The following is a 230,686-nucleotide window of genomic DNA, read 5'->3' on the forward strand; positions in this document are numbered from 1 at the left end:
GTCAATCACGCTGATGATGTCACCAATTTTCTGCGAACTGGTGGCAATCTCCTGCATGGTGCTGGCGACATGGGACGCCTGGTCTCCACCTTTCTTCGCCGTCATCGCCGCCTGTTTTGACAGGTCAGACGCCTGACGCGCGTTATCGGCGTTCTGGCTTACCGTCGCGGTCAGCTGCTCCATGCTGGCCGCCGTCTGCGCCAGCGAAGCCGCCTGCTGCTCGGTGCGGGACGAGAGATCGTTATTGCCCGCCGCAATCTCTGAGATCCCGGTGTGCATGGCATAACTGCCCTGCCGCACGTCGCTCACCGTTTCCCGCAGCGATCCCTGCATCGCCTTCAGGCTGGCAAAGATCGCCGAAATTTCGTTCCTGCCGAACACCGCTACCGGACGCGCCAGATCGCCTTTCGCAATACTGTCGAAGTGGCTGCTGATAATCGCCAGCGGCTGGACAATCATTCTGCGCGACCAGAGCAGTGCGGCGCCGGTCAGCAGCCCTGCCAGAATCACCACCACGGCAAAGATGACGCCCGACATGTGATAGCTTTGACGGCTCTGTTCACCGGCACGCTGAACAGACTGGTTAATATCCTGCTGCCACGCGTTAAAGCTGCCATCAAACGCCGCCTGCGAGGCCTGAACCGGCGCGGTCATAAAGTCCGACAGCTGGTTGTTCTCAAGCCACGTCGCCTGATGGTCCAGATCGCTGTACCACTGTTCAAAGTTCGTCTTCATGGCGGCCTTCAGCGCTTTCTCTTTCTCGCTGTCGGCGGCCTGCGCCGTAAAAGCTTTAAACTGTGCGTCAGCCTGTTTCAGGCTGTCGCGCGCGGTCGCCATCAGCGCTTTAATGTCATCCGGCGGATAACTCAGCGCGGTTAAGGTTCCTGCCTTGTTCAGCGCAGTGCTTGCCTGCAACAGCACGGCACGCGTTTGTGCCAGTGCGGAGCGCTGCTGATTACTCGTCTCAACTTCCTGCAAATTCTGATAGCCATCGCGAAACGCCCAAAAAGACAACCCGTTACTGCCAACCTGCAACACACCGCAAAGGATCAGAATCAAAAACAGTGTGGTCGAGATACGAATACGATTTAACATCCACGCTCCCATCAAGCGGCAAGCAGCCGCGGTTTAATTGTCAGTCAAAATGTTTCCCAGTTTTCATCTTGTCCGGTCGTCGCGGTGCGCGTACGGCTTGCAGCCGATTCAGCGGCTGGCGCGCGATACGTCGCCTGCGGGGTGACCGTGTTTCCAGCGAGTGAAGCGAGACGAAACGCCGAGACGGCCATCTTCAGACGGCTCGCCTGGTCTTCCAGCGCAGCGGCCGCCGCAGCGGACTCCTGCACCAGCGCGGCGTTTTGTTGTGTCACGCGATCCATTTCCGATACCGCCAGGGCAACCTGGTCGATACCACGACTCTGCTCATCAGACGCAGAGGCGATTTCACCCATGATGTCCGTCACGCGGGTGACGGCATTCACGATGTCATTCATGGTCTCCCCGGCGCTTTCCACCAGCACGGAGCCGGTATCCACGCGGGAGACGGAATCTTCGATCAGCGACTTGATCTCTTTTGCAGCATTGGCGCTGCGGCTGGCCAGATTGCGCACTTCCCCGGCCACCACGGCAAACCCGCGTCCCTGTTCGCCCGCCCGCGCCGCTTCCACGGCGGCGTTAAGCGCCAGAATGTTGGTCTGGAAGGCAATACCGTCAATGACGCTGATGATGTCGGCGATTTTCTTCGAGCTGTCGGCGATTTCGTGCATGGTTTTCACCACGCCATCCACCACGCGACCGCCGCGCTGCGCCGTCTCGGAGGCGCTTTCTGCCAGCTGAGACGCCTGACGGGCGTTATCGGCGTTCTGCTTCACGGTCGCGGTAAGCTGCTCCATGCTGGCGGCCGTCTCCTCCAGGGCGGAAGCCTGCTGCTCGGTACGAGATGAGAGATCGTTATTCCCCATCGCAATTTCGCTGGTGCCGGTATAAATAGCTTCCGACCCGTTGCGCACGTTGGCGACGGTGTCGATTAACGAACGCTGCATGTGGTCAACGCTATTTGCCAGCTCGGTGATCTCATTACGCCCGGAAACGGTCAGCGTTTTGGTCAGATCGCCGCCGGCAATTTCACGAATGTGGGCAATGACGCGGCCAAGAGGGTTCAGCAGGATATGGCGAATGCCGTACCATACCGCGACCAGCACAATGACCAGCGCCAGCGCCATCACGGCCATCTGCCATTTCGCAAAACGATAGTCATTCTGGCTTGCGGTAAAGGCTGAGTGATAGAGATCGCCACTGACCTTCGCGTATTCCCCCAGCGCGGCGCCGAGTGCGTTTTGCATCCCCTGCGTAGGCTGTGCGAAATAGGCGTCCATATTGCCGCTCTCCAGGAACTGAATCAGTTCCGTCAGACCGGCATGGTAGGCGCTGTATTTTTCATCGATATTCTGGCTCACCTGCTCCATCGCAGGCTGCGGGGTGATCTTTTTGAAGGCGTCGTAGTGTTTAGCGGCGTCAGCAAGGGTGGCACGGGCATTTTTCAACAGATCGGTTTTCGCGCTGCTCTGCTGATTGTTGGGATCCATCATCATGCGCGCGGACGAGCGGCTCAGGTTGATACGCGTTTGCAGCATCAGATCCCACGTTGACGTGAGTTCACTTTGCTGCAGACGGAGATCGTTCGAGGCCGCGAAGCTGTCCTGGTTCTGTTTTAATGACGAGAAAAAAAGCCCGCCGGAGATAAGCTGAAGAAGTGCGAAAATGACCAGCACCATCATAAGCATTGTGACAACGCGGATACGGTTCAACATACAACACCTTCTCATAGATTTATTAACGGTGTTATCGGCACTACCCACAGGAACTTTACATTTGAGAAAGGGAAAAGCGCGGGGCTAAAACGCCACGTCAACAATCAGCGTATCGGTGTAGGTTCCGGCGGGTGGCGTGGTCTGATTGGTCAGGACTTTCGCGGTGTAATTGTAGGTGCGCAGTAAGCCGTCGGTGCTGACCTGTGACGATACCGCGCTGGACCAGCGCTCGCTGCCACTGCCGCCCCAGCGGTTACTGGTGGCTTCTTTATAGATGTCATAGCTCATGGCGTTGCTGCCGCTCACCATGCGCCGCACGTTGTTCAGCGCGTTAGCCCCGTTGTTAATGCCGATGGTATACGTACTGCCTTTGGTACAGGTGACGGCAATCGCCTGCGAAACGGTAGGGAAACTTTGTACCAGCGGTGCGCTGTTGAAGTTCACGTCCGGCGTGGTCATGGCGCTGCAATCGTTGGTAACAGTCATGTTCAGTAGAATGGTGGTCGTCGCGGTGCCCGCCTGATTGATTGTGCAAATGCCGAGCGCGCCCACGGAGCACACGCTGTAGTTAACGCTGAAGGTTAACTGCACCTGATATGGCCCGGCAGTGACGTTTTGTCCGGCGACGGTGCGAAAATAGAGCGGAATGTTGTACTGCTTTGACCCCAGCAGCCCCAGCAAGGTATTTCCACTCCAGGTATACGATTTACTTATCTGTACCTCGCTGCTGCTCGCGCAGCCCGAGAGTCCGCACAGCCGGGTGGGGATCACGTCCGTGATAGTCGCATCATCTGTCCGTTTCATGGTGGCCCGGCTGCTGCCCGAAACCGATGCCGCGGTGTAGGTCAGCGTCACCGAGTCGTTGGTCAGCAGATTCAGTATGGCATCACAGGACACCACCAGCGTGCCGGTGGTTTCCACCTCGCCTGTTCCGCTGAGCGCGAAGGAGGTGACGCTGCCAAATGAGGCATTGACAGTACTGACGGTACACGCCGCCCAGCCGCCGCCGGAGAACAGCAGCAGAATCAACAGCAGCAGGCGCGTCATGGCGCCTCCCGACAAATCAGCGGCCCGTAGGTTTTCAGCTTGTGTTCCGGATTGGCTCCCACGGTCAGGGTCGCCCTGCAGCGTTTTCCGTCAGGCGCTATCACCTCCAGCGGGTTCACATCACTGAGATTTTCCAGCCAGGCGATGCCGTCATACCCCACCACCGCATTGCTGCGCGAGACCCGTCGGACCTGGCTTCCCACCGGCAGCACCTGCCCGTGCGCATCATGCAGAATAACGCTTGCCACCCGCTCCTGCTCCATAGGAAAATCAACCAGATAGCCGCTGTGACGGCGGATCGCGATCCGTCGCTCGGTCTCTTTCAGACGGGTATCCGCCGGCAGATTCAGGGTATCGATCCGGTAGCTTGCGGGGTAATACGCCGACACCCCGCTCACCAGCAGGTAGCCGTTGTTATTGGTTTTACCGACGGGCTGGTTCTCGTAGCTGACGGGCACATCCGGATGACCGTCGGTACTGATGACCACAAACGCATCGTTGATTTTATTCGCTGCAAACAGTTCGCCGTCCATCAGGACAATTGCGCCCATCGCCTCGCCCCACCAGGTCATGGTATCCCTTTCGCCATAACCGCCGCCCTGCAGCTCTATGTTGTTATTGCGCCAGCCCAGCGTCCCCTGTTGATAATCACTGGATCTTGACTGGTTGGCCCAGGCCATGTTCCAGCTAAACCCACCGTCAGAAGGCATGGAATGGTTATAGTTGATGCGCTGGGTACTGCCTGCATCCGGGGTATTTTCAACGGTGACGGCAGCGCTGTCGCGTGCACCCAGTGGCACCTGCAGCGACAGCGCGACCGTCCAGTCTCCCCGCTGCTGATCCCGGCTGCCGGCCAGGTAAATGCTGCTCGCCCCCCACAGATTGCGGCTCCAGGAGAGATTGAGCAGCTCGGTTTTTTGGCTGTCGAAACTCTCCACGCCGATCCAGGCCGCACCGATGTTGCCGTACTGTCCCAGATTGAAGGTCAGAGAATACTGGTCCGTATTACGGCTGAAGCTGGCGATGGGTTTATCGTTTTCGTCATACACCGTCGGCTGGTCGTAAAGGGCCAGATTGCCAAAGCCGCGACCGCGACGCGTGTGCTGGGTGGCGACGCTAAACGCGCTGGTGCTGTACTGGTAACCCCAGTTGATTTGCCCGCCCGCATCATCGCGCATGCGGCTCTGCGAGTAAGAGGTATTCACCACGCCAAACTGGCCGAGTTTTATCACGGTCCCCGCCCCACCCAGCGCCAGCTCCTGCGCCCCTTCCGCGTGGCCTTCCAGCGTTAGCCAGTCTGTTAGACCGTAGCGATACGAGCCGCTGCCCGCCGCGGAACCGTAGTCAAAATTCTTGATGCCGTAGTTACGCCGCAGGCTGCCCAGGGTCACGGCGCCGTCGCTGAGCCCTTGTTTAAGCAGGTCGCTGGTGACGTAAAACGGTAGCGTAGTGCTCACCTGGCGCCCCAGCGCATCCGTCGTGACCAGCACCGCATCCCCGGCGCCGTTGATATAGGGCAGATTGGTCAGGGTGAAGGGGCCCGGCTGAAGCTGGGTTGAGCCGGAGCGATAGCCGTTGATAAAGAGATCGACCGAGGTGGGTACCGCGGCCTCCCCCGCGAACTCGGGCAGCGGCCACGTCACCAGGTCAGGGCGCAGGGAGAAATCCCGCCCGACGCTGATCCCTCCCATCCGCACGCTGGAGCTCCAGCTCAGGGCATCGCTGATCACGTCCCCAACGCTCCAGCTCATCGCGTCATCTTCGTTAGTGAACAGCAGGGTCGTGTCATAGCGGACATACCCTTCCTGCTGGCCGTCGTTACCGCTGAAATTTTCGCGCGCGTAGCCGGTGGAGGAAAAGGAGCCGTTCTCGTTGAAGTAGCGGAACTCATGCCAGAGCGACGCCTGACCGCCGATATGCTCCGTGCGGTTGGTGTAGAGATCGTAATTGAGCAGCGCCCCGCGCCCGTAGTGCGGTTTGGCCTGCGTCGCTTGCGCGCTGAACGGCGTCACCCGGGCCGTCACCCAGTCACGGGGAACGGTCAGCAGCAGGCGCTGCGCGGCGCTGTCGTACTCCACCCGAACCAGGGCAAGCGAGGAGAGATTCACCTCTCCGGTGGGAACATGCGCCGGGGGCAGCCCCGCGCGCAGCAAATCGGCGCTGGAGATAAAGAAAGCGCCATTACGCTGCGTCACGGGCACGACCAGACCGGTATCGTAGTGGTTGACCACGAGAGCAAGCTGGAAAACCGCTTCATCATGTATCGCCTGTGCCTGGGGCGGCGGCGGTAAACTGTCGTCACCGGGCTCAGCCCAGGTTGCGGAACTGACGCAGAGCAATATCATCATCGCCGGCTTCAGTTGACGGGCGTCGACTGCCATTGTGCGTCCCTGGCATTAATCTGCGCGCTCATCCGCTCTGGCTGACGAACGCCAGCGGGTACCGGCCAGCTACGGGTGCTGCCCGGAAGGACGTAACCCAGTAATCCCTCCGCAACCGTGCGTTTCTGCCCCCCCTGCTCCAGCGCCACCTGGCTTAGCCTGACATGGACATCCCCGCGATTTCGAACCTCCAGCGCAGGCTGTCCACCCGCCTGCGTCACCCGCCAGCTCAGGTTTCGGGTCTCCACCAGCGCGTGGTGCGCGCCCTCTTTTATCGTCGGCATCCCCTGTCCATACACAAACAGAGGAATGGAGTATCGCATCTGCAATTTGAGGCCAATGGAGGGTTCGGCTTTAGCATCAGGCTGGGGGATTTCATCGACAATAATGCGGTAGGCCTGTTCGACGCCTGCGGGGACTGAAGTCTGTTTGATAAGGCGAATAAGCTGCTTGCTGCCCGTGCCAATCGTGACGATCGGCGGGCTGGCGACCACGTCCTGCTGCGCGGTATAACGCTCGTGTCCGTCCTCCTGCTTCCAGCGCACGATGCGGACCTGCATCGTCGTGGCGCTGTTTCCCTGGTTCTGGATCCACAGTTCCGTGGCATTGGCGTCCGCAGCAAGCCACGGATCGATAGGCCAGAGCAGGATAGTGGCCGCCGCCTGTACCTGGCCGATTGCCGCAGCCATGCCCAACGCGCCCGCCAGACAAACGGGTCTGAAAAATGGCTTCATCAACACTCTCCCTTTATTACCATGACAAGGTCACGGTGAGCTGATCGGAATAGGTTCCCGCCGGGCTAAAACCGGTCAGTAGCGCCACGCCAAAAAGCGGCAGCGCGATGTTATTGCTATTGGTATAGGTCACCGCTATCGCCTGGTTGACGCCAATTTCGCTGTTCGCGGCCAGCGAGCTGCTGCTGTAAAGCCGGTACGGCACCAGTTCTGTTCCGCCTGATCGCTTCATCCGGCGGACGGAGGCGTAATTCTGCCCGCCGTTAATGCTCATGCTCAGCGCCACGCCCGGCGTACAGGCGATAGACAACGCCCCGTTTGGCACAAAGCTGGTGCTGACCGGCGCGCTCTCGACTCCGTTATGGGTGCCAAAATCCAGCGTACCGAGAAGCCCTCCGCTACCGGTGGCTACCGCGCATCCCGGTACAATCGTCGCGCTGACCTTAAACGACTGTGATGTCACCGCATTCGCCGCGGGCATCATGAGCAATCCGACGAGCAGCGCGAAAAAAGGCTGCACGTGTCCCTCTGCGCATTTGCGCAGACCTGTGAGAGTTGCCTTCATGGCTATTCGGGACTAATAGGTTACGCTGACGTTAATCGTGTCGGTGTAGGTTCCCGGGACGACCGTCACGCTGTTACCACCGCCGGTAATACGTCCGTAGAGGGTGTAACTGTCTACACCTCCGGCCGTTGAGGCGATCGGCAACGCGGCGTTGTTGGCAATCACTGTGTTAAACCCGCTGTCGCTGTACAGGCTGTAAGCCACGCCCTGGGCCGCGTTGGCCGTATTAACCAGATAGCGTTCAGGCGTCCCCGGCGAACCGACAACGGTTCCGGGTGCCGTAGAATGGGTATTACCGGTGATCGCCACCGTATAGCTGGCGGTCGTACATTGAATGGTGAAGGTGTTTCCGCCGCTGGCGCCGCTCAGCTGCGTCGTAAGAGTGGAAAAGGTTGCCGGATGGGTACCGAAATCGAGCGTACCGAAATTAATGCCGCTTTGCGCGGGCGATCCGTTTATCAGACAGCCGTTTGTCAGCGTCAGCGTCGCGCCGATGGTGCCACTGCTGGTGACGGCCAGCGCCTGATGGGCCGTAGTCGCAGTCAGTAAGGTTCCTGCGCAGATCAAAAGGAGTTTTCTTTTCATTTACCACCCTCCAGAAGACGTCTCCGTTCCCTTGCCACATTTTATTTTTGTCGTTCAAGATGTTAGCCCCGCTTAAGGTTCCTTTGAGGGGGTTATTGAGAATTTAGTTTACGGATATCGCTTCGACCACCCGCCCCTCAACGCATAAGCCATATGTCTTATTGACTTAATTTCCTTATTAATAACAGAGAGTTAAATTTATTTAATCCGCGATTTTATTTTTTCCGGAGAGAATATATCCATTAAAGTGTGATGTAGATCACAATATATCGTCAGGGCAATAACAACAAAATTAATAAAACTTAAAAAGGTGTTGTATCCCCCTACACTTTGCGTCAATTTATGTGCCGAATAATTTCCTGCATCGTAATAAAAAATTTATATGTATCGATGCGGGCTACATCTGAAGCGCATAGAGGGTCTTTTTTCGTGGCAAGTGCAAACAAACTCACACTCTTCATCGTGATATTCATGCTGGCGGGTATTCTTTCAGGGGCAGCAATTCATGAATATGCATCTGCGGATGCCATCACAGCCTGGTCGGATAACATTACCCTTCTGACCGATATTTTCCTCCGTCTGATCAAAATGGTCATTGCACCATTGGTCTTCAGCACGCTTACCGTCGGCATTATGAAACTGGGCGAAACCTCCACCATTGGCCGCGTTGGCGGTAAAGCGATGGTGTGGTTTATCAGCTCATCCGTGCTCTCCATTCTGGTTGGCCTGTTTATCGTCACGCTGGAGCATCCGGGAAGCGGTCTGAACCTGACGATCCCAACCGAAGCGGTGGATACCGGTCTGGCCGTTGGCGGCATGACGCTGAAAGCGTTCCTGTCGCACACCATTCCAACCAGTATCGCAGGGGCGATGTCGAACAATGAGATCCTGCAGATTGTGGTGTTCTCGATGTTCTTCGGCATCGGCGGCGCGTCGCTGGGGCAGAAATTCAACGCGCCGCTGGTGGCCGCGCTGGATGTGGTTTCCCATATCATGCTGAAGGTCACGGGTTACGTGATGTACGTTGCTCCGCTGGCCATTTTTGCGGCGATCTCCTCCGTGATTGCCACGCAGGGTCTGGGCATTCTGCTGAACTACGCCTCCTTTATTGGCGGCTACTATGTTGCCATTCTTCTCACCTGCATGGTGCTGCTGGCCGTGGGTTACATGGTGCTGAAAAAAGAGGTGTTCCGCCTGGTCAGCATGCTGAAAGATCCGGTCCTGGTGGCGTTTACCACCAGCAGCTCTGAAGCCGCCTACCCTAAAACGCTGGAGCAGCTGGAGCGTTTTGGCTGCTCGCGCAACATCGCCTCTTTCGTTCTGCCGATTGGCTACTCCTTCAACCTGGTGGGTTCGATGGTGTACTGCTCTTTCGCTTCGATGTTTATCGCTCAGGCGTACAACATTCACCTGAGCTTCTCGGAAGTGACGGTTCTGATGCTGACGCTGATGCTGGCCTCCAAAGGGATTGCGGGCGTACCGCGTTCATCCCTGGTGGTGCTGGCCGCGACGATCCCAAGCTTTAACATTCCGGTGGCGGGTATTCTGCTGCTGATGGGGATCGACCACTTCCTGGATATGGGCCGTTCCGCAATTAACGTTCTGGGGAATGGTATTGCGACCGCGATGCTGTCGCAGAATGAAGGTGCGCGGGAAGCTGAAGCGGAAGCTGAGCTGGTAAAGCAGGAAGCGTAAGGGCATGAAAAAAGGGTGAGGCCTGATGCCCTCACCCCAACCCTCTCCCACAGGGAGAGGGAGCAAACACAAAAAACGGCAACCTGGGTTGCCGTTTTGCATTTACCTACGCTACGTGACTCGCCGCGATATCCAGCAGCGCCATCTCATCGCTGTTCAGCAGCTTCTCGATGTTCACCAGAATCAGCATACGCTCGCCGAGCGCGCCCAGACCGGTCAGGTATTCGGTCGACAGCGTGACCGCAAACTCCGGCGCAGGGCGAATTTGGTCTGAGGTCAGGGAAAGCACATCAGATACGCCGTCCACCACGATACCGACCACGCGCTGCCCCAGGTTCAGAACGATCACCACGGTGTTGTCGTCGTAGTCAACGTCGCCCTGGCTGAACTTCACGCGCAGGTCCACGATTGGCACAATAACGCCACGCAGGTTGGTGACACCTTTAATAAAAGCAGGCGTGTTAGCGATGCGGGTAACCTGGTCGTAACCACGGATTTCCTGCACTTTCAGGATATCGATGCCATACTCCTCATCGCCTAAAGTGAAGACCAGGAATTCCTGCCCTGATGGCTCGCCCGCCAGTTTCGTTACATTACTCATACCGGTCATGTTATTACCTTCTACTTAATCAGGCGGCTGTGTACGCCACACGTTGTTCACGATTTAATCCCTGAAGCGCCGACACATCGACGATCAGCGCCACGCTACCATCACCCAGAATGGTGGCGGCAGAAATACCCGGCACTTTGCGGTAGTTACTTTCGAGGTTCTTGACCACCACCTGGTGCTGGCCAATCAGCTGATCAACCAGCAGCGCGTAGCGGCGGCCCGCGCTTTGCAGGATCACAACGATACCCTGCGTGGCCTCTGTCTTCGCCCCGTCTACCTCGAACACTTTCCACAGTTCCACCAGCGGCAGGTACTCACCACGCACTTCAAGAACGCGCTCGCCACCCGCCAGCGGATGCAGATCTTCTTCGCGCGGCTGCAGGGATTCCATCACGGCGTTCAGCGGCAGGATAAAGACTTCGTCCGCCACTTTGACTGACATGCCGTCGAGGATCGCCAGCGTCAGCGGCAGAAGAATGCGAATGGTAGTGCCGGAACCCTGTTTAGACTGGATCTCAACGTGGCCGCCCATCTCCTGGATGTTACGTTTCACCACGTCCATGCCTACGCCGCGCCCGGAGACGTCGGTCACCTGCTCTGCGGTAGAGAAGCCCGGTGCGAAGATCAGCATGCCCACTTCTTCGTCGGTCATGTTTTCATTGACCGCCATCCCCTGCGAAATTGCTTTTGCCAGGATGCGCTCGCGATTCAGACCGGCGCCGTCATCGGTCACTTCGATGCAGATGTTCCCGCCCTGATGTTCCGCAGAGAGGATCAAGTTGCCGACCGGGGATTTTCCGGCGGCAATGCGGTTTTCCGGCAGTTCGATACCGTGGTCGAGACTGTTACGCACCAGGTGCGTTAACGGATCGATGATGCGCTCGATCAGGCTCTTATCCAGTTCGGTTGAGCTGCCCATCAGGGTCAGTTCAATCTGTTTATTCAGCTTGCTGGCAAGGTCGCGCACCAGACGCGGGAAGCGGCTGAAGACATATTCCATCGGCATCATACGGATGGACATGACCGATTCCTGCAGGTCACGGGCGTTACGCTGCAGCTGGCCCATGCTGGTGATCAGATCGCCATGGGTGACCGGGTCGAGTTCGTTTGAACGTTGCGCCAGCATCGACTGGGTGATCACCAGTTCGCCCACCAGGTTAATCAACTGGTCAACCTTCTCAACGGCAACGCGGATACTGGTTGACTCGCTGGAGCGCGCGGCAGGTTTTTCACCACGGCCAGGCGCAGCGGCCTCTTTTGGTACTGCCTTCAGCGCCGGGGCCGCAGGCGTCACAGCCGGTGCCGCGGCCTGAGCGACAACAGCCACCTCTTCCGCAGCCGCAGGGGCGTCAACCGCAGCCGTTTCGGTTTCGAAAGCGATCTGGTCAGCTTCAATCACAAAGCACAGCACCGCCACGATATCGTCCTGGCCAATCCCGTCATCAAGCGTCGCGGCCAGGCTGTCTTTGCCTTTTACCACGTTGCTTAATTTCGCCAGGTTACCCAGCTCTTCTTCCAGCAGGTTAACTTCGTTCTCTTTCAGGCGCGACAGCACAACGCGCAGTTTGCCCGCCTGCGCAGCGGCTGGCGCGGCCTCGTCGGCAGCAACCGCATCGACAACGCTCAGTTTCGCGGCCGGAACAACCGCTGCGGCAACCTCACCTTTTGCTTCCAGCGCGAGCTGGCGCAGCGCATTGCAGATGTATTCAAAGCTGGCGGCATCAGGCTCTGCCGAACTTTTATAGGCGTCGAGCTGTTCCTGCATAATATCTTTGGTTTCCAAAAACAGGTTGATAATGTCGGTATTGAGCTGCATCTCACCGCGTCGTGCTTCATCAAGCAGGTTTTCCATTAAATGGGTCGTTTCCTGCAGGATGGTAAATCCAAACGTTCCGGCTCCGCCTTTAATAGAGTGCGCCGCACGGAAGATGGCATTGAGCTGCTCGGAGTCCGGTGCTTCGGGCACCAGGTCGAGCAAGTGTTGTTCCATATCGGCCAACAATTCGTCGGCTTCATCAAAGAATGTCTGGTAAAAATCGCTAATATCCATGCTCACGCTATCACCTCGGATTGGCTGGTGGCGATGTTGGAACGGCAGCCGAAGGAACGGCCCCAGGCTGTTTTAAATCGTCCAGTGACTCATTCTGACTTTCGGCGTTTTCATGCAGGATGGCCTGCTCCGCCTGCTGGTTCAGCACTAAAAGACTGATACGACGGTTGATGGCATCATCCGGCCCGCGGTCGGAAACGCGCATGGTTGCGGCCATGCCGACTACGCGCAGTACCTTGCCATCATCAAGCCCACCTGCCACCAGCTCGCGACGCGAGGCGTTGGCACGATCGGCAGAAAGCTCCCAGTTGCTGTATCCCTTCTCCCCATTGGCGTACGGGAAATCATCCGTGTGTCCTGACAGGCTGATTCGGTTAGGAATGCCGTTCAGCACCGGTGCAATACCGCGCAGAATGTCGCGCATGTACGGTTCGACTTCCGCACTCCCGGTTTTAAACATTGGGCGGTTCTGGCTGTCGATAATCTGAATACGTAGCCCTTCCTGCACCAGGTCGATCTTCAGATGTGGGCGCAGCGCGCGCAGCTTCGGATCCGCCTCAATCAGCTGATCGAGATCGCCACGCAGTTTCTTCAGACGCGCCTGCTCCATCTTTCTTTTCAGCTCGTCGATGTTCGGCTCTTTTTTCACCTCACCCTTCTGCTGGGTGTAATCATCGCCGCCGCCCGGGATCGGGCTTTCGCTGTTAGAAATACGCGGCCCACCGGCCACCGCCGTTGCCAGCGGTGTGCGGAAATATTCGGCAATCTGGATCAGTTCTTTTGGGCTGGAGATGGAGATCAGCCACATCACCAGAAAGAACGCCATCATTGCTGTCATAAAGTCGGCGTACGCAATTTTCCACGAGCCGTGTGCGCCATGCCCGCCGCCCTTGTGCTTGCGTTTTTTTACGATGACGATCGGATGGGACTGGTTTTTCATGCGTCCTCAGTTGTCGTCTGTTGGTTTGGGTTTTTCACCGCACGCACGTGTTCTTCAAGCTCGATAAACGACGGACGCTCGCTGGAGTAAAGCGTTTTACGGCCAAACTCAACTGCGATCGGTGGCGCGTAACCGTTGAGGTTAGAGAGCAGCGTGATCTTCACGCACTGCATCATTTTGGTGGTTTCCGCGCTCTTCTGGCGCAGAACGCTTGCCAGCGGAGAGATGAAGCCGTACGCCAGCAAAATACCGAGGAAAGTCCCCACCATCGCATGGGCAATCAGCGCACCGAGCTCGGCTGCCGGACGGTCTGCCGAGGCCAGAGCGTGAACCACCCCCATTACCGCAGCAACGATACCGAATGCCGGAAGCGAGTCGCCGACCAGTGCCAGGCTGTTGGCCGGCACTTCAGATTCGCTTTCGTGAGTTTCGATCTCTTCGTCCATCAGCGCTTCGATTTCGAAGGTATTCATGTTGCCGCTGATGATGAGTCGCAGATAGTCGACGATGAAGTCCAGCATCATGGCGTCAGCAAGAATGCGCGGATAGCTGGCAAAAATTTCGCTCTCTTTCGGGTTTTCAATATCCCGTTCAAGCGAGAACATCCCCTGCTGACGCGACTTCGCCATCAGGCGATAGAGCAGTGCCAGCAGATCCATATACATGCTTTTGGTGTATTTCGAGCGACGGAACAGCAACGGAATTGCTTTCAGCGTGCCCTTGATCGATTTACCGTTGTTGCCAACGATAAAAGCCCCTACCCCTGCACCGCCGATGATAATAAGTTCAGCCGGTTGATAGAGTGCTCCAAGGTGCCCGCCGGTCATCATGTAACCGCCGAAAACTGTACCGAGAACTACCAGGTAACCTAATAAGATAAGCACGACATCATCCTTCCGCTAGTGACTATGGCAAGGACGTCCAGCTCGCAGCGTTGACCGTTTACGGGGTAAAAAAAAGCAGCGGTAATCGCTTACCGCTGCTGGAATCTTTCCCACACGTTCGGGTTAAACAGCTTGTTCGATCTGTTCATCCAGCAGTTGTGGAATAATATCGGCAGCATCCCGGGAAAGTTTACGTCTTTTTACTGCGCGGGATGGAGGCTGACATAAACTACAGGCGAAGCTGCCTGCAGGCTGATGAGCATGGGTAATAAAATTGCCGTTGCAGCAGTTGCAGCGCGACAGCTCAAGCATTCCGCTCTCAACAAAACGCACCAGCGTCCATGCGCGGGTCAGCGCCAGCAGAGGACCTTCTTCCTGCTGTGGGCATTGTTCAAGGTAAAGTTTGTAGGCTTTGATCACGGCGTCAACGCCGCTACACAAACCGGTTTTGAGAAGATACTGCCAGGCATTACAGAACATGGAAGCGTGAATATTCTGCTCCCACGTCATAAACCAGTCGGTAGAAAACGGCAGCATGCCTTTCGGCGGGGGACTACCACGTAACTCTTTGTACAGTTTGATCAGACGGCCACGGCTCAACTGCGTCTCGCTTTCCAGCATTTGTAAACGAGCACCCAGTGTAATCAGCTCCATGGCTAACTGTATGTCACGCGCTTCCTGAACAATGCTTTTCTCGCTCATTGCTAGGCCCTTTTCTTACGGGCTACGTCATCAGGCTGGCTGATTTCGTTAAGCAAGCGAGTGGAAAGAAGAATACCGGTATGGATCTGTTGAAGATCGTCTACACGGGACTCCTGCGTCAGACGCGTTATTGTCTGTGAATCATCGAAACGGAACTGGCAAACCAGTTGATTCGTTTCAGCCAGTTTAACCATCTGCGGGAGGGTTAAGCTGCCCAGCATGGTTGCCATTTCTTCGTTAATACCCAGACGAAACATCGCGGACGCCTTGTCCTGACTAATCAAACGCTGCGCGAGCAGTAAATACGACAAATTGATGTCATAGATATGTTTTAGCAACTCGGATGTATGCATTGTTCCCATCCCGAATAACCAACTATTATTTTTATGCGGAAAGACCGCACCCCGTGATGTCGCCGGGAAATCACCCGGTATAAAAAAGAAAAGGCTAAATGCATAGTTGAATTTAGGTTTGTATTCATCGAAACGCGTAAGAGAGGAAACGCGAATGCGTCTCTTACATGTTTTATCATTTCTTACAAATAACTAAGATTTTTCCTAATTCGACGCAAACTCTACTCGTCAGTTTTGACACATACAATCCAGCCATCCTCAAATTTAAAAAAAATGTGATCCACGTCACACAATTTAAGTGAATATGACCCATAAATCCATCAGTATGACTTGTAATTTGTTTGTTTTTTAACCAATCAGTACTGTTTTGTATTCTTAATTGACGAATACTCATGCAGACGGGCGATCCGAACTGGCATGCAACGTGCTTCTACCCCCGTAAGCGCTACGCTGAAACATTTACAACAAACCCCTCTCCGGGAAACATTTTTCTTACCGTGAAAAAACATATAGTTATGCAGGTAGCACAAAAAAGATGTTTCAGGACGTGATCATTCGAAATGAGTTTGTAACGCGCCAAAACGATTTAACAGTTAAAGCGTGAATTTGTGTGATTTACGTTAAGTTGTTAATTTTTTTCATTTAGGCGCATTTTTCAGTTATTCTTCTTATAAGAATAATTAATGAATAATTATGATAAGCTTCACACTAATGTCGTAATCAGCTCTTGCAGAACCTGGGAATTCGCGGTAAAGGTGATCAAACGCTGTCTGACAGACACCTAAGGAGTGCGCCATGAGTTACTCCCATCTTCTTGTTTCCGTTGCAGTTTCTCCAGAAAGTCATCAACTCGTCGCCCGGGCCGTTTCCATTGCCAGACCCCACAATGCCCGCATCAGCCTCATCACGCTCGCCGCGGAGCCTGAGATGTACAATCAGCTGGCCGCCCCCATGCTGGAGGATATTCGTGAGGTCCTTCAGGAAGAAACGCAGCAATTTCTGCGCGAACTGGTGGAAAAGGCGCAATATCCGGTTTATGAGACAATTATTGCGACCGGTGAACTTAACGCCCATATTCTCGACATGTGTCGTAAACAACATATTGATTTAGTGATTTGCGGGAATCATAACCACAGCTTTTTATCGCGCGCAGCCTGTGCGGCGAAATCCATTGTCGCATCGAGCCAGGTTGATGTGCTGTTAGTGCCACTTGGGGGGAGTTAACCCCCCAGTGGAAAATCAGGCGAGTTTAGGGAAGGTCGCGATCTTTTTTTGCAGATCGCCTTCATGACTTTGCGGGGTGATATCCCGGAGATCCTGAATAAAACGTGCCTGCCAGTGGTTAATGTCGTTCTTACGGATCGTCTCCATCATATCAGCATGACGGGAAATACGTTCCGTGAGCGGCATAGTCAAGGCACGATTCAGCGCGTTTGCCACGTCGTCCCTGTCATAAGGATTAACGATAAGCGCCGACGTGAGCTCATTTGCGGCGCCGGCAAACTGGGAGAGCACCAGAACACCCGGGTCGTCAGGATCCTGGGCCGCCACATACTCTTTCGCGACGAGGTTCATCCCGTCGCGCAGCGGCGTAACCAGGCCAACATCCGCATAGCGGAAGACCTTCATCAGGATCTTACGGTCAAAGTGCTGATTCAGGTAAAACAGCGGCGTCCAGCCCAGCTGCCCGTAGCGGCCATTAATGCGCCCTGCTTCTGTCTCCAGCTGATGGCGAATGTCCTGATAGGCCTGAACCTCACCGCGCGACGTCGGCGCGATCTGGGTATAACGGATTTTACCGTGATGCTGCGGATATTTATCCAGCAGCGTTTCATACGCCAGGAAGCGTTCCGGCAGCCCTTTGGAATAATCAAGACGCTCAACCGAGAAGATATTTTTCACGTGTTTGAGTTCATTCTTAAGCTGCGCCAGCTTCGGCGGCAGCGGACCGGAAGCCTGCTCCGCGATTTCGTCAGGTTCAATCCCAATTGGATACACTTCGGTGTGGAACGTTTTCCCCCACGCCGTATGGGTTTTCCCGCCTTTGGTCACCAGACGCGCTTTACCTGACACGGAGTCAAGGAATGCGAGGCGGTCATTTTCGGTCTGGAAGCCCAGCAAATCGTAATCACACAGCGCCTCCAGCAGCTCTTCATGCGGCGGGAGCGCGGTAAAAATTTCCGGCGTCGGGAACGGGATGTGCAGGAAGAAGCCAATCCGGTTATTTACCCCTCTTTTTCGCAGCTCTCTGGCGAAGGGCAACAGATGATAATCGTGGATCCATAAAATATCGTCTTCTTCGATTAATGGCAGCAGTTTATCCGCCAGCAGCGCATTCACGCGCGAGTAGCCTTCGAAGGATTCACGCTGGAATTTGACCAGGTCAAGACGATAGTGAAACGCGGGCCACAGGACGGCATTCGAGAACTGCGAGTAATACTCGTCGTAGTCTTTCTCTTTCAATGCAAATGAAGCCCACGTAATGTTTCCGCGCGTCACCTTTTTGAGCGGTTTCTCTTCTTCACTGATTTCCCCACTCCAGCCAAACCACAGCCCGCCAGCGGCTTTTAAGGCACCTAATACCCCTACCGCCAGGCCACCCGCACTGGCTTTTTTATCGTCAGGCGGTGCGATTCGGTTAGAGACGACGACTAAGCGACCCATAATGGTTTCCCCCTTTGCTTTGCGCTATTTGTTGTTGTTGCTGGTTAGCGATGTCAGATATCCACTGCCAGACGCTGGCGACATCCGCCAGTCGCCATTCGGCAACAGTGTCACCAGGCCCCACCTTGACGGCGATCCCTCCGGCCTGATTCACCACGCGAAACCCGGCCTCGTCGGTCAGGTCATCCCCAATGAAAACGGGCGTTCGCCCTTTGAAAGGCGGCGACGCCATAAACGCGGCGATGGCCGCGCCTTTATTAATCCCTTTCGGTTTTAACTCAACCACGCATTTGCCGGGCTGTAACGCCAGCTGTGGATGCGCATCAGCCACCCTCTGAGCAAGCGCAAGTACGGCCTCCTCATGCTGCGGCGCCTGACGATAATGCAGGGCAAAGGCCATGCCTTTGGCTTCCAGCTCGGTGCCAGGCAGCGCTTCCAGCGCGTCAGAAAGCTGCTTATGTAGCGTTTGCGTGAGTGCGTCGGGGAGTGAAACGATATGCGTTTGATCATGGATGTCGCGGCGCTCCGCTCCGTGTACACCGGCTAGCGGAAAGTGGTATGGACTGGCGAGCAGATCCAGCTCGGCCATTGAGCGCCCTGATATCAATGCCAGTGCTCCCTCATTCATGAGTGAGAGCTGATGCAAATCCTGTAACACCGCCTCCGGAATAGACACCTGATCGGGGTGCGGTTTTATCCCGGCGAGCGTGCCGTCGAGATCAAAAAAGAAAGCATAGTGTCCGGGCAGTACAGGCGGTGCGGTTAACGTGTCAGCCACCCTTTTCCTCCTTACGGTTTACGAGAGGTAAACGCCTTTACCTCTTTCATAGCCATGTAAGTATAGACAGTGTGACGTGGCTCGCCATTTGACAACCGCCCCGCCAGTATTACTGGCGGGGCGGTTAAGAGGTCAACTAAGGTTATAAGTTGAGCAATAAAAGACAGGAAAAAGGGTTACACGGTACGCTTCGCTTTTTGCTTGTAACGGTCGAAAATCACCGCTGCCAGCAGGATCAGACCACGAACCACGTACTGCGAGAACGGTGAAATATTCAGCAGGTTCATGGCGTTCTCCACCGTCCCTAAAATCAGGATACCGGCCACCACATATGAGATTTTTCCGATGCCGCCCTTGAGGGAAACGCCCCCTAACACGCAGGCCGAAATGACGATCAGCTCGTAACCGATAGAGGTCATCGGCTGACCGCTGGTCATACGCGACGCCAGAATAATCCCCGCTGCGGCAGAAACCAGCCCTGAGAGCACAAAGATAATAATTTTAGTGCGTACGACCGGCACCCCAGCCAGACGGGCGGCCTCTTCATTACCGCCAATCGCCAGCGTATTACGGCCAAAGGTGGTCCGGTTAAGCAGGAAGCCGAACAGGATCAGGCAGGCCACCGTCAGCCATATAGGCGCAGGCAGACCCAGCCAGTTGGCATAACCCAGCGTGAAGAAGCGCTCGTCTTCAATCCCCACCGCTTTACCGTCGGAGATGATATAGGCCAGCCCGCGGACAATTTGCATCGTCGCAAGCGTGGTGATCAGGGCGTTAATCTTCAGGCGCGCGATAACAAAACCGTTCACCAGACCGCTGATGACGCCGAGTAACAGACCGGCTAAGACGCCAATCCACAGGCTCTCCGTCATGTTGATCACCACGGCCGTCGTGACGCCCGCACAGGCAATCACCGACGCCACCGACAGGTCAAAATCGCCTGAGGCCAGGCAGAACAACATCCCGCAGGCCACCATCCCGGACATGGAAATGGCCAGCCCCAGCCCCTTCATATTAATGAAGGTGGCAAAATTAGGGACAAAGATCGCGCAGGCAAGGAACAGTGCGGCAAAAACCACCAGCATGCCGTACTGATCCCAGATACGTCCAATACTCAGCGCCGACTTCGACTTCGGCACTCCGGATGTAGTAACAGAGGACATCATTAACTCCTTACTCAGGCGACAGCCTGGCTAACTTTAGGCATGGCGAGGTTCAACGCCTGTTGTTCATTCGCCTGTTCATGAAGTAATTCGCCGGCAATTTCGCCTTCACGCATCACCACAATGCGGTCGGCCACGCCAAGCACCTCCGGCAGATCGCTGGAGGCGAAGAGCACCGCCACGCCGCGTTTTGCCAGCTCATAGATCACGTTATAGATTTCGTGTTTTGCCCCCACATCGATACCGCGCGTCGGCTCGTCCAGCAAAATGACCTTCATATCTTCTGACAGCCAGCGGCCTAAAATTGCCTTCTGCTGGTTTCCGCCTGACAGATTCATGATCAGCTGTTCCGGACCCGGCGTTTTGATATTCAGCGAGCGAATATGGTGGTCGGCGTTACTCGACTCCCAGCTATCGTTTATCAGGCAACCGGCGCGAATAAACTTACGACGGGCAGAAATATTGATGTTGTCGCGCACCGAGTGCACCGGAATGATCCCCTCGGCTTTCCGGTCTTCCGGGCAGAGCATCATCCCCGCCCCGATCGCGTGGGCCGGTTTCTGGATATCTACCCGTTCGCCGTCAATAGAGACCTGACCATCGGTAATACGGGTACCGCCGAACAGACCTTTCATCAATTCGCTGCGCCCCGCCCCCACCAGACCAAACAGGCCGACGATTTCACCGCTGCGTACGGATAACGAAATCGGTGTTCTGACGCCCGGCGCTTTGACGTTATCCAGGCGCAGGCGTTCCGGGCCGTACGGGCGCGGTTGCCAGTGATAAATATCGCCCAGATCGCGTCCGACCATCGCCTGAACCAGCTGGTCATGGTTCACCTGCGCCATGTCGGTAAAGGTGCGCACATAGCGTCCATCTTTAAAGACGGTGATGGCGTCGCTCAGGGCAAATATCTCTTCCATACGGTGCGAGACATACAAAATCGTGCGGCCTTCCTGACGCAATTCGCGGATCACGCGGAACAGATTTTCGATTTCACGCTTAGAGAGCGAACTGGTAGGTTCGTCGAAGGCAATAATTCTGGCGTTACGCGCCAGCGCCTTGGCAATTTCAACCATCTGCCACTGGCCGATGGAGAGGTATTTCAGCGGCGTCTGGGGATCGACGTCCAGGCCCAGGTGTTTAAGCTGCAGCCCCGCTTCATAATTAAGTAGCGAACGATTCACCACGCCGCCTTTGTGCGGGAGCTGTCCCAAATAGATGTTTTCCGCCACGGTCATCTCAGGAATGAGGTGCAGCTCCTGATAGATGATCGCCACCCCGGCATTGAGCGCCGCCGTGGTATCGGCAAACGCCACCTCTTCGCCGCGTATGGCCAGCGAGCCGGTAGTCGGCGTGTAGTTGCCGCTGAGGATCTTCAACAGCGTGGATTTTCCCGCGCCGTTTTCCCCCATCAGGGCGTGAACCTGGCCGGCATAGCAGTCGAAGCTGATATCGGTCAGCGCGTTAACACCGGGGAAAGTTTTCCCGATACCGCGAAAAGAGAGATACGGATCAGACTGTCGCATAACGTCTCCGTGATTCCTGTAGTGTGTACGTCTGGCCCCTCACGAAGGATGAGGGGCACAATCACCGCGTATTACTTACCGCCCAGTCCTTTTTTCGCCAGCTCCTCTTTGAAGTTGTCGCGGGTAATCAGCACCACGTCGGTCACTTCGGTAAATTTCGGCGGCTCAGCCCCTTTGGTGACCCAGTTGTAGAGCATCTCACTGGATTTATAGCCGTGAACGTCCGGGCTTGGCAGCAGAGAACCGTAGAAGCCGGTAGCCTGCGCTTTGGACAGCTCGCTGACGGCGTCAACGCCGTTGATGCCAATCCCGATCACGTCAGGCGCTTTAAAGCCCTGGCCTTCCGTCGCGCGTACCCCACCCAGCACGGTGTTGTCGTTCATGCCGACCACCAGCCAGTGTTTGACCTCCGGATGCTGAACCAGCATAGAGTTCGCGGCGTCGAAAGCGCCCGGGATATCGTTAGATTTGGTAGGGACTTTGTAGATCTGTTTTTCCGGGAAACCGGCCGCTTTCAGCGCGTCCATTGAACCGGAAGTACGGCGACGTGCGGTGTCCAGCTCGTCTGCGGTAATGGCCATCACCGCAGTCTCTTTGACATCCCAGCCGCGCTTTTGCATCTCTTTATAGAGTTCCTGCCCCTGGCGTTCGCCAATTTTGGTCGCCGCCATCATCACCAGCGGGACGCTATCCATCGGCTTGCCTTTGGCGTTAACGAACTGATCGTCAACCGCGATGACCTTCATATCGTAACCGCGCGCTTTCGCCGCGATGGCCGAACCGAGCTTTGGATCCGGAGTACAGATAACGAAACCTTTCGCACCGCTGGCCGCCAGGCTGTCGATGGCGTTCAGGGTTTTCTCACCGTCAGGCACGGCGATTTTAATCACTTCAAAACCTAAATCTTTCCCGGCTTTATCGGCGAATTTCCACTCAGTCTGGAACCAGGGCTCTTCGGGCTGTTTTACCAAAAAACCGAGTTTTAAATTCTCAGCGATAGCGGATTGTGACATAACGGCAGCCAGACCGATGGCCGCCAGCGCTTTAGTAAATTTGTGCATGGTAAACTCCAGCTTTAGCATTCTTTTCTGTAGGGAATATGTGCGTGCTTCTTATTTAATCGGACTTAAAACAAGGCATTAGCGCTTACCTCGTCATAAGCGTTATTGCTGGTGATAGTTTTAGCGGGAAATTAATCATCCATAAGAGAGCCCCATCACACCGCAGAATTACAGTAATTGCGTACATAAATTCAGCGAAAAATGACATAAAAAAGGCAGGATTTGTCAGACAAATGAAAGTGGGTTAAGCAGAATTATCCATAAGATTAGCTAAGAAATCCCTGATACCCCTCAGTGGACTAAACGTCATCCGGTGTTAAAGGGGTTCAAGATGTTTTTCATCAAAAATGCACCAGGCACCTGAACACGGTTATTCCGCAGAATTTGATTTAGCGTAATTTTATTAGCACATCATATATTCGAAAACATTAATCCGTATTTCTCTTTTTCACGGAGTATTATTCCAACTTAATATTTTCGAAAGAGTAACAGTGTATCTCTGCAATAAAAAATGTTAATTATTAGAGCATTAAACTATATTCAATTCATGGCGAGCTGATTGCATTTCTGTACTATATTAAACTTTGTAATGTATGGTAAATACAGCCCAATTAAGAGTTTTCTTAGACCAAAGACAAGGGTATGCTTATTTATATCGAACACAGGAAGTGAATTTCGGTCGACTTCGGTCACGGCAGAATGTGTATTTCTGCTCTTTTCTTCATATTTGCCTGACGCTCAGGTTAAGCAACGGACATCACGTCCCACAGTCAATAAGGATATGAGTATGGCTACCCAAACGATGATGCAAAAACTTAACGCGCAGATGAACCTTGAGTTCTACGCCTCGAATCTGCACCTTCACTTAAGTGCGTGGTGTGCCGAGAATAGCCTCACGGGATCTGCCACATTCTTTCGCTCTCAGGCGCAAAGTAACGTCACCCATATGATGCGTGTCTTTAACTTCCTGAAAGCCGCAGGGGCAAATCCTGTCGTTAAAGCCCTTGATGGGATCAATGAAAATTACTCTTGCCTGGAAGAACTGTTTCAGAAGACGCTTGAAGAGTATGAACAACGCTGCAGCACTCTCAACAAACTGGCCGATGAAGCCAAAGCGCAGCAGGATATTACGACGCTCAGATTCTTACGCGATATGGATAAAGAGCAGCAGCAGGATGGCCTGCTGCTGAAGACGCTGGCGGATGAGATCCATAATGCGCAGCAGGCGGGTTTATGTCCTGAGCAAACCGACCGTCATCTGCTCGACATCGTGGCGGTGCAGCACCACTGAGTTTTTTGGCCTGCTCCCATTCGGAGGAGCAGGCTCCCTTCACGTCTCCAACCTTCTGCTTTTGCTGAAATTTAACAAATCAGATCTGGCTCCCAATGATTAACCACACAACGTGTGATGATTTATTTAGTTACATAATCATTGACGAGGGAGCATCATGATCACCATTGAGTTTGTTGTCATTCTCCTCTGCCTGCTGACGGGTACGCGTTTCGGCGGTATGGGGCTCGGGTTAATTAGCGGTATTGGTCTTTTTATTTTATGTTTTGTCTTTGGTCTGCAACCGGGTAAGCCGCCGGTAGACGTTATGCTGACCATCCTCGCGGTGATTGGTTGTGCCGCTACGCTGCAGACTGCGGGTGGCCTCAACGTCATGATGCAGTTTGCTGAACGTCTGCTGCGCAAACACCCACAGCACATCACCCTGCTCGCCCCATTCACCACCTGGATGCTGACCTTTCTGTGCGGCACCGGGCATGTGGTCTATACCATGTTCCCCATCATTGCGGATATCGCCCTGAAAAAAGGGATCCGCCCCGAGCGCCCCATGGCCGTGGCATCGGTCGCGTCGCAGATGGCGATTACCGCCTCCCCCGTGTCCGTTGCCGTGGTGTCGCTGGTGTCTATCCTGGCGGCCCAGCATGGTATCGGCCACGCGTGGGGGATCCTGGAAATTCTCGCCGTGTCGGTTCCCGCTTCACTTTTCGGCGTAGCTATTGCTGCCCTGTGGAGTTTACGCCGCGGAAAAGATTTGGCGGATGACATGGAGTTTCAGGAAAAGCTGAAAGATCCTAAGCAGCGCGAGTTTATCTACGGTGGAACGGAGACGTTAATGAATCAGCGTTTCCCTAAACAGGCCTACTGGTCCACGTGGATTTTCTTTGCCGGTATTGCCGTGGTCGTTTTGCTGGGTGCGTTCCCTGAGCTGCGCCCCGCCTTTGAGCTGAAAGGCAAAATGACGGCGCTGTCGATGAACCTTGTTATTCAGATGATGATGTTAATTGCAGGGGCCGTGATGCTAATGGCCTGTAAGGTCAACGCGTCGGCGATTTCCAACGGCGCGGTGTTTAAGGCCGGTATGGTCGCGATCTTCTCGGTGTTCGGCGTGGCGTGGATGAGCGATACCTTTTTCCAGGCGCATCTCGACGAGTTAAAGCTGGCGCTGGAAGGCGTCGTGAAAAGCCACCCGTGGACGTATGCTATTGTGCTGTTTCTGGTGTCAAAACTGGTGAACAGCCAGGCGGCTGCGCTGACGGCCGTTGCGCCTATGGGCCTCATGCTCGGCATCGACCCGAAAATGCTGATCGCCTTTTTCCCTGCGTCATACGGCTATTTCGTCCTGCCGACCTACCCAAGTGATTTGGCCTGCATCGGCTTTGACCGTTCAGGCACCACCCGCATCGGCAAATTTATCATCAACCACAGCTTTATTCTGCCTGGGCTGATTGGGGTAAGCTGCGCGTGCGCGGCGAGCTACCTGCTGGTCCAGACGTTCTTCTGACAGTATCAAGGGGCGACACATGCCGTCGCCCATTTCCCGGTTTTAGTGGGATTCACCCTGCGGCGTGAATCGCAGTTCAATCAGCGCGATGGCTTTCTGGATCGCACGAAGCGTAACCGGATCGGCGGCAGCGGGATGGCTGGCGAAATCGATGTTTTTCAGCTGCGTAGACATCTTCTCGCGCACTTCAACCGGCGCAATCACGTCAAGAACATCAAGGATTTGTTTGATAACCAGCTGACAGGCGACAACGTCAGAGACCAGTTCCTGATCGGCGCTCAGGTTTTGTGACATGGGGTTTTCTCCTTATTTAAAGGCCGCCATAGTAGCAAAACACACCCCTGGCATCTTCCCTTCATCGCCTGCAGGTATAAAAAAACCCGCCGAAGCAGGTTTTTTTATCAGAACATGGCGCCCGGCGGCACGTCTTTGAAGGTGCGGCAGTAATTGGCCCACATACTTTTCAGGATTTTGCGCAGTTTCACGATGATGCTCCATTAACTTGTTATACAACTTTATTATCAACGTGCCTATAATATGACCACCATCACAAAAATCAACACTTTTGTGATGCGCATCACATTTATATCAGGGCATGGCCTGAAAGCGCTCACCGCGGACCCGTTGCGAAGAGTGAGGGCAGATTGTCCGGCTATTCCAGCCATTGCAGCGGGCATCTGCGGGTACGATAACGTATTTCCATCCACTCAGAGCGAATCATGAAAAGAGTCATTGTAGCCGGTACAATCCTGCTGCTCGCGGGATGTACCATTAACCGCCAGGCTGAAGTCAGCAGCCTCGACGCGCCGAACGGCATCGTCCGCCTCGACTACGGCCAGGCTGCGCTGCAAAATGCGTATTCCGATGAGTATGTGAATAACGGCACGGCGGCAAAAGCGTGTCAGAGCATGGGTTATGCCACTGCCTCAGCCTATGGTCAGCCCATTAAAACCTGCACTCTGACCAGCGGCTCTTTGTGCCTGAACGAGAGCGTGACTATCCAGTATAAATGTATGGGTTACGCCGTTAATCCTAAGTCAACTAATCCGTGGTATTAATCGAAGCTGCCAGCGCATGCTGGCAGTTTATTTCATTACGAACAAAAATAATTCTCATTAATAAGTTATAAAAATCGCCAATGCGTTTTATTCCCATTCGTATTTTAAATAAATAAAATAAAGATTTTACGTTTTGCAAATAATTAAATAACAAATTATAGTGTCGCTCATTGTGAACCAGAAATAATAATCCGGAGCGTCACCATGCTGAAAACTGAAATGATCGACAAGCTCAACGCACAAATGAACCTTGAGCTTTTTTCATCCCTGCTCTACCAGCAGATGAGCGCCTGGTGCAGCTACCACAGTTTCGAGGGCGCTGCCGCGTTTCTGCGTCGTCACGCTCAGGAAGAGATGACCCACATGCAGCGTCTGTTTGATTATCTGACAGATACGGGCAGCCTGCCGCGCATTGAAACCGTGGCATCACCGTTCGCTGAGTATAATTCTCTTGATGAACTGTTCCGCGCCACCTACGAGCACGAGCAGCTTATCACGCAGAAAATTAACGAACTGGTTCATGCCGCGATGACCAGCCAGGATTATCCAACCTTTAATTTCCTGCAGTGGTACGTCGCTGAGCAACACGAAGAAGAGAAGCTGTTTAAATCCGTGCTGGATAAATTATCTCTGGTCGGGAAATCCGGCGAAGGTCTTTACTTTATCGATAAAGAACTCTCCACTCTTGATACGCAGAATTAATTTCAGCGCGGTGCCGGTTTCCGGCACCGCGTTAATTTACATACACCCCGCACAGCTGGTGCAACGCCAGTCATGGGGATTCACGGCCTGGTAAAAATAGCGGTAGCTGGACGTCTCCAGCGGAATACCCACCTCGAAAAACAGATCCGTTAACCAGTCGACATTCTCGATGATCCACTCATCTTCCTGTAAGCCTTGTGCAAAGGTTTCATCTTCAGGATCAATAACCGAATAGATTGCCCAGGTGCCCATATCCTTTTCGCGACGGGACTCGGGAAGGTTCAGGGGCTGATTCTGCCAGCTGATTATCCAGTGACCATGGCACAACAGGTTACCACCCCGGCTCCATGCCGCGGTAAAGGGATTCTCCCCTGCCATAAGACCCTCACTTAATTTGATAATTTGTATTTATTGTTTACGTTACGCCGGAATGTCGCGCAGCAGTATTGCCCTTATGAGGTAGGCACAGGCCTGGGTCATTAATACGTAAATAATTTTTTACACCACTTGTAACGGTGATTTGACGAGTAACGGCTTTTCCCTTACTCTGCGCCGCAGATTTTGTCGCGGTTAAGAAGCGTTGTAGAGGAAAGCGTGAAAAACAGAACTCTGGGAAGTATTTTTATCGTCGCCGGAACGACAATTGGCGCAGGAATGCTGGCAATGCCCCTGGCAGCCGCGGGCGTGGGATTTGGCATGACCCTGCTGCTGCTGGGAACGCTCTGGGCGCTGATGTGTTACACCGCACTGTTGCTGCTTGAGGTTTACCAGCACGTACCCGCCGACACCGGTCTGGGTTCGCTTGCGGCGCGCTATCTCGGACGCTACGGCCAGTGGATAACCGGCTTTAGCATGATGTTCCTGATGTATGCCCTGACCGCCGCCTATATCAGCGGCGCCGGAGAGCTCATCGCCTCCAGCGTCAACGACTGGTTTGGCTCTGACATTACCCCTGCGACGGGCGCCATCTTCTTTGCGCTCATCGGCGGCGGCGTGGTCTGCGTGGGCACATCCCTGGTCGATCTGTTTAACCGTTTTCTGTTCAGCGCTAAAATTCTCTTCCTGATTGTCATGCTGGTGCTGCTGGCGCCGCACGTGCACAAGGTTAACCTGCTGACGCTGCCGCTGGAAAAAGGGCTGGCGCTCTCCGCGATCCCGGTCATTTTCACCTCGTTTGGCTTCCACGGCAGCGTGCCGAGCATCGTCGGCTATATGAACGGCGATATCCGAAAACTGCGCCGCGTCTTTGTTATCGGCAGCGCGATCCCGCTGATTGCCTATATTTTCTGGCAGCTGGTGACGCTGGGCAGCATTGACTCTTCAACCTTTATTGGGCTGATGGCGCAACACGCTGGCCTGAACGGTTTTCTGCTGGCACTGCGCGAGGTCGTCACCTCCCCACACGTGGAGCTGGCGGTACACCTGTTTGCCGACCTGGCGCTGGCAACTTCGTTCCTGGGCGTGGCGCTCGGCCTGTTTGATTATCTGGCCGACCTGTTCCAGCGCCGCAATACCGCGGCCGGACGGTTACAGACGGGCGCAATTACCTTCCTGCCGCCGCTGGCGTTCGCGCTGTTTTATCCGCGCGGATTTGTGATGGCGCTGGGGTACGCAGGGGTAGCGCTCTCGATCCTTGCCCTCCTCCTCCCTTCCCTGCTGGCATGGAAAAGCCGTCAGCAGCATCCTCAGCAAGGGTATCGCGTGGCGGGGGGAAAACCGCTGCTGTGCGTTGTGTTTGGCTGCGGGGTGGTGATTATTCTGGTGCAGGTGTTGATTGCAGCCGGGATACTGCCGGAAGTGGGTTAAATAAAAAAGGGGCTGTCATCAGCCCCTTTTTTATCAGTGCAAACAGCAGCTCTTAAACTTCTTCCCGCTGCCGCAAGGACACGGATCGTTACGCCCGACCTTTGTGCCGTTCACAATCGGCTTCTTCGCTTCCGGCTGCTGCGGGTTGTTTACCCAGTATTGATATAAACGCAGTGCCGCAGGCTGGATGCTCTCGATGCTGGCGATGTACTCCTCTTCGGACAGTTCATCCAGCTTGTCGCTGTTCTCTTCCGTGCCGTGCAGCGCAATCACCTCAAGATCGGCCTTCAGGGCTTCCGGCAAGGCAGACCAGTCCGTCAGCGCCACGCCGCGCATGTAGCCGTAGCACCACTCTTCCACCACGGTATAACTCTCACCGTCAACGTCGTTATAGCCAAACATCGGTTCGAACTGATCCGGGTATTCACTCAGGCGCTCGGCAATATCGTTCATGTGCTTAAAGCAGAGATCGATAAAACGGTTCATCTCACGATCGTTTTTCCAGCGCGGAATGTACTTCTCGCCACCCCAAACCGCCACCAGCCAGGCATCTGGCTCAACGACAACAGGACCGGAAAGCACTGCGGTAAGCATGCCGTCCAGTTCGGACACGTCAATTACGGACGCGTCATCATGACCGTAAGACATTAACGTCTCTTCAAGCCACGCCATTTCGCTTTCATTCAATGGGCCTTCAGTCATCGCTGATACTCCTGCAAAAAAGGAAACGATCCTAACACATATCTCACCCCTCTCCGGGCTGAAGTTTAGGTCTTTATTGCTGCAAAAACGTGCAAACCGTGAGCTTTGCACAACTTATGGGCTTTATTGTTAACGATATGTGATCTCCGCTGTAATTTCTTCTCCTCCCGCAAGGCGGCATAACGCGGCGCTCTATACTCAAACATGTCGCATGCTCGTCAATGGGTTAACCATTCTGGCAACGTTTTTGCTTAACGTTCTTCGCGCGCCCCTGCGCAGGGAAATCTCGCCGTAATATGCAGGATGCCGTCTGTATCTTGTTCGTTTAGTGCATTTTGTTCTTGCTCGTGTTTCGGATTGGCTGCGCCGTCGGGCGTTCGGGTTTACGCCGTGGTGCAAAAACCTCTTTGCTAAGGAACATAATAATGTCGCTGAAATTTATCAGAACTCCTCTTTCTCTTGTATTGGCCGGTTGCCTGGTGACGGCGTTTTCCGCCCGGGCAGATATTGTGATTGGCGTGGCCGGACCGTTCACGGGTCCGAACGCCACCTATGGCGATCAGTACTGGCACGGCGCTACGCAGGCCGCTGAAGACATTAATGCCGCAGGCGGCATTAACGGTGAGAAAATCAAACTGGTTCAGGGAGATGATGCCTGCGAGCCCAAGCAGGCCGTGGCCGTCGCCAACCGTTTAGTTGACCAGGATAAAGTCAACGCCGTGGTCGGCCATTTCTGCTCCTCTTCCACCATGCCCGCATCCGAGGTGTATAGCGACGCAGGTATTATTGCGATTACCCCCGGCTCAACTAACCCGCTGATCACCGAACGCGGCATGAGCGATATGTTCCGCATGTGCGGCCGCGACGACCAGCAGGGTCAGGTTGCCAGCGACTTCATCATCGACAAGCTGAAAGCCAAACGTGTGGTGATCATTCACGACAAAGACACCTATGGTCAGGGTCTGGCTGACGCCACCAAAGCGGCACTGGCGAAACGCGGGGTTCAGGATGTGATGTACGAGGGGTTATCCCGCGGTGAAAAAGACTTTAACGCGCTGGTCACCAAGATCGGCGCGCAAAAACCGGACGTCGTGTTCTTCGGTGGCTGTCACCCGGAAGCCGGTCCGCTGGTTCGCCAGATGCGTGAGCAGGGCGTACAGGCAAAATTCTTCTCCGGGGACTGCATCGTCAACGAGGAGATGGTGACCGCCGCGGGCGGCCCGCAGTATACCAATGGCATTTACATGACCTTCGGTAAAGACCCGCGCCTGATCCCGGACGGCAAAGCGGTTATCGAGAAATTCCGCGCCGGTAAATTCGAGCCGGAAGGTTACACCCTCTACTCCTATGCCTCCGTACAGGCCATTGCCGCGGCCTTCAAGGCCACCGGCGGCAAGGACTCCGCCAAAGCCAGCGAGTGGCTGAAGGCCAATTCCGTCGACACGGTGATGGGCAAAAAAGCCTGGGACAGCAAAGGCGATCTGAAAGTGTCTGACTACGTGGTTTACCAGTGGGACGACAAAGGAAAATATAAGGAAGTGCAGTAACGGGACGGAGTCACGCTCAACGTCGGCGGGCCTGCCCGTCGGCGCGTAATAAACATCAGGCTGCGCGGCTCGCGCAGCCTATAAAACGAGCGCGCTAAGATGAGTACATTCTTCCTGCAACAGTTAATCAATGGCTTAACGCTGGGTTCCGTCTACGGCCTGATCGCCATCGGCTACACCATGGTGTACGGCATTATCGGGATGATCAATTTCGCCCACGGCGAAGTGTATATGATTTCCGCCTATCTTTGCGCCATTGGCCTGGCGCTGCTCTCGTTCTTCGGCCTGCAGTCCTTCCCGCTGCTGATCCTCGGCACGCTGGTGTTCACCATTGTGGTCACCGGGGTGTACGGCTGGACTATCGAGCGTATCGCCTACAAACCGCTGCGCAACTCCACGCGCCTGGCGCCGCTGATCTCCGCCATCGGGATGTCGCTTATCCTGCAAAACTACGCCCAGCTGAGCCAGGGCCCGCGCCAGCAAGGGGTACCAACCATGCTGGACGGCGTTATTCGCCTGTATCTGGGCGAAGGGTTCGTGCAGATAACCTACACCAAAGTGTTTATCCTGGTTGCCTCGTTTGCCGGCATGCTGGTGCTCACCTGGATAATCAACCGTACCCGGCTGGGGCGGATGTGCCGTGCGGTCCAGCAGGATCGCAAAATGGCCTCCATTCTGGGCATTAATACCGACCGGATTATTTCGCTGGTCTTTGTCATCGGCGCGGCGATGGCGGGCCTGGCGGGGGTGCTGATCACCATGAACTACGGCACCTTTGATTTCTACGTCGGGTTTGTGATCGGTATTAAAGCCTTCACGGCGGCGGTACTTGGCGGCATCGGCTCCCTTCCCGGCGCGATGCTCGGTGGCCTTATCCTGGGCGTGGCGGAAGCGCAGTTCTCGGGCATGGTGAACTCGGACTATAAAGATGTCTTCTCGTTCGGCCTGCTGGTCATGATCCTTATTTTCCGTCCTCAGGGCCTGCTTGGACGCCCGATTGTGGCCAAAGTGTGAGGGAGAGAATGATGACATCACACGGTTTTTCACTTAAACGCTGCATTCTGGACGCGATTTTTTCCGGGCTGATTGCGCTGATTATCTTCGGCCCCATCGCGGGCGTGGTGCTGGACGGGTACAGCTTTAACTTCGCCGGGCAGCGACTGGCCTGGATGGTTGGCATCGTCATGTTCGGACGCTTTCTGTTGAGCGCCTTTTTAGGTACCGCCCCGGGGGCCCGTTTCCAGGCGCGCTTCGAGGCCGACAGCGCGGGCGTATATGTCCGGCCGCCGGAATACAAAAGCCGCATGCGCTGGATTATTCCTCTGGTGATTACCCTTGCGATTTGCTTTCCGTTTGTCGCCACTAAATATGTGCTGACCGTCGCCATTCTCGGGCTGATCTACGTGCTTCTCGGTCTGGGGCTGAACATCGTCGTGGGCCTGGCCGGTCTGCTGGATCTGGGATATGTCGCGTTCTACGCGATTGGGGCGTACGGTCTGGCGCTGGGGTACCAGTATCTCGGCTTAGGCTTCTGGAGTATGCTGCCGCTGGCGGCAATCATGGCCGCCGCCGCAGGCGCCCTGCTCGGCTTCCCGGTGCTGCGCATGCACGGTGACTATCTGGCCATCGTCACCCTCGGGTTCGGGGAGATCATTCGCCTGATACTGAACAACTGGCTGACCTTCACCGGCGGCCCCAACGGCGTGTCTGCCCCTCCCCCGACTTTTTTCGGTCTGGAATTTGGACGACGCGCGAAAGAAGGCGGCGTGCCCTTCCACGAGTTTTTCCACCTGACCTACAACCCGAACATGAAGTTTATCTTTATCTACGCGGTACTGTTCCTGATGGTGATGCTGGTGCTCTACATTAAGCACCGCCTGACGCGGATGCCGATTGGTCGGGCATGGGAAGCCCTGCGTGAAGACGAAATTGCCTGCCGCTCAATGGGGTTGAACCATGTTCTGGTGAAGCTTTCTGCCTTTACGCTGGGTGCGTCGACCGCGGGCATTGCCGGGGTGTTCTTCGCCACCTATCAGGGGTTCGTGAATCCAACCTCCTTTACCTTCTTTGAATCGGCACTGATCCTCGCCATTGTCGTACTGGGCGGTATGGGCTCGACGCTGGGCGTGGTGCTGGCCGCCTTCGTGCTCACGGTCACGCCGGAACTGCTGCGCAGTTTTGCCGAGTACCGCGTCCTGCTGTTTGGCATGCTGATGGTGGTGATGATGATCTGGCGTCCACGCGGTTTGATCCGCATTAACCGCAGCGGGTTTGCCGTGCGTAAGGGCGTCGCGCCATGAACGAAACGATATTACGCGTTGAACATTTGATGATGCACTTTGGTGGGATTAAGGCGCTAAACGACGTCAACCTGGACGTGCAGCGCGGCTCCATTACCGCCCTGATTGGGCCAAACGGGGCGGGAAAAACAACCGTGTTTAACTGCCTGACGGGCTTCTACAGAGCCTCCGGCGGCAACATTTTGTTTAACACCCGCAATAAAACGACCAACGTGATTCAGGTCCTTGGACAAAAATTCCAGCCGGGTGACTGGATTAACCCCGCGCAGTTCGGGCAACGTCTGTTCTACAAAATGTTTGGCGGAACCCACCTGGTCAACCGAGCCGGGCTGGCGCGCACGTTTCAAAATATTCGTCTTTTTCGCGAGATGTCGGTCGTGGAAAACCTGCTGGTCGCGCAGCATATGCGGGTGAACCGCAATCTGCTCGCCGGGATCCTGAATACGCCGTCCTACCGGCGGGCGGAAAGCGACGCCCTGGACAGAGCCTTCTACTGGCTGGAAGTGGTGGATCTGGTGGAGTGCGCCAATCGCCTGGCGGGAGAGATGTCGTACGGCCAGCAGCGGCGTCTGGAAATTGCGCGGGCAATGTGCACCGGGCCAGAAATGATCTGTCTGGATGAACCCGCCGCAGGGCTGAACCCGGTTGAAACGCATAAGCTGAGCAGCATTATTCGCTTTCTGCGGGATCACCATGACATCACGGTATTACTGATTGAGCATGATATGGGGATGGTGATGGAGATTTCGGACGACATTATCGTGCTCGACCACGGCGATGTGATTGCCAGAGGAAAACCTGAACAGATCCAGCATGATGAAAAGGTCATTGCCGCCTATCTGGGCACGGACGAAAGCGAGGTCTCCCTATGAGCGAACCGCTGCTGGCATTTCGCGAGGTGGATGTGTTTTACGGCGTCATTCAGGCGCTGAAGCAGGTCTCCCTTGAGGTGAATAAGGGTGAAACCGTGGCGCTGATTGGCGCAAACGGCGCGGGTAAATCGACATTGCTGATGTCCATCTTTGGTCAGCCTCGTATCCGCAACGGACAGATCCTTTTCGGCGGTGAAGATATCAGCCATAAATCCACCCACTACGTCGCGTCCGGCGGCATTGCGCAGGCGCCGGAAGGCAGACGAATCTTCCCGGATATGACCGTTGAAGAGAACCTGCTGATGGGGACCATTCCCATCGGCAGCCAGTTTGCCGCTGAAGATATGCAAACCATGTTTGACCTTTTCCCTCGTCTTAAAGAGCGGCGTAAACAGCGCGCGATGACCATGTCCGGCGGGGAACAGCAGATGCTGGCAATCGCCCGGGCGCTGATGAGCCGTCCGAAGCTGCTGCTGCTGGATGAACCGAGCCTGGGCTTAGCCCCGATTGTGGTCAAACAGATCTTCCAGACGCTGCGCGAGCTGGCCCGCAGCGGTATGACCATTTTTCTGGTGGAGCAGAATGCGCACCACGCGTTGAAGCTGTCTGACCGCGGGTATGTAATGGTTAACGGGCAAATCCGGTTGAGCGGCAGCGGTGAGGAATTGCTGGGCAATCAGGACGTGAGGAAGGCGTATTTGGGCGGGGTGTGATTTGACACCTGCCGAATGGGCTTATGCCGTGATGAATCATTTCGGCACATACGGGATAGAAGCACTGGAGGATACGTTAGTCGATATCGCCTCTTTGTTTGGATTGCTTCCGGCAGTACTTACAGGTTTGTTAGTAAGAAAAGCAGTAAAAAGAATGTGACTTATGAGCCTTCAGGCTTAGCCTCGAAGGCCTTTTTGACTCGGAAACGCAAAACCCCGAAAGTTGGATACCCAACTTTCGGGGTTCACTTCATTTCTGTGGTTTCACGATAACGTCGTTAAATAAAACTGTCGTCGTCATTGCTGTAGTCGTCATCTACATCGTCGTTCTGCCAGGTGTCGTTATTATTGCCGAACGAATCGTTCTGGTTGAGGAAACGGGTGTCAGAGACGTTATTAACGTCGCCGTATTGATTACCGACAAACGGTTCACCACCGACGGGCATTGTCGGTTCTTCGATAATGTTCACGATCTCTTCCGGCCGCGACTGATGAAACATGCTGGTAAGCATCTCGGCCAGCGCGATGCCACCGGCCACGCCAGCGGCTGTCTGGAGCGCTCCAGCCATAAAACCGCCGCCGCGAGTAGCCGGCGCTGGCGCCCGTGAGTAATCCTGCGCTGGTGGCTGTTGCGGCTGGGCATTCCAGCTGTTGTCAGGCTGCGGGTTACTTTTCCCACCACCAAACAGGCCGCCGAGGAAACTGCCGCCCGTCGAGGGTTTGCTTTTTTGCGCGGCTAATTCGCTTTCAAGCTCCTGAACGCGGGCCTGCAGGCGTTTCAGGGCCGCTTCCTGAATCAAAATCGATTGCGCCATATAGTAGGGGGCCGCAGGCTGCTGCCTGACGAATTCAGCGATCTGACGCTCTGCATCTGCGTCCCGCTGGCTGTTTTGTTGTCCGGCCTGTTTCAGACGCTCGAAAAGGCCGTTGATAAGCTGCTGTTCTTCATATTGCATGACAATAACCTTCCGCTCTCCAGGGTGGATACCCACCAGTTTATCAGCGGCGGAAATCTGTGTCTGGGGAGTGAAATGTTTGTTTAAGATTGGTTGCAGGTTTGCTGAAAATCGCCCTGCTTTCCGGGCTTGATATTAGAGAGTTAGGCTTAACGTTCTGGTATGGCAGCAAATTCTCGGGCACAGCACGATCGTGATGACGATGAGATACGCTCACTTCGCGCTAAACTGGAGGCACAAAAAAACCACCTTTCGGTGGTTTCACGACACTGCTTATTGCTTTGATTATTCTTTGTTTTCCCATGGTAGCCGGAGTGGGACTTGAACCCACACAGCGCGAACGCCGAGGGATTTTAAAACTATAAGGAAGGTTAGAAATGGACAGCGCGAAATCCTGGCTGAAGAGTCTGGATGCTGGCGATTCCGGCTTCCAGGTTTCTGTAGCGCAGGGAATGCTCTCTTTTCCGGTTAGCATGTATTACCTCGGTTATGACTTCATAGACACGGCTCATCGCCATGCTAATTTTGATGATCGTGTGAGGATGGCGAACATGTTCAAACGAGGAATATCGGTTACTCAGGAAACTCAAAAAATAGTTAACGCTGTTATCAGAGAGTTCATGTCAAAAGTTAACATGGATAATATTCAGGGGATTGCACAAAATTTTACCGGCGTAATGGTTGGTAAATTCATATTCGCGGAGCTAACCGGAGTAAAACTAGATGCTGCCGTATCGTCACGCATTATGACCTCGTTCGCCCCTGGCGTGGTCATCGGAAGCGCTCTCACGATTGGCGCAGAAACATCGAGAGCTATCTATACGGCTAGAAAGCTTGAAAACCAGAACCCTGTACTCTACTACCGACTTAAGAGTATGGGGGATTTGGATCTTCTGTATTTTCTTGTTGAAGAAAAATTGAAACCTTTTCTTGACGCATGCAGCGTAGCAGATGTAGACAAGCATGAATTTAACGAAGTATGGAAATACTTTTTTGGTGGGTTATGAACACTCAGGACATTATCAAGTTAATAGCATCCCGAATTTTGCGCGGGTTGGGAATGGGAATTGCTTCTGCGGGCCTATTGTCCTGTATTTATTTCTTTTCATTTTCAAAAGACGAATCCCGTTTTATCTGGGGTGCAGCGTCTGGTGCTCTCATTGTCCTTGGTTACTTTATATACCGAATTGCGATACTCAAGGTTTTTGACGAACGTTGAAGACCTCAATTGCTCATACTCCATCAAAAAGCCCACCGATTGGTGGGCCTGGCGTTAGAGGGTCAGGCTTAACTGCTTCCTACCATAATGAGATGACGGAAAAGCATCGGATGGGATGAAATCAGCTGGTAACTTATCGCGTGGTGCGCGTTTGGTTGATGATCGCGGGGCAGTAATGCCCTCTTCTTGTGTCGAAGATGAATGGTGAAAAATAGACAATAAAAAACCACCTTTCGGTGGTTTATACGACACTGCTTATCATTGATTTTATTCTACTTTTCCCATGGTAGCCGGAGTGGGACTTGAACCCACACAGCGCGAACGCCGAGGGATTTTAAATCCCTTGTGTCTACCGATTCCACCATCCGGCCAGGGAAGAAAGTGGAGGCGCGTTCCGGAGTCGAACCGGACTAGACGGATTTGCAATCCGCTACATAACCGCTTTGCTAACGCGCCGTTAAATCTTTAAAGCTGACACCCGCTACTGCGCATGTCTTTAATTTGGAGCGGGAAACGAGACTCGAACTCGCGACCCCGACCTTGGCAAGGTCGTGCTCTACCAACTGAGCTATTCCCGCATGTCATCAAGTAACTGTCTAACCACTTGATTTCATTATCGTCCGACTGGCTGTGCCGCCGTTCGATGCGTTGCATTCTACTGATATGACGTTATGAGTCAACGTTATTTTTTACATCCCCGAATCGTTTGCTGAAATTTACGGCGAAACGATCACTGATCAAGCAAATCCCCGCGCGCAGCGTTCAAATATTGCAGCATGGACCACAGCGTCAGCACTGCCGCGACCCACAAGAGGCCAATCCCCGCCCACTCAACCCAGGCGTTCGGACGCCAGAGCATCCAGACCAGCGCGGCCATCTGCGCCGTCGTTTTGACTTTACCTATCCACGAGACCGCTACGCTGCTGCGTTTCCCCAGCTCCGCCATCCACTCGCGCAGTGCAGAGATGATGATCTCACGACCGATCATGGTTGCCGCAGGCAGCGTTACCCACCAGGTATGATAGTGCTCGGCCACCAGCACCATGGCGATAGCGACCATCACTTTGTCCGCCACCGGATCGAGGAAGGCACCGAAACGGGTGCTTTGATTCCAGCGGCGCGCCAGATAGCCATCAAACCAGTCTGTTACCGCTGCGATCAGGAAGAGCAATGCGCAGGCAAAAGGTGCCCAGACAACCGGCAGGTAAAACGCCAGCACAAAGAACGGGATGAGTACAACACGAAAAAGAGTGAGCAACGTAGGGATATTATATTGCATAGTGACGGTAACTATTTGTTGTCAGTAAAATTTAGCTCTATGTTGCTACAGAGCCCTCAATGTTTCAACGAGTAGTAGATCTTTTCTGCCAGCCCTTGCGAAATACCCGGCACTTTTGCAATTTCCTCCATGCTGGCGTTGAGTAATCCTTGCAATCCGCCCATATACTTCAGCAGCATCTGACGACGTTTTGGCCCCACGCCTTCGATCGTCTCCAGTGAACTGGTGTTTTTCACCTTCGCCCGTTTTTTGCGGTGACCGCTGATGGCGTGATCGTGCGATTCATCGCGAATATGCTGGATGACGTGCAGCGCCGGGGAGTCCGGCGGCAGACTGAAACCCTCACCTTCCGGCTCGAAGAACAATGTCTCCAGCCCGGCCTTACGATCGGCCCCTTTTGCGACACCCAGCAGCAGCGGATGGTTTTTATCCCAGCTGACATCAAGCGACTCAAATACTGCTTTCGCCTGGCCGAGCTGCCCTTTCCCGCCGTCAATCAGGATCACATCCGGGATTTTGCTCTCCTCTATGGCTTTACCATAGCGACGACGCAGCACCTGATTCATCGCCGCATAGTCATCACCCGGCGTGATCCCGGTGATGTTATAGCGGCGATACTCGGCTCGCAGTGGGCCATTCGCATCAAACACCACGCAGGACGCTACCGTCTGTTCCCCCATCGTATGACTGATGTCGAAACACTCCATCCGTTTCACTTCCGGAAGCTTCAGCAGCGCCGCCAGGGCCGTTAAACGCTGGTGCACCGTCGACTGCTGCGACAGCTTAGTGGTGAGTGCCGTCGCCGCGTTGGTTCGCGCCAGCTTGAGATAACGCGCACGATCGCCGCGCGGTTTGGTTTGAACATTCACCCGGCGGCCCGCCAGTTCAGAGAGCGAATCAGCCAGCAGGGTTTTATCGTCAAGATTAAAATCGAGCAGGATCTCAGAAGGCAACGTGCGCATCTGGCTCCCCTGCAGATAGAACTGGCCGACAAAGGTTTCCACCACTTCACCCAGCTCGGTACCGCCAGGGACCTTCGGAAAATAGCTGCGGCTGCCGAGCACTTTGCCCTGTCGAATGAAAAGAACGTGCACGCAGGCCATCCCGGCGTCAAAGGCGACGCCGATGACATCAAGATCGTCACCGGTATTTGAGACAAACTGTTTCTCCGTGACTCTGCGCACCGCCTGAATCTGGTCGCGGATACGCGCTGCCTCTTCGAACTCCAGAGCAGCGCTGGCTTTTTCCATCCGCGCGATCAGCTGCGTTAAGACCTGATCGTCTTTTCCGGCTAAGAACAGGCGCACATAATCCACCTGCTGCGCATACTCTTCTTCACTCACCAGTCCGGCCACGCACGGTCCCAGGCAGCGGCCAATCTGGTACTGCAGGCACGGGCGCGAGCGGTTACGGTAAACGCTGTTTTCACACTGGCGGATCGGGAAGATTTTTTGCAGTAGCGCCAGCGTTTCACGCACGGCATAACCGTTAGGGAACGGCCCGAAATATTCACCCTTCGCATGTTTTGCCCCGCGATGCATGGCGAGGCGCGGATGGGTGTCGCCGCTCAGAAAGATAAACGGGTAGGATTTATCATCCCGCAACAGGACGTTATAGCGCGGCTGGTAGAGCTTAATATAGTTGTGCTCAAGCAGCAGCGCTTCTGTCTCTGTATGCGTGACGGTAACATCAATATTCTGAATGAGTGAGACCAGCGCTTCGGTCTTACGGGAGGCCAGATTGCTGCGAAAATAGCTGGAGAGACGTTTTTTAAGATCTTTAGCCTTCCCCACATAGATAACCGTACCGCCAGCGTCATACATGCGATAGACGCCAGGCTGGCTGGTTACGGTTTTCAGAAATGCTTTTGAATCGAACACATCACTCACTGACTTAACAACGTCTCCGCATTACACAAACCATGTCGGATGGCCAGATGCGTCAGTTCGACGTCACCATGAATGTTCAGTTTACTGAACATCCGATAACGATAGCTGTTTACCGTTTTCGGGCTGAGATTCAGCTGTTCCGAGATCTCATTCACCTTCTGACCTTTGGTGATCATCAGCATAATCTGCAATTCACGCTCGGACAAACTGGCAAACGGTGATTCGGTTTTCTCGGGCTCAATCTGACTCAGCGCCATCTGCTGAGCGATGTCGGACGCAATATAACGCTGTCCGGCAAACACAGAACGGATAGCATTGACGACTTCCTGCGGTGCAGCACCTTTACTCAGGTAACCCGCGGCCCCCGCCTGCATTACTTTCGCGGGCAGTGGATTTTCGGTATGCACGGTCAGCATGATGACTTTGGTGTCTACAAAGGTACGCGCGATTTTGCGTGTTGCCTCAAGACCACCGATACCGGGCATGTTCATATCCATCAGCACCACATCGGCGGAGTTAGTACGGCACCATTTTACCGCATCTTCACCACAGCATGCCTCACCGGCAACTTTAATACCTTTAATATCTTCAAGAATGCGTCGTATCCCTGCGCGCACCAGTTCGTGGTCATCAACAAGAAGGACGTTGATCAAAGGAAATGTCTCCAGAATAGGGATAACGCTACTGAGTGATAATTTGGTTTATATTAACGGTTTTCCTGACAAGATTAAAACGTTAAAAAACCGGCTATTCGATTTTGCTCTCGTTTTTGGAAATTAGCCTGTACAGGCGGTGGAAAGAGAGGCCGTGTTTTTAGGGCTCTTGCGGCTTTTTTTAATCATCTGTATTCAAAAAGTTACAAAAAACTTGCAGGCTTTCCCTGCAAAAAAAACAGATCTCAAATTTTTGTAACAATAATTAACGGCAAGCGAGCCGGGCATAAGCAATTAATAGCCTGTAACAGCGCTTCAGTTTACCGGTACGTTCTGTTTACGCAATTAAACATCCACGTAAAAGTACGAAAAACAACCGCTGCATTTTTTGCTTCAGCTTGTGGTATACTCCGCCGCCTTGACTTTCGTCGTCGCGCTTTAGCGCCGTTTAATAATGAGGAAAATAAATGAGCACACCTGAATTTGCCACTGCGGAGAATAACCAGGAACTGGCACAGGAAGTAAACTGCCTGAAAGCACTGCTGACGCTGATGCTGCAGGCGATGGGCCAGGCTGATGCCGGTCGTGTGATCATTAAAATGGAAAAACAAATCGCGGAGATGGAAGACCAGGCTGAATCAGCGGTATTTGCTAACACCGTTAAACAAATCAAGCAAGCGTACCGCCAGTAACAAAAAACGGCTGGATGCAGTGCATTCAGCCGTTCGCTCGTCTGTCACGCAGAACGTTTTACGGAGTCAGATCAGTCCCGTTGCCGCCGCATAGCATGCGATCTGGGTCTTATTGGGCGCGTTAAATTTCTTCTGCATATTCTTCTGATGGAAGTTAACGGTATTCTCTGAGATCGAGAGAATGATCGCTATTTCCGCTGACGTCTTCCCTTCCGCAGTCCATTTCAGAATTTCACGTTCGCGCTTGCTGAATTTCATTTCGGGTGGCATGACCATCTCATGGTCAAAACGCATCAGAGAGGTTAAGGCCATTTGCACCAGCATTTGCAACCGCAGTTCTATTTCCTCATGGGATAATGGCCCTTCCTGTACACGTGTACGAGAAACAGAGAGGAAGCCGAGCGCATGATTTGGCAGCATCAGGCACTGCGTTATTCCCGCGCGTAAACCGTGGTCCTGGGCGCTATGCCATAATTCCTGCGCCTCAGCGAATAATGCGTCTGTCCAGGGAAGATGCCCCTGAATGAAATTCTCCGCTTTTAAAACCGGATCGATCGCGAAATAGTTCGCGGATTGATATTGCGCCATCCACAGCTTGGGGTAAGTGGTTTGCAGGGAGATCTTAGGGCGTGTAAATGGCACGGGATGGCGCACGCAGAGCGCGTAATAATCGAATTCCAGCGCCTGAGTTTGTCGCTCCAGCTCCTGATATACCTCGGCGGCACAGGTCAACTCCTGAAACCGGAGGGAGCAATCCCGTCGCCAGGTGAAAAAGTCTAAATCCTTCATACTTACTAAATGAAGCCTCTGAACAGATAATCATTATTATGGTGAATATAAGCTAACACAGAAAACTTTTTTCTAACCACAAAATATCGGCAATAGCACAATTAACTTTACTATCGATAAGGTTTATCCGAGCCGGATGGAATAAAAAAACAGAGGCTTCCACAAAGAGGGAGAATAATTTGCTCCAGGGTAATTTTCTGGAGCAAATGCGTGCAAAAATGCTACTGCATAAGGAATTTTTCAAGGAACTGACGGGTTCGCGGCTGTTGAGGGTTGGCGAATAAGCTTTTCGCCGGCCCCTGCTCCACAATCCGCCCCTGATCCATGAAGATGGCTCTGTCAGCAACATCGCGGGCAAAGCTCATCTCATGCGTCACGATCACCATCGTCCGTTTTTCCTGCGCCAGCTGGCGAATGGTGTTCAGCACCTCACCCACCAGTTCCGGATCGAGCGCTGAAGTCGGTTCATCAAACAGGATCACGTCCGGGCGCATCGCCAGCGCGCGCGCTATCGCCACGCGCTGCTGTTGCCCTCCCGACAGACGCCGCGGATAGCTGGTCTCTTTCCCCGCCAGCCCGACTTTGGCCAGCAGCTCGCGAGCGCGCGCCGTCGCTTCCTCTTTAGGCTCACCTTTAACGATAACCGGCCCTTCAATAATGTTCTCCAGCACCGTACGGTGCGGGAAGAGGTTGAAGTTCTGGAAAACGAAGCCGACATGCTGGCGCAGACGGCGAATCAACCCTTTCTGCTGGCTGATGGATTTCCCGGTATCAATCGTTATCTCCCCGACCCGAATGGTACCGCCTTCCGGCTGTTCAAGCAGGTTAATGCTGCGCAGCAGCGTGGTTTTCCCTGAGCCGCTCGGCCCAATGATTGCCACCACTTCGCCCTGCTCGACTTCAAGATCGATCCCGTGGAGCACCGTTTGACCGTGGAATTTTTTCACCAGGTTTTTGACGTCGATAGCACTCATTTTGGATCACGCTCCTGGCGGTTAAGCTGGTTTTCGAAATAGTTTTGCAGGGCAGACAGCACCGTCGCCATCACCCAGTAAATCAGCGAGGCAGCCAGATACATGGTAAAAACTTCAAGCGTACGGGAGGTGATGAGCTGTGCCTGACGGAACAGCTCCGGTACCTGAATCGTTGCCGCCAGGGAAGTATCTTTCACCAGACTGATGAAGCTGTTGCTCAGCGGTGGAAGCGCCACGCGCGCCGCCTGCGGCAGAATGGCCCGGCGAAGCGTCTGCCATGGCGTCATCCCGATACTGGCCGCCGCTTCCCACTGCCCTTTGTCAATGGAGGAGATGGCCGCACGCAGGGTTTCAGAGGTATACGCCGCAGTATTGAGCGACAGACCAATCATCGCTGCGGGAATCGGATCCAGCTCGATACCAAACTGCGGTAAGCCGTAGTAGATCATAAAGAGCTGGGCGATAAGCGGCGTACCGCGAAAGACGGAGATATAAAAACGCGCCAGCCAGCGCACCGGCAGGATGGGTGACATGCGCATTAAGGCCAGCACAAATCCCAGTACCAGCCCGAAGAACATCCCGCCGATACTGAGCTGTAACGTAAATACCGCACCTTTCAGCAGATACGGCAGAGAATCAATAACCAGTTGAATACTTTCTTGCATTATTATTTTTCGACCTGACTTTTAGACATGAGGATGGTAGGCAAACAGCGCAGGCGCCCCACCTGTATGGACAAATAAAATCGGCCCTTCATCCTTAAAGCGTTTCTGCGCAATGCCATCAATCAGTCCGGCCATCGCTTTGCCGGTATACACCGGATCGAGCAGTATCCCCTCGAGGCGGGCCAGCAGTTTCACCGCTTCCATGCCCTCTTCGTTCGGCGTGCCGTAACCCGGCGCAAAATAGTCATCCCAGAGCAGAATATCGGCCTTTGCCTTCAGCTCCAGCTGCGCGGCGACCGCCTGCTGTAAAGCGACCACTTTTGGCTTCTGATCCGCGACGCTGCGGGACACCGTCACGCCAATCAGCTCGACGTCCGGCAGCAGTTGCTCCAGCCCTACCGCCAGCCCGGCATGCGTGCCTGCACTGCCGGACGCGACAACCACGGAGGAGAGGCCCACCGCGCCCTCGCACTGTTGGGCAATTTCCAGCGCACTTTCCACATACCCCAGCGCGCCCAGCGCATTCGAACCGCCAACAGGGATAACGTAGGGGCGGAAACCCTGCGCTTCCAGACGCGTCGCCAGCTCATCGAGCTGGGCGGTCGGGTCGGTCAATGCATCCACCATTTCGACCTGTACATTAAACAGGTCCAGCAGCAGACGGTTACCGTTGGTGAGATAGTTTTCTGCCCGCGTGCCAATCGGGTTTTCCAGCAATGCCACGCAATGGAGTCCGAGCTTTGCCGCCACTGCCGCCGTCTGACGAACGTGGTTGGACTGGATAGCCCCGGCAGTGATGAGCGTATCCGCGCCCTCGCGCAGGGCGTCCGCCGCCAGAAACTCCAGCTTACGCAGCTTATTGCCCCCCATCGCCATGGGCGTCACGTCATCACGCTTAATAAAAATATCGCGCCCTAAATAATCAGAAAATCGCGGCAGGTACTCCAGCGGCGTCGGCGCGCCGATAAACTCCAGGCGAGGAAAGCGCGTTAAATTCTGTAGTGACATGGGTTCTCCGGTAACTCTGACAAAATGTGATATTTTTCATTATGCACGCAGACGCGAAAGAAATAAAAAAGGCGCTTTTAAAAGCGCCTTTTTTTACGTCAGAAACTTATTTCGTGACGTCTGCACCGAACCACTTCTCGGAGAGCGCTTTCAGGCTTCCGTCTTTTTGCATGTCAGCAATCGCGGAATCAATCGCTTTGACCAGGTCTTCGTTACCTTTACGCACGGCCACGCCTGATTCCTGACGAGAGAACGCATCACCCGCTACCGCCAGGGTGTTGTTGGTTTTCTTCACCAGATCCAGCGCTGCCAGGCGGTCAACCAGAATGGCGTCGATACGGCCCACGCGCAGATCCTGGTATTTCGTCGGGTCATCATCATAGGTGCGGATATCCACGCCCTGCACGTTCTGGCGCAGCCACTCTTCGTAGTTAGTCCCCAGACCAACACCGACTTTCTTCCCTTTCAGGTCTGCGGCAGTTTTAATCCCGCCTTCGTTGCCTTTCTTCACCAGCGCCTGAATACCGGACACGGTGTACGGCGTAGAGAAGTCATACTTCTTCTTACGCTCGTCAGAAATGGTCACCTGATTAATCACCACATCAATACGTTTGGAATCCAGCGACGCCAGCATACCGTCCCATTTGGTCGGTTTCAGTGACGCTTTAACGCCGAGGTGCTTCGCCAGCTCTTCAGCAAACTCCACTTCGAAACCGGTCAGCTTACCGTCATCGCCCTGGAAGCTGAACGGAGGATACGTTCCTTCCAGCCCAACCAGCAGCGTACCGCGCTCTTTTACTTTATTCAGCAGGTTTTCTGCGGCGAACGTTTTCACGCTCATGCCCGCAACCAGCGCAACGGCCATAACACCCATCAGCGCCTGACGACCCAGAAGTGCAAATTTCATAAATACCCCGATATAGTGGAATTTTTACGTAGTGTAGAGAAATCGCCTGCAACGTCAAAGGCGACTGCGCTACATCTTATTCTTTTTTAATATATATCAGAAGTTGTTCCGGCGTGGGCTTTCTGCTTTATGGCACCCGGCATTTGTACCTTGTATTGCGCATACTTGCGCAGCGCAATTCGGTAGTTATTGGTGCTGGTCGCAGGCAGCCACGGCTCCAGATTTTCATCCAGATAACCGGTTTTCAGCAGATCGCGAGAAATATTGTTTACGGTCAGATGTTGCCCAAGGCGACGCAGGCGAACCACATATTCGCGAACGGTGCCGTGGCTCATCTCCGTTTGTTCAAACAGGAATTGCTTGAAGCCGATGATGTCGAAGAAGTCGCTTTGCTCTTTGCAGTGGAGATCCCCACAGAAACGGCAAAGCGCCACCCACTCTTTTTGCTCTTCGAGCCATGCTGCTTCGTCCATCAACGTGTCGAGACGCGAAATCGCAATCTTATTGACGATTTCGCCCCGGCGAACCAGCGTGATACGATCGAGTAACTTGTTACAGTGGGCGCAATGCGTCTGGCTGTGTTTAAAGTCTTTCAGGTAGCGGCTTAAAGGCCGTCTTTTAGATTGCTGCACCGTCATGATAACTCCTGGTTGTCAATACGTTGTGCGGCATTTTTCAGGTGAATCAATCACCTATAACTTACCCAGCTTGGTTCGTAAGCGTTTAATGGCCTGGCTGTGCAGCTGGCTCACCCGCGACTCTCCCACCTCCAGAACAGCGCCAATCTCTTTGAGGTTAAGCTCTTCCTGGTAATAAAGGGTCAATACCAGCTGTTCGCGTTCAGGCAGAGCTTCAATAGCCTCCATGACGCGCTGGCGTAAATTCCCTTCCATTAAATGGTGTAACGGGTTTTCTTGCTGGTGCTCATCCGTCACCAGCTCGATGCTATCGCCATGCTCTTCGCGCCACTCGTCATAAGAGAAGAGTTGGCTATTATTGGTATCGAGCAACATCTGACGATACTCTTCAACAGCAATGCCAAGACGTTCCGCCACTTCGGTTTCCGTTGCGTTACGTCCCAGTTCCTGTTCCAGCTGCCCCATCGCATGCGCCACTTCGCGCGCGTTGCGGCGAACACTGCGCGGCACCCAGTCGCGGCTGCGCAGCTCGTCCAGCATCGCACCACGAATACGCTGAACTGCGTAAGTCGTAAATGCCGTTCCTTGCAGAGCGTCGTATCGGTCAACTGCATTCAATAACCCGATACCGCCCGCCTGTAGCAGATCGTCGAGTTCCACGCTCGCCGGCAAGCGCACCTGGAGGCGCAATGCTTCGTGACGCACCAGCGGGACATAACGCTGCCACAGCGAGTGTTTATCCATTACACCTTCAGCGGTATAGAGTGAATTCACGATAAACAGCCCTGCGTTAGTTGAGTTATCGGCATGATTATCCGATTCTGCAGGGCGTTCAATTGGATGAAAAAGGGGGATAAAATGAGGTTATTCTGAGGTTGCCCACAACAGGGGCAACTTTTCTGCCTAAATTAACAGTTGTAACAATGAAAGATCGTCGCCCAGCTTGACGCTATCTATATGTTGATGAAAGAGCTTTCCCGCTTCCTGATTATGCTGGCTAAGGGAGTGGAAGCTGTAAATAACATCAATAATATTATCTTGTTCAATTTTTCCCGCCACGAGAGCCTGACCGGCAAGTAACGTTTTCAGGAAATAGAACTCCGCAACGATTAAATAAAGATTATTCAACATGCTGCGGCCATTGTTCTGTGGGAAGCCCTGCTCCCAGAGTTTGTATTTAAAAAAGTTCTTAAATAAATGGTCATTGGTCGCCAGGTAACTGCCCGCCACATCGCGCCAGACGGACTCGATGTTCTCCATGACCTTCTCTGCCGGTACGGCATCACCGACAGATTCGAACTGTTGATAAAGCTGAGTAAAATAGCGGTTTAATACCGCGCCGCCGCGAGCGGTCGCTTTCTTCGTAAAGTAGCTCTGGATAAGCGAAATTAACGCGAATTTCAGGCTGTAGTTCTGATTAAACCCGCCCAGTTCCGTTTTGATTTTACCGCTCACCAGTTCGTTAACCAGCGAGAAATAAACCGTTTCAAGCGTGCCGATATTCTCTTCGAGATTCTCGAGCTTTTCAGCCACCATGAGGAATTTCACCACGGCGTAAACCTGCTCTTCAACGCAGACCGCTTCAACGCTGAAAAGGTTTTGGCAGAAGAGATTGATGACCTTTGCTTTTAAATCAATCATTGGCGCAGTATTGACGTCCTGCTGGACAATGACAGATTCCATCATCGACATAGACTCCCGATCGTTCAACAGAAGTCGGGTCACTTCCGGACACGAGAGGTTCAGCGATTTTTCGATTTCATTTTTATAGACCCGGTTTGTCCGTGGAAACGACGAACAGGTTGGGCTTAACGCCTGCGCGCCCATGGCGCTATGAATAGAACAGAGTTTTTCAGTATCCATAAACGGGCAGTTTTTACTTTCCGTATGGAAAATCACTTCGCCCCAGTTGCCATACTGTTTTTTGGTAACTTTTATCGCCGTTTTCGCCGTATGACGAATGGCGGCATTTTTGCTGTTCAGGTAACGGTTAACGGAGGATTTATCAAACGCGATGGTCCAGCCCTGACAACAATGTTCACGGCATTCCCCACCGACACATGAAAAATCTGCGACCAGCTTTGGTTGAGTGACACTGATTTGTTTCACAGGTGGATTCTCAAATAGCAGAGATAAAAAAACCCCGCCGAAGCGGGGTTTCACGCGTAATATTAACGCAGCAGAGACAGAACGGTCTGTGGAACCTGGTTTGCCTGAGACAGAACAGAAGTACCAGCCTGCTGCAGGATCTGCGCGCGGGACATGTTGGAAACTTCAGTTGCGTAGTCAGCGTCCTGGATACGGGACTGAGCAGCAGACAGGTTGTTAGAGGTGTTGTTCAGGTTGTTGATTGCAGAAGTGAAGCGGTTCTGCACAGCACCCAGACCAGAACGTGCTTTATCAACGGTAGCGATAGCTTTGTCGATGGTGTTCAGGTCAGTAGCGGTCATTGCTTTCAGGTCGATAGCGTTCACGCCCAGAGTAGTAGAGTCAGCTTTAGCGCCGCTCAGATCCAGGTTGATGGTGTCGCCGTCGTTAACGCCAACCTGAATTTTAACCACACCAGCAGTACCTGCAGTGCCGTCCAGCAGTTTGATGCCGTTGAAGTCAGTTTTGCCCGCAACACGGTCGATTTCAGCCAGACGAGCGGTAACTTCATCCTGCAGAGAAGCCAGGTCAGATGCGCTGTTGGTGCCGTTGCTTGCCTGAACAGCCAGTTCACGAACACGCTGCAAGTTGTTGTTGATTTCGTTCAGAGAACCTTCAGCAGTCTGCGCCATGGAGATACCGTCGTTGGCGTTACGTGCAGCCTGGGTCATCCCTTTGATCTGAGCGGTCATGCGGTTTGCAATCGCCTGGCCAGCAGCATCGTCTTTCGCGCTGTTAATACGCAGACCGGAAGACAGACGCTCGATAGCAGTGCCCAGAGAAGACTGAGATTTGTTCAGGTTGTTCTGAGTGGTCAGGGACAACAGGTTAGTATTGATAACTGCCATAATTTTGTTTCCTTCAAAAATTGGGTTTTAGGTCCGGTGCCTAACACTCACAGCGTCTCTCACCGTCAACAAGGTTATCGACGGGTCCCCAAAAGACTTTAGAATCAATTTTGAAAAAATTACAAGCCGATGATTATTAATTATTTTATTTTTAAAAAATCAATTAAGGTCCGCCAGAGGCTTATTATTTACGCTTTTTAAATGCACAAAGAGATGACAAAAAAGGCACACACTTATTCGTGTTTTCAATGCTGTGATAATGACCCTAAAGTGCAATCCTTTCATTTACCCCGCCAGGACGCGTCTATTCTTTGGATTATTTTTTTCTCGCCATCGTAAACTTTTACCTTGAGAGGCCGATAAGAGTCCTGAACTACTTTCGTATTTTAAGGAAAATATGCATGGCTACTATCAGTAACCTCGGGATAGGTTCTGCAGGACTCGGGGATTTATATAATCAGTTGGAAGCGGCAGAGAAAACCAAGCTGACGACGATTACTTCCCAGCAATCAACGTATAACGCACAGCTAAGTGCTTACGGCAAGCTGCAGAGCGCCATGACATCGCTGCAGACTGCGACCGCTGCACTGGGTAAAGCAACCACCTGGAACTCAACGTCCGTTAGCAGCACCAACACGGCCTTTACTGCCACCACAACGGCTGACGCGTCCGTGGGTTCCTTTGTTGTCAACGTCAACCAGGTTGCGAAAGCACAGGCACTCACTACCGGCTCCTATGCTAACAACACGGACCTGCTGGGCGATACGACAGGTACAACGCGTAAAATCACCATCACCCAGCCGGGTACCACAACGCCTTTAGAGGTCACCCTGGCAGATGGCGATACGTCGCTGGCCGGGATCGCGAGCGCCATTAATAAAGCGAACGGCAACGTCACCGCCAGCGTCATTAAAGCGAAAGACGGTGATTACCGCCTGATGCTGTCATCAAAAACCACCGGTACCGATGGTGCGATGACGGTAAGCGTTACCGGCGACGCCAAGCTGCAAAGCGCCATTGGCTACGATTCAACCACCAAAACGGGCGCGCTGACGGTGAATACCGCCGCACAGAACGCGATTGTGGTGGTGAACAACATCTCGATCGAGCGCCAGTCAAATACCATTACCGATGCGCTGCCTGGGGTCACCTTCAGCGTGAAAGCGCAAAGCACGGCAGACGAAACCCTTGAGGTTTCACGCGCAACGGATGCGAACCAGAAGGCGATCACGGACTGGGTCACAGCGTATAACTCGCTGCAGTCTACCATTAACAGCCTGACGAAGTATGTTCCGGTCGATGCAGGCTCCGGCAGCCAATCTACCAGCAACGGCGCGCTGGTCGGTGATGCGAACGTGCGTGGGGTTCAGTCTCAGCTGCGCGGCCTGCTGACCGAAGTGCAGACCGGCTCCATTCAGATTATGGCCCAGTTGGGGATTACCCAGGATCCGGTGAAAGGCGCGGACGGTACCGTCGGTAACCTGAAAGTCGACACCGATAAGCTGAAAAAAGCGCTGACCGACAACCCGAACGCCGTACAGCAGTATTTTGTCGGTGACGGAAAGAAAACCGGTATGGCGACCCAGATGAACAACACGCTGACCACCATGCTCAGCACCAGTACCGGCAGCGCCGGGGTGATCCAGAACGCGAAAGACGGGATCAACAAAACGCTGAAAACGCTGGGCGAACGTTACGATGCCATGGATGCTCAAATTGAAGCCACCATGGCACGTTACAAAACCCAGTTCACCAGTCTGGACGTATTAGTCACCAAAATGACCAGTACAGCCAACTACCTGACCCAACAGTTCTCACAAAAGTAGTCGTAGCCTTCAGGAGTGGATATGTATAAGACCTCTGGTGTTCAATCCTATCAGCAGATAGGAGTCGAAAGCGCAGTCATGAATGCCAGTCCACACCAGCTGATTGTCATGTTGTTCGACGGGGCGCATAGCGCCCTTGTTCGCGCGCGTCTGTTCATGGAAGCCGGACAAATTCGCGAAAAAGGCGAAGCCTTATCCAAAGCCATCAACATCATCGACAACGGTTTAAAAGCAGGACTGAACATGGAGGTTGAGAGCGAGTTGTCCGGTAACCTTGCCTCCTTGTACGAATATATGGTTCGACGTTTGTTACTGGCGAATGTCAGTAATGACGTAGACGCAATTGTTGAAGTCGAGGGTTTATTAAACAACATTGCGGATGCGTGGAAGCAAATCGGCCCCAATGCGTCCTCTATATCAGGATAATTTTTGATGAATAATCCCAGCGCAGCGCTTAGCCACTGGCAGGCGCTACATGCTCAGAGCATTGCTATGCTAAATCTCGCACATTCTGGTCAATGGGATGCGCTTATCGAGCAGGAAATGCATTACGTTCAACTGGTGGAAAAGATTTCGCAAACGCCCATCATGTCATGCCCTCCGGCTCAGGTTGAGCAAGCGCGTGCGCTGCTGGAAATGATCCTTGAAAATGAGAATGCGCTAAAGGCACTGTTGAAAGTCCGCATGGACGAACTGCGCAGTCTGATTGATCAAACCGGTAAACAGCAATCCATCACTTCTACCTATGGAAAGCTGTCAGGGAATATTCTTTATCCAGAAAGTTTTACCCGCGACACACAACTATGATTTCTTCATCCATACTCCAGAAGTCTGCCAACCGGCTTCTGGAGCAAGGATGATGAAAAACCCCACCCTGTTACAATGTTTTCACTGGTATTACCCTGCTGGCGGTGAATTGTGGCGAGAGGTCACGGCGTTAGCTCCCAATCTTAACGAAATCGGCATCAACATGATCTGGCTGCCGCCCGCCTACAAAGGTGCGTCCGGCGGGTATTCTGTCGGCTATGACTCTTACGACCTGTTCGATCTCGGCGAGTTTGACCAGAAAGGCAGTATTGCCACGAAATACGGCGACAAAGCGCAGCTGCTGGAGGCCATTAACGCCCTTAAAAGCAACGACATTGCCGTGCTGCTGGACGTGGTGGTCAACCACAAAATGGGTGCCGATGAGAAAGAATCTGTCCGCGTTCAGCGTGTGAATGAACAGGACCGCACGCAAATCGATGACGAGGTCATCGAGTGTGAAGCCTGGACCCGCTATACCTTCCCTGCCCGCGCCTGGCAATATTCCCGGTTTATCTGGGACTACAAATGCTTCAGCGGCGTCGACCACATTGAAAACCCCGATGAAGACGGCATCTTTAAAATCGTCAACGACTACACCGGCGAAGGCTGGAACGATCAGGTTGATGATGAGATGGGTAACTTCGATTACCTGATGGGCGAAAATATCGACTTTCGCAATCACGCCGTGACCGAGGAGATCAAATACTGGGCCCGCTGGGTCATGGAACAGACGTGCTGCGACGGTTTTCGTCTGGACGCCGTTAAGCATATTCCCGCCTGGTTTTACAAAGAGTGGATTGAGCACGTCCAGGAAGTCGCCGACCAGCCGCTGTTTATCGTGGCGGAATACTGGTCCCACGAGGTGGATAAACTTCAGGCCTATATTGACCAGGTCGAAGGCAAAACCATGCTGTTTGATGCTCCCCTGCAGATGAAATTCCACGAGGCGTCACGTCAGGGTCGGGATTACGACATGAGCCAAATCTTCACCGGTACCCTGGTGGAAGCCGATCCATTTCATGCGGTGACCCTCGTCGCGAACCATGACACCCAGCCTTTACAGGCACTCGAAGCGCCGGTCGAAGCCTGGTTCAAGCCGCTGGCCTACGCGCTAATCCTGCTGCGGGAAAATGGCGTGCCGAGCGTCTTTTATCCGGATCTCTTCGGCGCCAGCTATGACGACACGGGAGGAGACGGTGAAACGTACCATATTGATATGCCGGTCATTGAGCAGCTTCACGAGCTGATCCTCGCGCGTCAGCGTTTTGCCCACGGCGTGCAGACGCTGTTTTTCGACCATCCTAACTGCATTGCCTTCAGCCGCAGCGGCACGGATGACGATCCCGGCTGCGTGGTGGTGATGTCAAACGGGGACGACGGTGAAAAAGTGATTTGTCTTGGGGAAAACTACGGCAACAAAACGTGGCGGGATTTTCTCGGCAATCGCGAAGAAACCATCACTACGGCGGCGGATGGCGAAGGCACTTTTACCTGCAAAGGCGGAAGCGTGAGCGTGTGGGTAATAGAGGATGCGCTTTAGAACAGGAAACGTGCGGCCTGATGCCCTCACCCCGTCCCTCTCCCACAGGGAGAGGGCGCAAACACCAAAAACGGCAACGAGGTTGCCGTTTTGCGTTTACCTTTAGGGCAGTTTACTCGCCAGCGGACTCTTGCTCAGGTAATCGGCACACTCAACCGTTGGGCGATCGACCTTCTGCAGCTCCAGCCCGTCGTACTCAAGCGTCAAGCCATCGCGCTCCAGCGGATAGATATCGAGCTTACGCGTCACGTTGTAATAACTGTCTGAACGCAGCATGATTTTACCCGGCACGGCAATCACGCGCTGCCACTGACGGCAGTCCAGCGTATCGCCCTCCTCCGTCACCACCAGCGTGGCAATCGCATTCGGGCTGACCATGTTGCTCTGCGGCCCTTTCGACTGCCAGTACCCCGCCAGATGCGCCGGGACAGGATGCTTAATCACGTCGTTATAGTTATCGACCTGAACGCACCCGGTCAGTGCCAGCAGCGCGCCAGCAATTGCTATTTTTTTCATCATCTTTCCTGCAATCGAAGAAAAAAATATTGTGGCATTAAAGCGCTGCGGCTGCCAGCGAAGATCGACAGGTCTTAAACCTGCATTCCCATGACCTCTTGATAGGCCGACACCAGCTTGTTACGCACCTGGATCCCCATCTGCAGGGAAACCGAGGCTTTTTGCAAATCGGTCATCACATCATTCAGCGCCACGCCCGGCTCACCGAGGGTGAACTTTTCTGCCTGAGTGCGCGCTGCGGTCTGGGTATCACTGATACGGTCAAGAGCGGCATGCAGTTGCCCTGCGAAGCTGATGCTCGGCTGCTGATCTGCCACATTCTGATTACGGGCCGTCATCGCCGTTGCCTGCAACTGACTGATTACCCCTTCAATGCCCTGTATAGCCATGACTTTCCCCTGGATGGTTTTTTACGCGGTCAAGACTAACAGCTTGTCAATAAGATAATGGCGGTAAATAGCATGAAAAAACCAGGTTATTTGACCCATAGAAAATCACGAATCATCAAATAATGGCAGGGCCATCAATATGGAACTTTTGTCGTGTTTGCCGACCCGGGAGTCAGTTTTGTTTCTCTACACGAATAACGTAAACCACCAGGATTTAAGAGGTGCGCAATGAGTGCAACAGCATCGACAGCGCCGCAGAATAAATCACTCGAGTGGATGAACCGCCTTCGCGCGAATCCTAAAATCCCGTTGATCGTGGCAGGCGCTGCCGCAATTGCGATCCTTGTAGCGATGGTCCTGTGGGCGAAAAGCCCTGATTACCGGACACTCTACAGTAACCTTTCCGATCAGGATGGCGGCGCCATCGTCACCCAGCTTACCCAGATGAACATCCCTTATCGCTTTGCCGATAATGGCGGTGCGCTTGAGGTACCGGCAGATAAGGTGCACGAACTGCGTCTGCGTCTGGCTCAGCAGGGGCTGCCGAAGGGCGGCGCGGTGGGTTTTGAGCTGCTGGATCAGGAAAAATTCGGTATCAGCCAGTTCAGCGAGCAGGTGAACTACCAGCGTGCGCTGGAAGGTGAACTGGCCCGCACCATTGAAACATTAGGCCCGGTGAAGAGTGCCCGCGTGCACCTGGCGATGCCTAAACCTTCTTTATTTGTCCGTGAACAGAAATCACCTTCGGCTTCCGTTACCGTGAACCTCGAACCTGGCCGCGCGCTGGACGAAGGGCAAATCAGCGCGGTGACGCATCTCGTCTCCAGCGCCGTCGCCGGTCTGCCGCCGGGTAACGTAACGCTGGTTGACCAGAGCGGTCACCTGCTGACGCAATCCAATACCGCCGGTCGCGATCTCAATGACGCGCAGCTGAAATATGCCGCCGATGTCGAAAGCCGTCTCCAGCGTCGTATTGAAGCGATCCTCGGCCCGGTTGTGGGTAACAGCAACGTGCACGCGCAGGTTACCGCGCAGATCGACTTCGCGAATAAAGAACAAACTGAAGAACAATACAGCCCGAACGGCGATGCGGCTCAGGCGGTCATGCGTTCACGCCAGATCAATTCGAACGAGCAGGTCGGCGGTGCATACCCAGGCGGCGTGCCGGGTGCGTTGTCTAACCAGCCGGCCCCGGCTAACGCGGCGCCGATCTCTACGCCTCCGGCCAATCAGCAGAACGGTCAGCAAAATAATCAGCAGACCACCTCAACGGCCAGTAACGCCGGTCCGCGTACCAGCAGTCGTAACGAAACCACGAACTATGAAGTGGACCGGACGATTCGCCACACTAAACTGAACGTGGGCGATATTCAGCGTCTTTCCGTTGCGGTAGTGGTGAACTACAAAACGCTGGCGGATGGCAAACCGTTGCCGCTGACCGCCGAGCAGATGAAGCAGATTGAAAACCTGACCCGTGAAGCGATGGGTTACTCCGAGAAGCGCGGCGATACCCTCAACGTGGTGAACTCACCGTTCAACTCGGTTGAAGAGACCGGCGGTGAACTGCCGTTCTGGCAACAGCAGGCGTTTATCGACCAACTGATGTCCGCAGGCCGCTGGCTGCTGGTGCTGATTGTCGCGTGGCTGCTGTGGCGTAAGGGCGTTCGTCCGCAGCTCCAGCGCCGCGCTGAAGCCGAAAAAGCGGCTCGCGAGCAGATGAATGCGCGTCAGGAAACGGAAGAAGCGGTTGAAGTGCGTCTCAGCAAAGATGAACAGATGCAGCAGCGTCGTGCTAACCAGCGCATGGGCGCTGAGGTCATGAGCCAGCGCATTCGCGAAATGTCAGATAACGATCCGCGCGTCGTGGCGCTGGTCATTCGCCAGTGGATGGGTAACGAACATGAGTAATACGCTTACGGGCACCGATAAAAGCGTCATCCTGCTGATGACCATTGGCGAAGATCGCGCGGCAGAGGTGTTTAAACACCTCTCCCAGCGAGAAGTGCAAATTCTCAGTGCGGCCATGGCCAACGTGCGTCAGATCTCCAACAAGCAGCTGACTGAAGTGCTGGCAGAGTTTGAACAGGAAGCCGAACAGTTTGCCGCGCTGAACATCAACGCCAACGACTACCTCCGTTCCGTGCTGGTCAAGGCGCTGGGCGAAGAGCGTGCCTCCAGCCTGCTGGAAGACATTCTGGAAACCCGCGATACCGCCAGCGGTATCGAAACGCTCAACTTTATGGAACCACAGAGTGCTGCCGACCTTATTCGCGACGAGCACCCGCAGATTATCGCCACCATCCTTGTCCACCTTAAACGTGGTCAGGCGGCCGATATTCTGGCGCTGTTCGAAGAGCGCCTGCGTCACGACGTGATGCTGCGTATCGCCACCTTCGGCGGCGTCCAGCCTGCCGCGCTGGCGGAGCTGACCGAGGTGCTCAACAACCTGCTCGACGGCCAGAACCTCAAGCGCAGCAAAATGGGCGGCGTGAGAACGGCGGCGGAAATCATCAACCTGATGAAAACGCAGCAGGAAGAGGCGGTCATTACAGCGGTTCGCGAATTCGACGGCGAGCTGGCACAGAAAATCATCGACGAGATGTTCCTGTTCGAGAACCTCGTCGAAGTGGACGACCGCAGCATCCAGCGCCTGCTCCAGGAAGTGGATTCCGAGTCGCTGCTTATTGCCCTCAAAGGTGCCGAGCAGCCGCTGCGCGAGAAATTCCTGCGCAACATGTCTCAGCGTGCGGCCGATATCCTGCGCGACGACCTTGCCAACCGCGGCCCGGTTCGTCTGTCTCAGGTGGAAAACGAACAGAAAGCCATTCTGCTTATTGTTCGTCGTCTGGCGGAAACCGGCGAGATGGTGATTGGCAGCGGAGACGACACCTATGTCTAATGAGCTGCCGTGGAAGCGCTGGACGCCGGACGATCTGGCTCCTCCCCTCTCCGAGTTCACGCCAGCCGCGATCCCGACCGAGGAGCTTGACCCGGACGTCGAGCAGCCCGAGCTGAGCGAAGAAGAGCAGCAAGCACAGATGCTGGCTCAGCTGCAAATGCAGGCGCACGAGCAGGGCTACAATGCCGGTCTGAACGAAGGCCGGCAGAAAGGCCACGAGCTGGGGTACCAGGAAGGCCTGTCGAAAGGGTTAGAGCACGGTATCGATCAGGCGCGCCAGCAGCAGGCGCCGATCCATGCCCGCATGCAGCAGCTGGTCAGCGAGTTTCAGCACACGCTGGACGCGCTGGACAGCGTGATAGCCTCGCGACTGATGCAGATGGCGCTGGAAGCCGCGCGTCAGGTGATCGGCCAGACGCCCGTGGTGGATAACACGGCGCTTATCAAACAAATTCAGGGCCTGCTGCAGCAGGAGCCGCTGTTCAGCGGGAAGCCGCAGCTGCGCGTCCATCCGGACGATCTGCAGCGTGTGGAAGAGAGCCTGGGCGCGACGCTAAACCTGCACGGCTGGCGCCTGCGTGGTGACCCGTCGTTACATCACGGCGGCTGCAAAGTCTCTGCCGATGAAGGTGACCTGGATGCCAGCGTCGCCACCCGCTGGCAGGAACTGTGCCGCCTGGCGGCACCGGGAGTCGTCTGATGACTGCGCGCCTCACCCGCTGGCTCACCACGCTCGACAACTTTGAGACGAAGATGGCGCAACTGCCCTCTGTTCGTCGTTATGGGCGACTGACGCGCGCCACCGGTCTGGTACTGGAGGCCACCGGCCTGCAGCTGCCGCTGGGCGCGACCTGCGTGATCGAGCGTCAGGACGGTCTGGAAACGCGTGAAGTGGAAAGCGAAGTAGTCGGGTTCAACGGCCAGCGCCTGTTCCTGATGCCGCTTGAAGAGGTGGAAGGCATTCTGCCCGGCGCGCGCGTGTATGCCAAAAACACGTCTGGCGACGGGCTGCAAAGCGGGAAGCAGCTGCCGCTTGGCCCTGCCCTGCTGGGCCGCGTGCTGGACGGCAGCGGGAAGCCGCTCGACGGACTGCCCTCCCCGGACACCACCGAAACCGGCGCGCTGATCACCCAACCGTTTAACCCCCTGCAGCGAACCCCTATCGAGCATGTGCTCGACACCGGCGTGCGCCCGATTAACGCCCTGCTGACCGTGGGACGCGGACAACGTATGGGCCTGTTCGCCGGGTCAGGCGTGGGTAAATCCGTCCTGCTCGGCATGATGGCGCGCTACACGCAGGCTGATGTGATCGTTGTAGGTCTGATTGGCGAACGTGGTCGTGAAGTAAAAGACTTTATTGAAAACATTCTGGGAGCGGAAGGCCGCGCCCGCTCGGTGGTCATCGCCGCGCCGGCGGACGTGTCGCCGCTGCTGCGTATGCAGGGTGCCGCGTATGCCACCCGTATTGCCGAAGATTTCCGCGACCGCGGCAAGCACGTGCTGCTGATCATGGATTCCCTGACCCGCTACGCGATGGCACAGCGTGAAATCGCGCTGGCCATCGGTGAGCCACCGGCGACCAAAGGCTATCCGCCTTCGGTCTTCGCCAAACTCCCTGCCCTCGTTGAGCGCGCGGGGAACGGCATCAGCGGCGGCGGTTCCATCACCGCGTTCTATACGGTACTGACCGAAGGCGATGACCAGCAGGACCCGATTGCCGACTCCGCGCGCGCGATCCTTGACGGCCATATTGTGCTGTCGCGTCGTCTCGCCGAAGCCGGACACTATCCGGCCATTGATATTGAAGCCTCTATCAGCCGCGCAATGACGGCGCTGATAACCGAGAAGCACTACGCCCGCGTGCGTAACTTTAAACAACTGCTCTCCAGCTTCCAGCGCAACCGCGATCTGGTCAGCGTGGGGGCGTATGCCAAAGGCAGCGACCCGATGCTCGACAAAGCGATTACCCTGTGGCCGCAGCTGGAGGCATTTTTGCAACAAGGCATTTTTGAACGCGCCGACTGGGAAGATTCAATTCAGGCACTGGAGCTGATTTTCCCGCAGGTGTAACACAGGTGGAGGGCGAAGGTCATGGCGCAAAACAGCGCGTTATCAACGCTGAAAGATCTGGCTGAAAAAGAAGTTGATGATGCCGCATTGCAGCTTGGCGCAATGCGACGCGGGTGCCAGCAGGCTGAAGAACAGTTGAAGATGTTGATCGACTATCAGCATGAATATCGCACCAACCTCAATACCGATATGACACAGGGCATTGGAAGCCAGCGCTGGATTAACTATCAGCAGTTTATCCAGACGCTGGAGAAGGCGATAGATCAGCATCGCCAGCAGCTTAACCAGTGGACCCAGAAAGTCGATACCGCGCTGAATTTCTGGCGTGAGAAGAAGCAGCGGCTGCAGGCCTGGCAGACTTTACAGGACCGACAGATCGCGGCAACGACCCTGGCGGAAAACCGTCTGGATCAGAAGAAAATGGATGAGTTTGCCCAGCGCGCATCAATGAGGAAACCGGAATGATCACACTGCAACAACTGCTGATGAGCGACAGCGACCTGTCAGGCGGCACGCAAACAGGGAAAGGCACCGACGGTGCACAGGACTTTCTCTCTCTGCTGGCGGGCGCCCTGTCGGACGCAACGGGCAAGGGCAAAGATGCGCCGCTGACCCTGGCTGACCTGAAAGCCGCCGGCAGTAAGCTGTCAAAAGAGGCTCAGGACGCCAAAGGGGATACCACCCTGCAGGCCAAAATTGCCGACCTGCTCTCGCGCCAAACCGCGCTGAATGGCAATGAAACGTCGCCCATCACCTCGCTTGATACGCTGGTTTCCGGGCTGGTTCCGCTGTCTAAAGGTGACGCACTGAAGACGCTCAATGCGGCAAACAGCAAGGATGACGGTAAAAGCGAGCTGAGCGAAGAAGAACTGGCCGGATTGAGCGCCCTGATGGCGATGCTGCCGCACCAGCAAACTACCGCCTCTCGCGTGGCGGGCAGTGACGGCGTTTCGGCCACCGCAACGCTGAATTCCGCGACGCTTTCGCACAATGGTGCGGACCAACCGTCCCTGAACGCGCCTGCAGGAAGCCATGATAAAGCACAGGATTCTACACCTTATCAGAGCCAGGTGAAAAATAACGAACCTGCCCTGTCGGGCAACGCGCCGACAACCCCGGCCCTGGCCGCGGCGGCAGAGAAGCAGGAGCTCGCCAGTTCCTCCTCCTCAGCCTCCCCAACGGCTACCCTGGCACCGATTATGTCCAGCCATGCGACCAGTCAGACGGCCGCCACCGTCGCCACCGCTCCGGTGTTAAGCCAGCCTCTGGGCTCCCACGAATGGCAGCAATCCCTGAGCCAGCACATCACCCTGTTCACTAAACAGGGCCAGCAGACAGCCGAGCTGCGTCTGCACCCGGAAGATCTGGGTCAGGTGCAAATTTCGCTTAAGCTGGATGATAACCAGGCGCAGCTGCAGATGGTCTCTGCGCACAGCCATGTCCGTGCGGCGCTGGAAGCCGCGCTGCCGGTACTGCGGACCTCACTGGCGGAGAACGGTATTCAGCTTTCGCAGAGCAGCGTCAGCAGCGAGAGCTTTGCCGGGCAGCAGCAGTCCTCATCCCAGCAGCAGCATCAGGCTTCGCGTTCCGGCAACGCCGGCGGTTTTAATGAAGAGAGCGATGAGCTACTGCCTGTTCCTGCTGCCCTGCAATCCGCCGCACGCGGTAACAGTGCCGTAGACATCTTCGCCTAAACGCCAGAGGTAGCGTGATTATCCCCGTCTTTTCCACGCTTTGACGACAGCAGGACACGGGATAATCACCTTATTAAGCTGTACCGAAACAGGAAGCTCGTATCAGATGACTGACTCCGCTATCACCAAAAAAAGTAAGCGCTCCATCTGGATCCCGCTGCTGGTGTTGATCACGCTCGCCGCCTGCGCCACTGCGGGCTATAGTTACTGGCGTATGCAGCAGAAACCTACCACCGCTGCAGCCAAAGCTGAAGCGCCGCCTCCGCCGGCTCCAGTTTTCTTCCCGCTGGATACCTTCACCGTCAATCTGGGTGATGCGGATCGTGTGCTTTATGTTGGCATTACGCTGCGCCTGAAAGATGAAGCCACTCGTTCACGTCTGAACGATTACCTTCCGGAAGTGCGCAGCCGCCTTCTGCTGCTGTTCTCTCGTCAGGACGCTTCGACGCTGGCCACCGATGTGGGTAAGCAAAAGCTGGTCGACGCCATTAAACAAACGCTGGCGACCCCGCTGGTAAACGGCCAACCTAAGCAGGAAGTCACTGACGTTCTGTATACAGCATTCATTCTGCGGTAACGACATGGGCGACAGTATTCTTTCTCAGGCAGAAATCGATGCGCTGCTTAACGGCGACAGCGATAACAATGATGATCCTAAACCGGGTATTGGCGGCGATAGCGATATTCGTCCCTATGACCCGAATACCCAGCGTCGCGTGGTACGTGAACGTCTGCAGGCGCTGGAGATCATTAACGAACGTTTTGCACGCCAGTTCCGTATGGGGCTGTTTAACCTGCTGCGTCGTAGCCCGGATATCACGGTCGGTGCGATCCGCATTCAGCCGTATCATGAGTTTGCCCGCAACCTGCCGGTGCCAACCAACCTTAACCTGATTCATCTGAAGCCGCTGCGCGGCACCGGTCTGGTGGTGTTTTCCCCAAGCCTGGTGTTCATCGCGGTGGATAACCTGTTCGGCGGCGACGGGCGTTTCCCGACCAAAGTAGAAGGTCGTGAATTCACCCACACCGAACAGCGCGTCATTAACCGCATGCTGAAGCTGGCGCTGGAGTCCTACAGCGACGCGTGGAAAGCGATTAACCCGCTGGAAGTGGAGTACGTCCGTTCTGAGATGCAGGTGAAATTTACCAATATCACCACCTCCCCGAACGATATCGTCGTTAACACCCCGTTCCACGTAGAGATCGGTAACCTGACCGGCGAGTTCAACATCTGCCTGCCGTTCAGCATGATCGAACCACTGCGCGAGCTGCTGGTTAACCCGCCGCTGGAGAACTCCCGCAACGAGGACCAGAACTGGCGTGAGAACCTGGTCCGCCAGGTCCAGCATTCGCAGCTTGAGCTGGTGGCGAGCTTCGCCGATATCCCGCTACGGTTATCTCAGATCCTGAAATTACAACCCGGTGATGTTTTGCCGATAGAAAAACCCGACCGCATTATTGCCCATGTGGATGGTGTCCCCGTGCTGACAAGCCAGTACGGCACGATTAACGGTCAGTATGCGTTACGCGTTGAGCACTTGATCAACCCGATTTTGAATTCGCTGAATGAGGAACAGCCCAAATGAGTGACATGAACAATCCGTCCGATGAAAACAGCGGAGCACTGGACGATCTGTGGGCTGACGCGTTAAACGAGCAAAAAGCGACCCCGGCCAAAAGCGCAGCGGATGCCGTATTCCAGCAGCTCGGCGGCGGTGATGTCAGCGGCACGCTGCAGGACATCGACCTGATTATGGATATCCCGGTTAAGCTGACCGTTGAACTGGGACGCACCCGCATGACTATTAAAGAGCTACTGCGCCTGACGCAGGGCTCCGTGGTGGCCCTTGACGGTCTGGCCGGTGAGCCGCTGGATATTCTGATCAACGGCTATCTGATTGCTCAGGGTGAAGTGGTGGTGGTGGCCGATAAATACGGCGTACGTATCACCGACATCATTACCCCGTCTGAACGTATGCGTCGTCTGAGCCGTTAAGCATGAAAACCCAGGCAACACTATCGCAACCTTCTGCCGTTCCCGGCTCGCCTCTGCTCCAGGTGAGCGGGGCGTTGTTCGGTATTATTGCCTTTATTCTTATCGCCGCCTGGCTGGCAAAGCGCTTTGGCCTGGCGGGTAAAACCGCCGGTGCCCGCGGCCTGAAGGTCAGCGCCAGCACCACGCTGGGGCCACGCGAACGCGTGGTCATCGTCGAGGTGGACGACGCGCGTCTGGTTCTGGGCGTAACGGCCTCAAACATCAGCGTATTACATAAACTGCCGCCCGCCCCTGCTGTGGTGGACGAGCGTGCAGAGGCCCCTGCGGATTTTCAGTCCGTCATGAAGAGTTTGCTTAAGCGTTCCGGGAGATCCTGATGCGCCGTTTGTTATCCCTGACGCTTGCGGGCGTTGGCCTGTTTGCTCCCGCGGTTTATGCACAGCTGCCCGGTCTGGTCTCCACCCCTCTCGCGGGCGGCGGACAAAGCTGGTCCCTTCCGGTCCAGACGCTGGTGTTCATCACCTCGCTGACGTTTATTCCGGCTATCCTGCTGATGATGACCAGCTTCACCCGCATCATCATCGTCTTTGGTCTGCTGCGAAACGCGCTGGGCACCCCTTCCGCACCGCCAAACCAGGTTCTGCTTGGGCTGGCACTGTTTTTGACCTTCTTCATAATGTCGCCGGTGATCGATAAGATTTATACCGACGCCTACCAGCCGTTCAGCGAAGATAAAATCTCCATGCAGGAGGCGCTGGATAAAGGCGCGCAGCCGCTGCGAGAATTTATGCTGCGCCAGACGCGCGAAGCCGACCTGGCCCTCTTTGCCCGCCTGTCCAACACCGGCGAGCTGCAGGGACCGGAATCTGTGCCAATGCGTATTCTTCTGCCTGCCTATGTCACCAGCGAGCTGAAAACCGCGTTCCAGATTGGCTTTACCATCTTTATTCCGTTCCTGATTATCGACCTGGTGATCGCCAGCGTCCTGATGGCGCTCGGGATGATGATGGTGCCGCCCGCGACCATTGCCCTGCCCTTTAAGATCATGCTTTTTGTGCTGGTCGACGGCTGGCAGCTGCTGGTCAGCTCGCTGGCGCAGAGTTTCTACAGTTAAGGAACGGCAATGACACCCGAATCGGTCATGATGATGGGCACGGAGGCGATGAAAATCGCGATTGCCGTTGCCGCTCCGCTGCTGCTTGTCGCGCTGGTTACCGGTCTGATTATCAGTATTCTGCAGGCCGCCACGCAGATTAACGAAATGACGCTGTCGTTCATCCCGAAAATCATCGCCGTGTTCGTGGCGATTATCGTGGCCGGACCGTGGATGCTGAACCTGTTGCTGGACTATATGCGCAACCTGTTTACCAATCTGCCGTACATCATCGGCTGACCTGACGATGCTGCACTTCACCAGCGACCAGTGGGTTCAGTGGCTCGGCGTCTATTTCTGGCCGATGCTGCGCATCATGGCGCTAATCTCCACCGCCCCCATTCTTAGCGAGAAATCGATACCCAAGCGCGTCAAGGTGGGGCTGGGCATTATCATCTCCATTATCGTCGCGCCCTCTCTCCCCCCTGTGGATATTCCGATCTTCTCGGCGAACGCGGTGTGGGTCGCCCTGCAACAGGTGATGATTGGCGTCGCCGTCGGCTTTACCATGCAGCTCGCCTTCGCCGCGGTGCGTACCGCAGGGGAACTGATCGGTCTGCAGATGGGGTTATCGTTCGCCACGTTTGTTGATCCCGGTAGTCATCTCAACATGCCCGTGCTGGCGCGCATTATCGATCTGCTCGCCATGCTGCTGTTCCTGTCGTTCAACGGCCATCTGTGGCTTATCTCCATGCTGGTGGATACGTTCCATACGCTGCCGATTGGCGAAAATCCGGTGAACAGCAACGCTTTCCTGGCGCTCACCCGCGCGGCGGGGCTGATCTTCCTGAACGGGCTGATGCTGGCGCTGCCGATCATCACCCTGCTGCTGACCGTCAACCTGGCATTAGGTTTACTGAACCGAATGGCGCCGCAGCTTTCGGTGTTTGTCATTGGTTTTCCGCTGACGCTGACGGTTGGAATTTTATTAATGTCATTACTGATGCCACTTATCGCTCCCTTCTGTGAACATTTATTCGGCGAGATATTCAACCTGTTAGCGGATATTGTCAGCGAACTGCCTCGTAAATAATAGCCCGCACTGTTGCTACTGTCTTTCTGAGGATATTCCTAAAATAAAACGCGAAAAACATCTTCCAGGATATATCTGACGCGGTTTAATTGTTTCTAACCATCTCACAATACTTAATATTTACTTTACTTTAAGAAGATTCCTGGCAAATTATACGTAACTTTACGGGATAGTGAGTCCGCCTGAAAGTCTTTGTCATGCTCACAGGTTTATTATTTTTTTCCATCCCGTATGGCTGTTTTGAGCTCTCAGGCAGATGGTGAATTATCGTTACGCATTGAGTGAGGGTATGCCATGTCAACGATCATTATGGATTTATGCAGCTACACCCGGCTAGGGTTAACCGGGTACCTGGCAAGCAGAGGGGTAAGAAAGAGAGACATCAACGATGCACACACCGTTGACGAACTCGCAGCCGCTTGTGACGAACTAAAACCAGGCGTGGTGTTTATTAATGAGGACTGTTTCATTCACGATCCAGCCAACAGTCAGCACATTAAGCAAATCATTAATCAGCATCCTAAAACCCTGTTTATTGTTTTTATGGCGATCGCGAATATCCATTTCGATGAGTATTTGTTGGTCCGTAAAAATTTATTGATCAGTTCTAAATCGATTAAACCCGAGTCGCTGGATGACATTCTGGGTGATTATTTGAATAAAGAAGTTAAGAATGTAGGAGCGGTTAACTTACCCACCCTATCATTAAGCAGGACTGAATCAAGTATGCTGCGAATGTGGATGGCGGGACAAGGAACTATTCAGATCTCGGACCAGATGAATATTAAAGCGAAAACCGTTTCGTCACACAAAGGAAATATTAAACGGAAAATTAAAACGCATAATAAGCAAGTGATCTACCACGTGGTACGCCTGACCGATAATGTGACGAACGGGATTTTCGTCAACATGCGTTAGTCGCTTAAGACCCTGTGCACCCTACCTTTGATCTCTGGCCTGGCCAGAGATTTTTGCTTCTATGAGGTTGTCGGGCACGCGCTGTGCTACCCGACGCCGTGCTAGTCAGCTTTCTCAACAAAAATGCCGTCCGGATGCCCCAGTTCGTTAAAAAACCAGATGCCGAGCGGGTAGTCTTCCAGTGATACCAGATACATTGTACCTTCGCTAAACTCTTCAATTGCCAGCACCACGCCCGGGCGGCGTGGCCCACCGTCCGTTTTAACCGTTACCCGATCGTTGACCTTCATACATTCCTCCTCTGGTTTTGAGCCAGTGTAGAACAAAACGCAAAAACACACATCGCCGCCCGGCGTGAATGGCGTTTTTATCTACAGTCTATACTTAGCGATGGACCCGGCTGAATGAGGAACCCCGCAATGAAGACCGATAAAGAGTACAGCGACACCATCAAGCGCGAAGTCGAGGTGGATGTCGATGCCCTGCTGGCCGCCATCAATGAGATCAGTGAGTCAGAAGTCCGCAGGACGGACGACAATTCGGACCGCGTCATTGTTAACGGAAGGGATTATCACACCTATCGTGAACTGGCCGAGGCCTTCGAGCTTGATATTCACGACTTTAGCGTGTCTGAAGCCAATCGGTAAGGCGAAAAAAATCCCGGTCATGGGGATGACCGGGATCAAAACTTGCTTATGCAAGAAGCACTTGAAAATTCGTTACACCAGGAAATCTGATGTACACGCCACACTATCCCCAACGAATTTGTCTGACAAGCATATATTCTTATGATGAATATAATATTTTTAACATAATGCTTTTTGTTATGAGCAATAACATACGCCGAATGCGGGTTTGCCAGGGACTGTTCCCATTTCTCCTGTTAACACTTCGGTTATTTTTTAGGAATTTTCTTAGAGTTAAACGCAGCTATCACGGGAGTCACTATGCCTTCACTGCGGGATACCTTGCTGATTTTTTCTGACCTGGATGGCTCGTTGCTGGATATTCATACCTATGAGTGGCAGCCCGCAATGCCCTGGCTGGACAGGCTGCTGGATAATCAGATACCGGTTATTCTCTGCAGCAGCAAGACCGCGGCAGAGATGCTGGATATCCAGCAGGATCTCGGGCTGGAAGGCTTGCCGTTTATTGCCGAGAACGGCGCGGTAATTCAGCCTGACGTGCGTTGGGAGAAGGTTCAGCGCCAGATCAGGGGGATGACGCACCGGGATATTCGCCCGCGGGTCGAACACATTCGCCTGCAGACGGGCTTTAAGTTCACCACCTTTGACGACGTGGACGATCGCGTTATTAGCGAGTGGACCGGACTGACGCGCTACCGTTCGGCGCTTGCCCGCAAGCATGAAGCATCCGTCACGCTCATCTGGCGCGATACCGACGAGAAACTGGTTCAGTTTGAAGAGCAGCTGGCGCACAGCGGTCTGAAATGCCTGCAGGGAGCGCGCTTCTGGCATATTCTGGACGGCCGCTGCGGTAAGGACGTGGCGGTTAACTGGCTGATTGCGCAGTACCGCGAGCAGGAAGAGATCGAACCCACCACGCTGGGGCTCGGCGACGGCCCTAATGATGCACCGTTGCTCGACAGCGTTGACTTCGCGGTGGTCATCAAGGGTATTAACCGCCAGGGCATCACGCTACGGGACGATAACCCCGGGCGGGTTTATCACACCCGGCAGCCCGGCCCCGCGGGCTGGCAGGAGGGACTGGATCACTTCCTGTCCTAATCCCGCCAGACGACCCGATTACGGCCGCACTGTTTGGCCTGATACAGCCGGGCATCCGCCACGGACTGCAGCTGTTCAAACTCGTAGTTACCCGCTTCATCCGCGCTGCTGACCCCCAGCGATGCGCTGATGCGCAGAGTCGTGCTCTTCTTCACCAGGATCTCCTTGCTGTCGATCCGGCAGCGAATGCGCTCGGCGACGCCTCTCGCCTCTTCCAGACCGATCCCCGGCAGGACAACGCAAAACTCTTCCCCGCCTACACGCCCTGCCACATCATTTTTGCGTAGCGCGCTGGCAATCAGTCCTGCTGTATGCGATAGCACCTTATCACCGGCCTGATGGCCGAAACGGTCGTTGATGTTCTTAAAATGGTCGAGATCGATCTGAATCACCGAGAACGGCAGCGACTGCTGGCGACAGGTTTCCGCCAGCAATTTTGCGCGATCGAACAGCGCGCCGCGGTTATTGAGCCGTGTCAGCGGATCGTGCCAGGCCTGCCACTGGAGCGAGTGCTGAAGCGTGTACATGTTACTCACCATCCGACGGATCACCAGCCACGAGATCAACAGCATGGCGGTAAAGAGCGCCCACAGCAGCGCCAGAACAATACTGATGCTGCCGAAGTCGTCCTGCACTCCTTCGTGCAGGGTGTGGATCCGCAGGACAACGCCATCGAAGTGATCGAGCCGCTCCCAGCTAACGAAACGGCTTCCGAGGCGGATCCCGCCGCCGGTAGCGTGCTCAATAGCCTGAGCAATCTGCGCCGTTTCGCGTTCGTCAAAATGGTTAACCGCGTTTTCCGCGTGGGCTGAGGTGGCAATCATATTGAGCCGGGTATCGTACAGCTGATACTCCCCCTCCGTTCGATCTTCCGTCGCATCGGCCAGCAGACGCTGCATCGTGCTCAACGTAAAATCCATCGCCACGACGCCATACCAGTAATGATCGAAATAGATGGGAACGCTGGCGGTGATCGTACGTTCATCATTGGTCCAGGATGAAGGGGTAGAGATAAACCAGCGCACCGCGCGAGCGCGATTGTTCCGTTCCGACTGCTGGGTAAACCAGGACTGCGTGACCAGATGATAATAGCGGGAGGTAATATCACCCGCCTGGTCCGGCGTATCCGTGGAAACGAAAAATCCGGCGCGGGACACGTAGATCACGCGCGCTTCCGTTTGCGCTCTCGATGACGCCAGCCTGAGCAGATACCCCACTTCGAGCGCGGCAGAAATTTCGTGGCTGATGCGCTCGGCGTCACGATTCAGAAGCGTGGTTTTTTCGACGAACGCGTCCGAAACGCCATTAATGGGAAGGGTGCGTTTTTTATCAACGGCAAGCTGCCAGGTGGGGAGCGTGCGGACGGTGTTAAAGCGTGACACCGCGTTCTGTAATGCATCAAATGCCAGCGGCGTCTGGATTGCATCACGCATGCCCTGACGGAACAACAGCATCCTGTCCACGCTGTTCTGTAACTGCCTGTCCAGCGAACTGGCCACCGTATCCAGATGGTTGCGCTGGCTGGAGATATACGCCTCTTCGAGGACCACCACCTCACGCCAGGTCAGAAGCGTGGAAAACACCAAAACGACCAGAAAACAGAGATTAACAATCAACCCCGGATTGCTACGCTTATGCAGCCATTGCAAAAATGATTGTCTTACAACAAAGGTATCGCGCTGCACACACACTCCATGATGACGGCCTTACACCCGGTACGTGAGATAAAAACGCCCGGCAAAGCCGGGCGTTATGTGATTAAGCCTTGTCCCGCTGGTGCTGCCCGTCCCCCGGCTGAAGCTCATCTTCACGAAATGCTTCCCGCTTGATGCTATAGCCATCGTGCCACCGACATTCCACCATTCCGCTGGAATACCCGGTGACAATCATACGTGGGCCGCCCTTCTTAGGCTTAACTTCATCACTGACCAAAAAGACCATACCTGCCTCCTGTATCAGGGTGAAACTGTTTCAATTTAGACGAGGAATGGTCTTTTTGCATCCCACAACGGGTAACAATTAGTGCGACGTGCCGCGTATTTTTTCAACCAGCTTGACCGCCGCGACCACGATAGCGCCAATGATAAAGCCCAGCACCAGATTCAGCAGCGTGGGCAGAATCGCCGCGACAACGGCACCCTGCGTCGAGGAAAAATGTTCGATAGCATGGTGCAGCGGCGCAATGCCGTGAACCACGATCCCGCCGCCCACGAGGAACATCGCCAGCGTGCCCACTACCGACAAACTCTTCATCAGCCACGGAGCCAGCACCAGCAGGCTTTTGCCGATGCCTCTTGCTACCGCGCTCGACTTTTCTTCCAGCCAGTAGCCGATATCATCCAGCTTCACGATCAGTCCCACCAGGCCGTACACGCCTACGGTGACCAGAATGGCGATGCCGGAGAGGATAAGAACCTGATTCAGGAGCGGTGCGTCGGACACGATGCCCAGCGTAATGGCGACAATCTCCGCGGACAGGATAAAGTCGGTCCGAATGGCGCCTTTGACCTTATCGCGTTCGAAGGTTTTCGGATCCTGCGCGGCCAGCGCTTCAAGACGCTGCTGGCGTACCTCCGGCGTATCGCTCTGCTTGCGTGCGCTAAAGGAGTGCAGAACCTTCTCAACGCCCTCGAAGCAGAGAAATGCCCCGCCAATCATCAGTAACGGCGTGATGGCCCAGGGAATGAATGCGCTGATCAGCAGCGCCAACGGCACCAGAATCACCTTATTCAGGAAGGAACCTTTTGCTACGCCCCACACCACCGGCAGTTCACGGTTTGCCCTCACCCCACTCACCTGCTGGGCGTTAAGCGATAAATCATCTCCCAGCACGCCTGCGGTTTTCTTCGCCGCCAGTTTTCCCATCACTGAAATGTCATCCAGTAAGGTGGCAATATCATCCAGCAATGTTAATAAGCTACTTCCTGCCAAAATCTTAATCCTTCATTTTTTGGTAATTAAGTGAATAGTATGGAGCAAAAGCGCCAACCCGGAAACAGGCACCTGACGTCAACAAAAAATTCACATCCGCTACACAATTAAAGGGCTCGCCAGCGAGATAGTTTTCGCGTTTACTATCAGCGAACTTTTTATTTCGTCGTGAGGGATTATGCGTTTCCGGCAATTGCTACCGCTTATCGGGGCACTCTTTTCGCTGTACATCATCTGGGGGTCAACCTACTTTGTCATTCGCATCGGCGTGGAGAGCTGGCCGCCGCTGATGATGGCGGGCATTCGCTTCCTCTCGGCGGGCATCCTGCTGCTGGCCTTCCTGCTCCTGCGCGGGCATAAGCTTCCCCCGCTACGCCCGATGCTGAATGCCGCCCTGATCGGCCTGCTGCTGCTGGCGGTGGGTAACGGGTTTGTGACGATTGCCGAGCACCAGAACGTCCCGTCCGGGATCGCCGCCGTGGTCGTTGCCACCGTACCGCTGTTTACCCTCTGCTTTAGCCGCCTTTTCGGCATCCGCACCCGCAAGCTGGAATGGCTGGGGATTGGGATTGGCCTGGCCGGCATTGTTCTGCTCAACAGCGGCGGCAACCTGAGCGGGAATCCGTGGGGCGCGGTGATTATCCTGATTGGCTCGATGAGCTGGGCGTTTGGTTCCGTCTACGGTTCGCGTATCGAACTGCCGACCGGCATGATGGCCGGTGCGATTGAGATGCTCGCCGCGGGAATTGTCCTGCTGCTGGCCTCGGCGCTGACGGGAGAAAAGCTGACCGCACTGCCGGACCTGTCGGGCTTTCTCGCGGTAGGGTATCTGGCGCTGTTTGGCTCTATCATCGCCATTAACGCCTACATGTTCCTGATCCGCAACGTCTCCCCGGCTGTCGCCACCAGCTACGCCTACGTCAACCCGGTCGTGGCCGTACTGCTCGGAACAGGACTGGGAGGAGAAACGCTCTCACCTGTGGAATGGATTGCTCTTGGGATCATCGTGTTTGCCGTCGTGCTGGTCACGCTGGGCAAATACTTGCTGCCGGCAAAACCGGTGGTCACCCCTTGCGAGGTTGAGAAACCGTAAGCAGGTGAATGCCCTGCGTGTCGATCTGCGCGGTCTGGCCGCCGCCGCAGATCCACTCTTCCAGCCGTTCGCTCAGATCGGCATCGTTCAGCTTTAATCTGCCTCTCAGCGCACACTCCCAGACGATCAGTACCCGCCAGCCCTGCGCCAGCAGCGTGATCAGATCCCGCCTGTCGCGCTCGACGTTCTTGCCAATCTTATCCAGCCAGAAATCGGTGCGCGTCGCCGGGACTTTAAACAGATAGCAGTCGTGGTGGTGCCAGAAACAGCCGTGGGTAAAGATGATGCACTGCCAGGCGTCGATGACGAAATCCGGGCGACCCGCAAGCGCGGGATCCTGCACGCGGAAGTCAAAGCCCGCCTGCGTCAGCAGCCCGGCCAGTCGCTTTTCGATGGCGGTATCACGCGTGCCGATGGCACGCATGTTTTTGCTGCGCGTCGCCTTATCGTGAACATCCGTCATTGACGGCCTCACCCTGACGGAGCGCCACCGCCTGTCTGATGCGCGAGGCCAGCAGTTTGGCCACAGCGGCGAACGCGGGAACCACCACCGAATTACCAAACTGGCGGTACGCCTGGGTATCCGAGACCGGAATGCGGAAGCGATAACCCTGCGGGGTCTCAAATCCCATCAGCCGGGCGCATTCCCGGGGCGTTAAGCGTCGCGGACGGTGACGCTGATTATGCGGATCGTCGAAATCTTTTTCACCCAGCGCCTTGTCCCACCCTCTGTCGATCAGGATTTCCGCGCCGTCTTTGTAGTAGCGAGCAGACAGCGTGCGGGTCACGCTGTGCGGATCGTTCGGGTTTACCATCCCAAAACCGAAGCCGTTACCCTTTGCCTGATGTTTCTTGGCATAGCGGTAGAGGTATTTCCACAGCACCGGGGTGAGGATAAATTTCGCGTCAACGGCGGGTTCCAGCAGGTCGGCCACGGTAGGACGCCGCTCGGGATACAAAGACGGGATATCCCGCAGGGTGAAATCCCCCTTGAGATTGAGATCGCGGCGGAAACCCACCAGCACGATACGTTCGCGGTGCTGGGGCAGGAAATGTTTCCCATCAATGATTTTGGGATCGTCCGCGCCCATGTCCTGTGAATCGGCCACGTCATAACCCAGCTCATCCAGCGTTTGCATGATAATGCGGAAGGTTTTCCCGCCGTCGTGGCTTTTTAAGTTTTTGACGTTTTCCAGTACAAAAATGGCCGGACGACGGGCGTCAATAATGCGCGCCACGTCAAAAAAGAGCGTTCCCTGGGTATCACAGGCGAAACCGTGGGCGCGTCCAAGAGCATTTTTTTTAGAGACACCGGCCAGCGAGAAAGGCTGACACGGGAAGCCGGCCAGCAGCACATCATGCGCCGGGATCGTCTGACGAATGTGTTCGGCGGCCTGTTCATCGCTCACGCCGCTTTTATGGCTCAGGGTGACATCGCGGATATCCGCGTTGAAATGATGCTCGTGCGGATCGCAGTACCAGTTGGCCTTGTAGGTACGCACGGCGTGTTTGTTCCACTCGCTGGTAAACACGCACTGGCCGCCGATGGCTTCAAAACCGTGCCGAATGCCGCCGATACCGGCAAACAGATCGATAAAGCGGAAGGCATAGTTCGGGTGCGCGGCAGAAGGACGCGGAAGCAGGTTTTGCAGATAACGAAATTCGCCTTCGCTCAGGCGACGCCCTGCGCGGTCGCTGGTCAGCAGACGTTTAAGGATCGCCGGGCTCCAGTGGCTCTCGCCGTGCGCCACCAGCAGACTGGCCAGCGTTTTAGCATCATAGATATCCAACAGCTGGCGCAGTAAGGCCTGCACCGTTGCCGTTGATTTCTCAGCCTGCGCGGGCGCGGGCTCTGTCACTGATCGATTTTCCTGCATTCTTTTAACCGGAGAATAAAGACTGGGAACAGATTACCACAGTTCAGTTGCGCAAACTGCGACGGAAGCGGTTCAACACCTGGCTATCCAGCCCGATGCAGTCGCCGTGTAATTCGGCGCTGAGTTTCGCCATAAACTGGATCAGGAAATCGGCATTGTGACGTGCCAGTTCGCGGCCCATTTCCGTTTGCATTGTATCAGGCAATCTCAACAGCTTGGTCTGAAAATGGTCGAGGGCAAACGCACGGTCGTCGAGGGGACGCGCATCGGCAAAGGGATCGTCGGCGTCAAAAAGCGGCACGCCCAGCGCGCCCGAGATGGCAAAGACGCGCGCCAGGCCAATAGCGCCTAACGCTTCCAGCCGGTCAGCGTCCTGCACAATTTTGGCTTCTATACTTTGCGGCGCAATGCCGGCGCTGAAGCTGTGTGCCTCAATCGCGTGCGCAACGGCGGCAGCGTGCTCTGGCGGAAAGTCCGGGAAGTCGCGGCGCAGAATGTCACCCGTCTTGCGTGCTGCCAGCTCTGATGACCGGCTGCGTTCGGGATGGTTCTTCGGCAGGCTGACAATATCGTGAAAATAGCATGCGGTCAGGATCACCAGCGGCTCCACCGTGTGGTGAACCATGATTTTTTGCGCCGTCATCCAGACCCGTCGAAAATGCGAAATGTCATGTGCGGTATCGTCGGTGCTGTGGTTTTCCTCGAGCCAGCGCTCAAATCTGTGCTGCCACCGGGCAAGTTCCATCGTCATGTCCTGTTTGTTTAATGAGAATGAAATATAAAATAGCTGAATTAAAACAATTTAAAAATAGAATTCCGAAATACTTAACAATAATTACACCATATAAATTCAATGAATTAATTCACTTGAATAATAAAGAGATTAATAGAAATATTTAGCAATATTTCATCGAATTTAATTACATTTATTTTTGAAACTAAATAACATCTTCTGGAATAGTATCGACCCTGTAATTACGGAGAGTGATTACATATATTCATATAAATTATCTTTTAAGGGAATATATAATGAAAAGAAAAGTTCTGGCAATTCTGGTACCCGCGTTATTAATGGCAGGCGCAGCAAATGCGGCTGAGATGTACAACAAAAACGGCAACAAAGTTGACCTGTACGGCAAAGTCGATGCGCGTCACACCTTCTCTGACAACCCTGGCGACGACGGTGACGAAACCTATGTGCAGATTGGTTTCAAAGGCGAAACCCAGATCGCTAACGACCTGATCGGTTACGGCCAGTGGGAATACAAAACCTACGCTAACGATACCGAAGGCGCGGGTGACAAATCCTTTAACCGTCTGGCATACGCTGGCCTGAAATATGGCGAATACGGTTCATTTGATTATGGCCGTAATTACGGCGTCGTGTACGACGTTGAAGCCTGGACCGATATGCTGCCTGTATTTGGCGGTGACTCTTACACATGGACCGATAACTTTATGAACGGTCGTGCGAACGGTCTGGCAACTTACCGTAACCAGGATTTCTTCGGCCTGGTTGAGGGGCTGAATTTCGCGCTGCAGTATCAGGGCGCGAACGAAGGCCAGGATGCAACAGAAGATCAGGAAGGCACGAAAAACGGTCATAAAGACGTACGCTTCCAGAACGGCGACGGCTTCGGCATGTCTACCTCTTATGACTTCTCTGGCGATCTCTCCGGCCTGAGCCTGGGTGCTGCGTACTCGTCTTCTGACCGTACTAACGCACAAGAAGCTGCGGGGGTGAATAATGCGCGCTTTGCCAGCGGTAAAACAGCAGAAGCATGGACCATTGGTGCGAAATATGATGCCAATAACGTCTACCTGGCGATGATGTATGCTGAAACCCGCAACATGACGCCATACGGTGATTATGGTATTGCAGATCAGACTCAGAACTTCGAAGCGGTAGCACAGTACCAGTTCGACTTCGGCCTGCGTCCATCCCTGGCATGGGTTTACTCCAGGGGCAAGGACATGACTTATCCAGGCAACGCCAGCAACCCTCAGGGTCAACATGGCGACATGGACCTGGTTAACTATATCGACCTGGGTATGACCTACAGCTTTAACAAGAATTTCTCTACCTATGTTGACTACAAAATCAACATGCTGGACAACGATGATAGCTTCTACGAAGCCAATGGTATTTCCACCGATGACATCGTTGGCGTAGGCATGACCTACCAGTTCTAATCTCCAAAAATATCAAAGGCCGCAATTGCGGCCTTTTTTATATCTTCACTTTATATTACGGCGCTTCCTGCAGCGCCACGCGGATAAACCCGTTATTCTGCGCCAGCAGTTCATGGGCTTTCCACGCATCCAGCCCAGTCAGCACCATCAATACCGCCGTTTTACAGTGATGGTTACAGCTCTCCAGCGCGGCTTTTGCCTCCGTCCTGCTGCATCCCCCCGCTTCCATCACAATCGCGATTTGTCGTTCAGCCCATTTGGTTGTGCCTGCCTCAAGATCCACCCGCAAGTTGCTGTAAACCCGTCCGGTTCGGACGGCCAGCCCGGTGGCGATCATCGAGAGGATCATTTTCTGCGCAATCCCCGCTTTGGTGTTGAGATAGCCTGCGACGACGTCGGCCCCCAGCTCCGGAGCGATAACCATGCTCGCCAGCTGTGCAGCTTCACTTTGCGCATCACCGGTAATAATGGCGACCGGTGAACCCAGCGACCACGCATGGCGCATTGCCCCCCAGACCCACGGCGTTTTTCCGCTGACGGTCACGGCCAGCATCATATCGTGTTCACCAAACTTGATGGCCTGCAAATCGGCAACGCCGCGCTCGTAGCTCCCTTCACCTTCTTGTGCCGTAACGGCCACCACCGGGGTTTTGCCCGGCGCATAATCATCGGCAACCTGTTGCGCAATGCGCCCTGACGGCCCAGCGCCAACGATGACCAGTCGACCGCCGTGGCTGAGCGTCGCAGCGGCGTTGTCCACCACGCGGGCGAGAGTAGGTAAACAGGGGGTAATCGCAGCAGAAATGAGTGCATCATCCTGGTGAATGACTTTGAGCATGTCCAGCGTGGACAATCTATCAATATTCATCGTGCTGGCGTGCCGTCTTTCCTTGACCGAACCGGTAAGCATAATGCTCATAAACAGCCTCCTTATTATGAGTACCCACACACTATAAAGTGTTTTATATAGATGACCTGCGAGGAGGGTCACGAAAAGAGGACCAAATCCACGCCTTTACACGGCTTTAAGAAAAGCGCGTCATCGGCGATAATTACCCCTTTCTTAATCATCGCGGAGTGTTGATGAGCGATTTGCAGCCTTTCCTTTCGACGCGCAAGCGCCCCATGAAACTGAACACGCTGGTCACGTTGATGGTGTGCGCGATTATTGCCTCTGTGCTGCTGGTGGTTTTTGCGCTCTACTCCGTACAAATCACCCGGGCGACCCGCGATGATGTTAAAGACACTGCGCTCGGCATTGCCCGCACCCTCGCCGACAGCCCCGAGATACAGCGCGGCCTGATGCAGGCACCGCAGGAGAATATTATTCAGCCCATCGCCCAGGCGGTGACAAAACGAAACGATCTGCTGTTCACCGTGGTCACCGATATGCGCGGGATCCGCTATTCACACCCGAACGAGGCGCTGCTGGGGCTGCATTTTATCGGCGATGATTTAACCCCCGCGCTGGAAGGCAAAGAGAACGTATCGGTTAACCGGGGCGCGCTCGCCGAAGCGCTACGCGTTTTTACGCCCGTCTACGACGGCCAGCACGAGCAGATCGGCGTGGTGGTGGTCGGTATCTCCCTGAATAAGGTTGAAGAGCAGATTGCCCGCGGGCGGCTAAACGCCGTCTGGACCATTTTATTCAGTATTTTTATGAGCTCCATGGCAATTTGGGGCCTGGTGCGGGTACTGAAACGCATCCTGTTCGGACTCGAACCTTACGAAATTTCCGCCCTGTTCGAACAGCGTCAGGCAATGCTGCAGTCGCTTCGCGAGGGGGTGCTGGCCGTCGATATTCACGGACGGGTGACGATGATCAACCAGACCGCCAGAGAAATATTGCTTCTCCCCTCCGGCAAGCAGACCGAAAACGCCAGCGCGCCCCTGCTGGCCAGCCTGCGTGAAGTCTCGAAGACGGGCGTCCCACGTCAGGATCAGGAGATCAGCTGTAACGGGCGTCTGTTGCTGTGCAATATGGTGCCTGTTAAAAGTCAGGATCGGGTGATCGGCGCCATCACTACCTTCCGTGATAAAACGGAAATCAGCCAGCTGATGCAGCGTATTGATGGCATGGTCAATTACGTCGACGCCCTGCGCAGCCATACGCACGAGTTTATGAATAAACTGCATGTGATCCTGGGCCTGCTGCACATGAAGCGCTACGACAAGCTGGAAGAGTACATCATTCAGACGGCACAAAATTACCAGACGGATATCGGTACGATACAGAGCAAGGTAAAATCCCCGGTTATCGCCGGATTCCTGCTGGGTAAAATCAACCGGGCGAAAGAAGCGGGCGTCACCCTGACGCTGGCAGATGAATGCCAGATACCGGATACCGCGAGTGAAGAACAGGTCGCGGTGCTGATCACCGCGCTGGGTAACCTCATTGAAAACGCGCTTGACGCGATGGAAGGACAGCAGGAAGGTGAGATCGGCCTGCTGCTGCATTATCAGAATGGCTGGCTAAGCTGTGAAGTCAGCGACGATGGCCCCGGCATTGATCCCGCTCAGCTGGAGTCTATTTTTACCAAGGGCTTCTCAACAAAAGGTGAAAACCGCGGCGTTGGGCTGTTCCTTGCTCGCCAGCAAATCCAGAACCTCGGCGGCGATATCACCGTCGAGTCTGAGCCAGGCGTATTTACCCAATTTTTTGTTCACATCCCCTGGGATAGCGAGAGGAATATCGCGTGATAAATGTATTAATTGTCGATGATGACGCCATGGTAGCCGACCTCAACCGTCTGTATGTCAACCGTGTTGAAGGTTTTAGCTGCTGCGGCGTCGCCTCCACGCTAAACCAGGCCGAGGCCATCATTAATAACCCCGGACAGCCTGTCGATCTGGTGCTGCTGGATGTCTATATGCAGCAGGATAACGGTCTGGATCTGCTGCCCGTTATTCGCGCATCCGGTCGCCCAATCGATGTGATTATGATCTCGTCCGCTGCCGACGCCGCCACGATCCAGACCTCCATTCATTACGGCGTGGTGGATTATCTGATCAAGCCGTTCCAGTTCCCCCGCTTTGAAGAGGCGCTGAACGGCTGGAAGGCAAAGCACAATCTGATGGGTTCGCACCAGTATTATGAGCAGGCCGACGTCGACCGGCTGATCCACGGCGGGGCGCCGGAACTGGCCGACAGTAAAAAGCTGCCGAAGGGGTTAACGCCGCAAACGCTGCGCACGATTTGCCAGTGGATTGACGCTCACCCGGAGACGGAGTTTTCTACCGATGACCTGGCAAACGCCGTCAATATTTCCCGCGTGTCCTGCCGTAAATACCTGATTTGGCTCGCGCAAATCAATATTCTGTTCACAAGCATTCATTACGGCGCCACCGGCCGTCCGGTGTATCGCTACCGTCTCCAGCCGGAGCAGACCGGCCTGCTCAAGCAATACTGTCAGTAACGCGGTAGTCGTTATCCAGCAGGGTAAAGCGGAAGTGGTGCATCGAGGAGATCACCACTTCTTTTGTTTTGGTCACAAAGATTGCTTCAATATCGGGTCGCGCGCGCAGGGCAGCACAGCCCTTCTCCACACCCATGCCGTACATCAGCGTGGTCCAGATATCGCCGTCGATGGAGTCTTTCGAAATAATCGTCACGCTGTCCAGTTCGTTGTCCAGCGGATAGCCGGTGCGCGGATCGAGAATGTGGTGATAGCGCTTGCCGTTTTGTTCGAAGTAGCGCTCATACGTTCCCGACGTCACGACGGACAGGTTCTCTACGGTCATCGTGCCGATCAGCGCGTCACCGGCGAACGGTTTTTTCAGCCCCACGCCCCAGCCCCCCTCCGGCGAGCCTAACGTCTGGATGTTTCCGCCAAGGTTGATCAGCCCCAGCTCAGCCCCCTCTTTACGAAGGTAATCACGCACCCTGTCGGCGATATAGCCTTTGGCGATGGCCCCCAGATCGATCTCCATCCCCGCCCGGGTCAGAAACACGCTGCTGCTGGCCACATCAAGGAGAACATCCTCTGGGCGGGTCATCGCCAGCAGCGACGCGATTTCATCGGCAGGCGGAACGCTGTCCCCCTGAAAACCAATCTTCCAGCGCTTCACCAGCGGACCGATCGCCAGATTAAAGGCGCTGTCCTTGAGCAGGCTTGCCGCTTTTGCACAGCGGATCAGATCAAACACCGGTCGGCTGACGGTGACCGGATGCTGGCCGGCCGCGTGATTGATGTCCATCACCTGCGAGTGCGCGCGGTTGACGGTGAGCAGGTCTTCATACTGTTTGATCAGGCGAAACACGCGGGACGCGAGGGCTTCGTCATGGGAGAAGAGCTTCAGGAGGATGGGTGAGCCCATCAGGACGGCGGAGTAGCTGTAAACACGATGGCTATCAGGCATGGTATGAGTCCTCAGATGTAGCCCCGGCAAGCACCGCGCCGCCGGGGAAAATGCCGGATAGCGCTGCGCGCATCCGGCCTACATAGCAGGTGCCTTACCTCTTTTTCGAACGCAGAGCCGCCTGATGTCCTGCAAGGGTACCAAAAATAATGATATCTGCCACCGCGTTACCGCCGATACGGTTACCGCCGTGGATCCCGCCGACCACTTCACCGGCCGCAAACGCCCCTGGCAGCACGTTGTGGTTGCTGTCCAGCACGCAGGTTTCGGTGTTGATGGTCACGCCACCCATGGTGTGGTGCACGCCCGGCGCAATCTGAATGGCGTAGAACGGCCCTTCGTTGATCGGTGCACGCAGCGCGGTGGTACGACCAAAATCGTCATCGTGCTGTTTCTCAACGAAACCGTTGTAACGTTCCAGGGTCGCGAGGAAAGCGTGGTAATCCATGCCGAGCGCTTCTGCCAGGGCTTTAGGCGAGCTGGCGCTGGTCACGAAGCCTTTGGCAATGTACTCATCCGCGGCTTTGTTTTTGGCGCGTACGTGCTCGTCAAAGACGATGTAAGCGTATTTCTCCGGCAGCGCGATGATTGACGCCGAGACTTTATCGCGGGTCGACATTTCGTTGTAGAAGCGCTCCCCTTTCTGATTGACCAGAATCGCCCCGCCGCCGCGGATGGATTCGGAAATCAGGTACGAGGTTTTCTGCTCGACGGTTGGGTGAATTTGGATTTCGCCCATATCCACAGTGCCCGCCCCGATGCGTTCCAGCAGCGCGATGCCGCCGCCGGTAGCCCCTTTGTGGTTGGTGGTGACGAACCCTTCCAGATCCGGACGGTATTTCACAACCATCTGGCTGTTGGCGCTGAAGCCGCCGGTTGCCACAATCACGCTTTTCGCTGCCACGGTGACGGTTTCGTTCTCTTCAGTGGTCAGACGTACGCCGGTCACTTCGCCGTTCTCGAAGAGAATGTCGCTGACGGAAGTATCCAGCATCACCTCGATGTTGCGTTTGTTGACGTTACGCACCAGGCCGCTGATCAGATAGCCCCCCACCGCAGAACCGTCTTTTGGACGGTGAGTACGGTCGATGCTCATCCCGCCAGTGGTAGTGATGTCGTTCAGCATAATGCCGCGCGTTGCCAGCCACTCAATCGCCTGTGGCGCGTTCTCGACAAAGCGGCGCAGCAGTTCCGGGTTGTTCTTGTTGCCGCCGCCTTTCAGGCTTTCCTGGTAGAACAGCTCTTTGCTGTCCTGAATGCCCTTCACGCGCTGGAAGCGGGTTTCGGCGGCATTCATACCGGCAGAGGCTTTAATGGTGTTCCCGCCGATGGTTGGCATTTTCTCGACAATCAGCACGCTCGCGCCTTCGTCGTGCGCCTGAATCGCCGCCGCCAGACCGGCGCCGCCGCTGCCGACAACCACCACATCCACGCTGCGGGTTTCATTCGGGTCAACACCCTCTTCCGCTGCCAGCGCTTTGCTGGACTTCAGCATCGCTTTAGAGACCGCTTTCTTCACCGCTTCACTCTGGCTGGTTGCACCGGTGATGGCATCCACGTGCGGGGTATTAGCGTCCAGAATGCGGGTACGGATCTCTTCAAAGCTGGTCACAAACTCAACGTCTTCGCTCGGGCCGGAGGCCAGCTCGATGTCCGCAATACGGTCGGTTTCCAGGCTGACGTTAATCACCAGTTCGTTAGCGTCATCCTGCACTTTCTCAGCAAAGGTACCCGGTTTGAATTTGGATTCGCCCATGCTCATGTCGCGGATCATCGCTTCTACCAGCGAGAAGCGCCACAGCGGTTCAGGAATGCTCAGCGCCTCGCGTTTGGTGCTGTCCATAAACAGCTCAAGGCTTTCGCCAGCCGCGATGCGGTCTGTCCAGTCAGGATAAGCGATGGTGGCGCGGCCCACGGCAATCAGGTCGTAACCGTGATCAAGCGCTTTATTCACGTCTGAAGCATTCACCACGCCGCCCACGCCCATGACCGGAACCTGCGCCAGCGTTTCAGAACGCATCGCGCAGTATTTTTCGATAAGCGGCGTCGGGTCCTGGGTGTCGACAATGGAAGGACGCAGGGTCGCGCCGACGGAGAAGTGCAGGTAGTCCACGCCGCGTGCCGCCAGCTTTTCCAGCAGGTACATGGTGTCGTCAAAGCGGATGCCCGGGATTTCCATCTCTTCAGGGGAGAAGCGGTAGCCAATAATAAACGCGTCGTCCGCGTACTGGCGCACCATCTTATGGGTGATATCCAGCACCGCCAGCGGGAACTTCGCGCGGTTATCGCGGCTGCCGCCCCACTCGTCATCGCGCTGGTTTGAATTCGGTGAGTAAAACTGCTGAATCAGATAGGTATTCGCCCCGTGGATTTCCACGCCGTCGAAACCGGCCTGGATGGCGCGGCGCACGGCCTCACCAAACTTGCCGATCATGCCTTCCACTTCTTCAGCGGTCAGAGCTACTGGCGTTGCGGCACCTTCACGCGGCGCAGCTACGGCGCTCGGGCCAACCGGGGTACGGCCACCAATCAGTTTCGGGTCAACCATGCGGCCGCCGTGGTAGATCTGCAGCAGCGCCTTAGAGCCTTTGGACTTAATGGCCTCTGCGATTTTCGCCAGCCCGGCAATTTTCTCGTCATTATCAATACCGATTGCGCCCGGGAAGGCAAGGCCGAGATCGTCGACGAAGCAGCACTCCACAATGATGGTGCCGATACTGCCGGAACGGGCACGATAGTACTCCACCAGTTCACTGGTAACGGTGCCGTCGTAATAGCCGGTACAGGTGGTCATAGGGGCCATTAACAAACGGTTTTTCAGTTCAGTACCATTCGGTAATGTGAAGGGGCTAAGAATGCGTTCGTTAGTGCTCATAATAGAAACTCCAAACTTTAAAAATTAAGAATTCGTTATCGGATTGGTTTTTTAGTTCGTCGTTATTTGCCGATGTCATGATATTAATATAATGATTTTTTTAGTTTCTAAAGTTATTACGTTAGTTAAAAAACTATTTAATCCCTGCAATAACACAAATAACACATTGGTGTTAGCGGATGTAATTCAGTCATTCACAATAATTTAAAATTCGTTAAATAATCAATGGTAAAACCATTTCACCGAAACACATTAAAATCATTTAAAATCAATACAATAGAAAATAACAAAAGGTAAAAATGTTACAAGAATGATAAAATTTACTCATAAAATACGCAATACCCACATACGCCTGAGTGGTTATTAATAAAAGCATAAAAATAACGCTGCAATTCTGTTTTTTTGATCCCGATCAATAGTTATGGCATCCAAAAGCGCAATATAAAAACATCATCATTTTTTAATTTAGCGCCTCAATAAAAGCGTTAAATTGCTATTACTGAAAATACAAAACAGCATCTTTAATAACTAAAAAAAGCAAAGAAACTTAAGAAAGTGATTTTGTTTTTTCAGTACGACCGAATCTTTGACAACTTAAGACGTGAAACTATGAATACAAAAACTGCTGTAACGCCCCCTGTGGCGAACCAGGCATCAAATGGAAACGCAAAACGATTGCTGATGATGGCGTTACCCATCGTCGTCGCCGTACTGCTGCTGTTTGTTCCGGTACCGGAAGGACTGCCTCCTTACGCATGGCACTACTTCGCCATCTTCGTCGGCGTGATCGTCGGTTTGATCTTCGAACCCCTGCCGGGTGCGGTGATCGGTCTGACCGGCGTGGTCGCCATTGCCCTGTGCAGCCAGTGGGTGCTGTTCAGCCCTGAGCAGCTGGCTGACCCGAAATTCAAGCTGGCAGGCGCCTCCTTTAAGTGGGCGGTGAGCGGGTTTGGTAACTCTACCGTCTGGCTGATTTTCGGTGCCTTTATGTTCGCCGCAGGCTATGACAAAACCCGCTTCGGCCGCCGTCTGGCGCTGATTCTGGTGAAATACCTTGGCCGTCGCAGCCTGACGCTCGGTTACGCGATTACGTTTGCTGACCTGCTGCTGGCACCGTTCACCCCATCCAACACCGCGCGCAGCGGCGGGACCATCTACCCGATTATCGCTAACCTGCCGCCGCTGTACGGTTCAAAACCGAACGACCCAAGCGCGCGTAAGATTGGTTCTTACCTGATGTGGGTGGCGATCACCGCGGCCTGTATCACCAGTTCAATGTTCCTCTCCGCCCTCGCACCGAATCTGCTGGCTCTGGCGCTGGTGAAAAGTACGGTTGGTATCGACATTTCCTGGGGCACCTGGTTCCTCGCCTTCCTGCCGCTGGGTATCCTGCTGATTCTGGCCATGCCGCTGCTGGCCTACTGGTTCTACCCACCAGAAGTGAAGGTGAACAACGAAGTGCCGCTCTGGGCGACCCGTGAGCTGGAAAAACTGGGCAAACTGTCCCGCAATGAAATCCTGCTGCTGGTGTTCGTGTGCTGCGCGCTGCTGATGTGGATCTTCGCCGCTGCGTGGATTGAACCCGCTATGGCTGCCCTGCTCATCGTGGGCCTGATGCTGTGGACCGGCGTGCTGGAGTGGAACGATATCACCGGTAACAAAGCCGCATGGAACACCTTCGTCTGGTTCGCGACCCTGGTTGCGCTGGCGGATGGCCTCTCCTCTACCGGCTTTATCAGCTGGTTAGGCAAAGAAGGCGGTCTGTTGATGAGCGGTATCTCTCCGGGCGTGGCGACCATCGTCCTGCTGCTGGCGTTCTACCTGCTGCACTACCTGTTTGCCAGCACCACCGCGCACACCACGGCGCTGCTGCCAGCGATGCTGACCATCGCCTCCACCATTCCGGGCATGAATATGGAAGTGTTTGTTCTGCTGATGGTGACCTCGCTGGGCGTGATGGGGATCATCACCCCGTACGGTACTGGCCCAAGCCCGATTTACTATGGTAGCGGCTACCTGCCAACCAAAGACTACTGGCGCCTCGGCACCATCTTCGGTGCCATCTTCCTGGCGGCCCTGTTGCTGATTGGTTATCCGTGGATGTCCATGATGTTCTGATTCCTGACCGCCGGACTTCTCCTCCGGCGGTTTTATTTTTGTGGAGCAATACGCTATGTCAAACAAACCGTTTATCTACCAGAACCCCTTCCCTCTTTCGCATGACGACACCGAATACTACCTGCTGACCAAAGAGCACGTCTCCGTTGCCGAGTTCGAAGGCCAGGAGATCCTGAAAGTGGAGCCGGAAGCGCTGACTCTGCTGGCGCAGCAGGCCTTCCACGACGCCGCATTTATGCTGCGTCCTTCCCACCAGAAGCAGGTTGCCGCCATCCTCAACGACCCGGAAGCCAGCCAGAACGATAAGTACGTTGCCCTGCAGTTTCTGCGCAACTCTGAAATTGCCGCAAAAGGCGTGCTGCCAACCTGTCAGGATACCGGCACCGCTATCATCATGGGTAAAAAAGGCCAGCGCGTCTGGACCGGCGGCGGTGACGAAGCGGCCCTGAGCCAGGGCGTGTATAACACCTACATTGAAGATAACCTGCGCTACTCGCAGAATGCGGCGCTGGACATGTATAAAGAGGTGAATACCGGCACCAACCTGCCCGCGCAGATCGATCTCTACAGCGTGGACGGGGACGAATACAAATTCCTGTGCATGGCAAAAGGCGGCGGTTCTGCCAACAAAACCTATCTGTACCAGGAAACCAAAGCGCTGATCACCCCGGCAAAGCTGAAAAACTATCTGGTTGAGAAGATGCGCACTCTGGGAACTGCGGCCTGCCCGCCTTACCATATCGCGTTTGTGATTGGCGGTACGTCAGCGGAAAGTACGCTGAAAACCGTGAAGCTGGCCTCCACGCGCTACTACGACGCACTGCCAACCGAAGGCAACGAACACGGCCAGGCGTTCCGCGACGTTCAGCTCGAACAAGAGCTGCTCCAGGAAGCGCAGAACCTCGGCCTCGGCGCGCAGTTTGGCGGTAAATACTTCGCCCACGATATCCGCGTGATCCGCCTGCCGCGCCACGGCGCCTCCTGTCCGATCGGCATGGGCGTCTCCTGCTCCGCGGACCGCAACATCAAAGCGAAAATCAACCGCGATGGGATCTGGATTGAAAAACTGGAGCACAACCCGGGCCAGTACATTCCTGAATCACTGCGCCAGCAGGGTGAAGGCGACGTGGTGAGCATCAATCTGGACAAGCCGATGAATGAGATCCTGGCGCAGCTCTCCGCTCACCCGGTCTCTACCCGCCTGTCGCTGAACGGTACCATCATCGTGGCGCGCGACATCGCCCACGCGAAGCTGAAAGAGTTGCTGGATAACGGTGAGGAACTGCCGCAGTACGTCAAAGATCATCCGATCTACTACGCTGGCCCGGCCAAAACGCCGGAAGGCTACGCGTCTGGCTCACTCGGCCCGACCACGGCGGGACGTATGGACTCGTATGTGGACTTACTGCAGTCCCACGGCGCGAGCATGATCATGCTGGCGAAAGGCAACCGCAGCCAGCAGGTAACCGACGCCTGCCATAAGCACGGCGGCTTCTACCTGGGCAGCATCGGCGGCCCGGCGGCGGTACTGGCGCAAAACAGCATTAAGAGCCTGGAGTGCGTCGCGTATCCGGAGCTGGGCATGGAAGCCATCTGGAAGATCGAAGTCGAGAACTTCCCGGCGTTTATCCTGGTGGATGACAAAGGCAACGATTTCTTCCAGCAGATCCAGAACCAGCAGTGTAAAGGCTGTTCACAGCGCTGAGTAAGAGATGCCGGGCGGCGCAACGCTGCCCGGCGGTAACTGGTTACTCTGCGTCTGCGTTATGTCACAAAACCGAGATATCAGCCACTTAGCCACATTAGGTGAATAAAAAATCAATTAGTTGTTAAGTTATTGTTGCCATTAATTGTATTTGTCCGGCGAATAATATTCATGCAAAAAATGCATCAGCCGATGCGGCATTTGCGCTTATCTATTTCCTCATCCTGATCCAGTTTTCAGAAACAGACGCGTAAAACGTCAACAATAAACTGGAGATAACCATGTTTTCCTCAACCTCACCTGCAACCGTACGGTCGAAGGCGGGCGCGATACTTCGCGTCACGTCCGGCAACTTTCTTGAGCAATTCGATTTCTTTCTGTTCGGCTTCTATGCCACCTACATCGCCCACACGTTCTTCCCGGCGAGCAGTGAATTTGCGTCGCTGATGATGACCTTCGCCGTCTTCGGCGCGGGCTTTTTAATGCGTCCAATCGGTGCAATCGTGCTTGGCGCGTATATCGACAAGGTGGGGCGCAGAAAGGGGTTGATCGTCACGCTGTCCATCATGGCGGCGGGGACATTCCTGATTGTGCTTATTCCGTCTTATCAAAGCATCGGCCTGTGGGCGCCGCTGCTGGTGCTGACGGGGCGTCTGCTGCAGGGCTTTTCCGCCGGTGCCGAGCTTGGAGGCGTCTCAGTCTATCTGGCCGAAATCGCCACGCCGGGCCGCAAAGGGTTTTACACCAGCTGGCAGTCCGGTAGCCAGCAGGTCGCCATTATGGTCGCCGCGGCGATGGGCTTTGCCCTGAATGCCCTGATGGAGGAGAGCGCTATTCGCGAATGGGGCTGGCGCATCCCGTTCCTGTTCGGCTGTTTAATCGTGCCGTTTATCTTTTTCCTGCGCCGCAAGCTGGAGGAGACGGAAGAGTTCAGCGCGCGCCGCCATCATCTGGAGATGCGTCAGGTCTTTAAAACGCTGCTTGGCAACTGGCAGGTGGTGGTCGCGGGCATGCTGATGGTGGCGATGACCACCACCGCGTTCTATCTGATCACCGTCTACGCACCCACCTTTGGCAAAAAGGTGCTGATGCTGAGCGCCTCGGACAGCCTGCTGGTCACGCTGCTGGTGGCGATCTCTAACTTCATCTGGCTGCCGGTGGGCGGTGCCCTGTCGGACCGTTTCGGGCGCAAGCCGGTGCTGATTGCCATGACCCTGCTGGCGCTGGCGACCAGCTACCCGGCCCTGACGCTGCTGGCGAGCGCACCCAGCTTCTCGATGATGCTGAGCGTGCTGCTGTGGCTCTCCTTCTTCTACGGCCTCTATAACGGCGCAATGATCCCGGCTCTGACGGAAATTATGCCGGCTGAAGTGCGCGTGGCGGGCTTCTCGCTGGCTTACAGCCTGGCAACGGCGGTCTTTGGCGGCTTTACCCCGGTCATGTCCACCGCGCTGATTGAATACACCGGTGACAAAGCCTCGCCGGGCTACTGGATGAGCTTCGCTGCGGTATGTGCCCTGCTGGCAACGCTCTACCTCTACCGCCGCCGCGCGGTATCGCTGCAAAACACCGTCAAGTCAGAGGGGGCAGTATGAAACGCACTTATCGCTATACCGCCAGCGCGCTGGCGCTGACGTTCCTGAGCGTCAATGCCTTTGCCCAGGACGTGAAGGTGATGATCTCAGGCGGTTTTAAAGCCGCCCTTGAAAAGCTGGCCCCGGAATATGAACACCGGACCGGGGATAAAATTGTGATCATCCCCGGCCCCTCAATGGGCAATACGCCGCAGGCGATCCCAAACCGACTGGCGCGCGGCGAGAAGGCCGACGTGGTGATTATGGTGGGCGATGCGCTGGAGAAGCTCGAAAAAGCCGGCCAGACCCAGCCGGGTTCGCGAACGGAACTCGCGGATTCTCCCGTTGGCATGGTGGTAAAAAAAGGAGCGAAAGTACCGGATATCAGCAGCGACGCGAAACTGCGTGAAACGCTGCTGCAGGCCAGCTCCATCGCCTACTCTGACAGCGCCAGCGGCAGGTACGTCAGCCAGGCATTATTCAAAAAGTTGGGAATAGAAAAAGAGGTGGCGGGTAAAGCGACAAAGGTCGAGCGTATTCCGGTTGCCTCAGAAGTGGCCAAAGGAAAATACACCATCGGTTTCCAGCAGGTCAGCGAGCTGCTGCCGGTTCAGGGCGTCACCTTTGTCGGGAAAATCCCTGACAATGTGCAATACATCACGCGCTTCGCGGGTGCGGTCACCCGCCATGCAGAACATCCTGCGGAGGGGAAAGCGCTGTTGACCTATCTCGCCTCACCGCCCTCAAGGGCCGTCATCACGGAGACGGGGATGATCCCCGTTACGTCCGGCGATACTGCTCGGTGATCTGCTTTTCCAGTTCAGCCGCAATGTAAGACTGGATGCGCCCCCGGCGCCGGATAAGCCCCACGGTGCGTTTCACTTCCGGCGCCACCAGCGGCAGATGCGTCAGCAGCGTGGGCTCTGAAGTCGGCATCGACATGGCGGGGACGGCAGCGATGCCGATCCCCGCCTCTACCATACCGAGCATCGTGGTGACGTGGCGTGTTTCACAGACGCTGGGGCGCTCGGGAACAATATCCCCCAGCATCCGATCGAGCAGGTTACGGTTGCCTGACGTTTTATCGAGGGAGATATAATCCTGCTGGTAAAACGCCTTCCAGCTCAGGTGACTCTTCTGCGCCAGCGGATGATCCTTTCTGCACGCCGCGACGTAGACATCCTCCACCAGCGGGAAAAATTCGATTTCAGACGGCAGGTTTCCTGCAAAGCAGATACCAAAATCCGCCTGGCTGCGGGCCACGGCGTCAATCACATTGCCCGCGCTGCTGTCGATGAGCTTAATGCGAACGCGCGGATAGCGAGACTGAAAACGCCGGATCACGTCAGGCATAAAGTAACAGGCCGCGGAAGGGACCGTGGCAACCGTGATCAGCCCCGTCCGCTCTTCGCTGGCCTTATCGACATCCGCCAGCATTGACTCAACGCTGTCGAGCAGCTGCGCGGAGCGCTCGGCAAAGTTTTGTCCGTAGAGCGTCAGCGCCACGCGGCGGGTGGTGCGATCGAACAGCCTGTTTCCCAGCGCGGCTTCCAGCTTTTCAATCCTGCGGCTCAGCGCCGACTGGGATAAACAGATAGATTCAGCGGCGACACGGAAGTTACCGTATTCCACTAACGCTCTGAAAGCATAAAGATCGTTAAGGTCAAAATTCACGGGCATAGCGTCTGGATGTCCTGTCAGGGAATACGCAACAAAGTCAAAAATAATAGCGTCTTATTGACCTGCCGCAACCGCCCAGGCGTTGAAATACCGCTCAGAGGTCGTTGAGATGCAGGCGGACGTACCCGGCGCGGTCTGCAATGGCCTGCCGATCCTCTTCCGTCATGTCCGCTAGCTGTTTAAAGACAATGCCCAGGCGGGGATTGTTATCGAGACGCGCCTTATTGCGCGCAAAGAAGTCCCAGTAAAGGGCATTGAAGGGGCAGGCCTGCTCTCCGGTACGCTGGTTGTGTTGATACCGGCACCCCTGACAGTAATTACTCATCTTATGAATATATGACGCGCTCGAGACGTAGGGTTTACTCGCCAGTAACCCGCCATCGCCAAACTGGCTCATGCCGAGGGTGTTGGGCAGCTCCACCCACTCAAAGGCATCAATATAGACTCCCAGATACCATTCATGGACCGCCTGCGGCGACAGGCCGCTGAGCAGGCTAAAGTTGCCAATGACCATCAGGCGCTGGATATGGTGGGCGTAAGCCTCGGTGAGCGACTGCCCAACGGCATGCGCCAGGCAGCGCATCTGCGTCTTGCCCGTCCAGAACCAGTCCGGCAGCGGGGCATGCTGATCTAAGGCATTAAGCTCCCGATAGCCCGGCATCTGCGACCAGTAGATCCCGCGCACATACTCCCGCCATCCGAGAATTTGTCGGATAAACCCTTCAACGGCAGGCAGCGGAGCGTGGCCCGAACGCCACGCCTGCTGGGCGGCCGCGACCACTTCCCGCGGATTCAGCATTTTAGCGTTCAGCGCAAATGAAATTAACGAGTGGAAAAGAAAAGGTTCCTTCGCGTGCATCGCATCCTGCCAGTTTCCAAACTGCGGGAGCACGTGCGTGATAAAATCATCCAGCCTGGCTTTGGCTTCCGCACGGTTGAGCGGCCAGCGAAAATTGTCGGCCTGCGGTTCGCCGAAGGTCTTTACGCCGCAGCGTTGGATCTCAGCCCATAAGGCGGAACGATCGTGGCAGGGACGCGCGTCCACCGGCGCGGGAGGCTCGCCGGACCAGCGCTTGCGGTTTTCAGCATCGAAATTCCATTTCCCCCCTTCCGGCTCGCCTGCTGAGGTCAGCAGTACGCCGTGCTGACGACGCATTTCCCGGTAAAAGTACTCCATTCGCCAGCTTTTGCGTGACGCAAAGAACGCGCTGACCTGTTCCCGAGTGGTGAAAAAATGCTCGCTGCTGACGCAGGCCGTTTCAACGGAGACCGTTTTCGCCCACGCCTGCAGCTGCGTATCAAGACGCCATTCGTCGGGCTCCTGCCATGTCACTCTGCCAGCGCCGTAATGCGCGACAAGCGCGTTGAGATTGTCTTCCAGCGCGCCGCGGTTTGAGCTGTCAGAAAGTCGGACATACCTCACCCGATGCCCCTTCTCCTTTAATGCAGAGGCAAACGCGCGCATGGCGGCGAAGATAGCGATAACTTTCTGGGCGTGATGAAGCACATAGGCGGTTTCTGCCCGGAGTTCCAGCATCACGTAAATGATGTTCGGACTGGAGGTATCAAACCAGCTGTGATGCGGATTAAGCTGATCGCCCAGGATCAGACGCAGCTCGGTCAACGGTGGCTCCTGCGGCAACGCTCAGAACAGTATTTAACCTCATTCCAGCATTTCGCCCATTTCTTGCGCCACGTCATGGGCCGCTGGCAGTGCACACACAGTCGACTGGGCAGGTCCTGCTTGTTACCTTTGAAATCGCTCATCTTTTCAATACCGCACTGATTAATTCACCCCACCTGCGGATAAAGGCCACGACAGACTTCACAAAATGAAGGTGATGCCCGCAAACCGCTACCCACCGCTACGTACGAAATGATAGTTTATTCAGGCTGGATTTGTCGCAGTGAGCGATTTTCTGGCATCTTAACCGAACCTGACTTTCCCATTTTTGTTCAAGTGACGAGTTTGCGAGCAAAGCGATGATAAAGTGGCCCTGGAAAACGAATGAGGCTGGCCGGGATGTGGCGCTGCCATGGGATGACGCGCTGACGATCCCTGTTCTGGCTAATCTAAACCCGGATGAACAATCGAAACTGGTTCAACTGGCGGATCGTTTTTTGCAGCAAAAACGCCTGGTGCCACTGCAGGGTTTTGAACTCGATCCCCTGAAAAACGCCCGCATCGCCCTGCTGTTCTGTCTGCCGGTGCTTGCACTCGGCATTGAGTGGCTGGACGGTTTCCACGAAGTGCTTATCTACCCCGCACCGTTCGTGGTGGATGACGAATGGCAGGACGATATCGGGCTGGTGCACAACCAGCGCGTGGTGCAGTCCGGACAAAGCTGGCAGCAAGGGCCGATAATCCTCAACTGGCTCGACATTCAGGACTCGTTCGACGCCTCCGGTTTTAATCTGGTTATCCATGAGGTGGCGCACAAGCTGGATACCCGCAACGGCGATCGCGCCAGCGGAGTGCCGCTGATCCCGCTTCGCGAGGTGGCGGGCTGGGAGCACGACCTGCACGCGGCGATGGATAACATCCAGGATGAAATAGACCTGGTCGGCGAAAGCGCGGCCAGCATTGACGCCTATGCGGCAACCGACCCGGCCGAATGCTTCGCGGTGCTCTCGGAGTATTTCTTCAGCGCGCCCGAGCTTTTCGCGCCCCGCTTCCCGGCGCTGTGGCAGCGTTTCTGCCAGTTTTATCAGCAGGATCCCCTGCAGCGTCTGCGGCAACATGAGGAGTCTGGCGGGCATTCCTCCCGCCAGGTTCATTAAGCTTTTTCAGCAGGGGTACGCTCGGTTGACCATACCCCTATGCTCAGGGCTAAAAACAGCACCGCCATTCCCCATGCGGCCACCGTTAAAGCCTGCTCCCCGTAAAAGCGCGTCACGACCGGCACCAGCAGTGCGCTGACGCCGTAGCCTAACGTGTGGCTGGTGGCGATGACGCCCGCGCCTTTCCCCGTCGTCAGCCGATCGTTCAGCAGAAGCTGGTAGCCCGGCGTGGCCATCGCCGCCCCGAGTGACGTGATAACAATCCCTACGTAGAACAACGCTAAACCGGAGACAGACATCAGCCCAAGCCCGGCCACCATCAGCACCGCCGCGATACAGAGCAACGTCACCGGGCTGAAATGCTGCGGGCGGACCACCAGAAACTGCGCCGCGAGCGTGGCCAGCGCGGCCAGGCTCAGCAGGAGCGCGACATGATGGCTGATCTCCCGGGCGTTACCGTCCAGCAACGGGCTAAGATGCGGTGACAGGCCAATCTGCATCAGGCTCACCAGCGCCGCCAGCAGCAGCGCCAGCAGCAGGAACGGCAGCATGGAGGCCTGCAGGCGGGTTGCCTGGTGGGCTACCGGCGGCAGCGGCGGGTCAGCGACTTCGCGAAGCACCAGCAGCAGAGCGAGAAGCGGCGCAACCGCCATCAGCCAGAGCGGCGCCACCGGATTAACGCTGAGCATCAGCGCCGCCAGCGGTGGGCCGAGCAAACGCCCGCAGCTGAGGCCGGAGCTTATCGTCGCCAGCGCCGCCATTCTTTTCTCCAGCCCTGCACGCTGAATCGCCCACGTCTGGGCCGCAGGCACCAGCCCCGAGACCGTTAGTCCGTAGAGCAGGCGCGAGAATATAAGCCCCGCCAGCCCCCAGACCGTATCCAGCCTTCCGGCCGCCATCGCCCAGACCACCAGCGCCATCACGGCAAAACTGGCCAGATAGCCGCTTAGCGAGGCCAGCATGACGGACTTACACCCCTTCCGCTCGCTCTGGCGTCCCCACCAGGGCGATGCCGGTAAAAAGAGCATGGATCCAAACATCAACAGTCCGGCCCAGACCGAGAGCGACAGCCCGGTCTGGGTGACCAGCTGCGGGAGCATCACCAGCAGGCCGTTTTGACCGATGCCCAGTAAACCCGCAGATAGCGCCAGGGGCCAGTTAGCTTTTGAGGTGACGTTTTCGGTCAATATTTCAGAGTCAGTGCGCATGAGAATGTGAACATAGTGTCAATAAATGTGTGGAAATTATGAAGTTTATGAAAACAAATATTGCAAAAATGGTTGCGACTGTAAACAGAATGAATATCATAACGAGAATCATTATCAATCATGGAATGAGGTACATCTATGCGTGCTCTGCTCCGCGCCGCCGGTACAGACGTTGCAGCCCAGTGTTTTTTAAACGCCCTGTTGCGCGAAACGAAGGACTGGCGCTATCTCCCCGCTACCGATGCGGATGCGCTATCTGAGATCCATATCCCGCTTTCCCAAACCCAGGCGCTTCGGGTGCCGGTACGCTATTTCTCTCCCACCCAGCATCATCAGTACCGTTTCCCGGCAACGCTTATTCAGAGCAATAGTGATAACGGTGACGCCGTCACATTCGGTCAACTTGTTGATTTAATTCTTGAAAAACCGTCGGTTAAAGGCTCGCTGGATGCCAATACGCTGGCGCGTTTTAAGCAGCGCGTTCTCGAAAGCCATGTGCACACCTGGCAGGCGATCGATCTGCGCCACGGCTGGGCAACCCTGCGCGATAAGCCGCTGACGTTTGCCGAAGCGGAACAGGCGCTGCTGGTCGGCCATGCGTTTCACCCGGCACCGAAGTCGCACGAGCCGTTCAACGAAACCGAGGCGCGTCGCTATCTGCCCGATTTCGCCTCCCGCTTCCCGCTGCGCTGGTTTGCCGTTGAGAGCACGCTCGTTGCCGGCGACAGCCTGAACGTCTCCCTGCGTGAGCGTCTGCTGCGCTTCGCGGCCCAGAGCGCGCCCGAGCTGCTCGGCCACTTCACGGACACCCGCTGGCTGCTGCCGATGCATCCGTGGCAGGCCGACTATCTGCTGGAGCAGGAGTGGTGCCAGCGTCTGGCGGAAGACGGTTCACTGCAGGATCTGGGTGAAGCGGGCGCACAGTGGCTGCCCACCAGCTCCTCCCGCTCGCTGTACAGCGAGACCAACAGCGACATGATTAAGTTCTCCCTCAGCGTGCGCCTGACGAACTCCGTGCGCACGCTGTCGGTGAAAGAGGTGAAGCGAGGCATGCGCCTGGCGCGCCTTGCGAAAACGGAACGCTGGCAAGATTTGCAGGCGCGCTACCCGACCATGCGCGTGATGCAGGAAGACGGCTGGGCGGGACTGCGCGATGACAGCGGCGTCGTTCAGGAAGAGAGCCTGATGGCCCTGCGCGTTAATCTGCTGTTCGATACGCCAGACACCCAGACCAACGTGCTGGTGAGCCTGACGCAGGCCGCGCCGGACGGCGGTGACAGCCTGCTCGCCGCGGCAGTGCGCCGTCTGAGTCAGCGTCTTGATTTACCGCTCGCCCAGGCCGCCCGCTGCTGGCTGGACGCCTACTGCAACCGCGTATTGCTTCCGCTGTTCAGCGCCGAGGCGGACTACGGTCTGGTCCTGCTGGCGCACCAGCAAAATATCCTCGTTGAGATGCAGCAGGATTTCCCGGTCGGGCTGATCTATCGCGACTGCCAGGGCAGCGCGTGGACCGAAAGCGCAGACGCGTGGCTGAAAGAAGCTGGCGAAACTGAGGTGGAAAACCGCTTTGGCGAGAGCCAGCTGCTGCGCTACTTCCCTTACTACCTGCTGCTGAACTCTACCCTTGCCGTTACCGCCGCCCTTGCTGCCGCCGGTTTTGACAGCGAGGAGAGCCTGATGTCCCGGGTGCGCGACGCGCTGGCGGAACTGCGCCGCACGGCGAAGCAGACCCGCTGCCTCGACTACGTGCTAGACAGCCCGACCTGGAACTGCAAAGGCAACTTCTTCTGCTACCTGCACGATCGCAATGAAAACACCATCGCCGATCCGGCGGTGATCTATTTCGACTTTAGCAACCCGTTCTACAAGGAGAAGGCGTGATGGCTATCGCGAATATCGTCCATTCCGGCTACGGCTTTCGCTGCACCGCCACGGATCGCACCCTGCCGCTGGCGTTGGGTCTCGACGGCAGCGCGGTGCTGGAGCGTCTGAAGGGGATCCCGGACGGCTGGCTGGTGGAAGCCCTGGATCAGCTGTTTGTGGCCGCCCCCGCGCTGACCGGCATTACGTTACCCTGGGCGGACTGGCAGGATGAACCCCAGACGCAGGCGCTGTTTGGCCTGTCCCATGGGGATTATCTGGCGCGTGACGCCTTCTGGCAGTTGCCGCTGTGGCTGAAAGGCGAACGGCATCAGGCGAGCGGCGGCATGCAGTTTGACGAGAGCCGTCAGCTGTACTTCCCGCTGCGCCCTCACCGCCCGCAGGGCGAAGTGTACCGCCGTTACGATCCGCAAATTAAGCGCACCCTCAGCTTCCGCGTCGCCGACGTGGCGCTGGACGGCGAGCGCTTTACCCGCTGGATGAACAACCCGCGCGTGAACGCCTTCTGGGAGATGGCGGGCCCGCAGGCCGAGCAGGAAAGCTACCTGCGTCGTCAGCTTGACTCGACCTACTGTTACCCGGTTATCGGCTGCTTCGACGACCAGCCGTTCGGCTATTTTGAGCTCTACTGGGCCGCGGAAGACCGCATTGGCCGCCACTACCGCTGGCAGCCGTTTGACCGCGGCCTGCACATGCTGGTGGGCGAAGAGAACTGGCGCGGCGCGCAGTACATTCGCAGCTGGCTGCGCGGGTTAAGCCACTATCTGTATCTCGATGAACCGCGCACCACGCGCATCGTCGCCGAGCCGCGCTTCGACAACCAGCGCCTGTTCCGCCATCTGGCCTCCGCCGGTTTCGACACGGTGAAGGAGTTCGACTTCCCGCATAAACGCTCGCGCCTCATCATGAGCCAGCGTCACCGCTTCTTCAGCGAGGTGGGCCTGTGAACGCGCTCTGGGAAAAAGTGAACCGCGAGATGGTGGCGAAGATCCTCGCCGAGCTGGAGTATGAACGCACCCTGCGCGCCGAGCCGCTTGAGTCTGACGCCTGGCGCATCACTATGGGCAACGAGTCCTGGCAGTTTCGCGCCACGCGCGGGATCTGGGGCTGGCTGCATATCGACCCGGACAGCCTGACCACCGCCAGCGGCGATGCCATCGAAGCGGAAAGCGCGCTGCTGCAGCTGGCTGCGGTGCTGGAGATGAGCGACGCGCAAACGGCAGAGCACATGGAAGATCTCTACGCCACGCTGCGCGGCGACATGCAGCTGCTGCAGGCGCGTGAAGCGCTGGACGCGGACGCGCTGATCCATCTCGACCCGGACGAATTACAGTGCCTGATGCGTGGTCACCCGAAGTTTATTTTCAACAAAGGCCGCCGCGGCTGGGGTCTGGACGCGCTGCGTCAGTACGCGCCTGAGTATCGCGGACGTTTTCGTCTGCACTGGGTTGCCGTTCAGCGGGAGCATCTGGTCTGGAGCAGCGACGGCGATTGCGATATCAGCACCCTGCTGGCTAGCGCCATGGACGAGGCCGAGTGCGCCCGCTTTGACGCCCTCTGGCAGGCGCTGGGTCTTGACGACGGCTGGCTGCCCGTGCCGCTGCACCCGTGGCAGTGGCAGCAGAAGATCGCCATTCATTTCCTGGCGCAGCTGGCGCGCGGTGAGATGGTTGAGCTGGGCGAGTTTGGCGATGAGTACCTGGCGCAGCAGTCTCTGCGCACGCTCACCAACGCCAGCCGTCGCGCGCCGTTTGACATCAAGCTCCCGCTGACCATCTACAACACATCCTGCTATCGCGGTATTCCGGGCAAGTACATTGCCGCCGGACCGCTGGCCTCGCGCTGGCTACAGCAGCAGTTCGCCAGCGACGCCACGCTTGTCCGCTCTGGCGCGCAGGTGCTTGGCGAACCCGCAGCCGGATACCTGTCACATCCGGGCTATGCGGCGCTGCCGAAAGCGCCCTACCGCTACCAGGAGATGCTGGGAGTGATCTGGCGCGAGAACCCGTCCTGCTATCTGCAGGACGGCGAACAGGCGGTTCTGATGGCGGCGCTGATGGAAACCGATAACGACGGGTGTGCGCTGATCGACGCGTGGATCAACCGTTCCGGGCTCAGCGCCGACGCGTGGCTGGAAAAGCTGTTTGAGGCATCGGTGATCCCGTTCTATCACCTGCTCTGCCGCTACGGCGTGGCGCTGATCGCCCACGGCCAGAACGTGACGCTGGTGATGAAGGACTCTATTCCGCAGCGCATTCTGCTGAAAGATTTCCAGGGCGATATGCGCCTGGTGGATGAAGATTTCCCGCAGGCCCAGAGCCTGCCGGAGCAGGTGAAGGCCGTCACGGCACGCCTGAGCGCGGATTACATTATTCACGACCTGCAAACCGGTAACTTTGTGACGGTGCTGCGTTTTATCTCACGCCTCACCCTGCAAAGCGGCATCAGTGAAACGCGTTTCTATCAGATCCTCGCCGGAGTGCTGCACCGCTATATGGCCGCGCACCCCGAGCTTGCCGATCGCTTCGCGAAGTTCGACCTGTTTAAGCCGCAAATTATTCGCGTGATCCTCAACCCGGTCAAACTGACCTTCTCCGAACACGACGGCGGCAGCCGCATGCTGCCGAACTACGTCACCGACCTTGATAACCCTCTTTTTCTCGCCTTCCGGGAGTCAGCGCAATGAAAACCTATGATTTCATCGGCATTGGTATTGGCCCGTTTAACCTCAGCATCGCCGCGCTGGCGGAAGGGCTGGACGGCTTTAGCTCGCTGTTTCTTGAGCGTAAACCGCACTTCTCCTGGCACCCCGGCATGATGGTGCCGGACTGCCACATGCAGACCAGCTTCCTGAAGGATCTGGTCAGCGCCGTGGAGCCGACCAACCGCCACAGCTTCCTGAACTACCTGGTGCAGCGCAAAAAGTTCTACCGCTTCCTGACCACCGAGCAGCGCACCGTTTCCCGCGAGGAGTTTGCGGACTATCTGTGCTGGGCGGCGGAAAACCTCACTAACCTGTCCTTTAGCCAGCAGGTGCAGCAGGTGAGCTTTGATGAGAAAAGCGGCCTGTTTGAGGTGGCGACCCAGCGCGACCGCTTCCTGGCGCGCCACGTCTGCGTGGGGATTGGCAAACAGATCAACCTGCCTGACTGCGTTACCGTGCAGGACGATACCTGCTTCCACGCCAGCGAGATGATGCTGCGCACGCCGGATCTTGCGGGCAAGCGCGTCACCGTCGTCGGCGGCGGCCAGAGCGGCGCCGACCTGTTCCTGAATATTTTCCGTGGCGAATGGGGCCAGCCGCTGAGCCTGAACTGGGTCTCGCGGCGTAACAACTACAACGCGCTGGATGAAGCCGCCTTTGCTAACGAGTATTTCACGCCGGAGTACGTGGACAGCTTCTCCACGCTCGGTGAAGAGGCGCGTCGGCAGATGCTGCACGAGCAGAAGATGACCTCCGACGGTATCACCACCGAGTCACTGCTGGCGATTTACCGCGCCATGTACCACCGCTTCGAAGTGCTGCGTGAAAAACCCTGGGCGCACCTGATGCCGTCCCGCTCGGTGACAGCCCTGACGCGCCTGGAAAACGGCCAGCGCCTGAGCATACAGCATCACCTTGACGGCGGCCGCGAGCAGCTGGAGAGCGACGTGACGATCTTTGCCACCGGCTATCGCGCCGTGCAGCCTGCGTTCCTGGCGCCGCTGTCTCACCGCCTGCATCTGGATACGGACGAAGCCTTCTGCATCAACAACGATTTCACCCTCGAATGGGACGGTCCGCAGAGCAACCGCCTGTTCGCCGTGAATGCCGGGATGCACCGTCTCGGCATTGCCGAACCCCAGCTCAGCCTGATGGCCTGGCGCGCGGCGCGAATTCTGAATCGCGCGCACGCCGACGAGCCGTTTGAGCTGGCCACCACTCCTGGCGTTATCCACTGGCGAAGCACCACCAGCCCGGAGAACAGTCAGGTTTTTAAATCATTAGCAAAAACCACCGAGTACTGACACACACAATCAGGGTCAATATAACAATGAAACGTTCTCATCTTTGGGTTTTAAATCCTTGTTTGCTTGCAATGCTTTCTACCTCTGCGTGGGCGGAAGAACAAAAGGAAGAAAATATCGTTGTCTCCGCCAGCCGCGCGCACCGCAGCGTGGCGGAGATGGCGCAGACCACCTGGGTCATTGAGCGGGCTGAAATTGAGCAGCAGGTTCAGGGCGGGAAAGAGATTAAAGAAGTGCTGGCGCAGCTGATCCCGGGCATGGACGTCAGCAGCCAGGGACGTACCAACTACGGCATGAACCTGCGCGGCCGCTCCATGATGGTGATGGTGGACGGCGTGCGCCTGAACTCGTCCCGCAGCGACAGCCGCCAGCTCGACTCTATCGATCCGTTCAACATTGACCGTATCGAAGTCATCTCCGGCGCCACGTCACTTTACGGCGGCGGCAGCACCGGTGGCCTGGTGAACATCGTCACCAAAAAAGGCCAGCCGGAAACCGAAGTTGAGTTCCAGACCGGGACAAAGAGCGGATTTAACAGCCACAACGACCACGATGAGAACGTGTCGGCAGCGGTCAGCGGCGGCAACGATAACGCTTCCGGTCGTCTGTCGGTGTCGTATCAGCGCTACGGCGGCTGGTATGACGGCAACGGCGACGAGGTAATCATTGATAACACCCAGACCGGCCTCCAGTATTCCGACCGTATTGATGTGATGGGAACAGGCACCATCAATATTGACGAGCACCAGCAGCTGCAGCTGACGACCCAGTACTACAAGAGCGAGTCCGACGGCAAGCATGGGCTGTATCTCGGGAAGAACTTCTCGGCGGTAACGGGGGATGCGACCGCCTACAACAAAGGTAACCTCGATTCTGACCGCGTGCCGGGTACCGAGCGCCATCTGATTAACCTGCAGTATTCCAACACCGACTTCTGGGGCCAGGATCTGGTCGCGCAGATTTACTATCGCGACGAGAGCCTGACCTACTATCCGTTCCCGACCCTGACCAAAGGCGTAGTGAGCAGCATCGGCGCGTCGCAGCAGAAAACAGATTTCTACGGCGGCAAGCTGACGCTAAACAGCAAGCCCGTGGACGATTTAACGCTGACCTGGGGTATGGATGCCGACCACGAAACCTTCGACGCCAACCAGCAGTTCTTTAACCTGAGCAAATCCGCGGCGAGCGGCGGCATGGAGCTGGATAACGCCTACAACGTGGGCCGCTACCCGGGCTACAGCGTCACCAACCTCGCCCCGTTCCTGCAGGCCAGCTACGATATTGACGCCATCACCCTGAGCGGCGGCGTGCGCTACCAGTACACCGAGAACAAGGTGGACGACTTTGTCGGTTACACCCAGCAGCAGGCCATCGCCACCGGGAAAGCGACCTCCGCCGACGCGGTGCCGGGCGGGAAAACCGATTACAACAACTTCCTGTTTAACGCCGGGATCCTCGGTCGCCTGACCGAACAGCAGCAGGTATGGTTTAACTTCTCCCAGGGCTTCGAAATTCCGGACCTGGCGAAGTACTACGGCTCCGGGACCTATCAGCTCAGCAACGGTCACTATCGCCTGCTGAACAGCGTCAACGTGAACGACTCGAAGCTGGACGGTATCAAGGTCAACGCTTATGAGCTGGGCTGGCGCTACACCGGGGATAACCTGCGCACGCAGGTTGCGGCGTATTACTCGCTCTCGGATAAAACCATCACCATCAACAAGACGGACATGACCATCAACCTGGAAGACGACAAGCGTCGTATCTACGGGGTGGAAGGTCAGGTGGACTATTTCTTCACCGACAGCGACTGGAGCACCGGGGCGAACTTTAATGCCATCAAGTCTGAAACCCGCGAAAACGGGAAATGGGAGAAGCTGACGGTCGACAGCGCCAGCCCGTCGAAAGCCAGCGCGTGGGTCAACTGGGCGCCGGGCGACTGGACCCTGCGCGTACAGAGCACGCAGACCTTTGACGTCTCTGACGCCGACGGCAAGAAGATCGATGGCTATAACACGGTCGACTTCCTGGGCAGCTACGCCCTGCCGGTGGGTAAAGTCAGCTTCAGCGTGGAAAACCTGCTGGACAAAGACTACACCACCGCCTGGGGCCAGCGCGCACCGGGGCTGTATAGCCCAACCTACGGTGCACCGGGTCTGTATACCTACAAAGGCCGCGGACGTACCTTTGGTCTGAACTACTCCGTTCTGTTCTGATCCTGCGCGCCGCCTGCGGGCGGCGCATTTTGTTGTGTAATTTCAACGCGAATTTGCCATAAAATCAGCAATTTGCTGAAATTGTCGGCAAACGAACGAAAAGTGCGTTTTCACCCTTTGACAAGGCGTACCGAGGTCGCTACTATGCGCCTCGTTCACACGATTCCTCTGTAGTTCAGTCGGTAGAACGGCGGACTGTTAATCCGTATGTCACTGGTTCGAGTCCAGTCAGAGGAGCCAAATTTGAAAAGCCTGCTTTTAAAGCAGGCTTTTTGCTTTTCATTATTCCCACGCTAGCTCAAGATAGCCTCTCGTTAGGCAGACCCTTCATTTGCAGCACCATAAGAATGCGTTCCAGTTGTTTGAACGCTAATTCCTCTCAGTAAAACTGGAAAACATATTAGCCGCTGTTACTCATATTGTATTTCCATACAAAGATGCCCCCTTTGGTAGGGTTAAAATATCTGCCTCTGTGTTATTCTCTAACCATTATTTTCAGGGAGATACTCAGGTTAAGGCTCTTTTAGCATGATGCAAAACTCGTCTAAAGATATCCTTTCAGCGTGGCATGATTATGTGAAATTCAGTGGCGCAGAAAAGAGTAAAATACCGGCCAGCAAGGTGCATGAGCACCAACAACTCATGCTCGGTATAAATAACTGTGAAGAAAACCAGAGCGGGGTAATACTCCGTGTTACGCCTGAAATGCGCAACCACTGGTGCCAGCGTTTCGTCGAATATGACGAAAAGGGTAGAATTACCCATATTGAGCCTGTTAACCTGCTTTTTCCGGTACTGCGCTGTATCGAAAACGAGCGAGGTAAGGCCAATGTAAAATACCTTCCGCTGTTCTCTTTCCCCCTCCCCAAATCATTTTTTGAACAGAACGAAAACACCCTGCTAGTTCCCGTCAAAGATGGACAACTTGTTAGCGCATTCCCCTTCGCTTTTCGCGAAATGTTTGGTATTCAGCTGGATGAGCTCGGTGAAAACCGTCATATGATGAGTATCGTTAGCGCGCTCACGGGATGTAAATATGACACGTTCCTTGAGGCGTTTAAGGCTCTTCAGAAATGGGTCACTCAGCAATCAAACAGTAAATATCAGGGGCTGGAAACTGCGTTTAATGCCCTAGTGGCTCCGCTGCATAATGAGGATTACAACCTCAAGCGTGATGCGGAAGATTTCACCTGGCTGTGTAATAACGCAGTTGGTGATTTCCCGTTACTGGAGCAGTATCTCAGCCATATCCATAGTGACGAGAAGGCCCCACATATTCACGAAGTGGTGACTGGCGGTTTGTTTGAAACACAATATCCTCTGGGCCATGGGCAGATGGCGGCAATACAGGCGATTAATCAGGATGAGCGCCTGGTTGCTGTACAAGGTGCGCCTGGTACGGGTAAAACCACGCTATTCAAGTCACTCATCGCACAACAACTGGTTGCCAGAGCACTGGCGATTGCTGATGGAAAGGACCAGAATTTCGGCATGCTGGTCACGTCCACGGCAATAAAAGCGGTGGAGAATATCATTGACGATCTGCGCAGTGACCCTGCAACTGAGGATCTAGACTGGTTATGGTTTCATAGCGGCTCGAACGAACAGGTTCAGCATGAGCTTACCCGGCTTGAGAAACTGATTGGTCGTTGGCGACAGGAAAGCTATGACCAACAGCAGCAGCACGATTTTTTAGCGGTTTTACTCAAGCATCGTGACGAGATGAACGCTTGTTACCGGGCGTATCTGAATGAAAAGGCAGTAGCGATACAATCTGTTGTGGATTGTGGTCTGGACACCCAACTAGTAAAAGAGCTACCAGCTCGTTTCATGGAAAAAATTCCCTCGCTCGCCGCTCATGCACAGGTACTCGGAATTGATGTTTCGCTTCATCACCCCGACGACCTGGATACCTTAGCCTGTCAGTTAGAACAGCGCCTGCAGGAAATTAGGGAGATAAAAACGCAGCGTCTACAGGCCAGCAGAATTTACCAGACGTTGCAGGCGACATGGCCGCAGCAGCATAGTCTGGAGCAGATACTTAGCTGGATGGATTCACCGCTACGCCCAGCCCTGGAGCTGCATTACCGCGACTATCCGCGTAAAGGGATAAAGCGTTATCTGGCTCGTTTTTTCGAGAGGAAATATCCAGCAAGGTTGCAACAGATGAGCCTGGCTGCACCGGAGGACTTTCTCAAATTCAGTCTTTCTTCCCTTCCCCATCGTCAGCTGGCTGCTCTGGCTGATGCTGGGGAAATGCTTTCACAGCAGGTAGATAGCCTGGCGCTACTGGCGCTGCTCCTGCATGCGGAACCCGAAGCTCAACAGGAAGTTGACCTGCTGACTCTTAATACTGAAGTAGAAGAATTGCAGGCACAATGGCGTCAGGTCATCCGGGCGCAACAGCTAACGGTACAGTATCAACAGCGTTATCCGGAAGGTAACTGGGGCGACATTTTGCGTAAACGCTTTATCAGGCAACACCGGGAAATGTTCGAAGCCGCTATCGGTTATCTCTGGCAGGAACAACTGAAACGGAAAATTGAGCTTGAAGAGGTGCTTACTCACTGGCGGGCCCTGATGAGTAAGCGTCGCAGTGCGGGCTACTATCGCTGGCTGGATAAGCTAGATGATTTCTATCGCGCACTGTCTCTTGTATATCCGGTAATGGCGACCACGCTGGTTTCCGCGTGGAAGGTTGCTGGTTATCGTAAGCTCGATGAACTCAAGGGGCATAAACCATGGCACCTGGCACTGTGCGACGAAGCGGGCATGATTTCGCTTGAATCCCTTGTGCCCCTTTTGAGTCGCAGTGAGAAAGCGATGATTGTTGGCGATCCTCTGCAAATTGAACCCATTAGAAACCTGTCAGAAAACATGCAAACACAGTTGCGTGAGCGTCATTTCGCCAGCAACAATACGTTGTATGAGCGTGTTTCACCTGCAAGCGTCACGGGCTGGCACCGTGCTGCTGGTACGCTTTCCGGCAAGGTAGACGATACGGGTAATGGCATCATTCTCGATGAGCATCGCCGGTGCCAGCAACCTATTGCCGACCTTTTCATCCGACTGGCGAACTACCATGGCGTCAGCGTGGAAACTGCCCCCCCTTCCAGCCGTATTGCCAGCGCGTTTGAGAAATCAGGCGGGCATCATTTGATGTTCTACAGCGTAGAAGGCCAGAAAGGCGATACGGTTAACACTAATCTGGATGAAGTTGATGCTATCGAGCTATTGCTGGATAAGCTGGAAGAAGCTGGTTACGATCTGACTGCCGATGTTGGTATCGTCACTCCCTATAGCAATCAGAAGTCATTGTTGATTAAACGTCTTGCGCAACGAATGAATCACCGGCAGAAAAACTGCATTGGTACAGTGCATCAGTTTCAGGGCGTAGGCTTTGAGGTCATCATTTATAGTCCTGTTATTTTTCATCCTCTTGATAATCCGAATTTTCAAAACGACGCACCAAACATGCTGAATGTCGTGGTTTCACGCGCAAAGCAGCAATTTATCGTCGTAGGTAACCATCATCGATTGCGGCAAGCAGGTGGATACCTGAAAGTCCTTGCAGATAGCGTTGCCGAAAGCTTCCTGCTTGAACAGGGTAGCCAGCATCCGAATTTTGCCAGTCTAAGCCAGACTCCCCGTCTACAGCGTTATTATCGCGACTGCGAACATATTGCCGCATTTAGCGCTCTGGCCAGCCAGTGTGAACAGGAGCTGGTTATCATCGCTCCGTGGATCCGTCGAGGAGGTAAGAATTATCAGAGGCCGGAGCTGGCGCAGTTGGTAGCCACGCAGCGGCGTGGTGTCAGGGTTAAAGTTTATTACGGCTACTATCACCAGTGCATGGATCGTGCGGAAGATAATGATGAGACTCTGGTTGCCGAGTACCGCGAACAACTAGGAAAAGAGAATATTATCCGGTTGACGGAAGGGACACATGAAAAGGTAATGATGATCGATGGCCGCTACATTGTTCTCGGGAGTTGGAACTGGCTATCTCATGGTTATCACCATAGCTGCGAGCGCAGTAAACAGTTCACTAATGCGATTCGTCATGAGATCAGTGCAGAGCTGGATGATGCATCGCTGGTGAGGGAGCTTAGGGAGAGGTTGCGGCTGGAATAACAGACTCATTGAATGCTCCCAGTCTGATGAGACAAATTTGAAAAGCCTGCTTTTGAAGCAGGCTTTTTTATTTTTCTCCTCCACATCAGAAGAATTACGAAGTCGTGATGAGGTCCCCCGTTCATGGCTTCATAACGATACGACCAAGCGGTTTCGCTGTCTCAGCGTATTCATGGGCCGCAGCGGCGTTAGCCAGGGGGAAGACACGGTCAATGACAACCCTGATGTGCCCTGCAGCCACAGCCTGCAACATGTCGTCCACGCTTTTCCGAACGCCAGGCCTTTCAAAAAGAGGCCCCATAAATACCCCCATGAGCGTCTGGTTAGACTGCATTGGCGGCCACAGGTCGACGGTCAGGCTACCGCCGCCCGCATTACCGACGAAGACGAGACGTCCTTCCGGAGCGAGTGCAGAAAGCGAAGCTGGCAACGTCGTCCCTACCGGATCGATGACGAGGTCAACACCGGTGCCATGGGTGAACTGTCGGACACTGTCCACAACGTTATTCTTTGCACGATCCACGACGTGATCGGCACCAAGTTCCAGCAGCCGGTTTATTCGCTGCGTTCCGCTTGCCACGGCGATGACCGTCGCGCCTGCCTGTGAGGCAAGCTGAACGGCCGCGAGCCCCACGCCCCCCGCTGCTGCCTGAATCAGGACGGTTTCTCCATGCCGGAGCATGCCTCGTATGAACAGGCAATGATGTGCGGTTCCAAAAGAGAGCGGTACCACCGCCGCGTCTGCTGCATCCACCCCATCCGGTATAAGCCAGGTACGTTCCGCCGGCACAGCCCAACGTTCCGCATGCGATCCCTGCATGCTAAAAGCAGCCACTCTGTCTCCAACCTTACGGCTACGGACTTTCGATCCAACGGCAACCACTGTGCCCGCGGCCGCGTAGCCGACGACCCATGAAGGGCCAGGCGGCGGAGTTGAGCGGCGGTTGATCAAATCTCCCCCTTCAATCGAGATAGCCTCGACAGAAATCAGGACATCGTCAGGCCCTGCGACCGGATCCGGGACATCGATATATCGCAGGACGCCGGGAGCGCCTTCCACATCATAAACCGCTGCTTTCATCAATTTACCTTTGTCTTATCATGACTCGTGGGCAGCCGGGCAATCACCTTAATCTCAAACTGGAATCCGTACAGCCACGTCACGCCGATCCCCGTCAACGTAGGGTAAGGCGCTTCCCCCCAATATTCTGGCAGGATACTCCAGATAGCGTCGAGGTTTGACTCGGGATTGACGACAAAGAGGGTAACGTCAACAACGTCATCGAACGTGCAGCCCGCAGCCTTGAGCACAGCATTAAGGTTATCGAATGCCAGCCGGATCTGCGCGTTGAGATCCTCTTCAGGCGAACCATCCTCCCGGCTACCCACCTGCCCCGAAACAAACAGGAAGCCGTTAGATTTGATGGCGGGTGAATACCGATTGCGCTCATAGAGCGCCTGGCGTCCGAAGGGAAAAACGGCTTCGCGTGTTGTCATGTCTGTACCTTTGCAATGGGGCGAAATCTGCCCGGTGAATATAAAGACACTTTACAGGCGCCACATCGGACGGATAAACAAGCGACTTTGTCCATCATTGTTTGTAATATCCAAACAATCGGTGAAAAGAGAGGACAAGGGATGGATCGTTTCGATGCGATGCGCGCCTTTGCTCGCGTGGTGGAAGCAGGCAGTTTCACAAAGGCTGCCCAAACGCTTCATATGAGCAAAACCACGGTGACGCAGCTTATTCAGCAGCTGGAAGCGCGCCTGCGCGTCAGGCTGCTCCATCGCACTACCCGCAGGCTCGGTGTGACTCCTGATGGCGCGGTCTACTACGAGCGCGTAATCCGTCTGCTGGCGGACATGGAGGATGCTGAAAACAGCCTCTCCAGTGCGACGATGACCCCCAGGGGACGCCTGCGGATAGATGTGCCCACTCCTCTTGCCCGCTTTGTTCTGGTGCCCGCGCTACCGGCTTTTCATGCACGCTACCCTGATATCCAGTTCGACATGGGCGTGAGCGACCGGGTGGTGGATCTGATCGGCGACAATGTGGATTGCGTCCTGCGCGGTGGCGAAATCAACGACCAGTCCCTGATCGCACGCCATGTCGGCGATTTGCAAATCGGTGTTTACGTCGCACCGAGTTATGTGGAACGCCTCGGCGCCCCTGCGCACCCGCGAGAGCTGGAAAACACGGACCATCGCATAGTGGGATTCTTGTCCTCACGCACCGGTAAGGTTGATTCTCTGGTACTGCATGGTGAGAGTGAACATATTGAAATCACGGGTAACTATGTACTTGCCGTGGATGATGGCAATGCTTACCTCGAAGCTGGATTAGCCGGGTTAGGCGTGATTGCGCTACCCGCCTATATGGCGGCAGCACATCAGGCTTGTGGCTCCTTGATTCCGCTATTTGAACAATGGCGGATTAAGCCAATGCCCCTGTACCTGGCATTTCCGCCGAACCGCCATGTCAACGCCAGACAGCGCGTTTTTATTGATTGGATCGTTGAATTGATGCAGCAGCATGTCCCTAATTCCAATAATAAGTCACTCCCTCCCAGCCCCTGATTCGCTCATTAGGGTTGGTTACTTTCCACAGCACTCACCGCTCGCCGCCAGGCCGCCACTTCCTCCTCCAGCCATGCCTTAAAGAGTGTCACCTCCGGCTTCACCTCCGTAGACTGCGCCGTTACCAACCAGTAAGGCCAGGGATATGGTGCGGTGATGGAGGTTAGCTGGACCAGTTCACCTCGGGTGATGGCATCCTGAACCAGAGAGCGACGCTCCAGCGCGATACCTTTCCCGAGTCGAACGGCTTCGATAATGATATTGGAGTCGTTAATGCATAAACCGTCAGGCACGATCTCTTTCTCAAGACCCGCATTCATGCACCACGTTTTCCACGACTCCATAGAGAAAATAATATGACTCTTTGCAATCTCCGCTGGCGTAGCGGGCAGCACGCCCCTGTTAAAGCCCGGTGCGGCCACCACAATAAGCTCATCGGAAAAAAGGTAATGGCTTTCACTCCCTTCCCAGTTCCCCTGCCCCATCCGTATCGCGATGTCTATCCCTTCCTGCAGCAGGCTGGTGACCGTCAGGCTGGCCTGGATCCGCAGGGTGATAAGCGGATATTTCGCCCGAAAACGAGCCAGACGCGGTAATAACCAGTGGCATCCAAATGACGGCACCATCGCCAGCGTCAGCTCCTGCTTTCTCGGCTTCACCTGTACGAGTCGGGTGGCATCCGCAATATGGTTCAACGCCTCGCGTACCTGTAAGGCATAGAGCCGCCCTTCTTCGTTGATCTGCACTCCTCGCCCCTGACGGATAAACAGCTTTACGCCCACCATCTCCTCCAGCACTTTGATCTGCTGACTGATAGCGGAATGGGTAACGTGGAGTTCTTTCGCCGCCAGCGTCACGCTGCCAAGACGGGCGACGGCTTCAAAGCTTCGCAAACTGGCAATGGGTGGAAAATCCGACATGAAAGCACTTCCTTATCTGTGCTGAATATACAGCGGCAACCTGACCATATGTCAGTAATACTAACCCTTACGGTAAGATACTGAAGATATTCGCCATGCAAATTGTATTGTAATGTCTGGTCATCCTCTTCAATGACGCGTTATTTCACAGAGACAGGAAAACGGGAACGATGATTAAGCTTGTTGGCATGATGGATTCACCTTATGTACGGCGCGTGGCGATCTCCCTTGAGCTTTATGGCGTTGAGTTTGAAAGCCAGCCGCTGTCAGTCTTTAGCACCTTCGACGCGTTCTCCCGGATCAACCCCGCGGTAAAAGCCCCGACGCTGGTTCTGGATAACGGAATACGGCTGATGGACTCCTCGCTGATACTGAACTATTTTGAGGCTCAGGCTGCCCCCGAGCGGAAACTCCTGCCCGTCGCGCCGGATGCGCTGGCAAAGGATCTTCAGACGCTGGGCTTTATCCTCGCCGCCGCTGAAAAAGCGGTGCAAAATGTGTATGAACACAACCAGCGTCCGGCGGAAAAGCAGCACGCTTTATGGGTCGAACGCATTACAATTCAGCTGCTGGCGGCCTGCAGGGAATGGAATGCCTTACTGGAGACGCGTCCGGCGACCGCAACTCCCGATCAGGTTGCCGTCACGAGCACGGTTGTCTGGACGTTTATTCAGTCGATGATCCCGCACGTCGTTAACGCAGCGGATTTTAGAGAGATTCAGGCGTTTACCGAATCATTCGAATCACAGGCGGTCTTCAGAAAATACCCTTTCAGTTAAGTGATGAGCCCGGTAAGCACTCGCCACCGGGCAAGCCAACACTTAAATCTGATAATCAATCGCCACTTCTTCCGGCTCCATGACCTGACGTTTAATCTCATCCACCGACAGCCCGGCATTGCACAGCTCGATAAAGCGCCACACATAGTTGCGCTGCAGCTGCCCGCGCTTCAGGCCAAGCCATACGGTATTGGCGTCAAACAAATGACGCGTATCAAGACGTACCAGGTTCCCGTCCTCGCGTTCTCCGCTGGACTGTTCCGCCACCAGGCCAATGCCCAGACCCAGCTCGACGTAGGTTTTAATCACATCAGAATCCTGCGCGCTCAGCACCACGTCCGGCGTTAGCCCTTTGCGGTTGAAGGCCTCGTCTATGCGCGAACGTCCGGTTATGCCCTGCCGGTATGTGATCAAAGGCCATTTCGCAACGTCTTCCAGCGTCAGGGGAGAGACCTGATTCAGCGGATGATCGACCGGAAGTAATAAGCTGTGGTACCAGCGGAACCAGGGGAACGCCACCAGCAGCGGGTCGTTGCTCAGGCGTTCGCTGGCAATGCCAATATCCGCCCCACCGTTTTGCAGCAGCACTTCAATTTCCTGCGGCGTGCCCTGGATAAGCTCCAGACGGACGTCAGGGAAAAGTTCGCGGAACGCTTTAATCACCGGCGGCAGGCTGTAGCGCGCCTGGGTGTGGGTGGTGGCGATGGTGAGCACTCCCGAGGCGTCATTGGTGAAGAGATCCGCCAGGCGACGCACGTTGCTGGCCTCGTTGAGGATCCGCTCAGCGATGGTTAGCAAAGCCTTACCCGGCTCCGTCATGCCGAGCAGCCGCTTGCCGCGACGGATAAAGATCTCTATACCCAGTTCCTCTTCCAGCTCGCGGATATGGCGGCTGACGCCGGACTGAGAGGTATAAAGCATATTGGCGACCTCGGTCAGGTTGTAGTCCCGCCTGGCCGCCTCACGGATAATTTTAAGTTGCTGGAAATTCACGATTCACTCCGGCGCATCTGACATAGCTCTATTGTTAGAGTCAGCCGAGCTGCAGAACAAATAATAAAAACCAGCATCTTATGCTTTTATGGAATATCAGCTCACGAGCTGGAGTTCACGGTTCTCAAGCGATGGCTTGCTGACCAGCGACATCAAAATCTCTTTTACCGCCTGCGCCTGTGGCGACAGCGAACCGCGTGCAGACATGTTCAGCGATAGCGGCAGGCTCATCGAAGGCGTGGTGATCCGCGCCATCCAGCCGTTTGCCGCGCTGCACAGCGAGCGGGCTGCGGATTCCGGCAGAACGGTCACCCCCATGCCGCTGGCAATGGCTGCGGTCAGCGTGGAGATCGAGTCGATTTCGCCGATGATTTTGGCCGTCAGGCGGCGCAGGGAGAACGCTTCGTCCACGCGCACGCGCACGGCGCTGTAGTCGCGCGGCAGATAGAGGTTCATCTCTGCCACGGCGGCAAGGTCTACGCTCTGGCCCGGGCAGTCGCGGGTGCCTACGAGGTAGAGATCTTCTTTCAGCAGCGGCTGACTGGTGATGCCGGCGACCGGTGAGCGATCGTAAAGGACCGCCATATCCAGCTGGCCGCTGAGCAGTTTGTCATTCAGTACGGAACCGCTGTTTTCATGCAGGTATACCAGCACTTCAGGCAGCTCAGCGCGAACGGCCTGCAGCAACGGCATGGTAATTGAGGACGCGGCCGTTCCCGGCGCCAGGCCGATAGAAACGTGCCCGCTCAGGGTCTGACCCACGTTATTCACCGCCAGCTGCGCCTGTTCACACTGGCGAAGAATGGTGCGCGCATGGGTATACAGGATCTTACCGGCTTCCGTTGGCGTGACGCCGCGTTTGGTGCGGATCAACAATTGCTGATCCATCTCGCCTTCCAGAGTAGCCACCTGCTGGCTCAGCGCAGGCTGCGCGATATGCAGCACTTCTGCCGCTTGAGTCAGGCTGCCGATATCGACGATTTTTACGAAGTATTTCAGTCGTCTTAAGTTCATTTTGCCCCCTGTTCGAAATGCTGTGCCGGAACCGGCTGTCGTTGTTGAACAGGTTTTGCAATATGAATGCCACTTTTACCAGGCGGTCTGAATTGTTCGCTAAGCGTCTGAAAATAAGGAATCCTAATTACAGAGGGGGATTTAATTACCGAAACAGCAGTTTATGATCTGCCCCATTAGGGATATACCCGCACCAAAGCGGTGCATTCCGCTGCCAAAAACATCACTTTGCCGATTTTGTCAGCAAACGATCGAAAGGCGGCGATCCACCCTTTGACAAGGTGAACGCAGGTCGATAATATGCGCCCCGTTCACACGATTCCTCTGTAGTTCAGTCGGTAGAACGGCGGACTGTTAATCCGTATGTCACTGGTTCGAGTCCAGTCAGAGGAGCCAAATTTGAAAAGCCTGCTTTTAAAGCAGGCTTTTTGCTTTTCTGCACAAGGTAAATGCAAAACGGCAACAAGGTTGCCGTTTTTAGTGTGTGCACCCTCTCCCGTGGGAGAGGGCACCAGCCCGCACAATCCCCTTACATGCCTACCTTAACCGGCATCCCTGACCGCCGTTCCAGTTCGGCTCCCGCCCCCTCGTTTATCAACTGCGTCCGCTGCGCGGCTGACATTGGCAGAGGCACTTTCCGGGTCGATTCAAACTCCGCGCGGTTACGCGATAATGGCTCGTGAACCTCCACCCAGCGGCTGCCGTCCGGTTCCGTGGTGACTTTAACGGGCCGATCGATAAGCTGCACGCGAGTTCCGACGGGAACATGATCGAAAAGGTATTTGATGTCGTTATTACGCAGGCGAATACAGCCCTGGCTCACCCGCAGCCCGATGCCAAAATTCGAGTTTGTGCCGTGAATGGCATAGAGCCTGCCGATATAGATGGCATACAGCCCCATCGGGTTATCCGGCCCGGCGGGCACGAATGCCGGGAGCGTTTTCCCTTCTGCCGCATAGGCACGGCGCGTATTCGGCGTCGGAGACCAGGTTGGCCCCACCTGCTTACGCTCAACGGCCGTCACCCAGTTACGCGGGGTTTCACGCCCGGCCTGACCGATGCCGATGGGCAGCACTTCAACGGTATTGCCACCAGGCGGGTAGTAGTAGAGGCGCATTTCCGCCACGTTAACGACAATCCCCTCGCGAACGGTGTCGGGCAAAATGAGCTGCTGGGGGATCACCAGCCGGGTGCCGGATTTGGGTAAAAAAGGATCCACCCCCGGGTTCGCTTCCAGCATATTGCTTAGCCCCTGCCCGTACTGCGCGGCAAAGGCCTCAAGCGGTAATGTATTATGATCCGGCACGGTAATGACCTGCGAACTCCCTACCAGACGGCTGCCCGCCGGCGGTAAAGGATAGCTCACCGCCTGCACGCTCTGGCTGATAAGTAATGCAGCAAGACAGCCCAACGCCTCTTTACGACACATCTTCCCTTCCTCAGTCGCTTCGCTCTTTATTAAGCATAGCGTAGCCGTTTTGCATTACCCATCAGGAAATAAAATCAGTTTGCACAGGCCCCCTGTCGCGGTAGTCTCATAGATTCCGTTTATATGACGGGCGCAATGTGAGTGACCTTTTCTTATACCAATAATTAAAAATAAGTGCAGACAGGACAACTATGGACTCCACCCTCATCTCCGATCGTCCCAACGAGGAGACCCCTTCGCTCAATCGTGCCCGCCGCGCCGCACTCGGCAGCTTCGCGGGTGCCGTCGTCGACTGGTATGATTTTCTGCTTTACGGCATTACCGCCGCGCTGGTGTTCAACCGCGAGTTTTTTCCCCAGGTCAGCCCCGCGATGGGCACGCTCGCCGCGTTTGCCACCTTCGGCGTCGGCTTTCTGTTTCGCCCGCTGGGCGGGGTGATCTTCGGCCACTTCGGCGACCGTCTTGGCCGCAAGCGCATGCTGATGCTCACCGTCTGGATGATGGGGATCGCCACCGCATTGATTGGCATTCTCCCGTCGTTTTCCGCCATTGGCTGGTGGGCCCCAGTGTTGCTGGTGACATTACGCGCCATTCAGGGCTTCGCGGTAGGCGGCGAATGGGGCGGTGCGGCGCTGTTATCCGTTGAGAGCGCGCCAAAAAATAAGAAAGCGTTTTACAGCAGCGGCGTGCAGGTCGGGTACGGCGTAGGGCTGTTACTTTCTACAGGGCTGGTGTCGTTAATCAGCCAGCTCACCACCGACGAGCAGTTCCTGAGCTGGGGCTGGCGCATTCCGTTCATCTTCAGCATCGTGCTGGTCATCGCCGCGCTGTGGATCCGTAACGGGATGGAAGAGTCGGCTGAGTTCGAAAAGCAGCAGGAAAAACCGGCCGTCAAAAAGCGGCTGCCGGTGATGGAAGCCCTGATTCGGCACCCTGGCGCTTTTCTGAAAATTATCGCCCTGCGCCTGTGCGAGCTGCTGACGATGTATATCGTCACCGCCTTTGCGCTGAACTACTCGACGCAGAATCTCGGCCTGCCGCGCGAGCTGTTCCTGAATATCGGCCTGCTGGTCGGCGGGATCAGCTGCCTGACGATACCCTGCTTCGCCTGGCTGGCGGACCGGTTTGGCCGCCGTCGCGTCTACATCACCGGCGCGCTGATTGGGAGCCTCAGCGCCTGGCCATTCTTTATGGCGCTGGAGGCGCAGTCGATCTTCTGGATTGTCTTCTTTGCCATCATGCTCGCGAACATCGCTCACGATATGGTGGTCTGCGTACAGCAGCCGATGTTTACCGAACTGTTCGGCGCCAGCTACCGCTACAGCGGCGCGGGCGTGGGTTACCAGGTCGCAAGCGTGGTCGGCGGCGGGTTTACGCCGTTTATTGCCGCCGCGCTGGTGACCTTCTCCGGCGGAAACTGGCACAGCGTGGCGATTTATCTGCTGGCCGGCTGCCTGCTGTCGGCGGCAACGGCGCTACTGATGAAAGAGACGAGCCACCGCTGATCTCACTTTTGTTTCACAGGCGTGTGACATACTATCGGGTAGAGTCGCATACCTGTGGAACAAGGAGACAGAGATGAATAATAAGGGCTCCAGCCTGACCCCGGCTCAGGCGCTGGAAAAACTCGACGCGCTGTACGAACAGTCCGTCAACGCGCTACGCGGCGCCATCAGCGAATATATCGAAACAGGGAAACTTCCCGACGAAAAGGCCAGAACCGAGGGCCTTTTTGTTTATCCATCGCTCTCTGTGACCTGGGACGGCAGCGCCAGCACGACACCGAAAACCCGCGCCTACGCCCGTTTTACCCACTCCGGCTGCTACAGTACCACCGTTACCCGCCCGGCACTTTTCCGCCCGTATCTTGAAGAACAGCTGACGCTGCTGTATCAGGATTACGGCGCGCACATTCACGTTGAGCCCTCGCAGCATGAAATCCCTTATCCGTACGTGATAGACGGCTCGGCGCTAACGCTGGATCGCTCAATGAGCGCGGGGCTGACCCGCCACTTCCCGACGACGGAGCTTTCACAGATTGGCGATGAGACGGCCGATGGGATCTATCACCCGGCAGAATTTTCTCCCCTGTCGCACTTTGATGCCCGCCGGGTCGATTTCTCCCTGGCGCGACTGCGCCACTACACCGGCACGCCCGTCGAACATTTCCAGCCGTTCGTCCTCTTTACCAACTACACCCGCTACGTTGACGAGTTTGTCCGCTGGGGCTGCAGCCAGATCCTCGACCCGGAAAGCCCGTATATCGCGCTGTCCTGCGCGGGCGGGATCTGGATCACCGCGGAGACCGAAGCGCCCGAGCAGGCTATCTCCGACCTGGCGTGGAAAAAGCACCAGATGCCCGCCTGGCACCTGATCACCGCCGACGGCCAGGGCATTACGCTGATTAACATCGGCGTGGGCCCGTCAAATGCCAAAACCATCTGCGACCATCTGGCGGTGCTGCGTCCGGACGTGTGGCTGATGATCGGCCACTGCGGCGGCCTGCGTGAAAGCCAGCTGATTGGCGACTACGTGCTCGCCCACGCCTATCTGCGTGATGACCACGTGCTGGATGCGGTGCTGCCGCCGGATATCCCAATCCCGAGCATCGCGGAGGTACAGCGCGCGCTGTATGACGCTACCAAAGAGGTCAGCGGCATGCCGGGTGAAGAAGTTAAGCAGCGCCTGCGCACCGGTACGGTCGTCACGACGGATGACCGCAACTGGGAGCTGCGTTACTCCGCCTCCGCGCTGCGGTTCAACCTGAGCCGCGCGGTGGCAATTGATATGGAGAGCGCCACCATCGCCGCGCAGGGGTATCGCTTCCGCGTTCCCTACGGCACCCTGCTGTGCGTCTCAGATAAGCCGCTGCACGGCGAAATTAAGCTGCCGGGGCAGGCCAACCGCTTCTATGAGGGGGCTATCTCAGAGCATCTGCAGATTGGTATTCGCGCCATTGACCTGCTGCGGGCAGAAGGTGACAGGCTCCATTCCCGCAAGCTGCGCACCTTCAACGAGCCGCCGTTCCGCTAATAACGATAAGGAAAAACAATGTCCAGCACATCTCCGCTCTCTGCCCTGCGCCGCTGGCTCGAGGCCAGCCATCTCGACGGGATGATCGTCCCGCGTGCGGATGCGTGGCAGAGCGAATACTGCGCGCCCTACGACGAAAAGCTGGCCTGGCTGACGGGCTTTGACGGTTCGGCCGGCGTGGCGCTGGTGCTGAAAAACAAAGCGCTGCTGTTCGTCGACGGGCGCTATCAGGTTCAGGCTCGCGTTCAGGTCAATACGGATGAGGTTGAGATCCACCACCTGCACAACGAGCCGCTGGCAGAATGGCTGGCGGAAAACGTGGAGGCCGGGACGCGCATCGGTTTTGATCCGCTGCTGATGACCAACTCGGAGTTTGAGCAACTGTCTGCCACGCCGTGCGAGCTGGTTCCTCTCAAGGCCTCGCCGTTTGACGCCCTATGGACTGACCGCCCTGCCGCACCGGCGGGGCTTATCCGGGAAATGCCGGTTGAACACTGCGGTGAAAGCAGCGAGGACAAACGTCTGCGCGTCGCCGCCGTGCTGGCCGCAAACAATGCTGATTATCTCGCCGTTACGCTGCCGGATAACATTGCCTGGCTGCTGAACGTGCGTGGCGCGGATATCCCTTACAGCCCGGTACCGCTCTCCTTTGCCCTTCTTGGTCGTGACGGTCACGTTGAGTGGTTTGTTAACGACAATAAACTCAGCGCCCTGCCTGGAGAAGTACGCAATGCGTTTACCATTGCGCCGCAGGACGCTTTTATCGAACGCTGTCAGCAGATTGCTGAAGGCAAACGGGTGATGATTGATGCCGATTCCGCGCCGGTGGCTCTGCGCTTCGCCATTGAGCCACGGGGAGAAATTGTCTGGCGGACTGACCCCATCACCCTGATAAAGGCCACCAAAAACCCGGTCGAGCTGGCAGGTTATCGCGAGTGTCATCACCAGGACGGTGCCGCCTGGGTCAACTTCCTGGCCTGGCTGAGCCGCGAAGTGCCGCTGCGCGAGGCGGCAGGGAATCCGCTAACAGAGCTGGAGGTTCAGGCGCAGCAGCTTGCGTTCCGTCAACAGCAGCCTGGGTTCATCGAGCAGAGTTTTGCAACCATCTCCGCCTCTTCGAGCAATGCGGCAATGTGTCACTACCATTCGAGCGAGGCCAGCAATAAGCCCATCGGCCATAACCATTTTTACCTGAACGATTCTGGCGGCCAGTATGTGAATGGCACCACCGACGCTACGCGCACGCTGGCATGGGGTAAGGTCGATCCGCAGCAGCGCCTTCACTACACCGCCGTGCTGAGAGGCTTCCTGTCGCTGATTACCCTGCAGTTCCCTTCCGGGACTCAGGGGCATCAGCTGGATGCCTTCGCGCGTCGTCCGCTGTGGGAAATGGGGCTGGATTACGATCACGGCACGGGACATGGCGTGGGACACCAGTTGCTGATCCATGAGAACCCGCATCGCATCGCCAAAAAGGTCAACCCGTGGCCGCTGGTGGCGGGCAATATAATGACGATTGAACCGGGCTACTATCTGGGCGACAGCCACGGTATTCGTATCGAAAACCAGGTGGAGATTGTGGAGAGCCGTCCAGGGTTCTGCAGGTTTGCCTCGCTGACGCTGATCCCGATCGACTTAAGTCAGGTTGAGCTGCATCTGTTGAGCGATCAGGAAAAGCAGTGGCTGGATGCGTATCACCAGCAGGTACGCGAGGCGCTGTCACCTCTGGTGAACAGCGATGCGCGTCCGTGGCTGATTGAGGCGACGGCGCCGATTAGTTTGTAATTTCGTGCGGTCTGGTGCCCTCACCCCAACCCTCTCCCACGGGAGAGGGTGCACACACTAAAAACGGCAACAAGGTTGCCGTTTTGCATTTACCTTGCGCAGAAAAGCAAAAAGCCTGCTTTAAAAGCAGGCTTTTTAAATTTGGCTCCTCTGACTGGACTCGAACCAGTGACATACGGATTAACAGTCCGCCGTTCTACCGACTGAACTACAGAGGAATCGTGTGAACGAGGCGCATAGTAGCGATGCCTCCCCGGGATGTCAAAGGCAGAATGCATATTTCCGATCGTTTGCCGAATTATTCTCCATTTCGCGCAATTGTCAGGCATTTTTTCGCGGATATTTCCACAGCCAGCGCCCGCTGACCATCCGCCAGTAGAACAGCGCGCCCCGCACGGCCCAGTCGAGGAACATCCCCAGCCAGACGCCGACCACTCCCCATCCGAGCATCACCCCGAGCGTATACCCCGCCACGACGCGACATCCCCACATGCCTAGCATCGACACCCACATCGCAAAGCGGGCATCGCGCGCGCCCTTTAGCCCGGCGGGCAGTACCCATGAGGCCGCCCAGATGGGCATAAAGGCCGCATTGAGCCAGATGAGGATCTTAACGACCTCTTTAACGTCGTCTTCGTGGGTATAGAACGAAGCCATCAGCCCGGCAAACGGGGCGGTTCCCCAGGCAATCACGGTCAGTCCAATGGTCGACAGCCAGAAGACGTGCCGCAGCTGTCGCTCCGCCTGGCCTATCTGCCCTTTCCCGAGCCGTTTCCCGGTGATGATGGTTGATGCAGAGCCCAGCGCGTTACCCGGCAGGTTAATCAGCGAGGCGATGGAGAAGGCGATGAAGTTACCGGCGATCACGTCGGTGCCCATGCCGGCGACAAACATCTGCGTCAGCAATTTCCCGCCGTTAAACAACACCGACTCAATGCTTGCAGGAATGCCGATCCCCATCACTTCCCAGATAATGGCAAAATTAAAGGGGCGGAAATAACTTTTCAGCGTCAGACGTAGCGAGGGAGTGATCCCCGCCATCAGCACCCCGATGATGGCTGCCGCACCGATATAGCGTGAAATGGTCAGCCCCAGCCCGGCGCCGACGAACCCCAGCCCGTCCCACGAGAACACACCGTAAATCAGCACGCTGCTGATAATGATATTCAGGATATTCATTCCGCCGTTGATCAGCAGCGGAATTTTGGTGTTGCCCGCCCCGCGCAGCGCACCGCTACCAATCAGGGCGATGGCCGCCGCCGGATAGCTGATGACGGTCATTTCCAGGTAGGTCAGCGCCAGGTCTTTAACCTCGTTTGTTGCCTCCCCGGCGACAAAGTCGATAATCTCTTTGCCGAAATAGTGGATCACCGCCGCCAGAACAATTGAAAAAATGGTCATGATCATCAGCGACTGGCGGGCCGCCTCGCGTGCACGTTTGGGGTCCAGCTTGCCGAGGCTAAAGGCCACCACCACCGTCGTCCCGAGGTCTATGGCGGCAAAGAACGAAATCACCACCATGTTAAAGCTGTCCGCCAGCCCCACCCCGGCCATCGCCTCTTTCCCCAGCCAGCTCACCAGGAAGGTGCTCAGGACCCCCATCAGCAAAACGCAGGTATTTTCCAGGAAGATAGGCACGGCAAGGGGGGTGATTTCACGCCAGAAGAGAACCCGATAGCTTTTACGTTTTGCATACCATGGCGTGCGCACGATCGCCTGGCGTAAGGAGGCAGTAACGTTCAAAATGGACCTTAGCGAGAAAAGTTGAAACTCCATTTCAAATGATGGGGGAGAAATGCTCATCCTGCAAAGTATTTTCCGGAAAAAGATGTGTGGATTTACAACAAACTGACGACAGAATCAGCAATCAGTCGATTTTCCCTAAGATCAGGTTTGACAAAACTTTTTTCGCCGCTAAGATAAGCCTCCACAACGATTCCTCTGTAGTTCAGTCGGTAGAACGGCGGACTGTTAATCCGTATGTCACTGGTTCGAGTCCAGTCAGAGGAGCCAAATTTAAAAAGCCTGCTTTTAAAGCAGGCTTTTTGCTTTGCGGATGAGGGAAAATGAACGCTCTGTTTGTCTACGGCACGCTGCGACCGGGCCACTCTAATGCGCATATTCTTGAAAAGATTGGCGGCGAATGGCTGGCCGGTTCCGTATCCGGTACGTTTTACGAACGCGGCTGGGGCGCTGCGGCGGACTTTCCGGGGATCGTGCTCCACCCTAACGGACCCCGCGTCGAAGGCTATCTGTTTATCTCTGATAGCCTTGCCGCACACTGGCCAATGCTGGATGAGTTTGAAGACGGCTACGATCGGGTTGAGGTCACGGTGACCACTGCTGAAGGCAAGCAGGTCCAAGCCTGGATTTATCAGCTACAGCCCCATTCTGCGTCATAAAAAAAGGCTCTCTGTCACCAGAGAGCCTTTTTCACTATTCGCTGCGATTACTCGCTTTTTGCTTCGCCGTTTTTGATTTCGCCCATCACTTTCAGCTTCTTGGAGATGTCGCGACGCTCTTTGGACAGCTCAGCGTTTTTGATGATGTAGTCATCAACACGGTCTTCATAGTCGCTCTTCATGCTGGCGATGATGCCCTGAATAGCTTCAACGCTCATGCCTGGCTTGATGTAGTCGCTCAGGTTGTCGAGCAGCAGAACACGTTTCTGGTTGTCACGGATCTTCTTCTCAACGTCCTGGATTTCACGCTGCAGTTTGTTTTTGCGGCGGAACAGGCGGACGAATTCCAGAACATCCTGGAACGAAGGCTTGGTAGTTTCCATTTTTACACCCCTGATAATGTGAGATTCGGATTCGTTAAGGCAACCGCTGTAACAATAACCTTACTGACAGCGGCTGCGAATGACAATGAGTATATCGTTTAAAGCTATCATAACCCCAATTGCTGCTGAATCGAAGCAGCAGCCGTCACATACGCCTTTTATTTGCGCAGCGCCCGGCAAATCAGGTGCGATAACAGCTCAAGCTGCCGCGCCAGTTCCATGCTCAGCCAGACATAGCCATGAATAGGCGTTTCCGCCACGTTATCGCTCTGGCGTTCATTGATTAACTGCTTCAGCTCCGCGACAATCTCGTTCAGTCGCTCGCTGTTGGCCAGTATCGGCTGCGGGTTCCCTTCATAAAGCGCATGAGCGATGGTCAACAGCGTTTGCTGCGTCATCTGCTGGGTCTCTTTGAGGGTTTGCGCGTTAAGCATCAACAGATGGCTGGGGCGCGTGGCCCAGTGGGCGTTGATTTGCAGCTCAAGCATGCAGACCAGATTGCGGCTTACCGTCTGGATAGCTTCGAAAATTGATTTCTGAATATGGGTTTCTTTGCTGGCGGGCGTGATCAGGCCGCGCATTTTGACCACGTCGTTAAGGATGGTCTGCAGGTGCTTTTCCAGGCGCGGGCGTTCAACCAGATTCGGGGAAAAACCGGCCTGATAGACGCGGTTAAACGCGGTGACGTAGCTGGCCATCTGAATACGCCAGTGCAGAAAAGCACGCTGCGGCCAGATACCGGTGAAGAGCATCGCCAGCAGTGAACCCAGGATGACATCCCCGCTTCGCCACAGCGCCGTGGTCATATCCCCGGCGGGCGCACCGACCACCACCGCGAGCGTAATACCGATCAGCAGCGCCTGATACGGCTTTTTACCCAACGCCAGCCAGCCGCACAGGAACATGGCGGCACCGCACCACGCCAGCATAACGGGAAATGAGATGAGCTCCAGCTTCAGAGCAATAAGCCCAAGGGCTGAGCCTAAAACCGTCCCACCAATTCGCTCTAAAGCGCGCGGAACAACGTTCCCCCAAAACGAGATGGGCCCCATCACCACCACCAGCGTGATCAGCGGCCACGTCCCTTCCGGAACATCCAATAAACGCACCAGTACAAACGTCAGCACGAAAGCCAGCGCGATGCGGCACCCATGCACCACGCGGTAGTGTTTGTACAACCGAATTTCAAAAGGGGTTAATGATTTGTCGGGACGCACACCCGCTCTCCAGCTACACGGCAAATCACAATTGTACTGTGTTTTCGGCCGGGCGGATCGCTCCCGGCTGAAAAACCCTTCACTTAGCAGGCTTAAACCGTTTTATGCTCTACCGCGATATACATTTCGATATCCCAGTAACCGTCCGCATTGCCGTCATTGAGATAGCGTTCGAAGCAAGGTTTGAGCGCCATCTGGTACTTATTGTCCTGCAGCAGGGAATTGAAGAACTGATACCACGGCGTGGCGAAGTCGTAGTTTTCCACGCGCGCCGTCGCCACGGCATAATCCCCGGCCGCGATTTCCGTCATCATGACGCCTTCGCTGTTTTCCGGGATAACGAAATCATCCGGTACCGTAACGGCCGTATCACAGCGCAGTTTTTCTGGCGGGACTTCATCCGGGTTATCGTAGTAAACTGCAACCCACTCCAGCGGCTCAATGTGACGCCCATCGACCCACATCACCAGCTGTTCAAAGCCCTGTTTTACCGTTTGCTCCCACGGTCCGACCAAATGAAAACCGGCAATCTTACGTTTCTGTTGCTGCTTAATGCTGTAGTCCATGCTGCCTCCGCTTATTACTGTATATTTATACACTATAAAACCGGATTACTATTATCAGCAAACGAGGAGTGTTTATTATGTGAGCAGACTCGCAACCCTGCCAGTCTGCTCATCTGCCGTTAGAGCGTGTGGTGCAGATAATCGCTCAGACGAGAGAACAGGCCGCCTTTATCAACGGCTTCCAGCGTCACCAGCGGCCAGTGCGCCACCACTTTGTCCCGGTCGTAGAGCTGGATCTCCCCGACCCGCTGGTGCGCGGAAATCGGCGCTTCCAGCTCTTTTTTATCCAGTACGTATTTGGCTTTGATGTTAGGCACTTCCGCTTTCGGCAGGGCCAGCCAGAAGTCCTGATCGGTACCCAGTTTCACCTGCTCCTTATCGCCGTACCAGATCCGCTCTGTCCCCACTTTTTTACCGCTATGCAGGATCTGCACCGTATCGAAATTCTGCTGCCCCCAGTGCAGCAGTTTCCGGGCCTGGTCTTCGCGCCCTTTCGGACTGTCCGCCCCCATCACTACCGCGATTAACCGGCGCTGGCCGTCAACGGCGGACGCAATCAGGTTAAAACCCGCCCCCGAGGTATGCCCTGTTTTCAGCCCGTCCACGTTCATGGTTTTATCCCATAGCAGGCCGTTACGGTTTTGCTGGGTGATCCCGTTCCAGGTCAGGCTCTTTTCGCTGTACATATGATAAAACTCGGGCTCACCGTGGATGATGGCGCGGGAGAGTACGGCCAGGTCATAGGCCGAGCTGTGCTGGCCCGGCGCATCCAGCCCGTGGACGGTTTCAAAATGCGTATCGCGCAGGTTCAGCTTCTGCACGTAGTCGTTCATCATCTTCACAAACTGCGGCTGACCGCCCGCCACGTGATCGGCCAGCGCCACGCAGGCGTCGTTGCCGGAATCGACAATCAGGCCGCGACTTAAGTCGCGCACGGAGACGCGATCGCCTTCTTTCAGGAACATCAGCGATGAACCGTCAAACACCGGGTTCCCTTTTGCCCAGGCATCGCGCCCTACGGTGACGATGTCGTCCGGGGTAATGCGGTGGCTATCAATAGCCCGATCCACCACATACCCCGTCATCAGCTTGGTCAGGCTCGCCGGATTGCGTTGTTGATGTTCGTTGCCCGCCGTTAAGATCTGACCAGTCGTGTAATCCATCAGCACCCAGGAGCCAGCCTGAATGGCCGGAGGCTGCGGCGAAAAATCCAGTGGTTCGGCCGCAAAAGCAGATGAGACACTCGAAGCGAGTAAAGAAACAGCAATAAACAGACGGCGTTTCAACGGTATATCCTCAGGTCATTAAAAATCGATGACCTTTTTACGGGAGTTCTGATGTCGTTACCTGGCTTAATTGCAAAAAAATGTGACAGAACGCAGATTTTTCTCTGAAGCTGGCGCGCAAATCTGCGATGCGGAGGTGCTTTTTATTCGGTCTCGACCGCACGATCGTTTACCATAGTGACGTCATTTTTTAACAGGATGGTATTACTGGTGTCTGACTCTGCCGCTCGCCCGACTTTTTTATTTCATGACTATGAAACCTTTGGCACTCACCCGGCGCTGGACCGACCGGCGCAGTTTGCCGCCATCCGTACCGACGACGAATTTAACATCATTGGCGAGCCAGAGGTCTTTTACTGCAAGCCTGCGGATGACTACCTGCCGCAGCCCGGCGCGGTGATGGTCACCGGGATCACTCCTCAGGAAGCGCGGGAAAAAGGCGTTAACGAGGCAGAATTCGCCCGACGCATCCACGACCTGTTTACCGTCCCCAATACCTGCGTGGTCGGTTACAACAACATCCGCTTCGATGACGAAGTGACGCGCAATATCTTCTATCGTAACTTCTACGATCCCTATGCCTGGAGCTGGCAGAACCGCAATTCGCGCTGGGATTTGCTCGACATCATGCGCGCCTGCTACGCCCTGCGTCCCGAAGGCATTAACTGGCCGGAAAATGAGGAAGGGCTGACCAGCTTCCGGCTGGAACACCTGACCCGCGCCAACGGTATTGAGCACAGCAATGCCCACGACGCGATGGCGGACGTCTATGCCACCATTGCCATGGCGAAGCTGGTGAAAAGCGCGCAGCCACGACTGTTCGAGTATCTGCTGAGCCACCGCAGTAAACAGAAGTTGACCACGCTGATTGATGTGCCGCAGATGAAGCCACTGGTGCATATTTCCGGCATGTTTGGCGCCTGGCGCGGTAATACCAGCTGGGTCGCCCCGCTGGCCTGGCATCCGGACAACCGCAATGCGGTGATTATGGTGGATTTGGCCGGCGATATTTCGCCGCTGTTGGAGCCCGACAGCGATACCCTGCGCGAACGGCTGTACACGCCGAAGAATGAACTCGGCGATCTGCCTGCGGTGCCGGTCAAACTGGTGCATATCAATAAATGTCCGGTCCTGGCGCAGGCCAATACGCTGCGCCCGGAAGATGCAGACAGGCTGGGCATTAACCGGCAGCACTGCCTCGATAACCTGAAAGTGCTGCGCGAAAACCCGCAGGTGCGCGAGAAGGTGGTCGCCATTTTTGCCGAAGCCGAGCCGTTCGTACCGTCAGAAAACGTGGATGCCCAGCTCTATAATGGTTTCTTCAGCGATGCCGATCGCGCTGCAATGAATATCGTTCTGCAAACCGAGCCGCGTAACTTGCCTGCCCTGGATATCACCTTCGCCGATAAACGTATTGAAAAGCTGATGTTTAATTATCGCGCGCGTAACTACCCGGGAACCCTGGATGAAGCAGAGCAGGAACGCTGGCTGCAGCACCGTCGCAACGTGTTTACGCCAGAGTATCTGCACAGCTACGCCCAAGAGCTGGAAATGCTTTATGGCCAGTATGAAGGGAATGCTGAGAAACAGGCGCTGCTGAAATCCCTGTTCCAGTACGCGCAAGAGATAGTTTGATCGATGGGTATAAAAAAGCCGGAGGCGATGTCTCCGGCTTTTTTTTGCCCGCTTGGGTTTTGTAGGTCGGGTAAGGCGTAGCCGCCACCCGACACAGTCTTACGCGACGTCTTCGTACTGAGGAACCGGGTTACGGAAGCTCTTCGTGACGCAGGCCAGGTAAACCAGGCCGATACCCGCCCAAATCAGGCCAAGCACCATCGAGCTCTCTTCCAGGTTAACCCACAGCGCACCTACGGTCAGGGCACCACACATCGGCAGGAACAGATACTGGAAGTGATCTTTCAGCGTCTTGTTACGCTTTTCACGGATCCAGAACTGAGAGATAACCGACAGGTTAACAAAGGTAAACGCCACAAGCGCACCGAAGTTAATCAGCGCCGTTGCCATCACCAGGTCAAAGTTAATCGCCAGAAGCGCGATCGCACCGACCAGGATAATGTTCATCGCCGGGGTACGCCATGTTGGATGCACGTAGCCGAAGAAGCTTTTCGGGAATACGCCATCGCGGCCCATTACGTACATCAGACGCGCAACGCCTGCATGAGCGGCCATACCGGACGCCAGTACGGTGATGGTGGAGAAGATCAGCGCGCCGACCTGGAACGCTTTACCCGCCACATAGAGCATGATTTCCGGCTGAGACGCATCCGGATCCTTGAAGCGAGAGATATCCGGGAAGTACAGCTGCAGGAAATAGGTCGAGAAAATAAAGATCAGACCGCCAATCAGCGCCGTCAGGAAGATGGCGCGCGGGATCACGCGCTCTGCATCTTTGGTTTCTTCAGACAGGTTGCTGATCCCGTCAAAACCGGTAAAGGAGAAGCACAGAATGGTTGCCCCGGTAATCATCGGGATCACATGCGCATCACCAGACCAGAACGGTTTGCTGCTCGCCAGCGTGCCAGCGCCTTCACCGTGGAACACGCCATAGATCACCATGCCAAGAATAACGGCAATCAGGACAACCTGAAGCACAACGATAACGGAGTTAAAGTTGGCAACGGACTTGATGCTGCGCAGGTTAAAGGCCGTCATAAAGGCCACCAGCGCCACGACGAACATCCAGGAGGGAATCGACGGCACCAGCGCTTCAAAATAGATTTTTGCCAGCAGAATGTTGATCATCGGCGCGAACAGGTAGTCGAGCAGCGAAGACCAGCCCACCATAAAGCCAACCGTCGGGCTGATGGATTTCTGGGCATAGGTGTAGGCAGAACCGGCAGACGGATAGCGACGCACCAGCTTACCGTAGCTCAGCGCGGTAAAGAGGATCGCAATCAGCGCGAAGCCATAAGCCGTCGGCACATGACCGTCGGTGAGGCCCGATACGATACCGAATGTATCGAACAGCGTCATTGGTTGCATATAGGCCAGGCCCATCATAACAACCGGAATCAACGTAAGCGTTTTACGTAATTCCACGCGAGAGGTGTTTGGAGTTGCGTTATGCGACATAGTTATTCTCCTTTACGGTAATAACCGCCACGTAAGCGAAAAATTGCCCCATTTCTTTCTTCCTCAGCGACAACAACTGTCGGATTTTAGTAAATATCTATCCGGTACGAAGCCCGGCCTCTTGGTTTTTAGTTTCGTTTCGTACATGCAAAAAAAAATAACCGACGCCTTTTATATCGTCGATTATTCATTTGGTTGCAGCGGCGGCATTTTGCCCCACATCGGATACAAAAGGCAATACTTTGCAACGCAGCGGGTAATTTTCTTTTTCCTAACTGGCTGATTTCTCGACACTGCCCTGAGCATATACAGCGGCGATAGCACTATTTGCTAAAATTTCGTCCCGCCACCAGGCGCTGGCCAGCCCGGAGGTCTGTTCATTCCAGCCCACCCATACCGATTCATGGCTGTTTTGAGCAAGTACCTGTTTTTCAACAAGCGCACCGCTGTCAATGTACCGCTGTGCCAGATAGCGGGGTAAATAGCCGCAACCCAGGCCGCTGATTTGCAGCTCCAGCTTGGTTTTAAAGTCGAAAACGGTGATAGCCTCCTGCTCGTCAAGCAGCTGCGAGGAAACCGCACATTCCGGACGAGAGCTGTCCCCCACCACAATCGCGCGGTAGCCTTTAATCACGCGGCGGTTAAGCGGCTCAGGCTCCTGAGCCAGCGGATGATGGGGCGCCACGGCGAACACCTGCTCCAGCACGCCCAGACGCGCAAAACCAAACTCGCTCAACTGGGGAGGCTCGTGGAGTGCACCGACAAAAATATCCGCCCTGCCCTGGGTTAAGGCATCCCAGGAGCCTCCCAGCACGCCGTTTATAAAAATGAGTCGGGTCACGCGGTGGTGTTGATAAAAGGCTTCAATCAGCGGCGTCAGGAGAGAAAAGGGAAAAGTATCATCCACGCCAATCACCAGCTCGTTTTCCCAGCCCTGGTGGAGTTTTACGGCCTGTTTTTCGAGTTCACGAACGGTATGGAGGACTTCGCGTCCCTTTTCCAGCAGCATTTGCCCGGTACGGGTAAACCGCGCGCGGTGCCCAGAGCGATCGAGGATCTGGATATTGAGATCGCTTTCCAGTTTTTGAACGGTATAGCTCAACGCAGATGGGGTTTTGTAGAGCTTTGCCGACGCAGCGGCAAAGCTCCCCTCTTTTTCCAGTGCATCCAGAATAATAAGAACATCCAGCAGCGGTTTCATGCTCGCCCCCTTCTGGTGTGCGATCGTCTCCGCTGCGGGACTTATTCCATGGGCATCACCAGCGGATCGGGATACTGATACTCAAACCCCAGCTCATGACAAATGCGATTGCCATCAACAATTTTGCCTTTACTGTCATCCTTTGCCTCACCAAAGACCGGCGGCGCCAGGCCCAGCTGACGTGCCATCAGCGGGTAAAACGTGCTGCGCGCCGGATGAGACGGTGCACATATATTATAGATGTGTCCACCTTTCGGAGCCTGTAAGAGTAGCTCAATCGCGGCAACAACATCGTCAAGATGCACAAGATTGACAACATGCTGGCCATCTGGCGCAGACTTCCCGGCGAAAAAGCGTCCCGGATGACGGCCAGGGCCCACCAGCCCCGCCAGACGTACGATATCAACCTGCGTGCCGGGAAGATTATGCAGCCAATCTTCCAGCTCTTTCAGAACCTGACCGCTGGCCGTAACGGGACGGCGCTCGGAACTTTCTTTCACCACGCCCTCAACCTCACCATAGACCGAGGTCGAGCTGGTAAAAATGATGCGGGGAACATGGTGCGCCAGCGCGCTGTCGACAATCTCCTGCATCGCCTGCAGATAAAACGACTCGCCCGGGCCACTGCGCCGTGCGGGGAGAGTGATCACCAGCGCATCGACGTTCATCAGCGTGTCCAGGTCGTCAGCGTCACACACCAGTTCCGGTTCAAGACGCAGTTCAACGCCATCAATACCGCACATGCGCGCTGCCTCTACCCCATCCGCCGTGGTTTTGCTCCCGGTCACCTGCCAGCCTTTCGCGGCTAATGACATCGCCAGCGGCATTCCCAGCCATCCTAAACCGACAATCGCGACCTTTTTCATGCGAATTCTCCTGACTCTCACTCGTCTTTTATAAGGCTACGCCAGCCCGGCAGAACACACAATTCATAGCATCAATATGAAATGAATTAATGATCAAAAAAAGCCCTTGCAATATGTCGTACAACTGGTTTACGTTAAAAGACATCAAATGAATAAGCATTCATCGAGAATTTATATGACACGCGTTCAATTTAAACACCACCATCATCACCATCATCCTGACTAGTCTTTCAGGCGATGTGTGCTGGAAGACGTTTGGATCTTCCAGTGGTGCATGAACGCATGAGAAAGCCCCCGGAAGATCTTCTTCCGGGGGCTTTTTTTTGGACCGAATTCAGACAGGTTAAAACAGGTTAACGAGGAATAAAGAATGTTAGATAACTCACGTTTACGCATAGCTATTCAAAAATCAGGCCGTTTAAGTGACGATTCACGCGAACTGCTGGCCCGCTGCGGGATTAAAATTAACCTGCACACCCAGCGCCTGATTGCTCTGGCTGAAAACATGCCCATCGACATTCTGCGCGTGCGTGATGACGATATTCCCGGCCTGGTCATGGATGGCGTCGTTGACCTCGGCATCATCGGGGAAAACGTGCTGGAAGAAGAGCTGCTGACCCGCCGCGCGCAGGGCGAAGACCCGCGTTACTTCACCCTGCGTCGTCTGGACTTCGGCGGCTGCCGCCTGTCGCTGGCGACGCCGGTTGATGAAGCCTGGGACGGTCCGGCCGCGCTGAACGGCAAACGTATCGCCACCTCCTACCCTCACCTGTTAAAGCGTTATCTGGATCAGAAAGGCGTGCAGTTTAAATCCTGTCTGCTGAACGGCTCTGTTGAAGTGGCCCCGCGAGCGGGTCTGGCGGACGCCATCTGTGACCTCGTGTCTACCGGCGCGACGCTGGAAGCGAACGGTCTGCGCGAAGTGGAAGTGATCTACCGCTCCAAAGCGTGCCTGATTCAGCGTGACGGCGAGATGGCCGACGCTAAGCAGCAGCTGATCGACAAACTGCTGACCCGTATTCAGGGCGTGATTCAGGCGCGTGAGTCCAAGTACATCATGATGCACGCCCCGACCGAGCGTCTGGATGAAGTGATTGCCCTGCTGCCTGGCGCCGAGCGTCCAACCATCCTGCCGCTGGCGGGCGATCAGCAGCGCGTGGCGATGCACATGGTGAGCAGCGAAACCCTGTTCTGGGAAACCATGGAAAAACTGAAGGCGCTGGGCGCAAGCTCCATCCTGGTGCTGCCGATTGAGAAGATGATGGAGTAATGGCCATGAGCTTTAACACAATCATCGACTGGAATACCTGTAGCGACGCACAGCAGCGCGAGCTGCTGATGCGCCCGGCGATTTCCGCCTCAGAGAGCATCTCACGCACCGTAGCGGAGATTCTGGATAACGTCAAAGCCCGCGGCGATGACGCGCTGCGGGAATACAGCGCAAAGTTTGATAAGACGGAAGTCGGCGCATTACGGGTTACCGAGCAGGAAATCATTGATGCCAGCAATCGTCTGGGCGATGACATCAAGCAGGCGATGGCCATAGCGGTGAAAAATATTGATACCTTCCACACCGCGCAAAAGCTGCAGACCGTAGATGTGGAAACTCTGCCCGGCGTACGTTGCCAGCAGGTAACCCGCCCGGTTGCGTCCGTCGGCCTCTATATTCCTGGCGGCTCTGCCCCGCTTTTCTCCACCGTACTGATGCTGGCGACTCCCGCACGCATTGCCGGGTGTCAGAAAGTGGTGCTTTGCTCGCCGCCACCGATTGCCGACGAGATCCTGTACGCGGCGAAGCTGTGCGGCGTGCAGGCGGTATATAAAGTGGGCGGCGCGCAGGCGATTTCAGCCCTGGCGTTCGGCACAGAATCCATTCCCAAGGTCGACAAAATCTTTGGCCCGGGAAATGCGTACGTGACCGAAGCTAAGCGCCAGGTCAGCCAGCGTCTGGACGGTGCGGCCATCGATATGCCCGCCGGTCCGTCTGAAGTGCTGGTGATTGCCGACAGCGGCGCCACGCCGGACTTCGTGGCGTCCGACCTGCTTTCCCAGGCGGAACACGGCCCGGACTCGCAGGTCATCCTGCTTACGCCGGATGCCGATATGGCAAAACGCGTAGGCGAAGCCGTGGAGCGTCAGCTTGCCGATCTGCCCCGCGCCGACACGGCACGCCAGGCGTTAGCGGCCAGCCGCCTGATTGTGGCGCGCGACCTGGACCAGTGCATTGCCATTTCTAACCAGTACGGCCCGGAGCACCTGATTATTCAGACCCGCAACGCGTGCGATCTGGTCGACAGCATTACCAGCGCGGGCTCAGTGTTCCTCGGCGACTGGTCACCGGAGTCTGCGGGCGATTACGCCTCCGGCACCAACCACGTGCTGCCAACGTATGGCTATACCTCAACCTGTTCCAGCCTGGGCCTGGCGGATTTCCAGAAACGCATGACCGTGCAGGAACTCTCCCGCGAAGGGTTTGCCTCACTGGCGTCTACTATTGAAACCCTGGCCGCCGCCGAGCGCCTGACCGCCCACAAAAATGCCGTTACGCTGCGCGTTGCAGCCCTGAAGGAGCAAGCATGAACATTGAAGAATTAGCCCGCGAAAATGTCCGTCGCCTGACGCCCTATCAGTCTGCGCGTCGTCTGGGCGGTAAAGGGGATGTCTGGCTGAACGCCAACGAATATCCAACGGCGGTGCAGTTTGAGCTGTCGCAGCAAACGCTGAACCGCTATCCGGAGTGTCAGCCAAAAGCGGTGATTGAAAACTACGCGCAGTACGCGGGCGTGAAGCCGGAGCAGGTGCTGGTCAGCCGCGGCGCGGATGAAGGCATTGAACTGCTGATCCGCGCCTTCTGCGAGCCGGGCAAAGATGCGGTGATGTACTGCCAGCCAACCTACGGCATGTACAGCGTCAGCGCGGAAACCTTCGGGGTGGCGTGCCGCAACGTGCTCTCACTGGAGAACTGGCAGCTGGATCTGCAGGGCATTGCCGACAATCTTGACGGCGTAAAGGTCGTGTTTGTCTGTAGTCCGAACAACCCCACCGGACAGATTATCAACCCGCAGGATATCCGAACCCTGCTGGAGATGACGCGAGGCAAAGCGCTGGTGGTGGCCGACGAAGCCTACATCGAGTTCTGCCCGCAGGCGACGCTGGCAGGCTGGCTGGAAGAGTATCCGCACCTGGTGGTGCTGCGTACGCTGTCGAAGGCTTTCGCCCTCGCGGGCCTGCGCTGCGGCTTTACGCTGGCCAATAAAGAGGTCATCGACCTGCTGCTGAAGGTGATCGCTCCGTACCCCCTCTCCACGCCGGTTGCCGACATTGCCGCACAGGCGCTGGCGCCGCAGGGCATCAACGCCATGCGTGAACGCGTGGCGCAAATTCTGGAAGAGCGTCAGTACCTGGTGACGGCCCTGAAAGATATCCCGTGCGTGGAGAAGGTATTCGACTCGGAAACCAACTACATCCTGGTGCGCTTTACCGCTTCCAGCGCCGTATTTAAATCTTTATGGGATCAGGGCATTATCTTACGAGACCAGAATAAACAACCTTCTCTGAGCGGATGCCTGCGCATTACCATCGGCACCCGTGCAGAGAGCCAGCGCGTGATTGACGCCCTGAAAGCGGAGAAAGTATGACCCAGAAGATCCTTTTCATCGATCGTGACGGCACCCTTATTTCGGAGCCACCAGCTGATTTTCAGGTCGACCGATTCGACAAGCTGGCGTTCGAACCTGACGTAATCCCGGTGCTGCTTAAGCTGCAAAAAGCCGGATACAAGCTGGTGATGATCACCAACCAGGACGGTCTGGGTACCGACAGCTTCCCGCAGGCAGACTTTGACGGCCCGCATAATCTGATGATGCAGGTTCTGACCTCTCAGGGTGTGGTTTTTGATGAGGTACTGATTTGCCCTCACATGCCGGCCGACGAGTGTGACTGCCGTAAGCCAAAGGTGAAGCTGGTCGAGCGCTATCTGGCGGCGGATGTGCTGGATAAGGCCAACAGCTATGTCATCGGCGATCGTATCACCGATATTACACTCGCGGAAAACATGGGCATCGCGGGGCTTCGCTACGACCGCAACAACCTTAATTGGGCGATGATTGGCGAACAACTGACAAAACGTGACCGCTTCTCGCACGTTGAACGCAACACCAAAGAGACGCAGATTGATGTGAAGGTCTGGCTGGACCGCGAAGGCGGCAGCAAGATCCACACCGGCGTCGGTTTCTTCGACCACATGCTGGACCAGATTGCCACCCACGGCGGTTTCCGCATGGAGATCACGGTAAAAGGCGACCTTTATATTGACGATCACCACACCGTGGAAGATACCGGCCTGGCGCTGGGCGAAGCTCTCAAGCTGGCGCTCGGTGATAAACGCGGCATCAACCGTTTTGGCTTTGTCCTGCCGATGGACGAGTGCCTGGCGCGCTGCGCGATGGACATCTCAGGTCGTCCGCATCTGGAATATAAAGCAGACTTCAATTACCAGCGCGTGGGCGATCTGAGCACCGAAATGGTGGAGCACTTCTTCCGTTCATTGTCCTACACCATGGGCCTGACGCTACACCTGAAGACCAAAGGCAAGAACGACCACCACCGCGTAGAGAGTCTCTTCAAGGCCTTCGGCCGAACGCTGCGCCAGGCAATCCGCGTGGAAGGCGATGCCCTGCCCTCATCAAAAGGAGTGCTGTAATGAACGTGGTGATTCTGGATACCGGATGCGCCAACCTGAACTCCGTAAAGTCGGCGATTGCGCGCCACGGCTACGAGCCGGTGGTCAGCCGTGACCCGGACGTGGTGCTGCGTGCAGACAAACTCTTTTTACCGGGCGTGGGAACCGCGCAGGCCGCGATGGATCAGATTCGCGAACGCGAGCTGGTCGATCTGATCAAAGCCTGTACCCAGCCGGTGCTGGGGATTTGCCTGGGCATGCAGATCCTGGGCCGCCGCAGCGAAGAGAGCAACGGCGTTGACCTGCTGGGCATTATCGACGAAGACGTGCCGAAAATGACCGATCACGGCCTGCCTCTGCCGCATATGGGCTGGAACCGCGTGTACGCCAAAGCGGGCGACAGGCTTTTTCGCGGCATTGAAGACGGTGCGTATTTTTACTTCGTGCACAGCTACGCCATGCCGGTGAACGTGAATACGATCGCCCAGTGCACCTACGGCGAGGCGTTTACCGCGGCCGTACAGAAAGACAATTTCTTCGGCGTGCAGTTTCACCCGGAGCGCTCTGGCGCCGCAGGCGCGCAGCTGCTGAAAAACTTCCTGGAGATGTGATGATTATTCCCGCTTTAGATTTAATTGACGGCACGGTTGTCCGTCTCCACCAGGGCGATTACGGCCAGCAGCGAGACTACGGAAACGACCCGCTGCCACGTCTGCAGGATTATGCCGCCCAGGGGGCTCAGGTGCTGCATCTGGTCGATTTAACGGGTGCGAAAGACCCGGCAAAACGCCAGATCCCTCTGCTGAAAAATCTGGTTGCCGGTGTTGATGTGCCGGTACAGGTGGGCGGCGGCGTACGTACAGAAGATGACGTTGCGGCACTGCTGGACGCGGGCGTAGCACGCGTGGTGGTCGGTTCAACCGCGGTGAAAGAGCCTGAGATCGTAAAAGGCTGGTTTCGCCGCTTTGGCGCCGACGCGCTGGTGCTGGCGCTGGATGTTCGTATTGACGAACAGGGTAATAAGCAGGTGGCGGTCAGCGGCTGGCAGGAAAACTCCGGCGTGACGCTGGAAGCGCTGGTCGAGATGTATCTCCCCGTCGGCCTGAAGCACGTGTTATGCACGGACATCTCTCGCGACGGTACGCTGGCGGGCTCCAACGTCTCGCTGTATGAAGAGATCTGCGCGCGTTATCCGCAGGTGGCGTTCCAGTCTTCGGGCGGAATTGGTGATTTAAACGATATTGCCTCGCTGCGCGGAACGGGCGTACAGGGCGTGATTGTGGGCCGAGCCCTACTGGAAGGTAAATTTACGGTGACGGAGGCGATTCAATGCTGGCAAAACGGATAATCCCTTGCCTGGACGTACGTGACGGCCAGGTCGTGAAAGGCGTGCAGTTCCGCAACCACGAGATCATTGGCGACATCGTTCCGCTGGCAAAACGCTATGCTGATGAAGGCGCAGACGAGCTGGTGTTCTACGATATTACCGCGTCCAGCGATGGCCGCGTAGTCGACAAAAGCTGGGTAGCTCGCGTGGCGGAAGTGATCGATATTCCGTTCTGCGTGGCGGGCGGGATTAAATCCGCTGACGATGCGGCCCAAATTCTCTCGTTTGGTGCCGACAAGATTTCCATCAACTCCCCTGCCCTGGCCGACCCGGAGTTGATTACTCGCCTCGCCGATCGTTTTGGCGTGCAGTGTATTGTGGTCGGGATCGACACCTGGTATGACGCCGCAACGGGCAAGTACCACGTCAATCAATATACGGGTGACGAAAGCCGCACGCGCGTAACGCAGTGGGAAACGCTCGACTGGGTGCAGGAAGTGCAGAAGCGTGGCGCGGGCGAGATTGTCCTCAACATGATGAACCAGGATGGCGTGCGTAACGGGTATGACCTCGGGCAGTTGAAAAAAGTCCGTGCGGTCTGCCACGTTCCGCTGATCGCCTCCGGCGGCGCGGGCACCATGGAACACTTCCTCGAAGCCTTCCGCGATGCCAACGTGGACGGTGCGCTGGCCGCGTCCGTGTTCCACAAACAGATTATTAATATTGGTGAGTTAAAAACGTACCTGGCCGACCAGGGCGTGGAGATCAGGGTATGTTAACAGAGCAACAACAGGCGCAGCTGGACTGGAAAAAAACGGACGGATTACTGCCGGTAGTTGTCCAGCATGCCGTCTCAGGCGAAGTGCTGATGCTGGGGTATATGAACCAGGACGCGCTGGCAAAAACGATCGACAGCGGCAAAGTCACGTTTTTCTCGCGCACGAAACAACGTTTGTGGACCAAAGGGGAAACCTCGGGTCATTTCCTGAACGTGGTCAGCATAACGCCTGACTGCGATAACGATACCCTGCTGGTGCTGGCAAACCCAATCGGACCGACCTGCCATAAGGGCACCAGCAGCTGCTTCGGTGAAACGAGCCACCAGTGGTTGTTCCTGTATCAACTGGAACAGCTGCTGGCAGAGCGTAAAACGGCGGATCCGGAGAGTTCTTATACTGCGAAGCTGTACGCCAGCGGGACCAAGCGTATCGCCCAGAAGGTGGGAGAAGAAGGCGTTGAGACAGCACTGGCCGCGACCGTGCATGACCGCGAGGAACTGACGAATGAAGCGTCTGATTTGATGTATCACCTGCTGGTGCTGCTGCAGGATCAGGAGCTGGATTTGACGGCGGTGATAGAGAACCTTCGTAAGCGTCACAAATAAAAAAACCGGGGTATACCCCCGGTTTTTTTTAATCTGCAAATCAGGCTGTTGGTTTGTAGTTGCGTAAGGCGTTACGGCCAAGCACGAAACCTGAACCGATAATACCACCCAGCAGCACGGCAAGAATCAGAACAACCGCTTTTTTCGGACTGTCACGATGTACTGGGAGTTCCGGCTTCATGACATACCGGTAAACGTGGATCGTGTCAGGGTTTACATTCAGATTCTGGATGTCCAACAGATTTCGCTTGGTCTGGTAATAGGCCGTTGGGAAGACCAGCGGACGAGAAGCCTCATTGTCAATCATCGATTTCAGCCCCTCGCTACCCAGCAGGAACAATGTTTCCTGAGTCACTTCTTGGGTTTGCTGGACCTGCGGCGAGGTTATTTTCGCTGCTTCAGCGTTCTTGAGTGCCTCAGCAATCTGTTTGATACGCAGATCTTTTTGCTCCTGAGCAACCTTCTCCTGGTTTTGCAGGGAGTCATTCAGGGTTTTTATCTGTTCCTTGATGTTGTCCTTAAGGTCAACGGCAAGTTCTTTCGCCGTTTGCTCATCGACCTGCTGGATATACTGCGCCAATTGCTTTTGTGCGGCTTCTGCGGATGTACTGGTATAGGAGACGCTTAATGGTAACGGCTGTCCTTTAACCGTGGGCTCAATGGTAAGTTTTTCAGGCACTGACTGATTTTCCAGCGCCTGCGACAACGCGGAGAATGAGGAGTTAAAACGACCAATAGCACGTGTTTGATTATCAAGCATTGAAGGTGCTGCGGTACCGTAGAGGATATTCAATGCATTAGAATAGCTGGCTATCTGAGCAGCATCAGGTTGTGCAATAATTGCACTTGACGTCCATTTTTCCTTTACAATAGATAAAAAACCAATAGCAAGGGCAATAAAAACAACAACAAAGACTGCTATCGTCCACTTTCCACGCCACAGTTGCAGTACTAAATCAAATAAATCAATTTGCTCAGGGTCATTGCTTCGGCTGACCTGGCTATTGTTGTTTTGTGTCATACAATCCCTAACAGATGAAAAAGGGCAAACATAATGTTGTTCGCATAGTTTATCTATTGCTGGCAATTTTTCTATAAGAATCCGATGAGTAATATCGGAAAGATCGGTTATGTAACTTACCTCCCTTCGCGGTATCATAGAGGCCATGTGATGCGCTATGGCATCTGTAAGAATATAGGCTATGAGGGAAGAGATGAAATTTCTGGTAACGGGTGCAGCTGGTTTTATCGGTGCAAATGTCAGTAAACGCCTCCTTGAGGCCGGTCATCAGGTTGTCGGTATTGATAACCTTAATGAATACTACGATGTCAACCTGAAGCTGGCACGCCTGGAACTGTTAAAATCTGAGAGTTTCACCTTTCACAAGCTGGACTTAGCTGACCGGGAAGGTATGGTCACGCTTTTCGCCAGTGAGAAGTTTGATCGTGTGATTCATCTTGCCGCGCAGGCTGGCGTACGCTACTCCCTTGAAAACCCACATGTGTATGCTGATGCCAACATTATTGGTCATCTCAACGTGCTGGAAGGCTGCCGCCATAACAACGTTCAGCATCTGCTTTATGCCTCATCCAGCTCCGTATATGGCCTCAACCGCAAGATGCCCTTCTCGACTGACGATTCCGTGGATCACCCGGTTTCGCTTTATGCCGCGACCAAAAAAGCCAATGAGCTGATGTCGCACACCTATTCGCATCTCTACAACCTGCCGACAACTGGGCTGCGCTTCTTTACCGTATACGGTCCGTGGGGACGCCCTGACATGGCACTGTTTAAGTTTACCAAGGCGATGATTGAAGGCAAAAGCATCGATGTCTATAACTACGGTAAGATGAAGCGCGACTTCACGTACATTGATGATATCGCTGAAGCCATTATTCGCCTTCAGGATGTTATTCCTCGGTCAGACCCAAACTGGACCGTTGAGGCCGGCTCACCTGCGACCAGCTCAGCGCCTTATCGGGTTTATAACATCGGCAACAGTTCACCAGTAGAGCTGATGGACTACATCACCGCTCTGGAAGAGGCCCTGGGTAAAAAAGCGGAAAAAAATATGATGCCACTCCAGGCCGGGGATGTTCTGGAAACCAGCGCCGATACCCAGCCACTTTATGACGCGATCGGATTTAAACCGCAAACCTCGGTTAAAGATGGGGTGAAGAACTTTGTAGACTGGTACAAACGTTTCTATAAAATTTGAATACATTCAATATGTCTACGCAAAAAGGAACTGCTATGTCTATTCCAGTAATTCACCAGACAGATCTTATCGTAGGTCGCTCTGTTAAACTTCGAAATGTAAAAATCGATGACGCAGCTTTCATTGTTGCGCTGAGAACGAATGAGAAAAAGGGTCGATTTATAAGCACGACCTCTGATGATACTAAGGCACAAGAAAAATGGATCGAAGGTTATCTGAAAAGTGAGGGTCAAGCCTACTTTATCATTACCGATCTCGAAGATATACCTTTTGGTACGGTAAGAATTTATGATCAGCAACAAGATTCTTTCTGCTGGGGATCATGGGTCATTCATGAGGATGCACCTTCACATTTCGCAATTGAGTCGGCGCTTTTAGTCTACTACTACGCGTTGAAATTAGGTTTTACCCGCGCCCACTTCGATGTCCGTAAAGGTAATCTTTCTGTCATTAGGTTCCACGAGCGTTTCGGTGCTGTTCGTCAAAAAGAAACAGAAGATGATATTCTTTTCACTATTTCGAAAGACAGTATTCAGGACTCAATGAATAAATTTAAGAAATACCTTCCTCAGCATATTTTAATTAAATAAAAGACATTTTCCTCAATTAACATCAAATATAAAAAAGGACAGACCATTACGGTCTGTCCTTTTAAAGAACATTTTTTATTAATCACTACCAAACAGATCGCGGGTATACACTTTATCCGCCACGTCAGCCAACTCTTCCGCCATGCGGTTTGAAATGATGACATCGGCTTCTTTCTTAAATGCGTCCAGATCGCGGATCACCCGTGAATTGAAGAACTGATCCTCCGGCATGGCTGGCTCATAGATAACAACCTCAACCCCTTTCGCCTTAATGCGCTTCATGATCCCCTGAATAGAAGAAGCGCGGAAGTTATCGGAGCCACTCTTCATGATCAGACGGTATACGCCGACGACTTTCGGTTGACGCGCAAGGATGGAATCGGAGATAAAATCTTTACGTGTACGGTTAGCATCAACAATCGCCGATATCAGGTTGTTTGGCACAGCCTGGTAGTTTGCCAGCAGTTGCTTGGTGTCTTTTGGCAGACAGTAGCCACCGTAGCCAAATGAAGGATTGTTGTAGTGATTACCAATGCGCGGATCGAGACACACCCCTTCAATAATCTGACGGGTGTTCAGTCCAAGACTCTCTGCGTAACTGTCGAGCTCATTGAAATAAGCCACTCGCATTGCCAGATAGGTATTCGCGAAGAGCTTAATCGCCTCAGCTTCAGTGGAGTCGGTAAACAACACCTGAATATCTTTCTTAAGCGCCCCTTCCTGAAGCAGCGCGGCAAAGCGCTCAGCACGCTCAGAGCGTTCGCCAATAACAATACGCGAAGGATGCAGGTTATCGTAAAGTGCTCTCCCCTCGCGCAGGAACTCCGGCGAGAAGAAGATGTTATCAATCCCAAACTTCTCTTTGATGGATTTAGTGAAACCAACAGGAATCGTTGACTTAATGACCATCACCGCACGAGGGTTGATCGCGATAACGTCTTTGATCACCGCTTCGACGGTTGAGGTGTTGAAGTAGTTGGTTTTGGGATCGTAGTCAGTAGGCGTCGCAATGATGACGTAATCCGCATCGCGATATGCATCTTCTTTGTCAGTCGTGGCGCGGAAATTCAGCGGCTTATTGCTGAGATAGTCCTGGATTTCTTTATCGACAATCGGCGATTTTTTCTGATTGAGCATGTCCACTTTGGCCTGCACGATATCCAGTGCAACCACTTCGTGGTTTTGAGCAATCAGAATGCCGTTAGAGAGACCGACATACCCTGTTCCGGAAATTGTTATTTTCATTCGCTAATGACTTCTATGAGTTAATTGTACTGATGGTCACCTGACCATCGCGATAAACATAACTGTTGGGCTTTGTACCTCCTGGCAAACAGAACTGTCAAGGCAAACCAGGAGTAATCACTTCGAGTGGGATGAGATTCAGACTACTTCGAATATAAGGCAGCAGTTTTTGCATAAAAAAACCCGGAGACGAGCTCCGGGTTGCGATGACAGCGAGTGCGTTAACTCATTCCATCCACTCGGTATGGAATACGCCTTCTTTATCAGTGCGCTTGTAGGTATGCGCGCCAAAGTAGTCACGCTGGGCCTGAATCAGGTTAGCAGGCAGAACGGCCGCACGGTAGCTGTCGTAGTAGGCTACTGCAGCAGAGAAGGTTGGAACCGGAATACCGTTCTGAACAGCGTAGGCAACCACGTCACGCAGCGCCTGCTGGTATTCGTCCGCAATCTTCTTGAAGTACGGTGCCAGAAGCAGGTTGGCGATACCGGCATTTTCAGCATAGGCATCGGTGATTTTCTGCAGGAACTGGGCACGAATGATACAGCCCGCACGGAAGATCTTCGCAATCTCACCGTAATTCAGGTCCCAGTTGTTCTCGTCTGATGCCGCACGCAGCTGAGAGAAGCCCTGCGCGTAAGAAACGATTTTACCCAGGTAAAGTGCACGACGCACTTTTTCAACGAATTCTGCTTTATCGCCTGCTGGTTTAGCCTGTGGGCCAGACAGCACTTTAGACGCCGCGACGCGCTGCTCTTTCAGGGAAGAAATGTAACGCGCGAAGACAGATTCGGTGATCAGAGACAGCGGTTCGCCCAGATCCAGAGAGCTCTGGCTGGTCCATTTACCGGTACCTTTGTTCGCTGCTTCATCCAGAATCACATCAACCAGGTATTTACCCTCTTCATCTTTTTTCGTGAAGATATCTTTGGTGATGTCAATCAGGTAGCTGTTAAGCTCGCCTTTGTTCCACTCGGTAAAGGTTTCAGCCAGCTCTTCGTTAGAGAGGTTCAGACCGCCTTTCAGCAGGGAATAAGCTTCAGCGATCAGCTGCATGTCGCCGTATTCGATACCGTTGTGCACCATTTTCACATAGTGACCTGCACCGTCCGCACCGATATAGGTTACGCAAGGCTCACCATCTTCAGCCACGGCTGCGATTTTGGTCAGGATAGGTGCAACCAGTTCGTATGCGTCTTTCTGGCCGCCAGGCATGATGGATGGGCCTTTCAGCGCGCCCTCTTCACCACCGGAAACACCGGTACCGATGAAGTTGAAGCCTTCTGCGGACAGTTCACGGTTACGACGAATGGTGTCCTGGAAGAAGGTGTTACCGCCATCAATGATGATGTCACCTTTTTCGAGGTAAGGCTTCAGGGAGTCAATCGCTGCATCGGTACCTGCGCCCGCTTTCACCATTAACAGGATACGACGAGGCGTTTCCAGAGACTCAACGAACTCTTTCACCGTATAGAAAGGAACCAGTTTCTTGCCTGGATTCTCGGCAATCACTTCTTCGGTCTTATCACGGGAGCGGTTGAAAACGGAGACGGTATAACCACGGCTTTCGATGTTGAGCGCCAGGTTGCGCCCCATCACTGCCATACCGACAACGCCGATCTGTTGCTTGGACATTACATACTCCTGTCAGGTGTGAATAGTTGTAATTTCTAAATATGAGATATGGTGATTATACAGTTAAGATGTGAGTTTGGGAACAAAGTATAGCGATGACACTAAACCCTTATTTTTTGTATCTGAATTTTAACCATCGATTTCGCAGTGCTTTATTAACAGGAACCTCGAATAATTTAAATATAATAACAGATCCTAAAACAGACAAAATAAATGCAGTTAAAGCCGTCAACATTATAGCTAAGATATCATCAGCATGATTGTCATTTGTTATTTTAAAAATAACCCTTATGACAATTAAATGAATCATATAAAAAGAGAATGATGCCTCTCCTAAAAGAACAAAACAACGATGCGATAATAATTTAGAAATGACCCCGCCGTCATAAGAAAAAACAAACACCATAAATGCCATTGCGGGTATAAATAGCAAATCATAGCGTAAATTCATATCAGAAATAAAATTAGTAGAAAGATACAACGTCAACCCTAACAAAATAACTGATAATATCTCCATGAAACTAAACATACTTTCAGACAATACAGGCATTTTTGAAACATGCATGCGACATAAAAGCATACCAATAATGAATCCATTAATTCTAAAGAAAGGGTTTATGTAGAACAGCCAGTGATCAGATACTAGGTCTTGTGGGTGAATCAAGAAATAAAATTGAAGCACTAGTATCATTGCTAACAAAATTAGTAAAAAACGAGTTTTTAACACTACTAAAAACACAAAGCTACAATAAAAGAAAAGTTCGCAAGAAAGACTCCAACTCACTGGATTAAATGAAAAATAAACATCTTCCAATGGAATAAATGCATGCAGCAAAAAAAAGTTAAAAATAAGAGCAATGATGTGCAAAAAGTCAAAATTAGAGAAATGGCTAAAAACAAAAAAAGAAAACAACAATGTTAACCAATGGACAGGAAATATCCTAACGACTCTAAAGAAAATAAAATCCTTAGAATCAAAATACCCATCCGCTTTATGTTTCCTGAAGCTATACGATATTATAAAACCGGACAATATGTAAAAAAAAGTAACTCCAGCATAGCCAGAAAAAAAATATCTTGCGAAAGATTTTATTATTGGATTGTCAACTGAATTAAGAACGCCTAGATGATGCAGAAATACGCCAACTGCTGCAAAAAAACGTAGTGATGTTAAACTAAAGATATGTTTATTTAACATTAAAAAATAACCTATGAATTTTCATTGCTTCCGCATGACTGAATATATTTTTCTAAATAGGGTTATTGGCAACAATCTTGGAAGAGAGCGCAACAACAAGATGCACGAAGCGGATAAAAAATTTTGAAAACCAAGTTTATGTTTAAGTCTCGCCAGTATTAACTCGCTGTGGATATAAGACAAACCACGACGACGGTTTAACATAGCATTTCCAGTTCTTGCGTAGACTAATATATCAGCTATATTACCTACAGTTTTCCCTTTTGATAAAACTCTTAGCCATAAATTATAGTCCTCCATAAAATGGTGATGCATATAACCACCAACGCTCATAATTTCATCTTTTTTGAACATAACCGTCATATGATTAAAGGGGTTTTTTAAAACTGCATATTTCAAAATATCCACATGCGTTTCAGGTACTTTTCGAACGCCGGTAGAAATATTAATGTCGTTTTCAAATTCGCTGATTGCCCCTCCTAAAATACAAAGTTCAGGGGATTCACTAAACTTTCTTATCTGAAGCTCAAAGCGATTTGGCACACAAATATCATCGGTATCCATTCTCGCAATTAGAGCATGATTACAACTCTTCATTCCAATATTAAGCGCATTGCCTAAACCAACATTATTTGGTAGTGGAACAATATGTAGTGGTAAAATCTCCGCCCACTTATTTATGACGGAGTGTAATTGTTCGTTTATCGGCCCATCCAGCACTACAATAATTTCGTTAGCTTGATAGGTTTGATTAAAAAGACTTTCAAAGCATTGCTCCAAATTACCAGGGGTCTCTTTAGTATATAAGGACATTAGAACACTAAAATCGATCATTTCTTTATTAAATCCCTATAGCAAGCACGGTATTTTGATGCAACGACTGACATGTCATAATTTTGACTAACCATATTATATAAAGACGAAATCAATTCTTCATTGCAAGTATCCATGGAGTTAACTACTTTAACGAAATCTGAAACAGTACCATCAAAGAAACAGATATTGTCATTTTCCAGGAGTTCTCTATAAACTGGCAAATCACGACATATAATTGGAAGCTTAGCAATTATGGCTTCAAATAAACTTAGCCCAAAGGATTCACTTGAACTTGGCATTGCATAAATATCAAATGTCTTAAGATAAGGGAGTGGGTTTGCTCTAAACCCAGTAAATATGCAACGATCATAAACCTTCAAACTAATGGCTAGATCTATTAACTCTTTTTCCCTGGCACCACCGCCGACAAAAATAGCGGCATGATTCGGTAAAAAAGGTAGGGCATGGACGATGGTATCCAGATGCTTCCCTGATGTAATAATAGAAGTTGAACCAATAATTTTCAGATTTCGTTTTACTAAAGAGGCGGCGGCTTCAATATATTCATCTTCAAGAACTGAGCTTTCCTCAATTTTACTTTCAACTGCTAACACATCGATTCCACTGCTAACAATATAAACATCTCCATTTGAAAAAGAACTGTAATAATTTTTCGCTATCGATGTGAATACAAATTTATTAGGGATAAATGAGAGAACAAGCTTCCATAAAAAGACAGATATTCTTGCTTTCATTGGTTTATATCTTGAAAATATATCCTCTTTAAGAAAGTTATGCATTGTTGTTACAAATGCTGCTCTAACTCCAGAGCAGCGCAGCAATACAAGTAATAAATCAGGGAAAAAACCATGGCTGTGAACAATATCGAACCCACGAAATTTATTAATGGTACCTAAAGAAAAATCCACCCTATTTTTCTTTATCCCAACAAAATTGAGTTTGTTCTTTGTGTTTTCACGCAAATAAAATATTTCTACATAACAACCCTGTGCTGTAAGCAGCTTGCACAAAGCTTCCACTTGAATCCCAGGACCACTTTTTGCAAGGCTAGGTAATATCATTGCTATTTTCATAGGTATCATTACTTATCCGATATGAGCTCGCTTGTCACCAGAGCATTTTTGAAATAGGTTTCATATACTAATGAATCATAGTTGACATCATTTAATACAAACGGGATGAAATTAAATGTTAAGTTATCAAAGGAAATAGGAGCTATATCGTTTTTGAAATATGAAGCCATACTAAACAAGCTATAAAACAAAACCAACACAAACTTCAACACAACTTTCCTACCTATCTGAAAATATTTAAAGTAGTTATTAATCGCGACATCATAAAATAAAAATATAATAAAAAAAGTCGACATTCGTGACATGAAAGGTATAAAAATACCGACCAAGAAGACCAAGCCTCCAAAGAAAAGCTGTCTTTTTAAGAATACAACTGAATAATCTCCAGTATATTTTAGCTCTCCAATGTTTTTAAATTGATATAATAAGTAAATAATTGAGAAAATAAGAGAAGGCCCAACATGTAATGTTAAATCTGTGATTTCACGATAAACTTTAATCTTGAGAAAAATAACAGGCAGTAACTGCACACCTATATTCACCAGAGAGTCACTGGTCAGCAACAGCAAAAGAAAGGAGGCTATAGAGAGAGAAATAAATATAAAAGCTTTAGAATTCTTTATGCTCGCCAAAAGAAATGCACATCCGACAATAACTGCTGATGCATGAAATGCTATTGCAAGCAAAAGATAGAAATTAGACTTTTTTTTGTTTAAATTTAATCTAGTAGTTAATGCACATAGTGCTAATATTGCGGAAACAAACTGTCTTAACTGCTCTAAAATTAATGTATTACCAAAACAAATAATAAGCAATAGTAAAAAAAATGGTAAATTACAGTCTTTATTATCAAGGACAAACTTAGTAAGTATAGCAAATGACAACAGGAAAAACAGGAGCGTTGTGATGCCAAAGTTATAATGAGACAAGAATGACAAGCATGAATACAATAAATAAAATCCAGGCTCAAACCATGCAGTTCCTTCACGAGTGAAAAAGTTTACATAATAATTTACCCAATCTTCTCCATTAAGGTAAAAAGCTGTGTAAGCCACGCCCAATAAAAAAACCAAAGAATAAGCGACTATTCTTTTTAAAGAAGCCTTAAAGTTTGGCCAAAGTAATGACAAGAACAGAAGCGGCATACATTGCGATAAAATAAACATTATTTACATAACCTATTATATAAAGATATATACCATTGAAAAAGATCAATATATTTCAAGAACCTCAATCTTTTATTGGAATTAGCTATGATCTGAATTAAGTTATGAACATAAGGAGCTTTGTATCTTTTTCTTACTGAAACATTAAACTTTAATAAATCTTTTTTTAATAACTCGCTGATGCCCGAAGACGTTACCTGGTTTTGATGAATACGATACTTTACAGTTATTACTGAACAATATGAAATACATTCATTATTCGAAAATAATTTATACCAAAGAGGTAAATCTTCTAGCAAGTAATAACTTTCATCATACCCATGATACTTGTCAAATGTTTCTCTGGATATCATTACCCCTGGAGCAACATTTGAAAAACCAAGTAAGAAGAGCCAGTCTGAGTATTTAGAATTTTGTTCCGACTTATTCTTTATTAAATTCCATGTAAAGGAATATGGGAAAACTTCAGTTGAAACATTTTCTCCAAATGTTTCAAATCGGGAAAACACAATACCGGTATTACTTTTTCTTGAAGCCATTAGATCTTCAATTGCTGTAGCTTCTAACAGATCATCTGCACCTAAAAACTTAATCCAGCTACCAGATGAAGCCATCGCACCTCTATTACAATTAGCAGGTATCCCAGCTCGTAGTTCACTAGTGATCACTTTAAATTTAACTTGTGAATTATTTTTTTCATTCCATTGTTTACAACAATTGACAGTATTATCTGCCGAGTTATCATCAGAAACTATAATTTCAATGTTAGAATAAGTCTGTTTTAAACAACTATCTAGCGTTTCTTCAATAAAATCAGCAGAATTATATGTCACTATTACGATAGACACCATTTCTTCATGGTTTAACATTTCGAAATCCATATATAGCCTTAAGTACCATAAACTTGAAGAGAGACCAAGTTAGTAATTTTTTATTATGCTTAGTAATTTCTATTATATTTTTAAGCTTAACTTTCTGAATTAAACTGGAAACCGCCAGGTCCCATTCACTTTTATTATTTATTTTTTTTCGCCAGAGGGACCTTTTTATTGTTAAATTAGTAGCAACTCTGATCATATACAAATGAACGGCAGGAATTAACAAGCTTAATGATGGAGTATCGGTGATGATGTCTGCTAATCGTTGAGCTGTAAATGCCATTTTAAACAAATTTCTATTAACTCTTCTGGTTGTTGAAAGTGTGTTTTCTGCATAATAATACTTCCCTTCAGATAGAGTAATTTTTCGGGCATTTAACATAGCCATCCGAGCTATTAACTCATCATCATTGACATTATTAGCTAAACCTCCAGCAATATTTTTGATTGCATTATAGCCAGCCAGAATCGTCTCTTTCCGATATATACCAAACGCATGAATACCCCATAACGAAATTGTATTCTCGAATGCAGTATATCCAGAAATCGGCCAATTTTGAATTGTGTAGTTAAAACGTGTGGGCTCCTTTTGAGTAGAACACACATAATAATCAAATAAAGCCAGATCAATTTCTTTATTGTTCTCAAATTCGGCCAATGCTTTTTTTATAGAAAATTGATCAAGTTTGTCATCGCAATCACAAAAAACAATAAAATTACTTTCGGAGTTATTAATCCCTACAAGGCGCGCCTCTGCAGCACCTCCATTTTTTTTGCTAATAACCCTGATATTTTTATTATTACGTATAAAAGAGTCATTAGAGATGATCTCAAATGTTTTATCAGTAGAACCATCATCAATGAGTACGAACTGTATTTGAGGGTCATATATTTCACACAGCATGTTTAGAAAAGCATTAATATTTCGCTCTTCATTATATACTGGTGTTATGACTGAACATTTATATGGATATTCTTGACTCATGCTATATCACTAACCTTTTGTAGCCTCTTAATATGAGCAATATATATAAGTATAGAAACTATTAAATAACCTAAATAGGTTATACAGTATGCAATGCTTACCCCAGTAAATGAGAAATACTTTGTTAACCCCCACGTTAATAAGGGAAATAAGATTGAAAATGTGATCTCCAGTATAGCATTAATCTTAAAATATCCCTTAGCTAATAACACTGTTGCAAATAACCAACTTGTTATTCTGAAAACATCACCCAAATTCTGAAATAAGAACAATTGTTTTGCTGCAATAAATTCCGAACTGAATAATATCTTCAATATATATTCTTTACCCCAAAATATACTCATAGCAAACATGCAGGCAAAGGGAATAACAATGAGACTGCCTGTTTTTAAAACAGAAATATGTTCTTTAACTGTCTTGGCGGCTGCTGTTTTGGGGAAATAATATACAGTTAGTGCGGTTGTCAGGACTGCCAGGTAAGCTTCAGATAACTTCGATACAGACTGCCAATAGCCAGCATATTCTGCTGAAAAATCTTTGGTTAAAATAGTCCTCACTAGAATGAGAGATACAGGGCCGGTCAGTGCGCCAATTATGCCCATGAAAAAATAATTTCTCATTTCAGATATATGAGACGAGGTGGTTTTACCAACCCAGAAATGATATTTGAACCAATCGCATTTCATGACTACAAATACAAGCCATAGGCCTGCAATTGCATTATTCAATGCCGCAGCAATCAATGCTCCCTTTAACCCAAAAAGATATACCAATAACATCATAGAGATGGCAGAAAAAACAACAGCACATCCATTAGCAACAAAAAACCTATAATGGTCTCCAAGACCATTGAGCACACCCAAGAATATATTATTTATAACATTTAGCGGTACAACAATCAAAGCAAGTATGACTATCCAATAATAAGCTTTCGTTGAAAATAAAAGCATTGATATATTACTTGATAGAATGCACCCCAGGCAAATGATAAACAGGCATGCTACTACAGAGAGCTTTAAGGCAGCTCTCCAGTAGTATTTTGCACTTTCATAATCATTTTTATTTTCTGCGGAATATCTGTTTATCCCCTGAGAAACCTGCGAGGATACAAAACCATTTATGAACGTCACCAGATTTTGTAATTGCCCTAATCCCGCAATCCCCACTGGACCTGTATATATTGCAACAACTTTTGATATCGCGAAACCGCATAATAGTCGCAGAAGTGTCAATATTCCGCTAAAAATAGTTACTTTTGCAAAATTCAAATTTGCCATCCATTTATTTTTTGAATGACAAAGTCGACCTCATCATCGGTCATAACTGGCGAAATTGGCAAAGAGAGTACGGAATTATGCAACATTTCTGAGACAGGTAAGGATAAATCTGAAATTTCTGAGTAAGCCTTTTGATGATGAGGAGGTATCGGATAGTGTACAAGGGTTTGTATTCCCTGATCATTCAAATAGTTAACAAGACTATCCCTATTTACTGTTTTAATAACATATAAATGCCATACGTGTGAAACATCATTGTCAGGATGAACTGGAAGAGTAATATTTTCGTTAATAATATTCTCTTGATATTTCTTAGCTATATCTCTTCTGCGTTTATTTTCATTATCTAAATTTGGTAATTTGACGCTTAAAAGCGCTGCCTGTAATTCATCCAGTCGACTATTTACCCCTTTATAGAGATTTTGATATTTTACATGTGAGCCATAATTACGAAGAGCTTTTAGTGTATCTGCTAAGCCATCATCACTCGTTGTGATCGCACCAGCATCACCCAGAGCACCTAAATTTTTCCCCGGGTAGAAACTAAACGCACCTGCATCCCCCCAACTGCCTGCCTTGATTTTAAACTGCTCAGCTCCTTGTGATTGCGCACAATCCTCAAGAACTAATATATTGTTTGCAGCAGCATATTCCTGTATTTCTTTCATCGGTGAAATCTGACCGTAAAGATGAACAGGAAGGATCACTTTTGTTTTTGTCGTAACAGCTGCTTTTATATTTTCTAGAGATAAGTTAAAAGTATTTACATCAGGTTCTACAAGTATTGGAGTTAAATTATTTTCAGATATTGCAAGAATAGAAGCAATATATGTATTAGATGGTACGATAACCTCGTCACCTTCTTGCAATTTACCCATTTCTTTCCAGGCGCGTAAAACCAACACCAGGGCTTCTAAGCCGTTCGCTACACCAATACAGTGTTTAACACCACAGTAATTAGCAAATTCAGACTCAAACTTTTGGAGATGATTTCCCATTACATACCATCCCGAATCTAACACAGATTCGAATGCACTCATTAACTCCGCATGATAAACCTGATTTATTTTTTGAAGATCAAGAAATTTAATCATTTAATAACACACCCTATAATTTGTACTGTATATCAAAAAGTAAATTTTTTTAATGTTGGCTTTTCACTAACCCTAGTCGTTTTAATTTTTGAGGTCAGTGATCGCTTTGAAAGAAGCATAGTCTCGAATATAATCACTTTCATCATAATAATCATCGGCCAGAACCATTAAGACACAATCGTCGCTGAAATCATACATTTCATGCCAAACCATGGGTTCGATTATTAATCCAACCGTCGGTGAATCCAAAAGCACATGCTCAACTTGTTTTCCATCATCAAGCAAGAACTTACAAGATCCCTTAACAGGAACAGCTATTTGCGTTAGTTTTTTATGGGCATGAAAGCCTCTTCTGACGCCTGGTGTCGTATCAAACATGTAGTAGACCCGCTTGATATCAAGCGGTATGTCTTTTTCTTGCTCAATAACTACCAATGCACCCCTGTCATCACCTTTTTTGTTTAGCTGAATCAAATTCATTGTATTTTAATGCCCTTTTACTAATTTTAATAAATACTGTCCATAATGGTTTTTTGCTAATTTAGAACCAATAGCCGTAAGGGTCTCATCATTTAACCATCCATTTCGCCAGGCAATCTCTTCTGGACAAGCTACCATCATACCCTGACGTTTTTGAACTGTTTCGACAAAACTTCCGGCCTCAATTAAACTATCATGGGTGCCGGTATCAAGCCATGCAAAACCGCGACCTAACAATTCGACATTTAAATTATTATTGTTAAGGTAAATTTCATTGACTGTTGTTATTTCTAACTCGCCTCTTGCCGACGGTTTTATATTTTTTGCAATATCAATGACGTTATTGTCATAAAAATAGAGTCCCGTCACCGCCCAATTAGACTTAGGCTGAGCTGGTTTTTCCTCTATACTTATTGCCTTGAAATCACTATTAAATTCAACCACACCGAACCGCTGTGGATCCATGACTTGGTAGCCGAAGACTGTTGCCCCACTTATTCTACTACTCGCCAGCTGTAATTTAGGTGTGAATCCTTGTCCGAAGAAAATATTATCGCCTAATACTAAACAGACTGGCTCTTGCCCAATAAAATTCTCACCTATAATGAAGGCCTGTGCCAAACCATCAGGATTTGGTTGAATAGCGTAACTCAAATTAATACCAAATTGACTGCCATCCCCCAAAAGTCTTACAAAACCGCTCTGATCTTCAGGTGTTGTTATTATAAGTATATCTTTGATACCTGCCAGCATTAAAACGGACAAGGGATAATAAATCATTGGTTTATCATAAACGGGAAGAAGTTGTTTAGATACTCCCAAAGTTACAGGATACAGCCTGGTACCAGAGCCACCAGCGAGAATTATACCCTTCATTCATTATCTCCATATTGTTTTGATAACCAAGATGTGTAAGCACCACTTTTCACATTATTGATCCACCCTTGATTATTGAGATACCATTCAACCGTTTTACGAATGCCACTGTAAAAAGTCTCTTGTGGTTTCCAGCCTAATTCTTCAGCTATTTTGTGCGCATCGATTGCATATCTTCTGTCATGGCCTGGGCGATCAGCTACATAACGGATCTGACTGCGGTAAGATGTCCCTTTAGGTACAATTTCATCCAACAGATCGCAAATCGTATGGACCACGTCCAGGTTCTGCTTCTCGTTATGGCCGCCAATGTTGTATGTTTCACCCGGTTTCCCTTGAGTGACAACGGTGTAGAGTGCACGCGCATGATCTTCTACATACAGCCAGTCACGGATTTGATCGCCTTTACCGTAAATTGGCAGAGCTTTACCTTCCAGCGCATTCAGAATAACCAACGGGATCAGTTTTTCCGGGAAATGGTACGGGCCGTAGTTATTCGAACAGTTGGTGACGATAGTCGGGAAACCGTAGGTACGAAGCCAGGCACGCACGAGATGGTCACTGGAGGCTTTCGACGCTGAATACGGGCTGCTTGGTGCATACGCGGTGGTTTCTGTGAAGAGTGGCAGCTCAGTTGATTCCGGATGTTCATCAGGATGCGGTAAATCACCATACACTTCGTCGGTAGAGATGTGATGGAAACGAAACGTTTTCTTCGCCTGCTCATCCAACGTAGACCAGTACGCTCGAGCGGCTTCCAGAAGCACATAGGTGCCGACGATATTGGTTTCGATAAACGCAGCCGGGCCGGTAATTGAACGATCGACGTGACTTTCAGCTGCCAGGTGCATCACCGCATCAGGCTTGTGTTTTGCGAAAATGCGATCCATAGCGTCTTTGTCGCAAATATCTGCATGTTCAAAGGCATAGCGGTCGCTTTCGCTGACTTCACTAAGCGACTCAAGATTACCGGCATAGGTCAGCTTATCCACATTGACGACGTCGTCCTGGGTATTTTTAATAATATGTCGTACAACTGCTGAGCCGATAAAGCCGGCACCGCCCGTCACAAGAATTTTCACGTTATCTGTTCCGTCTGTTGGAAATGTCTGGATACTGACGCTCTGAAACCTGACCATTTAGAAACGGTTTCAGAAATTGAGCACGCTACCGCCCCTGGCTTAACAGCTACCAGTGTACTGAGCGGTGTTTGATTAAATGATTTTTCTTGTCTGGATACAGACAAAAACTGGCGTTAATTGTCGTCCTAAACGACCTTAGAAACAAGCACAAATCGCTACAAACCTGCTCAGGCTTGAATCAGATAACTCAATGTTATCATTAGTATTAATAACGAAAAACGGCAGTCATCATTATGGATATGCTTCAACACACCTTAATGATGACTGCCGCTGGTTCAAGCCGTGGCAGGAATATCAGTCGTTATTAGCCAGCAACTTTTCAATACGGCTTCTGAACTTCGCCCCTTCTTTCAGGTTACGCAGCCCATAATTTACAAACGCCTGCATATACCCCATTTTCTTACCGCAGTCATAGCTATCGCCGGTCATCAGCATGGCGTCCACGGACTGCTTCTTCGCTAACTCAGCAATCGCGTCGGTCAGTTGGATGCGGTCCCAGGCGCCTGGCTCGGTTTTTTCAAGTTCCGCCCATATATCTGCGTTCAGAACATAACGGCCAACCGCCATCAGGTCCGAATCAAGCGTCTGTGGCTGATCCGGTTTTTCAATGAACTCGACGATGCGGCTCACCTGCCCTTCCGTCTCAAGCGCTTCTTTCGTCTGAATTACGGAGTACTCAGAGAGATCGCCTTTCATGCGTTTAGCCAGGACCTGGCTACGCCCTGTTTCATTGAAACGTGCCACCATTGCCGCCAGGTTGTAACGTAGCGGATCGGCAGAAGCGTTATCAATGATGATGTCCGGCAGCACAACGATGAACGGGTTATCGCCCACTACTGGACGGGCACACAAAATCGAGTGGCCGAGACCCAGCGGCTGCGCCTGGCGCACGTTCATAATGGTCACGCCTGGAGGACAAATAGACTGAACTTCCGCCAGCAGCTGGCGTTTGACTCGCTGCTCCAGCAACGCTTCGAGTTCGTAAGAGGTGTCGAAGTGGTTTTCAACCGCGTTCTTGGACGAGTGGGTAACCAGGACGATTTCTTTGATCCCTGCAGCAACAATCTCGTCGACAATGTACTGAATCATTGGCTTATCGACGATCGGCAGCATCTCTTTTGGAATGGCTTTTGTGGCTGGCAGCATATGCATGCCCAGACCTGCTACCGGAATGACTGCTTTCAAATTGATCATTATCTCTTCCACCTTAAAATGGTTGACGAAGTATAAACCGTGTCAGGAAAAATGCCTGATAAAGAAAGTCTACTGCGTCGAATGCAAATCACGTTTAGTTCAGAACGCTGATTACTTAAGTTCATTACGCTATAAGTGTGACCCAGAATCGTCAAAAACCCTATCAATAAAGAAGCCGTAGAGTCTGTTTCCGACAAATCCCAGATCAGCAGCCGCTATTCAGAAACGAACGTGATGTCATCTTTCTTCTCATGAACGAACTCATACTTCAACGTACGGTCCAGCCCTTGAGATAAGGTATAAGGCGCTTTAAAACCTGATGTGTGTACTTTCGTGGCATCAAATTGAGTGGTGGCACAGAATTTTTTGACACGAACGGAACTGATCGCATACTTCTTACCAGTCACTTTGCTAAGAATATCAAAGCAAAAGCCACCAAGCATACCTAAAGGATAAGGGAGATGAACTGATGGGATTTTTTTGCTAAGGCTCTTTTCCACCTCAGCAACCAGCTGATTCATATTCAGATCGGGCTTATCGACATAATTGTATACGTCGTAGCCAGGTTTGACGTTGCTCAATCGGAATTTGATAAACTCCACAATATTGCCGACATAAGCCATAGACTTGTAGTTAGTTCCGGCCCCCACCATTGCGAATTTGCCACCCGCAATTTGCTTAAGAAGATTGAAGACATTGCCACGATTGCGTTCACCAAAAATGACCGTTGGACGAACAATTGTCAGAGATCGCTCTTCTGGAGCTTTGTTGAACCATTCACGCAGCACCTCTTCCGCCTGCCACTTACTTTTACCATAGTGGTTAAAAGGATCGTGCGGGTGAGATTCGTCAGGATTGACTTTATTGAGACCATAAACAGCAACTGAGCTGGTAAAAATAATGTTCTTAACATTATTTTTTTCCATCGCTGCCAGTACATTACGTGTACCCTGAACGTTTACATCATAGTAGAGCGACGTTGGGCTGACATCATCACGATGCTCGGCGGCGAGCAATACCACCGTGTCGAAACCGGCAAGAGCCTGATCGAGTTGCTCCTGATTGCGTACATCTCCGGAAACAGTAATCTCAGGGTAGAAATGGCTTTGCTGTTTGTCGAAGTTGGTGACATCAAACTCAGCCTTTGAAATCTCGATCAAACGAGTCCCAACGAAGCCGGACGCGCCAATAAACAAAACTTTATCGTTCATAAACCACTCAGTGCATTTGTGTTTGGCAAACCTCCGGTAATCTCTGCATTCCCTGAGGTATCGCTAATGATAAGACAGAACTGACGAAAATGTGGCACGGATTATAACCCCTAAAATCGCTGAGTTCAGTAACAAATTTTAGGGGTTACCGCGCACTCAATGAGATATGATGTCAAGACTTACTTCCTGAAGGAAGGAAGCACAAAGTTCAGCCTTTCCACATTCACCACCTGCTGGTCGACGCGGTCAATATCCACCGAGCTTTGCCCCTTCTCATTAACGGCTTTTATGTTCGCCAGCGACAGCAGCGTCTCGTCTTTCGCCATAAATTTACCCCGCACATCCTTGCGCAGGTCGAAGTTGATCTTCAGGGCGGGCCCCACAGCAGCTTCCTGCATCACATTGATGTTGCGTAAAAAAAGATGTTGCGGCTTGTTGTGTAATTCAAGCGTAGCACGCTGCATATCCACGTTGGTTATCGCCACAAACGAGGTCGCGTTACCGGATGAAATCTGTATTCCTCGCAATTTATAGGCAAGCTGGCGGTTATCGAGGTGAATATTGTTGAGCTTGAAGTTCTGCGGGATGGACAAATAATCGCCTTTTATCACCCCATAGCCAATTAACATTCCGGCACTGTTCACCATATCGACATTATCAATAATGAAATTATCACAGCCATAAATGGCCACCGTGGCGTTGTCTATTCCCGCCTTTTTACTGAAGTCGGGAGTAATATTTTTGGCCTTAATATTGCGGATAACAAAGTGTTTGCCGTTTTCCACGTGCACCAGTTGGCGACAGTTGCTGCCGGTAATGTTGGCCACCACGAAGTTCTTGACGGTTTGCTTCTCCGGATAGTCATTATCGTAGGTGCTGCCGGCGAGGCCAATGCCGATGCCCCAGTTGATCTTGCCGTTGGTGCAGTTGATGTTGTCGATGACATGATCGGAGATCAGGATATTGCGATCGTTGATGGCGACGTTCCACTCGATCGCATCGCCCTGCAGGTGACTAAATTTGCTGTTGGTGATGCGCGCTCCGTCCACCTGGTTATGGAAACCCTGACGCAGGATGGCGTAGTTGGCCTGACTCACGCTGATGTTATCAATCAGCAAATTGCGCATCACGCTGGGTTTCTTGCCGCCGATGTAGATCTGCGTCACCGGGCCAAACCCGCTCATGGCCAGCCCTTTGATAACGCAGTCAGAGCCGCGAACGTCGAGCGTAATGTTCTCCGTGCGGCCCGCACCTTCACCTATCACTTTGCTGCCTTCCTGCAGAACAAAGCGGCCGCGCCCGTTACCGGTTAACGCCCCGCGGATCAGCAGCGTTTTACCGTCGGGAATGAAAATACCCGTGTTGATGTTTTCGCAGGTGAGCCCGGCAGGGACCACAACCGTGTCGCCATCAGTAAATGCCTGCTTAAAGGCGGCGATCCAGTCGTTGTTATTGTACTGATTAACAGAGACCGTTCTTCCGGTTGCCGCCCGCGCAATGCGTGACGACAGCAGCGGCGTGGCCGCCAGAACGGACAGAGAAGAGACAAATGTGCGTCGGGTAATCTTTTTCAGCATACATCCTCGGCGTTACAACGTTTGCAGCAGGCTCGCTAACTGGCGATTAATCACCTGCTGGTTAAATTCGGTTTCAACTTTTTGCCGTGCATTATGAAGCACGGGCTCCAGCGTCTGCTGGTCGATGTCGCTGAAGGCAGCTAATCGGTCCGCAAGGGCTATCGCGTTATTCTCCGGCACCAGCCAGCCGGAATGGTCAGACTTAATCAGCTCCGGGATCCCGCTGTGCAGGGTCGATACCACAGGAATACCTACGGCCATCGCCTCCATCAGCGCCACCGGAATGCCTTCCATATCGCCATCGGCGCCCGTCACCGAGGGCAGCAGAAACACATCCGCCTCGTCGAGCATGGCCTTGACCTCGTGGCTCGGCTTGAAGCCGGGCATCTCTACGACATCTTCCAGCTGATACTGTTCGATAAGCGTGCGCAGACGACGCTCCCACGGCCCAATCCCGAGAATGCGGTAGTGGAAATCCACCCCGCGCGCTTTCAGCTGGCGGCAGGCTTCAATCGCCACATGCAGCCCTTTCTTCTCGGTCAGACGCGCGACGGAGATGATCTGCAGCGGTGTTCCCGGCACCTTTACAGGACGACGCGTGAAGCGCGTTAAATCCACGCCCATACGCGAAACGGCAATTTTCTCTCCCGGACAGCCCATGTTTTTCAGCCGTCCGGCCCACAGGTCGCTGATCGGCAGCATCATGTCGCCGCGTCGGAAAAGCTGCTGATACTCCGGGGTGTAGTGGTTCAGCACTTCACGGCTGGAGATGTCGATACCGTGGAAGATGGTCGCAATTTTACCGTCAATCACCCCCAGTTCACGCAGCTTCGCGGCGGTGACGCCCGCCGGGCCAAAGTGGGCAATAAACACGTCGGCACGATACGGCTGCGCCGTTTGCCCGCAGATGGCCGACAGGATCAGATTGCGTGACTCAGCCCCATAGCGGGAAACATTCAGCGCCCGCCACGTCGACGCGCGGTGGATCCCGCGTAAGGTCAGGCTGGCCCGGTGGCGCAGCTTGCTCAGCTTCCCGGACGGCTCATCCTGCAGCCAGCGGGTTTTCGCCTCCAGCCCATACTGGGTATACGCCGCATGGGTGTTTTGGGTATCGCCCTTTTGCAGGGCGATAATCTCCACGTCATATCCCATATCGATAAACGCGGTGATTTGGTTCAGAACAAAGGTTTCGGACGACAGCGGAAATTTCAGTAAGAAGAAACCAACCTTCATTTCCCCTCCCGTACGCGATCGAGTACCGATTTCACCATCCCAATGCCCTTCTCGCGCTCGGCTTTCACCGCCACCGCCAGACGTTCATTGATAGCAGGCAGTTGGCCGAGCGTGTCCCCCACCATCGCCCCGAGCGATCCGTCCAGCAGATGACGAATATCCACCGCCATTTCCGGCATACCGAGCTGCTGCATAATCCCGGCGGACTTGTGCTCATAGTTAATGGCAATGGCCGGCGTGCCGAAGTTCATGGAGATAATGGCGGAGTGCAGACGGGTGCCCACCGTCAGGTCGCAGGCGGAGAGCAGCTTGCCCATCTCCAGGTCGTTCAGTTCATCCATCACCACGTGATAGCGGGACGGATCGTTCACAAGATTGCGCAGGTTCAGCGCCACCATACGGTCGTCTTTGTTGTAACTGTCGATACCGGTGCAGGTTGAGAGCGCCAGCACCTGGTAACCGCTGTCCAGCACGCGGTTTACCACGTCGGCGAAGGCTTTCTCATACGCCGCCTGCGTCGTGCCTAAACGTTTATCAAAGGGCGCCAGCTCGCGCAGGGTTATTGCGACGGTTTTCTGTTTCGCCGCCACGTCGAGCCAGTGCTGCACCGCGTAGCTCGCCTGGAAGCTGTCGTCCTGATGATCCACCAGCCAGGCGGTATCCACGCCGTGCTCAACTTTTGAGGTGTCAATTTCGCTGCGCTTCATCATGTCGAGGCTGACCGACTCGCGCAGGATCAGCGCATCGCAGTGGCCAAACACATAGTTCGCCAGCTGGTTAAACTGCGGATCCTGGAAAGGCCCCACGCTGTGGCCGATCATAAACAGCGGCTTTTTCGCCATGAACGTGCACAGCGCATGCTCAAACTGCGGCACGCCGTAGAGATCGACGAAGAACGAGCCGCCGACCTGGATAATGGCGTCATAGCCGGACAGCAGGCGAACAAAGTCGGTAAAGCCCTGCGCGATAGCGATGTTGCGCAGCTTGCCGGTATCGGTCACACGGGAAAGCAGCACCTGGTGCTGATAGCGACGACGCAGCACTTTCTTCACGCGGCCCATCACTCCCGCGGCGTTGTTATGCTGTTTCATCTGGCTGTAGAGCGGGTCGCCCATCACCGGGCGGTTCAGTAACCAGGATGAGCTGACCGGATAACGGCTCATCACGTCCACTTCGGTCTCAGGCTTAAGGGTGTTAATTGCATCCAGTAAACCGCGCAGGATGGCGCTGTCGCCACGGTTGCCGCAGGTATGGTTGCCAAGAATTAATAATTTCATAATGGCCTCTTAAATAACTAGCCTGCGCGAAGCAGCGTTTTCATTTTTTCGTTACGGCAAAACTGGCGCTTCATCTCTACCACCAGCGCATTGCGAGAAAGTACGATCATCACGACGAAGGCCAGCACTCCCGCGGCAACCTGCACCGCCAGCAGCGCGGCCAGCGGCAAGTGGCCGCTGAGGATGATGCCCAGGCCGTAGCTCACCGCCAGGGTTGGCAATGAGAGATAGAACGGCAGCCACAGGCTCAGGATGTACTGACGGTAGCTGGAACCCAGCACCGGCTTGATCATGATGAAGTAGCTCAGAACGGTATTGACGATCTGCACCAGCAGGAAGCCCAGCGTCACGCCGATGGCGCCCGCCATATGCCCGCCGACGATAATCGCCGGAATAAACAGGAAGGTTTTGAACACATTGAACTTAAAGCTGATGTCCACGCGCGCTTTTGCCATCAGCAGGGACCCAATTGGATTCCCCACGGAGCGCAGCAGCCCTACCACGCACAGCAGCTGCAGGATCGGAATGATGCCGTTCCACTTTTCACCAAACACCAGCGGCACGAAGTTGCTGGACACCACCATCAGCCCCAGCAGCACCGGGAAGTTAATAATCCCCACCACGGAAAGCAGCTTGTAGAAGTTGACGCGCAGCTTCTCGGTGTCGTCCTGAATCTTGGCAAACGCCGGGAACAGGACGCGGGTGATAATCGGGTTCAGCTTCATCGGCGGCACCACCGCGACGTTGTAGGCCAGGTTGTAGCCCCCCGCCACGCTCGCGCCAAGAATACGCGCCAGCACCAGCGTCGACAGGTTGGTATTCACATAGTTGATGATGCTGTCCGCCGTCAGCCACGCGCCAAAGCGCAGGTTGGACGAGACGGACGCCAGCGAGAAATGCAGCCCCGGACGGTAGATCTTGCGGCCAAAGTAGCCGAACAGCAGCGTACGGACGGCAGAGTTAACCAGGTATCCCAGAATAGCGGTCATCGCCAGCGGCCAGAAATGGGCGCTCACCACGGTGAAGGTAAAGCCCGCCAGAACGGCGCTGGTCTCAATCATGCCGATCTTGTTGAACTCCAGCTCTTTCTGCATCAGCGCGCGGAACTGCTGTCCGTGCGGGATCACCACGAAAGCAAACGACAGCGTGCGCATCAGCGGAGCGAGATCCGGGTTGTGCAGCACGCTGGCGATGGTATCGCTCAGCAGAAACACCAGCACAAACACGAAAATCCCCAGCCCCACGTTCAGCCAGTAGAGCGTGGTCAGCTCCAGATGGCTAATCTCTTTGCGCTGGATAATCGAGTTGGCGATACCAAAATCAGACAGCGTATCGGCCAGCGCGATAATCACCAGCGAGACGGTCAGCAGGCCGAACTGGTGATTATCAATAATGCGCGCCAGCACGGTCATCTGCACCAGACCGAGGCCAATGATTACGATGGTCGCCATCGCTGACCACTTCGCCCCGCTGATGGTTTTTTCACGTAAGCTCATCTTAGTACGCCGCTTTGTTCACGAAACCTTTGAAGATGGTCAGAAAAACAATCTTGATATCGAACCAGATACTCCATTCACGGATGTACTCCAGATCGAATTCGATACGTTTTTCCATTTTTTCCAGCGTGTCGGTTTCGCCGCGCCAGCCGTTGATCTGCGCCCAACCGGTGATGCCCGGCTTCACCTTATGGCGCAGCATGTAGCCCTCAATCAGCGAGCGATACTGCTCGTTGTGCGCCACCGCGTGCGGACGCGGGCCAACAATCGACATGCCGCCGGTAAAGACGTTGATAAACTGCGGCAGTTCATCCAGCGAGGTGCGGCGCAGGAAGTTCCCCACGCGGGTGACGCGCGGATCGTTCTGCGTTGCCTGGGTCACCACCTTGTCGTTTTCCATCACCTTCATGGAGCGGAATTTCCACACCATAATCGGCTTACCGTCCATACCGTAGCGGGTCTGGCGGAAGATAACCGGGCCGGGAGAGCTCAGCTTCACCGCCAGCGCAATGCAGCACAGAACAGGCGAAATCAGCAGCAGGATCAGTGAAGAGAGCACGATATCTTCCACGCGCTTCAGCACGCGGTTAATGCCCGACAGCGGCGTGTCGTATAGCGGTACCACCGGCACGCCGTTCACCTCTTCAATACGGGAGTGAAGGATGTTGAAGGTAAACACGTCCGGGATCAGGATCACGGAGCAGGTGGTGTCCGCCAGCTCGCGCATCAGTTGCTTAATGCGGGATTCGTCTCTCATCTGCATGGCAATGTAGACGTTGTGAATTTTGCCGGCTTTCGCGTCTTCAATAAGCTGGTCGTAATTACCCGCCCAGTCCGCAGGCACGCCGCCCGGCTTCGCGTCGTGATAAATCCCCACCACTTCAAACCCTAACCATGGCTCTTTGCGGAAGCTGTCGAGCAGCACCTTCCCGACCGGCAGATCGCCCGCCACGGCAACGAAGCGACGGTTATAACCCCGGTTACGCAGCCAGCCCGCACCAAAGCGGATCAGGGAGCGGCACACCACCATGCCGACGCTGGTTAACAGATACCAGCAGAGATAGGTGACGAGGCGATTGTCAAAATCATGGCTGAACGCCACCAGGCCTGCGCTGAAGATCAGGCTAAGGGTCCAGTTCTGCAGCAGCAGCATCAGTTCGGTAGTCATTTTGACGCCGCGCCACGAGCGGTAGAAATCGGTCATTCCGCCGATCATTTGAAACACGACCAGCGCAATCAGGGCCATCAGCAGATGCATATATAAGAACGGCAGCCCGCTGATCCGACACACCGCCCACAATCCACCGACCATGATGGTGATATCAGAAAAACGCTGCACCATAGAGATTAACGATGCATTCGTTCTCGCTCGTTCGCGTTTTTTTAGATTCGTCATCGTTGTTCCTGTATTCGGTTCCCCCTCCCACCGGGAGGGGCAATTATTACTGATTCAACAGCGCCAGAATGTCCTTCGTTCGGGCTTCCATCAGCGCGGTGTCAGCACGGGACTCCACGTTCAGGCGCACCACCGGCTCGGTGTTGGACGAGCGCAGGTTAAAGCGCCACTGCGGGAACGCCATGCTGATGCCGTCCGTACGGTCAATTTCCAGCGCGTGAAGCGCAAAATGCTGCTCCACGCGGGCAATGGCCTCGGCCGGCTGCGCCAGCTTGCTGTTGATCTCCCCGCTCGCCGGGAACGCCGCCATGCGGTCACGCACCAGCTCGCCCAGCGTCTGCCCCTTCAGGCACAGCAGCTCGGTGACCAGCAGCCACGGGATCATCCCGCTGTCGCAGTAGGCAAAATCACGGAAGTAGTGGTGGGCGCTCATCTCGCCGCCGTAAATGGCGTCTTCTTCGCGCATGCGCTCTTTGATGAAGGCGTGGCCGGTTTTGGACATCACCGGCGTGCCGCCTGCCGCGGACACCACGTCGACGGTGTTCCATGACAGACGCGGGTCATGAATGATTTTCGCGCCCGGGTTTTTCTCAAGGAACGCTTCCGCCAGCAGGCCGACAATGTAGTAGCCCTCGATGAACTGCCCTTTCTCGTCGAACAGGAAGCAGCGGTCGAAGTCACCGTCAAAGGCGATACCCATGTCCGCACCGTGCTCAATCACCGCGTTGCGGGTGTCGTCGCGGCACTCCGGCAGCAGCGGGTTAGGAATACCGTTCGGGAAGTTGCCGTCCGGGGTGTTGTGCACTTTGACGAAGGTCACCGGCACGTTCAGCGCCTTAAAGCGCGCTTCAAGGGCATCGACAACCGGGCCGGCCGCGCCGTTACCGGAGTTGATCACCAGCTTCAGCGGCTTGAGGTTCGCCACGTTGATGTAGCCCAGCAGGTGGTCGATGTACTCTTTCTGCAGGTTGATTTTTTTGTAGCTGCCGCGCTTAGCCTCATTCACCGGCGGGAAATCGTTGGCTTCCGCCAGACGCTGCACGTCGCGCAGGCCGGTGTCGCCGCTGATAGGGCGTGCGCCCTTGCGCACCAGCTTCATGCCGTTATAGTCCATCGGGTTGTGGCTGGCCGTCACTTCGATACCGCCGTCCACGCCCAGGTGGAAGGTGGCAAAGTAAATCTCTTCGGTGCCGGAAAGACCGATGTCCAGCACGTCCACGCCCGCGTCCTGCAGCCCTTTCGCCAGGGCCAGCTTCAGGGATTCGCTGGTCAGGCGCACGTCGCCGCCCAGCACGATGGTCTGCGGTTTTAAGTATTCGCCGTACGCGCGGCCAATGCGCCACGCAATGTCTTCATTCAGCTCTTCGCCCAGCTTGCCGCGAATATCGTAGGCTTTAAAACAGGTTAATTTTTCCATGATGACCCCTTTTTCAGGCAACAGTCGGCCCTGACCACTAAATGGCCAAATTAATTTTTTTGTCATTCGTAGGCCCGGTAAGCGCAGCGCCACCGGGCATAATGCAGAGTGCTACACCCGCCCGTAGCGGTCCTGGAAGCGCACGATATCGTCCTCTTCCAGATACGAGCCGGAACGCACCTCAATTAAGTCGAGAGGAATTTTCCCCGGGTTCTCCAGACAGTGCGTCGCCCCCAGCGGAATATAAATGGACTCGTTTTCACCCAGCAGTTTGACTTCACCGTCGATAGTGACTTTGGCGGTACCCGCCACCACCACCCAGTGCTCGGCGCGGTGATGGTGCATCTGTACCGACAGCCCCTCGCCCGGCTTCACGGTGATGCGTTTCACCTGATAGCGGTCACCGGAATCAATGGAGTCATATTTCCCCCACGGACGGTACACTTCGCGGTGAATATGGTGCTCGTGGCGACCATCCGCCTTAATTTTCTCCACCACTTTTTTAACGTCCTGCACGGCGTTACGGTCGGCAATCAGCACGGCGTCTTTGGTCTGGACAACCACCAGATCTTTCACCCCGACCGTGGTGACCAGGCCGGACTCGGCGTAGACGTAGCTATTTTCCGTTTTGTGGCTAATGACATCGCCGTGATGGACGTTACCCTCCGGGGTATGGGCGCTGATCTCCCACAGGGAGGACCAGGAGCCCACATCGCTCCAGCCCGCATCCATCGGCACCACAACGGCATCTGCCGTGCGCTCCATCACCGCGTAGTCAATGGACTCTTCCGGGCAGGCGAGGAACGCCTCTTCATCCACGCGGATGAAGTCGAGATCCGGGTCCACCACCGCCATCGCTTTCTCGCAGGCGTTCAGAATATCCGGGCGGTATTTGCGCAGCTCTTCCAGATAGCGTCCGGCGCGGAACAGGAACATCCCGCTGTTCCAGTAATACTCACCGCTGGCAACGTAGGCCTGCGCGGTTTCCAGATTCGGTTTTTCGACAAACTGCGCCACGTCAAACGCCACGCTGTCGCCTTCACCCGGCGCCACGCTGCCGCGACGGATGTAGCCGTAGCCGGTTTCCGGCAGATCCGGCACGATGCCGAAGGTCACCAGTTTGCCGCTTTCGGCGTAAGGAATGGCCGCACGGACCGCGTCGCGGAATGCGTCTTCCTGTTGGATAACGTGGTCTGCCGCCAGAACCAGCATCAGCGGGTCACAGTCCGGGCTGCTGCGTTTTGCCGCCAGCGCCGCCAGGGCGATCGCAGGCGCGGTGTTACGACCGGCAGGCTCCAGGATGATGTTTTCAGTAAGTTTGTTCAGCTGGCGCAGCTGCTCGGCAACAATAAAGCGGTGCTGTTCGTTACAAATTACCACCGGGCTTTCACACTCCACGCCGTGCAGACGGTTGACCGTCGTCTGCAGCATGGTGAGATCCCCTTTCAGACAGAGGAACTGTTTTGGATAGAGCACGCGGGACAGCGGCCACAACCGGCTACCAGAGCCACCAGCCATCACAACCGGATACAAAGTGGTTTGACTCATGATTTATCCCCGTATATCTGCAATAAATTGGCTCAGCACGTTCTCTTTCTCGAGCGTGCGTTCGGCATATTCACGTGCCACCGTGTTCACTTTTGGCATGGCAAGTGCCTGCTCAATTCCGGTGACCAGCGCCGGGACCGATTCCGGCTCCACGCACACGGCAATGCCCGGATAGCTGTCACACAGCTGGCCTAATTCTGTTTCGGCTTCTGCCGTAATCACCGCGTTGCCGCCCACTGCCAGAATGTTGGTCAGCTTGGACGGCAGCACCGCATCCGCGGCACCGCGTTTTTGCACCACCAGATGGCAGTCACCCATCTTCAGCAGCGCAGGCAGTGCCTCGTAAGACTGAAGCGGGAAAAATTTCACGTTGGTCAGGCCGCGTTCGCCGACCATTTTTTCCAGCCGCGCTTTTCCACCACCCTGCCCGACAATCACAAACGTCCACGGATGTTGGTTCAGCAGTTGGGCCGCTTCAATCACACTCTCCAGCCCCTGCTTTTCGCCGATGTTGCCTGAGTAAAGAATGATTTTTTGATCTTCAGGCAAGCCAAGCTGCGCGCGCAGCGCCTGAGCGTCTTGCTCAGTCACGTCGCGAAAACGCGCCACTTCGGACCAGTTCGGGAAGAAGATCACCTTTTCCGCCGGGACGCCCTTCTCCTGCGCCTTGTTCATCATCGAGCGTGAAATCGTTGAGACGTAATCCACGTTGTGTAAGCCACTGCGCTCAAACGCGCTGGCGAGCTTAGCCACCTTGCCGCCCTTGCTTTTGCCTGCCATCCCCAGGCCCAGCATGGCGTCAACTTCATAATCCTGAATGTGCAGCAGGGTGCGCGCGCCGGAGAGTTTGCCCAGCAGGCGCATGCCCGGCGTGCAAAACAGCGTTGGCACCACGCCGATGATGCGATCCGGCTTCCAGCGGCGCTGCGCCATCAGCGGGAAGAAACTGCTCAGGGCAAAGCTGCCGAGATGAATCAACCGTTTCAGCGTCGAGGGCTGCTTAGGCACATACAGCGGGCAGCGCCAGACGGTCGCTGCACCCTCTTCGCGACGGTAGCGCCAGCTTGAGTAGCGCTCCCCGACTTTCCATTCCGGGTAGTACGGCGGCGCGGTAATGACCCGCACGTCATGTCCCTGGCTCGCCATCCACTCGACCATCTCGCCGGTGTATTTCCCGATGCCGGTTAGCTCCGGCGAGTAGTTGATTCCGTACACTAAAATTTTCATAAGCCCGGCACTCCGGACTGACGATCGGCCAGGAAATAGGCACGGCTGTTGTCGTGCACATTGTCGCTGGCCAGCAGCGCCTCTGGCGTCTGCCAGCGGTAGTCGTCATGCTGAGAATCAGGCAGACGCAGGTCTGCCTCACTCACCTTCAGGCGGAACCCCAGCACGATGTAGTGCGTGGTGAACCCCGTGCCCGAAAAGTTATCGTCATAGAAGTGCTGCCAGACCCCGTAAAACTGGCCCGCCGCCATCGGCAACTGCAGGCCCAGTTCCGCCAGAGTGAGACGCTCAAACGCATCGCTCAACGTCTCATCCTTCTGCACGCGCCCGCCGGGCACGAACCAGAAGCCCTGTGCAGGACGGTTGGTTCGTTTCCCCAGCAAGAACTCGCCGCGTTCGTTCTCCACGATCAAATCAATTGAGATGAGCGGAGTGGAACGCACTACCGTGGCAAAATCTTCCTGACTTAAAAACATCGTTACCCCCGGAAGCGGTGCTGGTTTTCCAGGAACCACTGGTAGGTACTGGCCAGTCCCTGCTCCAGTGACACCTCGTGATACCAGCCCAGCTGATGCAGACGGGTCACGTCCAGCAGCTTGCGCGGCGTACCGTCCGGCTTGGTGGCGTCAAACACCACGCGACCTTTGTAACCCACCACCTGCGCGATGGTTTGCGCCAGCTCGCGAATGGTGCAGTCCACGCCGGTACCGACGTTGATATGCGACAGCATCGGCTCGGTGTTCTCCTGCCACACTTCGCGATCCAGCTCCATCACGTGAATGCTGGCGGCAGCCATGTCGTCCACGTGCAGGAATTCACGCATCGGCGTACCGCTGCCCCACACCACCACGTCCGGTGCGTTCTCGGCAGTCGCCTCGTGGAAGCGGCGCAGCAGCGCCGGGATCACGTGTGAGTTGCTCGGGTGGAAATTGTCGTGCGGTCCGTACAGGTTGGTCGGCATCACCGAACGATAGTCGCGGTTGTACTGACGGTTATAGGACTCGCACAGCTTGATCCCGGCAATCTTGGCAATCGCGTACGGCTCGTTGGTTGCTTCAAGCGTGCCCTGCAGCAGCTCGCTTTCGGCGATCGGCTGCTTCGCCATTTTCGGGTATATACAGGATGAGCCGAGGAACAGCAGCTTGTTCACGTTGTGCAGATGCGCCGCGTGAATGATGTTGCTCTCGATCATCATGTTCTCGTAGATGAAATCCGCCGGGTAAGTGTTGTTGGCAACAATGCCGCCCACCTTCGCCGCCGCCAGATACACCTGGTCAATGCGTTCGTTAGCAAAGAAGTCCTGTACCGCACGGCTGTCGAGCAGGTTCAGCTCGTCGCGGGTGCGGACAATCACTTCTACGTCACCGCGCTGCTCGAGCTGGCGCACAATCGCGGACCCCACCATTCCGCGATGACCGGCGACAAAAATACGTTGTTTTGTCATTCTCAGGACTCCAGCGCGATGGCAACCTCGTAGCCATGAGACTTGAGCAGGGAGTGTTTTTTCGCTGCTTCAAGATCTTTGGCAACCATCTCGGAAACCATCTCCTGCAGAGTGATTTCTGGTTTCCAGCCCAGCTTCTCGTGCGCTTTGGTTGGGTCACCCAGCAGGGTTTCTACTTCAGCAGGACGGAAGTAGCGCGGGTCAACCTGCACAATCACGTCGCCTGGCTTCACGCCCGGTGCATCGTGGCCGGTCACGGACACAACGATACCTTTCTCTTCCACGCCGGTACCTTCAAAGCGCAGTTTGATGCCCAGCTGTGCCGCGGCCATTTCAACGAACTGACGTACGGAGTACTGCACGCCGGTCGCAATCACGAAGTCTTCTGGCTGTTCCTGCTGCAGCATCATCCACTGCATTTTCACGTAGTCTTTGGCATGGCCCCAGTCACGCAGGGAATCCATGTTGCCGAGGTGCAGGCAAGACTCCAGACCCTGCGCGATGTTGGCGATAGCGCGGGTGATTTTGCGGGTCACGAAGGTTTCGCCACGACGTGGAGATTCGTGGTTGAACAGGATGCCGTTACAGGCGTACATGCCATAGGATTCACGGTAGTTCACGGTGATCCAGTAGGCGTACAGTTTTGCTACCGCATACGGAGAGCGTGGGTAGAACGGCGTGGTCTCTTTCTGTGGGATTTCCTGCACCAGACCGTACAGCTCAGAGGTGGATGCCTGGTAGAAGCGAGTTTTCTTCTCAAGGCCGAGGAAGCGGATCGCTTCCAGCAGACGCAGCGTACCCATGGCATCAACGTCAGCGGTGTATTCCGGGGACTCGAAGGAGACCGCTACGTGGCTCATCGCGCCCAGGTTGTACACTTCATCCGGCTGCACTTCCTGCAGGATACGGGTCAGGTTGGAGGTATCGGTCAGGTCGCCGTAGTGCAGGTGGAATTTCGGGTTCGCCGCGTGAGGATCCTGATAGATATGATCCACACGTTCGGTGTTGAAAGAAGACGCACGACGTTTAATACCGTGGACTTCATAACCTTTTTCCAGCAGGAACTCTGCCAGGTAAGAACCATCCTGCCCGGTAACGCCGGTGATGAGAGCGACTTTAGACATGTTTATATTCCTCTACTTATGAATTTAATCAGTTTCAACGCGTTCGCGTATCACCACTGCGGGGTTGCCACGGCAAACTTTATTTGCCGATAGCGATTTAAAAACGCTGCTGCGGGCACCGACTACCGTGCCATCGCCAACAGAAACACCCGGTGCAACAAAAACATCCGTTGCCAGCCAGCATTTTTCGCCAATCACAATAGGCGAAGCGGTAATATCAAAATGCTGACTCATAAAATCGTGACTGCCGGTGCACAAATAACATTTCTGTGAAACCACCGAATTTGCGCCAATCGTAATCTCGCCCAGGGTATATAACACCGCGTCATCCCCTACCCAGGCGTAATCCCCAAGCGTTAATTTCCACGGATAGGTAATTTTTACCGAAGGTCGGATGACTACGTTTTTTCCTATTTTTGCGCCAAACAGGCGCAATAAAAATGCTCGCCAGCGGTACAGTATTTGCGGTGACCAGGCAAACAAGGTGGCCTGAACGGCCCACCACAGCTGCACTTTAATACCGCCCGCGCCCCGAAAATCTTTCGGTACGGAGAAACCTTTCAGATCCTGCATTACGTTTCCTTATATTCAGGCTTTGTTATATAAGGCTTTCGTTTTACCCGTGGTGCGCACGCGTAATAAATAAGACAATTCCGCCCAGAATGCCGGCACGCGTAATATTTTACGCTGTACTTTTTTGGCATCCTGGCACAATTCCAGATTATTAGACGTTGACACGCCGCCCATTGAGAATTCAGATACCAGCCCTTTAATTCGACGGAACGGGTAACCTGATTTGTACAGGCTGGCAGCCAGTGCATAATCGGAAGACACTTTATACTGCAAATCGTAAGGCTGTTTTTTCAGACCTTTTACCGGGAAGAAAATAGCCTGATGGCTGGCCGGTAAGCTGTGATAGATATACCAGCCTGGCTTCGCGCTGCGGCACACTTTATGTCCGTCGCCAAAATCGAGCAGCGCATCGCCAATATACATGGCATCCTCTTTCTGGCGCGCCAGCTGACGGGCAAACAGCGCCACGTCATCATGGAAAATGTCGCCCGAATTCAGGAAGATGGCATAACGGCCTTGTGCCATGTTGATGCCTTTATTCATCGCATCGTAGATGCCTTTATCTTTCTCGCTGATGTAGCGTAAGTTGAACTCACCGTTGAGTTTTTCCAGAAACTCCGCCGTGCCATCGTTCGAGCCGCCGTCGACCACAATCCACTCAAAGGTGAGGCTTGGATCGCGCGCCAGGTTGCGCAGCGAGCGCCAGGTTTTTACCACCCCTTCGTAATTACGAAAAGCGACAGTAATGACGCTAAGAAACATAAATCACCTCATTTCGTCATACGTTCGTAATATTAAGCGCCTTGCGCAGAATAAACGGACAGACAATCAAGAAAGCATATTCCGGGCTAAATATTGACCCGGTAAAAAACAGCGACACCGGAGTAAACAGATAAAGCTGAACGCGAAAGTTCTGGTTATCACCAAACGCGTTAATCATCATTTTGAAAACTTTAAACAGATACCACAGGGTCAACAGTACGGCGAACCACGAAAAATAAATAATTAACAGATACAGACCATTGTCTATGGTTTTACCGACATCCGCACCGTTAAAGATTCCGAATGATGCAACATATTCGTAAAGTGAGCCGAATCTTACTACCCCATCAATATGGGTTAAGGAATAACCCACCATCACCAGTGGCCCAATGATGCGATAATAGGACGAAGATCCTTCCGTTCCCAAATCACCCAGACGTTCTGAGATGTACGGGAAGGCAAATATCACGCCTACCATAAATACCGTCAGAGAGATAATCGCCAGCGGCAGTTTTTTCTTAATCGCATCTTTGTTCAGGTACTGGAACGCCCACTCCAGCAGGTAAAACAGGATAAATGTCATTACCCCTGAGAACGATCCAGACAGAACAATTCCTGCAAGAATCATAGCATCGGTCTTAGGCGTTTTGATACCAAACTGTTTGATGCTGAGCCAAATTGAGATTAACGCCAGAGCGAAAAACGCCGGTTCAAAATAGAGGGCTGTAGTACGCTTCCCGCCAAACTTGATGAAGTTCAATACATAGCTGTTACTGTAAATGAGATATTTCGAAATTATCTCCATCAGGCTGCTGCCACCGGTTAGAATAATTTGCGCCATCTCCATGGCAGCAAGCATAACAATTAACGCAACGGCAATATAAAAGAACCTAAGGATTTTCCGATAATTGTGTGGAGAAATAGTTTTAAACCGAATACTCCAGACCATACCGATAATAATGACGATATAAACAAACAGCATGGTTGACGTGACGTATTTACTGGCATCCAGCGACTGGCCAAAGATGTAGTTAAACAGCGTCAGTCCCGTGCCCAGCCCTAAGGCAATCATCAGCTTCTTCAGGTTGATTTTATCGACATACAGCAGAAGCAGAACGGGCAAGAAGGTCACGATGGTTATCGGGAAGCTTTCGCCGAGCTGGGCAATTTTGACGTTGACCAGCAGGTAGATCAGCGGCAGCAGCAGATAACTACAGACTCTGATAGAACGAGACATATTCCTCCAGCATCTGTTGTCCGCTGTAGGCCTTGCGGCTGCGGTTGCGGAACGATTCCAGGTCAGTGCCAAAAACGATCTCAGCAATCTGCGCCTTCGGCAGCTGTACCAGGGGCAGGACCTCCTGCTCCGTGAAGGTTTTCCCGCCGGATTTTTCCAGCACTTCACGCGCCGCATCGCTGTGGGTGGCAATCACCGGCACGCCGATTGAGAGCGCTTCGCAGAGGATCAGCGGGTAGTTATCCACGCGGGAGCTGAACACCAGCGCGTCCATTTCATTCAGCGCGCTCATCAGCTTGCGCTTGTCGGTCTCAAACCCGTGGTTCACCACGTTGGCCCCTTCGAACGGTGAAAACTTGCCGAAGGTATGAAGCTCTATCTTGTCCCCCAGCGCCATCATGTCGCGCACCAGCTGCTGGTTGGTTTTACCGTCGTAGCGCAGGTCATGCGCTACGATAGCGATTTTCGGTTTGCCTGCGGTTTCCGCCACCGGGGTCAGCTCCGCAAGAATGGCTTCCGTCGCCACGTCGATGCCGTTGTTGATAATCTGACAGCGCCCTGCCCCGTACAGGCTGTTGAAGGCATCGGCCACGTGCTGGCTTGGAGAGATAAACGTACAGCCGAGCGAGAGCATGTCGCGGAACAGCTGACGCTTTCCGGCCACCAGCTGATGCGCGCGATCCACCTTCACCGGCGGATAGTTGCTTAACGTCGGGCACTTCTGGCAGTTATCTTTCCAGCCTTCGCAACCGTCGGTAAACGCGCAGCGCCCGGTTACGCTCCAGTGATCGTGCAGCGTCCAGACAAAGCGGGTGTCGGGCTTGTGGGCCTGCACCTTCTGACAAAACGCCACCACCTCTTCCAGATTCAGCCAGTAGCTGTGCAGCACGTGAAAATGCAGCACAACCGGGCCCGTGGTGCGGGTCACCGTGCGGTAAAGATTGTTCAGGTTGCCAAACAGATCGCGGTTAAACAGGCGGAACAGCGCGATGTTGGCAATCGAGGTCAGACGCGGCGTGTGCTTGTGCACCTGCGGGAAGTTATCGTGGCTGACGCTTTTCTTGCCGCCTTTGCCGTAGCCATAAATAAAACGCGACTGAAGTCCTTTTTGCAGCGCGCGCTGGTGCAGATCCAGGGCCACGCCTGCCGCTCCGCCTTCTGCGAGGCGTACGTTAAATTGCAGAATGTTCATTTAATCACCTTCACGCGGGCTTTTTCTCCCACCACCAGCGCGTTATCCGGAATGCTGTCCAGCACCACGCTGCCAGCACCAATCGTGACGTTATTACCAATCGTGATGTCACCGATGATCACCACGTTCGCCCCCAGCTCGACGTTATTGCCGATGACCGGGCAGGCCAGGCTGTCAGGCCCACGGTTGCCAATGGTGACCGCATGACGAATGGTGAAATCATCCCCGGCGACCACGAACTTGTTGATCACCACCGCATAGCCGTGGTGGATGGTAAAGCGGCGGCCAATGGTGGCAGCGGCCTGGATTTCATAGCCAAAAAAGCATTCGGTGATGATGCGATACAGCACCAGCACGGGTGCCGCCCAGATGTTGTTCAGGACGTTTTTCTTACGCCACACCGAGCAAAAGTGCGCGATGCGGTACGCCAGAACCATGCAGCACGGACGCAGGCTCCAGCTGTTAGCGCGGCAATCTTCCAGAAACATTATTTCCCCCGAAGCCCGTCAGCCAGGCGCTTGCCGTTACGCACGGAAAGCAGCGTCAGCAGCGTGCGCCAGTTCATGCGCTTATTGCGGATCTGATAGAGGGTAAAGAGCTGATATTTACGGCTGGCACGGTCAAACTTGTCCTTGTGCTTGCGGTAAAAATGGAAGTAGCCGGAGAACTTTTTCGGCGAGGAGGTGATTTGCATCTCCCCGTGGTTGATGTGCAGGATCTGCGTGGCCTCTTCCACTTTCCACGGTTCACCGTATTCCACCACCATGCGCAGGAAGATATCGTAATCCTGCGCGGCCTTGAGTTCGGTATCGAACAGGCACTCTTTGAAACGCCACGCCCAGGTGAAGACCTGGTTACCAATAATGTTGCGCTTGTAGAACAGGCGGCGAGAGTACGGTGATTTCGGATATAGCGGCAGACTGGCGGGCTGCGAGTAAACTTCGCCCTGGCAGACATAGTCGTTGGCATACAGAAAAGCGTGCGTAACCAGCTGTTCTTTATGCGACAGGAAGATAGACAGGCGGTTCGGCGTCCATTCGTCATCGTCGTCGATACCGGTCAGATACTGCCCTTTGGCCTGCATAATCGCCTGATTACGCACCGCACATGCGCCGGAGTTAATGGCGTTATGCGTATAGACCACCCGCGGGTCGTTGAGGTCAGTCACAAACTTTTGCAGCTGTTCATACGAGGAAGAGCAGTCATCAACGATGATCAGCTCCCAGTTATCGTAATCCTGACGTAACACCGACTTGATTGCGCGGATCGCCAGCTGCTGACGATTCCATGTCGGCATATAGATTGAAACTAAAGGGCGTTGTGTGGTCATTTTTTCCCCTCACCCCGGCCCTCTCCCCAAAGGGGAGAGGGTGAAAGGCAGCCAGTGGTTATCATTACGTTCGTCCCCCAAATCCAGCACCGAACAGTCCCCTCTCCCCTTTGGGGAGAGGGTTAGGGTGAGGGGTGTGGGGTGTGTTTTTTTATTTACTGTCAGACTTATATTCGTACTCGTAATACCCGTAATCCTGGTACCCGGTCGCGCGGCGGAAGATGGAGTTCAGGATCACCCCTTTCACCTCAATTCCGTTCTGCTCGAAGCGGCTCAGGCTGGTTTCCACCTCTTTCAGGGTGTTCACCGCGTAACGCGCTACCATCAGCGTGGTGCCCGCATGGCGGCCAACAACGGCCGCGTCGGTCACGGCCAGAATTGGCGGCGTATCGATCAGCACCAGGTCGTAGTTTTTGCTCGCCCACTCCACCAGCTCGGTGAAGCGTTCGCTCATCAGCAGCTCGGACGGGTTAGGCGGCACCTGACCGCGTGGGATCAGGTCAAATTTCGGCACCGTTGTTGGTTTCGCGCTCTGGCTAATGTCGCCTTTGCCGAGCAGGATTTCCGACAGACCGTTAACGTTGTTGGTGCCCAGCAGTTCGTGGGTATAGCCCTTGCGCATATCGCAGTCGATCAGCAGCACGCGCTTGTTGGTCTGGCTGACCACCGCCGCCAGGTTGGCGCAGACGAAGGTTTTACCGATTGACGGGCTAACGCCGGTTAACATCAGGACGTTGTTTTTGGCCTGCATCATGGCGAAGTGCAGACTGGTACGCAGGCTACGGATCGCTTCGATAGCGAGGTCGGTCGGGTTACCCACCGCCAGCAGCTGGCTCTGTTTGTAACGCTTAACGCCCTTGATGGTTTTGACACTGTCACGGGATTTTTGCCACTCAGACAGCGGAATGCTGGCATAGACGTTGATACCGCTCTCTTCCAGCACCTGCGGGCTTTCGATACCGCGGTTGAACAGGGAACGCAACAGCACGCCCACGATAGAGAGCATCAGGCCGAGAATAATGCTGCCGAGAATGATCAGCGCTTTCTTCGGCTTCAGTACGCCAGGCTGGGTAATAGCCGGGTCGACGATGCGCACGTCACCCACGGTACTGGCTTCGGTGATTTTCAGCTCCTGCTGCTTGTTCAGCAGCTGCATGTAAACCTGCTGTCCGGACTCCACGTCGCGGGTCAGACGCACGATCTCCTGCTGCGTTTTCGGCATCGCGGTCACGCGGTCATTGAGCTTCGCTTTCTCTTCTTCCAGCGTACGGCGCTTCTCGAGCAGCGTGCGGTAGGCCGGGTGACGTTTGGTATAAAGCTTGGAAATCTCCGCCTCTTTGAAGGTCAGCTCGTTGAGCTGCGCATCAATGTTAACCATCGAATCGAGGACCGATTTCGCCTCCAGCGGCAGGTCAACGGAGTCTTTATCCTGACGGTAGGCGTTCAGCTTGTTTTCGGCATTATCCAGACGGCCGCGTACTTCCGGGAGCTGTTTCGCGAGGAAGGCCAGGCTTTTCGCCGCTTCCGCCGACTTACGCTCAACGTTCTGCTCAAGATAGTTGCGGGTAATGCTGTTCAGGATGTCGCGGATTTGATCCTTATCTTCACCGGTAAAGGTCATGCTCAGCACGCCGGTGTCCTTACCGTTTTCGGTGACGGTCAGGTTATTCTGCAGATTGTTGATCATCCCCAGCGTGGAGAATTTGGTGACGGTGAATTCACCGCCCTCCTGGGCGTTGATCGCGCTGACCATCATGCTGACGCCGTCTTTGGTCAGCATCTGCCCTACTTCACCGCGCGCGCTAAAACCTGCGTCGCTGGTTAGCTGGTACTGTTTCGGACCAAGCACCGTCAGGGTAAACGTCTGATCGGCAGCCCCTTTCGGCAGCACGAAGTCAGTCACTTTCACCGTGTCGTTGCTTCGCCCCATCAGACGATCCCAGCCGGCACCAAAGACCGGGAAGGTATTTTTGGTGACGGAGATATCGAGCCCGAGGTCGTGAACCGTTTTACCCAGCACCAGACGTGACTGGATGAGCTGAATTTCGGCGTCGGATGCCGGCGGCTTGTTCGCCAGCGCGGAACCGATGTCCTGCACCAGCGAGTTGCCGGTATTCTGCTCGATCTGCACCAGCGCGTCGGCGCTGTAGATAGGGGTGGCGAACAGCGTGTAGACGACGGCCGCCGCGGCAAATACGGCGGTAATGCCAAGCACCCACCACTTTGCCTCTACAACAGTGCCGACCAGGCGCCCAATATCAATTTCATCACTGCCCGAAATCGGGGCGGCAGAAGGTCTTGTTTTTTCTGTCATTGTTATCCCTGCTGAACTTTCAGTGCCTGCGCCCACTGTTGGGCAGACTGGTCAAGTAAGGTGTAAACCGCCTCAAAGGCCTCATGGCTTTTGCGATACGGATCGGGGATTTCACGTTCATTGTCCCAGTGACCAAACAGCATCACCTTGCCGCGCATCTCCGGAGCGATATCGCACAGCGCATGAATATGGCGTTTTTCCATCGTCAGGATCAGGTCATACTCCCGGCACATGCGGCCAGTGACCTGGCGGGCCACGTGGCCGTCGAGAGAGAGGTGATGATCCCGCGCCACGCTCGTAGCGCGCTCATCGGCACCTTTACCGACCAGTGCACCCAGCCCTGCCGAATCAACGGTCAGTTCGGGCTGGTAGTGTTTCAACAGCCGTTCAGCCGTGGGGGAACGGCAAATGTTCCCCACGCATACCACCAGAATTTTGTTAAACATCGCGGATTACCAGGTATGAATGTCGCGCGCCGTATCCGTCATGTAGCGAACGCCACTGATGGTTGGCAGCAACTGGTTGATCAGACGGTTCCAGCGGGCAACCGGCGCGGTGGTAACGTACACCACATCGTATGGCTGGAGACGGAACTCCGTCGCCATCACCAGAGAGGTCGCATCGGACATATCCAGCTGGTAGATGTTGGCGATCTTGCCTTTCGCACTGCCCTCACCTTTAAGCGGACGGATCACGAAGATACCGGTCGCGTTAGAGGTCGTCAGATCGATACCTTCAGCATTGCCCAGCGCTTCGGTCAGGGTCATACCGCTGAAGTCCATTTTGAGGGTGCTCTGTTTCTTCACTTCACCCATCACGAAGACTTTCAGATCGTCATTGCGCGGCACGTAGAGAATGTCGCCCGGATAGAGCAGACGGTTCTGGGTCAGATCGCCGTTTTGCATTAGCGCCTGCAGCGAGATGCGCTGCTCCTTCCCGTTGTGGGTGAGCACCACGTTGCGCCAGTCGGCGCCGTCGGTTAACCCGCCCGCGGCGTTAATGGCATCCAGTACGGTCAGGGGAACGTTGGTGATGGCCTGCTGGCCGGATTTGTTCACCTGGCCGGAGATATAGGCTTTTTGCGAGCGGAATGCGGCGATATTAACGTCCACCTGCGGATCGGCGATGTACTGCGCTAAGCGGCCGGTAATATCACTACGGATCTCGGCAAGCGTTTTCCCTGCAACATGAACTTTACCAATGTAGGGATAGAACATGGTGCCATCTGACTGCACCCAGTTACCGGTGTCGCTTGAGCTGCGGTACTGGCCCGCTGGGGTGGTCAGTTCCGGGTGGTCCCAGACGGTCACGTTGATCACGTCACCCGGCCCCACGCGGTACTGGTAGGACGCAATTTCCTGGTCCAGCGACATATTCGGCTGGGCAACATTCGGACGTGGACGTAATTGTTCGACCAGACGAGGCGTAAGTGGATAAACATTCACCATTTTGTCGAGATCAAAATCGGCATCCTGTTGCTTGATCACATCCTTACCCATTGTTGACATATTGCTGCCGGGAAAGACCGTGCAACCACTCATCAAGGTCACAGACACCAATAATGGCATCAATTTCATTTTGGATTTCATCATTGATTATTTATCACTTTGGCAGAGTAATTACCCTGTGCAATTTAAATAAGCTCGAGTCGTATTGGGTTTCAGCATGCAGTTAATCAAATAGAAATATAACTGGCATCAGTCCTAAAAAAAGCTTATTCATCCATTGGCTATTGACAGAATAATCGGGGCTGATTCACACGCTTTCAGGCACGCTACCGCCCTTGGCTTTCAGTTACCAATCCACTGACTAAACAATGTGTTATGGATAGACACCCTCTTGAACAAGGTCTTCTGGAAATATATCAGCCGCTTGAGAAACCAGACGGATAATGAATAACCATCCCTGAAGACCGAACATTAATAGCAACACCGAGATTTAACATTTGATGCTGGGAGAATTGTTGCAGCTAACCTAATAGCAGGCAAGGAGACAACTGTCCTAATATCAGTTTTTAAGATTAATATTAAGAGCAAATTTTTGACCTTTTAGGAATTTCTTTATATTGACAAAAAGAGACTAAAAACCATTATCTGCGATATATCCTAAAATGCTTTCTTTGTAATTAAATATACGTATTTCGCTTATTTACACCCTGTTGAGAATGCTCTCTTTTTTACCCCTCGTATTAAGAGAAATCTCAGCCCGGCATTGCAATTTCCCCCAGCTTTATCCATGATCGAAGTGTGACATTCGTCATATAACAGAAGGTATTACTATTACTATGGAATGGATTGCCGATCCCTCAATCTGGGCCGGGCTGGTTACGCTGGTCGTCATCGAGTTAGTGCTCGGGATTGATAATCTGGTCTTTATCGCCATCCTCGCTGAAAAACTGCCCCCTTCCCAGCGCGACCGCGCGCGCGTGACGGGTCTGCTGCTGGCGATGGTGATGCGGTTACTGCTGCTGGCCTCTATCTCCTGGCTGGTCACGCTCACTCAGCCACTGTTCTCCATTCACGGTCTGAGTTTTAGCGCACGCGATCTCATCATGCTCTTCGGCGGGTTGTTCCTGCTGTTCAAAGCCACCGTGGAACTCAACGAGCGGCTGGAAGGCAAAGACAGCGAGAACCCAACCCAGCGCCGCGGGGCGAAATTCTGGCCGGTGGTAGCGCAGATCGTGGTGCTGGATGCGGTCTTCTCCCTGGACTCGGTGATCACCGCCGTCGGGATGGTGGACCACCTTGCGGTGATGATGGCCGCGGTGATTATCGCCATCACCCTGATGGTGATGGCCAGCAAGGCGCTCACACGGTTTGTGAACAGTCACCCGACAATCGTCATCCTCTGTCTGAGCTTCCTGCTGATGATTGGCTTTAGCCTGGTGGCCGACGGTTTTGGCTTCCATATTCCGAAAGGCTACCTGTATGCCGCCATCGGGTTCTCCGTCATGATTGAAGCGCTTAACCAGCTGGCGATATTTAACCGCCGCCGCTTCCTGTCCGCGAATCAGACCCTGCGTCAGCGTACGGCCGACACGGTTATGCGCCTGTTAAGCGGTAAGAAAGAGGATGCGGAGCTGGACGCCGAATCCTCAGCCATGCTGGCCGACCACAGCGACGGGCTGATCTTTGATCCGCAGGAACGGCGGATGATCGAGCGGGTGCTCAATCTGAACCAGCGGACGGTCAGCAGCATCATGACCTCACGACATGACATTGAACATATCGACCTGACGGCACCGGAAGAGCACATTCGCGCCCTGCTGGATAAAAACCAGCACACCCGCGTGGTGGTGACCGGCGGTGAAGAGGAAGAGGAGCTGCTGGGCGTGGTGCACGTTATTGACCTGCTCCAGCAGCAGCTGCACGGCGAGCCGCTCAATCTCCGCATCCTGGTACGCCAGCCGCTGGTCTTCCCGGAGGGGCTACCGCTGCTCTCCGCCCTTGAGCAATTCCGTAACGCGCGCACGCACTTTGCCTTTGTGGTGGATGAGTTTGGTTCGGTGGAAGGACTGGTCACGCTCAGCGACGTAATGGAAACCATCGCCGGTAATCTGCCAAACGAGGTGGATGAGATTGATGCCCGCCACGACATTCAGAAAAACGCAGACGGTTCGTGGACGGCTAACGGCCATATGCCGCTGGAAGATCTGGTGCAATATGTCCCGCTGCCGCTGGATGAAAAGCGGGAATATCACACCATTGCCGGTCTGCTGATGGAGTATTTGCAGCGTATCCCGCAGCCGGGGGAAGAGGTTCAGGTGGGCGACTATCTGCTGAAAACCCTGCAGATTGAAAACCATCGCGTGCAGAAGGTTCAGCTCATTCCGCTGCGGGATGAGGAAGAACTGGATTTTGAGGTATAAAAAAGCCGGGTGGCGCTTCGCTTACCCGGCCTACGATGTTCGGTTTTTGTAGGCCGGGTAAGGCGGAGCCGCCCCCCGGCGCAACAGGCATCACAGCTTATCCAGCAGCTTTTTCACATCCTTGCCGTCCTGTGAATCTTTATTACGATCCGCCCAGCCGCTAAGCCGACGTTTCGCTTCATCCTGCAGATGCTTACGCAGGATCTGATCCACCTGCAGGCTGTAATTCAGAGCCTGCCATTTACCATATACGGTCAGCGGAACCGGCGTCTCTTTCAGGAAGTCGATGAGCTTGCTCTCACCCTGCCAGCCGGAAAGTACCCGCACGTTAAAGCGCGTGTCCGCCGTCTCTTTCACCAGATCCAGCTTACCGTCACCCGTCATTGATAACAGTGAAGAGGTGCCCTGCATTCCGTCGAGAGAAAGTTGTCCGTTGTCCAGCGTCAGGTCCGCGGTGAAGCTGTCGAGGCGCGTGGCGCTGTCATAGTTATCCTGCGCTTTCACATCGCTGCTGCGCTCAACCGCCTGCTGCACCAGCTGCTGGAAGTTAAGCCCTTCCATACGGGAGTTTTTCAGATCAAGATGCGCCTGCCCCTGCCACTCGCGGCGGAAAGCATCGGCATCAATTTTCGTGCCTGAGAAGTCACCCGCTAGCGTCAACTGCCCCGTCAGGGATATCGGGTAGTTAAACGCTTTCAGGATGGTACCTATCTCAACGTTGTCGAGACGCGGCTGGAATTCGGCGCTGGCAACGTCTTTACGGACATCCAGCGTGCCGGGCAGCGAGAGGTTCCCTGCGCCCATCTTACCGCTCAGTTCGGAGATCACCAGCAAACCGTTATGGTTAAACATCTGGCTGCTCACGTCGGTAAAATCAATACCGCGCCAGCGCAGGCTATTGGCTTTCAGCAGAATATCCGCCGTGAATCCGCGCAGGGCGTTATAGTCAGGTTGATCAAGATTAGACGAGATAACCGGACGCGATACCGGTGCCTGGCTTTGCCCCGTCTGCGTGGCATCGCTGTCGGTGGCGCTGGCTGGCAGCGGCGGCAGCAGGTTTTCCAGATTGAGCTTGTCAAACTGCAGATTCAGCACCCACTTCGGCTTCTCTTCGAGCGTAACGCTCGCCTGCCCCTTCAGGCTACTGTCATTTGCCTGCAGGTTGAGATTATCCAGCTCCAGCTGCTTTTGTTCTTCGCGCCAGACGGCCTGCAGCGTTCCCTGCCCGGTGATCCCCTGGGTGGGAAGATCGGCCCCCGTCAGCTGCCAGTCCAGCTGCTGAATGTCGGCGGTGAGCTGGTGCGGATAGTCTGAGGCATTGACGCTTGCATTCAGCGACAGGGTCAAATCGCGCTGATCGCGATTCACGCGCCCGCTAAACGCCACCGACGCAAGATGGTGCGCATCCTGTTCCATCTGCAGGTTAATGTTACGAACGGTCACCTGCTCCTGGTGCTCATGCTGGAAAACCAACACGCTATCGGCCACTTTCAGCTTGCCGATATCAAAGGACCAGCCTGTATCAGACGGCTCATCCGGCAGGGTATTTTCGCGCGGTGCAACCGGCGCATTTGCATCGCGCACGGCTTCGGATTGCGGGGTGAGCTGAATCACCGCGCCTTTCAGCATCACCTGTTTAACCTGCAGCTGATGGGAAATGAGCGGGAACAGCGCCACATCAAGGCGCATGTTGTCTGCGGACACCAGCGGCTGGGATGCCCCCGGTGCCGTAAGCGACATGCGGCCAGAGAGAATGCTGAGCTGCGGCCAGACGTGCCAGCGCAGCGGCCCGTCAAGCTTCAGTTGATAACCACTGCGTGCCTCGACCTGCCGCACCATGTAAGCGCGGAAATCGTTGGGGTTAACCAGCAGAACCAACGCCGAAAGGCCGGCCACCAGCACCACCAGCAAAATCATCAGCGTTGTCAGAACTCTTCTCATGGCATCCTCAATGGGCTAACGATCAGTCTTTATCAATACGGCTGGCAACCGCGCCCTGCTGGTCGCGATATTTTGCGTCCTGCCGACGGTTATAAGGACGATCTGCCGGGCCTGACAGCGGTTCAAAGCTCAACGCGCCGATCATCATCCCCGGGCGCAGCGCCAGCGGCAATTTACCGGCGTTGAAGAACTCCAGTACGATACGCCCCGACCAGCCTGGATCGATACGGTGCGCGGTCACGTGGACCATCAGTCCCAGTCGTGCCAGCGAAGAACGGCCATCAAGCCAGCCGACCAGGTCAGGAGGCAGGGTGACGGATTCAAACGTCACCGCCAGGGCCAGTTCACCTGGGTGCAGATAAAAGGCTTCGCCCTCGTCGATAACGATTTCGTCACTCATCACGCGATCGAGCGCGGCGCTGACTTCGTCCTTCGGCCCGCTAAGGTCAATGAACGGTGCGGTATGGCCGCTAAAGGTGCGGAATTTATTACCTAACCGTACATCAACGGTCACGCCATTGATACGCTCAACAGGTGGACGTGGGGTAATAGACAAACGGCCTTCATCCAGCCAGGCTTCTATATCGCGATCACAAAGACGCATGGCACTTTCTCCTTTCATGCATCGTACCCTGAAGCGGTAAGCGCTCAGGGTAAAACCAGGTTATCTCTGAACGGTACACAATTCACGCGGCTTATTCAAAAAACTGGCTGATTTTCGCTTTTAAGATATCAATAGCAATGCGGTTTTTACCCCCGCGCGGCACGATGATATCGGCGTATTGTTTGGATGGCTCAATAAACTGCAGGAACATCGGGCGGACCGTTTTCTGGTATTGCGCCATAACGGAGTCCATCGAACGTCCACGTTCATTCACGTCGCGCTTGATGCGGCGCATCAGGCAGATATCCAGCGGGGTATCAACGAAAATCGAGAAGTTCATGGATTCACGCAGGCGGGCGTCGGTCAGCAGCAGGATGCCTTCAAGGATAATGACCTTTTTCGGCTCGATGCGGATCGTTTCCTGGGTGCGGGTGTGTTCTACGTAGCTGTAAACGGGCAGCTCAATCGCCTGGCCGCTCTTAAGCGCTTCTAAATGCTGGAACAGCAGGCTGTGATCCATCGCATTGGGGTGGTCATAGTTGGTTTTGACGCGTTCTTCCATCGACAGATGGGATTGATCTTTGTAATAGCTGTCTTCGGGAATGACGCCGATATGCTCATCACCTACTTGTTCACGCAGTTCGCGATAAAGCGTACTGGCAATTAGACTTTTACCTGAAGCCGATGCGCCGGCGATGCCTATAATGACGCACTGATGAGACTTATCAGTCATAAATTTAGCGACCTGATTAACCTGGATGTTAAGGAAGGACGACGCCGGAGCGTCAAACGCGGCAATTATAGGGATTTCGCGGGCGTGATACCAGTCGAATGCACAGGTTCTGCGAGACTGGCCGAAAAGTGACGTTTTATTCCCTGAGTGAAATTTAAATGAACGTTTTTTCAGCGTTTAATCGTTTTTTTTAACGGAGTAAGTATTTAATAAGTCTATGGTGTCAAATTCTGAGCGGTCACCATATGAATTGTAAATTGTTTGTACTAGCATAAACCAAATTATCAAATTCACGCGTTCGGACATCTTCCCTGACGGCATGGCGTCTCTGGATAAAGCGGTAATGAATAAACAATACCAGCGGGTTTTGGTTACCACCCCACATCCTCTAATACGACTTGTCTGTCTGGGCCTGGTCACCTTTATCTTTACCTTATTTTCGCTGGAGCTCACCCGCTTCGGTACCCTGCTGGCCCCGCTCTGGTTCCCCACCGCCATTATGATGGTGGCGTTTTACCGCCATGCGGGGAAAATGTGGCCGGGAATCGCCCTGGCCTGTTCGTTCGGCAATGTTCTGGCCTCGTGGATGCTGTTTTCATGGGGGTCGGTCAGCTTCATCTACCCTTCTATCAACGTCATTGAGGCCGCTATCGGCGCGCTGTTTCTGCGCAAATGGCTCCCGTGGTACAACCCGCTGCAGAATCTGAACGACTGGATCCGCGTGGCCATCGGCAGCGCGCTGGTTCCGCCGCTGGTGGGCGGTATTCTTGTGTCTCTGCTGGCACCCGGCCCTGAACCCCTGCGCAATTTCTTCGTCTGGGTGTTGTCAGAAGCCATTGGCGCGCTGGCGCTGGTGCCGCTGGGCCTGCTGTTTAAACCCCATTATCTGCTGCGCCACCGTGACCCGAGATTGCTGCTGGAAACGCTGACCACGCTGGCCGTAACGTTAGCCCTCAGTTGGGCAGCCATCACCTGGCTGCCGTGGCCTTTCACCTGCGTGATTGTTCTGCTGATGTGGAGCGCCGTGCGCCTGCCACGGATGGAAGCGTTTATGGTGTTTCTGGTCACCGTGATGGTTGTGTCGCTGATGATTGCCCGTAACCCTCTGGCGCTGACCACCCAGCACGCCGGGCCGATGCTGAACGCCCCCTGGCTGCCGTTCCTGATGCTGCTCCTGCCCGCTAACGTGATGACCATGGTGATGTACGCCTTCCGCGCCGAGCGCAAACACATCACCGAAAGCGAGGAGCGCTTCCGCAATGCGATGGAGTATTCGGCCATCGGTATGGCGCTGGTCAGCATTGAGGGCAAATGGCTTCAGGCTAACAAGGCGCTGTGCAATTTCCTCGGCTACAGCCAGACTGAGCTCCAGTCGCTGACCTTCCAGCAGCTCACCTGGCCGGAAGATCTGCACACCGACCTCGAACAGCTTGAACAGCTGGTCAATGGCGACATCAATACCTATACCCTCGAGAAGCGCTATTATACCCGCGACGGGGAAGTGGTCTGGGCGCTGCTGGCCGTCTCCGTCGTGCGTCATGCCGACGGCTCGCCGCTCTATTTTATCGCCCAGATTGAAGACATTAACGACCTGAAGCAGACCGAATGGGTCAATAAGCGCCTGATGGAGCGCATTACGCTTGCTAACGAAGCGGGCGGCATCGGCATCTGGGAGTGGGATCTGGAGCCAGACATTATCAGCTGGGACAAGCGGATGTTTGAGCTGTATGAAATCCCGCCGCACATCAAGCCCACCTGGCAGCTCTGGCATGACACGATGCTGCCGGAAGATCGCGCCCACGCAGAGAAGGTGCTGCGGGACTCTCTGATTTCCCGTCTGCCGTTTAAGCTGGAATTTCGCATCCGCGTGAAGGAAGGCGTGCGCCATATTCGCTCCCTGGCGAACCGGGTGCTTAATAAGCAGGGTGAGGTCGAACGGCTGCTCGGCATCAACATGGACATGACCGAGGTTAAGCAGCTCAACGAAGCCCTCTTCCAGGAAAAAGAGCGTCTGCACATCACCCTCGATTCCATCGGTGAAGCGGTACTGTGTACCGATATCAACATGAACGTCACCTTTATGAACCCGGTGGCCGAGAAAATGAGCGGCTGGCTGCAGACCGAGGCTATCGGCCAGCCGATCCTGAAGGTGTTGCACATCACCTTTGGTGAAAAAGGGCCGCTCATGGAGAATATTCACAGCGGCGATATGTCCCGTTCCGATATCGATCAGGACGTGGTGCTGAATTGCCGTACCGGTGGAAATTTCGATATTCATTACAGCATTACGCCGCTCAGCACGCTGGATGGGCAGAATATTGGCTCGGTTATCGTGATTCAGGACGTGACCGAGTCGCGCAAAATGCTGCGCCAGCTCAGCTATAGCGCCTCCCACGACGCCCTGACCCATCTGGCAAACCGGGTCAGCTTCGAAAATCATCTCAAACGCCTCCTGCAGACCGTTCGCGAAACGCGCCAGCGTCATGCCCTGGTCTTTATCGATCTCGATCGCTTCAAAGCCGTCAACGATACGGCAGGCCACGCGGCGGGCGATGCCCTGCTGCGGGAACTCTCTTCCCTGATGTTGACCATGCTCCGCGCCAGCGACGTGCTGGCGCGTCTGGGCGGGGACGAGTTCGGGTTACTGTTACCGGACTGCAATATTGAAAGCGCGCGCTATATTGCCGGTCGCCTGATCCAGACGATCAATGACTATCACTTTATGTGGGAAGGCCGCCTGCACCGGATCGGCGCCAGCGCCGGCATCACGCTGATTGATGAAAATAACCATCAGGCGTCGGAGATCATGTCGCAAGCGGACATTGCCTGTTATGCCTCAAAAAACAGCGGGCGCGGCATGGTGACGGTTTACGAACCCCAGCAGGAGCGGGATCACCAAACGCGCAGCATGATGTCGCTTGATGAACAGTGGCACATGATTAAAGACAATCACCTGATGATGATTGCCCGCAGCGTCGCCTCCCCGCGCATCCCGGAAAGCAGTAATTTCTGGCTGCTGTCGTTACGCCTGTGGACCAGTCAGGGCGAAGTCCAGGAAGAGCATGCTTTCCGCTCGGGCCTGGCGGAGCCTGAGCTTTTGCACGCCCTCGACAGACGTATTTTTAGCGAGTTTTTCCGCACCTATGCCGCCCAGATCGCCAGTAAAGGCATGGGTGTGGCACTGCCGCTTTCTGAGGCCGGTTTAGCCAGCGTGACGCTGGTCGATGAGCTTCTCGATTTGCTGGATAAAAGCCCCATGCCGGGTCGTCTGCTACATCTGGTTATCTCTGCCGATGTGGTGTGCAGCCCGGATAAGAACCTGCAGCGGAGTCTGCAAAAGCTTCGCCAGGCGGGCTGCCGCGTGATCTTCAGCCAGGTAGGACGCGACATGAACGTCTTTACCCACCTGACCGCGAATATGGCCGACTATCTGATGTTGGACGCTGAGGTGGTAAGCAACGTGTATGGCAATCTGATGGATGAGATGATGGTGACCATTGTGCAGGGCCACGCCCAGCGTCTGGGAATGAAAACCATCGCGGGCCCCTGCAACCAGCCCATCATGATGGATACGCTCTCCGGCATCGGCATTGATTTTATCTTTGGTGACACCATCGCCGAGCCGCAGCCGCTGGATCTACTGCTCAACACCAGCTATTTCGCCATCAACTGACGGCGACCAGCCGTCGGTGTACCAGATGTGCAGCAGCGCGTAAGAGCGCCACGGCTGCCAGCGCTCGGCATAACGACGAATTTGCGCGGGCGTCATCCCGGCAAAGCGTTGTTTAATCAGGTAATCATCCGGAAGAAATACATCTTTCGCCTGCCAGCCGCGCAGGGCCAGATAATTTGCCGTCCAGCGCCCTATCCCCGGCCGCTGCTGTAGCGCTTTCATCCCCTCTTCTATATTCGCGGGTGGGAATAGCGGAAACGTCCCGTCGAGGACCGACTGCGCCAGATGAATCAGCGACTCCGCACGCTTTACCGGCATACCTAACGCTTTCAGCGCCAGAGGATCCGCTGCCGCCAGCGCCTGCGGCGTGGGGAAGCAGAGATAGCCCGGGCAATCCGCCACGGGTTCGCCGCATAACGCCACCACGCGCGACGCCAGCTTCGCCGCCATCGCCACGCTCACCAGCTGTCCGAGAATCGCCCGGACGCCCTGCTCGTACGCATCCATCGCTCCCGGCAAGCGTAAGCCTGGCCGGGCAGCACCGAGATCGCCCAGCGTATCCGTGATGTGCTGCGGATTGCAGGCAAGATCGAACAGGCGTTCGATGCGTTCAAGGCACGTCTGCGCAACCGGAATTAACCCCGGGCTGAGGGTCACGGTCAGCGTATGGGTGGCGATATCCGGCGTCACGCGGAAGATCCCCTGATTTCCTTCGCAGGCAAAACTGCGCTCGTAGTAGTCGTGTGTGACGGTTTCAATGCCCGTTACCGCACGCGCGCCAAGAAAGCCAAACATCCACTGCCAGTCATAAGGGGGAAGCCAGGTGAGGGTATACATCGTTACTCCTTTTTTAGTGTTATCAGCATAAACGGAAAGACCCTGTATTGCCTTGCTTTCATATTCCTGTTGTCGCCATGCAGACATTTCGTTAAAGTCTCGCCCCTTCTCACCGGCATGGGGATTCATCGTGTTTATTGGATTTGACTACGGTACGGCAAACTGCTCGGTTGCGATTATGCAAAACGGGCAGCCACAGCTCCTGAAAATGGAAAAAGAGAGCACGCTGCTGCCGTCTATGCTCTGCGCACCGACGCGTGAAGCGGTGAGCGAATGGCTGTTTCGTCACCATCAGGTTCCGGCCACGGCGGCGGAGACCCAGGCGCTGCTGCGCCGGGCGGTCAGCTTTAACCGCGAGGAAGACATCGACGTTACGCCGTCCAGCGTGCAGTTCGGTCTCTCTTCGCTCGGGCATTACATTGAAGACCCGGAAGAGGTCTACTTCGTTAAGTCACCAAAATCCTTCCTCGGTGCCAGCGGCCTGAAGCCGCAGCAGGTCGCGCTGTTCGAAGACCTGGTGTGCGCGATGATGCTGCATATTCGTCATCAGGCGCAGACGCAGGTCTCCGATGCGATTACCCAGGCGGTGATTGGCCGTCCGATCAACTTCCAGGGGCTGGGCGGCGACGAGGCCAACCAGCAGGCGCAGGGGATCCTTGAGCGTGCGGCGCACCGCGCGGGCTTCCGCGACGTGGTGTTCCAGTATGAGCCGGTTGCCGCGGGGCTGGACTTTGAAGCCACGCTGACGGAAGAGACGCGCGTATTAGTCGTGGACATCGGCGGGGGCACGACGGACTGCTCCCTGCTGCTGATGGGGCCAGAGTGGCATAACCGTCGCGATCGAGAAAATAGCCTGCTCGGGCATAGCGGCTGCCGCGTAGGCGGTAACGATCTTGATATCGCTCTGGCATTTAAGAGCCTGATGCCGCTGCTCGGCATGGGCGGCCAAACGGAAAAAGGCATCGCCCTGCCGATCCTGCCGTGGTGGAACGCGATTGCCATCAACGACGTGCCTGCGCAAAGTGATTTTTACAGCACCGCCAACGGCCGCTTCCTGAACGATCTGATGCGTGATGCGCAGGACGGCGAAAAAGTCGCCCTGCTCTATAAAGTGTGGCGCCAGCGTCTGAGCTACCGCGTGGTGCGTACCGCGGAAGAGAGCAAAATCGCCCTGTCCGATCGCGCTGAACAGGCGGTCTCCCTGCCGTTTATCAGCGACGAACTGGCCACCGCCATTTCGCAGGACGGGCTGGAGGCGGCGCTCGCGCAGCCGCTGCAGCGCATTCTGGAACAGGTGCAGCTGGCGCTGGAGAATGGCAAAGAGAAGCCGGACGTTATCTACCTGACCGGGGGTAGCGCCCGTTCGCCGCTGATTAAAAAAGCGCTGGCGGAACAGCTGCCGGGTATTCCGATTGCGGGTGGAGATGACTTTGGCTCCGTTACCGCAGGGCTGGCACGCTGGGCGCAGGTGATGTTTAGCTAGTGTTGTTGCGGTGCGGTCTGGTGCCCTCACCCCGGCCCTCTCCCACAGGGAGAGGGAGAAAACACCCAAAACGGCAACGGATGTTGCCGTTTTGGGTGTTTTCTCCATTCAGACCATTCCTGACAGTCTTCCATATTTCCTCCATTTTTCCGCTGTGTTAGCTGACTAAACTAGTATCATTCCCCGAAGTCTTCAGGATGAGAACGTATAACGATGAAAGGCAGTAACAAATCCCGCTGGGCAATCGCCGCTGGCATCATTGTGGTGGTCCTTGGCGCCGCCTGGTACTGGCACAGTCAATCCGCGAATTCCGCCGCACCCGCTGGTGCTACCAGCCAGGCACAGCGCCCGGCAGGCGGAGGGCGCCACGGCATGCGCGGCAGCGCGCTGGCGCCGGTCCAGGCGGCGACGGCGGTGAATAAAACCGTTCCTCGCTATCTCACAGGTCTCGGGACCATTACCGCCGCCAACACCGCCACGGTGCGTAGCCGCGTCGACGGCCAGCTGATGGCTATTCACTTCCAGGAAGGACAGCAGGTTAAAGCAGGCGATCTGCTGGCCGAAATCGACCCGAGCCAGTTTAAGGTCGCCCTCGCCCAGGCGCAGGGGCAGCTCGCGAAAGACAACGCGACCCTCGCCAACGCCCGTCGCGATCTGGCCCGCTACCAGCAGCTGGTGAAAACCAACCTCGTGTCTCGTCAGGAGCTGGATACCCAGCAGTCGCTGGTCAGCGAAACGCAGGGCACCATCAAAGCCGACGAAGCCGCGGTAGCCAGCGCCCAGCTGCAGCTGGACTGGAGCCGCATCACCGCGCCGATTGACGGACGCGTGGGCCTGAAACAGGTCGATATCGGCAACCAAATCTCCAGCGGCGACACCACGGGCATCGTGGTGATCACCCAGACCCACCCGATCGATTTAGTCTTTACCCTGCCGGAAAGCGACATTGCGACCGTGGTACAGGCGCAAAAAGCCGGTAAAGGCCTGGTGGTGGAAGCCTGGGACCGCACCAACAAGCAGAAATTAAGTGAAGGGTCTCTGCTCAGCCTGGATAATCAGATCGACACCACCACCGGCACCATCAAGCTGAAGGCGCGCTTTAATAACCAGGACGATGCCCTCTTCCCGAACCAGTTTGTCAACGCGCGAATGCTGGTCGCCACCGAAGAAAACGCGGTGGTGATCCCCACCGCTGCGCTGCAGATGGGTAACGAAGGCAACTTCGTCTGGGTGCTTAACGGCGACAATAAGGTCAGCAAACACCTGGTGAAAACCGGTATTCAGGACAGCCAGACGGTGGTTATCAGCGCTGGCCTTTCCGCAGGCGACCGCGTGGTTACCGACGGCATTGACCGTCTGACCGAAGGGGCCAAAGTGGAAGTGGTTGAACCTGCGAAACAGGGAGAGAAATCCTGATGCAGGTTATGCCCCCAGGCTCTACAGGCGGGCCGTCACGCCTGTTTATCCTCCGTCCAGTCGCCACCACGCTGCTGATGGTGGCGATCCTGCTCGCCGGGATTATCGGCTATCGCTTCCTGCCCGTGTCGGCGCTGCCGGAGGTGGATTACCCCACCATTCAGGTGGTGACGCTGTATCCCGGTGCCAGCCCGGACGTGGTGACGTCCGCCATTACCGCCCCGCTGGAGCGCCAGTTCGGCCAGATGTCGGGGCTAAAACAGATGTCCTCCCAGAGTTCAGGCGGGGCGTCCGTCGTGACGCTGCAGTTCCAGCTGTCGCTGTCGCTGGACGTCGCCGAGCAGGAGGTACAGGCCGCTATCAACGCCGCCACCAACCTGCTGCCGTCGGACCTGCCTAACCCGCCGGTCTACAGCAAGGTGAACCCGGCGGATCCGCCGATCATGACGCTTGCCGTCACCTCCTCCGCCATGCCGATGACCCAGGTCGAAGACATGGTCGAAACGCGCGTGGCTCAGAAAATTTCACAGGTCTCCGGCGTTGGCCTCGTCACCCTGGCGGGCGGCCAGCGCCCGGCAGTGCGCGTCAAGCTGAACGCGCAGGCCATCGCCGCGCTGGGGCTCACCAGCGAAACCATCCGCAGCGCCATCAGCAATGCCAACGTCAACTCGGCGAAGGGCTCGCTGGACGGCCCGACCCGCGCGGTCACACTTTCCGCCAACGATCAGATGCAGTCCGCCGATGAATACCGTCAGCTGATTATCGCGTACCAGAACGGCGCCCCGGTGCGTCTGGGCGACATCGCCACTGTAGAACAAGGTGCCGAAAACAGCTGGCTCGGCGCCTGGGCCAACAAACAGCAGGCGATCGTGATGAACGTGCAGCGCCAGCCGGGGGCGAACATTATCGAAACCGCCGACAGCATCCGCACCATGCTGCCGCAGCTGATCGAAAGCCTGCCGAAATCGGTCAGCGTGAAGGTGCTTTCCGACCGCACCACCAACATTCGTGCGTCGGTCACCGACACCCAGTTTGAGCTGATGCTGGCGATTGCACTGGTGGTGATGATCATTTATCTGTTCCTGCGCAACGTTCCGGCGACCATTATTCCTGCGGTCGCCGTACCGCTCTCGCTGGTCGGCACCTTTGCGGTGATGGTGTTCCTCGATTTTTCGATCAACAACCTGACGCTGATGGCGCTCACCATTGCCACCGGGTTCGTCGTGGATGACGCTATCGTGGTCATCGAGAACATCTCGCGCTATATCGAGAAAGGCGAAAAACCGCTGGCCGCCGCGCTGAAGGGCGCGGGCGAAATCGGCTTTACCATTATCTCGCTGACCTTCTCGCTGATTGCGGTGCTGATCCCGCTGCTGTTTATGGGCGATATCGTCGGGCGGCTGTTCCGCGAATTTGCCGTGACGCTGGCGGTCGCCATTTTGATCTCCGCCGTGGTGTCGCTGACCCTGACGCCGATGATGTGCGCCCGCATGCTGAGCCACGAGTCCCTGCGCAAGCAAAACCGCTTCTCGCGCGCCTCCGAGCGCATGTTCGAGCGCATTATTGCCGCCTACGGTCGCGTGCTGGCGAAAGTCCTTAACCATCCGTGGGCGACCCTCGGCGTGGCGCTCGGCACGCTGGCGCTCAGCGTGATGCTGTGGATTTTTATCCCGAAAGGCTTCTTCCCGATCCAGGACAACGGCATTATTCAGGGCACGCTTCAGGCCCCGCAGTCGGTCTCCTTCGCCAATATGGCGCAGCGCCAGCAGCAGGTGTCTGAGATTGTTATGAAAGATCCGGCGGTAGAGAGCCTGACCTCCTACGTCGGCGTCGACGGCACCAACCCGTCGCTCAACAGCGCGCGTCTGCAGATCAACCTTAAGCCGCTGGATGAGCGCGACGATCGCGTCAACGCCGTCATTGAGCGGCTGCAAAACGCCGTGGCCCGCGTGCCGGGCGTTGAGCTTTACCTGCAGCCGATTCAGGATTTGACCATCGATACCCAGGTCAGCCGCACGCAGTACCAGTTCACGCTGCAGGCCACCACGCTGGATGCCCTCAGCACCTGGGTACCGCAGCTGGTGAACAAGCTTAACACCCTGCCGCAGCTCTCCGACGTCAGCAGCGACTGGCAGGACAAAGGGCTGGCGGCGTACGTGAACGTCAACCGCGACACCGCCAGCCGCCTCGGTATTACCATGGCAGACGTGGACAACGCCCTGTATAACGCCTTCGGTCAGCGCCTGATCTCCACCATCTACACCCAGGCCAACCAGTACCGCGTGGTGCTGGAGCACAATACGGAGAACACGCCCGGCCTGGCGGGGCTGGACTCGGTGCGCCTGACCAGCAAAGACGGCGGCATTGTGCCGCTGAGCGCTATCGCCACGGTGGAAGAGCGCTATACCCCGCTGTCGATCAATCATCTGGATCAGTTCCCGTCCACCACCATCTCCTTCAACGTGCCGGACAATTACTCTCTCGGTGAAGCGGTGGAGGCCATTCAGGCGGCTGAAAAAGAGCTCAGCTTCCCGTCCGACATTCAGACCCAGTTCCAGGGCAGCACCCTGGCGTTCCAGGCTGCGCTGGGCAACACCATCTGGCTGATCGTCGCGGCGGTTGTGGCGATGTACATCGTGCTCGGCGTGCTGTACGAAAGCTTTATCCACCCGATCACCATCCTCTCTACCCTGCCGACGGCGGGCGTGGGGGCGCTGCTCGCATTGATGCTGGCGGGCAGCGAGCTGGACGTCATTGCCATCATCGGCATCATCCTGCTCATCGGGATCGTGAAGAAAAACGCCATCATGATGATCGACTTCGCCCTGGCCGCCGAGCGCGAGCAGGGCATGTCGCCGCGTGATGCGATTTTCCAGGCCTGCCTGCTGCGTTTTCGCCCTATCCTGATGACCACGCTGGCCGCCCTGCTCGGCGCGCTGCCACTGATGCTCAGCACGGGCGTCGGCGCGGAGCTGCGCCGTCCGCTGGGTATCGGCATGGTCGGCGGTCTGCTGGTGAGCCAGGTGCTGACGCTCTTCACCACGCCGGTGATCTACCTGCTGTTTGACCGCCTGGCGCTGTGGACCAAAAGCCGCTTCCCGAAACGTGAAGAGGAGGCATAAGTGAAGTTTTTCGCCCTCTTCATTTATCGCCCGGTGGCGACGATTCTCATCTCGCTCGCCATTACCCTCTGTGGCGTGCTGGGCTTCCGGCTGCTGCCGGTGGCGCCCCTGCCGCAGGTGGATTTCCCGGTGATCATGGTCAGCGCCTCGCTGCCGGGTGCCTCGCCGGAAACCATGGCCTCGTCCGTTGCCACGCCGCTGGAGCGCTCGCTCGGGCGGATTGCGGGGATCAACGAGATGACCTCCAGCAGCTCGCTGGGCAGCACGCGCATTATTCTGGAGTTCAGCTTCGACCGGGATATTAACGGTGCGGCGCGCGACGTGCAGGCGGCCATCAACGCCGCACAAAGCCTGCTGCCGAGCGGGATGCCGAGCCGCCCAACCTACCGCAAGGCCAACCCGTCCGACGCGCCGATCATGATCCTGACGCTGACCTCGGATACGTACTCGCAGGGGCAGCTGTATGACTTTGCGTCTACCCAGCTGGCGCAGACAATCTCACAAATTAACGGCGTCGGTGACGTGAGCGTCGGCGGGAGCTCCCTGCCCGCCGTGCGCGTAGGGTTAAACCCGCAGGCGTTATTCAACCAGGGCGTGTCGCTGGACGACGTGCGCTCCGCCATCAGCAACGCCAACGTGCGTAAACCGCAGGGGGCGATTGAGGACAACAGCCACCGCTGGCAGATCCACACTAACGACGAGCTGAAAACCGCCGCGGAATACCAGCCGCTCATCATCCACTATAACAACGGCGCCGCGGTGCGCTTAAGCGACGTGGCCAGCGTCACCGACTCGGTGCAGGACGTGCGCAACGCCGGGATGACCAACGCCAAACCGGCCATTCTGCTGATGATCCGCAAGCTGCCGGAAGCGAACATTATTGAGACGGTGAACAGCATTCGCGCCCGTCTTCCGGACCTGCAGCAGACCATCCCGGCAGCAATCGATCTGCAAATTGCCCAGGATCGCTCCCCGACCATTCGCGCCTCGCTGGAAGAGGTGGAGCAAACGCTGGTGATTTCCGTCGCGCTGGTGATCCTGGTGGTCTTCCTGTTCCTGCGATCCGGCCGCGCGACGCTGATCCCGGCGGTGGCCGTGCCGGTATCGCTGATCGGTACCTTTGCCGCCATGTACCTGTGCGGCTTTAGCCTTAACAACCTGTCGCTGATGGCCCTGACGATTGCGACGGGCTTCGTGGTGGATGACGCCATCGTGGTGCTGGAGAACATTTCCCGCCATCTGGAAGCGGGCGTGAAGCCGCTGCAGGCTGCCCTGCAGGGCACGCGCGAGGTGGGCTTTACGGTGCTCTCCATGAGCCTGTCGCTGGTGGCGGTATTCCTGCCGCTGCTGCTGATGGGCGGTCTGCCGGGCCGGCTGCTGCGCGAGTTTGCCGTCACCCTCTCCGTCGCCATCGGCATTTCGCTGGTTATCTCCTTAACGCTGACGCCAATGATGTGCGGCTGGATGCTCAAGCGCAGCAAACCGCACTCGCAGCCGCGCCGCAAAGGCTTTGGCCGTTTCCTGATGGCGATGCAGGAGGGCTATGGCAAATCGCTGAAGTGGGTGCTGAACCATACCCGACTGGTTGGCCTGGTGCTGATTGGCACCATCGTGCTCAACGTTTGGATGTATATCACCATCCCGAAAACCTTCTTCCCGGAGCAGGACACCGGCGTGCTGATGGGCGGCATTCAGGCGGACCAGAGCATTTCGTTCCAGGCCATGCGCGGCAAGCTGCAGGACTTTATGAAGATCATTCGTGAAGACAAAGCCGTGGATAACGTCACCGGCTTTACCGGCGGGTCGCGCGTCAACAGCGGGATGATGTTTATTACCCTCAAACCGCGCGGCGAGCGCAACGAAACCGCCCAGCAGGTGATTGACCGCCTGCGGGTGAAGCTCGCCAAAGAGCCGGGGGCAAACCTGTTTTTGATGGCCGTTCAGGATATCCGCGTCGGCGGGCGACAGGCGAACGCCAGCTATCAGTACACATTACTCTCGGACGATTTGGCCGCCCTGCGCGAGTGGGAGCCGAAGATCCGCAAGGCGCTGGCCGCCCTTCCCCAACTGGCGGACGTCAACTCCGATCAGCAGGACAACGGTGCCGAGATGGCCCTGACATACGACCGTGAAACCATGTCGCGGCTGGGCATCAACGTTGAAGCCGCCAACAGCCTGCTGAACAACGCCTTCGGCCAGCGCGAGATCTCCACCATCTACCAGCCGATGAACCAGTACAAGGTGGTGATGGAAGTTGACCCTCGCTATACCCAGGACATCAGCGCCCTGGACAAGATGTTTGTGATTAACAACGACGGCAAGGCGATTCCGCTCTCCTACTTCGCCAGCTGGCAGCCTGCCAACGCGCCGCTGTCGGTGAACCATCAGGGGCTGTCGGCGGCATCGACCATCTCCTTTAACCTGCCCGCCGGTTCGTCACTGTCTGAGGCCAGCGACGCGATCAACCGCGCGATGACCCAGCTTGGCGTGCCGTCCACCGTGCGCGGCAGCTTTGCCGGGACCGCGCAGGTGTTCCAGGAGACGATGAACTCGCAGGTGATTTTGATTCTGGCCGCCATCGCCACGGTCTATATTGTGCTGGGCGTGCTGTATGAGAGCTACGTGCACCCGCTGACCATCCTCTCGACGCTGCCGTCGGCGGGCGTGGGGGCACTGCTGGCGCTGGAGCTGTTCGGCGCGCCGTTCAGCCTTATCGCGCTCATCGGGATCATGCTATTAATCGGCATCGTGAAGAAAAACGCCATCATGATGGTGGACTTCGCGCTGGATGCCCAGCGCAACGGCAATCTGTCGCCGGAAGAGGCGATCTTCCAGGCCTGCCTGCTGCGCTTTCGTCCGATTATGATGACCACCCTGGCGGCGCTGTTTGGCGCGCTGCCGCTGGTGATCTCGGGCGGCGACGGCTCGGAGCTGCGCCAGCCGCTGGGGATCACCATCGTCGGCGGCCTGGTGATGAGCCAGCTGCTGACGCTGTACACCACGCCGGTGGTCTATCTGTTCTTCGACCGCCTGCGGCTGCGCTTTTCGCGTAAAAACAGAACCACGGTGACTGAGTAGATGACCGATCTCCCCGCTAACGTTCGCTGGCAGTTATGGATAGTCGCCTTCGGCTTCTTTATGCAGTCGCTGGATACAACCATCGTCAACACCGCCCTCCCCTCCATGGCGAAAAGCCTGGGGGAGAGCCCGCTGCATATGCACATGGTGATTGTCTCCTACGTGCTGACGGTTGCCGTGATGCTGCCCGCCAGCGGCTGGCTGGCCGATAAGGTCGGCGTGCGGAATATCTTCTTTACCGCCATCGTGCTGTTTACCACCGGCTCGCTGTTTTGCGCCCAGGCCAATACCCTCGACCAGCTGGTGATGGCGCGCGTGCTGCAGGGTATCGGCGGGGCGATGATGGTGCCCGTCGGGCGGCTAACGGTGATGAAGATTGTGCCGCGCGAGCAGTACATGGCGGCGATGACCTTTGTCACCCTGCCCGGTCAGGTGGGGCCGCTGCTGGGCCCGGCGCTCGGCGGCATTCTGGTGGAGTACGCCTCCTGGCACTGGATCTTCTTAATCAATATTCCTGTTGGCATCATCGGCGCCATCGCCACCCTCACGCTGATGCCGAACTACAAAATGCAGACGCGGCGCTTTGATTTCTTTGGCTTTATCCTGCTGGCGGCGGGCATGGCCACGCTTACCCTGGCGCTGGACGGGCAAAAAGGTCTGGGCATTTCGCCCCTGACGCTCGGGCTCCTGATCGCGCTCGGCGTTACCGCTATACTCTGGTACCTGTGGCATGCCAGAGGTAACGATAAAGCGCTGTTCAGCCTGAACTTGTTTAAAAACCCTACCTATCGCCTTGGCCTGTTCGGCAGCTTCGCCGGGCGCGTCGGCAGCGGCATGCTGCCGTTTATGACGCCCGTTTTCCTGCAAATCGGGATGGGATTTTCGCCGTTCCACGCGGGCCTGATGATGATCCCGATGGTGCTCGGCAGCATGGGAATGAAGCGCATCGTGGTACAGGTGGTGAACCGCTTTGGCTACCGTCACGTGCTGGTAACCGCCACGCTGGGGCTGGCGCTGGTCAGCCTGCTGTTTATGTCCGTGGCGCTGATGGGCTGGTACTATGTCCTGCCGCTGGTGCTGTTCTGCCAGGGGATCGTCAACTCCATGCGCTTCTCGTCGATGAATACACTGACGCTGAAGGATCTGCCGGACGATCTGGCGAGCAGCGGCAACAGCCTGCTGTCGATGATCATGCAACTCTCCATGAGCGTGGGCGTGACTATCGCGGGGTTACTGCTCGGCATGTACGGCCAGCACCACCTCAGCGTCGACACGCCGGTGGCGCATCAGGTCTTTTTGTATACCTATCTCAGCATGGCGGTCATCATCGCCCTGCCCGCTTTCATCTTCGCCCGCGTGCCGGATGATACCAGCAAGAACGTCGTCATCAGGCGCGGCAAAAGGAGTGGCTCATGAAATTCTGGCGTCCGGGCATTACCGGCAAGCTATTTGTGGCGATATTTGCCACCTGTATCGTCCTGCTGATCACCATGCACTGGGCGGTGCGGGTCAGCTTCGAGCGCGGTTTTATTGATTACATCAAGCATGGCAATGAGCAGCGTTTGCAGGGCTTAAGCGATGCGCTGAGTGAACAGTACGCCCAGCACGGCAACTGGCGTTTTCTGCGCAATAACGACCGCTTTATTTTCCAGATCCTGCGCTCGCTGGAGCACGATACCGGCGACGATCGTCCGGGTCCGGGCATGCCGCCGCACGGCTGGCGCACCCAGTTCTGGGTGATTGACCAGGATATGCGCCCCCTGGTTGGGCCGCGTGCGCCGATACCGCCGGACGGCACCCGTCGTGCGATTAAAGTGAATAACGCCACCGTTGGCTGGGTGATCGCCTCCCCGGTGGAGCGCCTGACGCGCAACACCGACATCAACTTTGATCGCCAGCAGCGTCGCACAAGCTGGCTGATTGTCGCTCTCTCCACGCTGCTCGCCGCGCTCGCCACCTTTCCGCTGGCGCGCGGTCTGCTCGCCCCGGTGAAACGCCTGGTGGAAGGCACGCACAAGCTCGCCGCCGGGGATTTCACTACTCGCGTCGATACCCGCAGCCAGGACGAACTGGGCAAGCTGGCGCAGGACTTTAACCAGCTCGCCAGCACGCTTGAGAAAAACCAGCAGATGCGCCGCGACTTTATGGCCGATATTTCACACGAGCTGCGTACGCCGCTGGCGGTGCTGCGCGGCGAGCTGGAGGCCATTCAGGACGGTGTGCGCCAGTTTACGCCCGAATCGGTGGCCTCTCTGCAGGCAGAGGTGGGCACGCTCACCAAGCTGGTGGACGATCTCCACCAGCTCTCCATGTCCGACGAAGGCGCACTGGCCTACCAGAAGGCGCCCGTAGACGTCATTAACGTGCTGGAGGTGGCGAGCGGCGCCTTCCGCGAACGCTTTGCCAGCCGCAACCTGAAAATCGACCTCTCCCTGCCGGACAGCGCGGTGGTGTTTGGCGACAAAGATCGGCTGATGCAGCTGTTCAACAACCTGCTGGAAAACAGCCTGCGCTACACCGACAGCGGCGGCGGGCTGCTGATTTCCGGCAGACAGGAAAGCGGGCGCTTTGCCCTTACCTTCGCGGATTCCGCACCCGGCGTGCAGGACGCACAGCTGGAAAAACTGTTTGAACGTTTCTACCGTACCGAAGGCTCCCGCAACCGCGCCAGCGGCGGTTCCGGCCTGGGGCTGGCGATTTGCGTTAACATCGTCGAGGCGCATAATGGCACGATCCGCGCCGCCCATTCGCCTTTTGGCGGGGTTAGCATTACAGTAGAGTTACCTCTGGAACGGGATTTATCGAGGGAAGTATGACCGAGTTACCGATTGACGAAAACACGCCGCGCATTTTGATTGTGGAAGACGAGCCCAAGCTTGGGCAGCTGCTGATCGACTATTTACGCGCGGCCAGCTATGCCCCGTCGCTGATCGGCCACGGCGATAAAGTGCTGGCATACGTGCGCCAGACCCCGCCGGACCTGATCCTGCTGGATTTAATGCTGCCGGGCGTTGACGGACTGACACTGTGCCGGGAAATTCGTCGCTTCTCCGACGTGCCGATCGTCATGGTTACCGCCAAAATTGAAGAGATCGACCGCCTGCTGGGGCTCGAAATTGGCGCAGACGATTATATCTGCAAACCCTACAGCCCGCGCGAGGTGGTCGCCCGCGTAAAAACCATTCTGCGCCGCTGCAGGCCGCAGCGCGAGCTTCAGGTGCTGGACGCCGAAAGCCCGCTGATTGTTGACGAAAGCCGCTTCCAGGCAAGCTGGCGCAGCAAGCTGCTGGACCTGACGCCTGCGGAGTTCCGTCTGCTGAAAACCCTCTCCCACGAGCCGGGCAAAGTCTTCTCCCGCGAACAGCTGCTGAACCACCTGTATGACGATTATCGCGTGGTAACCGACCGCACCATCGACAGCCATATCAAAAACCTGCGCCGCAAGCTGGAGGCGCTGGACGCCGAGCAGTCTTTTATCCGCGCGGTGTATGGCGTGGGGTATCGCTGGGAAGCGGATGCGTGCAGGATTGCGTGACCTTTCGACGAAGAAACCCGCCCTAAGGCGGTTTTTTCTTTTCTGGAATCAATTCAGGAATCAACCATACTCTTTTTACCGGTTCGCTTACTGATAACTGGTGCCTCTCATTTTACTTTCGATCAAGGAGTTCCTATGTCTGGTTGGTTCGAATTAAGTAAAAGCAGTGATGGTCAGTACAGGTTTGTGCTGAAAGCGGGTAACGGAGAGATCATTCTTACCAGCGAGCTTTACACCAGTAAAAGTGCCGCCGAAAACGGTATTGCCTCCGTACGCACGAACAGCCCCCTGGACGAGCGCTATGAGAAGAAAACGGCTTCTAACGGTAAGTACCATTTCAATCTCAAGGCGGGCAACCATCAGGTGATTGGCAGCAGCCAGCTTTATGCAACGGAACAGTCGCGTGATAAGGGTATCGCCTCGGTCAAAACTAACGGGTCTACCCAGACGGTAAAAGACAATACCTGACAGCACGACGCGCGCCGGGAGAGCGGTGACGCGACCCGGCGCTTTACCTCCCCGCCCCGCAGCGCTACAATGCCCGCCCTTAAAGTGGGGGATCTCCCCTTACCGCTGCACCAGGTGCCGCGGATCTGACCTGTCATCAGAACGAGAACAAACATGTTTAAACCGGAACTCCTTTCCCCGGCGGGAACGCTGCAAAATATGCGTTACGCTTTCGCCTATGGGGCCGATGCTGTCTACGCGGGCCAGCCTCGCTATTCGCTGCGCGTACGTAACAACGAATTCAACCACGAGAACCTGCAGCTCGGCATCAACGAAGCGCATGCCCTGGGCAAGAAATTCTACGTGGTGGTCAACATCGCGCCGCACAACGCCAAGCTGAAAACGTTCATCCGTGACCTGAAGCCGGTGGTGGATATGGGGCCGGACGCGCTGATCATGTCGGACCCGGGTTTAATCATGCTGGTTCGGGAGAACTTCCCGGAGATGGATATTCACCTCTCCGTACAGGCTAACGCCGTCAACTGGGCGACGGTCAAGTTCTGGAAGCAGATGGGGCTGACCCGTGTCATTCTTTCCCGCGAGCTTTCGCTGGAAGAGATTGAAGAGATCCGCACCCAGGTGCCGGATATGGAAATCGAAATCTTCGTCCACGGCGCGCTGTGCATGGCCTACTCTGGCCGCTGCCTGCTCTCCGGCTATATCAACAAGCGCGACCCGAACCAGGGCACCTGCACCAACGCCTGCCGCTGGGAATATAACGTCCAGGAAGGCAAAGAGGATGACGTCGGCAACATCGTCCACAAGCACGAGCCTATCCCGGTGACCAACGTCGAGCCGACGCTGGGCATCGGCGCGCCAACCGACAGCGTGTTTATGATTGAAGAAGCCAAACGTCCGGGCGAGTACATGACCGCCTTTGAAGACGAGCACGGCACCTACATCATGAACTCGAAAGATCTGCGCGCCATCGCCCACGTCGAGCGTCTGACCCAGATGGGCGTGCACTCCCTGAAGATTGAAGGCCGCACCAAATCCTATTACTACTGCGCGCGTACCGCGCAGGTGTACCGCAAAGCCATCGACGATGCGGCCGCCGGTAAACCGTTCGATACCAGCCTGCTGGAAACTCTGGAAGGCCTGGCGCATCGCGGCTATACCGAAGGCTTCCTACGCCGTCATACCCACGACGACTACCAGAACTACGAGCACGGCTACTCCGTATCCGAGCGCCAGCAGTTTGTCGGCGACTTCACCGGCGAGCGCAAAGGCGCGCTGGCGGCCGTCGCGGTGAAAAACAAGTTCACCAAAGGTGACAGCCTGGAGCTGATGACCCCGCAGGGCAACATGAACTTCACGCTGGAACATCTGGAAAACGGTAAAGGTGAAATGATTGAGGTGGCACCGGGTGACGGTCATACCGTCTGGCTGCCGGTTCCTGAAGAGGTGGAGCTGAAATTCGCCCTGCTGATGCGTAACTTCAACGGTGAAAGCACCCGAAACCCACACGGCAAATAGTCAATCAGGGAAATTTTTTCGCGCTGGGATAATTCTTAGAATCGGATCACATACCGCTTCGTTCAATACGGGTATTATCCCTCCGCTGAAAAACATAACCCATAAATGCTAGCTGTACCAGGAACCACCTCCTTAGCCTGCGTAATCTCCCTTACGCGGGCTTATTTTTTTGTACAATTCAGTCCACTTAGTCAGAATGAAATTGCACCGCCCCACCAAATGAAGGGTGTTGATTCGCGCCAGCGTCTGCTGGAATATCTTTTAGGAAAATCGGGCGGGTATATGATATCCATCACAATTTTCATTGATTCTGGCAGGATGGCGAGTTATTCGGATCATTCCTAATTTCCGTCCATAACATGCCCTTTACTCTTGATTTCTTAGCGTTATACGATTTCACACGGACGGAGAGACACATGACTTTTCCTGGTCAGATTTCAAAGGATATTCCGGATTACGAACTCGCCCGCAGTCTGGGTCTAGCCTCCGGGGGCGATATTGATTTCACCGCCCTTGCCAATCAGCTGGACTGTAGCCGTAACTTTAGCCAGGTTGGGATCATCTACTCAGACGGTGCGCGTCAGTGGTTAGTGAGACCCTCAAGACGGATTGCGACGCCAAACGAAAGCTCGGTGAGTCATGTCGTCATCACTAAAGTAAACGCCTCATCAAGTAATCCTCTCCAGGCAACGACGACGACGATTCAGTCACCTTCATTAGCGACTGAAATAGGTTCTACGGCGATTTCTTGCGGAGCTGCCATTCTCACTGTCGTACTTGCTGCAGGTGCAGGTATGGCCATTCCTCTCACCGCAGGTTCTTCCGGTGCTGTTGCCGCTGTGATTGTCGCTGGTGGCGTAGCAACAGGAATTCAGTGTGCAAACGGGCTTGGCCGCTTGTCACTTATTGCCATGAATCATAATGACTATGTTGCGTGGATGGATTCCCAGGAGTGGTATACCGCAACCAATACTGCTCTTGATGCGATTTCACTTGCCGGGGCTGCTGCGGGTCTAAAAAGCGCTGTATTAACCTACCGCCTACTTAATCGCTCAACGTCTGAAAGTTTACTCTCGTTATTACAAAAAATGAGCCGGGCAGACCGCACGCGGTTAACTGAGGAAATCATTCGTATCCGAAATCCCGGGATCTCTAATTCAGGGGTTAAAGCAGCGATGAAAGCTGGCGTTTACCCTAAACGTTACCCCTCGGAAGCGCTGCAGCTGCTCTTACAGCGAGAGCTGTTGAATGCTATTTCAAACTCCTCAGCATTTGTTGGCAGTGCTGTCTCGGGTACAATCCGGAATCCTCAGAATATTACACAATCTGGTAAATACGTTTTTGGTTTGATTCAGTCTTTTTCATTTACAGGAAGTTATTGACCCGGACATGATAAATTACATCAAAAAGAGCCTTTCATTAAGTGCTGTGATAACAGGTGAAATGGCGACTGACGATTGCCAACGGCTTGAATCATTGAAAAATCGCTTAAAAGGTCAGTTCGGTGTTCCTGTGGGTGTACATATGACAGGCATACCCTTAGCAATAAATACCTTACTCACTATTTTTTGCTACGCTATGCTACAAGTTTCTGTCTGGATGTTGCTCTTTCGCCTGCTCGGCTTACCTGAATTTAAGGTAATGATGGGAGTATTCCTTGCAGCAGTGGTGTATTGCATGATTGTAATGAGCACGATGTTTTTAACGGCCAGAGGTTCCTTAACGGGATATAAACTGCATATTTCTGTCATTACACTGACCGGCTTGATGAGCATCGTGTATTTTATCTGGACGTGGATTTCGCTTTTATTTGGCTCTGTAGAGAATTACACACCGCAAATAACCTCACTATTAGGATTGGGATTTTTCGGCCTGAATATCGTGTGGATGAATACGTCAGTCTTTTACCGTTCAATTGCGCTAACGCTACATAATCGGGTGTGGCGTAAACAGTTGAAAATTGAGAACAGGCAAATGGCAGGGCTCAAACGTTGACAGCAAGCGTCAATTGAGGGACCAGCGTATAAAAGGTAAACGCCACGAAGGGGGATAAATCCCCTTTCCGCAGCCTTATTTTTTTCCTTTCATCCTGTTCTTACCCGCTTTTTTCCTCTCTGCTATACACTCTTACTAACGCTAAAAAAGGGAGCAGCGCGGATGGCAACCTATCAAGACAGTTTATTGATTCTCAATGGCAAAAGTGCGGGCAACGATCTGCTGCGTCAGGCAATTCAAGGTTTGCGTGACGACGGCGCGCGCATCCACGTAAGGGTAACATGGGAAAAAGGCGACGCGGCACGCTATATCAATGAAGCCCTCGGGCTTGGCGTCAACACCATCATTTCCGGCGGCGGCGATGGCACCATCAATGAGATCGCGTCAGCGCTGATCGACCTGCCCCCGGCAAACCGCCCAGTGATGGGCATTTTACCGCTCGGCACCGCCAATGATTTTGCCACCAGCGCTGGGATCCCCGAGGAGTTAGAGAAGGCGCTCCAGCTGGCGATCCTCGGCAAGGCCACCGCTGTGGATATTGCGCAGGTGAATGATAAAACCTGCTTTATCAATATGGCGACCGGCGGGTTTGGCACGCGCATCACCAGCGAAACGCCGGAAAAGCTGAAGGCGGCGCTGGGCGGCGTGTCGTATCTCATCCACGGCCTGATGCGCATGGACACCCTCAAGCCTGACCGCTGCGAAATTCGCGGCGAGGATTTTCAGTGGCAGGGTGACGCGCTGGTGATTGGCATTGGCAATGGTCGCCAGGCAGGCGGCGGGCAGCAGCTGTGCCCGGAGGCGCTGATCAATGACGGCCAGCTACAGCTGCGTATTTTTACGGGCGACGGTCTGCTGCCCGCGCTGTTTACCACGCTGACGCAGCCGGAAGAGAGTCCGAATATCATTGACGGTAAATCCGCATGGTTTGAGGTGAATGCGCCGCACGGGATGACGTTTAACCTCGATGGAGAGCCGCTGAGCGGAAAACAGTTCCGCATTGAGGTGTTGCCCGGCGCGCTGCAGTGTCGGCTGCCGCCGGACTGTGTGCTTTTGCGCTGATGTTTCACACGATGCGCGGTGATGCCCTCACCCCAACCCTCTCCCACAGGGAGAGGGAGATGGAGGCGTCAGGCAATCGTGACTTTGCTATCCAGATAGACATCCTGCACCGCATTGATCAGCTTCACGCCGTCGGCCATCGATTTCTTAAACGCCTTACGGCCAAGGATCAGCCCCATGCCGCCCGCGCGTTTGTTGATAACCGCCGTACGCACCGCGTCTGTCAGGTCGGTATCACCGCCCGCCGCGCCGCCGGAGTTAATCAGCCCCGCACGGCCCATGTAGCAGTTCGCCAGCTGGTAGCGCACCAGATCGATCGGGTTATCGCTGGTCAGCTTGCTGTATACGCGGTCATCGGTATAGCCAAAGTTCACCGCTTTATAGCCGCCGTTATTCTCGGCCATTTTCTGCTTCACAATATCTGCGCCGATGGTCGCCGCCAGGTGGTTCGCCTGCCCGGTCAGGTCGGCCGACACGTGGTAATCCACGCCGTCTTTCTTGAACGCATTGTTGCGCAGATACGCCCACAGTACGGTGACCATGCCCAACTCGTGCGCGCGTTCAAACGCCGCGGAGATCTCTTCAATCTGACGACGAGACTGCTCAGAACCGAAATAGATGGTCGCCCCTACCGCCACCGCCCCCATATTGAACGCCTGCTCGACGCTGGCGTAGAGGGTCTGGTCATATTCGGTAGGGTAGCTCAGAGTTTCGTTGTGGTTGAGCTTCACAAGGAACGGAATGCGGTGGGCATAGCGACGCGAAACCGAAGCCAGCACGCCGTAGGTGGAGGCTACACAGTTACAGCCCGCTTCAATCGCCAGCTCAACAATGTTCTTCGGATCGAAGTAGAGCGGATTCGCCGCGAAAGAGGCACCCGCCGAGTGCTCAATGCCCTGGTCTACCGGCAGAATAGAGAGATAGCCGGTGCCGCCGAGCCGTCCGGTGTTGTAGAGCGTCTGCATATTTCGCAGGACCGCAGGCGGACGGTTGTTATCGATCATCACGCGATCAACGTAGTCATGACCAGGCAGATACAGCTGGTCGGCTGGAATGGTCATACAACGATGCTGTAAAAGGCTGTCGGCGTCTTTGCCAAGCAACTGCGCAATATCAGTCATGTGATACTCCCGTAAGTCCGACGTCGTGTCGGTGTGTGTTTATCCAGTCCCATCTTTTATGGGCAGACTAAGCCTGGTACCGACTTAACAGATTTTCCACCCTTTGCATTTTTTTTCAGCACAATCTGCTGGCTCGATTCGTGTACAACAAAACTGTTACATTGATCAAACAATCGCCGCAAAGGTATTTAAAAGGTATTATTAAGTGGTATGTTAAAGGCGTACCCTCTCTGACATGCAGGATTAAAAAATGAAAACGAAAGTCCAACTGTCATTCATGATGTTTGTTGAATGGTTTATCTGGGGCGCGTGGTTTGTGCCGCTGTGGCTGTGGCTGAGCAAAAGCGGTTTTACCGCCGGGGAAATTGGCTGGTCTTACGCCTGTACCGCCATTGCCGCTATCCTCTCACCGATTCTGGTCGGCTCGCTGACGGACCGCTTCTTCGCCGCACAGAAAGTGCTGGCGGTGCTGATGTTCGCCGGCGCCATTCTGATGTACTTCGCCGCACAGCAAACCCAGTTCAGCACCTTCTTCCCGCTGCTGCTGGTTTACTCCCTGACCTATATGCCGACCATCGCGCTGACCAACAGCATTGCCTTCGCCAACGTGGATGACGTAGAGGCCGATTTCCCGCGTATCCGCGTGATGGGCACCATCGGCTGGATCGCCTCCGGGCTGGCGTGCGGATTCCTGCCGCAGATGCTGGGCTACAGCGATATTTCCGATACCAATATTCCGCTGCTGATGACCGCAGCCAGCTCAGCCCTGCTCGGCGTGTTTGCCCTGTTCCTGCCGAACACCCCGCCGAAGAGCACCGGCAAGCTGGACTTCAAGGTGATGCTGGGGCTGGACGCGCTGATCCTGCTGCGCGACAAAAACTTCCTGGTGTTCTTCTTCTGCTCGTTCCTGTTCGCCATGCCGCTGGCCTTCTACTACATCTTCGCTAACGGCTATCTCACCGAAGTGGGGATGAAAAACGCCACCGGCTGGATGACGCTCGGCCAGTTCTCCGAAATCTTCTTTATGCTGGCGCTGCCGTTCTTTACCAAACGCTTTGGTATTAAGAAGGTCTTACTGCTGGGTCTGATCACGGCCGCTATCCGCTACGGATTCTTCGTTTACGGCGGTGCGGAACAGTACTTTACCTACGCCCTGCTGTTCCTCGGCATTCTGCTGCACGGCGTGAGCTACGACTTCTACTACGTTACCGCGTATATCTACGTGGATAAAAAAGCGCCGGTGCACATGCGCACCGCCGCGCAGGGCCTGATTACGCTGTGCTGCCAGGGCTTTGGTAGCCTGCTGGGTTATCGCCTGGGCGGCGTGATGATGGAAAAAATGTTCGCATACAAAGAGCCGGTGAATGGGCTGACCTTCAACTGGGCCGGAATGTGGGCATTTGGCGCAATCATGATTGCCGTGATTGCCGTGCTGTTTATGCTGTTTTTCCGCGAATCGGACAAAGAGATCACCGCAATTGAGGTGGTTGATGGCGATGCCGCGCTGACACAAGGGGAAGTTAAATGAAACAAGAACGTGTTCTCGGTGCCCTTTACGGGCAGGCGTTAGGGGATGCGATGGGCATGCCGTCGGAGCTGTGGCCGAGAAAGCGCGTCAAAGCGCACTTCGGCTGGATCGACCGCTTTTTACCCGGCCCGGCAGAGAATAATGCGGCCTGCTATTTCAAACAGGCAGAGTTCACCGACGATACCTCAATGGCGCTGTGCCTCGCCGATGCGATCGTCGAGTGCGACGGGGAGATTAACCCGGACGTTATCGGCAAGCATATCCTGAACTGGGCGCTGGATTTCGACGCGTTCAACAAGAATGTGCTCGGCCCGACCTCAAAAATCGCGCTTAATGCGATTCGTGACGGGAAGCCGGTGAGCGAACTGGAAAACAACGGCGTGACGAACGGGGCGGCGATGCGCGCCTCCCCGCTGGGCTGCCTGCTCCCGGCGACGCGGCTGGAACACTTTGTTGAACAGGTGGCGCTGGCCTCCAGCCCGACCCATAAATCGGACCTCGCCATTGCCGGCGCGGTGGTGATTGCCTGGGCGGTTTCCCGTGCCATCGACGGCGAAAGCTGGCAGAACATCGTTGATGCCCTGCCGGGGATCGCCCGCTATGCGCAGGAGATGAAAACCACCACTTTCAGCGCGTCGCTGGCGGCGCGTATTGAGCTGGCGCTTAAGACCGTGCGGGAAGCCAACGGTATTGAGTCCGCCAGCGAGCAGGTGTACCAGCTCGTGGGGGCCGGAACCAGCACCATTGAGTCCGTTCCGGCAGCTATTGCGATGGTCGAACTGGCGGGAACCGACCCAAACCGCTGCGCCATTTTATGCGCCAATCTGGGCGGCGATACCGACACCATTGGCGCGATGGCGACGGCCATCTGCGGTGCGCTCCACGGCGTGCAGGCGATTGACCCGGCGCTCAAAGCCGAACTCGACGCCGCCAACCGGCTCGATTTCGGCCACTATTGCGAGAAACTGCTGCACTTCAGGGAGCAAAGGGAGGGCGTATGAATGCATTTGCCCAACGTCTCGACAATCTGCACGCCACGCGCCCGGTGACGGTGCTGGGCGCAGCGGTGATTGACGTCATCGCCGACGCCTACGCCCTGCCCTGGCGCGGGTGCGATATCGAGCTCAAACAGCAGGGGGTGAATATCGGCGGCTGCGCGCTGAACATTGCCATCGCCCTGAAACGGCTCGGCATTACGGCGCAAAACGCCCTGCCCGTCGGCCACGGCGTGTGGGCGGACATCATTCGCAACGCCATGGCGAAGCAGGATCTGCACAGCGCCATTGAGGCCGAAACCGGCGATAACGGCTGGTGCCTCGCGCTGGTGGAGCCAGACGGCGAGCGCACCTTTATGTCCTTTAGCGGCGTGGAGAACCAGTGGCAGCAGCGCTGGCTTGATGTGCTTAATATCCCGTCGAACAGCCTGGTCTATTTGTCCGGCTATCAGCTGGCCTCGCCCAGCGGCGAGCTGCTGACACGCTGGCTGGAGGGGTTACCGGACGTGACGGTCTTTATCGATTTCGGTCCCCGTATCGCGGATATTCCCGACGCGCTGATGGCGCGGATTATGGCCTGCAGGCCGATTGTGTCGCTTAATCGTCAGGAAGCGGAGATCGCAGCCGAGCGACTGGGTGTCGCGGCTGAAGATCTGGGTGCGGAGTGGCCGCTGCGTTTCGGTGCCGCGCTGATTGTGCGGCATGATAAAGACGGCGCCGCGTGGTATGACGGTAAGACCTCGGGCGTTGTTCCGGCGTTCCCGGCGACGGTCGTGGACACCATTGGCGCTGGCGACAGCCACGCGGGCGGCACGCTTGCCGGGCTGGCGGCGGGATGGTCACTGGCAGACGCCGTTCTGCTGGGGAATGCCGTGGCGTCCTGGGTAGTCAGCCACCGAGGCGGAGATTGCGCCCCGACTCGCGACGAATTACTCCTCGCACACAAAAACGTATAGATCGCTGCGACAGTAGCTGATGCTGTACTCAATCGGCCGGTGCTGCTGGTCAAGCGCGACCTGCTTGATCACCAGCACCGGTATTTTTTCGTCCATCTTAATGTGCGCCTGAAACTCGCTGTCCGGCATGCGGGCGCTCACCCTTGAGCGGGTGCGCTGCGGGAAGATATTCTGGCTGCGGAAGTAGTCGTAGAGCGAAATGCCAATCGCATCCGGGTCGGGAATTAACGCGACCGGGACCCAGGACTCTTCAATGGACACCGCATCGTCATCCACATAGCGAATGCGCTTGAGCAAAAAGACCTCGCTGTCCGGGGAGATCGACAGGTGGTTCGCCACCTCTTCCGGGCACTTCACCACCCGCTTGTTGACCCATAGCGTATTGGGCTTTTGACCGCGAAGCACCACCTGCCGGGAAAAGCCGCGCGCCTCTTTCAGCGAATATTCAAAGATGTTGTTGATTTGCGTCCCATAGCCACGGGCGCGCGTAACTACGCCCTCTTCCTCCAGCGCCTGCATCGCTTTTCGCACGGTAATGCGCGACACGCCGGTTAACTGGCTCAGATCGCGCTCGCCGGGCAAAATATTCCCGTGCTCCAGCATGCCGCTGCGCACCGCGTTTTTTACCGTTTCGGCAAATTTCAGGTACAGCGGCGTGTTGTCAGGCGCGGCGATCCGTTCATTCAGTTGAGCGATTAACCGGGTATGCGCTTGTTCCATCTCTGTTTTCTCAGGCGTGGTGTTTCCTGCCAGTATACTGGGTTACCACCATGCATGAAAATGATGAACCGGCCCAATACCGTGACCCACTTCCAGAGTATCGGCTTTCGCCAGCGCCGCCGAGAGCCAGGTTTTCGCTTCGCGCACCGTATCGGCCCAGCTGTCATGCCGTGGACGCAGCGCCGCCAGCGCGGCCGAAAGCGTACAGCCCGTGCCATGGGTATTTTTGGTCTGCACGCGCGGCGCGGTAAAGCGCACTTCGCCCTCGCGGGTGAAAAGCCAGTCCGGGCTTTCCGCGTCATCCAGATGCCCGCCCTTCATCAGCACCGCACCGCAGCCCATTGCCAGCAGCGCGTTCCCCTGCGCTTTCATCTCGCGTTCAGTTTGCGCGTGCGATGTTCCTAACAGCGCGGCGGCTTCCGGCAGATTGGGGGTGATAAGCGCCACCTGCGGCAGCAGCTTTTTACGCAGGGTTTCCACGGCAGAGGCAGAGAGCAGCGGGTCGCCGCTTTTTGCCAGCATGACGGTATCCAGCACCACGTTTTGCACCGCATAACGCTTAAGCCGCTCGGCCACCGCTTCAACAATGTCCGTCTCGGCCAGCATGCCTATTTTGGTGGTATCAATGCGCACGTCGCTGAACACGGAATCCAGCTGTGCGGCAACAAAATCCGGCTCAATATGGTAGACCGACTGCACGCCGCGCGTGTTTTGCGCCACCAGCGCGGTAATGACCGAGCAGCCGTACGCACCAAGGGCAGAGAAGGTTTTCAGGTCAGCCTGGATGCCCGCGCCGCCGCTGGGATCGGTGCCGGCAATGGTCAGGGCGTTAATCCGCTTCATGCTTGCTCCTCCAGCGTGTAGAGCGCATCGAGGAACGCGCAGGCAAAACTGCCCGGGCCACGCGACTGCGCAACGGCCACCGTTCCAGCCCGCTTCATCCATCCGCAGGCAGCAGCGATATTATCCAGACGGTCGCCCGGCAGCGAGCAGCTCGCCGCGACGACGGCGGAGAGAGCGCACCCGGTGCCCACTACGCGCGTCATAAGCGGGTCACCACCGGTTACCGTTCGGGTGCGTTGTCCGTCAGTGATGTAATCCACCTCACCGGTGACGACCACAACGGCATTGGTCTGGCGGGCCAGCGCCTGAGCAGCGGGCACCGCGCTGGCGGTGGTATCGGTCGTATCGACGCCGCGCCCGCCTGCGCTCATTCCGGCAAGAGCAAGGATTTCTGAGGCATTGCCGCGAATGGCCGCCGGTTTAAGGGCAAGAATCTGATGGCAAAAACGGGTACGGAACGCGAGCGCGCCAACGGCAACCGGGTCCAGCGTCCAGGGTTTGCCTGCCGCCACCGCGCTTTCTATTGCCCGACGCATCGACTGGGCGCGCGGCGCGGTCAGCGTGCCAACGTTAACCAGCAGCGCATCGGCTATCGCGGCAAACTGCTCGGCCTCTTCGGCCTCGATCACCATCGCCGGTGATGCGCCAAGCGCCAGCAAAACGTTGGCCGTAAAGGTCTGTACAACATCGTTGGTCATACAATGGGTCAGCGGAGAACGGGTGCGGAAGTGATGTAAAACGTGTAAATCGAGCAGGTCAGGCTGCATGGGTTCGCTCCTGCCTTGCGTGAAGAAGCGATGACCGGGAAGGCATCTGACTTCCCTACGCTGGCATTATCCAGATCAGGTAATACGGGTATTTCTCAGCCTTCACAAAGAAGGGCACCCCGAGTCAAAGTACTTTTAAAACAATGATTTATTGAAAATCCATGTCGTAATTTAGTGTAACCGGGGCCACAGGCCAGGCGCAAGAGGTTTCGATTTATCAAGGAAGCGATCGCGTGATGAATCTCCCTAAACACTTTTTCGCTAGTCTCTTCAACATAAATATTTTTTCCTGGTATATCCCGGAACAAAAATGACCTCATTTCATTTTCATTCGAAGCAGAATGGATATTCGATAATAAATAATCGGCAATAATATATAAATTTACATAAACTGTTATCTGTATTTTTAATGATTTTTCACCCAAACACTTAAACATATTTAATGTATAGATATTTTATTTCTCATTTCTCCTCCATTCATTACAAATATCTAACTCGTTGTAATATATAATTATATACCCCAACCCTTCTTAATCGACTCGTTTAGCTATTCCTGCTGTTTATGATCCAGATCAATAATCAAAATTACACATTCATAGATAGTTATTACACGTTACGAAATAAGTTATCAAACCAAAATTTTCAACGTAAATCGTGAATTAATTCAGATATAACAAGACGTTGTATCTTCCCGTCAGGATAGCGCCCTAACTTTATTTTTTGCATTGATGATGAGAGCTTTCAAATGAGATTTTTAAATAAATCAACTATCGCTGTTGTATTTGGTGTTGTGTTTGCTAATACAGCTAATGCTGCTGCATTTAATGTTACTTCTGATCAAGACAACATTACGATTATTGGTACACAAGGTGCCGGTTATGATCTTGATTTAATGGCCAACAAGGTTATTACGAATCAAAACGATATCACAGGTTTAAAAACTGAAAATACTGATCAATGGAATGCAATTAGCGCCGCTGATAACCTTGCTGGTAGTGCTAAAACTGATGCTCAAACTGCTAACACTAATGCTCTTGCTGCTGATGCAAAAGCTACTACTGCTAATACTATAGCGACATCGGCTAAAGCCGCTGCTGATCATGCTGAAATCACCGCCACCAATGCGAACAACAAAGCAGATGCTAATACACAAGCGCTTGCAAGTAAGGTCGATAAAAGCATTTTCAAAGCCGATCAGGATAGACAAGATCACGCCCTCCAGGACGCCTCTGACAAAGCGACTCAGGCATTTAATACGGGCGCTTATGCGCAATCTTTAGCTGTAGATGCACAAACGGTAGCCGCAGCGAATAAAGCTGCTGTTGCTAACGTCCAGTCACGCCAGCAAACACAAGAAGCGACGATTCAGAATCACAGCGCACAATTAGCGAATCATGAATCACGTATTACGTCGTTAGAGAATCAAAATAACGCTAAGTTCTCTTCTCTGGAGAATCAGCAGAATGAGGATCGCAAGGAATATCGTGCTGGTATCGCTGGCGCTGCTTCTCTTGCTGGTTTGCATTACGTTGATACAGATAATGCGGTTGCCGTCGGCGCTGCCAACTTCAAAGATGCGCAAGGTTATGCAATCGGCTACCGTCATAAGTTCGCTGAGAATGTAGCCGCTACCCTCTCTACATCAGGTACATCCAACGGTGATGAAATTGTTGCGGCGTCCGCATCTTACGGATGGTGATGTTACAGTATTAAAATAAAATGCCAGCGAACCGCCAGTAAGCTAAAAAAACTCGCACATGAGTTTTAATTAGCTGGCTATAACTCTATACAATGCTGCTCGCAAAGAAAATGACAAAGTACATTTTTATTTCCGCTGTTCTATATCTCACTTTTATTTTATTAGGGATATGGATTGAATTGATGTTAGGCACTTATATTTATAATTGTAATTACTGAGGCAATAATGAAAAAGTTAATGATGATAGCGGCTGTATTATCTCTTGCTGCGTGTTCCTCACCTGCTCAACGGATGGCGGATTGTCAAAGCAAAGGAGTGAGTAAAGATGCTTGTTATATAGCAGAGCAAAACCGCACTACAGCCATTAACGCTGCTGCTGAAAAACAGGCTTTGGAGAATGCTGCTCAACTTGCACAATCAGCACATAAGCATCTTCCTGAAGGCTGCACTCAGGTTATGGATGCTGCGGGTCGTTGTGAGAGCAAGCCTGCCAAAGCAAGCGGCGATTTTAAACAGTTTTCAGGTGAAGCGGATCGCGTTATGAATAAGCCAATCTCTGATGCTGCTGAATATCTGCTTTCGAAAGGCTGGAAGCCAAATAAGGGTTCATGGCACAAGGGTGGCTATATTATGCAGCTGGTTGTTGAAAAAGAGAGAGTTGTAAACGCACAATTATCAAAAATGTGATCTTAGCACAACCCTACCACCTGATAAGATTTACGTAGCCCCATTTGTATGGGGCTTTATTTTAGCTCGTGACTAAATATAAATTTACTCTAACTGCCAGGCCCCGCCATGAATAAGCGACGCTCTCCCCGCCCAGGCAAACAACGCCAGCTCGCGGCCGTCTGCATCAGGATAAATACGGCTGCTGAGGCACGCTTCCCCCTCATTGACAAACACCTCCACAGACGAGCTATCAAAGAAAAGGCGCAGGTTCAGCATGTCGTTCAGGTTAAGCGCGACGCTTCGGGTACCACACAAGCCATACTGCGGATAGTGACGCTCCAGCACCAGGCGCTGCATCTGGGCATCAACATAGATGCGTAGCCCGTCGCCGAGACGAATGCCGTATTGCTCCGCGCTGCTGTTCGCGCAATCCCATTGCAGAGTGACCTCCATCGCATCGCAGTGTTCCACCAGCGTCATCTGCTGGTTATTAAGCGTAGTTATCGGCCAGGGGAACCACGCCCCGCGCAGGGTTTCAACTTCTCTGGCTGGATGCATTTGCAGATGATTATCCGCACTCAGCGTCAGCTCGCGAGGTAAGGAGAGCATACCCGCCCAGCCATCCCGCTGTTCCGGCAGTGGTGATTCCCACATGTCCAGCCAGCCGATGACGATGCGTCGACCATCCGGCGTCAGGAAACTTTGCGGCGCATAGAAATCATGCCCGTAATCCATCTCTACAAATTCACCTTCACGCACAAAGGGCTGGCCGGGCTGCCATTCACCTACCAGATACCCGCTCTGGAAAAGATTACGGTTTTTGAATCCGTCCGCCGCCAGCCCCTGAGGAGAGAACATCAGCACGCGTTTACCATTAAGGGTGAAAAAGTCCGGACATTCCCACATATAACCCATCTCTTTTTCAGCCACCGCGAGCACGCCCCTGTCCTGCCACTCTCGCAGATCGGCAGACCGGTACGCACGCACCTGGCCCGTATCACCCTCTCGCGCGCCAACGACCATGTACCACCACTCCCCTTCACGCCATACTTTCGGATCGCGGAAGTGATGCAGTCCAGGCGGTGTGTCAATGACGGTCCCGTGCCGCACAAAGTGGATGCCGTCTCGGCTGGTTGCCAGGCACTGAACCTGGTAGAGATTAGCCTCATCGCCGGGATCGCCGTGGAATTTGTGGCCGGTGTAGATCAGCGCCAGCGTGTCGCCATCCACCACCGCTGAGCCAGAAAAACAGCCGTCCTTGTCGTCTGGTCCTTCCGGTGCCAGCGCAACCGGGAGGTGTTCCCAGTGAACTAAATCTTTGCTGCGCGCATGGCCCCAGTGCATCGGCCCCCACTGGGTCGAATACGGATGATGTTGATAAAAGGCGTGATACCAGCCGTCAAACCAGACCAGGCCATTCGGATCGTTCATCCAGCCGGCACGCGCGGCGAGGTGGTAACGCGGATACCAGCGCAGGTTAAGCCCTTCGCGTCCGGACTGCAGTTCCTGTTCTGCTTTTGTAATGGAATACGTCATTTCTCTACTCTTTAATCAGATAGTGGAAGGTTGCGGCATGAGCGGGTCAGAAGAGGACTTACCCGAGCGCAACAGGAAGATGGAGATAAGCGTGGTGCTGAAGACCAGTAGCCCCATGATGAGATAGGACTGGGCAAAGCCGTATTTCTCATAGCTGTAGCCGGCCAGCGGCGACAGTACCGAGGCAATCACCGAGCTTGTACAGGCAAAGCCCACCAGATAGAGGGTGGAAGAGAGCCGCTTATCAAAATGCAGGCTGTTGTATTTAAAGATGGAGACCAGCAAAACGGGCAGTTCAACCGCGTGCAATAGCTTGGTAATGGAGATCAATACCGGCCCCTCAACCAGACCCGATGCCACCATACGCATCGCCATCACCATTCCGGCGAAAATCAGGCCGTTTTTCGCACCGAGGCGATTCACCATCCACGGGGCGCAAAACATGCCCGCCGCCTCCAGGAAAACCTGGAAGGAGTTGAGATAGCCGTACATGGCGTTCCCTTCCTGTAACGTCGGGAACTGGGACGAGAAATAGACAGGGAACTGCTGGTCATAAACGCCATAAATACAGGTGCCGATAACGAAAAACACCAGCGCCCAGAAGCGCGGCAGCGTCAGCAGGCGCAATGCATCCTCCAGCGTGACCTTACCGCCGGACACCGCTTCCTGCATGGCGTGCGGGGCGGAAGAGACCCTGAGGCGCGCCAGCAACACAAAAAACACCAGCCCGGCGCAGCTCGCCACCGCGAAGTTCAGCTTCGGATTAATGTTAAACAGGAGCCCCGCAAAAAAGGTTGCCGCCGCCCAGCCCAGCGATCCCCACATCCTCGCCTTGCCGAACTCGAACTGGCTCTGGCGGGCCACGCGCTCGGTGTAGGACTCCAGAACCCCTATTCCGCCGTTAAACGTCAGCCCGATATAAACCCCGCCGAAAATACTGCCGAGTAATACGTTAATTTGCAGCAGATAACCAAACAGCAGGAAGGCTGGACCGGAAAGAATGAGCAGGCTGGTCAGAAACCAGAGCAGGTTTTTGCGCAGACCGAGCTTGTCCTGAATGAATCCATAGCAGATTTGAGCAAAAAGCGCGGAGACGGAAAGCACGGCATAGATAATGCCGGTATCCCCCGCTTTTAGGCCCACCTCCTGATGAAGCCAGATGGAGAGTAACGAGCCGGAAGATGACCAGGTGACAAAAAAGAAAAACAGTAATGCGCTCAGTAAAGGGTAGCTGTGAGAGCGATGCGTTTTCATCATGACATTCTCATGTTGGAGTAATGACACAATGGTAACGTTAACATTGATTCTTTCTCATGCTGTTTGGTGAAGATTTAAGATGTTAATCACGAAAGTTAACGTTAACATCAAGAGAATGAGATCGCGATCAAATATTCATCACGGAGGTAAGCCTGACCTGGCATGTGCATCAGCCTTCCTTTTACATCAGCGACTTAGTTGTATACCCTTTCACACAGAGCATTAACGGAGTAAGAAAATGGCTTCCCTGAAGGACGTCGCAAAGCTGGCTAACGTATCGCTGATGACGGTCTCCCGTGCGCTGAACAGCCCGGAGCGCCTTAAGCCGGAAACGCTGGCGCGCGTTCAGCTGGCTATCGAGCAAACCAGCTACGTGCCCGATCTTTCCGCCAAGAAAATTCGCGGCGCGCATGCCTCGCCTAAAACCATAGGCGTACTGGCGCTCGATACGGTGACGACGCCTTTCTCGGTGGAGATCACGCTGTCGATTGAAGAGACGGCCAGAATGCACGGCTGGAACAGCTTCGTGATGAATATGTTTACCGATGACAACCCGGACGCCATTGTCGACCTTCTCCTTTCTCATCGGCCTGACGGAATTATCTACACCACCATGGGGTTACGTCAGGTTCCTCTCCCGGCCAAACTCCTCACCCTTCCCTGCGTGCTGGCCAACTGCGAAAGTGACGGCGAAAAGGTCGCCAGCTATATTCCCGATGATGAACAGGGGCAGTATACCGCCGTACGGGCGTTACTCGCGGAGGGTTATCGACGCCCTCTCTGCCTGCATTTGCCTGAGGGGCATCTGGCCACAACCCGACGTCGTCAGGGGCTGGAACGTGCATGCCGTGAAGCGGGACTCGACCCGCACAGCCTGGCGCACAGCTATATGGCGCTCGGCGATGAGCACTATCGTGACATTCCGTCAGTATTGCTGGCGCACATGCAGAATGGCATTCCCCGGTTCGACTCCGTTATCTGCGGCAACGACCGTATCGCGTTTATGGTCTATCAGACGCTGCTGGCGCAAGGGCTTCGCATACCGGAAGATGTCGCGGTAATCGGCTATGACAATATGGTGGGTATTGGGGAGCTGTTCCTGCCTCCTCTCACGACGGTTCAACTGCCACACTATGAAATTGGTCGCCTGAGCGCCATGCATATTATTAACGGTGAAGAGCATCAGAACACCATGCGCGTTGAAAGTCCTTTTTTGATGCGTGATTCCGTTGTGCATGCATCATGAGCACCGCTTTTTGCACATGACGCAGGAATAGAGACAGCCAGCCTCCTTTTTGCCATTCGATGGCACGTTTTGTCACACTCTTTTCTGCGACTGTACACGCCGGACAAACAGCCTGTAACAGGCTGTTTTTATTTGGCATAAAATGCAATTTTCATTTTAAAAATGGGGATATTTTCTCCCCACAGCCCCGTGTCACAAAACAGTAAACAAATTAACCATTGAGCCCCGTGGCAAAAGGCTCTATATTGGCGGCGTTTTTTTCAGGCCCCCATCTGTTTTTTAACTTTTTATTCAATCGTGGCTCATAACGAAGCGGCGGTTGTAGGAGTGATATGATGACGGATAAAGTCCGTATTGACACCGTAGATGCCCACAAAAGCAACGAAACCTATCTGGCCCGTCAGGCCGAGTTTGAATCTAACGTCAGGAGTTATCCGCGCAAACTGCCTTTAGCCATCACTAAAGCAGAAGGCGTGTGGATCACCGATGCAGATAATAAAGAATACCTTGACTGTTTAGCAGGCGCAGGGACCCTTGCGCTTGGCCATAACCATCCTGATGTGCTGAAAAGCATCCAAAATGTCATTACCAGCGGCTTGCCGTTACATACTCTGGATCTGACGACGCCTCTGAAAGACGCGTTTTCTGAATACCTGCTCTCTCTGCTGCCTGGTCAGGGCAAAGAGTACTGCCTGCAGTTCACCGGTCCATCCGGTGCTGACGCCGTTGAAGCGGCGCTGAAGCTGGCGAAAAAAGTGACCGGTCGTAGCGGTATCATCAGCTTCTCTGGTGGTTACCACGGTATGACCCACGGCGCGCTGTCCGTGACCGGCAACCTGTCTCCGAAAGAAGCGGTTGACGGTATGATGCCAGAAGTGCAGTTCATGCCTTACCCACACGAATACCGTTGCCCGCTGGGTATCGGTGGTGAAGCGGGCGTGAAAGCGCTGACGTACTACTTCGATAACCTGATCAACGACGTTGAAAGCGGCGTGCGTAAGCCTGCTGCGGTGATCCTGGAAGCGGTTCAGGGCGAAGGCGGCGTGAACCCGGCTCCGGCTGAGTGGCTGCAGCGCATCCGTAAAGTGACTCAGGAACACGGCATTCTGCTGATCCTCGACGAAGTTCAGGCTGGCTTTGCCCGTACCGGTAAATTCTTCGCCTTCGAACACGCTGGCATTGAGCCAGACATCATCGTGATGTCTAAAGCCGTCGGTGGCGGTCTGCCGCTGGCCGTGCTCGGTATCAAAAAGCAGTTCGATGCATGGGCACCAGGTCACCACACCGGTACCTTCCGCGGCAACCAGCTGGCGATGGCAACCGGTCTGACGACGCTGAAAATCCTGAAAGACCAGAACATCGCAGGCAAAGTGGCTGCACAGGGCGAATGGCTGAAAGGCCAGCTGAAAGAAATGGCGAAGCGCTACCCGGTGATTGGTCACGTTCGCGGTCTGGGCATGATGATTGGTATTGAGATCGTTAAGCCACACGAAGCGGCTGACCACATGGGCTGCTTCCCTGGCGACGGCGAGCTGTCTGCACTGATTCAGAAGAAGTGCTTCGAAGCCGGTCTGATTCTGGAGCGCGGTGGCCGTAACGGTATCGTTCTGCGTCTGCTGCCGTCTCTGCTGATCAGCGACGAAGAGCTGAAAATCTTCCTGGATAAATTTGAGCAGGCACTGCTTGCTGCGGGCGTTCGCCCGGCGTAACCGGAGTTGTTGATTACGATGTCTGATTCAAACCCAATTTTGTTCTCCTCTGCGCAGAGCATTGAAGCTTACCAGCAGGCGATTGAACAAAGCACTCAGGCTGTGATGCAGTGGCTGAAACAGCCTGAGATGTACCAGGGCAAAACGGTCGCAGAACTGCGCGACCGTATTAAGCTGGATTTCAACCCGAAAGGGCTGGGCAACGAAGCGGCGATTGAACGCGCCGTGGAGTTCTTCCTGAAAGACAGCCTGTCCGTTCATCACCCGCAGTGTGTGGCGCACCTGCACTGCCCAAGCCTGGTCGTAAGCCAGGCGGCGGAAGTGCTGATCAACGCCACTAACCAGAGTATGGACTCCTGGGATCAAAGCCCGTCCGCAACCATCATTGAGATCAAACTGATCGAGTGGCTGCGTACCCGCGTGGGTTATCAGGCCGGCGACGCAGGTGTTTTCACCAGCGGCGGGACTCAGAGCAACCTGATGGGCCTGATGCTGGCGCGCGATGCGTTCTTCGCGCGTCAGGGTCATTCCGTTCAGCAGGACGGTCTGGTTGGCGATCTGCGCAAAATTCGCGTGCTGTGCTCCGAAAACGCGCACTTCTCCGTGCAGAAAAACATGGCGCTGATGGGCCTGGGCTACCAGTCCGTGGTGCAGGTGAAAACGGACGAATTCTCCCGCATGGATCTGACCGATCTGGCGGCGAAAATCGAACAGTGCAATGCGAACGGCGAGCAGATTCTGGCCATCGTCGCGACGGCAGGTACCACCGATGCCGGTGCTATCGACCCGCTGCGTGCGATTGCAGAGCTGGCCGCGAAGCAGAACATCTGGGTACACGTTGATGCGGCCTGGGGCGGCGCGCTGCTGATGTCTGAGCAGTATCGTCACTACCTGGACGGCATCGAGCTGGTGGATTCCGTCACCCTGGACTTCCACAAGCAGTTCTTCCAGACCATCAGCTGCGGCGCGTTCCTGCTGAAAGAAGCGCGCCACTATGAGCTGATGCGCTATCAGGCGGCTTACCTGAACTCTGAGTTCGACGAAGAAGCCGGCGTGCCTAATCTGGTTTCCAAATCTCTGCAGACCACCCGTCGTTTTGACGCGCTGAAGCTGTGGATGAGCCTGGAAGCGCTGGGTCAGGAGCAATACGCGGCGATCATCGATCACGGCGTGACCCTGGCACAGCAGGTTGCGGCCTACGTGAAAGCGCAGCCTGCGCTGGAGCTGGTTATGCAGCCGCAACTGGCAAGCGTTCTGTTCCGCTTCCGCGGACAGGTGCAGACGGATGAAGCGGGTATCGCCCTGCTGAACCAGAAAATTGGTGACGCGCTGCTGGAATCCGGCCGTGCGAACGTCGGTGTGACCGAGCATAACGGCGTCACCTGCCTGAAGCTGACGCTGCTGAACCCAACCGTGACGCTGGAAGATATTAAAATCCTGCTGTCTCTGGTTGAGCGCACCGCGCAGGAAGTTCTGGCTAAGTAATACAACACCCCTCTTCCGCCGGGAGAGGGGTTATTTTTATACGCCTGCCCACCACATCCTTAATTTTAATCCCCAATAGCTCGTCCAGCCCGTCGTGGTACTGACCACGTTCCCCTTCGACACAACCACCAGCGTTGGCGTGACGCTCACCTGCCACTGCTGCGACAAAGCACCGTTTGCATCGTTAATCACCGGCATTTTTAGCTGTTTCTTATCAACCCAGCGCTCAAGCTTTGCGTTGTCACCAGAACGCATGGCGATACTCACCACGTTCCCGCCCTCTTCTGCCAGTTGATTAACCGCAGGCGTCGTGTAGCGGCAAATGCTGCACCAGGTTGCCCAGACGTAGATCAGCAGCGGACGATCCTGGCTGAGCGCCGCAATATCGTGAACGTTGCCGTCGATGCTCTGCATCGGCGTTGCACTAAAACTGGCGGGGAGCGTCGGTTTTCGGTACTGATCAACACCCCATACCACGGCCAGCGTCAGCAGAACGAGTATGATCCCTTCCCGCGCCCAGCGGCGCAGTCGACTGATTTTGCGGTTATCCATTGTGACCTCTCAATTTAACCGGAGGTCATCATAGCGGGCGAGTTTGCGTCATGCTGTAAAGAAGTGTCGTGCTCCTAGCGGAAAACGATCCCCGGGTTATGTTCAGTTTTGTTACATTTTTCCTGGAACAAGCCATAGTCTGATACATAAAATAGTCAGGTTGCCGTATTGTTGACGTGCAAAAGCAAAAAGTAAAAACAGGTTAACTGGAGAAAAAATGGCTAAGTGTAAATGGCTGCTTCTGGGTGTCGTGATGACCCTGGCAAGCGTGGCTAACGCAGCACCAGCAGCATCAGGCATCAGCGCTTACGAAGAACAAGAGTTCATCGCTGACTTCACGAAATTCAAGATTGGCGACACGGCGCCGGCTCAGTATCAAACGCCGGAGTACACCATCAAACAGTACCAGCTGCGTAACCTGCCGGCGCCGGATGCCGGAACCCACTGGACCTACATGGGTGAGAACTACGTGCTGATTGGCGATGCTGATGGCAAGATATACAAAGCCTACAATGGAGATATTTTCTATCACCGCTAACGCAATCCTGATTCGCCCCTGGCAGGAAAGTGACCGCCCTTTCCTGCGCACGCTCTACCTCCACGCCCGGCGTGAAGCCTGGCCATGGCTGGAGAGTGCAGACTGGCAGCTGGAAGACTTTGACGCGGCAACCCGTGACGAAGTGATTTGGGTTGCCACGCAGAACGGTCATCGCCTGGGTTTTGCCTCCGTCTGGACGAACGATAATTTCCTGCACAACCTGTTTGTTGACCCGCAGTATCAAAGTCTCGGGGTCGGGAAGTTGCTCCTGGAGCAGGTTCAGAAGACGTTTACCAGTACGGGTTCGCTTAAGTGTCTGGTGAAGAATGCGCGGGCTATTGCGTTTTACCAGCGACACGGCTGGCACATTGAGGCGACGGGTAATTCTCCGGACGGAGAGTACTATCTGATGCATTATCGGCTTGGGTAAAGTCAGGTGGCGCTTCGCTTACCTGACCTACAAAACCGTATTTCGTAGGCCGGGTAAGGCGAAGCCGCCACCCGGCACTAAGCGAAGAGGTATTACACCGCGCGGAACGCGATTTCACCTGGGATGATTTCGCCCTGCCAGTAGAGCTGCGCCACAACGCGTCCCGCCAGCTGGCGATACATTTCTGCAAATTCGCTGTCCGGACGGCTGACCACCGTCGGCTTGCCGCTATCCAGATCTTCGCGCAGGGTAATGTGAAGCGGCATCTGTCCCAGCAGCTGGGTGTGATACTTCGCGGCCAGTTTTTCTGCGCCACCCGTGCCGAAGATAGGTTCGTGGTGGCCGCAGTTGCTGCAGATGTGCATGCTCATGTTCTCGACGATACCGAGCACCGGCACTTCCACCTTCTCGAACATCACGATGCCTTTTTTGGCGTCGATCAGCGCGATATCCTGCGGCGTGGTCACAACAACGGCTCCCGTCACCGGAATGTTCTGCGCCAGCGTCAGCTGGATGTCACCGGTACCCGGCGGCATGTCCAGCACCAGATAATCCAGATCCGGCCACATCGTCTCCTGCAGCATCTGCAGCAGCGCCTTGCTGGCCATCGGGCCGCGCCAGACCATGGCGTTATCGTCAGTCACCAGGTAACCGATGGAGTTGGTCGCCAGACCGTGGGCCATGATTGGCGCCATGTGGGTGCCGTCCGGCGAGGTTGGGCGCTGGTTTTCCGCGCCCAGCATGTTCGGAATAGACGGACCGTAGATGTCGGCGTCCAGAATACCGACCTTTGCCCCTTCCGCTGCCAGCGCGAGCGCCAGGTTAACGGCGGTAGAGGATTTCCCCACCCCGCCCTTGCCCGAGCTGACGGCAATGATGTTTTTCACACCGTTCACGCCAGGCTGGTTTTTCACGCGCTTCAGCGTGGCGATGCTGTGGCTCAGCTTCCAGTCGATCGCCTTCGCGCCGGTCATGCGCAGCAGCTCAGAGCTGGTCTGCTCTTTCAGCGCGTCAAAGGCGCTGGTCCAGACGAACGGCATCTGCAGCTCAATGTGCAGCGTGTCGTCCAGCCAGGCGACGTGGTGTAACGCTTTCAGCGTAGTGAGATTGTGCTTCAGGGTTGGATGCTGAAAGTTAGCCAGCGTCCCGGCGACCATTGCTCGTAAGGCTTCCGGTGATTTGGCCTGGGATTGAGAACTCATCCCGACTCCTTTGTTCTTGTGAATAAGACCTTAGATGAACAAGTTTACCTGAAAGGCCGTGGTTTGTGCTTACTTAATAATGCCCCTTTTGGTAATATCAAAAACCCTTTTCACAGTTAAAAGAAGTAATGCCTACTATGACTCAAGTCGCGAAGAAAATTCTGGTAACGTGCGCACTGCCGTACGCCAACGGCTCAATCCACCTCGGCCACATGCTGGAGCATATCCAGGCTGATGTCTGGGTCCGTTACCAGCGAATGCGCGGCCACGAGGTTAACTTCATCTGTGCGGACGATGCCCACGGCACGCCGATCATGCTGAAAGCGCAGCAGCTGGGGATTTCCCCGGAGCAGATGATTGCCGAAATGAGTCAGGAGCATCAGACCGATTTTGCTGGCTTTGACATCAGCTATGACAACTATCACTCCACGCACAGCGACGAAAACCGCGAGCTGTCGGAGCTGATCTACACCCGTCTGAAAGAGAACGGTTTTATTAAAAACCGCACCATCTCGCAGCTGTACGATCCGGAAAAAGGCATGTTCCTGCCGGACCGTTTCGTCAAAGGCACCTGTCCGAAATGTAAATCCCCGGATCAGTACGGCGATAACTGCGAAGTGTGCGGCGCAACCTACAGCCCGACCGAGCTTATCGAACCGAAATCCGTGGTATCCGGCGCCACGCCGGTGATGCGTGACTCCGAGCACTTCTTCTTCGACCTGCCGTCCTTCAGCGAAATGCTGCAAGCGTGGACCCGCAGCGGCGCGCTGCAGGAGCAGGTGGCGAATAAAATGCAGGAGTGGTTCGAATCCGGCCTGCAGCAGTGGGATATCTCCCGCGATGCGCCGTACTTCGGCTTTGAAATCCCGAACGCGCCGGGCAAATACTTCTACGTCTGGCTGGACGCGCCAATCGGCTACATGGGCTCCTTCAAGAACCTGTGCGACAAGCGTGGCGACACCGTCAGCTTCGACGAATACTGGAAGAAAGATTCCACTGCCGAGCTGTACCACTTCATCGGTAAAGACATCGTTTACTTCCACAGCCTGTTCTGGCCGGCGATGCTGGAAGGCAGCAACTTCCGCAAGCCTACCAACCTGTTCGTACACGGCTACGTAACGGTGAACGGCGCGAAGATGTCCAAGTCCCGCGGGACGTTCATCAAGGCCAGCACCTGGCTGAACCACTTCGACGCGGACAGCCTGCGCTACTACTACACCGCGAAGCTCTCTTCCCGCATCGACGATATCGACCTGAACCTGGAAGATTTCGTGCAGCGCGTGAACGCGGACATCGTCAACAAGGTCGTCAACCTGGCGTCCCGTAACGCGGGCTTTATCGCGAAGCGTTTTGACGGCGTGCTTTCTGCCGAACTGGCCGATCCCGAGCTGTATAAAACCTTCACCGATGCCGCCGCTGCGGTTGGTGAAGCCTGGGAAAGCCGTGAATTCGGTAAAGCGATTCGTGAAATCATGGCGCTGGCCGATGTTGCCAACCGCTATGTGGACGAGCAGGCCCCGTGGGTTGTTGCGAAACAGGAAGGCCGTGACGCCGACCTACAGGCGATCTGCACCATGGGTCTGAACATGTTCCGCGTGCTGATGACCTGGCTGAAGCCGGTTCTGCCACAGCTGGCAGCCCGTGCTGAAGCGTTCCTGAACACCGAACTGACCTGGGATGCAATCCAGCAGCCGCTGCTCGGCCACAAGGTGAACACCTTCAAGGCGCTGTACAACCGCATCGAGATGAAGCAGGTTGAAGCCCTGGTAGAAGCGTCTAAAGAAGAGGTGAAGGCGGCTGCGGCACCGGTTACCGGCCCGCTGGCAGACGATCCGATTCAGGAAACCATTACCTTTGATGATTTCGCCAAAGTCGACCTGCGCGTGGCGCTGATCGAGAACGCGGAATTCGTGGACGGCTCTGACAAGCTGCTGCGCCTGACGCTGGATCTCGGCGGCGAGAAGCGCAACGTCTTCTCCGGCATCCGTTCTGCCTATCCGGACCCGCAGGTGCTGATTGGTCGTCAAACCGTGATGGTGGCGAACCTGGCGCCGCGCAAAATGCGCTTCGGCATCTCTGAGGGGATGGTGATGGCCGCAGGCCCTGGCGGGAAAGATATCTTCCTGTTAAGCCCAGACGAAGGCGCGAAGCCGGGTCAGCAGGTGAAATAACAAAAAAGCCGGATTCTTATCCGGCTTTTTTTTGCCGGGTGGCGGCTTCGCCTTACCCGGCCTACAAAACCCGTAGGCCCTGCAAGCGCAGCGCCGCTGGGCAAATCACACTTTCGGGTGATGCACCCGGTGGGTCAGACCACGCAGGAAATTACGCAGAAACTGATCGCCGCACTCGCGGTAGTTTTTATGATCCGGCGCGCGCATCATGGCGGTGACTTCCGGCACGGATACGCGGAATTTTTGCTCGGTCATGATCGCCACGATATCGTCCGTTTTCAGCGAGAACGCGATGCGCAGCTTTTTCAGCACCGTGTTGTTGTTCACGCGACGCTCCAGCGCCAGCTCTGGCGCGGCCGGATCTTTGCCACGCTTATCGTAAATCAGGCCGTTCAGGAAACCCGACAGAATGATATCAGGGCAGCGGACAAATCCCTCTTCGTCTTCTTTAGTCATCCACGTGTCAAAACTCGCAGACGTGGATTCCATGTCGGACAGCGCAAGAATGCGCACCATGTCGTTATTGTTCGCTTTCAGGGTGTAGCGCAGGCTACGAAGAATATCGTTACTTAGCATAGAGCCTTCGAATGTCGATGATGCAATGGCGCGCAGTGTACCAGCTTTACAGCCCAATCGCCTCTTTCAAACTCTTCAGGTAGCGACGGCTGACGGGTACCGTTTGTCCGGCACGCAGCACCAGCTCGGCCTGGCCGTTATCTTCCAGGCGGATCTCCTTCAGGTGCGCCATGTTCACCAGATACTGGCGATGGCAGCGGATAAGCGGCGTGCGGCTCTCCAGCGTGCGCAGGGTCAGCTCGGTAAACCCTTCGTTCCCTTCCGCGTTGGTGACAAACACCCCGCTCAGACGGCTGCTGACAAAGGCCACATCATCCATCTGCAGAAGATAAATCCGGCTGTGCCCGGTGCAGGGGATGAACTTCAGCGGCTGCTGGTTTTCCGGCAGCAGCGTGACGTCCTGTACGGTGCGCTCCTGACGTAAACGGGTGAGCGTTTTTTCCAGCCGCTTCTCTTCAATCGGCTTGAGTAAGTAGTCAAACGCATGCTCCTCAAAGGCCTTAACGGCATATTCATCAAACGCCGTCAGAAATACGATGTAGGGGCGATGTTCCGGGTCGAGCATGCCGACCATCTCCAGCCCGCTGATGCGGGGCATCTGAATATCGAGGAACAGCACGTCCGGGCGCAGTTTGTGCACCGCGCCGATGGCCTCAATGGCGTTCGCGCACTCCCCCACAATCTCAATATCCGGCTGCTCCTGCAGCAGAACGCGCAGGTTTTCCCGTGCCAGCGGCTCGTCATCCACAATCAGCACTCTTAACATGCGTTTTCCTCCAGCGGCAGTCGTACGGTAATACGGGTAAATCGGTCGGGCTCGCAGGCGACGGTAATGCCACAGTCATCGCCAAAATGGGCGCGCAGGCGTTTATCCACCAGGCTCATCCCTAAACCGCCGGAGGCGGAAGGCTGATAAAGCCCGGCATTATCTTCAATATCCAGCACCAGGTGATGGTTGAAACGGCTGGCGGCAATGGTTATCTCCCCCGTTCCCAGCAGCTGCGACGTGCCGTGCTTAATGGCGTTTTCCACAATCGGCTGCAGGGTAAAGGCCGGGAGATGCTGATACGCCAGCTCATCAGGAACAGAGAGCGACACCTGAAGACGCGACTGGAAACGCGCCTGTTCAATCTGCAGATAGGCATTCACGTGCTCAATCTCATCGGCGAGGGTCACGATCTCAGACGGCCGTTTCAGGTTCTTGCGGAAAAAGGTCGACAGAAACTGCACCAGCTGCGCGGCCTGATC

The 230,686-nt window shown here is 54.5% G+C and carries 208 protein-coding genes, 7 tRNA genes, 3 pseudogenes, 1 riboswitch and 1 other annotated feature (2 of these 220 cut by a window edge); of the genes and pseudogenes, 96 read left to right on the plus strand and 122 right to left on the minus strand.

Translation table 11 applies throughout. From position 1 onward, the window contains the following. From tap to ACMGG5_RS20830, 7 genes are all read right to left on the minus strand, one after another. Window positions 1–1,095, minus strand: partial view of a methyl-accepting chemotaxis protein IV gene (gene tap / locus ACMGG5_RS20800; RefSeq protein WP_407858736.1) — the 5' portion only. Its footprint begins 507 nt before the window's first position; 1,095 of the gene's 1,602 nt are visible here — the first part of the coding sequence; the start codon lies at window positions 1,093–1,095; its stop codon lies off the left edge, out of view. Window positions 1,096–1,139: 44 nt separating this feature from the next. Then, window positions 1,140–2,807, minus strand: a complete 1,668-nt coding sequence (tar, locus tag ACMGG5_RS20805; protein WP_420278462.1) for a methyl-accepting chemotaxis protein II — start codon at window positions 2,805–2,807, stop codon at window positions 1,140–1,142. Between the two features lie 84 nt (window positions 2,808–2,891). Beyond that, window positions 2,892–3,854 carry a spore coat U domain-containing protein gene (locus tag ACMGG5_RS20810; protein ID WP_032647810.1) on the minus strand — a complete coding sequence of 321 codons (963 nt, stop codon included), beginning with the start codon at window positions 3,852–3,854 and terminating at the stop codon, window positions 2,892–2,894. Next, the gene (locus ACMGG5_RS20815; protein ID WP_420278463.1) at window positions 3,851–6,235 is read right to left on the minus strand and encodes a fimbria/pilus outer membrane usher protein; all 2,385 of its coding nucleotides are present in this window, start codon (window positions 6,233–6,235) and stop codon (window positions 3,851–3,853) included. Before ACMGG5_RS20815 ends, ACMGG5_RS20810 begins: the two co-directional genes overlap by 4 nt. Beyond that, on the minus strand, window positions 6,211–6,969 hold the full coding sequence (locus ACMGG5_RS20820) for a molecular chaperone (protein ID WP_048992257.1): 759 nt from the start codon (window positions 6,967–6,969) through the stop codon (window positions 6,211–6,213). Before ACMGG5_RS20820 ends, ACMGG5_RS20815 begins: the two co-directional genes overlap by 25 nt. A 16-nt stretch (window positions 6,970–6,985) precedes the next feature. Then, entirely contained in the window at window positions 6,986–7,534 is a 549-nt protein-coding gene (locus tag ACMGG5_RS20825) for a spore coat U domain-containing protein (protein WP_024909673.1), read from the minus strand. A gap of 12 nt (window positions 7,535–7,546) precedes the next feature. Next, window positions 7,547–8,119 carry a spore coat U domain-containing protein gene (locus tag ACMGG5_RS20830; protein WP_032647817.1) on the minus strand — a complete coding sequence of 191 codons (573 nt, stop codon included), beginning with the start codon at window positions 8,117–8,119 and terminating at the stop codon, window positions 7,547–7,549. 429 nt (window positions 8,120–8,548) lie between these two features. On the opposite strand from ACMGG5_RS20830, the gene ACMGG5_RS20835 reads away from it, so the two are divergent. After that, complete coding sequence (locus tag ACMGG5_RS20835) at window positions 8,549–9,814, plus strand: dicarboxylate/amino acid:cation symporter (RefSeq protein ID WP_024909671.1); 1,266 nt, start codon at window positions 8,549–8,551, stop codon at window positions 9,812–9,814. Window positions 9,815–9,920: 106 nt separating this feature from the next. On the opposite strand, the gene cheW is transcribed toward ACMGG5_RS20835, so the two are convergent. The 6 genes from cheW to flhD all read right to left on the minus strand — a co-directional run bounded on the left by cheW (window position 9,921) and on the right by flhD (window position 15,353). Continuing rightward, window positions 9,921–10,424 carry a chemotaxis protein CheW gene (gene cheW, locus ACMGG5_RS20840; RefSeq protein ID WP_023312262.1) on the minus strand — a complete coding sequence of 168 codons (504 nt, stop codon included), beginning with the start codon at window positions 10,422–10,424 and terminating at the stop codon, window positions 9,921–9,923. A 19-nt stretch (window positions 10,425–10,443) separates the two neighbouring features. Beyond that, window positions 10,444–12,480, minus strand: a complete 2,037-nt coding sequence (gene cheA / locus ACMGG5_RS20845; RefSeq protein ID WP_024909670.1) for a chemotaxis protein CheA — start codon at window positions 12,478–12,480, stop codon at window positions 10,444–10,446. A gap of 4 nt (window positions 12,481–12,484) precedes the next feature. Next, window positions 12,485–13,414 carry a flagellar motor protein MotB gene (motB, locus tag ACMGG5_RS20850; RefSeq protein ID WP_024909669.1) on the minus strand — a complete coding sequence of 310 codons (930 nt, stop codon included), beginning with the start codon at window positions 13,412–13,414 and terminating at the stop codon, window positions 12,485–12,487. Further along, on the minus strand, window positions 13,411–14,298 hold the full coding sequence (motA, locus tag ACMGG5_RS20855) for a flagellar motor stator protein MotA (protein WP_008500417.1): 888 nt from the start codon (window positions 14,296–14,298) through the stop codon (window positions 13,411–13,413). The genes motB and motA overlap by 4 nt, the downstream gene beginning before the upstream one ends. A gap of 123 nt (window positions 14,299–14,421) precedes the next feature. Next, window positions 14,422–15,000 carry a flagellar transcriptional regulator FlhC gene (gene flhC, locus ACMGG5_RS20860; RefSeq protein WP_008500416.1) on the minus strand — a complete coding sequence of 193 codons (579 nt, stop codon included), beginning with the start codon at window positions 14,998–15,000 and terminating at the stop codon, window positions 14,422–14,424. A gap of 2 nt (window positions 15,001–15,002) precedes the next feature. After that, entirely contained in the window at window positions 15,003–15,353 is a 351-nt protein-coding gene (gene flhD / locus ACMGG5_RS20865) for a flagellar transcriptional regulator FlhD (protein ID WP_333074862.1), read from the minus strand. Between the two features lie 795 nt (window positions 15,354–16,148). Here flhD and uspC point away from each other — a divergent pair. Next, window positions 16,149–16,577, plus strand: coding sequence for a universal stress protein UspC (gene uspC / locus ACMGG5_RS20870; RefSeq protein WP_024909668.1), 429 nt, complete (start codon window positions 16,149–16,151; stop codon window positions 16,575–16,577). Window positions 16,578–16,592: 15 nt separating this feature from the next. Here the strand turns inward: uspC and otsA are convergent, their stop codons facing one another. The 5 genes from otsA to araF form a co-directional block, all read right to left on the minus strand. Beyond that, window positions 16,593–18,017: an alpha,alpha-trehalose-phosphate synthase gene (otsA, locus tag ACMGG5_RS20875; protein ID WP_048992259.1), complete on the minus strand. Its 1,425-nt coding sequence runs from the start codon at window positions 18,015–18,017 to the stop codon at window positions 16,593–16,595. Continuing rightward, complete coding sequence (otsB, locus tag ACMGG5_RS20880; RefSeq protein ID WP_024909666.1) at window positions 17,992–18,795, minus strand: trehalose-phosphatase; 804 nt, start codon at window positions 18,793–18,795, stop codon at window positions 17,992–17,994. Before otsB ends, otsA begins: the two co-directional genes overlap by 26 nt. A gap of 176 nt (window positions 18,796–18,971) precedes the next feature. After that, the gene (gene araH / locus ACMGG5_RS20885) at window positions 18,972–19,961 is read right to left on the minus strand and encodes an L-arabinose ABC transporter permease AraH (protein ID WP_193745657.1); all 990 of its coding nucleotides are present in this window, start codon (window positions 19,959–19,961) and stop codon (window positions 18,972–18,974) included. Window positions 19,962–19,972: 11 nt separating this feature from the next. Next, entirely contained in the window at window positions 19,973–21,487 is a 1,515-nt protein-coding gene (araG, locus tag ACMGG5_RS20890; RefSeq protein WP_024909788.1) for an L-arabinose ABC transporter ATP-binding protein AraG, read from the minus strand. 71 nt (window positions 21,488–21,558) lie between these two features. Then, a complete protein-coding gene (araF, locus tag ACMGG5_RS20895) occupies window positions 21,559–22,548 on the minus strand; it encodes an arabinose ABC transporter substrate-binding protein AraF (protein ID WP_024909787.1) in 990 nt (329 codons plus the stop codon). Between the two features lie 787 nt (window positions 22,549–23,335). Between araF and ACMGG5_RS20900 the strand changes: the two genes are divergently transcribed. Continuing rightward, window positions 23,336–23,839 carry a non-heme ferritin-like protein gene (locus ACMGG5_RS20900; protein ID WP_024909786.1) on the plus strand — a complete coding sequence of 168 codons (504 nt, stop codon included), beginning with the start codon at window positions 23,336–23,338 and terminating at the stop codon, window positions 23,837–23,839. A 157-nt stretch (window positions 23,840–23,996) separates the two neighbouring features. Beyond that, window positions 23,997–25,340 carry an anaerobic C4-dicarboxylate transporter gene (locus tag ACMGG5_RS20905; protein ID WP_008500406.1) on the plus strand — a complete coding sequence of 448 codons (1,344 nt, stop codon included), beginning with the start codon at window positions 23,997–23,999 and terminating at the stop codon, window positions 25,338–25,340. A gap of 42 nt (window positions 25,341–25,382) precedes the next feature. Here the strand turns inward: ACMGG5_RS20905 and ACMGG5_RS20910 are convergent, their stop codons facing one another. Both ACMGG5_RS20910 and azuC read right to left on the minus strand, forming a co-directional pair. Further along, window positions 25,383–25,634, minus strand: a complete 252-nt coding sequence (locus ACMGG5_RS20910) for a DUF2766 family protein (protein WP_008500405.1) — start codon at window positions 25,632–25,634, stop codon at window positions 25,383–25,385. 107 nt (window positions 25,635–25,741) lie between these two features. Beyond that, window positions 25,742–25,825: a stress response protein AzuC gene (gene azuC / locus ACMGG5_RS20915; RefSeq protein ID WP_014884364.1), complete on the minus strand. Its 84-nt coding sequence runs from the start codon at window positions 25,823–25,825 to the stop codon at window positions 25,742–25,744. 234 nt (window positions 25,826–26,059) lie between these two features. Here azuC and yecR point away from each other — a divergent pair, with 234 nt between their 5' ends. Continuing rightward, window positions 26,060–26,398 carry a YecR family lipoprotein gene (gene yecR, locus ACMGG5_RS20920; RefSeq protein WP_024909785.1) on the plus strand — a complete coding sequence of 113 codons (339 nt, stop codon included), beginning with the start codon at window positions 26,060–26,062 and terminating at the stop codon, window positions 26,396–26,398. Between the two features lie 204 nt (window positions 26,399–26,602). Beyond that, on the plus strand, window positions 26,603–27,100 hold the full coding sequence (gene ftnA, locus ACMGG5_RS20925) for a non-heme ferritin (RefSeq protein ID WP_014884366.1): 498 nt from the start codon (window positions 26,603–26,605) through the stop codon (window positions 27,098–27,100). 36 nt (window positions 27,101–27,136) lie between these two features. Here ftnA and ACMGG5_RS20930 read toward each other — a convergent pair whose 3' ends face one another. Further along, window positions 27,137–27,478, minus strand: coding sequence for a hypothetical protein (locus ACMGG5_RS20930; protein WP_032646247.1), 342 nt, complete (start codon window positions 27,476–27,478; stop codon window positions 27,137–27,139). A 216-nt stretch (window positions 27,479–27,694) separates the two neighbouring features. Between ACMGG5_RS20930 and tyrP the strand changes: the two genes are divergently transcribed. Then, window positions 27,695–28,906: a tyrosine transporter TyrP gene (tyrP, locus tag ACMGG5_RS20935; RefSeq protein ID WP_420278465.1), complete on the plus strand. Its 1,212-nt coding sequence runs from the start codon at window positions 27,695–27,697 to the stop codon at window positions 28,904–28,906. A 33-nt stretch (window positions 28,907–28,939) separates the two neighbouring features. Here tyrP and ACMGG5_RS20940 read toward each other — a convergent pair whose 3' ends face one another. Then, window positions 28,940–29,608, minus strand: a complete 669-nt coding sequence (locus ACMGG5_RS20940; protein WP_024909782.1) for a YecA family protein — start codon at window positions 29,606–29,608, stop codon at window positions 28,940–28,942. A 425-nt stretch (window positions 29,609–30,033) separates the two neighbouring features. Here ACMGG5_RS20940 and ACMGG5_RS20945 point away from each other — a divergent pair, with 425 nt between their 5' ends. From ACMGG5_RS20945 to ACMGG5_RS20965, 5 genes are all read left to right on the plus strand, one after another. Further along, entirely contained in the window at window positions 30,034–31,155 is a 1,122-nt protein-coding gene (locus ACMGG5_RS20945) for a branched-chain amino acid ABC transporter substrate-binding protein (protein ID WP_023312277.1), read from the plus strand. A 99-nt stretch (window positions 31,156–31,254) separates the two neighbouring features. Next, window positions 31,255–32,169 carry an ABC transporter permease subunit gene (locus ACMGG5_RS20950; protein ID WP_420278466.1) on the plus strand — a complete coding sequence of 305 codons (915 nt, stop codon included), beginning with the start codon at window positions 31,255–31,257 and terminating at the stop codon, window positions 32,167–32,169. 11 nt (window positions 32,170–32,180) lie between these two features. After that, window positions 32,181–33,455, plus strand: coding sequence for a high-affinity branched-chain amino acid ABC transporter permease LivM (gene livM / locus ACMGG5_RS20955; RefSeq protein ID WP_420278633.1), 1,275 nt, complete (start codon window positions 32,181–32,183; stop codon window positions 33,453–33,455). Beyond that, complete coding sequence (locus ACMGG5_RS20960) at window positions 33,452–34,327, plus strand: ABC transporter ATP-binding protein (protein WP_267215022.1); 876 nt, start codon at window positions 33,452–33,454, stop codon at window positions 34,325–34,327. Before livM ends, ACMGG5_RS20960 begins: the two co-directional genes overlap by 4 nt. Then, window positions 34,324–35,040: an ABC transporter ATP-binding protein gene (locus ACMGG5_RS20965; RefSeq protein ID WP_157189387.1), complete on the plus strand. Its 717-nt coding sequence runs from the start codon at window positions 34,324–34,326 to the stop codon at window positions 35,038–35,040. The genes ACMGG5_RS20960 and ACMGG5_RS20965 overlap by 4 nt, the downstream gene beginning before the upstream one ends. Window positions 35,041–35,318: 278 nt before the next feature. Here ACMGG5_RS20965 and ACMGG5_RS20970 read toward each other — a convergent pair whose 3' ends face one another. Further along, window positions 35,319–35,996 (minus strand): DUF2076 domain-containing protein, encoded by a 678-nt coding sequence (locus tag ACMGG5_RS20970; RefSeq protein WP_248165066.1) that lies wholly within the window; start codon window positions 35,994–35,996, stop codon window positions 35,319–35,321. Between the two features lie 377 nt (window positions 35,997–36,373). On the opposite strand from ACMGG5_RS20970, the gene ACMGG5_RS20975 reads away from it, so the two are divergent. Beyond that, window positions 36,374–37,003, plus strand: a complete 630-nt coding sequence (locus ACMGG5_RS20975) for a hypothetical protein (RefSeq protein ID WP_420278467.1) — start codon at window positions 36,374–36,376, stop codon at window positions 37,001–37,003. A gap of 496 nt (window positions 37,004–37,499) precedes the next feature. Here the strand turns inward: ACMGG5_RS20975 and ACMGG5_RS20980 are convergent. The 6 genes from ACMGG5_RS20980 to uvrY all read right to left on the minus strand — a co-directional run bounded on the left by ACMGG5_RS20980 (window position 37,500) and on the right by uvrY (window position 41,036). After that, window positions 37,500–37,586: transfer RNA gene (locus tag ACMGG5_RS20980), tRNA-Leu, on the minus strand. 11 nt (window positions 37,587–37,597) lie between these two features. After that, window positions 37,598–37,671 (minus strand) — tRNA-Cys (locus tag ACMGG5_RS20985). 46 nt (window positions 37,672–37,717) lie between these two features. Beyond that, window positions 37,718–37,793 (minus strand) — tRNA-Gly (locus ACMGG5_RS20990). A gap of 152 nt (window positions 37,794–37,945) precedes the next feature. After that, the gene (gene pgsA / locus ACMGG5_RS20995; protein WP_023336158.1) at window positions 37,946–38,494 is read right to left on the minus strand and encodes a CDP-diacylglycerol--glycerol-3-phosphate 3-phosphatidyltransferase; all 549 of its coding nucleotides are present in this window, start codon (window positions 38,492–38,494) and stop codon (window positions 37,946–37,948) included. A gap of 56 nt (window positions 38,495–38,550) precedes the next feature. After that, complete coding sequence (gene uvrC, locus ACMGG5_RS21000) at window positions 38,551–40,383, minus strand: excinuclease ABC subunit UvrC (protein WP_024909772.1); 1,833 nt, start codon at window positions 40,381–40,383, stop codon at window positions 38,551–38,553. After that, a complete protein-coding gene (gene uvrY / locus ACMGG5_RS21005; RefSeq protein ID WP_013096026.1) occupies window positions 40,380–41,036 on the minus strand; it encodes a UvrY/SirA/GacA family response regulator transcription factor in 657 nt (218 codons plus the stop codon). The genes uvrC and uvrY overlap by 4 nt, the downstream gene beginning before the upstream one ends. Window positions 41,037–41,409: 373 nt before the next feature. On the opposite strand from uvrY, the pseudogene ACMGG5_RS21010 reads away from it, so the two are divergent. Further along, window positions 41,410–41,478 (plus strand): annotated as a pseudogene (locus tag ACMGG5_RS21010) (hypothetical protein); the annotation flags it as partial. Window positions 41,479–41,503: 25 nt separating this feature from the next. Continuing rightward, entirely contained in the window at window positions 41,504–41,728 is a 225-nt protein-coding gene (locus ACMGG5_RS21015; protein WP_008500345.1) for a DUF2594 family protein, read from the plus strand. A 66-nt stretch (window positions 41,729–41,794) separates the two neighbouring features. On the opposite strand, the gene sdiA is transcribed toward ACMGG5_RS21015, so the two are convergent. The 9 genes from sdiA to ACMGG5_RS21060 all read right to left on the minus strand — a co-directional run bounded on the left by sdiA (window position 41,795) and on the right by ACMGG5_RS21060 (window position 49,705). After that, entirely contained in the window at window positions 41,795–42,517 is a 723-nt protein-coding gene (gene sdiA, locus ACMGG5_RS21020; RefSeq protein ID WP_024909771.1) for a transcriptional regulator SdiA, read from the minus strand. A gap of 221 nt (window positions 42,518–42,738) precedes the next feature. Further along, complete coding sequence (tcyN, locus tag ACMGG5_RS21025; protein ID WP_008500343.1) at window positions 42,739–43,491, minus strand: L-cystine ABC transporter ATP-binding protein TcyN; 753 nt, start codon at window positions 43,489–43,491, stop codon at window positions 42,739–42,741. Then, complete coding sequence (gene tcyL, locus ACMGG5_RS21030) at window positions 43,488–44,156, minus strand: cystine ABC transporter permease (RefSeq protein WP_014884380.1); 669 nt, start codon at window positions 44,154–44,156, stop codon at window positions 43,488–43,490. Before tcyL ends, tcyN begins: the two co-directional genes overlap by 4 nt. Window positions 44,157–44,177: 21 nt before the next feature. Next, window positions 44,178–45,164 carry a D-cysteine desulfhydrase gene (gene dcyD, locus ACMGG5_RS21035; protein WP_420278468.1) on the minus strand — a complete coding sequence of 329 codons (987 nt, stop codon included), beginning with the start codon at window positions 45,162–45,164 and terminating at the stop codon, window positions 44,178–44,180. 106 nt (window positions 45,165–45,270) lie between these two features. Next, on the minus strand, window positions 45,271–46,071 hold the full coding sequence (gene tcyJ / locus ACMGG5_RS21040) for a cystine ABC transporter substrate-binding protein (RefSeq protein WP_023336163.1): 801 nt from the start codon (window positions 46,069–46,071) through the stop codon (window positions 45,271–45,273). Window positions 46,072–46,157: 86 nt separating this feature from the next. Beyond that, window positions 46,158–46,709 (minus strand): flagella biosynthesis regulatory protein FliZ, encoded by a 552-nt coding sequence (fliZ, locus tag ACMGG5_RS21045; RefSeq protein ID WP_008500339.1) that lies wholly within the window; start codon window positions 46,707–46,709, stop codon window positions 46,158–46,160. A gap of 54 nt (window positions 46,710–46,763) precedes the next feature. Continuing rightward, on the minus strand, window positions 46,764–47,483 hold the full coding sequence (locus ACMGG5_RS21050) for an RNA polymerase sigma factor FliA (RefSeq protein WP_014170714.1): 720 nt from the start codon (window positions 47,481–47,483) through the stop codon (window positions 46,764–46,766). 129 nt (window positions 47,484–47,612) lie between these two features. After that, window positions 47,613–48,818 carry a flagellin lysine-N-methylase gene (gene fliB, locus ACMGG5_RS21055; protein WP_032646306.1) on the minus strand — a complete coding sequence of 402 codons (1,206 nt, stop codon included), beginning with the start codon at window positions 48,816–48,818 and terminating at the stop codon, window positions 47,613–47,615. A 62-nt stretch (window positions 48,819–48,880) separates the two neighbouring features. Continuing rightward, complete coding sequence (locus tag ACMGG5_RS21060) at window positions 48,881–49,705, minus strand: flagellin (protein WP_023312294.1); 825 nt, start codon at window positions 49,703–49,705, stop codon at window positions 48,881–48,883. A gap of 401 nt (window positions 49,706–50,106) precedes the next feature. Between ACMGG5_RS21060 and fliD the strand changes: the two genes are divergently transcribed. The 4 genes from fliD to amyA are packed head-to-tail and all read left to right on the plus strand — an operon-like array spanning window position 50,107 to window position 53,878. Further along, window positions 50,107–51,531, plus strand: a complete 1,425-nt coding sequence (fliD, locus tag ACMGG5_RS21065) for a flagellar filament capping protein FliD (RefSeq protein WP_024909768.1) — start codon at window positions 50,107–50,109, stop codon at window positions 51,529–51,531. Window positions 51,532–51,552: 21 nt separating this feature from the next. Next, window positions 51,553–51,957: a flagellar export chaperone FliS gene (gene fliS, locus ACMGG5_RS21070; protein ID WP_023312296.1), complete on the plus strand. Its 405-nt coding sequence runs from the start codon at window positions 51,553–51,555 to the stop codon at window positions 51,955–51,957. A 6-nt stretch (window positions 51,958–51,963) separates the two neighbouring features. Beyond that, complete coding sequence (fliT, locus tag ACMGG5_RS21075; protein WP_024909767.1) at window positions 51,964–52,338, plus strand: flagella biosynthesis regulatory protein FliT; 375 nt, start codon at window positions 51,964–51,966, stop codon at window positions 52,336–52,338. A 52-nt stretch (window positions 52,339–52,390) separates the two neighbouring features. Beyond that, on the plus strand, window positions 52,391–53,878 hold the full coding sequence (gene amyA, locus ACMGG5_RS21080) for an alpha-amylase (RefSeq protein WP_420278634.1): 1,488 nt from the start codon (window positions 52,391–52,393) through the stop codon (window positions 53,876–53,878). 102 nt (window positions 53,879–53,980) lie between these two features. Here amyA and yedD read toward each other — a convergent pair whose 3' ends face one another. Continuing rightward, window positions 53,981–54,394 (minus strand): lipoprotein YedD, encoded by a 414-nt coding sequence (gene yedD / locus ACMGG5_RS21085; protein ID WP_420278469.1) that lies wholly within the window; start codon window positions 54,392–54,394, stop codon window positions 53,981–53,983. Window positions 54,395–54,468: 74 nt separating this feature from the next. After that, window positions 54,469–54,783, minus strand: a complete 315-nt coding sequence (gene fliE / locus ACMGG5_RS21090; RefSeq protein WP_008500329.1) for a flagellar hook-basal body complex protein FliE — start codon at window positions 54,781–54,783, stop codon at window positions 54,469–54,471. Between the two features lie 228 nt (window positions 54,784–55,011). Here fliE and fliF point away from each other — a divergent pair, with 228 nt between their 5' ends. The 14 genes and pseudogenes from fliF to rcsA all read left to right on the plus strand — a co-directional run bounded on the left by fliF (window position 55,012) and on the right by rcsA (window position 66,546). Then, window positions 55,012–56,691 carry a flagellar basal-body MS-ring/collar protein FliF gene (fliF, locus tag ACMGG5_RS21095; protein WP_024909764.1) on the plus strand — a complete coding sequence of 560 codons (1,680 nt, stop codon included), beginning with the start codon at window positions 55,012–55,014 and terminating at the stop codon, window positions 56,689–56,691. Further along, window positions 56,684–57,682, plus strand: a complete 999-nt coding sequence (fliG, locus tag ACMGG5_RS21100) for a flagellar motor switch protein FliG (protein ID WP_023312301.1) — start codon at window positions 56,684–56,686, stop codon at window positions 57,680–57,682. Before fliF ends, fliG begins: the two co-directional genes overlap by 8 nt. Next, on the plus strand, window positions 57,675–58,382 hold the full coding sequence (gene fliH / locus ACMGG5_RS21105; RefSeq protein ID WP_024909763.1) for a flagellar assembly protein FliH: 708 nt from the start codon (window positions 57,675–57,677) through the stop codon (window positions 58,380–58,382). Before fliG ends, fliH begins: the two co-directional genes overlap by 8 nt. Beyond that, window positions 58,382–59,752, plus strand: coding sequence for a flagellar protein export ATPase FliI (fliI, locus tag ACMGG5_RS21110; protein WP_008500325.1), 1,371 nt, complete (start codon window positions 58,382–58,384; stop codon window positions 59,750–59,752). The genes fliH and fliI overlap by 1 nt, the downstream gene beginning before the upstream one ends. A gap of 21 nt (window positions 59,753–59,773) precedes the next feature. Further along, the gene (gene fliJ, locus ACMGG5_RS21115; protein WP_023312304.1) at window positions 59,774–60,217 is read left to right on the plus strand and encodes a flagellar export protein FliJ; all 444 of its coding nucleotides are present in this window, start codon (window positions 59,774–59,776) and stop codon (window positions 60,215–60,217) included. Further along, window positions 60,214–61,446, plus strand: coding sequence for a flagellar hook length control protein FliK (gene fliK / locus ACMGG5_RS21120; RefSeq protein WP_420278470.1), 1,233 nt, complete (start codon window positions 60,214–60,216; stop codon window positions 61,444–61,446). Before fliJ ends, fliK begins: the two co-directional genes overlap by 4 nt. A 106-nt stretch (window positions 61,447–61,552) precedes the next feature. Then, window positions 61,553–62,023: a flagellar basal body-associated protein FliL gene (gene fliL, locus ACMGG5_RS21125; protein WP_024909761.1), complete on the plus strand. Its 471-nt coding sequence runs from the start codon at window positions 61,553–61,555 to the stop codon at window positions 62,021–62,023. 4 nt (window positions 62,024–62,027) lie between these two features. Continuing rightward, window positions 62,028–63,032, plus strand: a complete 1,005-nt coding sequence (gene fliM, locus ACMGG5_RS21130) for a flagellar motor switch protein FliM (protein ID WP_023336184.1) — start codon at window positions 62,028–62,030, stop codon at window positions 63,030–63,032. Next, window positions 63,029–63,442, plus strand: coding sequence for a flagellar motor switch protein FliN (fliN, locus tag ACMGG5_RS21135; protein ID WP_008500318.1), 414 nt, complete (start codon window positions 63,029–63,031; stop codon window positions 63,440–63,442). The genes fliM and fliN overlap by 4 nt, the downstream gene beginning before the upstream one ends. Window positions 63,443–63,444: 2 nt before the next feature. Beyond that, the gene (gene fliO, locus ACMGG5_RS21140; protein ID WP_028016024.1) at window positions 63,445–63,819 is read left to right on the plus strand and encodes a flagellar biosynthetic protein FliO; all 375 of its coding nucleotides are present in this window, start codon (window positions 63,445–63,447) and stop codon (window positions 63,817–63,819) included. Beyond that, complete coding sequence (gene fliP / locus ACMGG5_RS21145) at window positions 63,819–64,556, plus strand: flagellar type III secretion system pore protein FliP (RefSeq protein ID WP_024909733.1); 738 nt, start codon at window positions 63,819–63,821, stop codon at window positions 64,554–64,556. Before fliO ends, fliP begins: the two co-directional genes overlap by 1 nt. 9 nt (window positions 64,557–64,565) lie before the next feature. Continuing rightward, window positions 64,566–64,835 carry a flagellar biosynthesis protein FliQ gene (gene fliQ, locus ACMGG5_RS21150; protein WP_008500315.1) on the plus strand — a complete coding sequence of 90 codons (270 nt, stop codon included), beginning with the start codon at window positions 64,566–64,568 and terminating at the stop codon, window positions 64,833–64,835. Between the two features lie 7 nt (window positions 64,836–64,842). Continuing rightward, window positions 64,843–65,635, plus strand: a pseudogene (gene fliR / locus ACMGG5_RS21155) (flagellar biosynthetic protein FliR); the annotation flags it as partial. A gap of 287 nt (window positions 65,636–65,922) precedes the next feature. Further along, on the plus strand, window positions 65,923–66,546 hold the full coding sequence (gene rcsA, locus ACMGG5_RS21160; RefSeq protein ID WP_008500313.1) for a transcriptional regulator RcsA: 624 nt from the start codon (window positions 65,923–65,925) through the stop codon (window positions 66,544–66,546). A gap of 101 nt (window positions 66,547–66,647) precedes the next feature. Here the strand turns inward: rcsA and dsrB are convergent, their stop codons facing one another. Next, window positions 66,648–66,836 (minus strand): protein DsrB, encoded by a 189-nt coding sequence (dsrB, locus tag ACMGG5_RS21165; RefSeq protein ID WP_008500312.1) that lies wholly within the window; start codon window positions 66,834–66,836, stop codon window positions 66,648–66,650. A 129-nt stretch (window positions 66,837–66,965) separates the two neighbouring features. On the opposite strand from dsrB, the gene yodD reads away from it, so the two are divergent. Further along, a complete protein-coding gene (gene yodD / locus ACMGG5_RS21170) occupies window positions 66,966–67,193 on the plus strand; it encodes a YodD family peroxide/acid resistance protein (protein ID WP_013097742.1) in 228 nt (75 codons plus the stop codon). Between the two features lie 300 nt (window positions 67,194–67,493). Then, on the plus strand, window positions 67,494–68,294 hold the full coding sequence (locus ACMGG5_RS21175; RefSeq protein ID WP_061714845.1) for a mannosyl-3-phosphoglycerate phosphatase-related protein: 801 nt from the start codon (window positions 67,494–67,496) through the stop codon (window positions 68,292–68,294). Here ACMGG5_RS21175 and dgcQ read toward each other — a convergent pair. The 3 genes from dgcQ to ACMGG5_RS21190 all read right to left on the minus strand — a co-directional run bounded on the left by dgcQ (window position 68,291) and on the right by ACMGG5_RS21190 (window position 71,225). Continuing rightward, window positions 68,291–69,979 (minus strand): cellulose biosynthesis regulator diguanylate cyclase DgcQ, encoded by a 1,689-nt coding sequence (gene dgcQ / locus ACMGG5_RS21180; protein WP_048990619.1) that lies wholly within the window; start codon window positions 69,977–69,979, stop codon window positions 68,291–68,293. The genes ACMGG5_RS21175 and dgcQ overlap by 4 nt on opposite strands. Window positions 69,980–70,052: 73 nt before the next feature. Next, window positions 70,053–70,235 carry a YodC family protein gene (locus tag ACMGG5_RS21185; RefSeq protein ID WP_023618677.1) on the minus strand — a complete coding sequence of 61 codons (183 nt, stop codon included), beginning with the start codon at window positions 70,233–70,235 and terminating at the stop codon, window positions 70,053–70,055. Between the two features lie 78 nt (window positions 70,236–70,313). Next, the gene (locus ACMGG5_RS21190) at window positions 70,314–71,225 is read right to left on the minus strand and encodes a DUF808 domain-containing protein (protein ID WP_032646386.1); all 912 of its coding nucleotides are present in this window, start codon (window positions 71,223–71,225) and stop codon (window positions 70,314–70,316) included. Between the two features lie 178 nt (window positions 71,226–71,403). Between ACMGG5_RS21190 and yedA the strand changes: the two genes are divergently transcribed. Then, a complete protein-coding gene (gene yedA, locus ACMGG5_RS21195; protein ID WP_262750885.1) occupies window positions 71,404–72,318 on the plus strand; it encodes a drug/metabolite exporter YedA in 915 nt (304 codons plus the stop codon). Here the strand turns inward: yedA and ACMGG5_RS21200 are convergent. The 3 genes from ACMGG5_RS21200 to ACMGG5_RS21210 all read right to left on the minus strand — a co-directional run bounded on the left by ACMGG5_RS21200 (window position 72,290) and on the right by ACMGG5_RS21210 (window position 74,940). After that, a complete protein-coding gene (locus tag ACMGG5_RS21200) occupies window positions 72,290–72,781 on the minus strand; it encodes a very short patch repair endonuclease (protein ID WP_407821476.1) in 492 nt (163 codons plus the stop codon). The genes yedA and ACMGG5_RS21200 overlap by 29 nt on opposite strands. Then, entirely contained in the window at window positions 72,762–74,177 is a 1,416-nt protein-coding gene (locus ACMGG5_RS21205; RefSeq protein WP_148769021.1) for a DNA cytosine methyltransferase, read from the minus strand. The genes ACMGG5_RS21200 and ACMGG5_RS21205 overlap by 20 nt, the downstream gene beginning before the upstream one ends. A gap of 61 nt (window positions 74,178–74,238) precedes the next feature. Then, window positions 74,239–74,940 (minus strand): phosphohydrolase, encoded by a 702-nt coding sequence (locus tag ACMGG5_RS21210; RefSeq protein ID WP_048990627.1) that lies wholly within the window; start codon window positions 74,938–74,940, stop codon window positions 74,239–74,241. Window positions 74,941–75,224: 284 nt separating this feature from the next. Here ACMGG5_RS21210 and ompC point away from each other — a divergent pair, with 284 nt between their 5' ends. Next, the gene (gene ompC, locus ACMGG5_RS21215) at window positions 75,225–76,388 is read left to right on the plus strand and encodes a porin OmpC (protein ID WP_024909742.1); all 1,164 of its coding nucleotides are present in this window, start codon (window positions 75,225–75,227) and stop codon (window positions 76,386–76,388) included. Between the two features lie 55 nt (window positions 76,389–76,443). Here the strand turns inward: ompC and ACMGG5_RS21220 are convergent, their stop codons facing one another. Beyond that, complete coding sequence (locus tag ACMGG5_RS21220) at window positions 76,444–77,307, minus strand: N-acetylmuramic acid 6-phosphate etherase (RefSeq protein ID WP_208763038.1); 864 nt, start codon at window positions 77,305–77,307, stop codon at window positions 76,444–76,446. A gap of 164 nt (window positions 77,308–77,471) precedes the next feature. Here ACMGG5_RS21220 and ACMGG5_RS21225 point away from each other — a divergent pair, with 164 nt between their 5' ends. Together ACMGG5_RS21225 and dcuR are read left to right on the plus strand one after the other, a co-directional pair. Further along, window positions 77,472–79,088 carry a sensor histidine kinase gene (locus ACMGG5_RS21225; RefSeq protein ID WP_090419701.1) on the plus strand — a complete coding sequence of 539 codons (1,617 nt, stop codon included), beginning with the start codon at window positions 77,472–77,474 and terminating at the stop codon, window positions 79,086–79,088. Beyond that, a complete protein-coding gene (gene dcuR, locus ACMGG5_RS21230) occupies window positions 79,085–79,804 on the plus strand; it encodes a two-component system response regulator DcuR (RefSeq protein ID WP_023336197.1) in 720 nt (239 codons plus the stop codon). The genes ACMGG5_RS21225 and dcuR overlap by 4 nt, the downstream gene beginning before the upstream one ends. Here dcuR and ACMGG5_RS21235 read toward each other — a convergent pair. Both ACMGG5_RS21235 and ACMGG5_RS21240 read right to left on the minus strand, forming a co-directional pair. Continuing rightward, window positions 79,785–80,747: an FAD:protein FMN transferase gene (locus ACMGG5_RS21235; RefSeq protein WP_407821623.1), complete on the minus strand. Its 963-nt coding sequence runs from the start codon at window positions 80,745–80,747 to the stop codon at window positions 79,785–79,787. The two genes, dcuR and ACMGG5_RS21235, sit on opposite strands and share 20 nt — an antisense overlap. A gap of 94 nt (window positions 80,748–80,841) precedes the next feature. Continuing rightward, the gene (locus tag ACMGG5_RS21240) at window positions 80,842–83,622 is read right to left on the minus strand and encodes a flavocytochrome c (RefSeq protein ID WP_248165098.1); all 2,781 of its coding nucleotides are present in this window, start codon (window positions 83,620–83,622) and stop codon (window positions 80,842–80,844) included. Window positions 83,623–84,231: 609 nt separating this feature from the next. Between ACMGG5_RS21240 and ACMGG5_RS21245 the strand changes: the two genes are divergently transcribed. The 4 genes from ACMGG5_RS21245 to ACMGG5_RS21260 all read left to right on the plus strand — a co-directional run bounded on the left by ACMGG5_RS21245 (window position 84,232) and on the right by ACMGG5_RS21260 (window position 89,825). Then, window positions 84,232–85,740: an anion permease gene (locus tag ACMGG5_RS21245; RefSeq protein ID WP_073961501.1), complete on the plus strand. Its 1,509-nt coding sequence runs from the start codon at window positions 84,232–84,234 to the stop codon at window positions 85,738–85,740. Between the two features lie 55 nt (window positions 85,741–85,795). Continuing rightward, window positions 85,796–87,445, plus strand: a complete 1,650-nt coding sequence (fumA, locus tag ACMGG5_RS21250; protein ID WP_048990634.1) for a class I fumarate hydratase FumA — start codon at window positions 85,796–85,798, stop codon at window positions 87,443–87,445. Between the two features lie 281 nt (window positions 87,446–87,726). Next, window positions 87,727–89,040 (plus strand): MFS transporter, encoded by a 1,314-nt coding sequence (locus ACMGG5_RS21255; RefSeq protein ID WP_290093340.1) that lies wholly within the window; start codon window positions 87,727–87,729, stop codon window positions 89,038–89,040. Continuing rightward, window positions 89,037–89,825 (plus strand): substrate-binding domain-containing protein, encoded by a 789-nt coding sequence (locus tag ACMGG5_RS21260; RefSeq protein ID WP_420278471.1) that lies wholly within the window; start codon window positions 89,037–89,039, stop codon window positions 89,823–89,825. Before ACMGG5_RS21255 ends, ACMGG5_RS21260 begins: the two co-directional genes overlap by 4 nt. Here the strand turns inward: ACMGG5_RS21260 and ACMGG5_RS21265 are convergent. The 3 genes from ACMGG5_RS21265 to ACMGG5_RS21275 all read right to left on the minus strand — a co-directional run bounded on the left by ACMGG5_RS21265 (window position 89,800) and on the right by ACMGG5_RS21275 (window position 92,466). Continuing rightward, the gene (locus ACMGG5_RS21265) at window positions 89,800–90,699 is read right to left on the minus strand and encodes a LysR family transcriptional regulator (RefSeq protein WP_420278472.1); all 900 of its coding nucleotides are present in this window, start codon (window positions 90,697–90,699) and stop codon (window positions 89,800–89,802) included. The genes ACMGG5_RS21260 and ACMGG5_RS21265 overlap by 26 nt on opposite strands. A gap of 94 nt (window positions 90,700–90,793) precedes the next feature. Beyond that, window positions 90,794–92,323, minus strand: coding sequence for a cryptochrome/photolyase family protein (locus tag ACMGG5_RS21270; RefSeq protein WP_420278473.1), 1,530 nt, complete (start codon window positions 92,321–92,323; stop codon window positions 90,794–90,796). Continuing rightward, window positions 92,320–92,466, minus strand: coding sequence for a DUF2256 domain-containing protein (locus tag ACMGG5_RS21275; RefSeq protein WP_071530926.1), 147 nt, complete (start codon window positions 92,464–92,466; stop codon window positions 92,320–92,322). Before ACMGG5_RS21275 ends, ACMGG5_RS21270 begins: the two co-directional genes overlap by 4 nt. Window positions 92,467–92,682: 216 nt before the next feature. On the opposite strand from ACMGG5_RS21275, the gene mtfA reads away from it, so the two are divergent. Then, entirely contained in the window at window positions 92,683–93,480 is a 798-nt protein-coding gene (gene mtfA, locus ACMGG5_RS21280) for a DgsA anti-repressor MtfA (protein ID WP_420278474.1), read from the plus strand. Here the strand turns inward: mtfA and ACMGG5_RS21285 are convergent. Then, a complete protein-coding gene (locus ACMGG5_RS21285) occupies window positions 93,477–94,688 on the minus strand; it encodes an MFS transporter (protein WP_420278475.1) in 1,212 nt (403 codons plus the stop codon). The two genes, mtfA and ACMGG5_RS21285, sit on opposite strands and share 4 nt — an antisense overlap. A gap of 138 nt (window positions 94,689–94,826) precedes the next feature. On the opposite strand from ACMGG5_RS21285, the gene ACMGG5_RS21290 reads away from it, so the two are divergent. The 7 genes from ACMGG5_RS21290 to ACMGG5_RS21320 all read left to right on the plus strand — a co-directional run bounded on the left by ACMGG5_RS21290 (window position 94,827) and on the right by ACMGG5_RS21320 (window position 106,927). Further along, on the plus strand, window positions 94,827–96,569 hold the full coding sequence (locus ACMGG5_RS21290) for an IucA/IucC family protein (protein WP_420278476.1): 1,743 nt from the start codon (window positions 94,827–94,829) through the stop codon (window positions 96,567–96,569). Further along, entirely contained in the window at window positions 96,569–97,516 is a 948-nt protein-coding gene (locus tag ACMGG5_RS21295) for a GNAT family N-acetyltransferase (RefSeq protein ID WP_420278477.1), read from the plus strand. The genes ACMGG5_RS21290 and ACMGG5_RS21295 overlap by 1 nt, the downstream gene beginning before the upstream one ends. Beyond that, on the plus strand, window positions 97,513–99,255 hold the full coding sequence (iucC, locus tag ACMGG5_RS21300; RefSeq protein WP_420278478.1) for an aerobactin synthase IucC: 1,743 nt from the start codon (window positions 97,513–97,515) through the stop codon (window positions 99,253–99,255). The genes ACMGG5_RS21295 and iucC overlap by 4 nt, the downstream gene beginning before the upstream one ends. Continuing rightward, entirely contained in the window at window positions 99,252–100,577 is a 1,326-nt protein-coding gene (locus ACMGG5_RS21305) for a lysine N(6)-hydroxylase/L-ornithine N(5)-oxygenase family protein (protein WP_061714828.1), read from the plus strand. The genes iucC and ACMGG5_RS21305 overlap by 4 nt, the downstream gene beginning before the upstream one ends. 26 nt (window positions 100,578–100,603) lie before the next feature. Beyond that, window positions 100,604–102,793, plus strand: coding sequence for a TonB-dependent siderophore receptor (locus ACMGG5_RS21310; protein ID WP_420278479.1), 2,190 nt, complete (start codon window positions 100,604–100,606; stop codon window positions 102,791–102,793). A 164-nt stretch (window positions 102,794–102,957) separates the two neighbouring features. Further along, window positions 102,958–103,033, plus strand: a tRNA-Asn gene (locus ACMGG5_RS21315). Between the two features lie 288 nt (window positions 103,034–103,321). Further along, entirely contained in the window at window positions 103,322–106,927 is a 3,606-nt protein-coding gene (locus ACMGG5_RS21320; RefSeq protein WP_420278480.1) for an AAA domain-containing protein, read from the plus strand. A 121-nt stretch (window positions 106,928–107,048) separates the two neighbouring features. Here the strand turns inward: ACMGG5_RS21320 and ACMGG5_RS21325 are convergent, their stop codons facing one another. The 3 genes and pseudogenes from ACMGG5_RS21325 to ACMGG5_RS21335 form a co-directional block, all read right to left on the minus strand. Further along, window positions 107,049–107,609 (minus strand): quinone oxidoreductase family protein, encoded by a 561-nt coding sequence (locus tag ACMGG5_RS21325; RefSeq protein ID WP_407821602.1) that lies wholly within the window; start codon window positions 107,607–107,609, stop codon window positions 107,049–107,051. Window positions 107,610–107,699: 90 nt separating this feature from the next. Then, window positions 107,700–108,008, minus strand: a pseudogene (locus ACMGG5_RS21330) (alcohol dehydrogenase catalytic domain-containing protein); the annotation flags it as partial. Further along, entirely contained in the window at window positions 108,008–108,424 is a 417-nt protein-coding gene (locus ACMGG5_RS21335; protein WP_417927580.1) for a RidA family protein, read from the minus strand. The gene ACMGG5_RS21335 and the pseudogene ACMGG5_RS21330, both read right to left, overlap by 1 nt. Before the next feature lie 141 nt (window positions 108,425–108,565). Here ACMGG5_RS21335 and ACMGG5_RS21340 point away from each other — a divergent pair, with 141 nt between their 5' ends. Further along, window positions 108,566–109,504 (plus strand): LysR family transcriptional regulator, encoded by a 939-nt coding sequence (locus ACMGG5_RS21340; protein ID WP_208763051.1) that lies wholly within the window; start codon window positions 108,566–108,568, stop codon window positions 109,502–109,504. Between the two features lie 8 nt (window positions 109,505–109,512). Here the strand turns inward: ACMGG5_RS21340 and gcvA are convergent, their stop codons facing one another. Continuing rightward, window positions 109,513–110,424, minus strand: coding sequence for a transcriptional regulator GcvA (gcvA, locus tag ACMGG5_RS21345; RefSeq protein WP_420278481.1), 912 nt, complete (start codon window positions 110,422–110,424; stop codon window positions 109,513–109,515). A 170-nt stretch (window positions 110,425–110,594) separates the two neighbouring features. Here gcvA and ACMGG5_RS21350 point away from each other — a divergent pair, with 170 nt between their 5' ends. After that, window positions 110,595–111,203, plus strand: coding sequence for a glutathione S-transferase family protein (locus tag ACMGG5_RS21350; protein WP_157189412.1), 609 nt, complete (start codon window positions 110,595–110,597; stop codon window positions 111,201–111,203). A 42-nt stretch (window positions 111,204–111,245) separates the two neighbouring features. Here the strand turns inward: ACMGG5_RS21350 and cbl are convergent, their stop codons facing one another. Next, window positions 111,246–112,196, minus strand: coding sequence for an HTH-type transcriptional regulator Cbl (gene cbl, locus ACMGG5_RS21355; RefSeq protein WP_023336219.1), 951 nt, complete (start codon window positions 112,194–112,196; stop codon window positions 111,246–111,248). Between the two features lie 96 nt (window positions 112,197–112,292). Next, a complete protein-coding gene (gene nac / locus ACMGG5_RS21360; protein WP_024908060.1) occupies window positions 112,293–113,210 on the minus strand; it encodes a nitrogen assimilation transcriptional regulator NAC in 918 nt (305 codons plus the stop codon). 320 nt (window positions 113,211–113,530) lie between these two features. On the opposite strand from nac, the gene ACMGG5_RS21365 reads away from it, so the two are divergent. Next, window positions 113,531–113,606, plus strand: a tRNA-Asn gene (locus ACMGG5_RS21365). A 133-nt stretch (window positions 113,607–113,739) separates the two neighbouring features. On the opposite strand, the gene ldtA is transcribed toward ACMGG5_RS21365, so the two are convergent. After that, complete coding sequence (gene ldtA, locus ACMGG5_RS21370) at window positions 113,740–114,639, minus strand: L,D-transpeptidase (protein WP_420278482.1); 900 nt, start codon at window positions 114,637–114,639, stop codon at window positions 113,740–113,742. Between the two features lie 191 nt (window positions 114,640–114,830). Between ldtA and shiA the strand changes: the two genes are divergently transcribed. The 3 genes from shiA (at window position 114,831) to ACMGG5_RS21385 (ending at window position 119,457) form a co-directional block, all read left to right on the plus strand. After that, window positions 114,831–116,144 (plus strand): shikimate transporter, encoded by a 1,314-nt coding sequence (gene shiA / locus ACMGG5_RS21375; RefSeq protein WP_048992409.1) that lies wholly within the window; start codon window positions 114,831–114,833, stop codon window positions 116,142–116,144. A 73-nt stretch (window positions 116,145–116,217) separates the two neighbouring features. Then, window positions 116,218–117,672: an AMP nucleosidase gene (locus ACMGG5_RS21380; RefSeq protein ID WP_157189415.1), complete on the plus strand. Its 1,455-nt coding sequence runs from the start codon at window positions 116,218–116,220 to the stop codon at window positions 117,670–117,672. An 18-nt stretch (window positions 117,673–117,690) separates the two neighbouring features. Next, window positions 117,691–119,457, plus strand: coding sequence for an aminopeptidase P family protein (locus ACMGG5_RS21385; protein WP_420278483.1), 1,767 nt, complete (start codon window positions 117,691–117,693; stop codon window positions 119,455–119,457). A 142-nt stretch (window positions 119,458–119,599) separates the two neighbouring features. Here the strand turns inward: ACMGG5_RS21385 and ACMGG5_RS21390 are convergent. Continuing rightward, window positions 119,600–119,675: transfer RNA gene (locus tag ACMGG5_RS21390), tRNA-Asn, on the minus strand. A 103-nt stretch (window positions 119,676–119,778) separates the two neighbouring features. Next, complete coding sequence (gene emmdR / locus ACMGG5_RS21395) at window positions 119,779–121,233, minus strand: multidrug efflux MATE transporter EmmdR (protein ID WP_139210916.1); 1,455 nt, start codon at window positions 121,231–121,233, stop codon at window positions 119,779–119,781. A 161-nt stretch (window positions 121,234–121,394) separates the two neighbouring features. On the opposite strand from emmdR, the gene ACMGG5_RS21400 reads away from it, so the two are divergent. Then, window positions 121,395–121,470 (plus strand) — tRNA-Asn (locus tag ACMGG5_RS21400). A gap of 53 nt (window positions 121,471–121,523) precedes the next feature. Next, window positions 121,524–121,859, plus strand: a complete 336-nt coding sequence (locus tag ACMGG5_RS21405) for a gamma-glutamylcyclotransferase family protein (protein ID WP_024908066.1) — start codon at window positions 121,524–121,526, stop codon at window positions 121,857–121,859. Window positions 121,860–121,906: 47 nt separating this feature from the next. On the opposite strand, the gene ACMGG5_RS21410 is transcribed toward ACMGG5_RS21405, so the two are convergent. The 4 genes from ACMGG5_RS21410 to dacD all read right to left on the minus strand — a co-directional run bounded on the left by ACMGG5_RS21410 (window position 121,907) and on the right by dacD (window position 125,311). Next, complete coding sequence (locus ACMGG5_RS21410) at window positions 121,907–122,242, minus strand: DUF496 family protein (RefSeq protein WP_008499467.1); 336 nt, start codon at window positions 122,240–122,242, stop codon at window positions 121,907–121,909. A 158-nt stretch (window positions 122,243–122,400) separates the two neighbouring features. Next, complete coding sequence (locus ACMGG5_RS21415; RefSeq protein ID WP_024908067.1) at window positions 122,401–123,459, minus strand: FUSC family protein; 1,059 nt, start codon at window positions 123,457–123,459, stop codon at window positions 122,401–122,403. A 92-nt stretch (window positions 123,460–123,551) separates the two neighbouring features. Then, window positions 123,552–124,025, minus strand: coding sequence for a DNA gyrase inhibitor SbmC (gene sbmC, locus ACMGG5_RS21420; RefSeq protein ID WP_024908068.1), 474 nt, complete (start codon window positions 124,023–124,025; stop codon window positions 123,552–123,554). Between the two features lie 119 nt (window positions 124,026–124,144). Beyond that, window positions 124,145–125,311 carry a serine-type D-Ala-D-Ala carboxypeptidase DacD gene (gene dacD / locus ACMGG5_RS21425; protein WP_420278484.1) on the minus strand — a complete coding sequence of 389 codons (1,167 nt, stop codon included), beginning with the start codon at window positions 125,309–125,311 and terminating at the stop codon, window positions 124,145–124,147. Window positions 125,312–125,509: 198 nt separating this feature from the next. On the opposite strand from dacD, the gene sbcB reads away from it, so the two are divergent. Next, on the plus strand, window positions 125,510–126,946 hold the full coding sequence (sbcB, locus tag ACMGG5_RS21430; RefSeq protein WP_420278635.1) for an exodeoxyribonuclease I: 1,437 nt from the start codon (window positions 125,510–125,512) through the stop codon (window positions 126,944–126,946). Window positions 126,947–127,045: 99 nt separating this feature from the next. Here the strand turns inward: sbcB and plaP are convergent, their stop codons facing one another. From plaP to ACMGG5_RS21450, 4 genes are all read right to left on the minus strand, one after another. Then, entirely contained in the window at window positions 127,046–128,404 is a 1,359-nt protein-coding gene (gene plaP / locus ACMGG5_RS21435) for a putrescine/proton symporter PlaP (RefSeq protein WP_008499462.1), read from the minus strand. Next, a complete protein-coding gene (gene yoeI / locus ACMGG5_RS21440) occupies window positions 128,394–128,456 on the minus strand; it encodes a membrane protein YoeI (protein WP_099458931.1) in 63 nt (20 codons plus the stop codon). Before yoeI ends, plaP begins: the two co-directional genes overlap by 11 nt. 219 nt (window positions 128,457–128,675) lie before the next feature. Further along, window positions 128,676–129,605, minus strand: coding sequence for a LysR substrate-binding domain-containing protein (locus tag ACMGG5_RS21445; RefSeq protein ID WP_420278485.1), 930 nt, complete (start codon window positions 129,603–129,605; stop codon window positions 128,676–128,678). Window positions 129,606–129,646: 41 nt separating this feature from the next. Then, entirely contained in the window at window positions 129,647–130,471 is an 825-nt protein-coding gene (locus ACMGG5_RS21450; protein WP_024908072.1) for an SDR family oxidoreductase, read from the minus strand. A 175-nt stretch (window positions 130,472–130,646) separates the two neighbouring features. Between ACMGG5_RS21450 and hisL the strand changes: the two genes are divergently transcribed. From hisL to hisIE, 9 genes are all read left to right on the plus strand, one after another. Then, on the plus strand, window positions 130,647–130,697 hold the full coding sequence (gene hisL / locus ACMGG5_RS21455; RefSeq protein ID WP_001364200.1) for a his operon leader peptide: 51 nt from the start codon (window positions 130,647–130,649) through the stop codon (window positions 130,695–130,697). Then, window positions 130,673–130,796, plus strand: a sequence feature (His leader region). (Overlaps the previous gene by 25 nt.) Before the next feature lie 45 nt (window positions 130,797–130,841). Continuing rightward, window positions 130,842–131,741, plus strand: a complete 900-nt coding sequence (hisG, locus tag ACMGG5_RS21460) for an ATP phosphoribosyltransferase (RefSeq protein ID WP_000886595.1) — start codon at window positions 130,842–130,844, stop codon at window positions 131,739–131,741. Between the two features lie 5 nt (window positions 131,742–131,746). After that, the gene (gene hisD, locus ACMGG5_RS21465) at window positions 131,747–133,051 is read left to right on the plus strand and encodes a histidinol dehydrogenase (protein WP_420278486.1); all 1,305 of its coding nucleotides are present in this window, start codon (window positions 131,747–131,749) and stop codon (window positions 133,049–133,051) included. Beyond that, entirely contained in the window at window positions 133,048–134,109 is a 1,062-nt protein-coding gene (gene hisC / locus ACMGG5_RS21470; protein WP_048992927.1) for a histidinol-phosphate transaminase, read from the plus strand. The genes hisD and hisC overlap by 4 nt, the downstream gene beginning before the upstream one ends. Continuing rightward, complete coding sequence (gene hisB, locus ACMGG5_RS21475; RefSeq protein ID WP_024908075.1) at window positions 134,106–135,173, plus strand: bifunctional histidinol-phosphatase/imidazoleglycerol-phosphate dehydratase HisB; 1,068 nt, start codon at window positions 134,106–134,108, stop codon at window positions 135,171–135,173. The genes hisC and hisB overlap by 4 nt, the downstream gene beginning before the upstream one ends. Further along, window positions 135,173–135,763 carry an imidazole glycerol phosphate synthase subunit HisH gene (hisH, locus tag ACMGG5_RS21480; RefSeq protein ID WP_032646447.1) on the plus strand — a complete coding sequence of 197 codons (591 nt, stop codon included), beginning with the start codon at window positions 135,173–135,175 and terminating at the stop codon, window positions 135,761–135,763. The genes hisB and hisH overlap by 1 nt, the downstream gene beginning before the upstream one ends. Further along, window positions 135,763–136,500 carry a 1-(5-phosphoribosyl)-5-[(5-phosphoribosylamino)methylideneamino]imidazole-4-carboxamide isomerase gene (gene hisA / locus ACMGG5_RS21485; protein ID WP_420278487.1) on the plus strand — a complete coding sequence of 246 codons (738 nt, stop codon included), beginning with the start codon at window positions 135,763–135,765 and terminating at the stop codon, window positions 136,498–136,500. The genes hisH and hisA overlap by 1 nt, the downstream gene beginning before the upstream one ends. After that, window positions 136,482–137,258, plus strand: coding sequence for an imidazole glycerol phosphate synthase subunit HisF (gene hisF / locus ACMGG5_RS21490; protein ID WP_420278488.1), 777 nt, complete (start codon window positions 136,482–136,484; stop codon window positions 137,256–137,258). The genes hisA and hisF overlap by 19 nt, the downstream gene beginning before the upstream one ends. Beyond that, window positions 137,252–137,863 (plus strand): bifunctional phosphoribosyl-AMP cyclohydrolase/phosphoribosyl-ATP diphosphatase HisIE, encoded by a 612-nt coding sequence (gene hisIE / locus ACMGG5_RS21495; RefSeq protein ID WP_208763060.1) that lies wholly within the window; start codon window positions 137,252–137,254, stop codon window positions 137,861–137,863. The genes hisF and hisIE overlap by 7 nt, the downstream gene beginning before the upstream one ends. A gap of 40 nt (window positions 137,864–137,903) precedes the next feature. Here the strand turns inward: hisIE and wzzB are convergent, their stop codons facing one another. Continuing rightward, window positions 137,904–138,884, minus strand: a complete 981-nt coding sequence (gene wzzB / locus ACMGG5_RS21500; protein WP_420278489.1) for an LPS O-antigen chain length determinant protein WzzB — start codon at window positions 138,882–138,884, stop codon at window positions 137,904–137,906. A gap of 193 nt (window positions 138,885–139,077) precedes the next feature. Between wzzB and ACMGG5_RS21505 the strand changes: the two genes are divergently transcribed. Both ACMGG5_RS21505 and ACMGG5_RS21510 read left to right on the plus strand, forming a co-directional pair. Next, window positions 139,078–140,082: an NAD-dependent epimerase gene (locus ACMGG5_RS21505; RefSeq protein WP_090419638.1), complete on the plus strand. Its 1,005-nt coding sequence runs from the start codon at window positions 139,078–139,080 to the stop codon at window positions 140,080–140,082. 35 nt (window positions 140,083–140,117) lie between these two features. Continuing rightward, complete coding sequence (locus ACMGG5_RS21510) at window positions 140,118–140,672, plus strand: GNAT family N-acetyltransferase (protein WP_061714810.1); 555 nt, start codon at window positions 140,118–140,120, stop codon at window positions 140,670–140,672. Window positions 140,673–140,750: 78 nt separating this feature from the next. Here the strand turns inward: ACMGG5_RS21510 and ugd are convergent, their stop codons facing one another. From ugd to ACMGG5_RS21685, 35 genes are all read right to left on the minus strand, one after another. Continuing rightward, window positions 140,751–141,917, minus strand: coding sequence for a UDP-glucose 6-dehydrogenase (gene ugd, locus ACMGG5_RS21515; protein WP_061714809.1), 1,167 nt, complete (start codon window positions 141,915–141,917; stop codon window positions 140,751–140,753). A 226-nt stretch (window positions 141,918–142,143) separates the two neighbouring features. Next, entirely contained in the window at window positions 142,144–143,550 is a 1,407-nt protein-coding gene (gndA, locus tag ACMGG5_RS21520) for an NADP-dependent phosphogluconate dehydrogenase (RefSeq protein WP_024908082.1), read from the minus strand. Window positions 143,551–143,659: 109 nt separating this feature from the next. Further along, entirely contained in the window at window positions 143,660–144,748 is a 1,089-nt protein-coding gene (locus tag ACMGG5_RS21525) for an acyltransferase family protein (RefSeq protein WP_061714808.1), read from the minus strand. 21 nt (window positions 144,749–144,769) lie between these two features. After that, a complete protein-coding gene (locus ACMGG5_RS21530) occupies window positions 144,770–145,582 on the minus strand; it encodes a glycosyltransferase (RefSeq protein ID WP_061714807.1) in 813 nt (270 codons plus the stop codon). Further along, window positions 145,579–146,658 (minus strand): glycosyltransferase family 4 protein, encoded by a 1,080-nt coding sequence (locus ACMGG5_RS21535; protein WP_196761049.1) that lies wholly within the window; start codon window positions 146,656–146,658, stop codon window positions 145,579–145,581. The genes ACMGG5_RS21530 and ACMGG5_RS21535 overlap by 4 nt, the downstream gene beginning before the upstream one ends. Before the next feature lie 8 nt (window positions 146,659–146,666). Then, window positions 146,667–147,824 carry an EpsG family protein gene (locus ACMGG5_RS21540; RefSeq protein ID WP_073961499.1) on the minus strand — a complete coding sequence of 386 codons (1,158 nt, stop codon included), beginning with the start codon at window positions 147,822–147,824 and terminating at the stop codon, window positions 146,667–146,669. Continuing rightward, window positions 147,824–148,693: a glycosyltransferase gene (locus tag ACMGG5_RS21545; RefSeq protein WP_073961498.1), complete on the minus strand. Its 870-nt coding sequence runs from the start codon at window positions 148,691–148,693 to the stop codon at window positions 147,824–147,826. The genes ACMGG5_RS21540 and ACMGG5_RS21545 overlap by 1 nt, the downstream gene beginning before the upstream one ends. Beyond that, window positions 148,680–149,687 carry a glycosyltransferase family A protein gene (locus ACMGG5_RS21550; RefSeq protein WP_090419629.1) on the minus strand — a complete coding sequence of 336 codons (1,008 nt, stop codon included), beginning with the start codon at window positions 149,685–149,687 and terminating at the stop codon, window positions 148,680–148,682. Before ACMGG5_RS21550 ends, ACMGG5_RS21545 begins: the two co-directional genes overlap by 14 nt. After that, complete coding sequence (locus ACMGG5_RS21555) at window positions 149,684–150,964, minus strand: O-antigen translocase (protein ID WP_073961496.1); 1,281 nt, start codon at window positions 150,962–150,964, stop codon at window positions 149,684–149,686. Before ACMGG5_RS21555 ends, ACMGG5_RS21550 begins: the two co-directional genes overlap by 4 nt. Next, window positions 150,952–152,058: a DegT/DnrJ/EryC1/StrS family aminotransferase gene (locus ACMGG5_RS21560; protein ID WP_061714803.1), complete on the minus strand. Its 1,107-nt coding sequence runs from the start codon at window positions 152,056–152,058 to the stop codon at window positions 150,952–150,954. Before ACMGG5_RS21560 ends, ACMGG5_RS21555 begins: the two co-directional genes overlap by 13 nt. Before the next feature lie 81 nt (window positions 152,059–152,139). Next, window positions 152,140–152,538: a sugar 3,4-ketoisomerase gene (locus ACMGG5_RS21565; RefSeq protein WP_061714802.1), complete on the minus strand. Its 399-nt coding sequence runs from the start codon at window positions 152,536–152,538 to the stop codon at window positions 152,140–152,142. Between the two features lie 6 nt (window positions 152,539–152,544). Beyond that, window positions 152,545–153,414 (minus strand): glucose-1-phosphate thymidylyltransferase RfbA, encoded by an 870-nt coding sequence (rfbA, locus tag ACMGG5_RS21570; RefSeq protein WP_061714801.1) that lies wholly within the window; start codon window positions 153,412–153,414, stop codon window positions 152,545–152,547. Continuing rightward, complete coding sequence (rfbB, locus tag ACMGG5_RS21575; protein WP_061714800.1) at window positions 153,411–154,496, minus strand: dTDP-glucose 4,6-dehydratase; 1,086 nt, start codon at window positions 154,494–154,496, stop codon at window positions 153,411–153,413. Before rfbB ends, rfbA begins: the two co-directional genes overlap by 4 nt. Window positions 154,497–154,850: 354 nt before the next feature. Further along, window positions 154,851–155,750 carry a GalU regulator GalF gene (galF, locus tag ACMGG5_RS21580; protein WP_046092891.1) on the minus strand — a complete coding sequence of 300 codons (900 nt, stop codon included), beginning with the start codon at window positions 155,748–155,750 and terminating at the stop codon, window positions 154,851–154,853. Between the two features lie 215 nt (window positions 155,751–155,965). Beyond that, window positions 155,966–156,961 carry an NAD-dependent epimerase/dehydratase family protein gene (locus ACMGG5_RS21585; RefSeq protein ID WP_061714799.1) on the minus strand — a complete coding sequence of 332 codons (996 nt, stop codon included), beginning with the start codon at window positions 156,959–156,961 and terminating at the stop codon, window positions 155,966–155,968. A gap of 179 nt (window positions 156,962–157,140) precedes the next feature. Further along, window positions 157,141–158,538, minus strand: a complete 1,398-nt coding sequence (gene wcaM / locus ACMGG5_RS21590) for a colanic acid biosynthesis protein WcaM (RefSeq protein WP_420278490.1) — start codon at window positions 158,536–158,538, stop codon at window positions 157,141–157,143. 12 nt (window positions 158,539–158,550) lie between these two features. After that, on the minus strand, window positions 158,551–159,771 hold the full coding sequence (gene wcaL, locus ACMGG5_RS21595) for a colanic acid biosynthesis glycosyltransferase WcaL (protein ID WP_420278491.1): 1,221 nt from the start codon (window positions 159,769–159,771) through the stop codon (window positions 158,551–158,553). After that, window positions 159,768–161,048 carry a colanic acid biosynthesis pyruvyl transferase WcaK gene (gene wcaK, locus ACMGG5_RS21600; protein ID WP_024908095.1) on the minus strand — a complete coding sequence of 427 codons (1,281 nt, stop codon included), beginning with the start codon at window positions 161,046–161,048 and terminating at the stop codon, window positions 159,768–159,770. Before wcaK ends, wcaL begins: the two co-directional genes overlap by 4 nt. A gap of 17 nt (window positions 161,049–161,065) precedes the next feature. Beyond that, entirely contained in the window at window positions 161,066–162,544 is a 1,479-nt protein-coding gene (gene wzxC / locus ACMGG5_RS21605; protein WP_267216979.1) for a colanic acid undecaprenyl disphosphate flippase WzxC, read from the minus strand. A gap of 1 nt (window position 162,545) precedes the next feature. After that, window positions 162,546–163,940 carry an undecaprenyl-phosphate glucose phosphotransferase gene (gene wcaJ / locus ACMGG5_RS21610; RefSeq protein WP_032646472.1) on the minus strand — a complete coding sequence of 465 codons (1,395 nt, stop codon included), beginning with the start codon at window positions 163,938–163,940 and terminating at the stop codon, window positions 162,546–162,548. Between the two features lie 46 nt (window positions 163,941–163,986). Further along, window positions 163,987–165,357 carry a colanic acid biosynthesis phosphomannomutase CpsG gene (gene cpsG, locus ACMGG5_RS21615; RefSeq protein WP_148769850.1) on the minus strand — a complete coding sequence of 457 codons (1,371 nt, stop codon included), beginning with the start codon at window positions 165,355–165,357 and terminating at the stop codon, window positions 163,987–163,989. A gap of 111 nt (window positions 165,358–165,468) precedes the next feature. Continuing rightward, a complete protein-coding gene (cpsB, locus tag ACMGG5_RS21620) occupies window positions 165,469–166,905 on the minus strand; it encodes a mannose-1-phosphate guanyltransferase (RefSeq protein WP_024908099.1) in 1,437 nt (478 codons plus the stop codon). A gap of 3 nt (window positions 166,906–166,908) precedes the next feature. After that, on the minus strand, window positions 166,909–168,132 hold the full coding sequence (gene wcaI / locus ACMGG5_RS21625; protein WP_024908100.1) for a colanic acid biosynthesis fucosyltransferase WcaI: 1,224 nt from the start codon (window positions 168,130–168,132) through the stop codon (window positions 166,909–166,911). After that, window positions 168,129–168,608, minus strand: coding sequence for a GDP-mannose mannosyl hydrolase (locus ACMGG5_RS21630; protein WP_024908101.1), 480 nt, complete (start codon window positions 168,606–168,608; stop codon window positions 168,129–168,131). The genes wcaI and ACMGG5_RS21630 overlap by 4 nt, the downstream gene beginning before the upstream one ends. 2 nt (window positions 168,609–168,610) lie before the next feature. Then, on the minus strand, window positions 168,611–169,576 hold the full coding sequence (fcl, locus tag ACMGG5_RS21635) for a GDP-L-fucose synthase (protein ID WP_024908102.1): 966 nt from the start codon (window positions 169,574–169,576) through the stop codon (window positions 168,611–168,613). Between the two features lie 2 nt (window positions 169,577–169,578). Beyond that, window positions 169,579–170,700 (minus strand): GDP-mannose 4,6-dehydratase, encoded by a 1,122-nt coding sequence (gene gmd, locus ACMGG5_RS21640; protein WP_014884502.1) that lies wholly within the window; start codon window positions 170,698–170,700, stop codon window positions 169,579–169,581. A 24-nt stretch (window positions 170,701–170,724) separates the two neighbouring features. Beyond that, window positions 170,725–171,273 carry a colanic acid biosynthesis acetyltransferase WcaF gene (wcaF, locus tag ACMGG5_RS21645; RefSeq protein WP_420278492.1) on the minus strand — a complete coding sequence of 183 codons (549 nt, stop codon included), beginning with the start codon at window positions 171,271–171,273 and terminating at the stop codon, window positions 170,725–170,727. Between the two features lie 15 nt (window positions 171,274–171,288). Then, complete coding sequence (gene wcaE, locus ACMGG5_RS21650) at window positions 171,289–172,035, minus strand: colanic acid biosynthesis glycosyltransferase WcaE (protein ID WP_290093374.1); 747 nt, start codon at window positions 172,033–172,035, stop codon at window positions 171,289–171,291. Window positions 172,036–172,051: 16 nt separating this feature from the next. Then, window positions 172,052–173,272, minus strand: coding sequence for a colanic acid polymerase WcaD (wcaD, locus tag ACMGG5_RS21655; protein WP_048992950.1), 1,221 nt, complete (start codon window positions 173,270–173,272; stop codon window positions 172,052–172,054). Continuing rightward, entirely contained in the window at window positions 173,247–174,464 is a 1,218-nt protein-coding gene (wcaC, locus tag ACMGG5_RS21660) for a colanic acid biosynthesis glycosyltransferase WcaC (protein WP_048992951.1), read from the minus strand. The genes wcaD and wcaC overlap by 26 nt, the downstream gene beginning before the upstream one ends. Next, window positions 174,461–174,952 (minus strand): colanic acid biosynthesis acetyltransferase WcaB, encoded by a 492-nt coding sequence (wcaB, locus tag ACMGG5_RS21665; RefSeq protein WP_023312402.1) that lies wholly within the window; start codon window positions 174,950–174,952, stop codon window positions 174,461–174,463. The genes wcaC and wcaB overlap by 4 nt, the downstream gene beginning before the upstream one ends. Continuing rightward, entirely contained in the window at window positions 174,952–175,794 is an 843-nt protein-coding gene (wcaA, locus tag ACMGG5_RS21670; RefSeq protein WP_023312403.1) for a colanic acid biosynthesis glycosyltransferase WcaA, read from the minus strand. Before wcaA ends, wcaB begins: the two co-directional genes overlap by 1 nt. Window positions 175,795–175,945: 151 nt before the next feature. After that, window positions 175,946–178,108, minus strand: a complete 2,163-nt coding sequence (gene wzc / locus ACMGG5_RS21675) for a tyrosine-protein kinase Wzc (RefSeq protein ID WP_420278493.1) — start codon at window positions 178,106–178,108, stop codon at window positions 175,946–175,948. A 2-nt stretch (window positions 178,109–178,110) separates the two neighbouring features. Then, window positions 178,111–178,554 (minus strand): low molecular weight protein-tyrosine-phosphatase Wzb, encoded by a 444-nt coding sequence (gene wzb, locus ACMGG5_RS21680; protein WP_023312405.1) that lies wholly within the window; start codon window positions 178,552–178,554, stop codon window positions 178,111–178,113. 6 nt (window positions 178,555–178,560) lie between these two features. Then, window positions 178,561–179,700, minus strand: coding sequence for a polysaccharide export protein (locus ACMGG5_RS21685; protein ID WP_014170829.1), 1,140 nt, complete (start codon window positions 179,698–179,700; stop codon window positions 178,561–178,563). Window positions 179,701–180,392: 692 nt separating this feature from the next. On the opposite strand from ACMGG5_RS21685, the gene ACMGG5_RS21690 reads away from it, so the two are divergent. Next, complete coding sequence (locus tag ACMGG5_RS21690; RefSeq protein WP_061714793.1) at window positions 180,393–181,976, plus strand: TerC family protein; 1,584 nt, start codon at window positions 180,393–180,395, stop codon at window positions 181,974–181,976. A gap of 90 nt (window positions 181,977–182,066) precedes the next feature. On the opposite strand, the gene asmA is transcribed toward ACMGG5_RS21690, so the two are convergent. The 3 genes from asmA to udk form a co-directional block, all read right to left on the minus strand. Continuing rightward, window positions 182,067–183,917 (minus strand): outer membrane assembly protein AsmA, encoded by a 1,851-nt coding sequence (gene asmA / locus ACMGG5_RS21695; RefSeq protein WP_267216974.1) that lies wholly within the window; start codon window positions 183,915–183,917, stop codon window positions 182,067–182,069. A 22-nt stretch (window positions 183,918–183,939) separates the two neighbouring features. After that, complete coding sequence (gene dcd, locus ACMGG5_RS21700; RefSeq protein ID WP_023312408.1) at window positions 183,940–184,521, minus strand: dCTP deaminase; 582 nt, start codon at window positions 184,519–184,521, stop codon at window positions 183,940–183,942. A gap of 91 nt (window positions 184,522–184,612) precedes the next feature. Then, window positions 184,613–185,254 carry a uridine kinase gene (gene udk / locus ACMGG5_RS21705; protein ID WP_008500855.1) on the minus strand — a complete coding sequence of 214 codons (642 nt, stop codon included), beginning with the start codon at window positions 185,252–185,254 and terminating at the stop codon, window positions 184,613–184,615. 343 nt (window positions 185,255–185,597) lie between these two features. Here udk and ACMGG5_RS21710 point away from each other — a divergent pair, with 343 nt between their 5' ends. Beyond that, window positions 185,598–188,927: a diguanylate cyclase gene (locus ACMGG5_RS21710; RefSeq protein WP_417927596.1), complete on the plus strand. Its 3,330-nt coding sequence runs from the start codon at window positions 185,598–185,600 to the stop codon at window positions 188,925–188,927. Here ACMGG5_RS21710 and alkA read toward each other — a convergent pair. Then, window positions 188,892–189,764 (minus strand): DNA-3-methyladenine glycosylase 2, encoded by an 873-nt coding sequence (alkA, locus tag ACMGG5_RS21715; RefSeq protein WP_090419612.1) that lies wholly within the window; start codon window positions 189,762–189,764, stop codon window positions 188,892–188,894. The genes ACMGG5_RS21710 and alkA overlap by 36 nt on opposite strands. Window positions 189,765–189,894: 130 nt before the next feature. Here alkA and yegD point away from each other — a divergent pair, with 130 nt between their 5' ends. The 12 genes from yegD (at window position 189,895) to yegS (ending at window position 207,438) form a co-directional block, all read left to right on the plus strand. Further along, a complete protein-coding gene (gene yegD, locus ACMGG5_RS21720) occupies window positions 189,895–191,247 on the plus strand; it encodes a molecular chaperone (protein ID WP_420278494.1) in 1,353 nt (450 codons plus the stop codon). Between the two features lie 213 nt (window positions 191,248–191,460). Beyond that, on the plus strand, window positions 191,461–192,663 hold the full coding sequence (locus tag ACMGG5_RS21725; RefSeq protein ID WP_420278495.1) for an MdtA/MuxA family multidrug efflux RND transporter periplasmic adaptor subunit: 1,203 nt from the start codon (window positions 191,461–191,463) through the stop codon (window positions 192,661–192,663). Next, entirely contained in the window at window positions 192,663–195,785 is a 3,123-nt protein-coding gene (locus ACMGG5_RS21730) for an MdtB/MuxB family multidrug efflux RND transporter permease subunit (protein WP_090419602.1), read from the plus strand. Before ACMGG5_RS21725 ends, ACMGG5_RS21730 begins: the two co-directional genes overlap by 1 nt. Beyond that, the gene (gene mdtC, locus ACMGG5_RS21735; RefSeq protein ID WP_420278496.1) at window positions 195,786–198,863 is read left to right on the plus strand and encodes a multidrug efflux RND transporter permease subunit MdtC; all 3,078 of its coding nucleotides are present in this window, start codon (window positions 195,786–195,788) and stop codon (window positions 198,861–198,863) included. It abuts the gene before it with no gap. After that, window positions 198,864–200,279 carry an MFS transporter gene (locus ACMGG5_RS21740; RefSeq protein ID WP_420278497.1) on the plus strand — a complete coding sequence of 472 codons (1,416 nt, stop codon included), beginning with the start codon at window positions 198,864–198,866 and terminating at the stop codon, window positions 200,277–200,279. Beyond that, on the plus strand, window positions 200,276–201,679 hold the full coding sequence (gene baeS / locus ACMGG5_RS21745) for a two-component system sensor histidine kinase BaeS (RefSeq protein WP_420278498.1): 1,404 nt from the start codon (window positions 200,276–200,278) through the stop codon (window positions 201,677–201,679). The genes ACMGG5_RS21740 and baeS overlap by 4 nt, the downstream gene beginning before the upstream one ends. Next, window positions 201,676–202,398 (plus strand): two-component system response regulator BaeR, encoded by a 723-nt coding sequence (gene baeR / locus ACMGG5_RS21750; protein ID WP_335245162.1) that lies wholly within the window; start codon window positions 201,676–201,678, stop codon window positions 202,396–202,398. The genes baeS and baeR overlap by 4 nt, the downstream gene beginning before the upstream one ends. Before the next feature lie 135 nt (window positions 202,399–202,533). Further along, the gene (locus ACMGG5_RS21755; RefSeq protein WP_223561012.1) at window positions 202,534–202,866 is read left to right on the plus strand and encodes a YegP family protein; all 333 of its coding nucleotides are present in this window, start codon (window positions 202,534–202,536) and stop codon (window positions 202,864–202,866) included. 153 nt (window positions 202,867–203,019) lie between these two features. After that, entirely contained in the window at window positions 203,020–204,381 is a 1,362-nt protein-coding gene (yegQ, locus tag ACMGG5_RS21760; RefSeq protein ID WP_420278499.1) for a tRNA 5-hydroxyuridine modification protein YegQ, read from the plus strand. Window positions 204,382–204,797: 416 nt separating this feature from the next. Further along, complete coding sequence (locus ACMGG5_RS21765) at window positions 204,798–205,763, plus strand: hypothetical protein (protein ID WP_024908122.1); 966 nt, start codon at window positions 204,798–204,800, stop codon at window positions 205,761–205,763. Window positions 205,764–205,770: 7 nt separating this feature from the next. Then, on the plus strand, window positions 205,771–206,376 hold the full coding sequence (locus tag ACMGG5_RS21770; RefSeq protein ID WP_024908123.1) for a hypothetical protein: 606 nt from the start codon (window positions 205,771–205,773) through the stop codon (window positions 206,374–206,376). Window positions 206,377–206,538: 162 nt separating this feature from the next. Then, window positions 206,539–207,438, plus strand: a complete 900-nt coding sequence (gene yegS, locus ACMGG5_RS21775; protein WP_208763072.1) for a lipid kinase YegS — start codon at window positions 206,539–206,541, stop codon at window positions 207,436–207,438. A gap of 68 nt (window positions 207,439–207,506) precedes the next feature. On the opposite strand, the gene fbaB is transcribed toward yegS, so the two are convergent. Then, window positions 207,507–208,559 carry a class I fructose-bisphosphate aldolase gene (fbaB, locus tag ACMGG5_RS21780; protein WP_420278500.1) on the minus strand — a complete coding sequence of 351 codons (1,053 nt, stop codon included), beginning with the start codon at window positions 208,557–208,559 and terminating at the stop codon, window positions 207,507–207,509. A gap of 250 nt (window positions 208,560–208,809) precedes the next feature. Here fbaB and ACMGG5_RS21785 point away from each other — a divergent pair, with 250 nt between their 5' ends. From ACMGG5_RS21785 to ACMGG5_RS21795, 3 genes are read left to right on the plus strand one after another with little or no spacing between them, the layout of a single operon-like run. After that, entirely contained in the window at window positions 208,810–210,087 is a 1,278-nt protein-coding gene (locus ACMGG5_RS21785; protein ID WP_024908126.1) for a nucleoside permease, read from the plus strand. Further along, entirely contained in the window at window positions 210,084–211,088 is a 1,005-nt protein-coding gene (locus ACMGG5_RS21790; RefSeq protein ID WP_420278501.1) for an ADP-ribosylglycohydrolase family protein, read from the plus strand. The genes ACMGG5_RS21785 and ACMGG5_RS21790 overlap by 4 nt, the downstream gene beginning before the upstream one ends. Then, window positions 211,085–212,038, plus strand: a complete 954-nt coding sequence (locus ACMGG5_RS21795; protein WP_420278502.1) for a PfkB family carbohydrate kinase — start codon at window positions 211,085–211,087, stop codon at window positions 212,036–212,038. The genes ACMGG5_RS21790 and ACMGG5_RS21795 overlap by 4 nt, the downstream gene beginning before the upstream one ends. On the opposite strand, the gene ACMGG5_RS21800 is transcribed toward ACMGG5_RS21795, so the two are convergent. The 3 genes from ACMGG5_RS21800 to thiM are packed head-to-tail and all read right to left on the minus strand — an operon-like array spanning window position 212,012 to window position 214,368. After that, the gene (locus ACMGG5_RS21800; RefSeq protein WP_420278503.1) at window positions 212,012–212,758 is read right to left on the minus strand and encodes a GntR family transcriptional regulator; all 747 of its coding nucleotides are present in this window, start codon (window positions 212,756–212,758) and stop codon (window positions 212,012–212,014) included. The genes ACMGG5_RS21795 and ACMGG5_RS21800 overlap by 27 nt on opposite strands. 42 nt (window positions 212,759–212,800) lie before the next feature. Next, window positions 212,801–213,601, minus strand: a complete 801-nt coding sequence (thiD, locus tag ACMGG5_RS21805; protein ID WP_420278504.1) for a bifunctional hydroxymethylpyrimidine kinase/phosphomethylpyrimidine kinase — start codon at window positions 213,599–213,601, stop codon at window positions 212,801–212,803. Continuing rightward, window positions 213,598–214,368, minus strand: a complete 771-nt coding sequence (gene thiM / locus ACMGG5_RS21810) for a hydroxyethylthiazole kinase (protein WP_420278505.1) — start codon at window positions 214,366–214,368, stop codon at window positions 213,598–213,600. The genes thiD and thiM overlap by 4 nt, the downstream gene beginning before the upstream one ends. A 35-nt stretch (window positions 214,369–214,403) precedes the next feature. After that, window positions 214,404–214,500: riboswitch (TPP riboswitch) on the minus strand. Window positions 214,501–215,113: 613 nt separating this feature from the next. Here thiM and ACMGG5_RS21815 point away from each other — a divergent pair. Both ACMGG5_RS21815 and ACMGG5_RS21820 read left to right on the plus strand, forming a co-directional pair. Beyond that, on the plus strand, window positions 215,114–216,067 hold the full coding sequence (locus ACMGG5_RS21815) for a YadA C-terminal domain-containing protein (RefSeq protein ID WP_061714776.1): 954 nt from the start codon (window positions 215,114–215,116) through the stop codon (window positions 216,065–216,067). A gap of 225 nt (window positions 216,068–216,292) precedes the next feature. Further along, window positions 216,293–216,754 carry a hypothetical protein gene (locus ACMGG5_RS21820; protein WP_157189455.1) on the plus strand — a complete coding sequence of 154 codons (462 nt, stop codon included), beginning with the start codon at window positions 216,293–216,295 and terminating at the stop codon, window positions 216,752–216,754. Between the two features lie 84 nt (window positions 216,755–216,838). Here ACMGG5_RS21820 and ACMGG5_RS21825 read toward each other — a convergent pair whose 3' ends face one another. Together ACMGG5_RS21825 and ACMGG5_RS21830 are read right to left on the minus strand one after the other, a co-directional pair. Next, window positions 216,839–218,272, minus strand: coding sequence for a glycoside hydrolase family 32 protein (locus tag ACMGG5_RS21825; RefSeq protein ID WP_420278506.1), 1,434 nt, complete (start codon window positions 218,270–218,272; stop codon window positions 216,839–216,841). 15 nt (window positions 218,273–218,287) lie between these two features. Next, window positions 218,288–219,529, minus strand: a complete 1,242-nt coding sequence (locus ACMGG5_RS21830) for an MFS transporter (protein ID WP_420278507.1) — start codon at window positions 219,527–219,529, stop codon at window positions 218,288–218,290. 238 nt (window positions 219,530–219,767) lie between these two features. Here ACMGG5_RS21830 and ACMGG5_RS21835 point away from each other — a divergent pair, with 238 nt between their 5' ends. From ACMGG5_RS21835 to ACMGG5_RS21845, 3 genes are all read left to right on the plus strand, one after another. Beyond that, entirely contained in the window at window positions 219,768–220,775 is a 1,008-nt protein-coding gene (locus ACMGG5_RS21835; protein ID WP_148769712.1) for a LacI family DNA-binding transcriptional regulator, read from the plus strand. A gap of 332 nt (window positions 220,776–221,107) precedes the next feature. Next, window positions 221,108–222,484, plus strand: a complete 1,377-nt coding sequence (locus ACMGG5_RS21840; protein WP_014884533.1) for a diaminobutyrate--2-oxoglutarate transaminase — start codon at window positions 221,108–221,110, stop codon at window positions 222,482–222,484. Window positions 222,485–222,502: 18 nt separating this feature from the next. Beyond that, on the plus strand, window positions 222,503–223,969 hold the full coding sequence (locus ACMGG5_RS21845; RefSeq protein ID WP_024908138.1) for a pyridoxal phosphate-dependent decarboxylase family protein: 1,467 nt from the start codon (window positions 222,503–222,505) through the stop codon (window positions 223,967–223,969). A 36-nt stretch (window positions 223,970–224,005) separates the two neighbouring features. On the opposite strand, the gene ACMGG5_RS21850 is transcribed toward ACMGG5_RS21845, so the two are convergent. Continuing rightward, the gene (locus ACMGG5_RS21850; RefSeq protein ID WP_032645288.1) at window positions 224,006–224,521 is read right to left on the minus strand and encodes a protein disulfide oxidoreductase; all 516 of its coding nucleotides are present in this window, start codon (window positions 224,519–224,521) and stop codon (window positions 224,006–224,008) included. A gap of 217 nt (window positions 224,522–224,738) precedes the next feature. Here ACMGG5_RS21850 and ACMGG5_RS21855 point away from each other — a divergent pair, with 217 nt between their 5' ends. Both ACMGG5_RS21855 and ACMGG5_RS21860 read left to right on the plus strand, forming a co-directional pair. Next, window positions 224,739–225,059, plus strand: a complete 321-nt coding sequence (locus ACMGG5_RS21855; RefSeq protein WP_024908140.1) for an RcnB family protein — start codon at window positions 224,739–224,741, stop codon at window positions 225,057–225,059. After that, on the plus strand, window positions 225,034–225,489 hold the full coding sequence (locus tag ACMGG5_RS21860) for a GNAT family N-acetyltransferase (RefSeq protein WP_024908141.1): 456 nt from the start codon (window positions 225,034–225,036) through the stop codon (window positions 225,487–225,489). Before ACMGG5_RS21855 ends, ACMGG5_RS21860 begins: the two co-directional genes overlap by 26 nt. Window positions 225,490–225,581: 92 nt before the next feature. On the opposite strand, the gene apbC is transcribed toward ACMGG5_RS21860, so the two are convergent. Continuing rightward, the gene (apbC, locus tag ACMGG5_RS21865; RefSeq protein ID WP_420278508.1) at window positions 225,582–226,691 is read right to left on the minus strand and encodes an iron-sulfur cluster carrier protein ApbC; all 1,110 of its coding nucleotides are present in this window, start codon (window positions 226,689–226,691) and stop codon (window positions 225,582–225,584) included. A gap of 137 nt (window positions 226,692–226,828) precedes the next feature. Between apbC and metG the strand changes: the two genes are divergently transcribed. Continuing rightward, window positions 226,829–228,862 carry a methionine--tRNA ligase gene (metG, locus tag ACMGG5_RS21870; RefSeq protein ID WP_032663202.1) on the plus strand — a complete coding sequence of 678 codons (2,034 nt, stop codon included), beginning with the start codon at window positions 226,829–226,831 and terminating at the stop codon, window positions 228,860–228,862. 105 nt (window positions 228,863–228,967) lie between these two features. Here the strand turns inward: metG and ACMGG5_RS21875 are convergent, their stop codons facing one another. The 3 genes in view from ACMGG5_RS21875 to ACMGG5_RS21885 are tightly spaced (at most 46 nt apart) and all read right to left on the minus strand, a layout consistent with a single transcriptional unit that may run on beyond the window. After that, complete coding sequence (locus ACMGG5_RS21875) at window positions 228,968–229,438, minus strand: DUF1456 family protein (RefSeq protein WP_023617627.1); 471 nt, start codon at window positions 229,436–229,438, stop codon at window positions 228,968–228,970. Window positions 229,439–229,484: 46 nt separating this feature from the next. Beyond that, complete coding sequence (gene btsR, locus ACMGG5_RS21880; RefSeq protein WP_420278509.1) at window positions 229,485–230,204, minus strand: two-component system response regulator BtsR; 720 nt, start codon at window positions 230,202–230,204, stop codon at window positions 229,485–229,487. Next, window positions 230,198–230,686, minus strand: the 3' portion of a protein-coding gene (locus tag ACMGG5_RS21885; protein ID WP_048992500.1) for a sensor histidine kinase. It continues 1,197 nt past the right edge of the window; 489 of the gene's 1,686 nt are visible here — the last part of the coding sequence; the start codon falls outside the window, past its right edge — the gene reads right to left on this strand; it ends in the stop codon at window positions 230,198–230,200. The genes btsR and ACMGG5_RS21885 overlap by 7 nt, the downstream gene beginning before the upstream one ends.

Source organism: Enterobacter sp. BNK-34, assembly GCF_048684445.1.
GTDB lineage: Bacteria > Pseudomonadota > Gammaproteobacteria > Enterobacterales > Enterobacteriaceae > Enterobacter > Enterobacter pseudoroggenkampii.

Bases quoted from the DNA above. Each gene is read 5' to 3' on its own strand.
- tar (WP_420278462.1), bottom strand. From the start codon at position 2,807: ATGTTGAACCGTATCCGCGTTGTCACAATGCTTATGATGGTGCTGGTC.
- ACMGG5_RS20810 (WP_032647810.1), bottom strand. From the start codon at position 3,854: ATGACGCGCCTGCTGCTGTTGATTCTGCTGCTGTTCTCCGGCGGCGGC.
- ACMGG5_RS20815 (WP_420278463.1), bottom strand. From the start codon at position 6,235: ATGGCAGTCGACGCCCGTCAACTGAAGCCGGCGATGATGATATTGCTC.
- ACMGG5_RS20820 (WP_048992257.1), bottom strand. From the start codon at position 6,969: ATGAAGCCATTTTTCAGACCCGTTTGTCTGGCGGGCGCGTTGGGCATG.
- ACMGG5_RS20825 (WP_024909673.1), bottom strand. From the start codon at position 7,534: ATGAAGGCAACTCTCACAGGTCTGCGCAAATGCGCAGAGGGACACGTG.
- ACMGG5_RS20830 (WP_032647817.1), bottom strand. From the start codon at position 8,119: ATGAAAAGAAAACTCCTTTTGATCTGCGCAGGAACCTTACTGACTGCG.
- cheW (WP_023312262.1), bottom strand. From the start codon at position 10,424: ATGACCGGTATGAGTAATGTAACGAAACTGGCGGGCGAGCCATCAGGG.
- motB (WP_024909669.1), bottom strand. From the start codon at position 13,414: ATGAAAAACCAGTCCCATCCGATCGTCATCGTAAAAAAACGCAAGCAC.
- flhC (WP_008500416.1), bottom strand. From the start codon at position 15,000: ATGAGCGAGAAAAGCATTGTTCAGGAAGCGCGTGACATACAGTTAGCC.
- flhD (WP_333074862.1), bottom strand. From the start codon at position 15,353: ATGCATACATCCGAGTTGCTAAAACATATCTATGACATCAATTTGTCG.
- uspC (WP_024909668.1), top strand. From the start codon at position 16,149: ATGAGTTACTCCCATCTTCTTGTTTCCGTTGCAGTTTCTCCAGAAAGT.
- otsA (WP_048992259.1), bottom strand. From the start codon at position 18,017: ATGGGTCGCTTAGTCGTCGTCTCTAACCGAATCGCACCGCCTGACGAT.
- araH (WP_193745657.1), bottom strand. From the start codon at position 19,961: ATGATGTCCTCTGTTACTACATCCGGAGTGCCGAAGTCGAAGTCGGCG.
- araG (WP_024909788.1), bottom strand. From the start codon at position 21,487: ATGCGACAGTCTGATCCGTATCTCTCTTTTCGCGGTATCGGGAAAACT.
- araF (WP_024909787.1), bottom strand. From the start codon at position 22,548: ATGCACAAATTTACTAAAGCGCTGGCGGCCATCGGTCTGGCTGCCGTT.
- ACMGG5_RS20900 (WP_024909786.1), top strand. From the start codon at position 23,336: ATGGCTACCCAAACGATGATGCAAAAACTTAACGCGCAGATGAACCTT.
- ACMGG5_RS20905 (WP_008500406.1), top strand. From the start codon at position 23,997: ATGATCACCATTGAGTTTGTTGTCATTCTCCTCTGCCTGCTGACGGGT.
- ACMGG5_RS20910 (WP_008500405.1), bottom strand. From the start codon at position 25,634: ATGTCACAAAACCTGAGCGCCGATCAGGAACTGGTCTCTGACGTTGTC.
- yecR (WP_024909785.1), top strand. From the start codon at position 26,060: ATGAAAAGAGTCATTGTAGCCGGTACAATCCTGCTGCTCGCGGGATGT.
- ftnA (WP_014884366.1), top strand. From the start codon at position 26,603: ATGCTGAAAACTGAAATGATCGACAAGCTCAACGCACAAATGAACCTT.
- ACMGG5_RS20930 (WP_032646247.1), bottom strand. From the start codon at position 27,478: ATGGCAGGGGAGAATCCCTTTACCGCGGCATGGAGCCGGGGTGGTAAC.
- ACMGG5_RS20940 (WP_024909782.1), bottom strand. From the start codon at position 29,608: ATGACTGAAGGCCCATTGAATGAAAGCGAAATGGCGTGGCTTGAAGAG.
- ACMGG5_RS20945 (WP_023312277.1), top strand. From the start codon at position 30,034: ATGTCGCTGAAATTTATCAGAACTCCTCTTTCTCTTGTATTGGCCGGT.
- ACMGG5_RS20950 (WP_420278466.1), top strand. From the start codon at position 31,255: ATGAGTACATTCTTCCTGCAACAGTTAATCAATGGCTTAACGCTGGGT.
- livM (WP_420278633.1), top strand. From the start codon at position 32,181: ATGACATCACACGGTTTTTCACTTAAACGCTGCATTCTGGACGCGATT.
- ACMGG5_RS20960 (WP_267215022.1), top strand. From the start codon at position 33,452: ATGAACGAAACGATATTACGCGTTGAACATTTGATGATGCACTTTGGT.
- ACMGG5_RS20965 (WP_157189387.1), top strand. From the start codon at position 34,324: ATGAGCGAACCGCTGCTGGCATTTCGCGAGGTGGATGTGTTTTACGGC.
- ACMGG5_RS20970 (WP_248165066.1), bottom strand. From the start codon at position 35,996: ATGCAATATGAAGAACAGCAGCTTATCAACGGCCTTTTCGAGCGTCTG.
- ACMGG5_RS20975 (WP_420278467.1), top strand. From the start codon at position 36,374: ATGGACAGCGCGAAATCCTGGCTGAAGAGTCTGGATGCTGGCGATTCC.
- pgsA (WP_023336158.1), bottom strand. From the start codon at position 38,494: ATGCAATATAATATCCCTACGTTGCTCACTCTTTTTCGTGTTGTACTC.
- ACMGG5_RS21015 (WP_008500345.1), top strand. From the start codon at position 41,504: ATGAGCACACCTGAATTTGCCACTGCGGAGAATAACCAGGAACTGGCA.
- sdiA (WP_024909771.1), bottom strand. From the start codon at position 42,517: ATGAAGGATTTAGACTTTTTCACCTGGCGACGGGATTGCTCCCTCCGG.
- tcyN (WP_008500343.1), bottom strand. From the start codon at position 43,491: ATGAGTGCTATCGACGTCAAAAACCTGGTGAAAAAATTCCACGGTCAA.
- tcyL (WP_014884380.1), bottom strand. From the start codon at position 44,156: ATGCAAGAAAGTATTCAACTGGTTATTGATTCTCTGCCGTATCTGCTG.
- dcyD (WP_420278468.1), bottom strand. From the start codon at position 45,164: ATGTCACTACAGAATTTAACGCGCTTTCCTCGCCTGGAGTTTATCGGC.
- tcyJ (WP_023336163.1), bottom strand. From the start codon at position 46,071: ATGAAATTTGCACTTCTGGGTCGTCAGGCGCTGATGGGTGTTATGGCC.
- fliZ (WP_008500339.1), bottom strand. From the start codon at position 46,709: ATGACGGTGCAGCAATCTAAAAGACGGCCTTTAAGCCGCTACCTGAAA.
- ACMGG5_RS21060 (WP_023312294.1), bottom strand. From the start codon at position 49,705: ATGGCAGTTATCAATACTAACCTGTTGTCCCTGACCACTCAGAACAAC.
- fliD (WP_024909768.1), top strand. From the start codon at position 50,107: ATGGCTACTATCAGTAACCTCGGGATAGGTTCTGCAGGACTCGGGGAT.
- fliS (WP_023312296.1), top strand. From the start codon at position 51,553: ATGTATAAGACCTCTGGTGTTCAATCCTATCAGCAGATAGGAGTCGAA.
- fliT (WP_024909767.1), top strand. From the start codon at position 51,964: ATGAATAATCCCAGCGCAGCGCTTAGCCACTGGCAGGCGCTACATGCT.
- amyA (WP_420278634.1), top strand. From the start codon at position 52,391: ATGAAAAACCCCACCCTGTTACAATGTTTTCACTGGTATTACCCTGCT.
- yedD (WP_420278469.1), bottom strand. From the start codon at position 54,394: ATGAAAAAAATAGCAATTGCTGGCGCGCTGCTGGCACTGACCGGGTGC.
- fliE (WP_008500329.1), bottom strand. From the start codon at position 54,783: ATGGCTATACAGGGCATTGAAGGGGTAATCAGTCAGTTGCAGGCAACG.
- fliF (WP_024909764.1), top strand. From the start codon at position 55,012: ATGAGTGCAACAGCATCGACAGCGCCGCAGAATAAATCACTCGAGTGG.
- fliG (WP_023312301.1), top strand. From the start codon at position 56,684: ATGAGTAATACGCTTACGGGCACCGATAAAAGCGTCATCCTGCTGATG.
- fliH (WP_024909763.1), top strand. From the start codon at position 57,675: ATGTCTAATGAGCTGCCGTGGAAGCGCTGGACGCCGGACGATCTGGCT.
- fliI (WP_008500325.1), top strand. From the start codon at position 58,382: ATGACTGCGCGCCTCACCCGCTGGCTCACCACGCTCGACAACTTTGAG.
- fliJ (WP_023312304.1), top strand. From the start codon at position 59,774: ATGGCGCAAAACAGCGCGTTATCAACGCTGAAAGATCTGGCTGAAAAA.
- fliK (WP_420278470.1), top strand. From the start codon at position 60,214: ATGATCACACTGCAACAACTGCTGATGAGCGACAGCGACCTGTCAGGC.
- fliL (WP_024909761.1), top strand. From the start codon at position 61,553: ATGACTGACTCCGCTATCACCAAAAAAAGTAAGCGCTCCATCTGGATC.
- fliM (WP_023336184.1), top strand. From the start codon at position 62,028: ATGGGCGACAGTATTCTTTCTCAGGCAGAAATCGATGCGCTGCTTAAC.
- fliN (WP_008500318.1), top strand. From the start codon at position 63,029: ATGAGTGACATGAACAATCCGTCCGATGAAAACAGCGGAGCACTGGAC.
- fliO (WP_028016024.1), top strand. From the start codon at position 63,445: ATGAAAACCCAGGCAACACTATCGCAACCTTCTGCCGTTCCCGGCTCG.
- fliP (WP_024909733.1), top strand. From the start codon at position 63,819: ATGCGCCGTTTGTTATCCCTGACGCTTGCGGGCGTTGGCCTGTTTGCT.
- fliQ (WP_008500315.1), top strand. From the start codon at position 64,566: ATGACACCCGAATCGGTCATGATGATGGGCACGGAGGCGATGAAAATC.
- rcsA (WP_008500313.1), top strand. From the start codon at position 65,923: ATGTCAACGATCATTATGGATTTATGCAGCTACACCCGGCTAGGGTTA.
- dsrB (WP_008500312.1), bottom strand. From the start codon at position 66,836: ATGAAGGTCAACGATCGGGTAACGGTTAAAACGGACGGTGGGCCACGC.
- yodD (WP_013097742.1), top strand. From the start codon at position 66,966: ATGAAGACCGATAAAGAGTACAGCGACACCATCAAGCGCGAAGTCGAG.
- ACMGG5_RS21175 (WP_061714845.1), top strand. From the start codon at position 67,494: ATGCCTTCACTGCGGGATACCTTGCTGATTTTTTCTGACCTGGATGGC.
- ACMGG5_RS21185 (WP_023618677.1), bottom strand. From the start codon at position 70,235: ATGGTCTTTTTGGTCAGTGATGAAGTTAAGCCTAAGAAGGGCGGCCCA.
- yedA (WP_262750885.1), top strand. From the start codon at position 71,404: ATGCGTTTCCGGCAATTGCTACCGCTTATCGGGGCACTCTTTTCGCTG.
- ACMGG5_RS21200 (WP_407821476.1), bottom strand. From the start codon at position 72,781: ATGACGGATGTTCACGATAAGGCGACGCGCAGCAAAAACATGCGTGCC.
- ACMGG5_RS21210 (WP_048990627.1), bottom strand. From the start codon at position 74,940: ATGGAACTTGCCCGGTGGCAGCACAGATTTGAGCGCTGGCTCGAGGAA.
- ompC (WP_024909742.1), top strand. From the start codon at position 75,225: ATGAAAAGAAAAGTTCTGGCAATTCTGGTACCCGCGTTATTAATGGCA.
- ACMGG5_RS21220 (WP_208763038.1), bottom strand. From the start codon at position 77,307: ATGAGCATTATGCTTACCGGTTCGGTCAAGGAAAGACGGCACGCCAGC.
- ACMGG5_RS21225 (WP_090419701.1), top strand. From the start codon at position 77,472: ATGAGCGATTTGCAGCCTTTCCTTTCGACGCGCAAGCGCCCCATGAAA.
- ACMGG5_RS21235 (WP_407821623.1), bottom strand. From the start codon at position 80,747: ATGCCTGATAGCCATCGTGTTTACAGCTACTCCGCCGTCCTGATGGGC.
- ACMGG5_RS21240 (WP_248165098.1), bottom strand. From the start codon at position 83,622: ATGAGCACTAACGAACGCATTCTTAGCCCCTTCACATTACCGAATGGT.
- ACMGG5_RS21245 (WP_073961501.1), top strand. From the start codon at position 84,232: ATGAATACAAAAACTGCTGTAACGCCCCCTGTGGCGAACCAGGCATCA.
- fumA (WP_048990634.1), top strand. From the start codon at position 85,796: ATGTCAAACAAACCGTTTATCTACCAGAACCCCTTCCCTCTTTCGCAT.
- ACMGG5_RS21255 (WP_290093340.1), top strand. From the start codon at position 87,727: ATGTTTTCCTCAACCTCACCTGCAACCGTACGGTCGAAGGCGGGCGCG.
- ACMGG5_RS21260 (WP_420278471.1), top strand. From the start codon at position 89,037: ATGAAACGCACTTATCGCTATACCGCCAGCGCGCTGGCGCTGACGTTC.
- ACMGG5_RS21265 (WP_420278472.1), bottom strand. From the start codon at position 90,699: ATGCCCGTGAATTTTGACCTTAACGATCTTTATGCTTTCAGAGCGTTA.
- ACMGG5_RS21275 (WP_071530926.1), bottom strand. From the start codon at position 92,466: ATGAGCGATTTCAAAGGTAACAAGCAGGACCTGCCCAGTCGACTGTGT.
- mtfA (WP_420278474.1), top strand. From the start codon at position 92,683: ATGATAAAGTGGCCCTGGAAAACGAATGAGGCTGGCCGGGATGTGGCG.
- ACMGG5_RS21285 (WP_420278475.1), bottom strand. From the start codon at position 94,688: ATGCGCACTGACTCTGAAATATTGACCGAAAACGTCACCTCAAAAGCT.
- ACMGG5_RS21290 (WP_420278476.1), top strand. From the start codon at position 94,827: ATGCGTGCTCTGCTCCGCGCCGCCGGTACAGACGTTGCAGCCCAGTGT.
- ACMGG5_RS21295 (WP_420278477.1), top strand. From the start codon at position 96,569: ATGGCTATCGCGAATATCGTCCATTCCGGCTACGGCTTTCGCTGCACC.
- ACMGG5_RS21305 (WP_061714828.1), top strand. From the start codon at position 99,252: ATGAAAACCTATGATTTCATCGGCATTGGTATTGGCCCGTTTAACCTC.
- ACMGG5_RS21310 (WP_420278479.1), top strand. From the start codon at position 100,604: ATGAAACGTTCTCATCTTTGGGTTTTAAATCCTTGTTTGCTTGCAATG.
- ACMGG5_RS21320 (WP_420278480.1), top strand. From the start codon at position 103,322: ATGATGCAAAACTCGTCTAAAGATATCCTTTCAGCGTGGCATGATTAT.
- ACMGG5_RS21325 (WP_407821602.1), bottom strand. From the start codon at position 107,609: ATGCTCCGGCATGGAGAAACCGTCCTGATTCAGGCAGCAGCGGGGGGC.
- ACMGG5_RS21335 (WP_417927580.1), bottom strand. From the start codon at position 108,424: ATGACAACACGCGAAGCCGTTTTTCCCTTCGGACGCCAGGCGCTCTAT.
- ACMGG5_RS21340 (WP_208763051.1), top strand. From the start codon at position 108,566: ATGGATCGTTTCGATGCGATGCGCGCCTTTGCTCGCGTGGTGGAAGCA.
- gcvA (WP_420278481.1), bottom strand. From the start codon at position 110,424: ATGTCGGATTTTCCACCCATTGCCAGTTTGCGAAGCTTTGAAGCCGTC.
- ACMGG5_RS21350 (WP_157189412.1), top strand. From the start codon at position 110,595: ATGATTAAGCTTGTTGGCATGATGGATTCACCTTATGTACGGCGCGTG.
- nac (WP_024908060.1), bottom strand. From the start codon at position 113,210: ATGAACTTAAGACGACTGAAATACTTCGTAAAAATCGTCGATATCGGC.
- ldtA (WP_420278482.1), bottom strand. From the start codon at position 114,639: ATGTGTCGTAAAGAGGCGTTGGGCTGTCTTGCTGCATTACTTATCAGC.
- shiA (WP_048992409.1), top strand. From the start codon at position 114,831: ATGGACTCCACCCTCATCTCCGATCGTCCCAACGAGGAGACCCCTTCG.
- ACMGG5_RS21380 (WP_157189415.1), top strand. From the start codon at position 116,218: ATGAATAATAAGGGCTCCAGCCTGACCCCGGCTCAGGCGCTGGAAAAA.
- ACMGG5_RS21385 (WP_420278483.1), top strand. From the start codon at position 117,691: ATGTCCAGCACATCTCCGCTCTCTGCCCTGCGCCGCTGGCTCGAGGCC.
- emmdR (WP_139210916.1), bottom strand. From the start codon at position 121,233: ATGGAGTTTCAACTTTTCTCGCTAAGGTCCATTTTGAACGTTACTGCC.
- ACMGG5_RS21405 (WP_024908066.1), top strand. From the start codon at position 121,524: ATGAACGCTCTGTTTGTCTACGGCACGCTGCGACCGGGCCACTCTAAT.
- ACMGG5_RS21410 (WP_008499467.1), bottom strand. From the start codon at position 122,242: ATGGAAACTACCAAGCCTTCGTTCCAGGATGTTCTGGAATTCGTCCGC.
- sbmC (WP_024908068.1), bottom strand. From the start codon at position 124,025: ATGGACTACAGCATTAAGCAGCAACAGAAACGTAAGATTGCCGGTTTT.
- sbcB (WP_420278635.1), top strand. From the start codon at position 125,510: ATGGTATTACTGGTGTCTGACTCTGCCGCTCGCCCGACTTTTTTATTT.
- plaP (WP_008499462.1), bottom strand. From the start codon at position 128,404: ATGTCGCATAACGCAACTCCAAACACCTCTCGCGTGGAATTACGTAAA.
- ACMGG5_RS21445 (WP_420278485.1), bottom strand. From the start codon at position 129,605: ATGAAACCGCTGCTGGATGTTCTTATTATTCTGGATGCACTGGAAAAA.
- ACMGG5_RS21450 (WP_024908072.1), bottom strand. From the start codon at position 130,471: ATGAAAAAGGTCGCGATTGTCGGTTTAGGATGGCTGGGAATGCCGCTG.
- hisG (WP_000886595.1), top strand. From the start codon at position 130,842: ATGTTAGATAACTCACGTTTACGCATAGCTATTCAAAAATCAGGCCGT.
- hisD (WP_420278486.1), top strand. From the start codon at position 131,747: ATGAGCTTTAACACAATCATCGACTGGAATACCTGTAGCGACGCACAG.
- hisC (WP_048992927.1), top strand. From the start codon at position 133,048: ATGAACATTGAAGAATTAGCCCGCGAAAATGTCCGTCGCCTGACGCCC.
- hisB (WP_024908075.1), top strand. From the start codon at position 134,106: ATGACCCAGAAGATCCTTTTCATCGATCGTGACGGCACCCTTATTTCG.
- hisH (WP_032646447.1), top strand. From the start codon at position 135,173: ATGAACGTGGTGATTCTGGATACCGGATGCGCCAACCTGAACTCCGTA.
- hisA (WP_420278487.1), top strand. From the start codon at position 135,763: ATGATTATTCCCGCTTTAGATTTAATTGACGGCACGGTTGTCCGTCTC.
- hisF (WP_420278488.1), top strand. From the start codon at position 136,482: ATGCTGGCAAAACGGATAATCCCTTGCCTGGACGTACGTGACGGCCAG.
- hisIE (WP_208763060.1), top strand. From the start codon at position 137,252: ATGTTAACAGAGCAACAACAGGCGCAGCTGGACTGGAAAAAAACGGAC.
- wzzB (WP_420278489.1), bottom strand. From the start codon at position 138,884: ATGACACAAAACAACAATAGCCAGGTCAGCCGAAGCAATGACCCTGAG.
- ACMGG5_RS21505 (WP_090419638.1), top strand. From the start codon at position 139,078: ATGAAATTTCTGGTAACGGGTGCAGCTGGTTTTATCGGTGCAAATGTC.
- ACMGG5_RS21510 (WP_061714810.1), top strand. From the start codon at position 140,118: ATGTCTATTCCAGTAATTCACCAGACAGATCTTATCGTAGGTCGCTCT.
- ugd (WP_061714809.1), bottom strand. From the start codon at position 141,917: ATGAAAATAACAATTTCCGGAACAGGGTATGTCGGTCTCTCTAACGGC.
- gndA (WP_024908082.1), bottom strand. From the start codon at position 143,550: ATGTCCAAGCAACAGATCGGCGTTGTCGGTATGGCAGTGATGGGGCGC.
- ACMGG5_RS21525 (WP_061714808.1), bottom strand. From the start codon at position 144,748: ATGTTAAATAAACATATCTTTAGTTTAACATCACTACGTTTTTTTGCA.
- ACMGG5_RS21530 (WP_061714807.1), bottom strand. From the start codon at position 145,582: ATGATCGATTTTAGTGTTCTAATGTCCTTATATACTAAAGAGACCCCT.
- ACMGG5_RS21535 (WP_196761049.1), bottom strand. From the start codon at position 146,658: ATGAAAATAGCAATGATATTACCTAGCCTTGCAAAAAGTGGTCCTGGG.
- ACMGG5_RS21540 (WP_073961499.1), bottom strand. From the start codon at position 147,824: ATGTTTATTTTATCGCAATGTATGCCGCTTCTGTTCTTGTCATTACTT.
- ACMGG5_RS21545 (WP_073961498.1), bottom strand. From the start codon at position 148,693: ATGTTAAACCATGAAGAAATGGTGTCTATCGTAATAGTGACATATAAT.
- ACMGG5_RS21550 (WP_090419629.1), bottom strand. From the start codon at position 149,687: ATGAGTCAAGAATATCCATATAAATGTTCAGTCATAACACCAGTATAT.
- ACMGG5_RS21555 (WP_073961496.1), bottom strand. From the start codon at position 150,964: ATGGCAAATTTGAATTTTGCAAAAGTAACTATTTTTAGCGGAATATTG.
- ACMGG5_RS21560 (WP_061714803.1), bottom strand. From the start codon at position 152,058: ATGATTAAATTTCTTGATCTTCAAAAAATAAATCAGGTTTATCATGCG.
- ACMGG5_RS21565 (WP_061714802.1), bottom strand. From the start codon at position 152,538: ATGAATTTGATTCAGCTAAACAAAAAAGGTGATGACAGGGGTGCATTG.
- rfbA (WP_061714801.1), bottom strand. From the start codon at position 153,414: ATGAAGGGTATAATTCTCGCTGGTGGCTCTGGTACCAGGCTGTATCCT.
- galF (WP_046092891.1), bottom strand. From the start codon at position 155,750: ATGATCAATTTGAAAGCAGTCATTCCGGTAGCAGGTCTGGGCATGCAT.
- ACMGG5_RS21585 (WP_061714799.1), bottom strand. From the start codon at position 156,961: ATGAACGATAAAGTTTTGTTTATTGGCGCGTCCGGCTTCGTTGGGACT.
- wcaM (WP_420278490.1), bottom strand. From the start codon at position 158,538: ATGCTGAAAAAGATTACCCGACGCACATTTGTCTCTTCTCTGTCCGTT.
- wcaL (WP_420278491.1), bottom strand. From the start codon at position 159,771: ATGAAGGTTGGTTTCTTCTTACTGAAATTTCCGCTGTCGTCCGAAACC.
- wcaK (WP_024908095.1), bottom strand. From the start codon at position 161,048: ATGAAATTATTAATTCTTGGCAACCATACCTGCGGCAACCGTGGCGAC.
- wzxC (WP_267216979.1), bottom strand. From the start codon at position 162,544: ATGAGCTTACGTGAAAAAACCATCAGCGGGGCGAAGTGGTCAGCGATG.
- wcaJ (WP_032646472.1), bottom strand. From the start codon at position 163,940: ATGACGAATCTAAAAAAACGCGAACGAGCGAGAACGAATGCATCGTTA.
- cpsG (WP_148769850.1), bottom strand. From the start codon at position 165,357: ATGGAAAAATTAACCTGTTTTAAAGCCTACGATATTCGCGGCAAGCTG.
- cpsB (WP_024908099.1), bottom strand. From the start codon at position 166,905: ATGAGTCAAACCACTTTGTATCCGGTTGTGATGGCTGGTGGCTCTGGT.
- wcaI (WP_024908100.1), bottom strand. From the start codon at position 168,132: ATGAAAATTTTAGTGTACGGAATCAACTACTCGCCGGAGCTAACCGGC.
- ACMGG5_RS21630 (WP_024908101.1), bottom strand. From the start codon at position 168,608: ATGTTTTTAAGTCAGGAAGATTTTGCCACGGTAGTGCGTTCCACTCCG.
- fcl (WP_024908102.1), bottom strand. From the start codon at position 169,576: ATGACAAAACAACGTATTTTTGTCGCCGGTCATCGCGGAATGGTGGGG.
- gmd (WP_014884502.1), bottom strand. From the start codon at position 170,700: ATGTCTAAAGTCGCTCTCATCACCGGCGTTACCGGGCAGGATGGTTCT.
- wcaF (WP_420278492.1), bottom strand. From the start codon at position 171,273: ATGCAGGATCTGAAAGGTTTCTCCGTACCGAAAGATTTTCGGGGCGCG.
- wcaE (WP_290093374.1), bottom strand. From the start codon at position 172,035: ATGTTTCTTAGCGTCATTACTGTCGCTTTTCGTAATTACGAAGGGGTG.
- wcaD (WP_048992950.1), bottom strand. From the start codon at position 173,272: ATGTCTCGTTCTATCAGAGTCTGTAGTTATCTGCTGCTGCCGCTGATC.
- wcaC (WP_048992951.1), bottom strand. From the start codon at position 174,464: ATGAACATTCTGCAATTTAACGTACGCCTCGCAGAAGGCGGAGCGGCA.
- wcaB (WP_023312402.1), bottom strand. From the start codon at position 174,952: ATGTTTCTGGAAGATTGCCGCGCTAACAGCTGGAGCCTGCGTCCGTGC.
- wcaA (WP_023312403.1), bottom strand. From the start codon at position 175,794: ATGACCACACAACGCCCTTTAGTTTCAATCTATATGCCGACATGGAAT.
- wzc (WP_420278493.1), bottom strand. From the start codon at position 178,108: ATGACAGAAAAAACAAGACCTTCTGCCGCCCCGATTTCGGGCAGTGAT.
- wzb (WP_023312405.1), bottom strand. From the start codon at position 178,554: ATGTTTAACAAAATTCTGGTGGTATGCGTGGGGAACATTTGCCGTTCC.
- ACMGG5_RS21685 (WP_014170829.1), bottom strand. From the start codon at position 179,700: ATGATGAAATCCAAAATGAAATTGATGCCATTATTGGTGTCTGTGACC.
- ACMGG5_RS21690 (WP_061714793.1), top strand. From the start codon at position 180,393: ATGGAATGGATTGCCGATCCCTCAATCTGGGCCGGGCTGGTTACGCTG.
- asmA (WP_267216974.1), bottom strand. From the start codon at position 183,917: ATGAGAAGAGTTCTGACAACGCTGATGATTTTGCTGGTGGTGCTGGTG.
- dcd (WP_023312408.1), bottom strand. From the start codon at position 184,521: ATGCGTCTTTGTGATCGCGATATAGAAGCCTGGCTGGATGAAGGCCGT.
- udk (WP_008500855.1), bottom strand. From the start codon at position 185,254: ATGACTGATAAGTCTCATCAGTGCGTCATTATAGGCATCGCCGGCGCA.
- ACMGG5_RS21710 (WP_417927596.1), top strand. From the start codon at position 185,598: ATGAATAAACAATACCAGCGGGTTTTGGTTACCACCCCACATCCTCTA.
- alkA (WP_090419612.1), bottom strand. From the start codon at position 189,764: ATGTATACCCTCACCTGGCTTCCCCCTTATGACTGGCAGTGGATGTTT.
- ACMGG5_RS21725 (WP_420278495.1), top strand. From the start codon at position 191,461: ATGAAAGGCAGTAACAAATCCCGCTGGGCAATCGCCGCTGGCATCATT.
- ACMGG5_RS21730 (WP_090419602.1), top strand. From the start codon at position 192,663: ATGCAGGTTATGCCCCCAGGCTCTACAGGCGGGCCGTCACGCCTGTTT.
- ACMGG5_RS21740 (WP_420278497.1), top strand. From the start codon at position 198,864: ATGACCGATCTCCCCGCTAACGTTCGCTGGCAGTTATGGATAGTCGCC.
- baeS (WP_420278498.1), top strand. From the start codon at position 200,276: ATGAAATTCTGGCGTCCGGGCATTACCGGCAAGCTATTTGTGGCGATA.
- baeR (WP_335245162.1), top strand. From the start codon at position 201,676: ATGACCGAGTTACCGATTGACGAAAACACGCCGCGCATTTTGATTGTG.
- ACMGG5_RS21755 (WP_223561012.1), top strand. From the start codon at position 202,534: ATGTCTGGTTGGTTCGAATTAAGTAAAAGCAGTGATGGTCAGTACAGG.
- yegQ (WP_420278499.1), top strand. From the start codon at position 203,020: ATGTTTAAACCGGAACTCCTTTCCCCGGCGGGAACGCTGCAAAATATG.
- ACMGG5_RS21765 (WP_024908122.1), top strand. From the start codon at position 204,798: ATGACTTTTCCTGGTCAGATTTCAAAGGATATTCCGGATTACGAACTC.
- ACMGG5_RS21770 (WP_024908123.1), top strand. From the start codon at position 205,771: ATGATAAATTACATCAAAAAGAGCCTTTCATTAAGTGCTGTGATAACA.
- yegS (WP_208763072.1), top strand. From the start codon at position 206,539: ATGGCAACCTATCAAGACAGTTTATTGATTCTCAATGGCAAAAGTGCG.
- fbaB (WP_420278500.1), bottom strand. From the start codon at position 208,559: ATGACTGATATTGCGCAGTTGCTTGGCAAAGACGCCGACAGCCTTTTA.
- ACMGG5_RS21785 (WP_024908126.1), top strand. From the start codon at position 208,810: ATGAAAACGAAAGTCCAACTGTCATTCATGATGTTTGTTGAATGGTTT.
- ACMGG5_RS21790 (WP_420278501.1), top strand. From the start codon at position 210,084: ATGAAACAAGAACGTGTTCTCGGTGCCCTTTACGGGCAGGCGTTAGGG.
- ACMGG5_RS21795 (WP_420278502.1), top strand. From the start codon at position 211,085: ATGAATGCATTTGCCCAACGTCTCGACAATCTGCACGCCACGCGCCCG.
- ACMGG5_RS21800 (WP_420278503.1), bottom strand. From the start codon at position 212,758: ATGGAACAAGCGCATACCCGGTTAATCGCTCAACTGAATGAACGGATC.
- thiD (WP_420278504.1), bottom strand. From the start codon at position 213,601: ATGAAGCGGATTAACGCCCTGACCATTGCCGGCACCGATCCCAGCGGC.
- thiM (WP_420278505.1), bottom strand. From the start codon at position 214,368: ATGCAGCCTGACCTGCTCGATTTACACGTTTTACATCACTTCCGCACC.
- ACMGG5_RS21815 (WP_061714776.1), top strand. From the start codon at position 215,114: ATGAGATTTTTAAATAAATCAACTATCGCTGTTGTATTTGGTGTTGTG.
- ACMGG5_RS21820 (WP_157189455.1), top strand. From the start codon at position 216,293: ATGAAAAAGTTAATGATGATAGCGGCTGTATTATCTCTTGCTGCGTGT.
- ACMGG5_RS21825 (WP_420278506.1), bottom strand. From the start codon at position 218,272: ATGACGTATTCCATTACAAAAGCAGAACAGGAACTGCAGTCCGGACGC.
- ACMGG5_RS21830 (WP_420278507.1), bottom strand. From the start codon at position 219,529: ATGATGAAAACGCATCGCTCTCACAGCTACCCTTTACTGAGCGCATTA.
- ACMGG5_RS21835 (WP_148769712.1), top strand. From the start codon at position 219,768: ATGGCTTCCCTGAAGGACGTCGCAAAGCTGGCTAACGTATCGCTGATG.
- ACMGG5_RS21840 (WP_014884533.1), top strand. From the start codon at position 221,108: ATGATGACGGATAAAGTCCGTATTGACACCGTAGATGCCCACAAAAGC.
- ACMGG5_RS21845 (WP_024908138.1), top strand. From the start codon at position 222,503: ATGTCTGATTCAAACCCAATTTTGTTCTCCTCTGCGCAGAGCATTGAA.
- ACMGG5_RS21850 (WP_032645288.1), bottom strand. From the start codon at position 224,521: ATGGATAACCGCAAAATCAGTCGACTGCGCCGCTGGGCGCGGGAAGGG.
- ACMGG5_RS21855 (WP_024908140.1), top strand. From the start codon at position 224,739: ATGGCTAAGTGTAAATGGCTGCTTCTGGGTGTCGTGATGACCCTGGCA.
- ACMGG5_RS21860 (WP_024908141.1), top strand. From the start codon at position 225,034: ATGGAGATATTTTCTATCACCGCTAACGCAATCCTGATTCGCCCCTGG.
- apbC (WP_420278508.1), bottom strand. From the start codon at position 226,691: ATGAGTTCTCAATCCCAGGCCAAATCACCGGAAGCCTTACGAGCAATG.
- metG (WP_032663202.1), top strand. From the start codon at position 226,829: ATGACTCAAGTCGCGAAGAAAATTCTGGTAACGTGCGCACTGCCGTAC.
- ACMGG5_RS21875 (WP_023617627.1), bottom strand. From the start codon at position 229,438: ATGCTAAGTAACGATATTCTTCGTAGCCTGCGCTACACCCTGAAAGCG.
- btsR (WP_420278509.1), bottom strand. From the start codon at position 230,204: ATGTTAAGAGTGCTGATTGTGGATGACGAGCCGCTGGCACGGGAAAAC.